We start from the raw sequence: 230686 nt of genomic DNA on the forward strand, positions 1-230686 counted from the left end.
CGGTCTGCTGGTCGGACGGCGGGCCCGGCCGCACTGGTCGGGCTGGTGACCGCGGGGCCGGGCGGCGGCGGGCCGCCCGGCCCCGAGCGTCAGCGGGCGGTCTGCGTGTGCACGTACTCCACGAGCCGGGTCAGGACGTCGGGGTCGGTGGACGGCATCACACCGTGGCCGAGGTTGAAGACGTGGCCCTCCAGGTGCGCGGCGGCGTCCAGCACCTCGCGGGTCTTCTCCTCGACGGCCCGGCGGGGCGCGAAGAGCACGGCCGGGTCGAGGTTGCCCTGCAGCGCCTTGCCGGGGCCGACGCGGCGGGCGGCCTCGTCCAGCGGGACGCGCCAGTCGACGCCGACGACGTCCGCACCGGCCTCGCCCATCAGGCCCAGCAGCTCGCCGGTGCCGACGCCGAAGTGGATGCGCGGCACGCCGTAGTCGGCGACGGCCTGGAACACCTTCGCGGAGGCCGGCAGCACCGAGCGGCGGTAGTCGGCCGGGGAGAGCGCACCGGCCCAGGAGTCGAAGAGCTGCACGGCGCCGGCGCCCGCCTCGATCTGCACCTTCAGGAAGGCGGCCGTGATGTCGGCGAGACGGTCCAGCAGGTCGGCCCACAGCTGCGGGTCGCCGTACATCATCGCCTTGGCGTTCTCGTACGTCCGGGACGGGCCGCCCTCGACCAGGTAGCTCGCCAGGGTGAACGGCGCCCCGGCGAAGCCGATGAGCGGGGTGGCGCCCAGCTCGCGGGTGATCAGGCCGACCGCCTCGGTGACGTAGGGGACGTCCTCGGGGGTCAGGTCGCGCAGCCGGGCCAGGTCCTCGCGGGTGCGGAACGGGCGCTCGACGACCGGGCCGACGCCGGGCTTGATGTCCAGCTCGACGCCGATGGCCTTCAGCGGAACGACGATGTCGCTGTAGTAGATCGCGGCGTCCACGCCGTGCCGGCGCACCGGCTGCAGGGTGATCTCGGTGACCAGGTCCGGGCGCCGGCAGGACTCCAGCATCGGGATGCCCTCGCGCACCTTGCGGTACTCCGGCAGGGAACGCCCGGCCTGCCGCATGAACCACACCGGGGTGTGGGGCACCGGTTCGCGCCTGCACGCCTTGAGGAAGGCGGAGTCGTGGACGGCGGTCGGCGGCTGGTGACGGGCGGGCGTGTCGTTGGCACTCACGGGACAAGTCTCCCATGGCGCCGGTGACGCCACGGCCGCGGTGCGCGGGCCCCGCGGGCCGGCACCGCCGGCGGCGGGGTGTCTTGCCCTGCACGACGGCCCGGTTCCCCTTAATCTTCCCGGCATGGCTGCGGCTCAGGGACGACTGTCGGACGGCGGTGGCGGAATGGACGACGCGAAGGAGGGGGACGCGCGTGCGAGCAGGACGGATCAGGTGACGGAGCAGACTCCGTTGCCGTTCCGGGCCGCCGTCGAGGCGATGCGCACCGCGCGGCTGCGGCCGCAGGTCGAGATCGAGCAGGTGCCGCCGCCGCAGCGCCTCGCACCCTTCTCGCACGCTCTGGAGGCCACGGTCGTCGACGGCGAGCAGGAACTCGCCGACGGCCGTCTGGTCCTGCTGCACGACCCGGCCGGGCACGACGCCTGGCGCGGCACGTTCCGCCTGGTGACCCTGGTGCGGGCGGAGCTGGAGCCGGAGATGGCGGTCGATCCTCTGCTGCCGGAGGTGTGCTGGTCCTGGCTGACCGGCGCACTGCAGGCGCGCGGCCTGACCTACGGCGAGCCGAGCGGCACCGTCACCCGCGCCAGCTCGCACTACTTCGGCGGTCTTGCGGCACGGCCCTCCGCCTCGCAGATCGAGATCCGCGCCTCCTGGACCCCGCGCGAGGGTCTGGGCGGGGTCCCGGACACCGGGGCCCACCTGGCGTCCTGGTGCGACCTGCTCGCCCAGGTCGCGGGCCTGCCCCCGGCCGGTCCGGGCGACGCGTCCGTGGTGACCCTGCCGCAGCGGCGCGGCCCGCAGCCGCACTGAGACACCCGCGGCGGACACCTGCCCCGGGTCACGCGTGCACCCGCACCCGCCCACCGGGCATCCGCGGCCCGCACACCCCGCAGGTCACACCCTCTCCCCCTGCGCCGCGCTGCCCCGTTCGCCCCTTCGCGGTTCGCCCGCGGCCCCCGTCGGCCTCGCACCCGCCGGTCCGGCCGCCCGCCCGCGCACCCGCGACCGAAACCGGGCCCGGTCTCCCTCTCCGCTTGTCCTGCCGATCCGCCGCACGCAGCACATGTCCCGCTGATCATCCGCGCCGATCGTCCGCGTGCGCCCCGCTGATCCGCCGATCGTCCGCGTGTGCCCCGCTGATCCACCGCGCGGCCGGCCCGGTGCGCTCCCACCCGGAGCCGTCACCCGCGCCGTGCCGCGCCCGAACTGTCCCCCGTCGCCCCGGCCGGAACCCCGTCCGCCCCGCCCCTCTCACCGTCCGCATTCCGTGTCTTTGTCGATACGACCACTTTCTGACATCTATCTGACTCCCAGCGAACTGTTTCAGCCTTCTCGCGATCGAGAGCGTGTCCGATTTGTGCGCATTGGTACTCACTAGATCGTGATCATTCTCTAAAGGACACCGAGTTTGCTGCCGAAGACGAGTGTGACCTTGCAAGCACGGTTCGTTCCGGCTTCATCCCCACAAGCCGGCCCCGTCCCCCCACTTCCAGGAGGCCTGGTGTCCGTTCTCCTCGAGCAGCCCGCAAGCCTGGTCGCCTACCGCCCGAACAAGCCGACCGCCATGGTCGTCGTGGCGGACCCGCGCGTCCGCTCCACCGTCACCCGTCATCTGTGGGCGCTCGGAGTCCGTGACGTCATCGAGGCGTCGTCCGTCGCGGAGGCCCGTCCGCGCATCGCGAACCCGCGGGACATCTGCGTCGCCGACGTCCACCTGCCCGACGGCTCCGGACTCACCCTGCTCTCCGAGACCCGCGCCGCGGGCTGGCCCAACGGCCTGGCCCTGTCCGCCGCCGACGACATCGGCGCCGTCCGCAACGCGCTCGCGGGCGGCGTGAAGGGCTATGTCGTCACCGGTACGCGGACCAACATCGGACTGCCCACCCGGCCGGGCGCCGCACCCATCGGCGCCGCCCGGCTGCACCGCCGCCCGCCGGGGGCCCCGAGCCACCCGGGCGGCTACCGCGAGTTGTCCGGCCGCGAGGTCGAGGTGCTGCGGCTGGTGGCCGAGGGGCAGTCCAACAAGGCGATCGGCGTCTCGATGGGCCTGTCCGCGCTGACCGTCAAGAGCCACCTGGCCCGCATCGCGCGCAAGCTCGGCACCGGCGACCGCGCCGGCATGGTCGCCGTGGCCCTGCGCACCGGCATCATCCACTGATCCACGCCGAGGCACCCCGACCCCGGCTCCCTCCCCGATCCCCGCACACCGGCCCCCGACCGGTGCCCCTCCCGTCACCCGTTGGCACCCCTCGTCCCCCGCCTCCCTCCCTCTTCACCCCGCCGGACCCTCCCCCTCACCCCACCGGCCGCGTCCTGTCCCCCGAGCGCAGCGCCGGCCCGGCCTTCTCCCTGCCCGGTCGTGAACCGGACGTGTCACCGGCCTGACCGGTTCACGACCCCCCGGCGCCTGCCGACGGAACGTTCCCTCGGCAGGCGCCGGCCGGCCGCGGATACTCTTGACATGTGACCGACGCCCGAGAACCCGCAGCAGACAGCTCACTGCGCACCACCGGAGGCGCCCCTCCGGACGATGGCGGAACCTCTGACACCGGGGCGCCGATCCCGTTGCTCGAACCACGCGAGGGCATCCCGCCCGTGATCGCCGACGCCGCGGCGCTCGACCGGGTCGTCGCCGCGTTCGCCGCGGGCTCGGGTCCCGTCGCCGTCGACGCCGAGCGCGCCTCCGGCTACCGCTACGGCCAGCGCGCCTATCTGGTGCAGCTGCGCCGCGAGGGCGCCGGGACCGCGCTGATCGACCCCGTGGCCTGTCCCGATCTGTCCGCCCTCGGGCAGGTGCTGTCGGACGCGGAATGGGTGCTGCACGCCGCCACCCAGGACCTGCCCTGCCTGCGCGAGATAGGCATGGTGCCCACCCGGTTGTTCGACACCGAGCTGGCCGGGCGGCTCGCCGGTTTCCCGCGGGTCGGCCTCGGCGCGATGGTCGAGAACGTGCTCGGCTACGTGCTGGAGAAGGGCCACTCCGCCGTCGACTGGTCCACCCGGCCGCTGCCCGAGCCCTGGCTGCGCTACGCCGCCCTGGACGTGGAGCTCCTCGTCGACCTGCGCAACGCCCTGGAGAAGGAGCTGGACCGGCAGGGCAAGCTCGAGTGGGCCCTGCAGGAGTTCGAGGCCATCGCCACGGCTCCGCCGCCCCCGCCGCGCAAGGACCCCTGGCGACGCACCTCCGGCATGCACAAGGTGCGGCGCCGGCGGCAGCTGGCCGTCGTGCGCGAGCTGTGGGAGACCCGGGACCGCATCGCCCGGCGTCGGGACGTCTCGCCGGGCAAGGTGCTGCCGGACTCCGCGATCGTGGAGGCAGCCCTCGCCCTGCCCGCCAATGTGCACGCGCTGGCCGCACTGAACGGCTTCGGGCACCGCACCGGACGGCGCCAGCTGGAGCAGTGGCAGGCCGCGGTGGACCGGGCCAAGGCACTGCCGGAGTCCGCGCTGCCGCAGCAGGGCCAGCAGGTGACCGGTCCCCCGCCGCCCCGTGCCTGGGCCGACAAGGACCCGGCGGCCGCGGCCCGGCTGGCCGCGGCGCGCGCCGCCGTGACCGCGCTGGCCGAGCGGCTGGCCATGCCGCAGGAGAACCTGGTCGCGCCGGACGCGGTGCGCCGGCTGTGCTGGGAGCCGCCGCGGGTCGTCGACCCGGAGTCCGTGGGGGCCGCGCTCGCCGGATACGGCGCACGGCCGTGGCAGGTGGAGCAGGTGGCGCCCGCGCTGGCGGACGTGCTCCGGGGCGTCGGCGCCTGAGCACCGCGCGACCGCAGAGCCGGAGCGGGTCCCGTTCCGGACCGCACGAGCACCCGGGGCCGACGGCCCCTGAGCGAGGCGCACGTCCCGTCGGACGACCAGCGGGAGGTGCGCCTCGCGGCCGTTCGCGCACCGTCGTCCCGCGTCCAGGTGCCGCCGGACGTGTGTGACGTTCGCCGCTTGGGGCGCGGGGGCTGGGCAGTGACATTACCCACGAGTAGCATGAGGCTGAGCGCGCGCTCAGCGCTGCGCGCCGCAGCAGTGCCACCCCGCACCCTGGAGGAGAGCCATCGTGCCTCGTACCGTCAGGGACGTCGTCTTCGTCGACGGCGTCCGCACCCCGTTCGGCAAGGCGGGCCCGAAGGGCATCTACCACGAGACCCGTGCCGACGATCTCGTCGTGAAGGCGATCCGGGAGCTGCTGCGCCGCAACCCCGGCCTGGACCCGAAGAAGGTCGACGAGGTCGCCATCGCCGCGACCACGCAGACCGGCGACCAGGGCCTGACGATCGGCCGCACGGCCGGCATCCTCGCGGGCCTGCCGAGCTCGGTCCCCGGCTACGCGATCGACCGCATGTGCGCGGGCGCGCTGACCGCCGTGACCACCGTGTCCGCCTCCATCGCCTTCGGCGCGTACGACGTCGCCATCGCGGGCGGTGTCGAGCACATGGGCCGCCACCCGATGGGCGAGGGCGTCGACCCGAACCCGCGGTTCGTGTCCGAGAAGCTGGTCGACGAGTCCGCCCTGTTCATGGGCATGACCGCGGAGAACCTGCACGACCGCTTCCCGCAGATCACCAAGCTGCGCGCCGACGAGTACGCGGTGCGCTCGCAGGAGAAGGCCGCCAAGGCCTACGCCAACGGCAAGATCCAGCAGGACCTGGTGCCGATCGCGGTGCGCCGCACCAACCCGGAGGCCGGCGAGACCGGCTGGGGCCTGGTCACCGCCGACGAGCCGATGCGCCCGGGCACCACCCTGGAGGCCATCGCCAACCTCAAGACGCCGTTCCGGGTGCACGGCCGGGTCACCGCGGCCAACGCGGCCGGCCTGAACGACGGCGCCACCGCGTCGATCGTCGCGAGCGAGGACTTCGCCCGCGAGATGGGCCTGCCGGTCAAGATGCGCCTGGTCTCCTACGCCTTCGCGGGCGTGGAGCCGGAGGTCATGGGCTACGGCCCGATCCCGGCCACGGAGAAGGCGCTGGCCAAGGCCGGTCTGTCCATCTCCGACATCGGCCTGTTCGAGATCAACGAGGCCTTCGCCGTGCAGGTCCTGGCGTTCCTGGACCACTACGGCATCGCCGACGACGACGAGCGCGTCAACCAGTACGGCGGCGCCATCGCCTTCGGCCACCCGCTGGCCTCCTCCGGCGTGCGCCTGATGACGCAGCTGGCCCGCCAGTTCGAGGAGCAGCCGCACGTCCGCTACGGCCTGACCACCATGTGCGTCGGTTTCGGCATGGGCGCGACGGTCATCTGGGAGAACCCGCACTTCGAGGGGGACAAGTGAGCACCACCGCCGAGCTGTTGAAGCAGGCCTCGGACCTGTTCCCGGACGAGGTCGTCACCCAGGCCCACGTACGTCACTTCGACCTGCCGCTGGGCGCCGGCCGCTTCGCGCTGATCACGCTGGACAACGGCCTGGACCACACCAAGCCGACCACCTTCGGCCCGGCCTCGCTGGCGAACCTGGACGCCGCGATCGACCAGGTGGAGAAGGAGGCCGCGGACGGCGAGATCGTCGGCGTCGGCATCACCGGCAAGCCGTTCATCTTCGCGGTCGGCGCCGACCTGAAGGGCGTGGAGCTGCTCAAGGAGCGCGAGCACGCCCTGGCCATCGGCAAGGGCGGCCACGACGTCTTCAAGCGGCTGTCCAAGCTCGCGGTGCCGACCTTCGCGTACTACAACGGCGCGGCCATGGGCGGCGGCGTCGAGGTCGGCCTGCACTGCACCTACCGCACGGTGTCCACGGCCGTGCCCGCCTTCTCGCTGCCCGAGGTGTTCCTCGGCCTGGTCCCCGGCTGGGGCGGCTGCACCCTGCTGCCGAACCTGATCGGCGCCGACAAGGCCGTCACCGTCATCATCGAGAACAGCCTCAACCAGAACCGGCAGCTCAAGGGCAAGCAGGTCCACGAGCTGGGCATCGCCGACGCGATCTTCGAGGGCGCGGACTTCCTGGAGCAGTCGCTGGTGTGGACGGCGTCCGTCCTCAAGGGCGACGTGACCGTCGAGCGTCCGGCCGTCGACCGCGGCGAGGCCTGGGACCAGGCCGTCGAGCGGGGCCGGGCGATCGCCGACTCCAAGGTGCACGGCGCGGCCCCGGCCGCCTACCGGGCCCTGGACATCATCGCCGCCGCCAAGAGCGGTGACCTGCAGGCCGGCTTCGACGCCGAGGACGAGGCCCTGGCGGACCTCATCATGAGCGGCGAGCTGCGCGCCGGTCTGTACGCCTTCAACCTGGTGCAGAAGCGCGGCAAGCGTCCGGTGGGCGCCCCGGACAAGAGCCTGGCCCGTCCGGTCACCAAGGTCGGCGTGGTCGGCGCCGGTCTGATGGCCTCCCAGCTGGCCCTGCTCTTCGTGCGCCGCCTGGAGGTGCCGGTCGTCCTGACCGACATCGACCAGGAGCGCATCGACAAGGGTGTGGCCTACGTCCACAGCGAGATCGACAAGCTGCTCGGCAAGGGCCGCATCGACCAGGACAAGGCCAACCGCCTCAAGGCGCTGGTCACCGGTGTCCTGGACAAGGCGGAGGGCTTCGCGGACGCCGACTTCGTCATCGAGGCCGTCTTCGAGGAGATGGGCGTCAAGCAGCAGGTGTTCGCGGAGGTCGAGGCGGTCGCGCCCGAGCACGCGATCCTCGCCACGAACACCTCCTCGCTGTCCGTGACGGAGATGGCCTCGAAGCTGAAGCACCCCGAGCGGGTCGTCGGCTTCCACTTCTTCAACCCGGTGGCGGTCCTGCCGCTGCTGGAGGTCGTGCGCGGCGAGAAGACGGACGACGCCTCGCTGGCCACCGCGTTCGCCGTCGCCAAGAAGCTGAAGAAGACCGCGGTGCTGGTCAAGGACGCCCCGGCGTTCGTCGTCAACCGCATCCTGACCCGCTTCATGGGCGAGATCCAGAACGTCATCGACGAGGGCACGCCGGTCGAGGTCGCCGAGAAGGCCGTCGAGCCGCTGGGTCTGCCGATGTCCCCGCTGGTGCTGCTGGAGCTGGTCGGCCCGGCGATCGGCCTGCACGTCTCGGAGACCCTGAACAAGGCGTTCCCGGACCGCTTCACCGTCTCCCCGAACCTGAAGGCGGTCGTGGAGGCCGGCAAGCGCGGCTTCTACGTCTACGACAGCGGCAAGCCCGAGCTGGACCCGGAGGTCGCCGCGCTGCTGAAGCAGGGCGACACGGTCCTGACGGAGGACCAGGTCCGCGCCCGCGTCCTGGACGCGGTCGCCCAGGAGATCGGCCTGATGCTGGACGAGGGCGTCGTCGCCGAGCCGCAGGACATCGACCTGTGCCTGATCACCGGCGCCGGCTGGCCCTTCCACCTGGGCGGCATCACGCCGTACCTGGACCGCGAGGGCATCAGCGAGCGGGTCAACGGCAAGCGGTTCCTGCCCGTGGGGGTGGCCTCGGCCCCGGCGTGACGCACGCCGCCGTCCCCGGCTGACGAAGATGCCCGGCACACCGGTGGGTGTGCCGGGCATCGGCGTTCCGGGGGGCGATGACAGGCCGGTGACGGCGAGAGGGGACGGGGTGGCGCCCCCGTGCGAGCGCGGGCGCCCCTGCGCGGTCGGCCGACGACGGGCGGGCGCTCGGACCTGCCCGCCGCCTCGCCGCTCACACCTCGCGCCAGGCCTGAAGGGCCAGCCCCGGCTCGTCCTTGCGGCGGGTCACGAGCAGCCGGCCCGTGGCCGGGGAGGAGACGGCCGCCACGAGGCGGCCGTCGGCGTCGGTGGTCAGGCAGACCCGGGCGTCCGGCGGGAGCTGCGGGCCGGACTCGGTCCACCAGGCGCCCGCCGACTCCTCCTCGGTCGGACAGGCGGCGAAGGCGACCCGGCCGCTGTCGGAGCACTGGGCGAGCACCGTGCAGTCGTGGCCGTCGAGGACGCAGCGGACGGCGGTGACCGGGCCGGTGCCGGCGGCGCCGAGCACGGTCACCGGTTTGCCGCCGGGCCGCCAGGCGCACAGGTCGCCCACGGAGTCGACGTAGAAGAGCGTGGTGGCGCCGGGCGACGTGGCCAGGGCGTACAGGGAGCCGGGCTGCGGCTCGACGCCGATCTTCTCCCCCGGCACCAGGCGGCCGCCGGGCTCCTCCTGCCGCCAGTGCTGCACTCCGCCGCGCACGGCCGCGTACAGCTCGACCGTGCCGGACTCGGCGGTGACCGCCGCCAGGCCGTCCCGGTGCGTGCCCTGGCCCCGCAGATCCCACCAGGGCGACCAGCCGCCCTTGGTCCGCTGGGCCCGCATGCTCACCCCGCCGCCCGCGTTGCGGACGAAGAGGTGGGCGCGGCCCTCCGCGTCGACGGCGACGGCCGGTGTGCCCGTGCGGTCCCCCTTGTTGTTGGGGTGTCCCACCGGCATCCAGTCCAGGGCCGCCAGCAGCGGGCGGAAGTGGGTGGAGTGCACCAGGCCCGACTCGCCCGGCACCGTGGGCCGCCAGGAGACCAGATGGGTGTAGCGGTCGCTTCCCTGACCGAGGGCGAGCACCGGGTGCACCCGCTGGTCGCCGCCCATGCGGCGGGGCGCGTCCCAGGGGCCGCCGGGCCACCGTTCGGCCCGGCACAGCACGGCGTCGCCCGAGAGGAAGTAGACATGAAGGCGGCCGTCGCGGCCGCGGAGGAGCCAGTCGCCGTTCACACGCTCACTCTATGCGGCGCCGTGGACCGCGCCCGGGCCGGGCCCCTGCTTCCCCGGCCGGGTACGGCAGGTGTCTGCCGTGCCCCGACGGCACGTGTCACCCTGGTCCCATGGATGCCACCCCGGAGCTGCTGGAGCTGCTGGTGATCGTCGACGGTGCCAATGTCGTCGGGTCGGTGCCGGACGGCTGGTGGCGGGACCGCCGGGGAGCCGCCGAGCGCCTGCGGGACCGGCTGGCCGCCGACGGTGTGCCCCGCCTGGCGGACAAGGCGGAGATCGTGCTGGTCGTCGAGGGTGCGGCACGCGGGGTGCGCACGGTGCCGGGAGTGCGGGTGGAGGAGGCGCCCGGCAGCGGGGACGACCACATCGTCGGCCTGGTCGGCCGGGCGGCGGGCCGGCCCACCCTGGTGGTCACGGCCGACCGCGAACTGCGGCGCCGGGTGACGGAGTTGGGGGCCGAGGTCACCGGGCCGCGAGCGGTCCGGGACTGACGGGCAGTACACGACTGACGTGCGGTGCGGAACTGACGGGCGGTACGGGACCGCTCGGGCGGCCCGCACACGTACCGCGGGGCGGAGCCGGTCTCTCCCGGCCCCGCCCCGGCACGTGTGTGCCGTGCGGTCCCGTGTGCGCGGGCTCCGCCCGCCGTCAGGAGGTGCCGCCGGACGTGCCCTCGGCCCGGGCCGGCTGTTCCTCGCGGGCCAGACGGCTGTGGGTGCGGCCGTAGAAGAAGTAGACGACGAAGCCGATCGCCATCCAGATGGCGAACCGCAGCCAGGTCTCGGCGGGCAGATTCAGCATCAGCCACAGCGAGGCGAGCACCGACAGGATCGGCACCAGCGGCACCAGCGGCGTACGGAAGGCCCGGTGCAGGTCCGGACGGGTCCGGCGGAGGATGATCACGCTGACCGCCACGATGACGAACGCGAACAGCGTGCCGATGTTCACCAGCTCCGCCAGCTCGCTCAGGCTGGTGAAGCCCGCGATCACGGCGATGACGACGCCGAGGAGGACGGTCGAGCGGTAGGGGGTGCGGAAACGCGGGTGGGTGCGGGAGAACAGCCGCGGCAGCAGGCCGTCACGGCTCATCGCGAAGAACACCCGGGACTGGCCCAGCAGCAGGATCATGCACACCGTGGTCAGGCCGACGGCCGCGCCGAAACTGATCAGACCCGCGAACCAGGGGTGTCCGGTGGATTTGAAGGCGTCCGCCAGGGGGGCGTCCACGGACAGCTTGCTGTACTTCTGCATGCCGGTGACGACGATCGACACGGCCACGTACAGCGCGGTGCAGATGACGAGGGAGCCGAGGATGCCCCGCGGCACGTCGCGCTGCGGGTTGCGGGTCTCCTCGGCGGCGGTGGCGACCACGTCGAAGCCGATGAAGGCGAAGAACACCACGGACGCCGCGGTGAAGATGCCCATGACGCCGAAGTTCGACGGTGCCCAGCCGAACATCAGCTGCACGAGCGGTGCCTTCAGGTTGCCGCCCGCCGTGACCGGCTCCTCCTTCGGGATGAAGGGGTCGTAGTTGCCGGCCTTGATGAAGAAGGCACCCGCGATGATGACGACCAGGACGACGGCCACCTTGATCGCGACCACGACCGAGGTCACACGTGCCGACAGCTTCATGCCGACCACGAGGATGGCGGTCAGCACCAGGACCAGCGCGGCGGCCAGGATGTCGAAACCGAACCCGGAGGCGCCGTCCCGGCCGCTGAGATACTCGGGCAGATGCCAGCCGGCGTTGTCCAGCAGCGAATGGATGTAACCGGACCAGCCGACGGCCACCACCGCCGTGCCGAGCGCGAGTTCCAGCACCAGGTCCCAGCCGATGATCCAGGCCGGGAACTCGCCGAGAGAGGCGTAGGAGAAGGTGTACGCCGAACCGGCGACCGGCACGGCGGACGCGAACTCCGCGTAGCACAGCGCGGCCAGTGCGCAGACCACACCGGCCACCACGAAGGACACGGCCACCGCGGGTCCGGCGGTGTTCCGGGCGGCCGTTCCGGTGAGCACGAAAATGCCGGTGCCGATGATGACACCGACTCCGAAGACCGTCAGATCGAGGGCCGAGAGCGATTTCCGTAGTGCGTGTTCGGGTTCCTCGGTGTCTCTGATCGACTGTTCGACGTTCTTCGTCCGGAACAGCGTGTTGCTCACAGGCCTACCTTCCACGCTCGTCGCCTCGCCGTGGCTCGACATGATCGAGAGGGCTGGGGAATGCGTATGCCCCGGCACTGGCAGGTTCACGCAGACGGGCCGGATGCGCCACCCGTAGGAGGGTGTCGAATCCGGCCCGTTTAGGGCACCGAGCGGTAACGATGTTCCGGTGGGTGCATACCGTGCACGCAGGTCAGTCGCGCGCGGGCTCCACCGCCGAGTCGATCTCGCCGTCGGACTGCCCGGTGGAGCGCAGCCGGGTGTGCGGCAGGCCGTCGAGCTTGGCGACCAGACCGGTGACCTGGCGGGCGATGTCGGGCGCCGTCAGGCCGATCTCCGCCATGACCTCGGCGCGGGAGGCGTGGTCGAGGAAGCGCGGCGGGATGCCGAAGTCCCGCAGCGGCACGTCGACGCCGGCGTCCCGCAGAGCCTGGGCGATGGTGGAGCCGACACCGCCGACCCGCGAGTTGTCCTCGACGGTGACGACCACCCGGTGCCGTTCGGCCAGCGGGGCCATCGCCTCGTCGACCGGCTTGACCCAGCGGGGGTCGACGACGGTGGTGGAGATGCCCTGCTTGTCGAGCAGGTCGGCGATCTCCAGGCACATCGGGGCGAGCGCGCCGACGGAGACCAGCAGCACGTCCGGGGTGTCGGTGCCGGGCTCGCGCAGCACGTCCATGCCGCCGACGCGGCCCACGGCGGGCACCGCCGGCCCGACCTTGCCCTTGGAGAAGCGGACCACGGTCGGCGCGTCCTCGACGGCGACGGCCTCGCGCAGCTGGGCGCGGACCTGGTCGGCGTCGCGCGGGGCGGCCAGCCGCAGCCCGGGGACGACCTGAAGGATCGACATGTCCCACATGCCGTTGTGGGAGGGGCCGTCGGTGCCGGTGATGCCGGCCCGGTCCAGGACGAACGTCACGCCGCACTTGTGCAGGGCGACGTCCATCAGCACCTGGTCGAAGGCGCGGTTGAGGAAGGTGGCGTAGACGGCGAACACCGGGTGCAGTCCGCCGTGGGCGAGGCCGGCCGCGGAGACGGCGCCGTGCTGCTCGGCGATGCCGACGTCGAAGACCCGGTCGGGGAAGGCCTTGGCGAACTTGTCCAGGCCGACCGGCTGGAGCATCGCGGCGGTGATGGCGACGATGTCCTTGCGTTCCTTGCCGAGCTTGACCATCTCGTCGCCGAAGACGCTGGTCCAGTCGGCGCCGGAGGTGGCGATGGGCAGGCCGGTGTCGGGGTGGATCTTGCCGACGGCGTGGAAGCGGTCGGCCTCGTCCTGCAGGGCGGGCTGGTAGCCACGGCCCTTCTCGGTCAGGCAGTGCACGATGACGGGGCCGTTGAAGCGCTTGGCGCGGGTGAGCGCGGACTCCAGGGCCTCGATGTCGTGTCCGTCGATCGGGCCGACGTACTTCAGGCCCAGGTCCTCGAACATGCCCTGCGGGGCGATGAAGTCCTTCAGTCCCTTCTTCGCGCCGTGCAGGGTGTCGTAGAGGGCCTGGCCGACGACCGGGGTGCGCTCGAGGAGTTCCTTGGTGCGGGCGAGGAACTTCTCGTAGCCGTCGGTGGTGCGCAGGGTGGCCAGGTGGTTGGCGAGGCCGCCGATGGTGGGCGCGTAGGAGCGCTCGTTGTCGTTGACGACGATGACGAGCGGGCGGTCCTTGGCGTCGGCGATGTTGTTCAGCGCCTCCCAGGCCATGCCGCCGGTCAGGGCGCCGTCGCCGATGACGGCGACGACATGGCTGTCGCGTCCCAGGATCTGGTTGGCCTTGGCGATGCCGTCGGCCCAGCCCAGCACGGTGGAGGCGTGGCTGTTCTCGATGACGTCGTGCTCGGACTCCGCCTGGGAGGGGTAACCGGACAGGCCGCCCTTCATCTTCAGCCGGGAGAAGTCCTGCCGGCCGGTGAGCAGCTTGTGCACGTACGACTGGTGGCCGGTGTCCCACAGCACCTTGTCCTTCGGGGAGTGGAACACCCGGTGCAGGGCGATGGTCAGCTCGACCACACCGAGGTTGGGGCCGAGGTGGCCGCCGGTCTTGGAGACGGCGTCCACCAGAAAGGTCCGGATCTCCTCTGCCAGCTGATCCAGCTCCTCCAGGCTGAGCCGGTCCAGATCGCGCGGTCCCGTGATGCGGGTCAGCAGCGGCACCCGTGCCTCCTTGCAGTAGAGCTGATCGAGCTTTCAGCGGCTCGACGAGTCTAATGTTCCGCCCGAGCGCCCGGTGTCCGGGCGGTGGGTCACGGGTCACACGTACGGCCGTACCGTGTGCGCGACCCGTGTGCGACGCAGGTGTGCCCGGCACCGTCGGCGGTACCGGGCACACACGGGGCTCTGCGGCCCCGGGCCGACCGGGTCAGGCGCGGCCGGCCGTCTTCTGGGTCTTGCGGGTGACGGCGTCGATGACGACGGTCGCCAGCAGCACGCCACCGGTGATCATGTACTGGACCGGGGAGGCGATGCCCTCCAGGGCCAGGCCGTACTGGATGGAGACGATCACCAGCACGCCGAGCAGCGCGTTCCAGGTGCGGCCGCGGCCGCCGAAGAGGGACGTGCCGCCGATCACGGCCGCCGCGATCGCGTTCATCAGCAGGTCACCGCCGCCGGCGCCCTGGTTGGCGGAGGCGATCTTGGAGGCGATGAACAGGCCGCCCAGGGCCGCGAAGGTGCCGGAGATCGCGAACACCGAGATCCGCACCAGCGTGACGTTGATGCCCGCGCGGCGGGAGGCCTCGACGCTGCCGCCGAGCGCGAAGACCTTGCGGCCGTAGGAGGTGCGGCGCAGCACGAAGTCGGTGACGAACAGCACCGCGACGAAGATCAGCACGGCCAGCGGCAGGCCCTTGTACTGGTTGTAGACGAAGGCCGCGGCGAAGGAGATCACGGCGAGCAACGCGGTGCGCAGGATCGTCTCGCTCAGCGGCTTGGACGGCACCCCGGCGGCCTCGCGGCGCTTGTTGCCGAAGTACGCGCTGAGGAAGTACAGCACCGTCACCGCCAGGGCCAGCCCGTAGGCGGCGGCGATGTCGCTGAAGTAGTAGCTGGTCAGGTTGGCGACCAGACCGTCGGAGTCGAGGTTGATGGTGCCGTTGTCGCCGAGGATCTTCAGCATGAAGCCGTTCCAGAACAGCAGACCGGCCAGCGTGACGGCGAAGGCGGGCACACCCACCTTGGCGAAGAAGAAGCCGTGGATGGCTCCGGCGACCGTGCCGGTGAGGATGGCCAGCACGAAGGCCAGCACCTCGTTCATGCCGTGTGTGATGTTGAGCACCGCGAAGGCGGCGCCCGCGACACCGGAGACCGAACCGACCGACAGGTCGATCTCGCCGAGCAGCAGGACGAACACGATGCCGACGGCGATCATGCCCGTGCCCACCATGGCGACGGAGATGTCGGAGAGGTTGCCCGCGGTGAGGAAGTTGGAGTTCAGGCTCTGGAAGATGATCCAGATGATCACCAGGCCGAGGACGACCGGGATGGAGCCCAGGTCACCGGCCTTCAGCTTCCGCTTGAACTCGGCGACGTAGCCCGCGAAGCCCTGCTCGCGCACCAGCAGGCGCGGGTCGACGGCGGTGGCCGCGCCGGCCGCGGCGTCCGGGTTGTCCACGACGCCGTTCTCGGGGGGTGCGGAGGTCTTGTCGATGCTCACTTCGTGCTCTCCCCATTGCTGCGCGCCGCACGACGGGTCACGGCGTTGTCCGTGGCGCCGGTGATGGCGGAGATGATCTCTTCCTGCGAGGTCGACTTGACCTCGAAGACACCGTTGTTGCGGCCCAGCCGCAGCACCGCCACCTTGTCGGCGACGGCCTTGACGTCGGCCATGTTGTGGCTGATGAGGATGACGGCGTGGCCGCGGTCGCGCAGCCGTTCGACCAGGTCCAGGACCTGGGCGGTCTGCTCGACACCGAGGGCCGCGGTGGGCTCGTCGAGGATGACCAGCTTGGGGTCGCCCAGCATGGACCGGGCGATCGCGACGACCTGGCGCTGGCCACCGGAGAGGGAGGCGATCGGGATGCGCACGCTGGGGATGCGGATGGAGAGCTGGTCGAGCAGCTCGCGCGAGCGGCGCTCCATCTCCACCTCGTCGAGCACCCCGCGCCGGCGGATCTCCCGGCCCAGGAAGAGGTTGCCGACCACGTCGATGTTGTCGCAGAGCGCGAGGTCCTGATAGACCGTCGCGATGCCCAGGGCCTGGGCGTCCTGCGGCTTGCTGACCTGGACGGCCTTGCCTTCCCATTCGATGACGCCGTCGTCGATGGGGTGCACGCCGGCGATCGTCTTGACCAGCGTGGACTTGCCGGCGCCGTTGTCGCCCACCAGGGCGACCACCTCACCGGCGTGGACCTCCAGCTCTACGTCGGTGAGCGCCTGGACGGCGCCGAACCGCTTGGAGACCCCGCGCAACGCCAGCACAGGCGTAGCGGACACGTGAACCATCTCCTTCGCCGCCTGTCCCGGCGGGAGGTTTGCGATAAGTCGGTGGGGAACTGTTTCCGTCCGGCGCCCCGCGGGCGAGCGTGCGGGGCTGTCCGGTGGCGCGGGGCGCCGGCGGAAGCGTGCGGCACCTCGGTGCGACGGGCCCGTCCTCGGGCCGCCCGCCGCACCGTCAGGTGCGTGCCGTGCCGTGCACGGCCGTCACTTCAGGCCGATCTTGTCGCAGGCGGCCTTGTACTGGGGGGTGCAGATCTCGGCGACGGTGTAGATGCCGTCCTTGATGACCGTGTCCTTGATGTTGTCCTTGGTCAGCGACACGACCGGGACGATGACGGACGGGATGCCCTTGGTGGTCGCGCTGTCCACCGTGTCCTTGGCGAGGGAGTCCAGGGACTTGCCCTGCGCCAGGCTCACGGCCATCTCCGCGGCGACGCTCGCCTCCTGCGGGTAGGGCTTGTAGACGCTCATGTACTGGTCGCCGGTGATGATGCGCTGCACACCCGCGAGCTCCGCGTCCTGGCCGGTGACCGGGACGTCGGAGATACCCGCCGCCTTCAGGGCGGTGATGATGCCGCCCGCCATGCCGTCGTTGGCGGAGTAGACACCGATGATGTTCTTCTTGCCGAGCGCGGAGATGGCACCCTCCATGTTGGAGTTGGCGTTCTCCGGCTTCCATTCCTTGGTGTCGTACTCCTTGCCGATGTCCACCTTGCCGTCGAGCACGGAGTGCGCGCCCTGCTTGAACTGCGCGGCATTCGGGTCGGTGGCGGACCCGTTCATCATGACGATCTTGCCGGACTTCGCCTTGTCGCCGAGCGCCTGCAGCAGCGCCTCGCCCTGGGTCTTTCCGACGGTCACGTTGTCGAACGAGGTGTACGCGTCGATCGGGCCCTCCGCCAGGCGGTCGTAGGCGACGACCTTGATCCCGGCGTCCTTGGCCTTCTGGATGGAGTTGCGGATCGCCTTGGAGTCCACGGCGTCGACGATGAGGACGTCCACCTTGTTGGTGATCATCGTCTCGACCTGCTGGTTCTGCAGGGTGGCGTCCTGCTTGGCGTTCGCGTATTGGACCTTGCCCTTGTTGTGGGTCAGCTCCGCGACCTTCTTCTCGATCTGCGGGCGGTCGAATTTCTCGTACCGTGCCGTCTGGTTCTCCGGCAGCAGCAGACCGATCTTGATGTCGTCGCCCTTGTTCGCGGACGCCGACGAGGACGAGGAGTCGTCGTTGTCCTTGGCCTCCTTGGCGCTGCCGCAGGCGGCCAGCGAGACGGCCATGGTAGCAGCGGCAACACCGAAGGCCGCACGACGCATACGCGTGTTCACTTCCTTGAACCTCCCTGACGAGGCCGCGTCGTTGCGGCCGAGGTGGCTGGAAGTCAACTCGGCCATACGTGCGACGTCAAGAAGTAAATCCTTAACGAGATGGCAACGGTGCCATACGTTCTCTAAGTGAAGGCAGGTGTCGAAGAACGGGCACCGCCGGCCGCGGACCCGTCCAGAAGCGTCGAATCACCCATCTCGCTCAGTGCGAGCGCGAGCGCCCCGAGCACCTCGGCACGGCCGCCAAGTGCCCCCGGAAGAATGGTGAGTTGACGTGCGGCGCTGGGAATGGCGTAGCGCCCGACGGACTCCCGGATGGGTCCGAGGACCAGTTCGCCGGCCTCCGCGAGATCTCCTCCGAGGACCACCCGGCTGGGGTTGAGCAGGTTGCACAGGTTGGCGACGCCGCTGCCGATGTGACGGCCGACGTCGGCGATCACCCGGCGGCAGCCGGGGTCGCCCTCCCGGGCCAGCCGGACCACGCCCTCCATCGTCAGGCCCGGCCCGTGGCTGGGCTGCAACAGCGGCAGGACGAACGGTGCGGCGGTGAAGGTCTCCAGGCAGCCGCGGTTGCCGCAGCGGCACACCGGGCCTCCCTCGTCGAGGGTGATGTGCCCGATCTCACCCGCGGTGCCGCCGGGGCCGCGGTAGATCTTGCCGTTGATCACCAGTCCGGCGCCCACACCGCTGGCGATCTTGATGTAGGCCAGGTCGCGCACCCCGCGCCCGCTGCCCCAGACCAGCTCGCCCAGGGCGCCGAGGTTGGCGTCGTTGTCCACGTGCACCGGCACGCCGAGGCGCCCCCGCAGCTCCTCGGCGGGTTTGATGCCGCCCCAGCCCGGCAGGATCGCGGTGGAGCCCAGGGTGCCGGACTCCACGTCGATCGGGCCGGGCACACCCAGACCGATGCCGGCGATCTTGGCCCGGTCCACGCCGGTGGCCTCGACCAGCCGGTTCACCAGCTCCTCGGCCCGGTCGAAACCCTGGCTCCAGGAGGCGTCCACGTCCAGCGGCTCGGACTCCTCGGCCAGCACCTGGTGGGCGAGATTCCCGATCGCGACCCGCAAATGCGCGTGTCCGAAGTCCACACCGATCACGATCCCGGCGTCGCCGCTCAGGGACACGCTGCGTGCCCGGCGGCCACCCGCCGAGGTGGGTGTGACCTGGACCGTTCCGCCGTCCTTCAGCTCGCGGACGATGTTGGAGACGGTGGCCGCGGACAGACCGGTGGCCCGCGCGATCTCCGCCTGGGTGAGGGATCCGGCAAGACGCACGGCGCGTACGACCCGCTCCAGGTTGGCTCGGTGCAGCGACGACTGCGACCCTGGAGTCTCCACGACGACCTCCTGAGCGCGGGGCCGCTCCGGTGAGGCCCCGTCTATCCAACAAGTGAACTCTAAGATGAGCCGTTCGGGTTGGCTCCCGTCAAGAGGTAGAACCCTCTCCACCTGCTGTGACCTGTCGCACCGGTCGTGACGACGACGCTGCGCAGCGTCATGGCGCGTGCCGTCGCAGCCCGCGTGCCACCGCCTCCGCCCGGGCGTGACGACGCCGCCCCCGTCGCTCGGGAGGCGGCGAACGTGCAGGTGGGGCGGGTTCCGGGTGGCGCGCCCGGAACCGGGCGGATCACTTCAGGGCGCCCGCCGTCAGCCCCTGGACGACCTGGCGCTGGAAGACGATGTAGGCGCCCAGCACGGGCAGCATGGCCATGACCAGACCGGCGAAGAGGCCGGACCAGTCGCCCTTGTATCCCTGGCTGACCGCGAGCTGCACCAGCCCCTGGGTGAGCACGTGCTTGTCCGGGTCGGTGTTGAGCACCGTCGGCAGCATGTACTGGTTCCACTGGCCCAGGAAGTTGAAGATGCCCACGCTGATCAGGCCGGGCCTGGCCATCGGCAGCATGATCTGGAAGAACGTCCGGGTGTGCGAGGCGCCGTCGACGAACGCGGCTTCCGCCACCGAGGTCGGCAGCGACCGGAAGAACGCGGTCAGGAAGAACACCGTGAACGGCAGCGAATACGCGATGTAGACGAGGATCAGCCCGTGGATCGTGTTCAGCAGCCCCATGTTGTTCACGACGTAGAACAACGGCACCAGGGCCAGCATCACCGGGAAGCTCATCCCGCCGACGAACAGGTAGTAGACGAACCGGTTGCCGGGGAAGTCGAAGCGGGCCAGCACATAGGCCGCCATCGACCCGAGCACCAGGGTGCCGATCAGCGAGCCGCCCACCACCAGGACGGTGTTCAGGAAGTACTCGCTCATGTGGGCGTCGGTCCAGGCCCGCGCCCAGTTGTCGAGGTGCAGCCGGTCCGGCAGCGACCAGGGCGAGCTGAAGATCGACCGGTCGTCCTTGAACGAGGTCATCACCGCCCACACCAGCGGCATGACCACCATGATCGCCCAGATGACCAGGATGCCGTGGGAGAAGACGTTGAGGACGCCGCCCTCGCGTGTCCGCCGGGGCGGGCGGGAGACGGAAGAGCTCGTCCCGCTGACGGACAGGCCGGGCTCGGCCGGGACGGGGGCAGGGGTCTCGGTGGTCTTCATCTCAGAACTCCAGCCGCTCGCGCCGGCCCAGCCGCATCACGATCGCCGCGAAGGCCAGCGTGACGACCAGCAGCGCGACGCCGATGGTGGTGGCGTAGGCGGCCTGCCCGTCACGGAACGCCTTCTGGTACACGTACAGGACCAGGACGGTGGTCGAGTAGTCGGGGCCGCCGGGGCCGGTCGTCATGATCTGGACGACCGCGAAGGACTCCGCGCCGAGGGCGAGGATGCCCATGTACACCCAGCCGGACTGCACGGTGTCCCACAGCAGCGGCAGGGTGATCCGGAAGAAGGTGGTGAACCGGCCGGCGCCGTCCAGCAGCGCGGCCTCGTACAGCTCGGCGGGGATGGAGGCCATGCCGGCGGAGAACAGCACCACGAAGAAGCCGGTCGTGGACCACACCAGGACGGCCATCACGCACCACAGCGCCAGGTTCGGATCGCCCAGCCACAGCGGCTGCACGCCGTCCAGGCCGATGCCGCGCAGCACCGCGTTGATCGCTCCGCTGTCCGGGTTGTACGCGAACGCGAACAGCAGGGCGACGATGGCGATGGACAGCACCTGCGGGAAGAAGTAGACGATCTTGTAGAAGGAGGAGCCGCGGACGCCCGTGACGACCGGTCCGCCCCTCCTGTGGCGCCCGCCGACGTTGATCATGAAGGCGAGGAAGAGGGCCAGCCCGATCGTCACCACCGGCAGCAGCACCGCGAACAGCAGGCTGTGCTGCAACGACTTCCAGAAGATGTCGTCGTGGAACATCCTCGTGTAGTTGTCGAAGCCGACCATGACGAAGTCGGGACTCAGCCCGGTCCAGTCGGTGAACGAGTAGTAGATGGACTGGATGAACGGCCAGACGACGAAGAGCGCGTACAGCCCCAGGGGTACCGCCAGGAACCCCACGATGAACCGGTACTTGCCGTGCTGCATTGCCAGCGTCCCCGATCTGAGGGGCGGTCGGTGTCGCCCGGGTCCGCCCGGCGCGGACGGACCCGGGCGACGGCCCCTCACTGGTGCTTGTAATGCTTGATCGACGGGTCCTTCGCGGCCTCGTCGGCGAAGCCCTGGATGCGCTTGATCGCCTCCGCCGGGGTGAGCCGGCCGGCCATCATCTCGCCGAGGCCCGCCACTCCGATCTTCTCCTTCTCCAGCTGCACGTACCAGTCCTGCAGCCGCGGGTTCACCACGTTGGAGCCGGCCAGCTCCAGCGCCGCGACGGCGGACTTCAGACCGGGAGTCAGCTCGATGCCGTCGGTGCCGCCGTTGTAGGCGGTCAGCGACTTCACCTTGGTGGTGAAGTTCTTCGACGACGCCTCCGAGAGCATGATGCGCAGCTGTTCCATGCCGCCCTCGGCGTTCGCCGCCTTCGCCGGGACGATGAACGGCTCGCCGCCGGAGGCCCAGAGGGTGCCGAAGGGCATCTTGTCCGAGGAGTCGATGCCGCTGGGCGCGGAGACCGCCAGGTCGAAGTCCTTCGGGATGACGCTCGCGGACTCGTTCTCCACCCAGGAGCCGTTGGGGAGGAACAGCGCCTTGCCCTGGGCCCAGGCCGTCTGCGACTGGATGTGGTCCAGGCCGGGCGTGCCCTTGAGGATGTAGCCCTTGCGGTACAGCTCGTAGTACGCCTCGAAGCAGGTCTTGACCGCCGGGTGCTTCCAGGCGTTCGGCTCCAGGTTGTCGATGGCGTCCAGCACCTCGCGGCCGCCGACCTTGCCGATCATCGGGTAGAGCGAGAAGGGGATGTAGTAGGGGTACTTGCCGGCGTACGTCCAGCCGGCGATGCCCTTCTTCTTGGCCTTCTCGCAGACCTCGAGCATCTCGTCCCAGGTCTTCGGGTACTCCGCGTCGAGCGAGGCCAGGGCCTTGCGCGAGTACCAGACGCCGTAGATGGTGTAGGCGTAGTAGAGGATCCATACGGGCTTTCCGTCGAACTGCCCCATCTCCACGATGCCGGGCCGCAGCGTGTCGCGGACCTTCTTGGACGGGTCGTCGTAGGAGGGCGCGTCCAGCAGCGGGGTGAGATCGGCGAGCTGGTTCTTGCCGACGAGGACGCCCATGTCCATCTGCTCGGCGCCGGAGTTGTCGATGAGGTCCGGCGGGTTGCCCTGGTTGAAACGGGGCTGAAGAGTGGACTGGATCTTCTGGGTCGCCGAGAACTTCACCTTCGCCTTCGGGAAGTTCTTCTCATAGATCTTGGTGGCGTCCTCGGCGTACTCCCGGCCGAAACCGCCGTCGAACAGCACGAATTCCATCGGCGCGGTGTCGTTGACGCCGAGCGGATTCTTCGCGGTCTTCTTTCCGGCCTTCGCCTTGCTCTGTCCGCCACCGCCGCCGCTGGCGCACGCGGACAACAAGCCCAGGGCGGGTACGGACGCCAGGCCGAGCGCAGCGGACCGTTTGATCAGATCACGGCGGCCGACGCCCCCGTGGTTGTCGGCGGAAGTGGATCCCATGCGCAAGTCCTCGCCTTCTCCAGGACTCAGGCGGTGAACCGGATCCTGACCGGCACCGCGGTGGGCCGAGCTGGGTGGTGCAAGAAGTACTGTGTGCGTCTTCCACCGGGATCGCTGGGAATACAAGGAGGCGGACGCGTTTCGCGCACCGAACCACCTTTCCGGCCCCTCCCCGGCGTCCGTGCGTCACCGAGGGAGAGGCTTCCCGGACGCCGACCGGTATAGTCCACTTCCGCCGACGGGAGCAAGATCGAGGGCATGATTCCCTATGGGTCTTTTCCGAGTTGAGACCTCGCGGAAATGCACGCCCCGAACTGCACCCGCGACGGAAATATCCATGACTTCACCGCCGCACATCACCTTCAACACCCTTGACAGCACTGGGCACTTGACTCCCTACTGGAGCAAGCGTCGTCATTGACAACGTTGTCCAACGTCCGACGAACCAGGGAGGGTGCCCTCGCATGCAGCGCAGAGCACGGCACAGATGGGGCACGGCGGTCGCGTTCGCGGCCGCCGTCGTCATGGCCGCGGGATCCCAGGGGGCCGCGGTCGCCCTGCCCGGCAAGCCCCGCCCGGCCGACCGGGAGTTCGCGTCCTCGTTCGAGGCCGGTGATCCGGCACCGGACTGGCTGAACACGGTCGACACCGCCCCGGACGGCAGCAAACGCGCCTCGGGCGTGGACGGCGGCTACAGCAACGGCATCCCGGGCAACGTCGACGACCATGTCACCGAGCTGCGGGCCAGCGGCGAGAACACCGGCGCCGGCGAGGTCAAGGAGAACCTGGTCGACGCCGAGCCGGGCACCAAGTGGCTGACGTTCGCCGACACCGGCTGGGTCGAGTTCGACCTCGACAAGCCGCTGAGGATAACCCGGTACGCCCTCACCTCCGCCAACGACCACGCCGAGCGCGATCCCGCCGACTGGATCCTGCGGGCCAGCGCCGACGGCAAGGACTGGAAGACCGTCGACACCCGATCCGGCGAGAGCTTCGCCCAGCGGTTCCAGACGAACACCTACGACCTGGCCCAGCCGGCCGAGTACCAGCACTTCCGCCTGGAGGTCACGAAGACCGCCGCCGCCTCCGACAGCCTGCAGATCGCCGACGTGCAGTTCTCCACCGGCGACGACGGCGGCAGCGTCCCGCAGGACATGCTCTCGCTCGTCGACCACGGCCCGAGCGGCTCGCCGACCGCGAAGTCCGGCGCCGGCTTCACCGGCAAGCGGGCCCTGCGCTACGCCGGCCGGCACACCGCCGAGGGCCGGGCCTACTCGTACAACAAGATCTTCGATGTGAACGTCACGGTGTCGCGCGACACCCAGCTGTCGTACCGGATCTACCCGGCGATGGCCGACGGCGACCGCGACTACGACGCCACCAACGTCGCCGTCGACCTCGTCTTCACCGACGGCACCCGTCTCAGCCGGCTCGGCGCCACCGACCAGCACGGCTTCGCGCTCAGCCCGCAGGGGCAGGGTGCGGCCAAGACGCTGTACGTCAACCAGTGGAACAACGTCGTCTCGCGGATCGGTTCGGTCGCGGCCGGCAAGACGATCGACCGGATCCTCATCGCCTACGACTCCCCCACCGGCCCGGCGAAGTTCCGCGGCTGGCTGGACGACGTGTCCATCAAGCCGGTGCCGCCGGAGAAACCGAAGGCGCACCTGTCGGACTACGCGCTGACCACCCGCGGCACCAACTCCAGCGGCAGCTTCTCGCGCGGCAACAACTTTCCCGCGACCGCCGTCCCGCACGGCTTCAACTTCTGGACGCCGGTGACCAACGCGTCCTCGCTGAGCTGGCTGTACGAGTACGCACGTGCGAACAACGACGACAACCTGCCGGAGCTGCAGGCGTTCAGCGCCAGCCACGAGCCGAGCCCCTGGATGGGTGACCGGCAGACCTTCCAGGTGATGCCGTCGGCCGCGTCCGGCACCCCGGACACCGACCGCACCGCCCGCGCCCTCGCCTTCCGGCACGAGAACGAGACCGCCCGCCCCTACTACTACGGGGTGAGGTTCGAGAACGGGCTCACGGCGGAGATGGCCCCGACCGACCACGCCGCCGTGCTGCGCTTCACCTACCCGGGTGACGACGCGAGCGTGATCTTCGACAATGTCACCGAGCAGGCCGGGCTGACCCTGGACACGGAGCACGGCGTCGTCACCGGCTACTCGGACGTGAAGTCGGGCCTGTCGACCGGCGCGACCCGGCTGTTCGTCTACGGCGTCTTCGACAAGCCGGTCACGGACGGCTCCGCCGACGGCGTCAAGGGCTACCTGCGCTTCGACGCGGGCACGGACCGCACCGTCACCCTGCGCCTGGCCACCTCGCTGATCAGCGTCGACCAGGCGAAGGACAACCTGCGCCAGGAGATCCCGGACGGCACCTCCTTCGCCACGGTCAAGGCCCGCGCCCAGCACGCCTGGGACCGGCTGCTGGGCCGGGTGGAGGTCGAGGGTGCCACCCCGGACCAGCTGACCACGCTGTACTCCAGCCTGTACCGCCTGTACCTGTACCCGAACTCCGGTTTCGAGAAGGTCGACGGCAAGGACAAGTACGCCTCCCCCTTCTCCCCGATGACCGGTGAGGACACGCCGACGCACACCGGCGCGAAGATCGTCGACGGCAAGGTGTACGTCAACAACGGTTTCTGGGACACCTACCGCACCACCTGGCCGGCGTACTCGCTGCTGACACCTTCTCAGGCCGGTGAGATGGTCGACGGGTTCGTGCAGCAGTACAAGGACGGCGGCTGGACCTCCCGCTGGTCCTCCCCCGGCTATGCCGACCTGATGACGGGCACCTCCTCGGACGTGGCCTTCGCCGACGCCTACGTCAAGGGTGTCCCGATGGACGCGAAGGCGGCGTACGAGGCGGCGCTGAAGAACGCCACCGTGGTGCCGCCGTCCTCCGGTGTGGGCCGCAAGGGCATGACCACCTCGCCCTTCCTCGGGTACACCAGCACGGACACCCCCGAGGGCCTGTCCTGGGCGATGGAGGGCTACGTCAACGACTACGGCATCGCGCAGATGGCCCAGGACCTGTACCGCAAGACGGGCGAGAAGCACTATCAGGAGGAGGCCCAGTACTTCCTCAACCGCGCCCAGGACTATGTGAAGCTCTTCGACGCGAAGGCCGGCTTCTTCCAGGGCCGGGACGCGAAGGGCGACTGGCGGGTGGACTCCGACACGTACGACCCGCGCGTGTGGGGCTACGACTACACGGAGACCAACGGCTGGGGCTACGCCTTCACCGCCCCGCAGGACAGCCGGGGCCTGGCCAACCTCTACGGCGGGCGGAAGGGCCTGGCCGAGAAGCTCGACACCTACTTCGCCACGCCGGAGACGGCCTCCCCGGAGTTCACCGGATCCTACGGCGGCGTCATCCATGAGATGACCGAGGCGCGGGACGTGCGGATGGGCCAGTACGGTCACTCCAACCAGGTCGCGCACCACGTGCTCTACATGTACGACGCGGCCGGACAGCCGTGGAAGGCGCAGGAGAAGATCCGCGAGGTGCTCTCCCGCCTGTACGTCGGCAGCGAGATCGGCCAGGGCTACCACGGCGACGAGGACAACGGGGAGCAGTCCGCGTGGTACCTGTTCTCCGCGCTCGGCTTCTACCCGCTGGTCATGGGCAGCGGCGAGTACACCATCGGCTCCCCGCTGTTCACCAAGGCCACCGTCCACCTGGAGAACGGCCGCGACCTGGTGATCAGCGCGCCGAAGAACAGCGCGAAGAACGTCTATGTGCAGGGCGTGCGGTTCGACGGCAAGGCGTGGAACTCCACCAGCCTGCCCCACTCGCTGCTCGCCGAGGGCGGTGTGCTGCAGTTCGACATGGGTCCGCGGCCCTCGGCGTGGGGCACCGGCCCGCACGCGGCGCCGGTGTCGATCACGCAGGACGACAAGGTGCCGTCCCCGCGGTCGGACGTGCTCGAGGGCGACGGTGCGCTCTTCGACGACACCTCGGCGACCGACGCCACGGTGTCCGAGATCGAGCTGCCGGTGCCCGGTGCCACCAAGGCCGTCCAGTACACCCTGACCTCGTCCGGCGACCGCACCAAGGCCCCGACGGGCTGGACGCTGCAGGCGTCGGCCGACGGGACGCACTGGACGACGGTGGACCGGCGCTCGGGCGAGTCTTTCGCCTGGGACCGGCAGACCCGCCCGTTCACCATCGCCTCGCCGGGCACGTACCAGAAGTACCGGCTGGTCCTGGACGGGACGTCGACGCTGGCGGAGGTGGAGCTGCTGGCCTGACGCGCATCCGATGAGGTCGGGGCGGGTCCCGGTGCGGGACCCGCCCCGTCCGTGTGCCCGGCCGGGCGTGTCCGGCCCGCGCCCGCGGTGGCCGGTCCGCTCCGGTCACCGCTGTGCGCGAGCACCCCTGCCGAACGGCACCCCGCCGTCTCCCCACGACACCGGCGCACACCGCGGCAGGGAGCGAGGCGGCAGCGATCGTGACGGCGGGTTCCGGTCCGCCGCCATGGGAGCGCTCCCACCTCGCGTGTGCCGACGGTAGCGCGTACGGAGGCGGCTGTAAACGCCTTGCGCGCGAACCGGTGTGCGGATGTCGGGTGCGGACGTCCGCGGGGCGTATCCCCGGGCGGCGGCCGCAGGGCCGTGCGTCTCGCGCCGTGCCCCGCGCGCCTGCGTCGGGTGGGTCCGTGCGGTGCGGGCGATGCGCCCGGATACGCGAAGGGCCGCACCCCCGTCGCCGGGGATGCGGCCCGTGCGCCTGCGGGATCCGTTACTTGCGGATCAGGCTGCGCAGCACGTACTGCAGGATGCCGCCGTTGCGGTAGTAGTCCGCCTCACCGGGGGTGTCGATGCGGACGACCGCGTCGAACTCGACGCCGGTGTCGGTGGTGACCTTCACCGTGCGCGGGGTGCGGCCCTCGTTCAGCTCGGTGACGCCGGTGATGGAGAAGGTCTCCTCACCGGTCAGGCCGAGGGACTCGGCGGAGGCGCCCTCGGGGAACTGCAGCGGCAGCACACCCATGCCGATCAGGTTCGAGCGGTGGATGCGCTCGAAGGACTCGGCGATGACGGCCTTGACGCCGAGCAGCGCGGTGCCCTTCGCGGCCCAGTCGCGGGAGGAACCGGAGCCGTACTCCTTGCCGGCCAGGACGACCAGCGGGACGCCGGCGGCCTGGTAGTTCTGCGCCGCGTCGTAGATGAAGGAGACCGGGCCGCCCTCCTGCGTGAAGTCACGCGTGTAGCCGCCCTCGGTGCCCGGCGCGATCTGGTTGCGCAGGCGGATGTTGGCGAACGTACCGCGGATCATCACCTCGTGGTTGCCGCGGCGGGAGCCGTAGCTGTTGAAGTCGCGGCGCTGGACGCCGTGCTCCGTGAGGTACTTGCCCGCCGGGGTGTCGGCCTTGATGGCACCGGCCGGGGAGATGTGGTCGGTGGTGACCGAGTCGCCCAGCTTGGCGAGCACCCGGGCGCCGGTGATGTCCTTGACCGGCTCCGGCTCCAGGCCCATGCCCTCGAAGTACGGGGGCTTGCGGACGTAGGTGGACTCCGCGTCCCACTCGAAGGTGTCACCGGTCGGGATGGGCAGCGACTGCCACTGGGCGTCGCCGGCGAACACGTCGGAGTAGGACTTGGCGAACATGTCCTCGCCGATGGCGTTGGCGACGACGTCGTTGACCTCGGACTCGCTCGGCCAGATGTCCTTCAGGTAGACCGGGTTGCCGTCCTGGTCGGTGCCGAGGGCGTCCTTGGTGATGTCCACCTTCATGGAGCCCGCGATGGCGTAGGCGACGACCAGCGGCGGGGACGCCAGGTAGTTCATCTTGACGTCCGGGTTGATCCGGCCCTCGAAGTTGCGGTTGCCGGACAGGACCGAGACGACCGCCAGGTCGTTGTCGTTGACGGCCTTGGAGACCTCCTCCGGCAGCGGGCCGGAGTTGCCGATGCAGGTGGTGCAGCCGTAGCCGACCAGGTTGAAGCCCAGCTTGTCCAGGTACGGGGTCAGGCCGGCCTTCTCGTAGTAGTCCATGACGACCTTGGAGCCCGGGGCCAGGGTCGTCTTGACCCACGGCTTGCGGGTCAGGCCCTTCTCCACCGCCTTCTTGGCCACCAGCGCGGCGGCGACCATGACGTACGGGTTGGAGGTGTTGGTGCAGGAGGTGATGGCCGCGACGGTGACCGCACCGTGGTCCAGGGTGTAGGTCGTGCCGTCGGCGGCGGTGACGGTCACCGGGTTGGACGGGCCGGGGCCGGGGACGACGGCGGAGTGCTGCGGCGCGCCGGCGCCGTTCTCCTGGTGACCGTAGGCCGGGGCGTCGCTGGCCGGGAAGGACTCGACGCTGGCCTCGTCGACCGGGGAGGCCTGGGTGCCCTCGGCGGCGTCGGTGCTGCCGTTGTCCACGTAGTTGAGGACGTCGGTGTTGAACTGCGCGGCGGCCTGGGAGAGGACGATGCGGTCCTGCGGGCGCTTCGGGCCGGCGATGGACGGCACGACCGTGGACAGGTCCAGCTCGAGCTTCTCGGAGTAGTCCGGCTCGGCGTTCGGGTCCAGCCAGAGGCCCTGCTCCTTGGCGTAGGCCTCGACGAGCGCGATCTGCTGCTCGGAACGGCCGGTCAGACGCAGGTAGTTGATGGTCTCCTCGTCGATCGGGAAGATCGCGGCGGTGGAGCCGAACTCCGGCGACATGTTGCCGATGGTGGCGCGGTTGGCCAGGGAGGTCTTGGCCACGCCCTCGCCGTAGAACTCGACGAACTTGCCGACCACACCGTGCTTGCGCAGCATCTCGGTGATGGTGAGCACCAGGTCGGTGGCGGTGGTGCCGGTGGGCAGCTCGCCGGTGAGCTTGAAGCCGACGACGCGCGGGATGAGCATGGAGACCGGCTGGCCGAGCATGGCGGCCTCGGCCTCGATGCCGCCGACGCCCCAGCCGAGGACACCGAGACCGTTGACCATGGTGGTGTGCGAGTCGGTGCCGACCAGGGTGTCCGGGTAGGCCTTGCCGTCGCGGACCATGACGACACGGGCCAGGTGCTCGATGTTCACCTGGTGGACGATGCCGGTGCCCGGCGGGACGACCTTGAACTCGTCGAACGCGGTCTGGCCCCAGCGCAGGAACTGGTAGCGCTCGCGGTTGCGGCCGTACTCCAGCTCGACGTTCTGCTTGAAGGAGTCCGGGGTGCCGAACTTGTCGGCGATGACGGAGTGGTCGATGACCAGCTCGGCCGGGGCGAGCGGGTTGATCTTGGCCGGGTCGCCGCCCAGCTCCTTGACGGCCTCACGCATGGTGGCGAGGTCGACGACGCAGGGCACACCGGTGAAGTCCTGCATGATCACGCGGGCCGGCGTGAACTGGATCTCCTGCGACGGCTGGGCCTGCGAGTCCCAGGTGCCGAGGGCGCGGATGTGGTCGGCGGTGATGTTCGCGCCGTCCTCGGTGCGGAGAAGGTTCTCCAGGAGGACCTTCAGGCTGTAAGGAAGCCGGGCCGAGCCCTCGACCTTGTCAAGCCGGAAGATCTCGTACGACTCGTCGCCCACCTGCAGCGTGCTGCGGGCGTCGAAGCTGTTCGCCGACACGACAGTCTCCTTCATTGATGTGCGCGTACCACCACACCGCAACCATAGGCGGCGCCCGAAGAGGGTGCCGCCACGGCGTCTCGGCCGGTCCGCTAAGGTAAACCTTAGTTAGGCGACCCTTACCCGGGGTGGCGACTGCGGTGCTCTCGGCAGATATCTCGATGTCGAGATAACTCTAGTACATGGGGGCCGGATGGTCATGCCCGGAGCGCACCGCACCCGCCGGGCCGCAGTGGCATGCCTCACGCCGCCACCGCGCACAGCGGGACATACCGGTGACGACCGCCGGAAGGCCGGACACCACCTCCGCCCGCCCTCCGGAAGACACCCTCTCCTCACAGGCGGGACGGACCCCTCTCCCGTCGAACAGGACGGGACCCGCGGAGCCGCAGTTCCCCACGCAAGGCGACCGCGACACTCCGGCCGACACCCGGCACCGCGCCCGACGCCGCGGCACCCCCGCCCCCGTACCGCACGCGCCGCCCGCCGGCGACGAAGCCGCACCACCCCGGCATCCGACAGCATTCGCGGAACCCGACGAGACTCGGCGGAACCGGCAGCACTCGACAGCTCCCCGCCGCACTCGACAAGTCCTGCTACTTCGCTCATCACCGCCCCAAAAAGGGACAATTAATGAAAAGGCTCGGTCACCTTACGGAGCCTTCGCGAACAACACCTGGCCACAGGGCGACTGATAGGACATCACTCCAATGGCCCCCCTTAACGGGCGCCATCTCATATCTGAGATAACCTCAACCTCATGGCAGACGACTACCTCGTACGCATCGGCAAGCTCATCCGGGATGCCCGGCAGCACCGTGGCTGGACGCAGGCGCAGCTCGCCGAAGCGCTCGGTACCAGCCAGAGCGCCGTGCACCGCATCGAGCGCGGCAACCAGAACATCAGCCTTGAGATGATCGCCCGCATCGGCGAGGCCCTGGACAGCGAGATCGTGTCCCTGGGCTACGCGGGCCCGATGCATCTGCGGGTGGTCGGCGGACGCCGGCTGTCCGGTTCCATCGACGTCAAGACGAGCAAGAACGCGTGCGTGGCCCTGCTGTGCGCCTCCCTGCTCAACAAGGGCCGCACGGTCCTGCGCCGGGTCGCCCGGATCGAGGAGGTGTACCGGCTGCTGGAGGTGCTGGGCTCGATCGGGGTCCGCACCCGCTGGATCAACGAGGGTGTCGACCTGGAGATCGTGCCGCCGGCCGAGCTGGACCTGGACTCCATCGACGCCGAGGCGGCCGTCCGCACCCGCTCCATCATCATGTTCCTCGGTCCGCTGCTGCACCGCATGGACCGTTTCAAGCTGCCCTACGCCGGCGGATGCGACCTGGGCACCCGCACCATCGAGCCGCACATGATCGCGCTGCGCCGGTTCGGCCTGGAGATCGCGGCCACCGAGGGCCAGTACCACGCCCGGGTGGACCGTTCGGTCCGCCCCGACCGCCCCATCGTGCTGACCGAGCGCGGCGACACGGTGACCGAGAACGCGCTGCTGGCTGCGGCCCGCCACGACGGGGTGACCGTCATCCGCAACGCCTCCTCCAACTACATGGTCCAGGACCTGTGCTTCTTCCTGGAGGCCCTCGGGGTGCGGGTCGAGGGCATCGGCACCACCACGCTCACCGTGCACGGCGTGCCCGACATCGACGTCGACGTCGACTATTCCCCCTCCGAGGACCCGGTGGAGGCGATGAGCCTGCTGGCCGCCGCCGTGGTCACGGAGTCGGAGCTGACCGTGCGCCGGGTGCCGATCGAGTTCCTGGAGATCGAGCTGGCGGTGCTGGAGGAGATGGGCCTCGACCACGACCGCTCGCCGGAGTACGTGGCCGACAACGGCCGCACCCGGCTGGTCGACCTGACGGTCCGGCCGTCCAAGCTCGAGGCCCCCATCGACAAGATCCACCCGATGCCGTTCCCGGGACTGAACATCGACAACGTCCCGTTCTTCGCGGCGATCGCGGCCACCGCCCAGGGCAAGACCCTCATCCACGACTGGGTCTACGACAACCGGGCCATCTACCTCACCGACCTGAACCGCCTCGGCGGACGCCTGCAGCTGCTGGACCCGCACCGGGTCCTGGTCGAGGGCCCGACCCGCTGGCGCGCCGCCGAGATGATGTGCCCGCCGGCGCTGCGGCCCGCGGTGGTCGTCCTGCTGGCGATGATGGCGGCCGAGGGCACGTCCGTGCTGCGCAACGTGTACGTCATCAACCGCGGTTACGAGGACCTCGCGGAGCGCCTGAACTCGATCGGGGCACAGATCGAGATCTTCCGGGACATCTGAGGCACCGCACGGCGCCGGGTGCGCGGCATGCGAGGCCGCGCACCCGGCCAGGGCGTCCTGTCGCCCTCGGGCGCGGCGGCGTTCTATGCCGGGTCCACCGACAGGGAGTGGTGGAAGAAACCGGTCGGGTCCCAGTCCCGTTTGATGCGGCGCAGGCGGTCGTGATTGCCCTGGTAGTACAGGGTCTGCCAGGGCACACCGGAGCGGTTGCGCGCGGGGTCCTTCAGGTCGGTGTCGGGGTAGTTGATGTAGCAGCCCTCGTACTGCTCGCCCGGTACCGGGACGCCGTGGGTGTCGGCGAGGAAGTCCTCGTAGACGGCGCGGGCCCAGCCGAGCCCGGCGGCGTCACCGGAGGGGTCGGGCCAGAAGGTCTGGAAGAGCATCTTGAACACCGACGCCCGCTGGGAGGCGGCGGTGTCCTCGGGGCGTACGGCGTTGACCCGGCCCCCGAAAGAGAACAGCACCACCATCGTGTCCGGGTTGGCGTACTCCTCGGACGTCAGGTGGCGGTAGAGGACGGCGGTGTGCCGGTCGGTGAAAGTGCGGCGCATGTACGCGGACTTGTGGGCGCCGCGCAGCGCGGGATGGGTGATGGTGGGGTTGCTGGTGCCGACCAGGCGGGTGGCGTCGAGCCAGGGCATCCGGCGCGGGGCGGCCAGCTGCGGCATCGCGGGCAGGTCGCCGGACGCCCGGGTCATCGCGGTGGTGCGCAGTCCGGTTCCCGCGGTGAGTGCGGTGAGGTAGTCGTCGAGCATGCGGTCCGCGCCGGGGGCTTCGGCGTCGGCCTGGACGAACAGGTCGAGGGTGCCGTGGGCGCGGTGGCAGACGTTGAAGACGGTGCCGATGGCCGTCTCGGGCGCGTCCGGGGCGCTGTGCTGTTCGTGCCAGGCGCCGAAGTTCTTCAGCAGCCGGGAGAACCGGCGCTCGTCGAGATCCTGCCAGGGGAAGGAGAGCGCGCTGACCAGCACGGTGGACGGCGGCCGCATCAGCTGGCGGGAGGGTGTGTCGCCGGTGGCGTCCGGGGACCGGAACCAGTAGCGGGTGACCAGGCCGAAGGTGCCGCCGCCTCCGCCGGTGTGCGCCCACCACAGGTCACGGTGGGGGTCGTCGGGCTCGCGGGTCGCGACGACGGTGCGCACGGTACGGTCCCGGTCGACGACGACGACCTCGACGGCGTAGAGGTGGTCGACGACCAGGCCGTGGGCGCGGGACAGCAGCCCGTACCCGCCTCCGGCGACATGTCCGCCCGCGCCGACGCTGTAACACATGCCGCCGGGTATGGTGACGCCCCATCCCTTGTAGAGGGCCTCGTAGAGGGTGAGCAGGCGCACACCGGGCTGCACGGCGAAGGCGCGGCGGCTCGCGTCGTATCTCACCTCGGTCATCTCCGACAGGTCGAGGATGACGTCGACGTCCGGGTTGCAGACCAGGTCGGCGAAGGTGTGGCCGCCGCTGCGCACGGAGACGCGCCGGCCGGAGGGGACCGCCTCCCGTACCGCCTGTTCGGCGTCCTCGGTGGAGCGGATCATCCGCACGTAGTCGGGTGCGGCGACGAACCGTTTGTTGTTGCCGGTGGTGAGCATCTCGTACCGCGGATCACCGGGCCGTATGGTGTCGCCGGCCGGGTGTGGTGCGGGTGCGGCGGCGCTCGCACGCGTCGCCGGGACGGCAGTCGTGAGGGCGGCGCCGACTGTGGCTGCCCCCGCGCCGGTGAACAGGCGTCGACGGTCGATCGTGCTCATCTCGGATACGTCCTTTCTTCTCTGCTCGGCGGCAGTTGGTCACCGAGCGGGGTAGGACAGGGACGGGTGTCTCAGCCGGAGACGGATGCCGAGCTAGGCAGCGGTGCCGTGCGGGCCGGGCCGAGCCAGCGGGTGAGCGCGGTGGTCAGCGCTCGCGGGTTCGCGTCGGCGTCGGTGGCCGCCCAGGCGGTGTAGCCGTCGGGGCGGCAGAGCAGGGCCTGCCACTCCAGGAAGTCCGGGCTGTCGACCGGCACCACCAGCAGGCGGTCGGTCCACGGCTCGGCGGCGGCCGCGAGGGCCGGGTCCGCGTTCGGGGTGAGCAGCAGCAACGGCAGTGCGGGGGTGAGGAGTTCGGCGGTGGTGCGCGGTCCGTCCGGGGTGTCGAAGCGGTGGTTGGGCAGGAAGCTGCCCTGCAGCGGGGAGGTGGCGTCCGGGTCGGGGTGGGCGATGGACTGGCCGCTGATCTCGTCGGCGACCCGGCGGCCGCCCTCGGGTGTGCGCAGCAGGTCGGCCACGAGGGCGCGCAGCGGATCGTTCTCCGGGCCGGGGCGCATCAGAGCGGCCTGCGCCCGGGTGTTGGCGATCACGGAGGCGGCCACCGCGCGCCGTTCCCGTGTGTAGCTGTCCAGCAGCTCGGGCGGGGCGTCGCCGCGGGCCACCAGGGCGAGTTTCCAGCCCAGGTTGAAGGCGTCCTGCAGGCCGGTGTTGAGGCCCTGGCCGCCGAGCGGGGCGTGCACATGGGCCGCGTCCCCGGCGAGCAGGACACGTCCGGTGCGGTAGGTGTCGGCGAGGCGGGTGAAGTCGCTGAAGCGGGACAGATAGGTGGGTTCGTCCATGGGGACGGGCCGGCCGAGGATGTGCTCGGCGGCGGCCCGCAGGTCGTCCAGGCGGACGGGGGCGTGCCGGGGCGGCAGCGGCCGGCGGAAGTCGTGGGTGAGGACCCGGCTGTGCCCGTGCGGGTTGACGTTGATCAGGGTCCAGCCGTCCCGGCCGTGGGTCCAGCCCGGGGGCACGTGGAGCGGGTCGAGCAGCCGGACACGGCCGATCAGGGCGCTGAAGGTGGGCGGGGTGGTGGTGCTGGTGATGCCGGCCTGTTCGCGGACGGTGCTGCGGGCGCCGTCGCAGCCGACCACCCAGTCGGCCTCCAGGGTGTGTTCTCCGTCCCCGGTGGCGATGCCGACGCGGACGCCACGGGGGCCGGGGTGCACGGTCTCGACGCGCTGACCCCGGCGGATGTCCGCGCCCAGGCTGCGGGCGCGGGCCTCGAAGAGTGCCTCCAGCTCCTCCTGGGAGCGGTGGAAGACCGGGACGCCCTCGGCGGTGGGCGCCGATATCTCCAGCACCGGCAGCCCGCCGAAGTGGAAGCCGGTGGTGTGACGGGAGGTCAGGCTGCCGGGGAAGGGGGTGCGCAGGTATCCGCGGCGCAGCAGCGACTGCACGGTGCGGGCGTGCAGGGTGCCGGCCCGGGGGATGTCCCGCGGCTGCGGCTGCTCCTCCACCACCACCGTGTCGATGCGCTGCTGGGCCAGTTCGGCGGCCAGCAGCATGCCGACGGGTCCGCCGCCGACGACGACAACGGTGGTCTGCTCATAGGGGGTGCTCATGGGCACGGGCTCCTGGCGGCGACGCGAGGGACGAGGGTCGTAGCGGGGTGTGCGGCGCGGCACGGTGCGGGGCGGTGGGCGGCGGATCCTTTCCGCAGCCCACCGCCCCGGGTCGCCGTGCGCAGGGGCTACTTGTCGAAGCTCGCGAAGTAGCCGGCCGCCATGTCCTTGTCACCGTGGCCGAGTTCGGAGGCGCGCCGGAAGCGGGCGTGGCCGGCCTCGACCAGGTCCATGCGGATGCCGGCGCGCCGTGCGGCGTCGAGGACCAGGCCGGCGTCCTTGGCCGCGTTGTCCACGGAGAAGCTGGTGGTGTAGTCGCCGGAGAGGACGGCGGCGGACTTGCCCTGGAAGTAGCCGCTGTCCATCGGGCCGCCGCTGACGACGTCGACGAAGTGCCGGGGGTCGACGCCGAGGCCCTGGGCGAGGGCGAGGGCCTCGCCGACGCCGTGGGTGAGGGCGATGACCCAGGTGTTCAGGACCAGCTTCAGGCGGCTGGCGGCGCCGCTCTCGCCGTCGTCGGCCACCCACAGGGTCCGCTTGCCGATGGCGTCGAAGAGCGGGGCGAGCGTGTCGCGCACCTCGGGTGCGGCGGCCGCCATGACGACGAGCTGGCCCTGTTCCGCGGGCTGGCGGGTGCCCTGCACGGGGGCGTCGACGAAGACCAGGGAGTGGTCGCGGGCGAACGCGACCAGCGAGTCGACGGCGTCGCCGACGGTGCTCAGCTGCACCCACACGGTGCCCGCGGCGAGCGAGGGCGCGGCCGCGGTGACGGCTTCCAGGGCGGCGGGGCCGTCCTTGACGACGGTGAGGACGATCGACGCGTTCTCGACGGCCTCGGCGGCGGTGTCCGCGACGTGCACCCCGTGCTCGGCGAGCGGTTCGGCCTTGGCGCGGGTGCGGTTCCAGGCCCGGACCGGGAAGCCTGCCTGGGCGAGGTTGCGGGCGACGGGGAAGCCGATGATGCCGGTGCCGAGGACGGCGACGGTGGGCTTCGACGTGGTGCTGGTCATGGGTGTGTTCCTCCGGTTCGGTGTGGACGGGTCCGGACGCCACCGGGATGGCCGGACGGCCGGACGTGTGGTGACGGGTCAGGAGACGGCGGACGGTGCGGGTGCGCTCTCGCGGGCGGGTGTGTCCTGGCCGGCGCGGGCACGGCGGCGCAGGACGCCCGAGGTGACGGCCGCCAGCAGGCCCGCCACGGCGAGCAGGGCGGCGGCGCGGGGCGGGGCGGGGCGGTGAAGCCGTACCCGGCGTCGATGACGCTGCCGCCGACCCAGGGACCGAGGGTGTTGCCTATGTTGAAGGCCGAGGTGTTGGTGGTGGTGGCCAGCGTCGGCGCGTCACCGGCCTCGCGCATCACCTGGGCCTGCAGGGCCGGGTTGATGGAGAAGGCGGCGATGCCGAAGGCGGCCACGGCGACGACGCAGGCGGTCTTGTCGCCGGCGGCGAACGGGAACAGGGCGAGCACCGCGCCCATCGTGACGATGCCGACGTACAGGTTGGGCAGCAGATGCCGGTCGGCGAAGCGGCCGCCGATGACGCTGCCGAGGAAGCAGCCCGCGCCGAACAGCGCCAGCAGCAGCGGCACCGCGCCCTCGGAGAACCCGGTGACATCGGTGAACAGCGGCGACAGATAACTGAAGCAGCAGAAGACGGCGGCCTGGGTGAGCATGGAGGTGCTCAGCGCCACCCAGACACGCGGGTTGCGGAACGCGGTGAACTCCGCGCCCAGTCCGGTGTACGGCGGGGTCGGCCGGCGCGGGACGAGGACGGCGACGCCGAGCAGCGCCACCACGGCGAGGCCGTCGACCACCCAGAAGCTCAGGCGCCAGCCGGCGTGCTGGCTGAGGAAGGTGCCGGCCGGGACACCGGCCACGTTGGCCACGGTCAGTCCGGCGAACATGATGGCCAGGGCCCGGCCGCGGCGTTCGGGCCCGGCGAGGTCGACGGCGACGACGGAGCCGATGCCGAAGAACGCGCCCTGGGCGAGCGCGGCGAGCACCCGGCCGGCCATGAGCACGCCGTAGCCGGGGGCGAGGGCGCAGACGGTCTGCCCGGCGATGAACAGCGCCATGAGGGCGAGCAGCGCGGTCTTGCGGTTGATCCGCAGGGTCGCCACGGTCAGGGCCGGCCCGCCGACCACCACGCCGAGGGCGTACCCGGAGATGAGCCAGCCCACGGCAGGGATCGACACCGACAGGTCGGCGGCCAGGTCCGGTAAGAGTCCGGAGATCATGAACTCGGTCGTTCCGATGCAGAACACGGTCAGGCCGAGGATGGAGACCGCGACAGGCATCGCACTCCTTGGGACGGTCGTCGCTTCGGGCGTTGTGGAACAGTCGTTAAAGAATGAGGGCAGCCGGAGACGACTCCGGCACGGCAGACCTCTCAGAGAGCGGCCAGCGTCGTGTCGACGATACCGGTGAGGGTGTGCCGGTCCGCGGTCTTTCCCAGCACCCTCAGGCCGTACATCGCGTTGAGCACGAACTGTGCGAGCGCCCGCGGATCCTTGTCCGCGTCGATCTCACCGTCCCGCTGGGCGCGGGCGAGCGCGCCGTACAGCGCCTCCTCCACGCGGCCGAAGATGCGGCGCACCAGGCGGGTGACGTCCGCGTCGAGTCCGGCCAGCTCCACGGCGGCGTTGACCGCGAGGCAGCCCCGGCGGCCGTCCTGGGCGGCGGTCTCCTCGTCGACGACGGTCATCATCACCGCGCGGATCCGCTCCCGGACCGCCTCCGGCCCCTCCAGGATGGCTTCCTGACGGGTCGTCCACTGCTCCTCGTACCGGCGGAGCACCTCCTCGAAGAGGCGGTGCTTGCTGACGAAGGTGTTGTAGAGGCTGCCACGCCCCAGTCCGGTGCTGTCCACCAGATCCTGGGCGGAGGTCGCCGCGTACCCCTTGCGCCAGAAAGCGTCCATGGCGGCGTCGAGGGCGTGCTCGGGGTCGAACTGCTTGGGACGGGCCATGGTGGGAGGATGTCACCTTCTGGAACGGTCGGTCAAATACTCGAGCGGAATGCTCCGGCTGCCCTCGGCTGTCCGTCCCGGGGCGGCGTCAGCCGCTTCCGGGCGGTGCGCCGCTTACGGGGCGACGCGGTGTCCCGGCGTGAAACCGTGCGACCTGGCGCCCGCCACGACGGCGAGGGCGGCCAGGGCCAGGACGAGCAGCGCCCACGGGAAGGCGGCCGCTCCGGCGGTCTCCAGCAGCAGGCCGCCGACCAGGCCTCCGCCGGCGACGGCGAGGTTGAAGATCGTCACCAGCATCGACTGGGCGACGTCGGCCCCCTCCCCCGCGGCGTCGGCGATCGCGGTCTGCAGCAGGGTGGGCGCCCCGCCGAAGGTCAGGCCCCAGGCGACGATGCCGGGGAAGACCACCCAGGGCGACTCGTGCCCGATGCCCAGCACCACTGCGGCGGCCGCGAACGCGGCGAGGCTGATCAGCGTCACGGTGCGCAGCATGCGGTCGACCAGGACGCCGGTGGCCCAGATGCCCACGATGGCCGCGGCGCCGAACACCAGCAGGGCCACGTCGACACGGTCCTTCAGCCCGGCCTTCTCCAGGAAGGGGGCGATGTACGTGTAGAGGATGTTGTGGGCGAGGATCCAGAAGAAGACCACGGCGAGGACCGGACGAACGCCGGGCGTGGTGAAGATCCGCCGGATGGGCAGACGTTCGGCGGCACTCTGGCCTGGCACATCGGGCACCAGGGCGCGCACCCAGAGCATGAGCAGCAGCGCCACGGCGGACATGATCCAGAACACGCCCCGCCAGTCGAACAGCGAGCCGAGCCAGGTGCCCAGCGGGACGCCGAAGGTCAGCGCGATGGGCTGGCCGACCCCGACGATCGCGAGGGCACGGCCCTGCAGGGCGGCCGGGACCAGGCGGCGGGCGTAGCCGGCGAGCACGCCCCAGATGACACCCGAGGCCATGCCGGCGACGAAGCGGGCGAACAGGGTCAGCCCGTACAGGGCGGACAGTGCGGTGACGGTGTTGAACACCAGCAGGCCGCCCACGGCCCACAGCAGCAGGGGCCGCCGGTTCATGCTGCGGGTGGCGGCGATGATGGGGATGGCCGCGACGGTCGAGCCGATGGCGTACAGCGTGACGAGCTGGCCGGCCCACGCCTCGGTGACGTCGAGGCCGTCGCCGATCTGCGGCAGCAGACCGGCGGGCATCGTCTCGGTCATGATGGCGAGGAACCCGGCCGTGGTGAACGCCAGCAGGCGTCCCACGGGAAGACGGTTGCCGGTCTCCGCCCGCGCCGGGCTCGGGGCGGGCGTCTCGGTGGTTCCAGGGCTGCTCACGGGATGTCTCCAGTCAGGGAGCTGTTCAGCGTGATGCGGAAGGGTCAGGCGGGTCCCGGTACTCCGGGGGCGCTGGGCGTGCGTGCCTCGGGATGCCGGTGTCCGTGGACGGCGGTGCGGACGGCGACGCGGTCATCTCACCCACGGCGGCTGAGGGTCGGCGTCGGCCACCGGGATGGAGGTTGCTGTCGAGGCCCGTTGGGCGGCAGGCCGGGCGCCGGGCGTCCGGTCGCGGCGGCCGAGCCCGGGCGTCACAGGCCGACAACGCGACGCCCCTTCCCGGGCGGGGGCAGTCACGGCGTCGAGGGCGTGCCCGGGGGCGAACTGCGCGCAGCGAGCCATGGCTGCGAGGATGACATTTTCTGGAACGGTCGGTCAAATACTCGGGGTTGCGGCACCGGAGCACCACGAGCGGAACCACCGTTCCTGCCGGGCACGGTTGCGTCGAGCAGCACCGCCCCGCCGCGCGCTGCGCGCGGCGGGGCGGTGTGGTGGTCGCGGTCGGGGCCGGGTGCTCCCGCATGAGCCGAGGAGAGCCCGTGAAAGCGGCCGCCGGTGGGGCTTCTACCTGCCGGACGCGGGTGCCGCGCAGGATCGACAACGCGGCCGTCCGGCAAGCGCGTGCCGAGCCTGCGCGGCGCGTCGGGCGGCGCAAGCCGGCGGCGTCGGGCCGCGTCAGCTGCCGGTGTCGGACCGGGCGGCCTGCTGGAACCAGGCGGCGACGTCCGCCGCGACCGACTCCACGTCCGCGGCGCTCGTTCCCCGGACCACAGCGCGGCCGGCGCGGGTGGTGGTGGTCTGCAGCCGGGTCATCACCGAGCCCACCTTCAGCTTCAGTTCCGCGTCGACCACGCCCTTCCTGGCCCGGATCTCGTCGAGCGTCGGCATGGAGAGCACACGTCCCGGCGGGGTGTTCAGGGTGACCCACCCGAACAGGTCGTCGTCGGACGCCTCCGCGCGGGCCGGCGCGGGCGCGCCCAGCACCGAGGCCGCCCAGTGCCGGTGCAGGTCGATGCCACGGGTCAGCAGAACCGTCCGATCGATGCGCCCACCCGCGATACGGCCGGCGCATTCCCCGAAGACGAGCGATCCATCGGCCTGTTCGAAGGCCTCCAGGTGGAACACCCCGTCGGTGAACCCGAGTGTGTCGGCCGTCGTCTGCACCAGGTGCCGGGCTCGCGTGTAGCGGGCCTCGTCCTGTGCGGGCTGCAGGGCGACCGACCCGTTGAGCGCACCGTCCAGGGCGGTGATCTGGTTCTGGAAGTACCGGGACACGCAGACGTCCACGACCTTCCCGTCCCGGACCGCGCCGTCGAGGTGCAGTTCGTCACCGGACACGAACTCCTCGCAGACCCAGGGGCCCGCACCGTGCTCCTTCTGCCAGACGGCGACGTCGTCGTCGGTGCGCAGGGCCCTGGTGTCCTGGGCGCCCGCCCCGGACGGCGGCTTGACCACCACCGGCAGGCCGCCGACCTCGGCCACGGCGTCGGTCAGCTCCTCCGGCTGGACGAAGACCGCGGACCGGGCGAGGGGCACACCCGCGCGACGCAGCGCCGTCTTCTGGGCATGCTTGTCGCGCAGCAGCACCGCGACCGGCACCGGCAGGCAGCGCGCCCCGCAGGACGTGCCGATCACCGCGGCCGTCACCAGGCCGTGTTCCAGGGCGCTGGTGATCACATCGAACTCGTCGAGGCCGATCCCGTGCCGGGCGAGTCCCAGCAGCACCTGCTCGGCGTCCATGGGGTCCTCGACCACCAGGACGCGGTCGACCAGGCCGTGCTTGCGCAGCGCCGCGGCGTGCCGGGGGGTCGCGACACAGGTCACCCGTGCCCCCAGGTCGCGCAGGGCCGTCAGGGAGTCCTCCGGTTTGGCACCGAGCAGCAGGACCCGGTTGCCGTCGTCACCGATGTCACTCACCGTCTTCTCCTTCGAGATCATCGTCGCGGGATCGTCTTCGTGATGGCATGGGGGAGGCGCCGGGGCCTGGTCATCCGGCTGCCGCCCCGTCGTGGGGGAAGGGGTCGATCCGGGCCGCGAAGTCCCCGTGCTCGGCGACCGCGAGGCCCTGGCTGTACGGGACGCCCAGGCGCTCCAATTGGGCCGCGACCGCCGGTGACGGCCCGGCGGCCCGCAGCAGATCGACCTCGGGGACCACCACGACCCGCGGGTCGCCCATGTCCTCGGCGGCGGCCGGCCGGAGGGCGTCGAGACGCTCCTGCACATGCGGCCAGTAGCCGGCCATCTTGGCGCCGCCCAGAACCCGGCAGTCGCCCAGCAGGGGAAGCATCGCCAGGTTGCTGTAGTTGTCGAAGACGGTCGCCCGGTGTGCCGGGCACTCCACGAGGATGCCGTCGGGGCCGGTGCGCCGCCCCTGTGCCTGCTCGGTGAGCAGGCGGCACCAGGCCCGAAGGTGCCGGTCCCCTGCGTCGGCCGTGGACGCGGGCTGCGCCGCGTGCTCCTGCACGAAGGACACGAGCAGATCGAGCGGAAGGTAGGTCACCGTCGGCGACGAGACCATGCCGGCCGCCCGTTCGATCACCGCGCCGACCAGCATGTAGGAGACGCCCAGGTCCGCTCCCCACCGGGCGACGCGGGCCGCGTCGCGATCGGCCGGGGCCGCGTGTTCGGGCTCGTGTTCCATCGGCGGCTGACTGCCGACGGTCACATGTTTGCGCTTCTTGTTCCGGGAGAACTGGCGGTGACAGCGCACCGTCCCGTCCTCGCCCAGATACCACCAGGCGTAGGGGCGCCAGCCGAGGTCGGAGAAGTTGATGTGGGTGAGGACGACGCGGACGTGGTGGGCGGGGTTCGTCTCCCGCCGCTGGACGACGCCCGCGTACCAGCCCACCCGTGTGCGCGGGTCGAAGACGTTGGGGCTCGCGTGCGGCAGCGACACCAGGACCGAGTCGCTCTCGGCCCACCGGGTCAGCGCGGCGTCGTCGAGACCCAGCAGGGCCAGAGCTTCCTCCGCGGCCTCGGCCGGTGTGCCGGGCCGTAGCAACTCCCGGCGCCTGCGCCGCACGTACGCGAGGAACGCTGTTTCAGTGCGCACCGACCAGTTCCTCCATCTCCCTCGTCCGTCCCACGCTCCACCACCTGACTCCGGCGGCCCCGAGCAGGACGGCGAGCGCGATCCAGGCACCGGTGAGGCCGAGAGCCTCCACGAGCCAGCCGGCCACCAGGGCGGCCACGCACTTGGCCGTCCCCGCCACGGCATTGCGCACCACCGTGAAGCGGCCCACCTGGTCCTCGGGGGGAGCCTGGTTGGTCAGTACCTGCATCACCATCACATGGGTGGTCAGCACGGCGCTGAGCACGAGGTACAGCAGGACGACGGCCGCCGGCCAGCGGAAGAGCGCGATCGTGGCGGCCAGCACCGCGGCGGCCGGGAAGGCGGCCTGCAGGACGAGGTGCGACGACAGCCGCTTGCTGGTCAGCGCCGTCCCGGCGAGGAACCCGCCGCCCATGCCGGCCACGCTGAGCACCGCGTAGAAGTCACCGGACCCGGGGGCCACCGACTGTGCCAGGGGAACGGCGACGGTGGAGATGAACGGCAGGGCGCCACTGCTGGGGAACGAGTACAGCAGGATGGTGCGCAGCACCCGGGAGCCGCGCGAGGCGTCCCGCTGGGGCGCCGCGGGCTTCGCCTGCCGTCCGCTGTTCCCGGCCGCCGAGGGTGTGGCGGCCGGGGTGTCCTCCTTCTCCGGCCGTGCGGAGGTGCGAGGTGTCTCGGACGGCGCGGCGGTGTCCTGTGCCTCGCGCCGCGCCGAGGGGGTGGCGAGACGGACGGCGATGAGTCCCGCCAGGTACAGCAGGGCCGCGGTGGCGAAACACCAGCCCACCGCGCCGATCCCGAGCAGGACGCCGGCGGCCCCGCCGCCGACCGCTCCGCCCACCTGCGCCAGCGATGTCGAACGCTGCCGCAGCCGGATGGCTTCCGAGGCCGTGTATCCGTGGCGGATGAAGCGGCCCGCGTGCGCCTTGTTCATCGTCTTGACGAAGCTGAGGCTGCACTGCACGACGGCGAAGGCGGCCAGCGCGAACGCCGGCGGCGAGCCGGCCGTCCACACCACGGTGAGCAGCAACGACCCGGCGAACAGCACCCAGTTCGTGAGGGACAGCCGGTGCGCCGGGTCCCCGTTGTCGGCCCGCTTGCGGATGAGCAGTCCGAGGACGACGCCCGGCAGATAGGCCGCGGCGTTCATCGCGCCGGTGACCATCGCGTTGTGACTGAGCCGGTAGGAGGCCCACATGATGGTGACCGCCTGGGCGGTCTCGGCGACGCTGCTGGTGCCGAAGTAGGTGAGCAGCCACCGTCCGCTGCGGGCCGACCGGGTGAGAGTGTCCTGTGTCATCCGGCCGTGCCGCTCCTCGCGGTCACCGCATCGGCGGCGCCCGGTGCCGTGACGGCGGCACGCAGCCGGGCGGTGTCCTCGGCGGACAGTCCCTCGTAGTACAGGCGGTATTCGAAGTCGCAGGAGTTGGTCGGGCCGGCGCCCCGGGCCGTGTTGCCCTCGCCGATCATCACCACGCCGGGCAGCCGGCCGGCGTCGGCGGCGGGCAGCGGCAGGCTGCCGTCCGGGTTGGGGCGGGCCCAGAGCATGCCGCTGCGCTCGGCCGGCGGTCGCTGCGGCGCGAAGCGGAGGACCTCCAGGCCGAGCTGTGCGGCGACGAAGGCGCCCCAGATGTCCGCGCCGGTCGTCACCCGCAGCAGCTCGCCCCAGCCGGCGCCGGCCGGACGCAGGCCGACCTCCCCGAAGGTCAGGCGTGTGCCGTCGTAGAGGAACTCCACGTGGAAGACGCCGTGACCGGCGTCGAGTTCCTCGATCACCCGGTGGGCCAGCTCGGTCAGCCGTGGGCGCAGCGGGTCGTCGCCCGGCAGGAAGGACGTGCCCCAGGTACCGGCGGTCTGCAGCGCGGGCCGGTCGTACTCGGAGATCACCATCCAGGAGACCGTGCCGTCGTGGAAGACGCCGTCGCAGTGGAACTCGCGCCGCACGTCCACGGCCTCCTCGACCAGCCACAGCCCCTCGTGCTCCGTGAGCCAGGTGCGGGCCTGCCCGGCCGGCATCCGTCGCACGTCGCGCGACGCCGACGAGGCGATCGGTTTCACCACCACCTCGTGGGTGCCCTCAGGGACGTCGGGGCCGCCGGCCAGGAACCGGCCGGACAGCCAGGCCCGGGGCGAGGGCACGGCGGAGGAGAGCCGGTTGCGCATCCGCCACTTGTTCGTCGCCAGCAGGCTCTGCTCGTAGCCGAGTCCGGGCAGGCCGTACTGGCTGCGCAGGTATCCGGCCGCGAGCATGGTGCTCTCGCTGGTCGCCACGACCGCGGCGAAGGGACGGCGCGCCATCAGCTCGTCGGCGGCACGCAGCAGCTCCGGGCCCGGCTGCCGGCCGGACTGTTCCGCCCGGGCGGGAAGACGGACGAACTCGTGGGTGTCCGAGAACAGGCCCATGGCCCGGCGGGCCCACTCCTTGTCGCGCCCGAGCACGAGGACGCGGGTGCTGGATTCTGACACGTCAGGCACTCCGGTTGAACGCGGCTATCGCGCGCAGTGTGTCCATCAGTTCCTTGTGCGTAGCCGCCTTGGCGATGGCGTGTCCGCAGCGGCCGTAGATGCCCACCCGGTCGTTCTCGGGGGCCGGATAGTCCAGTTCGACCAGATCGAAACGCTCGCGGAAGGAGTCCTCGGTGAGCGCGGGGTCGGGGCTGCGGACGAGGTAGATCCAGCCGTACAGCTCGGTGGGGTCGGCCGGTGTCTCCGGCACGTCGGGTTTGCGGCCGAGCGCCACGTCGATCGTGGCGCCGTACAGGTCGACGCCGTGGGTCATGCGCAGGATCTCGGGGGTGAGCGCTCCGGCCGGCCGTGCTCCCACCTCGCCGAGGACCAGTTCTCCGTCGGGCCGTACGAACGCCTCGAGGTGGAAGACGGTGTCGGGTGCGTCCAGCGCGCGCAGCACGTCGGAGGCGAACCGGGTGGCCCGGTCGGCGAGTTGCTTCTCGGCGGGGCCGAGCGGCGCGTCGGCCACGGCCTTGCCCCGGGTCCAGCCCATCAGCGGGTCGAGATAGCTGGAGACCGCCGCCCACAGGGGGCGGCCTTCCCACCACACACCGTCCACATGGATCTCGCGGCCTTCCACGAAGGACTCGGCCACGGTCTGGACCTCGGAGACGAAGGGGTGACGGCGCAGATAGTCGTCGAGTTCGGCCTGACTCCCGACGGGTTCGGTGGCCTGGGAACCGAAGCCGTCGGCCGGTTTGACCACGAAGGTGTCCCCCAGCCGACGGGCCAGGGCCTCGTAGTCGGGGTCGGTCGGCTTGACGTAGACGCAGTCGGCGACGGGTATGCGCCCGGACACGGCACGCTTCTGTACGCGCTTGTCCCGGAACCGCACGGCCCGTGCCGGATCGGTGTCACCGGGCAGGCCGAACACCGAACGCAGCACGCTGGCCGCGAACATCGGGTGTTCGTGGCCGGTGACGACTGCTCTGACGCCGGTGCCCGGGTGCTCCGTCACCGCGCGGAGGACCTCCTCGGCGTCGGAGAGGTCGGTGACCCGCGTCCAGGACTGGTCATCCAGCCCGGGCTTGACCTTGTCGACCACGAAGTGCAGATCCAGGCCGCGGCGCCGGGCCGCCTCGACGAAACCTGCTCGATACCCCAGACAGACAACAGTCACTGACGTGCACCGATCTCTTTGACGTACAGGTGGTGGGCCGGCGGGAACGGCTGTGTCTGCCGGTATCCCAGGGACGTGAAGAACTCGATGTTGGCGCTGAGAGTATCGCGCAGCGCGACGACCATGCGGCAGGTCCCCCGAATCCGGGTAGCCGCCAACTCCTCAACCGCAGCGACCAGTTGACTTCCCACGCCGTGCCGGCGCCAGGGGACGCGGACGGACAGCGCGTCCAGGGTGTGGCCTTCCGGATCCGGCTCGTGGTGCACCACACCGACCAGCTCCTCCTCCCGATGTGCCAGCAGCCAGGACGACGCGCAGGCGCGGACGGTCGCGGCGGACCACCGCAGAGCGGTTGGGCTGAACCCCGTCGCGAAAGGCCGGTAGACCTCCTGGACCAGGTCCGCCACGGCCGCCGCGTCCTGCTCGCGCGCCTGCCGGATCCGGACGGTGCTCACCGCGGCCGCACGGCGTAGAACGCCTCGCTGACGTAGGGGAGACGGATCCGCCCGTCGTCCTCGTACCGGGCGCACAGCTCGCGCACCCGGTCGAAGAAGACCGATCCGACGGCGCCGACGGCCCGCTGGGCCTGGGTGGAGGAGGAACTCATGGTGACGAACTCCTCCACGGTCAGCGTCTGGTGCCAGCGGCAGTCCCGTCGCTCCACCTGGGCGAAGGCGGCGCTCAGCTCACCGGCGATGTCGAAACTGCGGTAGGTGCGGCTGTAGCCCGGGGAGAGCTCCTCCAGCAGGTCCTCGTAGGCGGAGGCGAAACCGCCGGCCGCGTGGTCGCGGTTGTTCTGGACGACCAGGCACACCCCGGCCGGGTTCAGACACCTGGCCGCCTCGCGGACGTAGGCCTCCCGGTTCATCCACTGGTAGGACTGGGCGGCGACCACGAGGTCGACCGAGCCGGCGGGCCAGGTGCCGAGATGATCCTCGGCGGTGCCCTGGTGCCAGATGACCTGGGGGAACTTCTCGCGACCGATGCGGATCATGTCGGTCGAGATGTCCACCGCGTGCACCTCGGTGCCGGCGGGCAGCTGGGGCAGCAGCCCCTCCAGGGCGATGCCGGTGCCGGCGCCGGCGTCGACCACCGTGAGGCGGCGGTCGGCCGGCAGGGACGCGACGGCGTGCTGGAACAGTTCAGCCGGGTACCGGGGCCTGGCGCGGTCGTAGTCGCCGGCCAGGCCGTCGAACTTGGCTTGTGGAGTGGACAAGTGGTTCACGCTCCGATGACGTCGTTCTGCACACGGGGAAGCAGTCCCCCCTGGCCGATCATCTCCAGGAGGAAGGGCGGCGGCGCGGGGAACGTGGCGAGGGTCGTGCCCTCGCCGCGGATCTCTCCGTGTTCCAGGTCGACGGAGATCCGCGCCCCTTCGGTCAGCCGCTCGGTGTCGGCCTCGATCGCCGGCAGGGCCAGGTTCCAGCAGTTGCGGAAGAGGATCCGCCCGAAGCGCGGGGCGATCACCAGGCCGATGCCGTTCGCCAGCAGGGTGGAGACGGCCTGTTCCCGTGAACTGCCGATGCCGAAGACGGAGTCGCCGACGATCGCGTCCCCGGGCTCCAGCGTGTCGACGAATCCCGGGAGATACGCCTCGAACAGGTGCGGCGCGAGGAGGGCGGGATCGGTGTGCATGTGCTTGTACCGGGCCGGGATGATGTCGTCGGTCGAGACCATACCCGGCACGCGGCGCACCCGGTACGTCGTCGTGTACGTCACGGCAGATCCTCCACGCGGGGTATCGCCCCGGTCAGCGCGGTCGCGGCGGCCACGACGGGCGAGGACAGGTAGATGTTGGCCTCGGGGTTGCCCATCCGCCCGCGGAAGTTGCGGTTCATGGTCGACAGCACGTTCTCGCCCCGGGCGGGCAGCGGGCCCTGCGTACCGACGCAGGTGCCGCAGCCGGCGGGGGTGACCACCGCTCCCGCGGTCAGCAGGGTGTCGATGTAGCCGGCGCGCATGGCCTCCCGGTAGACCCCGGCCGAACCCGGGGTCACGACGAACTGGACGCCGTCCGGGACCCGGTTGCCCTGTACGACCTGCGCCGCCTCGGCGATGTCCTCCAGCCTGCTGTTGGTGCAGCTGCCCAGGAAGACGTACGAGATCGGGGTGCCCGCCGCCTCGTCGAGCGGCACGGTCCGGGCCGGCAGATGCGGCAGGGCCACCGTCGGCTGCAGTCCGTCGATGTCGTAGTCGACCAGGGTCAGCCCCGGTGCCGTGCCGGTGGGGATGGTGCCCTCCTCGTCCGGGACGAAGACGCACTTCGCACCGAGTTCGACACCGAGGCTGGCCAGGCTGGCGGACGCGTCGCGGGACAGTGCCCGCACCCAGTCGCCGGTGAACTCCACCGACCGGTACAGGAAAGGTTCCTGTCCCCTGTCGCGCAGCAGGCTGAGGAGCACGTCGCGGGGCCGTGCGGCCCGGCTCGGTGTTCCGGTGAACCTGACCTCGACGGTCTCGGGGACTTTCAGCCAGGTGGTGCCCGTGACCATCGCCGCGACGATGTCCGAGGCGCCCATGCCGAGCCCGAGGGCCCCGAAGGCGCCGCCGGTGCAGGTGTGCGAGTCCGATCCCAGCACCAGGGCACCCGGGGTGAACCAGCCGGCCTCGGCGGCCAGGACGTGGCTGATACCCGCGCCGCGGGCCCGCACGTCCACGCCGAGACGAGCCGCGAACCGGTCGGCGTCCTTCATCCGGTCCGCCATGTCGACATCGGCCACGAGAACGGAGTGGTCGAAGACGAAGCTCACCCGCTCCGGATCGAAGACCGTCGTGAAGCCGTGCCGCTCGTAGAGCCTGGCGATGGTGGGCGCGTTGCCGTCCTGCACGTAGACCCGGTCGGGACGGACGGTGACCAGCTGACCTGGGGCCACCGGGCCGCCACCGCCGGCCAGGTGGCCGGCGATGATCTGTTCGGCCAGCGGTGTGCCGCTGACGAGCTTCTGTGTCACGCCCGCACCCTCAGCCCTGTGCGGCGCGGACCTTGCCGGCCATCTCGCGCAGCCGGTGCGCGGGGACCGTCCCGCCGGTGGCGATGGCCTCCGCCCGCACCTGCTGCAGCAGCTCGTCCAGCGCGTCGGAGTCCAGGTCGGCACCGTCCTCGCCGAGGGCGTGGGCGATCACACCGCGTCCGGAGTGCTTGCCGACGAGCAGCTTGCGCTCACCGCCGACCAGGTCCGGGGGAAAGGGCTCGAAGGTGGAGGTGTCCCTGAGCATGCCGGTGGTGTGGATGCCCGACTCGTGGGCGAAGACGTTGGGACCCACGACCGGCTGCCACGGCGAGGTCGGGAAGCCGCAGGCCTGGGCGACCAGCCGGGACAGCGCGGTGAGCTGGGAGACGTCGATGCCGAGGTCGACGCCGTGCCACTGGCGCAGGCTCATCACGACCTGGGCGAGGTCGGCCATGCCGGCCCGCTCGCCGATGCCGTTGACGGTCACGTGGAAGTAGCGCACGCCGGCCTCGATGGCGGCCAGCGTGTTCGCCACCGCCAGCCCGAAGTCGTTGTGGCAGTGGGCCTGCAGGTCGATGTCGGAGACGGAGGCGATGGCACGGACCCGCTCGGCGTACTGGCTGGGCGACAGGATGCCGATGGTGTCGGACAGGCGCAGACGGTCGGCCCCCGCCTCGGCGACGGCGACGGCGTACTCCTGGAGGAAGCCGGGCTCGGTCCGTCCGATGTCCTCGGCGCTGATGCTGACGAAGCAGCCCTGGTCCTTGGCCGTCTTCACCATGTCCTGCGCGGTGGACAGCAGCCAGGTGCGGTCCCTGCGCACGGAGTTCTTCAGGTGGTTGTCGGAGGTGGGCAGACCGATGTGCACCGCCTTGAAGCCCAGGTCGATGCTCCGCTGGATGTCACTGCGGACACCTCGGTTCCAGCCGATGAGGGTGACCTCGTCACGGCGCTCCAGCATCTGCTTCAGCGCCCTGACCTCCTCGCCCCCCATGGTGGGGATGCCCGGTTCGATCCAGCGCACACCGGCGTCCACCAGGGCGTTGAAGATCTTGACCTTCTTCTCCGCCGACAGGGCCACGCCGGGAGTCTGCTCGCCGTCACGCAGCGTGGTGTCCTCAAGAATCAGGTCATCGCGCATGGTCATGGTGCTGTCCTCTTTCGTCGGTCGTCACTGTTTCGGTCACGTACTGGTTCTCGGGGCGGCGCAGCCCCAGCTTCTCCCGCAGGGTTCCGGGGCGGTATTTCTGTTTGAAGACGCCCTTGTGCTGGAGCCGGGGCAGGATGTTCTCGGAGAAGTCCCGGAGGCTTTCCGGCAGCAGCGGGGGCATGATGTTGAAACCGTCGGCGGCACCGTTCTCGAACCACCGGACGATCTCATCGGTCACGAAGTCGTAGGTGCCGATGAGCGTCATATGGCCACGCGAGGTGGTCATCCGCTCGTAGAGCTGACGGATGTTCAGTCCGTCCTCGTAGGCGAGTTTCTCGATGAGCGCGCGCCGGCTCGTGTTCGCATTGCTCGGCGGCAGTTGCGGCAGCGGCCCTTCGATGTCGCAGCCGGACAGATCATATCCGCCGACGAGATCGGAGAGCATGCTCAGTCCGAATTCCGGCCGGATGAGCGCCTGGAGTTCCTCGACCTTCTCGCGGGCCTCTTTCTCGGTGCGGCCCGCGTACACGGTCAGCCCGGGAAGGATGATGATGTCCGGATTGAGCCGGGGATGACGGGACGCCCGCCGGTCCAGGTCCTGAGCGAACGCCACGGCGGACTCCATGTCCGGCTGGGCTGTGAACACCATCTCGGCGGTGCGGGCCGCGAGTTCACGGCCCGCCTCGGAGGATCCCGCCTGCACGATCAGCGGATACCCCTGCGGCGGCCGTGAGACGTTGAGTTCCGCGTCCAGCGAGAACACGCGGCCGCGATGCCGCAGCCTGTGCCGTTTCGCCGGGTCGTAGAACTGCCCTTCCGCCTTGTCCGCGGGGAAGGCGTCGTCCTCCCAGGTGTCCCAGAGCCGGCACACGATGTCGATGAACTCGTTGGCGCGCTCGTACCGTTCCGCATGCGCGGGGTGGGCAGGGAGCCCCAGGTTCCGGGCCGCCGCCAGTTTCGACGTGGTCACCAAATTCCAGGCGGCGCGCCCCCGCGAGATGATGTCGAGACTGGCGTACTCGCGGGCCAGGTTGTAGGGCTCCTTGTACGTCGTCGAGGACGTCGCCACCAGGCCGATGTGCTCGGTGACCATGGCCAGGGCGCTGAGCAGGGTGAGCGGTTCGAAGAACGTCACCCGTCCGCCGAAGCCGGCCTGGTCGTCGTTGAACACGGCCGGGGCGTCGGAGAGGAACAGCGTGTCGAAGAGCCGCTCCTCGGCGTACCGGGCCACCTCGACGTAGTGGTCGAGATTGCGTGTGGCCGTGGTGTCGCTCGACGGATGGCGCCAGGAGGCGGCATGGTGCCCGGTGCCGTACGACACGTAGGCGCCCATGACCATCTCTTGTCTGCGTTGTGCGGGCATTGGCCGGCTCCGTGGATCAGTTGCGGGGGGCCCGCACGATGGGCCTCTTGTCGTCGGGCATCGTCAGCAGCTTCGAGGTCTCGATGCACACCTCACCGGCCTCCAGGGCGCGGCCGTGGTCGAGGATGCGGTGGCTGACCTCCTCCATCGCCCTGGTCGCCGCCCGCAGCATCTGGTTGGCGTAAATGATCATGTTGAAGCCCGCGGCGTGCAGCTCCTCCTCGGTGACGGAGGGGTAGGCCGTGGGAATCGCCACGAGCGGGGTGTCCGGGTGCCGGCGCCGCAGCTCGCGGGCCAGATCGAGCAGGGGCGCCTCGTCGGAGCTGCGGCTGTGCAGCACCAGTCCGTCGGCGCCGGCGGCCACGTAGGCGCCCGCACGGTCCAGGATCTCCTGCCGGGACAGGCCGGTGATGAGCCCCTCGAGCCGCGCGATGATCATGAAGGCGTCGGAGGACTGCGCGGCCTTCCCGCGGGAGATCTTGTCGCAGAACTCGTCGACCGGCGCCATGGTGTGCAGCCCCTCACCGGGCAGCAGGGAGTTCCGCTTCTCTCCGCACTTGTCTTCGATCACCACGGCGGAGACGCCTCGGCGCTCCATCGCCTTGACCAGGTACTCGAAGTGGAGGGTCTGTCCTCCGGTGTCCCCGTCCATCACCAGCGGCAGGGTGCTGACGGAGAAGATCTGGTCGATCCAGGACAGCCTCACTTCCATGTCGAGCAGTTCGATGTCCGGCAGGCCGCGCAGGGCCGAGTCGGTCAGCGAACTGGACCAGAAACCATGGAACTCCCGCCTGTCGGGCCCCTTCCCCTGGGCGTGTTCGGCGATGACCGCCGCCAGCGGACTGTGCACTTCGATGATGCGTACCGGTTCACCCCGGGACAACGACTCCCGGAGCGCCGTCAATCGGGTCTCGTTACCTATGGTGGAAATGCTCACGGGTTCCCCTGTCGACGAATGTGCTCCATCTCAAGCCGTCGGCCGGGCGACAGCGCCGGGCTGCCATTGCCGCAGCCCAACGGAGACGCACCGCAGGAACAGGTGCGTTCCTGGCGGGGTGCCGCTCGGCCGGTGCGGGAACTTCAGTGCGGGAACTTCAGTGCGGGAACTTCGGTGCGGGAACTTCGGTGCGGGAACTTCGGTGCGGAAGGCTCGAAAAAGGAACTGGATGACGTTCACGATCCACTGTGTGGCTCCTTGTACCGGGTCCTAAGCCCGCTCGAGGAGCGGCAGAGAAAGGAAATGGTCTACTCCATGCCCACGTCAAGATCACTCACCGACGCCGGCCGGGCGAGGGGTTGCTTTCGGCCATCGATCGGCATCTTGCGCACCGTGCACCGTCTATGCTCCGGCCACCGGAAATCTGCTCCGCACTGACCGACAGTCAACGCGTGCGGTGAAGTAGCTCACGTTTGATCTTCGGATGGCCACGTATCCCGGCGCGTAGCGCCCGGGGCATATGCATGACGCTCACCTACCGTGACGGTGATCGCAGTTGGCCAATTGCGACTGGCCGAATGTGCACCCTCGGGGGCAGCATTTGCCCGCTTTCCTGATGGGCGATTGATTGACCGGGTATGGCGCGGTGTGTCTCGCCTCTCCTCCGAGTCGGTCCTTCGCGTTGGTCCCAGCCATGGCCCAGGTGCGGCAGACGTGGCAGGGGTGGCGCGGTGCGGAACACGACAGGCGTCGCGCGGGACACGACAGGCGTCGCGGCACACAACGGACGTCACACGCACGACAGGCGTCACAGCGCACCCCGGTGAGTGCTCCGTGCCGCCCGCGCACCGGTCGCACCTCGTCCCCCCCTACTACGCGATGGTGCAGGTGAGGGCAAGTTCGCGGCTTTCTCTGCGCGGAAGACGATCAGTGTGTGTCATAGGCCCATGAGTTCAGGGCTGGATGCCGCTGTGCAGGATCCCGTTGCGTCACCGGTCCTGTTGCCGGTCGACCGGCTGTCGGCGGCGGCGCGGCGGGCGTGGGCGAAGCACGACCGGAAGACGGACAGCTGGCTGCCCCTGTGGCGGCACATGGCGGACAGCGGTGCCGTGGCCGGGCTGCTGTGGGAACGCTGGCTGCCACGGTCCGTCCGCGGGCTGGTGAGTGAGATCCTGCCGGGCGGTGAGGAGGACGCCCGCGTCCTGGTGCGCTTTCTCGCCGCCGTCCATGACATCGGCAAGGCCACGCCTGCCTTCGCCTGCCAAGTGGAGTCCCTGGCGGGCCCGATGAGGGATGCCGGTCTCGGCATGCCCTCGCTCCGTGAGTACGGCGAGGACCGGCGGCTCGCTCCGCACGGGCTGGCCGGGCAGGTGCTGCTGCAGGAGTGGATGGACGGCCGCTTCGGTCTGCGCGGGCGGGTGTCGGGGCAGTTCGCTGTGGTCGCGGGCGGTCATCACGGGGTTCCCCCGGATCACGGGGAGATCCACGATCTGCAGTTGCGTCCACGTCTGCTGCGGCATTTGGGACCTGCTGAAAGCTTGTGGCGTCAGGTGCAGTACGAGCTGATGGACGCCTGTGCCGAGGCGACCGGGGCCGCGAGCCGACTGCCTGCATGGGGAGCGGTCCGGCTTCCGCAGACGGTGCAGGTGGTTCTGACGGCGGTGGTGATCCTCGCGGACTGGATCGCCAGCGCGCCCGAGCTGTTCCCGTACAACCCGCAGAGCTGGCAGCCGGCCGGCCCGGTGGGCGAGCGGCGCAGGCTTCGTGCCGCCTGGGACGACCTGGATCTGCCGGAGCCGTGGAATCCCGAGGAGCCCGAAGACTCCCCGGCCGACCTGTTCGCGCACCGCTTCCCCGGGCTCGCGGACGCGGCGATCCGGCCGGTGCAGTCCGAGGCCGTGGAGATGGCGCGCTCCATGCCCGAGCCGGGGCTGCTGATCGTCGAGGCACCCATGGGCGAGGGGAAGACCGAGGCGGCGCTGGCCGCGGCGGAGATCCTGGCCGCACGGTCCGGTGCCGGCGGGGTGCTGGTGGCTTCGCCCACACGTGCCACGGGGGACGCCATGTTCCCTCGCCTGTTGCGGTGGTTGGAACGGCTGCCGGCCGGCCTGAAGGAGGACCGTCGGCGTACGGTCGTGCTGGCCCATGCCAAGGCGGCGCTCAACGAGGTCTGGGCCGGTCTGCTGCGCCGCAGGCAGCCGTCCCTTCTCGGTGTCGACGCGGATCAGCGGCAGGGGGACACGGACGTCAAGCCGTCCGCCCTGCACGCCCACCAGTGGTTGCGCGGCCGCAAGAAGCAGTCGCTGGCGTCCTTCGCGGTGGCGACCGTGGACCAGGTGCTGTTCGCCGGGCTGAAGAGCCGTCACCTGGCGCTGCGGCATCTGGCGGTGGCGGGCAAGGTCGTGGTGATCGACGAGGTGCACGCCTACGACGCCTATATGGGCCGGTACCTCGACCGTGTCCTGGAGTGGCTGGCGGCGTACCGGGTTCCGGTGGTGCTGCTGTCGGCCACGCTGCCGCAGGAGCGGCGCCGGGCACTGGTGGCCGCGTACGCCGGCGTCGAGGCGGCGAAGGAAGGGGAGACGGGGAGCGACGCCTACCCCCTGATCACTGCCGCCTGTCCGGGCCGGCCGGTTCTCTCGGCACGTCCGCCGGCTGCCTCCGGCCGGCGGACGCAGGTGGCGCTGGAGCGGCTGGACGACGACCTGGAAGCACTGGCGGACCGTGTGGAGCGGGAGCTGGCGGACGGGGGCTGCGCGCTGGTCGTCCGCAATACCGTGGACCGGGTCCTGCAGACCGCGGACGTGTTGCGGCAGCGCCTGGGCGAGGACGTGGTCACCGTGGCGCACTCGCGTTTCCTCGCCGCGGACCGGGCCGCGAAGGACGCCTGGCTGCTGCGCCGGTTCGGTCCGGACGGGCGGGAGCGTCTCGCGCGTCACGTGGTCGTGGCCAGCCAAGTGGCAGAACAGAGGCGGGCTTGTGGTCCCCGCGCGTGCGGGGATGGTCCCGGCCGGACACGCTACTCCCCCGGTCTCGGGTTGCGGTCCCCGCGCATGCAGGCGTGTCCCCTTCCCGCAGCCGCAGCCGCAGCCGCCGCCGCAGACGAAACGGATGCCGATCCGAGGTGCTCCCCACGCAAGCGGGGCCCGGCCCCTTGCCGCCCACCGAGCGGCGCCCCCACCGCGCCTCGAAGCCCTCCCCGCCCCTGATACCGACCCGGCATCACAGCCGCCCCAAGAGGTCTTGGACGCCGATGCCCGCCCGGGCGGAGGGTGAAGGCGTCAACGCGATGCGATGCCTGCGAGGAACAAGAGGGTGCAGACATGAAGGTTCTCGTCACCGGTGGGTCCGGTTACATCGGCAAGGCGGTCATCCGCGAGCTGCGCGCGGGCGGTCACACCGTCCGGGCGCTGGCGCGCAGTGACCGGGCCGCGCAGGCTGTCGAGGCCGTGGGCGCCGAGCCGGTGCGCGGCACGTTGTCGGACCTGGACGTGCTCAACGAGGCGGCCGCCGGCGTCGAGGCGGTCATTCATCTCGCCCAGGCCGAGACCGGCGAGGAAGATCTCGCCGCGGCCGAGGCGATGCAGGACGGCGTCGGGGCCGGTACGTATGTGCACACGGGCGGCACCTGGGTGTACGGCGACACCGGCGGTGTCGTCGGCGAGGACGCCCCGTGGAACCCGCCGGCGCTGGTGGCCTGGCGGCGGCCCGTCGAGGACGCCGTTCTGGCACGTGCCGAGCGGGGTGGCCGTCCCGTCGTCGTCCGGCCCGGGCTGCTGTACGGCGGCGACAACCGGCTGATCGACATCTTCTTCACCCAGCCCGGCAAGAAGGCCGGTGCCGTGGCATACATCGGCGACGGCTCCCAGCACTGGGCGCTGGTGCACGTCGACGATCTCGCCAAGCTGTACGTCGCCGCTCTGCGTGCCGCGGCCGGCTCGGTCTATGCCGGTGTCGGCGGGGTGAACCCGACGACGAAGGAGATCGCGGAGGCCCTCAGCCATGGGGCGGGGCTCGGCGGCAGGACCGTGTCCCTCACCCTCGAGGAGGCGCGGGAGCAGATGGGTCCGGTCGCGGACGCCTTCGCGCTGGACCAGCAGCTCACACCGGCGCGCGCCCGTGCCGAGCTCGGGTGGGAGCCGGTGCACACCGACCCTCTGTCCGTCTTCGCCCGCGGATAGAATGTCCTTTATTTCCATCTGGTGGGGGCGGGGATTCTTCCTGCTGGTGGGCGCCTGAAACGGCGTGCTCCGACCTTCGACGACAGGGGCCTCCTGATGACGCGACGCGGGATCGACGTGGATGTCGATCTGCGGAAACTGCGGTACTTCGTGGCGGTCGCCGAGGAGCTGCACTTCGGCCGCGCGGCCGAGCGGCTGTTCATCGCCCAGCCCGCCCTGTCCCGGCAGGTGCGTGCGCTGGAGGAGGAGCTCGGCGTTCAGCTGCTGCGCCGCGACCGGCGGGGCACGGCGCTCACGCCGGCCGGCGCCCAGCTGCTGGAGGATGCCCTGCCGCTGCTCGCCGCCTCCGCGGCGATGGTGCGCAGGGTCACCGCCGCCGCCACCGAGAAACCGGTGTTCACCATAGGTTTCATGCCCGGCATCACGGTCACCCCCGCCGTCCGGGCCCTCAAGGAACGGCATGCCTCGGTGAGCGTCCGCCTGGTGCGGACGAGCTGGAACGATCAGGTCGAGGTGCTGAGCGACGGGCGGGCGGACGTCAGCATCGTCCGTCTGCCCGTCGACCAGAACGGCCTGACCGTGCAGCCGCTGTTCACGGAGCCCCGCCTGGCCGTGCTGCCGGCCGACCATCCGCTCGCCGGGAAGCCCGCCGTCGGCGTCGTCGACCTGGCGGACGACCACCTCCTGCAGGATCCGGAGGCGGTGCCGGAATGGCGTGACGTGGCCCGCGAGCTGCGCACGGGTGAGCGCGACGACGTTCCTCCCCTGCACAGCGTGGAGGAGAAGCTGGAGCTGGTCGCCTCCGGGGCGGGCATCTGCGTCCTGCCGCTGTCCACCGCCGCCTTCTACACGCGGCCCGATGTCGTCGCCGTGCCGGTGGACGACATCGGGCCGAGCCGGGTGTGCCTCGCCTGGATCGCCGCCCGCCGCTCCCGGCTCATCCGGGACTTCGCCGAGGTGGCGTCTGCTTTGGCACCGGCTGCCGTGAGGTGAGAGCGCCCTGCGAAGGGCATCCCCGCAGAGGGCGTCTTCACAGCGTCTCGCGGAGGGTGTGACCGCACGGCCCCCGCCTGTCCGAGGCGGCACTCCATCGCCCCGCACGGGGATCCAGGGCGTTCGCCGCCGACACCGCCGACACCGGAGGGACCATGCTCGGTCTGGAAGTCGTCGTCCTGCTGGGTCTGGCGACTCTGCTCGGCAACATCGGCGCCCACCGGTTGCGTGTCACGCCGCCCGTGATGCTGCTGGTCGCCGGGGTGCTGCTCGGTTTCGTCCCGGCGCTGCGCGAGGTGCGTCTCGCCCCGGACGTCGTGCTGCTGCTGTTCCTTCCCGCGCTGCTGTACTGGGAGAGTCTCAACACCTCGCTGCGGCAGATCCGCACGCATCTGCGGGGCATCGTGCTGCTGAGCACCGTCCTGGTGGTCCTCACGGCCGCAGCGGTCGCCGCCACCGTCCACGCGCTCGGTCTCGGGTGGGGGCCCGCCTGGGTGCTGGGGGCCGCCCTGGCCCCGACGGACGCGACGGCGCTCGGCGTCGTCGGACGGCTGCTGCCCAGACACCAGGCCACCGTGCTGCGCGCCGAGAGCCTGGTCAACGACGGCACGGCGCTGGTGCTGTACGCCGTGGCCGTCGGTGTCGCGGCCGGTGCGGAACACCTCGTCGCCTCACACGTGGCCTGGTTGTTCGTGCGTGCCTGGGCCGGTGGCATGCTGGTGGGTGCTTCCGTCGCCGCGGTGGCCGTCCGGGCGCGGCGGCACACCCGGAACGAGCCGCTGCACGGGCTGGTGCTGATGCTGCTGGTCCCGTTCACCGCCTACCTGATCGCCGAGAGGATCGGTGCCTCCGGGGTCGTCGCGGTGGTGGTGTGCGGGCTGATCATGAGCCAGGTCGGGGCGCGAGTGGTGCGCGCGGACCTGCGGGTGCAGGCCCAGGCGTTCTGGACCACGGCCACCTGCCTGCTCAACGGTGCTCTGTTCGTCCTGGTCGGACTCCAGCTCCATGCCTCGGCGACCGCGCTGTCGGGCCCCGACCTGCCTGGGGCCGTGCTCATCGCCCTGGCCGTGACGGCCGTCGTGTTCGGTGTGCGGCTGGGCCACCTGTACGGCAGCGCGTATCTCATCCGTGTGCTCGACCGCCGCCCGCGGCAGCGGATGCTGCGCTTCAGCAACAGGTCCCGCGTGGTCAGCGGCCTGTGCGGGTTCCGCGGTGCGGTCTCCCTGGCGGCGGCGCCGGCCGTGCCGTTCCGCACCGCCTCCGGCGCGCCGTTCCCGCACCGGGACATGATCGTGTTCGTGACCGGCTCGGTGGTCGTGCTGACCTTGCTGCCGGGGCTGGTGCTGCCGGCCGTGGTGCGCTGGGCCCGGCTGCCCCGCGACACCGCGGCCGAGCAGGAGCACCGGCTCGCGGAGACCGTCGCCACGCGGGAGGCGCTCCGGGCGCTGCCCCGGCTCACCGCCACGCTCGGCATCGGCGACGACGTCTCCGAGCGGTTGCGCGCCGAGTACGAGAACCAGCTCGCCGTCATCCGTGTCCGTGCCGGAGCGGCCGCAGATGCCGAGGGCGACGCCGACGCCGACGGACGGCGGGCCGCGGTCCTGTCCGCGGAGCGGGAGTACCGGGCGCTGCGGCTGGCCCTCATCGCGACCCGGCGTACGACGCTCGTACGACTGCGGGACGACCACCGGATCGACGACGACGTGCTGCGTGAGGCGGTGGCAAGGCTGGATGCCGAAGAGGTCGCCCTCGCGCCCTCCCGTCCGCCCGGCTGACCCGGCCGGACGACAGACCCCGGCCAGGCCCGGCAGGGGATGCCGGTCCGCCGGGCTGCGGGCACGATGGCCGCCATGGAGACGCCGCCTCTGTTCACCTTCGGACACGGCACCGCCGACCGTGACCGGATCATCGGCCTGCTGCGGGACGCCGGGGTCGCCTCGGTGGTGGACGTGCGGACCGCCCCGGGCAGCCGGCACAACCCCGACACGGGGCGGGAGCGTCTCGCCGTGTGGCTGCCTCGGGCCGGGATCGCCTACCGGTGGGAGCGGGCTCTCGGCGGGTTCCGCAGACCGGCCCCGGACAGCCCGGACACCTTCTGGCGCAACGACTCCTTCCGCGGCTACGCCGGATACACCCGCTCCCCGGAGTTCGTCGCCGCGATGGACCGGCTGCTGCGTCAGGCGGCGACGACACCGACGGCGGTGATGTGCGGGGAGTCGGTGTGGTGGCGCTGCCACCGCCGGATCATCGCCGACTTCGCCGTGCTGGCGCGCGGGGTCCCGGCGGTGCATCTGCTGCACGACGGGCGGATCAGCCCGCACGTCCCGACGGCCGGCGCACGGCTGCGCGAGGACGGGCTGCTGGTGTACGACGGTCCGGCCGCCGGTCCGGCCGGATGACGCCGGGCACAGGCCGCGCTCAGCTCTCCGTCACGGTCACGTCCTGCTGACGCACCGCGTGGAAGCGGGGCAGCAGGAGCAGGCCGTGGGAGTTCAGTTCCACCACGGAGACCTGGACGCGTGCCGGGCCGGCGTCCAGGGGGTCGACGGGCTTGCCGGTGTTGGACCAGGTGTGCTCGGCGCCGTCGCACACGGCGTGGGTGCCGCCGATGCCGTGGCGGAGGGTGCTGTCCGGTCGGCCGATGTCGGAGGAGACGAAGACGAGGCCGGTGGCGCCGGTGCAGCGGTAGGTGCCGGAGATCGTGAGGGTGCCGTCGGCGGCCCGCCGCACCGTCGGGTCGACGGTCACGGTCTCGCTCTCGGCCGCTGCGGCGGTGGGCACGGCGGGGGCGGCGGCCAGCAGCAGCGTCGCGGCGGCCACGCCGAGGACGCCTCGTGCGGAACGGACACGTGCGAGGGACATGAGGAAGACCTCCAGGGGTGACGGTCGGTCAAGGGGGGCGGCGCCGACGACGCCGAAGAGCGGAGGGCGCCGGAGATCACGGAGCGGATCTCAGGTGCTCCACCCGTACCGCCGACGGTGCGCCGACGCGGTGAACTCACCCGTTCGGTGGCGAGCCGTGCGTCGTCACCGGCCCGGGACGCTGCCGTGCCGGGCCGGCCGGCTGCCGATGCGGTCCTTTCCTGCTCCCGTGCCCGGTCTTCAGGCACACGGTGGAGCCGCCCGGCTGCTCCCGCTCACGGTGTCGGAGGGCGTGGAGTGCGGGCGGTTCCGCAGGAGCGTGTCCGGCTCCGCCGTCGGCGGGCTCCGCGCCTGTCGAGCGCCGGCGCGGAGCCCGCCTGCTGCGGACGGCTCCCGTGGGGTCAGCTGCTGCGCCTCAGGCGCGCGTACCACGCCTGGACACGTGCCCGCACCAGGGAGGCGAGGACGAGCACGGTGAGCCGGAAACCCTTGTCCAGCAGGAGGTCGGTCACCAGCTTGGCCAGCGGATGCGTCCACAGCTCGGCGAGTGCCGAGGCGTGGCCCAGCAGCAGGCCGAGGGCCGGTCGCAGCGACGAGCCGCAGGAAGCGAGCCGGTCGAGGCCCTCCGCGCACGCGGCAAGGGCGGATCGGAACGGACGGAACATGAGTACCTCACCGGATGTCGGTCGGTGAGGTGTGGCCACACCCCGGTGGAAGCCGGCGTGCGATCGATGCTGGCCAGGGCGGTACGGCGGGCGAATCGATCCGGGGTGAGCGTGTGGGACGGGGGAAAAGGCCCTGGTCGGGCGCGGGCGATGCGAATGGATTCGAGGTCTGGTGCACAGCGGGCGGCAGGGTGCACCGGCTACGCTGCTGCACCCTGCCGTTCCGCAGCGCATGGGGGATCGATGGCATCAGGGGGCGCACGGCACACCGGGCGGCCGGGCGGCCGGAACAGCGGCACCGGCACCGCACCGGGCGTCAGGGCAGCGCACCTGCTGAGCAAGGTGATGGCCCACCAGATCCGACTGCTGCGCGTCAAGCAGCGGCTCGACGAGCAGCAGGCGTCGGACGTCTGGCGGGAGCTGGTGTGCCGGCAGCTGAAGAAGGACCGCGAGGACCGGGAACGCGACGGCCGGCCTCGGCTGCCCGACCGGATGACGGTGTTCCACCCGACGACGTTCCAGCGGCTGCGCACGGAACTCGCGGAACTGGACGCCGAATTGAGCAGTGATCGTCAGGCACTCGTCGAAGCCGTGGCCGACCTGTGCGCGGCGCCGCCCTTCCGCGGCCACATCGCGGCCTCGCTCGCCGGTGGTCTGAAGAAGGCCGCGCAGTTGCTGCCGCCGTCCCGCACCGCGGGTGACGGCGGCTGGGGCGGCCAGAAGGAGCTGCAGGCGGCCACGTCGGCGGCGGTGGCCGCGGCCGACCGCATCGACGACGAGGCCGACGTCAGCCTGAGCCAGGTGTACATCACCCGGGGCTGTGAGGAGGTTCTCGCCCGGAGGGTGCTCACCGGCCTGGGCAGAGCCGACCGGGAGCCCCGCGTGGACATCGTGCTGGGCGAACCGGGCACCGGAAAGACCAGCCTGCTGTGGAACCTCACCACACGGCTCACCGGACGTCTCTCGCTGCCCGACCGCCGGGACGGTGATGCCCAGGAGAGCGGATCACGAAGGCGCTGCCAGCCGGTGCTGCTCCGGGCCGATGACCTGCTGCTGCCCCACGGGACGGACCTGCTGACCGTCTTCGAGCGGATGCTGCGCCAGCCGAACTACCGTGCCTCGGCGGCCGTTCTGCTCGACAGCGCGGACGTGCTGCTGGCCGACGAGCACGGGCGGACCGTGTGCCGCGACCTGGTCGACTGCTGCGCGGAGCACAAGGTGCCTTTGGTGATCTCCTGCCGCACCCGTGACCAGGACCTTCTGTACGACGTTCTCGGCACGACACCGTTCGCCGTCCAGGAACTGGGCGACTTCCGCTTCGGCGGGGAGGCCGAGCACGCCGTCGAGGCGTACTGCGCGCACTACTACCGCGGCCGGAGTGCGGTGCGCCGCCGCGAGGTCTACGACGCGGTCGTCGGTGCCGCCGTCCGCGGCCTGCCGATCCGGGAGGTGGTGGCCCGGCCGCTGACGCTGCGCATGCTGTTCGAGGTCTACGCACCCCAGGTGCCCACCACGGAGATCGACGCCGCGGGCCTGTACGACGCCTACTGGACGAAACGGGTGACCGGCGACCGCCGTCACGGCAGCGACGTCGTCACCGACGCCGACGATCTGTCACCGGCGGCCGAGGGCGTGGCGCGCATCATGCTGCGCGACGGCAGTGTCGCCGTCGCCTCGGCCCGCGCCGTCCGGTTGCTGGCCACCGCGGCCCCGCGCCCGCTGCCCGTCACCGCCCCGGCCGCCGTGGCCGCTCTCGGCCGGCGCAACGTCCTGACCGGCGGCGGTGGTGAGGACACGGCGAACACCCGTTTCTTCCACCAGACGCTCTACGAGTACGCGGCCGGGCGCTGCCTGGTGTCCCTGGTGAACACGCGGCGGCAGCCGGACGTCTTCGCGAAGCTGGGACAACGGCTCGAGGACACTCCGGACGACTTCTTGCGTTCCGTGATCGCGGAGCAGGCGATGGTGCAGGGCGTCCGGGACGAGGGGGCGGCCCGCCCGGCCGCGGCCGCTCTGCTGAAACGGCTCGTCATGAGCGGCAACCACTATCTTCAGGTCACCGCTCTGCGCGCCTACGCGTTGCTGCCCTGCGTACCGCACTCGGTCAAGGCGGCGGTGCACCGTTTCCTTCCCGAGGCGCCGGTCGCCCTCGTCACCACCATGATGGAGCTGCTGCCCACACGCCGTCACAGCGACCCGTGGCGCGTCACCGAGGACCTGTGTGTCGTCCTCGAGCAGCACCGGGCCCCCAAGGTGTGGCGCAGAGCCCTGGACCTGCTGTGCCGGTTCGCCGGCATGGACGAGGCGGGCGACGGCACAGGGGCGGCCACAGCGGTCAGGGATCTGCTGCGCGACCTGTGCGTCCGGCCCGAGGAGTGTGTCGACCGCGCTTCCGGGCCGGATGTGCCACGAGGCTGCGGTGCGCCGGGCTGTCTCTGGTCGTGGCTGCTGGGTCTGTCCGTGCAGGACGCCACCAGTCACGGCAACCATGCCGTGCGTCTCGTCTCGGCGGTGGCTCCGGCCGAGCCGGAGTGGGCGGCCGCACGGATGGCCGAGTTGCTGAACCTGGCGGAACATCACCGTTCGGCGCGCTGGCTGTGGCAGTGCGTCGCGCCCATCAGTGCGCGTCGCCGTCTCGCCGGCTGGGACGCGCTCATGGAGCGGGCCGCCGTGCTGGCGGAGCGGCTCGGCAATCCGGACCGGGTACGCCGTCAGAACCGCCCCGCGGCCTTCGTCCGCAAGGACCGGACCGGCCTGCCCTCCGCGCCCGCGCGCCTGGGTCAGGACGCGGACGGCAGTGGTCACGACAGCGTGGAACGTGAGCAGCAGGAGGCCCACGTCCTGCTCGCCGCCCACTGGGCCGAATCCCTTCCCGAGGCGCTGCCCACCACCGTGTTCGACGAACTCGTGAGCGAGGGCGGTGTCTTCAACGGGGCGCAGATGAGGGCACGGGCGCGTGTCGCCGCTCTCGGCGCCCGTCTGCGCACCGCCCGGAGCGGTGTCCCCGAGTTCCTGGACCATGCCGTGGCACGCTGCGGGAACAGCGACCAGATCGACGACGTGGCGGAGTCCCTGCTGCCCGCGCTGCTCCGCTCACCGGGCGACGAGCCCGGGACCCGTGCCGCTCGGGACTGGTGCGCACGGCGGTTGAAGGAGATGAGCAAGCGGGCACCGGGCGAACGGGCGCACCGCGCGGCCCGGTTCGCCACCAGCGGTCTGCACCCTCTGCCCGCCGCGGAGATCCGCGAGGTCGTCGAGAAGGCGTGGAGCAGCAGAGGCGAGGTCTGGGAGCAGCCCCAACTCGACCGGGTGTTCCTGGTGCGTGACAGCGCCACCCGTCTCCTCGCCCCCATGGCGGCCACCGACACCAGGGGCCGCGGACGGGAGTCGAAGGCGATGCGGCGATGGAGAGAGCTGGAGCAGGAACGCACCCGTCAGTTGTCCCTCGGCAGCAACGCGTGGCCGGCCTGCGCCGACGGCGAGTGGGCCAAGCGGGAACGCGAGGTGGTCAACACCCTGGTGCACGCCTCGCTGTGCGACCACGCCCCGGCCCACCCCGATCTCGTGGCGCAGGCCCTGGCGGAGGACGTGGCGCTGGCGGACATTCCCTGGCTGGCCAGACTGGCCCGCAAGGCGGCCGACCATCCCCACGTCGACATCGCCCACACCCTGCTGATGCGTCACGGTCCCGAGCTGGCCGCCTGGTGCCGGCGGCTGTGGACCGGGCCGCGGGCCTTCCCGGACGACGAGACCAAGCGGGCGGCGCTCCGGCTGTGGGGGGACGTGGTCTGGATGCGCGCCGCCGAGCGGCCGTCCCTGGCCGAACAGGCCCGCCTGCTGAACGAGTACCTGAGACCGGCGCACTGGAAGACCGGTCTGGAGACCCTGTTCCGGTGGAACGCCCACGGGGTCAGCGAACTCGCCGACCGGGCGGGCGAGGACGGCTGGGACGAGCTGGACGCCGCCCTGGCACCGATCGCCCAGCTGTCCGCAGGGCATTCCCGGGCCGACTGCGCGCCCACCGCGGCGGTGCTGCGCTTCCACTGCCTGTGCCGTTTCGCGCCCCTCGACACCGCGAGCGCACGCACCCACGCGGTCGAGGCGGCCATGGAAACGATCCGCACCGCCGATGCCACCACGGTGATCTCCACGACCGGCTTCCTCGTGGAACGCCTCTGCTCCGTCGCCCCTCCTGCCGCGGTCGCCCTCACCACGTCGGTCGCCGGCCGGACGGCACAGCACGGCAAGCACGAGGGCCACCACGTGCAGCACCTGGTGCATCAGTGGCCGCATCCCCTCCGCCACGTGGTCCGCACCGCCGGGCACGCCGACCTCGAGCGGCTCGTGCGGGGGCTGTCGCGGGGGCCGGAGCAGATGCTCCTGGACGTCCTCGATCTGGCCGTGGCCATGCACCGCGATCAGGCGGTGGGCGAGGCCGCGCTGCGGTGGCTCGCGGACAGCCCGTTCCTGGCCCGGGCGACGGTGCAGCTGCGCGACTCGGCCGTACGACACCGTCGGACACCGTCGGCCCGCCTCACCTGGCCCGAGGCACTGCCCGGCGCCGGGGACCCGGTGTAGCCGGCGGGTGCCCTGGTCGCCGTCCCGGCGGTTGCCGGGGCGGCGACGGATCGGCGGTGCACCGCGTCGTCCCGTCATCGCCCGGACGGCACAGGGGACTTGGCCCGGTGAACGCCCTGTACGGCGCGTCCCGTCGGCATGTCGTCGACGCTCCCCGGACCCCCGAGCGCGGCGCGGATCAGCTGCACCGACCACCTAAAATGATCAATGTGTCCGAGCAGCCCGCGCATCCCGCCCCGAGGTCGTTGATCGTCACGCTGTACGGTGCGTACGGCCGCTTCGTTCCGGGTCCGGTGCCCGTCGCCGAACTGATCCGGTTGCTGGCCGCGGTCGGGGTGGACGCGCCGTCCGTGCGCTCCTCGGTGTCCCGGCTCAAGCGGCGCGGTCTGCTCGTGCCCGCCCGTACGGCGCAGGGTGCCGCCGGTTATGAACTGTCGTCCCACGCGCGGAAGTTGCTGGAGGACGGCGACCGTCGGGTCCATGCGCCCGTGCCGCCGGAGGACGAGGGCTGGGTGCTGGCGGTGTTCTCGGTGCCGGAGTCGGAGCGCAACAAGCGGCATGTGCTGCGGTCCCGGCTCGCCGGGCTGGGTTTCGGCACGGCGGCGCCCGGGGTGTGGATCGCCCCGGCCCGGCTGTACGAGGAGACCGCGCACACGTTGCGGCACCTCGGCCTGGACGTGTACGTGGATTTCTTCCGCGGGGAGCACCTGGGGTTCACACCGACCGCGGAGGCGGTGGCCCGCTGGTGGGACCTGACCGCCATGGCCAAGCTGCACCAGGCGTTCCTCGACCGGCACGCACAGGTGCTGCGCGCCTGGGAGCAGCGTGCGGACACCCCGCCGGAGGAGGCCTACCGGGACTATCTGCTCGCCCTGGACGCCTGGCGTCATCTGCCGTACACGGATCCGGGTCTGCCCGCCCGGCTGCTGCCCGAGGACTGGCCGGGGTTCCGTTCGGCCGCCGTGTTCCGGGGTTTGCACGAGCGGCTGCGGGACGCCGGGGCGGTCTTCGCCGGCGTCGCCGGGGCCTGAGCGACGGGGCTGCCGGGGCCTGAGCGACGGGGCTGCCGGGGCGGGGGCGGGCGGCGGCGCCGAGCCGGAGGGCGCAGCCGGAGCGAGCGCGGCGCGGTGCGGAGGGTGCCGTCGGGCGCGGCGGACGGCACCCGTACGATGTCCCTCGTCGAGAGCAGGACTGCCTGACGGTGACGCCGGCGACGCCCTGCGTCATGAACGGACCCATGGTGCACGAGACCTCCGCCACGTCCTGGCGCGTCGCGCTGCCGCACACGGCAGCCGCCGTGCCGGTGGCGCGTGCCCTGGTGCGCACCGCGCTGTCCGAGCCGGACCACCCGGCCGACAGCGACACGGCGGAACTGCTGACCGCCGAGCTGGTCGCCAACGCGGTGGAGCACACCTCGGGCCAGGGGCCGATCGAGCTGGTGGTGGAGCTGCTGCCGACCAGCTGCCGGATCGAGGTGCACGACGCCGATCCGGCGCCGCCGGGTGATCTGACCCGACCGGATCTGCCGGACCCGGATCCCTGGCAGGAGGACGGGCGCGGTCTGCTGCTGATCCGTGCGCTGAGCACGGCGTGCGGACACCGCCGCACCGCGACGGGCAAGGCGGTGTGGTTCCGTCTGTCGGCGATTCCCGGGCAGCTGCACCCGGCGTGAGGCGCCCGGCCGGCGGGCGAGGGCCCGGACGCGGGTGCGCGCCGCACCCCTCGGCGGGCGCGGCGCGCGGGCGGGCCGGGCGGGTGTCGTCAGGCGAGGGTGGCGACCATGAGCGCCTTGATGGTGTGCAGCCGGTTCTCGGCCTCGTCGAAGACGACGGAATGCGCGGACTCGAAGACCTCGTCGGTCACCTCCAGCGAGGTCAGACCGTGCCGTTCGTGGATCTCGCGGGCCACCTGGGTGCCCAGGTCGTGGAAGGCCGGCAGGCAGTGCAGGAACTTCACGCGGGGGTTGCCGGTGGCGCGCAGCACGTCCATGGTCACGGCGTAGGGGGCGAGGGCGGCGATGCGCTCGTCCCACACGTGCTTCGGCTCGCCCATGGAGACCCAGACGTCGGTGGCGACGAAGTCCGCGCCGCGCACACCCTCCTCGACGGACTCGGTGAGGGTGATGCGGGCGCCGCTGGTCGTGGCCAGCTCGAGCGCCCGGTCGATGACCTCCCGTGCGGGCCAGTAGCTCTTGGGTGCGACCAGACGCACGTCCATGCCGAGCAGGGCGGCGGTGACCAGGTAGGAGTTGCCCATGTTGAAGCGGGCGTCACCGAGGTAGGCGAAGGCGATCTCGTTCAGCGGCTTGGCGCAGTGCTCGGTCATGGTGAGCACGTCGGCGAGCATCTGGGTGGGGTGCCAGTCGTCGGTGAGGCCGTTGTAGACGGGGACGCCGGCGTGGGCGGCCAGCTCCTCGACGGTGGCCTGGCTGTCCCCCCGGTACTCGATCGCGTCGAACATACGGCCGAGCACGCGGGCGGTGTCCTTCACGGACTCCTTGTGCCCGATCTGCGAGCCGGACGGGTCGAGATACGTGGTGGAGGCCCCCTGGTCGGCGGCGGCGACCTCGAAGGCGCAGCGGGTGCGGGTCGAGGTCTTCTCGAAGATCAGCGCGATGTTCTTGCCGCGCAGGTAGGGCGTCTCCGTCCCGGCCTTCTTGGCGGCCTTCAGCTCGGCGGCCAGCTCGATCAGGCCGCGCAGCTCCTGTGCGGTGAAGTCCAGCTCCTTGAGGAAGTGGCGGCCGGAGAGGGCGGTCGGGACAGTCGCCATGGGGGCGCTCCATCGGTGGGGTACAGGGACACCGAAAGTCTATACGGCGTTTGGAATGTCTATGCGGTCCCTGGTCGGCCGCCCGCCGCCCGGGCGGCTCAGCCGAAGCCGGGGACCGCGTCCCGTTCCACCGGGCAGCTCATGCAGCGCGGCCCGCCCCGGCCCCGTCCCAGCTCGCTGCCGGGGATCTCGATGACCTCGATGCCCTGCTTGCGCAGATGGGTGTTGGTGGTGGCGTTGCGCTCGTAGGCGATGACGACGCCCGGTTCGACGGCGAGCACGTTGCAGCCGTCGTCCCACTGTTCCCGTTCGGCCGCGTGCACGTCCTGGGTGGCGGTGAGCACCCGGATCTCGCTCAGGCCCAGCGCGGCGGCGACCGCCCGGTGCATGTGCTCCGGCGGATGGTCGGTGACCTTCAGCTCCTTGTCCCCGGCCCCGGGCTCGATGGTGTACGAGCGGAGCATGCCGAGCCCGGCGTACTGGGTGAACACGTCTCCGTCGACCATCGTCATCACCGTGTCGAGGTGCATCAGGGCACGCCGTTTGGGCATGTCCAGGGCCACGATGGTGCGGGCGGAACCGGCGGCGAACAGTTTGTGGGCGAGCATCTCCACGGCCTGCGGGGTGGTGCGCTCGCTCATGCCGATGAGCACCGCACCGTTGCCGATGACCAGCACGTCGCCGCCCTCGATGGTGGACGGGTAGTCGGCCTGTCCCTCGGACCACACGTAGAAGTCCTCGTCGCGGAAGAGGGGGTGGTAGCGGTAGATCGCCTCGAAGTGCACCGTCTCCCGCTGCCGGGCGGGCCAGCGCATCGCGTTGATCGAGACACCGTCGTAGATCCAGGCGGAGGTGTCCCGGGTGAACAGGTGGTTGGGCAGCGGTCCGAGCAGGAAGTCGTCCAGGTCCATCACATGGAACCGCACCGAGGTCGGCTCCGGGTAGCCCTCGAGGAACTCCCGCTTGGTCATGCCGCCGACCAGCACCTCGGCCAGCTGCCGCGTGGGCATGCGGTCGAAGGCGTCCCGCAGATGCCCGGTGGCGAGCGGACCGTACTCCTTCTCGTCGAAGACCCGGTCCAGCACCAGCGCGCGGGCCTCGGGAATCTCCAGCGTCTCGGCCAGCAGGTCACCGAAGAGGTGGACGACGACCCCGCGGTCGCGCAGCACGTCGGCGAACCCGTCGTGCTCGGCACGTGCCCGCCGCACCCACAGCACGTCGTCGAAGAGGAGGGCGTCCTTGTTGCTGGGGGTGAGTCTCTTCAGCTCCAGATCGGGCCGGTGCAGGATGACGCGGCGCAGCCGCCCGGCCTCGGAGTCGACATGGAATCCCATGCCTCCATCCTGACCACCGAAGAGCCGGTTCACCCGTGTCCTCGTGGACCGGCGCCCCGCCGTCACCGCTCGTACGGCGGGGCGGGGCAGGCCGCGGGGCGCAGGGGCGGCGACGGGTGCGGCGGTCGGCGCTGCCGTGCGGGCCACAGTTCCGGACACCGTGTACCCACGGACACCGTGTCCCTGGCCGCACGCCCGGACCCCTCACCGGCCGCCTCACCGTCGCGGAACCGGGTCACGCGCCGTCGGGCCGCGGCGGCCTCTCCTCGGGTGCGGGGCGTGCCGGCCGGTCGTCGACGACGATGCGGACGGGGGCGCCGTCGCCGTCGGCGCGCGGGTTGTCGACGACCTCGCGCACCACCGCGGTGATCTTGTGCCGGATCTGGTCGGCGACGGCGCGGGTCACCGGGTTGTCCGTCTCGGCGCTCACCCGGGCGAGGCGGGTCAGGGCGGCCACGATGCTGGGGCCGGAGAAGCGGACGCTGACGCATCCGTCGTGGTCGTCGACCTGGCCGGGGACGTGGAAGTGTCGTTCCCCGGCGGCGACCTCGATGAGGAAGGCCCAGGTGTCGCGATGGGCCACGAGGGTGGCGTGGGCGATGCCCGCCGCCGCGCGGAGGACGTCGGCGTCGGGTTCCGCCTCGGCGGGCGGCCGGGGGCCGGGGGCCGGCACCGGTTCGCCGGTCCGGTCCGCCGGCCGTGCGGTGACGAGGTCGTGCAGACGGGTGGACACATCCCGGGCGGCCGTCTTGATCTCGGCGAGTCCGGTGGTGAGCACGGCCGTGTCCTGGCCGATGCGGTGGAGGGTCTGCTGCTGATCGGAGACCTGTTGTTTGACGGTGGCGAGCTCGACGGCGAGATTCTGGAGCCGGCCTGCGATGTCGCCGAGCTGCTGGGTGATCCGGGTGAGCTGCTGGGTGTTCTGGGCGATGTGGGCGAGCTGCTTCCTGTCCGCACTGCCGAACAACACGTCCCCCTTACCATCACGAGTGACCGTGAACAGGGTGAAGTCCGGCTTACACCACCACAAGAACGCGTTCCGGCCAGACGGCAGAAAAGGGGCGGCGGGATCCGGTCGACCGGGGCACATCGACGTGTCGGCGGGGCGACGGGCGGCGTTCCGACGTTCGGTGCATCGGCGCGCCAGGGGGCGCCCCCGTCGTCTCCGGAAGCGCCCCCTTGCACCGTCCGCGGCGTGCGGAACGTCCGCGCCTACGACAGCTGCGACTTGACCTCGGAGGAGATCAGCTCCAGGTGGTCCAGGTCGGACAGGTCGAGGATCTGCAGGTAGATCCGCTGGGAGCCGATCTCGGCGTAGCGGCCGATCTTGTCGACGACCTCGGCGGGGGAACCGGCCAGGCCGTTGGCCTTCAGCTCGTCGACCTCGCGGCCGATGGCGGCGGCCCGGCGGGCGACCTCGGCGTCGTCCCGGCCGACGCAGACGACCAGGGCGTTGGAGTAGGTCAGGTCGTCGGCGGAACGCCCGGCCTCCTCGGCGGCGGCCCGGACCCGGCCGAACTGCTGCCGGCTGTCGTCGACGGAGGCGAAGGGGATGTTGAACTCGTCGGCGTACTGGGCGGCCAGCCGCGGCGTGCGGGTCGCGCCGAGTCCGCCGATGAGCACCGGGACCTTGGCCTGGGCCGGCTTGGGCAGCGCGGGCGAGTCGGACAGCTCGTAGTAGCGGCCGCGGAAGTCGAAGGTCTTGCCGACCTCGGTCGCCCACAGGCCGGTGACGATGGCCAGCTGCTCCTCCAGGCGGGCGAACTTCTCCTTGGGGAAGGGGATGCCGTACGCCTTGTGCTCCGCCTCGTACCAGCCCGCGCCCAGCCCCAGCTCGACGCGGCCGCCGGACATCTGGTCGACCTGCGCGACCTGGATGGCGAGCACACCGGGCAGCCGGAAGGTGGCCGCGGTCATCAGGGTGCCCAGCCGGATGCGCTTGGTCTCGCGGGCGAGTCCGGCCAGTGTGATCCAGGCGTCGGTGGGGCCGGGCAGGCCGTCCACGTCGCCCATGCGGAGGTAGTGGTCGCTGCGGAAGAAGGCGTCGAAGCCGAGGTCCTCGGTGGCCTTGGCCACGGTGAGCAGGGTGTCGTAGCTCGCGCCCTGCTGCGGCTCGGTGAAGATGCGAAGATCCATGCTCCCATCCTGCCGGACGCGCCGCGTCGGCGGACTTCCGCAGGGCGGGTCGCCGGCACCGGGTGTGCGGGACACGTGGCCGCGCGGGGCCCTGCGGATGTCAGCCGGCTTCCCGCTCCTGCACGGCGGCCTCCTGCCGGGCCGCCAGTTTGCGCAGCATCTCGCGGACCCGGTCGCGGGACTCGTCGGCCGCGTCGATGGCCTCCATGCACCGCCAGTAGGTGCACTGGTCGACGGAGGCGCTGGCGACGGCGACGAGGGCGATGCCCACCTCGCCGAGCAGTCCGCCGAGGCACAGCAGGGTGCGCCGCGGGTCGCTCAGCTCCGACAGCCGGGCCGCCCGCATCCCTTCGGCGCCGAGATCCGGCGCTTCCAGCACGGCGCAGCCGCGGCCCGCCAGTTCGGTCAGCCCGAGTGCCTCGCCGCGCAGTTCGGGCGGCCCGGAGAACGCGAGCCGGCTGCCGATGGCCTGCGCCAGGGCCTGCGCCTGCCATGCTTCGGCCAGGACCTCCGGAACGTCGCCGCTGTCCGCCAGGGCACGTCTGCTTGCCAGGATGAGCCGCACCGCATCCATGCGCTGCCCCCGCATCTGTCCACGCGCTTCCCGCACGTGTGTGCCTGAACTCACGTGTTTCACTACCCAGAGTGAGGGTGCGTGAGCCGGAAAGCCAGAGGAAGGCGGAAATTGTGGACAACAAATCGATAGAGTCCACTTGTGTGACTACGGACAGTGAGAGCCGGGGGGTTACGTCTCCTCGGTCCGGTCCGATGCCTGCGGCGCGGGAAACCTGTGCTCGTTGCGCTCGATCTTCGCGGCCAGTGCCGTCAGCGGGTCGATGTCCAGCACCTGGCACAACTGCAGGAGATAGGCGAGGACATCGGCGACCTCGTCGCGCACACGGTGCGCGGTCTGCGGGTCAGTCATCACCCGCGCCGACTCCTCCGGCGTCAACCACTGGAAGATCTCGACCAGTTCGGACGCCTCGACGCTGAGCGCGGCGACCAGGTTCTTCGGGGTGTGATACGGCTGCCAGTTCCGTGCGGCGGCGAACTCGGCCAGCCGCCGTTGGAGTCCGGCGAGGTCGGGACGGTTCTCGGAGTCGGTCACGGCATCAGGTCTACCACCCGTGCCGCATGCACCGAGCGCGCCCAGGAGGCGTCGCTCACCGTCCCGGTGAGACGGATGTGGCCCCGCTCGCACATCCGTGCCGCCAGCCGCAGCAGCGCGGCACGCTGCCGCGGGTCCAGTCCCGTCTCCAGGCCGTCGGCGAGCACCGTCAGCGTCTGCAGGGCCTCGGGCACCTCGCCGACCGGATCCACCTCCAGCACACCCGGACCGGTCAGCAGCACCAACGCCAGCGCGGCGTAGCGCAGTTCCCCGTCCCCGAGCCGTTCGAAGCCGGTGCGCCTGCCGTCGCCGCGCACCAGCACGGCCCGCACCCGGCCGCCTCCGACCTGCTCGGTGACGACGTCGGCCACCGGCCCGGCACACCCGGCGCGCAGCGCGTCCACGAACAGTGCGTGCCGCCGTCCGCATTCGGTGCGGGTGCGGGCCAGGACGGCGGCGAGGTTGTCGCACCCGCGCATCAGCCGGCCGGCGCCGAGCGGTGCGGGCACCCGCATCCGGACGGGGCGCGGGGCGCAGGCGAACACCGACCGCAGGGCGACCACCATCTGCTCGGCGGCGGCTACGACCCGCCGCTCCCCCTCGGTGCTGCCGGAGACCCGCAGCGGCAGCAGCGCGGTGCCGAGCCGGTCGTCGGGCAGCGCCGCCCGGGTCACCTGTGTGGGTCCGGCGGTGTACCAGGTGGCCTGGACGGAGGGCCGGCGCGGATCGCGCAGCGCGGTCTGCAGCAGTACCCGTCCGCCCGCGCTCAGCCGCTCCCCCGCGATGCGCAGCGCGGGCTCGGCCTGCACGGCGACGTCCAGCCGGACCGGCCCCTCGGGTCCGTCGGCGGTGCAGCCGAGGCGGAAGCCGCGGCGCTGCTGGGCGTCGGGCCGGGCGTCCTCGGGCACGCAGGCGACCGGGTCGGGGAACACCTCGCCCAGTTCGGCGCCGCCGCCGAGCCGCGCCAGCGCTTCGAAGGCCCGCAGGGCGCCGCTCTTGCCGCACCCGCTCGGCCCGGCCAGCAGGGTCAGCGGGCCGAGCGGCACCCGCACCCCGCGGTGGCCGGCGAACGCGGACAGCCGCAGCTCGCCGATGCTGGGCCGCACCGGGCGCCGTCCGTCGCCCGTCGGTGCGGGCGCCGTCGTCGGCACGGTGGGGACGGAGGACACCCGGGCGGCGGGCGGGACGGCCGCGGACGACTGCTGTGCCGGGAGCGGACCGGCGGCCGGCTGCGAGGACACGGACATGCCTCGGAACGGTAGGGCGGGCACCGCGGCCGAACCGTTCCGTCCGGAGGTCCTTCCTACGATCGGGGGACACGGCGGGCGTGCGCCCGCCTCCTCACGCCCCGGGGACCGCCGTCTCCTCCACCAGCCCGCTGACCTCGGTGCCGGGCGGCGTGAGCAGGAACACGTTCCGGTCCACCCGGTGCATGCCGCTGGCCAGCCCGAAGACGACGCCGGTGCTGAAGTCCAGCACCCGCTTGGCGACCTCGGGGTCCGCGCCGGTGAGGTCCAGCAGGACGGGGATGCCGGACATCAGGGTCTCGGCGACCTCCCGGGCGTCGGCGAACACATTCACCCGCAGGACGACGAACCGGCGTCGTGTCTCGGTCCGGGCCTCCGGCGGCACCCGGTGGTTCACCGCGGACGGCCAGGCGTCGCGGCCCCTGAGCGGGACCACCTGGGCGAGTCCCTCCCACTGTTCGTCGGTGACGTCGCGCCTGTTCACCGGCCCCCCAACCTGACTCGCACTCCTGGCCTGCACCAGCCAATTCTTACGCGAGGTCACCTGTTCGGCCCAACAGCGACACGGTGGGCGACGGCCCGGTGTCCTGTTCCGGACCCTCGCCCCGGCATCCGGCCGCCGGGCGTGTCCCACCGCACCCCTACGTTCTCCCACCGCACCCCTACGTCCTCCCTCCGCACCCCTACGTCCTCCCTCCGCACCCCGACGTTCCCCCGCCGCACCCCGACGTTCCCCCGCCGCACCCCGACGTTCTCCCGGGCGCTCGCGGTCAGGCTGCGGCGGCCGGCGCCGTCTCCGCGGGGCGTGCACACGTCGGCGTCCGGAAGCCGCCTGAGGCCGCCGCGCAGGCCACGGCGATAATCCGTGGGTGACCGCCCTACGACCCCGTTCTCGTCCTGTGTCGCGTCCCGCCTGGGCGGGGCGCAACTACGTCCTGCTCACCACGGCCGCCGTCGTCTCCCAGCTGGGTGCCTCCGGTGCGCTGGTGGCGTCCGCCTTCGCGGTGCTGGCCGCCGGCGGGTCGGCGACCGACGTGGGTCTGGTGGCGGCGTCCCGGACCGTGCCGCTGGTCGTGTTCCTGCTGATCGGCGGCGCGCTGGCGGACCGGCTGCCCCGGCACCGGGTCATGGTGGCCGCGAACGCGCTCAGCTGCGTCACCCAGGCGCTGTTCGCGGTGCTGGTGCTCACCGGCACCGCCCGGGTGTGGCAGATGGCGCTGCTGGCCGCGCTGGGCGGCACCGGCCAGGCGTTCTTCTCCCCGGCGGCCGAGGGGATGATCCTGGCCAGCGTCCGGGGCAGCGGATCGGGCCGGGCCTTCGCGGTGTTCCGGATGGGCGTCAACGGTGCGGGGATCCTCGGGGCCGGCCTGGGCGGGGCGCTGGTCGCGGCGGTCGGGCCCGGCTGGGTGCTGGCGTGCGACGCGGCGGCGTTCGCCGTCGCCGGGGCGCTGCGCGCCTTCCTCGACGTCGGTGCCGTCCCGCAGCGCACGGGCCGTACCAGGATCCTGCGGGATCTGCGCGACGGCTGGCGGGAGGTGGCGGGCCGGCCCTGGCTGTGGTCGATCGTGGTGCAGTTCTCCGTGGTCAACGCGGTGGTCGCGGCGGCCGAGACGGTGTACGGGCCACTGGTCGCCCGGGAGCGGCTGGGCGGGGCGCAGCCCTGGGGGACGGCGCTGGCGGCGTTCGGTGCGGGCACGGTGCTGGGCGGGCTGCTGATGACCCGCTGGGCGCCGCGGCGCCTGCTGCGGACAGGTGTGCTGGCGGTACTGCCCCTGGCGGCCCCGAGTGCGGCCCTGGCGATCCCGGTGACGGCTCCGGTGCTGGTGGCGGTGATGTTCGTGACCGGGGTGAGTGTCGAGGTGTTCGCCGTGTGCTGGATGTCGGCGCTGCACCAGGAGATACCCGAGGAGAAGTTCTCCCGGGTGTCCTCCTACGACTGGCTCGGCTCGGTGGCGCTGGTGCCCCTGGCCACGGCGGTGGCCGGCCCGGTGCAGGACGCGGTGGGCCGGACGGCCGCGCTGTGGGCCTGCTCGGCGCTGGTGCTGACGCTGACGCTGGCGGTGCTGTGCGTGCCGGACGTGCGCCGTCTGGTGCGCCGTACGGAGCCGGCGGCGCGGCCCCCGGCGGCCCGCGCTGCGGCGGCCGATGACCACGCCGGTGACGACGGCGGTGACGACGGCGTCGGGGCGGGCGAGGCCGGTGCGGGCGAGTCGGGTGCGGGCGAGGCCGGGGAGGCCGTCGCACAGCACCCCGGCGGCGCAGCGTCGCTCGACTCCCCGTGAGCCCCGGCCCGCGGTCGAGGCGCCCGGTGCGACCGGCAGGCCGGGGCGCCGCCCCGGGTGACCGGCAGGTGTGAGACACGTGTGCGGCCGGGCCGGTCGCCGCCGCACCTGTGACTGCCGGCCCGAGCGGCTGACACCTGGGTCCGGCTGTCACGCACAGGTGGCGCGGCGGCCGGAGCCGTCGCGCCCCTCACGTGCGGCCGTCCGCTGCGGGACGGCTGGTCGCCGCTCAGCCGACGGAGCAGCTGACCGTGGGCCAGGTGGTGCTGCCGTTCTTCTGGATGGTCACACCCCAGTTGTTGCCGTTGCCGTTCGGCCTGGCCACCAGCGTCTGCGCATCCGGATAACTCGCGGTGACGTTCCAGGTCGCCATCACCCTCTCCGGCGCCGGAATCCGCATCGTCACCGTCCAGTTGTCCGACCCGCTCACCGACACGTTCAGGTTGTAGCGGTCGCTCCACTGCTCACCCGCGGACAGCGTCGCCGTGCAGCCACCGGTGTTGCCACCGCCGCCGCCACCGCCACCACCGCCGCCGGAGCCTCCGTCGGGTGCGACCGCGCGGCCGGTCTGCGGCGAGATCATGCCGGCGCACAGGCCCTTGGCGGCCAGGGTCTGCGCGATGCGCGGGATGGCGGCCAGGGTGTTGGCGGGCCATTCGTGCATCAGGATGATCTGCCCGTCGGTGAGCCGGTCCACGGCCTGCACGATCGCGTCGGTGCTGGCGCCGTTCCAGTCCTGCGAGTCGACGTCCCAGATGATCTCCTTCAGCCCGTACTTGGCCTCGACCGACTGCACGGTGGCGTTGGTCTCGCCGTAGGGCGGACGGAACAGCGTGGGTGTGCCGCCGCCCGCGTTCGCGATGGCCTGCTGGGTGCGGGAGATCTCGGAGTCGATCTGCGCCTGGCTCTGCTGGGTCAGGTGCGGGTGGGTGTAGCTGTGGTTGCCGACCCACATGCCGGCGTCCACCTGGGCCTTCACCTGGGCCGGGTAGGCGGCGGCGAACTGACCCTCGTTGAACATGGTGGCCCGCAGCCCGTTCTGCTTCAGCGCGTTCAGCAGGGCGGGGGTGTGGTCGTTGGACGGGCCGTCGTCGAAGGTCAGGCCGACGTAGCCGGTGCAGGCCGCGGCGTGTGCGGTGCCGGCGTCCACGGTACAGACACCCGCGGTGGCCAGCAGCGCCGCGCCGGCCAGGCCGGCGAGCAGCGAGCGCAGCGGCCGGCGTGACGGGATGCGCATGTGCGGTGTCCTCCTTTCGTTGTCCGTACGCCGCTCAGCCGACGGAGCAGCTGACCGTGGGCCAGGTGGTGCTGCCGTTCTTCTGGATGGTCACACCCCAGTTGTTGCCGTTGCCGTTCGGCCTGGCCACCAGCGTCTGCGCATCCGGATAACTCGCGGTGACGTTCCAGGTCGCCATCACCCTCTCCGGCGCCGGAATCCGCATCGTCACCGTCCAGTTGTCCGACCCGCTCACCGACACGTTCAGGTTGTAGCGGTCGCTCCACTGCTCACCCGCGGACAGCGTCGCGGTGCAGCCACCGGTGTTGCCACCGCCGCCGCCACCGCCACCACCGCCGCCGTTGTCGCCGCCGGAGTCACCGACCGTGATGTTGGAGCTGCCGCTGCTCTGGTAGCCCTCGGTGGCGAGGATCATGTAGTTGAAGGTGCCGAGCGGCATGCCGTGCGCGGCCCAGGCGTCGAAGTGGTTGCCGGTGGTGATGGTTCCGCCGGTGCGCTTGTTCTGCCGGACGCTCCAGTACTGGTTGAAGGTCTTGGTGCCCTCGATGGAGGGGGCGTTGTAGCGGGTGGTCATGTAGATGTCGTACGTGCCGCCGTCGCTGTAGACGGTGCCCTTGTAGGTGCCGGTGGGCCGGTAGGTGCCCCAGTTGTCGACGATGTAGTACTCGACGAGCGGGTTCTGGGACCAGCCGTACAGCGCCAGGTAGGCGTTGCCGGACGGGTTGAACGTGCCCGAGTAGGTCACGGTGCGGCGGCCGCCGGTGGCCCAGCCCTTGCCCGCCACGAAGTTGCCGGTGTTGCTCCACTGGGTGCTGTAGTTGCCGCCGGCGCCGGTATTCATGGTGACGGTGCCGGGGGCGTCGGTCCAGAACGAGTAGAAGTAGCCGTTGTGGGTGCCGGTCTGGTTCGAGGTGATCGTGTCCGCCCGGGCGGTGCCCCCGAACATCATCGCGGCCAGGGCGGCCAGGGCCAGCGCCCACGCGGCTCTGACGAGCAGCCGCAGACCGCCTGCGCGGCCCTGCGGATGGACGAGCGTGTTCATGGACGTGCTTCCTCCTCGCTGCGCGTGCGTGAGGGTGACGACGTGAGTGTTGGCCTGACCCTGACAACTGTCAATGGTTTCGGTAATTATTTCGAAAGGTTCGCGTAACAAAGGAAGCCCTCTGGGGCTGGCTAGTCGCAGGTCAAGAGCTTTGCAGTACTACCAGGACTGCGACTCGCATCCACTCATCATGAAATTGCGATCAAGGCGAGGCGTCCGATCATCGAAAGTTTCGACATCGATCGAGGGTCATGGGATCCGCGACAGAACGCCGCAGCATGACGTGAAACGGACGGACGATGCCCACGCGGGGACAGCTGCAGGTGCGTCTGAGCCTTGCCGGCCACTCACGCGGGGCGGCCGACAAGGTCTGTCGGTCATGTCCTCTGGGCTCGTCCTGCCTGCTCCAGCCGCTCCTCGCCTTGCCGGTCGTCATCCCGCGGGACGGCTGATCCGTCACCACGGTCGGGACACGAAGGGGACGAGATCGTGGGCGAAGGTTGTGGTGATCCGTCCGATGCGACTGCAGCCGCGATACTTTCCGGCGCCGTGTCGGGTGCCCCGGCCACGATCCGCCCCAGCCCCGGCCGCAGAGGCGGGAAAACCGTCGCGACGCACACAAGCCCCGCGCCGACCAGCACAGATGCGGCGATTTCCCCTCCGTTGCTCGAGAGGACAACCGCCCCGGTGAACATGGCGGCAGCCACCATCAGCGATCCACACCAGTGCAGCAGCCTCTTCCACAGCGGCTTTTCCGTGGTACCGGGCGCTTCGACCGAAGGCGGCATGTCGGCCAGCAGGTGCGGTCCGACGACGAGCAGGCTGTCCCGCAGGTTTCGGGATCGGCAGCCGTACCGCAGAGCACTGCCGCACGCTCACACTCCGACCACCGCCGACGCCCGCGCCCCCGGCCTGCCATCCACCAGTTCCCGCAGCTTCGCGCGTGTCTCCGGGTCCGTGGAGTACACGACCGTACCGATCATGCCGCGGGTCAGCAGGACCTTGTAGGTGTTCCGGATGAGCCGGTCCACGTGCTCGTCCGGCGTGGACCTCTTGAAGGCGGGATCCTTGGAGGCCGCACGGTCCGTGACCCAGCGGTCCCCACGCCAGACCAGGTCCGGGCCGATGATGACGCCCGACCAGTCGTACTCGAACCCCTGGGCGGTGTAGACGCAACCGACCTGCCCGAAGCCCGCCGGGTCGGTGGCCCACAGGGCGGCCGGCGGTGCGCCGGAGATCGAGCGGTCACCACGCAGGTTCCACGGCCGGGCCCAGTCGCCGATCACGACGTCGGCAGGCAGCGGCTGCCCCGGCTTGGGCTCCGGGGACCAACGCCAGCAGTAGCCGGCGGACATCCGGGCGCCGTATCCCTGGGCCCGGCGGGCTTCGAGAAACGCCTCCATCTCCTGCGGGCTGTCGACGACCAGCACCTGCATGCGCCCGTCGGGCTCCCACTCCACCGGTCCGCCGGGCTCGAGGCCGAGGAGGCGGACCACCCAGTGCACATAGGCGTCACTGCCTCCACACCGGAACTGGCTGTCGAGAGGCACGACATGGCAGGGGATGCCCCGTCGGGTCGCCGCGGCCTTGATCGCGGCCACGGTGCCCATTTCCCCGGGGCGCACGACCTGGTGCTCATCGAGGAAGAAGACCGGAACGTAGGCGACGTCGATGAGTTCGTCGATCTGCGGCCTGCCGGTCCGCAGCTCGGCTCGGGTGTAGCGGTTCGCCGAGGTCTCCCGGATGCGGTGGGCCTCGTCGCAGATCAGGGCGCCCAGGCTGTTCTTCTCGGCCGTCATGAAGCTGTTGAAGTACTTGAACAGGTCTTGTACCTCGCGCTTCCGGGCACCGGCGACCTTGCGCATCGTCTTGGTGAACGACTGCGATCCGGTGGCGTGCAGCGCAGGAACGCCACGCCGGTACAGCTCGCCGAGCAGCTGGAGGGCGATCACGCTCTTCCCGGTACCGGGGCCGCCGGTGACGATCACCACTTCCTTGTGGTCGGCGTGCTTCGCCTTCTCCACGGCGTTGAGCACCATGCGGTAGGCGACCTGCTGCTCGTCGAGGAGCACGAACTGCTGTCGTTCCCGCACCTCTTCCGCGGCCACGGCCATCAGCTGCTTCGACGGCACCGTGGCACCGGCGAGCAGTTCGTCTGCCACGCAGGCCCCGGAATGCTTGTCGCTCAGCCTCGAGCGGAGATGAGTGAGGAAGGCGCCACGCTGCTCCCCGGTGAAGAGCAGTCCGCGGCCGTCCCGCTCGATGTCGCGCAGGCCTGCGACGCGGTGGGGCGCACGAGGCTGTCTGTGACCGGCAGCCGGAGCGGACACAAGGTGTTCTCCTGCACGGTCACGCCGGACGAGACGGAACCGAAGCGCGGAGGGCTTCCTTCTTCCTGACGGATGGCGCAGTCAGGAACCGGCTGACGATCGGCCGCATACGACGGAGCGGCCGGCTGGACGCCGGCCGCTCTTTTCGTGATGTGGCGTCAGACCTGCTCGGCCTGCTTGGCTGGTGCACCAGTACCGGCGATGACAGGAGCCGTCTGGGGTGTGGGGCGGTGGGTGAGGTCGGGCAGGACGGTGAGCAGGCCTACGACGGCCATGGCTGCGCCGAGCCACAGGGGGGCGCGCAGGCCCCACGCGTCGATCATGGCGGCGCCGAGGGAGGAGCCGAGGATGATGCCGAGGGTGATGAAGGAGGAGTGGACGGTGTTGACCAGCGGGCCGGCGTTGCCGGTGCGCTGGACGCGGGTGGTCATGGCCGGGTTCATGGTGACGCCGACCAGGCCGATGCCCATCATGCAGACGACGGCCGGGACGGGCAGGTCGGCCAGGAGGGCGAAGCCGGCCAGGAAGAGCGTGTTGAGCACCAGGCCGGCGGCGAGCACCGGGGCGGTGTGGCGGTCGGCGAAGCGGCCGACGATGTTGTTGCCGACGACGGTGGCGGCGCCGTAGGCGATCAGGAGGGCGGGGACGGTGCCGGCGGAGAAGCCGGTGATCTCGGTGAGGATGGGGTTGAAGTAGCTGAAGGCGGAGAAGGTGGCGCCGATGATCAGGGTGCTGGTGGACAGCGCCAGCCACAGTCGGGGCTTCCTGAAGACGCCGACCTCCTGGCGGAGGCCGCCGCCGCTCTCGGCGCGTTCGAGGCGGGGCACGCCGACCAGGGTGGCCAGGGCGGCGACCACGGTGATCAGGGTGATGGTCCAGAACGCGGCGCGCCAGCCGAAGTGCTCGCCGACCAGGGTGGACATCGGCAGGCCGAGCAGGGTGCCAAGCATCAGGCCGTTCATCGCGACCGCGATCGCGCGGCCGCGGACCTCGGGGCGGGTGATCTGGGCGCACATCGAGATGCCCACGCCGAAGAAGGCCTGGGAGGCGATGCCGGTGATGATCCGCGCGGCCATCATCATGGCGTAGCCGGTGGCGGTGGCGGCCAGCACGTTGCCCGCCAGGAAGATCGCGAAGAGCACCATCAGGGCCGTGCGTGGCGGGAACTTCATGACGGCCACGGTCAGGAACGGCCCGCCGGCCGCCATGGCCACCGCGAAGGCGGTGATGAGGTACCCGATCTGCGGAATGGTGGCGTTCAGGCCGTCGGCCATCTGCGGCATCAGCCCGGCGACCACGAACTCGCTGGTCACCATGGCGAAGATGCCGAGTGCCAGGACGTATACGGCACGAGGCACGGTTCGGTCTCCTTCGGAGGCGGTGCCGTACGGCGTGATACGCCTCGTACGGCGTTCCGGATTTGTTATGTATCGAGCAGTTCAAAACTTGGGTACACGGACGCGCTGCTTGTGGGCGGCGGCCGTCAGGCGGTCAGGGCGTCCATGGTGACCTCGGCGATCGACTCCAGGGCGGCCCGGTCGGCGCCTCCCTGGCTCGAGATGCGCATGCCGCCGATGGCCGCGTTGACGAAGCGGGCCAGCGCCCCGGCGTCCCGGGCGGAGGTGATGCTGCCGTCCCGCCGCCCCTGCTCGACCGCCGCGCGCAGGGCCGCCAGCCGGCGGGCCGTGTCGCGCTCGATCATCCTCGCCGCCCGTGCGTCCCGGCCGGCCAGTTCCACCGTGGTGTTCACCGTCAGGCAGCCCGGACTGCGGCCGCCCGCCCGGTGTTCCGTCTCGCCCTCCACGACCATGGCGAGCAGGGCGCGGATACGGTCGGCACCGCTGAGCCGCGTATCCTCCAGGACGGCCAACTGGGCGGTCGTCATGGCGTCGATGTAGCGGGCCAGCGCACGTGCGAACAGGTCGTGCTTGCTCTTGAACGTGTTGTAGATGCTGCTGCGCCCCAGCCCCGTGGCCTCGCACAGGTCCTGGGTGGAAGTGGCCTCGTAGCCCTTCTCCCAGAACGTGCGCATCGCCGCGTCCAGGGCCCGTTCCTCGTCGAACATCCGCGGTCGGGCCATGCCTTGAGCATAGCAAGTTTTGGATAGATCAATCCAATAGTGTGCGCGGGCTGGTCACGGGGCTCCCGCCTGGTAGCGGGGCCCCAGGACGGCGCGCGGTGACCACGGACGCCGCCCCGTAGCCGAAGTTGCCCCCGCCGCCGGTGTGCGCCCACCACACGTCGCGGTTCGGGTCGTCCCTCTCCCGGGTGGCGACCACCGTGCGTACCCTGCCGCGCGCGTCCACGACGACGACCTCCACCGCGTAGAGGTGGTCAACGACCAGGCCGTGGGCGCGGGAGAGCATCCCGTAGCCGCCGCCTGACACATGTCCACCGGCGCCGACGCTGTGGCACACACCGCCGGGGATGGTGACGCCCCAGCCCTTGCAGAGGGCCTCGTACGCGTTGGAGAGCCGGGCGCCGGCACCGACGTAGAAGGCGCGGAACTCCGGGTCGTAGCCAACAGCGGTCATCTCGGAGAAGTCCAGGATGACTTCGACCTCGGGGTTGCAGGTGAAGTCCGCGACGCAGTGACCTCCGCTGCGCACCGACACGCGTTTGCCGGCGCGGAGAGCCTCGCGCAGGGCTCTCGCGGCGTCGGCCGAGGAGCGGATCATCTTGATGTGCTCGGGGCGGGCTACGAAGCGCTTGTCCATGCCGGTGGTCAGCAACTCGTAGTGGGGGTCCGCGGCGAGGATCCTGGCGCCGACGGCGGCTTCGGCCCCCGGGGCGGCCGCGGCGGCGGGCGGTGCGGCCGCCAATGTCACGGTGCCGACCGCAGCGGCACCGCCCGCCAGAACGGACCGGCGGCCGAGACGTGCAGATGACATGGTTCCACCTCTTGACTGGAGTGAAGTGGGAGGCAGGGGGGTGAGCCGGAGTGGGACCGGGCCGAGCGGAGCGTCGTGCCGTGGCCGTGCGTTCGGTGACTTGGCCGCACACCGGGTGGCTCGCGCCCGGAGAGAAGACCGGCGCAGGGAGGGCAGCCGGGCACTGGAAGAGGTTGAATGTGTCCGGTTCCTGCACGCCAAGGTGGGCGAACGGGGTAGTCGGGGTGTCGCCGTTCCCAGAGTTCACGGGGGTATCCCGATGGGTCAGGGGCACCTCGAGGTTCAAGGTCTCAATGAAGGCGTTCATGTCGGACTTGGGCAGCGTGAAGGCGAGCAACATGGTGTCGCTCTGAAACCCTCTCTGGTAGGCGGCCCTTAGGTCGGCTGCTGCTGCCGGGATCTTCACGCGCATGGACTGAGCGACCTGCGCCGGGGTCTTTCCGGGACCCCGTGAGGAAGCCGTTCAATGTCGCGGCGGACTGAGGCTGAGCAGCGGTGTCCGGAGCGAGCGCAGGCTGCCGGTGGCCGCGGACCTGATCGCCGAGGGTTCCACGAGCCCGGCGTCGCTGTCCTGCTGCGGGGGCTGCCGGCGTCCGGTGGCCTGCCATCCGCGGCCGCAGGCACTGCGAGCGCCACCCGCACCTCGACGGCACACATCGACGCGCCGGCAAATGGCGGCCGTCGCCACCGTAGCCATCGGCGCCGGCGCCCCTCCCCGGGACATGGACCGCGTCCGTATCGCCACCAAGGAGAAGGCGACAGTGCTACGCGACGTGATCGAGGGCCTGCCGGACGGCTGGGACTCCATCGTGTTCCAGGACCACGAGCGACGCACCCGGACGGCGCGCGCCGGCCCGCCCCGCCCTTCTCCGGCAGGCCGGGATCGGCGCCCTGTCCCGGCGGGTCTCCTCGTGGAGGGCGATGCGGCCCCGACCAGGAAGCGAACGCGCGGGTGACAGCAGTGCGCGCCCCGGGGCAGGACGGCGTCCGTCGCACGACTGGGCCACCGGGCGGGCGCTCGTCCACGCGGCCCGGCACAGTGGGGTGCAGCCGCCGACGAGCACGCAGGCCGGCACGCGGCCGTCAGCGTCCTGTCCCCAGCGGGCAGCGCACCGGCCGCAGGCCGTCGGCGCAGCAGTCCGCCGGAAGGGTTTCCGCCGGGAGGGTCCATGCACGACAAGCCGCTCAGCACGATCGCCGGCCGTCTCCTGCACCGGCGGACGAGCAGTTCACGTCCCGCGCGGGACCGGACCGGGACCGAGACGCTCGGTCTGGACGAGCGGGCGATCCTGCTGTTCGCCGAGGATGCACTGCCTCCCGAGGAGGAGGCGCAGCTCGCGGAGGAGGTCGCCGCGGCTCTCCCGCTGGGCTGGTCGTTGCAGCCGAGGGCCAAGGAGATGCTGCACACACTCAGCGAGCACCTCGGCGGCGAGCCCGGACTGCTGCAGTGGCTGGACCGTCACCCCGGTGTTCCGCGCCTGACCGCACGGCTGGTGGCGCTGATGGGCAACCTGGACACGTTCGGCGAGGACCGAGGCGTTGTCGAGGCGCTGCGCTCGTCGCGGGCCGAGAAGCCGCTGCCGGGGGAGCTGGAGGGCATCCTGCCGCCGCAGATCGGCGACGAGACGCTCGGCGACATCGCCTACCACATCGACGAACTCCTCTTCGACCGGCACCGGCAGGAGGCGGCACGGGTCGCCCTGGCGGCGGCGGACTGGCTGTGCGAGGCCGCACGGCGGGCGCCCTCCCCGACGCCCGCCGTCAAGGAGGCGGCCGAGGTGATGAGCCATCTGCGCCGGGAGATCAGCGAGGCCGGCGCGCCGCCCGGTGCCTGAGGGGTGCTGCGGCGGCCCTGTGGAGGGGCGGCCTGCACCTGAGCGGGAGGGACGGCCGGTCCTTGAGCGGGCAGGACGCCCGGCAACCGCACAGGCGGCACGCTCGGCCTTCGAGCGGGCGGTGCACCGGGTGCGGCAGGTCACCGGCGGCCCCGTCTCCTTCGTCTCCTCCGTCTCCTCGGCGCGACGGCCCGACGATCAGCCCTCCCGGTGGTCCCGCAGGATCTGCAGAAGCTCGGCGGCTTTCTCCCGGTCGCCGGCGGTCAGGGCGTCCAGGCGCTCGGCGGTGCGGAGGTCGTAGGCGCGTTCCTCGTCCTGGCCGGGTACGGCGGCGTATGCCTCCTTGTGCGTGAAGCCGACGACGGCGTGGACGGCCTTGGCGATGATCCAGGTCATGACGAAGGAGAACGCGGCGACGGCGAGGACGGCCACGACCTGCCGCCAGAGCAGGGAGAGGCCGCCTCCGTAGAAGAGCCCCTTCTTGCCGCTGACCTGGGCCGTGGCGAGCAGGCCGACCATGATGAGGCCGACCAGGCCGCCGGCGCCGTGCACGCCGACGACGTCGAGGGTGTCGTCGGCCTTCAGGCGGTACTTGAGGGTGACGGCGAACGCGCACACCGCGCCCGCGACGAGGCCGGTGATCAGTGCGCCGGTGGGGTCGATCTCACCGCACGCGGGGGTGATGGCGACCATGCCGGCCACCGCGCCCGAGCCCACGCCCATCATGGTGACCCGGCGGGTGCGCGCGTACTCCACCAGCGGCCAGGTGACCATGGCGCCGGCCGCGCCGAGCTGGGTGTTGACGAAGGCGGTGGCGGCGGTGCCGGTGTCACGGACGGCCGAGCCGGCGTTGAAGGCCAGCCAGCCGAACCACAGCAGGGCCACGCCGATCATGACGAGGGGGATGTTGCTGGGCCTGGATTCCCTGCGGGCGAAGTCCGCCGGGCCCCTGACGACCAGGGCCACGGCGAGGCCCGCGACGCCGGAGTTGAGTTCCACCGGCAGTCCCCCGGCGAAGTCCAGTGCGCCCAGGTGTTTCGTGATCCAGCCGGACCGGGTGTCGAACACCCAGTGCGCGGCCGGGACGTACACGAGCAGCAGCCACAGCACCGAGAACAGCAGCCAGCCCCGCATCGTCGCCCGGTTGGCGATGGACCCGCTGATCAGCGCCACCGTGACGATGGCGAACCCCATCTGGAAGGTGCTGTACACATAGGTGGGGACGGCCTCGGTCAGGGTGGTGGGCCCGATGCCCCGCAGGAAGGCGTGGTCCAGGGTGCCGATGAGACCGACGCCGCCGGCGTCCGGGCCGAAGGCCAGGGAGTAGCCGACCATGTACCACAGGATGCTGACGAAGCACAGCGAGGCGAAGCTCATCTTGAGCATCATCAGGATGTGCTTGGTGCGGACCATGCCGCCGTAGAAGAAGGCGAGGGCGGGGGTCATCAGCAGCACCATGGCGGCCGCGGCGAGCAGCCACGCGGTGTCACCGGAGTCGTAGGCGGGCGGCATGGGGGCGGGCGCGGTGATCACGGGAACGGTCTCCTGGTCGCGTCGGGTGCACCACCGGTCGGGTGCACCACTGGCCGGGTGCGCTACTGCTTGCGCAGGTCGGGGGCGGGGTGACCGGTGAGCAGCCGCCGTACGGCGTCCCACGCGGTGCGGACGGCGTCGGCGGCGCGGGGCTGTGCGCGGGCCAGGATCCGCACCCAGGCTCCGCAGTCGTCCGGCAGCACGCTCGCGCCGTGCAGCACCTCGGGGTCCGTCACGGCCCGGTGCAGGGTGTCGGCGATCTCTGCGGCGGGACGTCGGCGGCTGACCACGAACAGCGAGGCGACGTGGTCGTGTCCGGCGAAGACGGCCGGCCCGTTCACTCCGCCGGGTGCCCGCGGCCGCAGCCGCAGGGTGTCCACGGCCAGCAGGGTGCCGTCGGACCGGCGGATCTCCAGGTCGCTGCTCAGCACGGTGTAGGCGTGGCGCTCGCCCCGGGCGGTCCGGCCCGCGGTGACGGTCTCCCCGTACACCACGGTGGCGTTCTCGTGGACGGTCAGCATCACGCTCTGGTGGAAGCGGGCCCCCGCGAACGGGATCAGCGGGTCGGGCAGGTACTCGGCGTAGGCGCCGTCGTCCGCGGTCAGGTGGATGCGCTGGGTCGCGTAGTCCTGCTCCATCCGGTAGACCTTGGTGGCCGCCTGGGTGGTGAACAGGGTCTGGGTGCCCGGGCCGCACCACAGGTCCTGGCGGTAGCGGTCGGCCTGGGCGATGCCGCCGCCGGTGGCCATCACATAGGTGCACGCCATGCCGGGCAGCCGAGGATCGACGTGGAGCGGGCGCATGATCCTCAGGGGGGACTTCTCGTAGCGGGCGACGAGTTCGGTCCGGTCACCGCGCAGGGCGTAGACGAGGTCGAGGATGCCGACCTTGGCCGGGGATCCCGGCTCGAGGGTGTCCGGCTTCGCCGCGTACGCGGACACCTCCGGCGGCAGTCGCACCGGCTCGTAGTACTCCGGCGCCAGCCGGTCGCGGAACTGCGGTGCGAGTCGGTCGTGGGAATCCGGCGCCAGCCGGTCGCGGGCCGCCCGCATCTCAGACCAGCGCCTTGCGCCGGGCCTCGAGGAAGGAGGCTACCTCGTCGACGCCCTGGCCGGTGAGGCTGTCGGTCAGCACCACGGGTCTGCCGCCGCGCACCCGGTGGGCGTCGGACTCCATCACGCCGAGGTCGGTCCGCACGTACGGGGCGATGTCGGTCTTGTTGATGACGAGGAGGTCGGAGTCGGTGATGCCCGGGCCCCGCTTGCGCGGCATCTTCTCGCCCTCGGCGGTGTCCAGGACGAACACGAACACGTCGACCAGGGCCGGGCTGAAGGTGAGGGTGAGGTTGTCTCCTCCGCTCTCGTAGAGGAGCGTGTCGATGTCCGGGTGGCGTTCGAGCATCTCGGCGCCGGCCGCCAGGTTCATCGTCGGGTCGTCGCGCACGGCGGTGTGCGGGCAGGCGCCCGTCTCCACGCCGACGACGCGGTCGCCGTCGAGGACTCCGTCGAGCGTCCGCCGGATGTGCTGGGCGTCCTCCTGGGTGTAGATGTCGTTGGTGATCACTCCGGGCCGGTGTCCCCGCGCGATGAGGAGGGGGACGAGCGCTTCGATGAGGGCGGTCTTCCCCGATCCGACGGGGCCGCCGATTCCGACGCGCAGGACGGTGTCTCGCATGGGTGCTTCCTCCTGGTGGCGATGCGGTGGCGGACCGGTGGTGATCCGGTGGTGATCCGTTGCGATCGGGCGGCGGATGACCGGTGGTGATCCGGCGGCGCACGTTCAGCTGGCGAACAGGCGGGCCTCGGCCCGCTCGTGACGGGCGGACATGACGTCCGCGGCGAAGGTGGTCGCGCCGAGGTCGTCCAGGCTCCGGGCCAGGGCGGCCCGGGTGGTCTCCTCGACGACCGGGGCCGTCCGCCGCAGCAGGACCTGGGCCCCGCGGTGGTCGGTCAACCGCAGTCTCAGCGCCGCCCCGGCGAAGCTCGCGCAGAACGCGAACAGGTCGGCGGCGACGGCCTGCCGCACCGGCACACCGGCCTCCGCGTACACGATCCCGGCGGCGACGGCCTGCGTGCCCGGTGCCCGGCGGGCCGTCACCTGGCGGTGGTAGCGCACGATTCCGGCCGTGCCGAAGATCTCGGCGGCGAGGTCCAGCAGCTGCCGCCCGGTCCGGACGGCTGCCTGCCGTATCTCGCGGCCGAGCTTGCCGGCGTGCAGCCGCCGGTCGGTCGCGGCCACCGCCGCCCAGTCCCCCGCCGTGGCGGCCCGGTGGGCCAGGGCCAGCGCGGTGGCGTCGCTCGGGCCGACGCCGTGCCGGAGGAGGTCGTGGAGCAGGTCGGGCAACGTGTCGTGGTCGACGGCCTGCTGCTGGAGGAAGCCCTCCAGGCCGTGGGACAAGGTGTAGAAGCCGCTGGGGAACGCCGAGTCGGTCAGCTGGAGGAGGACCAGGAGGTGGCCCAGGTCCGTCTCCGCCGCCCGTGCGCTCCCGGTGGCCCCGCCCGGCCCGGCCCTGTCGTCGCTGTCGTCGTGGTACATGGGGTCAGGCCAGGAAGAACAGCTGGTTGAGCGGGAGTTTCCGGGCGGGTTCGATGGTCACGACCTCGCCGTCCACCGTGACCTTGTACGTCTCCGGGTCGACCGCGATGCGCGGCACGGCGTCGTTGCGGATCATGGCGTGCTTGCCGATGGTGCGGGTGTTGCGCACCGGGAGCACCGTGCGTTCCAGGCCGAGCCTCGCGGGCACCCCGGCCGCGATGCCGGCCTGCGACATGAAGGTGACGTGCGTGGCCTGCATGGCGCGGCCGTAGTGGCCGAACGCCGGCCGGTAGTACACGGGTTGAGGGGTGGGCAGGGAGGCGTTGGGGTCGCCCATCTGGGCCCAGGAGACGATGCCGCCCTTGATGACCATCTTCGGTTTGGCGCCGAAGGAGTGCACCGGCCACAGGACGATGTCGGCGATCTTGCCCGGCTCGAGCGAGCCGACGTGGTCCGCGATGCCGCAGGTGACGGCCGGGTTGATGGTGACCTTGGCCAGGTAGCGCAGGACGCGCTGGTTGTCGTTGCGCTCGGAGTCCTCGGGCAGCGGGCCGAAGGCCTCCTTGCACACGTGCGCGATCTGGAAGGCACGGGTGACGGACTCGCCGATGCGGCCCATGGCCTGGGAGTCGGACGAGATCATGCTGATGATGCCGCGGTCGTGCAGGACCGTCTCGGCCGCGATGGTCTCCGCCCGCACCCTGCTGTCCGCGAAGGCCACGTCCTCGGGGATGTCGTGGCTGAGGTGGTGGCACACCATCACCATGTCCAGCAGCTCGTCCACGGAGTTCTTGGTGTACGGCAGCGTGGGGTTGGTGGAGGACGGCAGCACGTTGGGTTCGCCGGTGACCCGCAGGATGTCGGGGGCGTGACCGCCGCCCGCGCCCTCGCTGTGGAAGGTGTGGATGGTGCGTCCGTCGATCGCGGACAGGGTGTCCTCGAAGAAACCGCCCTCGTTGAGGGTGTCGGTGTGGATGGCGATCTGGACGTCGTGCCGGTCGGCGACGCTCAGCGCGCTGTCGATGACGGCGGGGGTGGACCCCCAGTCCTCGTGCACCTTCAGGGCGGCGGCTCCGGCCTGGAGCTGCTCGTCCAGCGCGCCGGGCAGGCTGCAGTTGCCCTTGCCCATGATGCCGAGGTTGACCGGCAGGTCCTCGGCGGCCTGCAGCATGCGGGCGATGTTGAAGGGGCCGGGGGTGCAGGTGGTGCCGTTGGTGCCGTCCGTCGGCCCGGTGCCGCCGCCGAAGAGGGTGGTGATGCCGTTGCTGAGGGCCTGTTCGCACTGCTGCGGGGTGATGAGGTGGACGTGGGCGTCGATGGCCCCGGCTGTCGCGATCAGGTGTTCGCCGGCGATGACCTCCGTGCCGGCGCCGACGACCAGGCGGGGGTCGACGGCGTCCTGGGTCTGCGGGTTGCCGGCCTTGCCGATGCCCGCGATGCGACCGTCCTTGACGCCGATGTCGCACTTGACGACGCCGAGGATCGGGTCCATGACCACGACATTGGTGATCACCAGGTCGAGGGCGCCCTGCGCGGCGGTGGCCTGCGGGTCGGAGGCCATGCCGTCACGCACGGTCTTGCCGCCGCCGTAGACGACCTCGTCGCCGTACGAACCCTCGCGGACGTCCTTCTCGACCTCGACGACGAGATTGGTGTCGGCCAGCCGGAACCGGTCGCCCACCGTGGGGCCGTACAGACCGGCGTACTGCTCGCGGGAGAGGGTCGGCATGTCAGTGGGATCCCTTCGTCGGCTTTTTCTCTGCACCCTTCGTCGGCTTCTTCTCGGCACGGCTCGTCGCCTTCTCGGCGCCGGGCGTGCCGTCGGGTTCGGCCCCTTCCCGGCCCGCTCCGCGGAACCCCCGGCGCATGGCCCGGGCGACCGCCTCGACCCGGGCGGGGTGCGACCGGACACTGCCGTTGAGGAGACCGCTGAAGCCGTGGAGGCGTCCGGTGCCCGCGTAGGTGCACAGCTCCACCTCGTGGGTGCCGCCGGGTTCGAAACGGACGGCGGTGCCGGCCGCGATGTTGAGGTGCATGCCGAGCGTGACGTCGCGGTCGAACTCGAGCGCCGGGTTCACCTCGAAGAAGTGGTAGTCCGAGCCGACCTGGACTGCCCGGTCGCCGGTGTTGCGGACGGTGACCTTGACGGTGCGCCGGCCGGCGTTGATCTCGATCGGTCCGTCGCCGTACTGGTAGCGCGGGGGAAGCGTCATCCGAAGCTCCTGTCAGGGGGAACGACGTGCCGGCCGGCGCCCCGGAGCGGGGCGGTGCCGGAGGGGTGGTCGAGGGGCGGCGTGTGCGGCGAGGCACGGTGACCGTGCTGCGGGTCCGCCGTGTGACCGGGCCCGTGGTGGTGTGCCGGAGGGGGGCGGTGGGTCTCGTGCCGTGCGTGGGGGCCGTCGCTGCCGACGGGTGCGGGCGGGTGGCCGCCCGGTGGGTGGCCGTGGGCGTGGCTGTGGGCGTGGCCGTGGGCGGCCGCGAGGGCCCGGGACAGGCCGTCGTCGCCGAGCCGGTCGTACCGTTCCCATGCCTCGTGCACGCGCGCCCGCAGCACACCGGCCACGGCGGGCGCGGACAGCAACGGCCCGCCCCGCTCGGAGCAGTCCGGGTCGGGGATCTCGGGCGTCACCCAGGCGGCCGGGAGCAGGACGACGCGGCGCTCACCGAGGGCAAGGCAGCGCCGCACGCCCTCGGCCGGGTCCGGGTCGCCGCCGATCAGGGCGACCTCGACCGTGCGGTGGTGGCCGTACTGCCGTACCAGACGGGCGATCCGGAAGAGGTCCGCGTCGGCGAACGGGCCGCCCGACGGGGCGGTGACCAGCAGGGCCGTGTCCCCGGCGACCCGGGCGGCCGCCGCGCGCAACCAGCCGACCAGGTGGTCCTGGGTGCCGAAGGGCCCGGCGAGGACCGTCCCGGCACGGTCCTCGGCGGAGAGGGCCAGCAGGGTGCGGGCGGCGTCGGCGGCCAGGTCCGGGTCCCTGCCCAGGGTCATCGGCACCACGCACACGGCCCGGCCCCGGGCCCGCGACGCGCTGACGCACATGAGCAGTTCACGACCGGAGGACACACAGTCCACCCAGGGGGCCGGCAGGCCGCGCAGGGCCCGTCCGCCGTCGCTCTCGTGTCCGCCGACCGCGACCACGTCCACGTCGCCCGGGACCACGGCTCAGCCGCCGATCGGGTCGTGGCAGGAGACGAGCTTGGTGCCGTCGTCGAAGGTCGCCTCCACCTGGAGCAGCGGCAGCATCTCCCGCACGCCCGGCATGGTGTCGTCCTCGGCGAGCACGGTGCGGCCCAGCTCCATGCACTCGGCGACCGTCTTCCCGTCCCTGGCGGCCTCGAGGATGGCCTCGGTGATGAGCGCCACGGACTCGCTGTAGTTGAGTTTCAGTCCGCGTTCACGGCGTCTGCGGGCCAGGTCGGCCACGACGTACACCAGCAGCTTGTCGATCTCTCGGGGGGCCAGGTTCATGAAGGGAACGCCTTCCTCGGTCTGGACGGGTGCGAGCCCGGCACGCGGGAGCCGGGTGAGCCTCAGGAGTCGTCGGCCCGTGCAGTGATGCGCGGCAGAAGCGGTACGGCCGCCAGCAGCGCCCAGGTCGTGATGTTGAACGGCCAGGTGAAGGTGTGGCTGCCGAACGTCGCGAACAGGACCGACAGGGAGGCGGTGAGCGCCGTGCTGGCGGCGGCCGCGAGCACGGTGAAGCCGTAGTTCCACACGGTGGGACGCAGCAGGACGACGCCGAAGGCCAGGCTCGTCAGGACGGCGTTGTAGCCGTAGATCCCCTGACCGATGAGCGCGGCGGGCGCACCGAGCGCCCACGCGGTCAGCAGTCCCACGACGCTGCCCACCACGGTGAACACGCCCACCTTCCAACCGGCCAGGAACAGACCGACCAGCATGATCAGCCCCACGTACCAGGTGCCGGCGAAGAAGATCTGGGAGACGTTGGCGAAGAAGCCCTGCCACAGGTCGGTCCAGCTGACGACGGGGCTCCGGGGGGTCTCCGGGGTGACGGCCGTGGGCGGCGTGCCGTGCCAGATGCGTTCGAAGGAGGGGGCTCCCAGGACCATCACGAGGGCGACGAGACAGAACGGCCCGGTGAACGCTCTCAGCCCGAACGGGGCGAGCAGATGGTTGAGGGTGGCGGTGACCAGCGTGCACATCAGGGCGGCGGCCACCGCCATGACGTACGTCGACGGGTGGTTGCCGAGGTAGACGACCATGGCGATGGCGCCCAGCACCCCGCAGTAGGTCATCAGGCCCTGGCCGAGGGTGTCGCGCGGGACGGCCAGCAGGCGTGCGGTGAGGGTCGACACCACCGCGCCGATGACGGCGAACAGCCCGGTCTCCCAGCTCTCCGCCCACAGCGCGGCCAGGATGACCAGCGACGTCCAGACACTGGCCTGGAAGTCCACCTGGCCCACGCCGCGCAGGGCGCCGAGGGCCGTGTCCTTCAGGGATGCCTGCGCGGGGACAGGGGGAGCCGTGGGCAGCGGCGTAGCCACAGCACTCCTTCTGGAACGGGGACGGGTGTTTCGCCCGGCACAGCGTCACCGTGATGACAGTAATGTGCCGTCATGTCCCTGTTCGGCAGTACACATCGTCATCCGCATCCCGACCACACGCCTGGCGCAAAGGGGCCCGTGGTCGCTGTCGTGGCGGCGGGCGGGGCCGTGGGCGCCCTCCTGCGTTACGGCGCCGGTCGCCTGTGGCGCAACGGCAGCGACGCCCACGCCGTCTGGCGGACGGGCGAGGCGGCCTTCCCCTGGACGCCCCTGGTGGTCAACGTCGTCGGCTGCTTCCTCATGGGCGCGCTGATCGTGGCGCTGAAGGAGCGGTTCACCCACGCCCCGCGGCTGCTGAATCCCTTTCTGGGCACCGGTGTCCTGGGTGGCTTCACCACGTTCTCGTCCTACACGGACGACACCCGCCGGCTGCTGGAGAACGGCGAGCCGGCCACCGCCGTCGGCTACCTGGTCCTGACCGTGGCCGGAGCGCTGGCCGGCGTGGCCCTCGGCACCGCTTGCGCACGCGCCGCCCTGACGCGTGGGCGGCACCCGGAATCCCGGCCGGAGGAGTCCGCCTGATGGGTGAATGGCTGCTGGTCCTCGCCGGCGGCGCGATCGGCGCCCCGGCCCGCTACCTGATCGGCGTGACGGCGGGCAGGAGACTGCCGGCCCCCTATCACTGGGGCACCTTCCTCGCCAACATGGCTGCGTCGCTGCTCCTGGGCTTCCTGGTCAAGGCCGGCACCGAGGGCGCCCTCGGCGCCGACGGGCAGGCCCTGCTCTCGGTGGGGTTCTGCGGTGCCCTGTCCACCTGGTCCACGTTCTCCCACGAACTCCTGGCCATGACCGACGCCCGCCACACCACCCGCGCCGCCGGTTACCTGCTGGCCACGGTCGCCCTCGGGCTCGCCCTGTCGTTCGCCGGCGGAGCCGTCGCCCGGGCCTGGACGGGCAGCGGGCCGGGCCTGTGACCGGCCGGTCGGGTCCTGGTCCGGCCTCGGCTCACCGGGCCACGGCGGTGGTGTCCCCGTACCGGCCGAGGGGCGCAGCGTGTGCGACGAGGAGGGTGTCGAAGGCCGGCGCTGCGGTGATGCCGCCGGCCAGGTGTCCGCTCATGCCGCCGCCGGTCCTTCCCCGTCGAGGACGAACTCGGACGACACGCACGAACTCGTCGGGCTTCTCGATCGCTGCGGCGTGGCCGCTGGCGATCTCGGCGCAGCTGCTGCCCGCGGTGTTCCGGTGCAGGTGGCGGGAGCGGTACGGGGGCACGAGGGTGTCGTGGGTGAGGGCCGCCTGCCGGCGACGCAGACCGTGGATGGATCGTCCTCTCGGTGTGCGTCTGGGTGCAGGGGTGGGTCGCACGCGGACGTCGTCCGGTCCTCCTCGGCTCCGCGCACCGACGGCCTACGACCTCGGCCTCACCGCGGGCCGCAGTGCACCAACCCGAGGAGAGCGCCTCAACGGCGAACGAAGATTTCGGCCCCCTTCCGGTCGGCCTGTGGGAGCCTGGCCGGCGGGGGAACGGCCACGGGGAGCGGCACACAGGACGCAGGGCACGTCAGCACCTTGGTCCGCGCCGACGCCGGACTCGTCGTCGACACCGGTCAGACCGACCCGTCCGACGAGGGGACTGACGCTCCGTCAGGAAAAGAGTCCCGAACAAGCGTCACGAGCGCCGCGTCGGTGTCAGGACAACACCCGCACCGCACACCATGCGCACAGCCGACACCGCGGGTCAGGCGCCCTTCCCGGCCGGCTCCAGGATCGCCACGCACTCCACGTGGTGCGTCATCGGGAACAGGTCGAACGCCCGCAGGGTGCGGACCCGGTAGCCGCCGTCGCGGAAGTAGGCCAGGTCGCGGGCCAGGGCGGCCGGGTCGCAGGCGACGTAGGCGATGCGACGGGCGCCCAGGGTGGTCAGGTGGGCCACGGTGGAGCGGCCGGCGCCGGAGCGGGGCGGGTCGAGGACGATGAGGTCGGCCTCGGTGATGCCGGTGCGCGGCAGGACGGAGTCGACCTTGCCGTGTTCGATACGGACGCGGGGGAAGCCGGCGAGGTTGTGGCGGGCGTCGGCCACCGCGCGCTTGCCGGACTCGATGCCGAGGACGGCGCCCTTGTCGCCGACCCGGTCGGCGAGGGCACCGGCGAAGAGGCCCACACCGCAGTACAGGTCCAGGGCCATGTCGCCCTTGCGGGGCAGCAGGCCCTGCATGACGGCGGTGACCAGGGTGTCGGCGGCCTTGGGGTGGACCTGCCAGAAGCCGCCGCCCGAGACACGGTGGGTGCGGCCGTCGGCGCGTTCGCGGACGAAGGGGCGCCCGTGGACGCGGTGGACGCTGCCGGTGTTCTCGTCGACCCGGAGCACGGAGACCGGACGGTCGAGGTCCACCAGGGGCAGGCGGGCGCCCGGGCGGGGGGTGAGGACGACTTGGCGGTCCTGGGAGCCGGTGGCGGCGATGGCCTCCACGGACTGCATGCCGGTCCAGTCGCGGCGCTCGATGCCCAGTTCGTGGATGCCCTCGGCGGCGATGAGGCAGTCGTCGACCGGTTCGACCTCGTGGGAGCGGTGGCGGCGCAGGCCCGCCTTGCCGGTGGCCGGGTCGACGGCGTACTGGACGCGGGTGCGCCACCGCGGGACCTGGCCGGCGGGCAGCTTGTCGCCCTCGGCGGGCATCACGGTGCCGTCCCAGCCGGCCTCCTCGGGGGTGAGGCCGGCGAGCCGCTTCAGCTGTTCGGCGATCACCTCGGCCTTGAGGCGGCGCTGGGCGCCCGGTTTGACGTGCTGCCAGTCGCAGCCGCCGCAGCGGCCGGGGCCGGCGTACGGGCAGGGTGCCTCGATGCGGTCCTTGGACGCCTGGAGGATCTCCACGGCGTCGGCGCGCAGGAAGCGGGCGCCCTCCTCGCCCTCCGTGACGCGTGCCACGACCCGCTCGCCGGGCAGGGCGTGCCGGACGAACAGCACCTGGCCGCCGTCGGTGCGGGCGACGCAGTGGCCGCCGTGGGCGACGGGGCCGATCTCGACCTCGTACTCCTGGCCCACCAGCGACTTGTTGGGTTCTGCCTGCATGGTGAGCTGCTCCAGATCGAGACGGGGAAGAGAAGGGGACGGTCAGGTTCCGGGAAGGCCGGACGACAGCCCACCAGTCTACGGGGGTGGCGTGCGGCCTTTCGCCACGAGGGGCGGGACGCCGGAGTTGCGGGGACGGTCGTCAGGACTTCGGTGCCGTGGGCCCCTTCGGCCGCACCTGGGCGGGGCCGCGCCGCACCGAGCCCGGCGCGTTCCATTCCTGGCGCCGGCGGGCCCGGGCGCCGGCCGCCGCGGAGGAGGCCAGCTGGTAGGGCACGGAGGTGACCATGACGCCGGGGGTGAACAGCAGGCGGCCCTTGAGGCGCAGCGCGCTCTGGTTGTGCAGCAGGTGCTCGTACCAGTGGCCGACGACGTACTCGGGGATGATCACCGAGACGATGTCGCGCGGGGACTGGCGGCGCAGGCTCTTGACGTATTCGATGACCGGGCGCGTCACCTCGCGGTAGGGCGAGTCGAGGACCTTCAGCGGCACGTCGATCCCGCGGCGCTGCCACTCCTCGCACAGTGCTCTGCTCTCCGCCGGGTCGACGCTGACGGTGACCGCCTCCAGGGTGTCGGAGCGCATCAGCTTGGCGTAGGTCAGCGCGCGCAGGGTGGGGCGGTGGATCTTGGAGACGAGGACGACGGAGTGGACGCGGGAGGGACGGACGGTGTCCTCGCTCGGGCCCTCCGGGGCGGCGATCTCCTCGGAGACGCGGTCGTAGTGCCGTCGGATCGCGGTCATCGTCGCGAAGAAGATGCACATGCCCAGCAGGGCCACCCAGGCGCCGTGGGTGAACTTGGTGAGCAGCACGACGACCAGCACCAGGCCGGTCAGGCAGGCGCCGAAGGCGTTGATGGCCCGCGAGCGGATCATGTGGCGCCGGGCGGCCGGGTCCCTCTCGGTGGCCAGGTGGCGGTTCCAGTGCCGGACCATGCCGATCTGGCTGAGGGTGAACGACACGAACACGCCGACGATGTACAGCTGGATCAGCCGGGTGGAGTCGGCGCCGTAGACGACGGTCAGCAGGGTCGCGGCGCCGGCCAGCAGCACGATGCCGTTGGAGAAGGCGAGGCGGTCGCCGCGGGTGTGCAGCTGGCGGGGCAGGTAGCGGTCCTGGGCGAGGATGGAGCCGAGCAGCGGGAAGCCGTTGTAGGCGGTGTTCGCGGCGAGGAACAGCACCAGGGCGGTGGCCGCGGCGAGCACGACGAACAGGACGCTGCCCTTGCCGAAGACGGCCTCGGCGACCTGGGAGATCACCGGGTTCTGCACATAGTCGGGGCCCAGCGGGACACCGCCGCGCAGCAGGTCGGTGGCCGGGTTCTCGGCCATGCGGACCTTGGTGACCGTGGCCAGCACGATGATGCCGCAGAACATGATCACGGCCAGCAGGCCCATCAGGGTCAGCGTGGTCGCCGCGTTCTTCGACTTCGGTTTGCGGAAGGCCGGGACGCCGTTGGAGATCGCCTCGACGCCGGTGAGCGCGGCGCAGCCGGAGGAGAAGGCACGCAGCAGGAGGAAGACCAGCGCGAGGCCGGCGAGACCCTGGTGCTCGGCCTTGATGTGGTAGTCGGCCGTGGGCGCACGCATCGTCTCGCCGAGGACCAGGCCCCGGAACGCGCCCCACAGGATCATCAGGCACACACCGGCGACGAACACGTACGTCGGGATCGCGAAGAGCGTGCCCGACTCCTTCACGCCGCGCAGGTTCATCAGGGTGAGCAGCACGATGACCAGCACCGCGCACAGCACCTTGTGCTCGACGACGAACGGGACGGCGGAGCCGAGGTTCTCGATGCCGGAGGAGATCGACACGGCGACCGTCATGACGTAGTCGACCAGCAGTGCGCTGGCCACGGTCAGCCCGGCCCTGGCGCCGAGGTTGGTCGTCGCGACCTCGTAGTCGCCGCCGCCGCCGGGATAGGCGTGCACGGTCTGGCGGTAGGAGGCCACCACCGTGGACATCAGCACGACCACCGCGAGGGCGATCCAGGGACTGAAGTGGTACGCCGACACGCCCGCGACGGACAGCACCAGCAGGATCTCTCCGGGCGCGTACGCCACGGAGGACAGCGGGTCGGAGGCGAAGACAGGGAGTGCGATGCGCTTCGGCAGCAGGGTCTCCCCCAGCCGGTCGCTGCGCAGTGCGCGCCCGATCAGAATCCGTTTGGGCACGTCGGTCAGTTTGGACACAACATGGCATCGTAAGCGCTCGAGCTGAGGGCCCTCCACACGCCGCAGGAGATCTGTCTCACGGGTGGATCGGGGCCCTCCGGGCGCCGTGGACAGCGAGGACGTCGCGGGTGTGCCGGTGTTTCCGGGGCGTCCATGCCCGCGTCCGCGGAGGCGTCCTCCGCCGGGCGTCCGCCTCCGTGGTGTGTTCGTGTGCGCGTTCATGGGTGCACCGGCCTTTCGAGGGGTCCTGGTGCCCCGGTCGCGCTACTGTCCGGCGCCGCCGCCGCGCCGTTTCGCCGGGGAGCGCGGACCCTGTGCGGCGTGTCGGGGATCACCTTCGGCGGGCCTGCTCTCCGGCGCGCGGGCGGCCGTTCGCGCCCGGGTGGGCGGTGGTGCGTCGGGATACGGCAGGGGGGTGCCCGGCCCGGACGGGGCATGTGTAGCTTGTCCCTCTGTCTGAGACCCTGATGGGGCTGAGCAGTAGCTGTTGACATCGGAAGGACGGTCGTGCACATCGTCATCATGGGCTGCGGGAGAGTGGGTTCCGCTCTCGCTCAGACCCTGGAGCAGCAGGGGCACACGGTCGCCGTGATCGACCAGGACCCCACCGCCTTCCGCCGCCTGGGCCCCGGTTTCGGCGGCCGTCGGGTCACCGGGATCGGCTTCGACCAGGACACCCTGCGCGAGGCGGGCATCGAGGAGGCGGGTGCGTTCGCGGCCGTCTCCAGCGGCGACAACTCCAACATCATCTCCGCCCGGGTGGCGCGGGAGATGTTCGGTGTGGAGAACGTCGCGGCCCGGATCTACGACCCGCGCCGTGCCGAGGTCTACCAGCGCCTGGGCATCCCGACCGTGGCCACGGTCCGGTGGACGGCCGACCAGATGCTGCGCCGGCTGCTGCCGTCGGGTGCGGAGCCGCTGTGGCGCGACCCCACCGGCGGGGTCCAGCTCGCCGAGGTGCACACCTCGCCGAAGTGGATCGGCCACAAGATCAGCAAGCTGCAGGAGGAGACGGGCGTCCGGGTGGCGTTCCTGACCCGCCTCGGCGAGGCGATCCTGCCGACCTCGCAGACGGTGCTGCAGGAGGGCGACCTCGTGCACGTGATGATGCGGACGGACGACGTGGAGAAGGTCGAAGCGGCGTTCGCCGAGGGCCCCGAAGAGGAGAGCGGTCGCTGATGAGGGTCGCCATTGCCGGTGCCGGAGCGGTCGGCCGTTCGATCGCCGGTGAACTGCTGGAGAACGGCCACGAGGTCCTTCTCATCGACAAGGCGCCGACCGCGATCTCGGTCGAGCGTGTTCCGCGGGCCGAGTGGCTGCTGGCCGACGCCTGCGAGATCACCTCGCTCGACGAGGCGGCCCTGCAGCGCTGCAACGTCGTCATCGCGGCGACGGGCGACGACAAGGTGAACCTGGTCGTCTCCCTGCTGGCGAAGACGGAGTACGCCGTTCCGCGGGTCGTGGCCCGGGTGAACAACCCGAAGAACGAGTGGCTGTTCAACGAGGCGTGGGGCGTGGACGTCGCGGTGTCCACGCCGCGGCTGATGTCGGCCCTGGTGGAGGAGGCGGTCAGCGTCGGCGACCTGGTGCGCCTGCTGCGCTTCAGCCACGGTGACGCCAACCTGGTGGAGCTGACCCTGCCGGAGGAGTCGCCGCTGGCCGGCACCCGGGTCGGGGACGTGTCGTGGCCGGACGACACCTCGCTGGTCACCATCATCCGGGGCACCCGGGTGCTCACGCCGTCCCGGGAGGACTCCCTGGAGGCGGGCGACGAGCTGCTGTTCGTGGCCGCGCAGGCCCGGGAGCAGCAGCTGGCGGACCTGCTGTCGGTGCGCCGCGAGGACGACACCAGGCGCTGACGCCCGCCGTCGGGCCGAGGGGCGCGGCACCCTGCCGCGGTCGCCGGGTGCCGTCCCGCTCGTCTCCTGGTGCCGGACGGCCGACGGGCGCCGGCCGCCGGTCAGGTCTCGCGACGGTGGCGGCCCGGGGTCCTGTCGGCCGCGTCGGCGGCGGCCGCCTTCTCCCGCTCGGCCTGCTCCTGCGCCTCCATCTCCGCGAAGACGTCGATGGGCGCGGGCGCCTTCGCCAGGAACACCCAGGTCAGCCAGACCGCCAGCAGGAACGGCGGGATCTTCAGCGCGACCAGGACCCAGCCGAGCTGCGTGGTGTCCGCCCACCAGTACAGCGGGAAGAGGATCGCGCACTTGGCGAGCAGGATCAGACCCCAGGCCCAGCTGGCCTTGGCGTAGGCCTTCTTGCGGCCCGGGTTGCGGGTGCGCCAGGAGAGGTTCTCCTTGAACACCGGGCCCAGGATGAGCCCGATCAGCGGGACCCCCGCGAGCGTGGTGACGATGTAGGCGAGGCCCAGCCCGAGGGTGTAGAGCATGCCCGGCAGGTAGAAGTCCTTGGCGTTGCCGGTCATCATCGCGAAGACCACGCCGAAGGCCACACCGAAGACGCCGCTGAAGGCGTGCTTGACGGTGTCCCGCATGATCAGCCGGACCGCGACCAGCACCAGGGCGACGGCCAGGGCGGCGATCGCCGACCAGTGCAGGTCCTTGTTGATCGTGAAGATGGTGACGAACAGCAGGCCGGGCAGCACCGTCTCGACCATGCCCCGCACCCCGCCGAACGCCTCGAGAAGCGCGGCCTCCGTCACCGCCTTGGCCCCGTCGTCGGCGGTCGTCTCTTCGGTCGGCTTGTCGAGTGACGTCACGGGCTACTCCCGTCCGAGGGGTCGCAGTTCGTATTTCGGGTTGAACAGCACCCGGCGGCCCCGGCTCATCGAGATCCGGCCCGATGCGATCAGCTTGCGCCCCGGTTCGATCCCGACGATGGAGCGCCTGCCGAGCCACACCACGTCCAGTTCGGCCGTGCCGTCGAACAGTTCGGCCTCCAGGGCGGGCACACCGGCACGCGGCCGCAGGGTGACCGTGCGCAAGGTACCAGTTACCGTGACGATCTGCCGATCCTGGCAGTCACCGATCCGCGTGCAGCCGGTGAGCGCGGCGTCCTCGCGCAGCTCCTCGGACTCCAGGTCTTCCTGTGACGAGGAGAGCCGGTCGAGCATGCGCCTCAGACGTCCCGCCGGCTTGCCGGAACGAGGGGCAGCACTCATATCTGCAGCGTACCCGTGGCCACCGACGGTGACGTAACCGCGCTCGCGGATCGGGCCGGCGTTGCGCCCCGCCGTGGCGGCCGCGTTGCGTGCCGCATGCGTCCGCGGGTTGCCGGCGGCGGGCGGTCAGTGTTCGACGATCTCGCCGTCGCGCAGCTCCAGGACCCGGTCGGCGAGGTCCAGCAGGGTCGCGTCGTGCGTGGCGACCAGGGCGGTCACCTGCCGGCTGTGGACGACGGCGCGCAGCAGCTCCATCACGGCCAGGCCGGTCTCCGCGTCCAGCTGGCCGGTCGGCTCGTCGGCGATCAGCAGCGCCGGGTCGTTGGCGAGGGCACGGGCGATGGCGACGCGCTGCTGCTGCCCGCCGGACAGCTCGCCGGGCCGCTGCCGGGCGTGGGCGGCGAGGCCCACCAGGGACAGCAGCAGCTCCACGCGTTCCTCGCGTTCCCGCGGGTCGGCGCGGCGCAGCCGCAGCGGCACGCCGACGTTCTCCGCGGCCGTGAGGACGGGGATGAGGCCGAAGGACTGGAAGACGAACCCGATGCGGTCCCGGCGCAGTGCGAGCAGCTCGTCCTCGCCGAGGTCCGACAGCTCCCTGCCGTCCACGTGGACGCGGCCCCGGTCCGGCTCGTCGAGGCCGCCGACGATGTTGAGCAGCGTGGTCTTGCCCGATCCGGAGCGGCCCTTGACGGCGACCAGCTCGCCGCGCGGCACCTCGAAGGACACCCCGCGCAGGGCGTGCACCGCGGCGGCGCCCTGTCCGTAGGACTTGTGGACGTCCTCCACGCGCACCATCGTGTCGGTCGCGATCCGGCTCATGGGCCCCTCCCCGCTGTACTCCCCCGTGGACTGTGCGCCAGTATCACGACCGCCCCCGTCCGCTTCAATGGCCCCGCCGGTGCGATTCCCCGCTCGCGGCGATCCCCTGTTCGCGGCGATGTCCCGTTCGTCGCGATCCGTCGCCCGGTTCCCCGCTGTGGCGGGTGGTGACGCGAACATGCCCGGACAGCGGAAGAGGCCGCTCCCCCTGGACGGGTGCGGCCCCTCGGCTGCCTGCCGCGACCGGCTCGGCAGTGCCGTGCTTCGTGCCGGCGATGCGCGCGTCCCGGTGAACCTCCGGCGCTCTAGTGGACCTCGGTGATCTCCGGTCCTCGCTGCAGCTGGCCCAGGCCGCCGGCGAACCGGGACTGGCCCTCCTGCTGCATGCCCTCGGGCACCATCTGGGCGTCGTTGGGCAGCTTGAGGACGATCGGGTCGCGGGGCGCCATCGGGCCGCTGCCGCGGACCACGACCGTGTCCCGGAAGATCTGCTCCAGCAGTCCGGCCGCCTGCGGCTGCACCGCGCCCTGCCCGGAGATCACACCGCGCAGGAACCAGCGCGGGCCGTCCACGCCGACGAAGCGCACGACCTGGAAGCCGCCGGTGCCGTCCGGCAGCTGCACCGGGACCTGGGCGCGCAGCTCCCAGCCCAGCGGGCCCTCCACCTCGTCCACGATGCCGCCCTGCTGGGTGACACCGGCCGCGATCTCCTCGCGGACCTCGCCCCAGATGCCCTCGTTCTTGGGTGCGGCGAAGGCCTGCAGCTGGATCGCGCTGTCGCCCAGGACGACGGTGGCGGCGACGATCGCGTCGCCCGCGACCTCCACCCGCAGCTCCATGCCGTCGACGCCCGGTACGAACAGACCCCCCAGGTCGACCCGGCCCTCGCCGGGCTCACGCACCTCGGACACGTCCCAGGGCCCGTCGGGCCGGGGACCGGGCGCGAGCCTGATCCGCTCGCGCTCCTCCTCGTCGTCCGCCTCGGTGTCGACGCTGTCGACGACCTGCTCGGCCTCGCCGGCCGCGTTCTCGGCGGCACCCTTCTTCTTGCGACGTCCGAACACGTCACTGTCCTTCCCGGTCGGATACGACCGAAGCGTATCGATACCCACCCGTCGTGCCGCTGTCCGCGGCACGACCGTCCGTGCCGCTCCCGCCGTCCACCGCGGCGTGGCCCCCGGTGGACCCGAAGCCCCCCTCGGCCCGCGCCGAGCCGGGAAGTTCCGCCACCTGCCGGAAGCGGACCCTCTCGACCTGCTGGACGACCAGTTGGGCAATCCGGTCGAAGCGCTCGAACCGCACGGATTCGCGCGGGTCGAGATTCACCACGATCACCTTGATCTCTCCACGGTACCCGGCATCGATCGTCCCCGGGGCATTCACCAGGGCGACACCGCACCGGGCGGCGAGCCCGGACCGTGGGTGCACGAAGGCCGCATACCCCTCCGGGAGCGCTACAGACACGCCGGTGGGCAGAACGGCCCGCTCCCCGGGGCCCAGCTCGCAGGCGACGGTGGTGCGCAGGTCGGCGCCCGCGTCGCCGGGGTGTGCGTACTCGGGGAGCGGCACGTCGGGGTCGATGCGCCGGATCAGCACCTCGAGGGGTTCACGGCCGGCGGGCGTACTCACGGGTTCACCTCGAAGGCGCGGACGCGGCGGACCTGGTCCGGGTCCTGCATGGCGGCCTGGATCTCCTCCTCGCGGCCGTGCTCGACGAAGTGATCGACCTTGACCTCGATGAACAGAGCGTCCGCGCGGACGGCGACCGGGCCGTCGGGGCCGCCTATCCGGCCGGTGGCCGTGGAGTAGATCTTCCGGCCGGCCACGGCCTTCACCTCGGCCTCCAGATACAGGGTCGCCCCCACCGGCACCGGCTGCAGGAAGTCGGTCTCCAGCCGTCCGGTGACGGCGATGGTCCGCAGCAGCCAGTTCAGCGAGCCCAGGGTCTCGTCCAGCGCCGTGGCAAGGACACCGCCGTGGGCGAGGCCGGGGGCGCCCTGATGGGCGGGCTGCACGGTGAACTCGGCGGTGATGCTCACACCCTGCCCGGCCCGCGCTTGCAGATGCAGGCCGTGCGGCTGATCGTCACCGCACCCGAAGCACGCGCCGTAGTGCGCGCCCAGGAGTTCGCCGGGCGCGGGCGCATCGGGGTGCCGCACCGGCGGGACGGCGTCGGCGGGGGGCTGAAGGCTTGCGGAAACACCACTCACAGGCGCAGACCTTACCCGCGACGCGGGGGTGTGCATGCGCCCGTGCCAAGCTAGCTGTATGCAGCTTCCCGCCCAGCCGTACGAAGAACGGCTCACCGTGCCCCGCTCCTGGTGGCTGATCAGCTTCCTGATCGGTGTCTCGTGCGCCCTGATCCTGCTGCCCTTCGGGGTCCTGCCGATGCTCGGCGGCCTGGTGGGCGGCACCGCGGTCGCGGCCGTCGTGGCCAGTTCCTACGGCTCGGTGCGGATCCGGGTCGTGGGCGGTTTCCTGGTCGCGGGAGAGGCGAAGGTGCCGGTCACGGCGCTGGGCCGGGCGGAGGTCCTGGACCCGGAGGAGGCGCGGGCCTGGCGCACCTACAAGGCGGACACCCGCGCTTTCATGCTGCTGCGGGCCTACATCCCCACGGCGCTGCGGGTGGAGGTGACCGACCCGGAGGACCCGACGCCCTATCTGTATCTGTCGACGCGCCACCCGCAGGCGCTGCGGGAGGCGCTGGAGGCGGCCCGCACGGCGGCGGCCTCCGGAGCCGCGTGAGTCGGCGCCCTGAGGGCGCGGGACGGCATGAGCGGCGCCCCGGCGGGGTGAGAGCGCCCGCGGCGGGGGCGCGGCGCCCGGGTGCGTGCGGGGGCGCGTGACCGAACGGAGCGGTACGGGGCCCAGTGGTACGGGCCGAGCGCTGCGACAGTGGCCGGGCAGCGCCGGTATGCGGGCCGTGGCCCGGGACGACCGAGGTAGGCCCCGGCCGGCCGGTCGGCGTTCGCGGCGGGCCGGTCAGCGTGCGCGAGGGCCGTCGTCGTCGGGACCGCCGTCACGGGGACCGTCGTCACGGGGACCGTCGCCGGTGTCCGTCTCCGGTGTCTCCGGCAACGGCAGCGGCTTCTCGGGTTTCTCGAGGGCGGGCAGCTGCTCCAGCTGATCCCAGGGCACCTGGATCTTCCGCAGGTCCTCGCGGACGCGTGCGGCGAGCTTCTTGGTGTCGCGCCGGTTGACGGCGGCGCCGACGGCGGCGCCCACCAGGAACGGCATCAGGTGCGGCAGGTCCCGCAGCACGCGCTTCATGATCTGCTGGCGCAGCCGGCGTTTGAGCTGTCCGCCGAAGGCGGAGTCGAGCGTCGACGGCTTGAGCACGTCGATGCCACGCTCCCCGGACCAGGCGGACAGATACGCGGCGGTGCGGGCCGCCCGGCGGCCCGGGGGCCGTACGCCGTAGACCTCGTGCAGCTCGGCGATCAGCTTCAGCTCGATGGCCGCGACACCGGTGATCTCGGCGGCGAGTTCGGCCGGCATCGCGGGCGGTACGGGCAGCATCGCGGCGGCGCCGACGCCCGCTCCGACCGTGGCCGTACCGGCGACCGCGCCCGCGACCAGCTTGTCCGCGATCTCCTCCGGACCGAGGCCGGGGAACTGCCGGCGGAGCGTGGCGAGGTCCCGTACGGGAATCCTCGGCGCGATGTCGATGATCCGGTCGGTGAGGTGGCCCAGGGCGGCTCTGGCCCGGTTTCCGGTGCGCCGGACGCCGCCACGGGTGCCCTGTGCGGCGCGGCCGCGGATCGCTGCCGCCCGGCGCCGGGCCGCGGATGCGGGCCGCACCGCCGGGGCAGCCGCTTCACCGTCTTCGGGCCGCTGGTCGAGCGGGGCCTGTCCCGGTGCTGCTGTCGCATCCGTCCTGTCGGACGGCCGGGACGGGCCCCGCTTGCGGTCACGCGCGCCGTGAGAGCCGTCGAGCGACTCCGGGTCCGCTCCCCTGCGCGGGAAGCGGCGCTTCCAAGGAGGGGTCGAGCCGGTCACGGCCGACCCTGCCTCAGTCGCAGTCGCGGCAGATCGGCTGGCCGTTCTTCTCCCGGGCCAGCTGACTGCGGTGGTGCACCAGGAAGCAGCTCATGCAGGTGAACTCGTCCTGCTGCTTGGGCAGTACCCGGACGGCCAGTTCCTCGTTGGACAGGTCGGCGCCGGGCAGTTCCAGGCCCTCGGCGGCTTCGAACTCGTCGACGTCCACCGAGGAGGCCGCCTTGTCGTTGCGGCGGGCCTTCAGCTCCTCAAGGCTGTCCGAGTCGACGTCGTCGTCGGTCTTGCGTGGAGTGTCGTAGTCGGTTGCCATGTCGCTCTCCCCCTCTGGGTGTCTGCGGTATCTCCAGCGCACGTAACGCGTGAGAGGCCGGACTTGTGCCCGACCCGAGGCGGAGATTTTGCCTCACATCAAGGTCTGTTACTCAATCGACACCCAACCCGACTCCTCAAGAGTGATCGGCTCGGATGGCGACGGGGACCGTACACGGATCGAACGCCGCATTTCAAAGCGGTCTGCCCGTGTACTTCCCGTGATATCGACACCTGAAAACCCGGACTTCCACGACTTTTCCGGCGCCTTGTGGTCACGCTGTGTGTATGACCAGAAATCCGCGCATGTGATCGATCCCACAGAATCCGACCGCGACACGCCGCGCGAAATTCCGCGCACAGCGAACATTCCGTCGTAGCGGGCACGGGCCGGGGGCGGGGGTCACAAGGGCAGGGTGACACGCATCACCAAGCCCCCGCCCTCACGCGGCTGGGCCGTGATGTGCCCGCCGTGCGCCCGGGCCACCGAGCGCGCGATGGACAGGCCCAGGCCGACCCCCTTGTCGCTGCCGGTGCGCTCGGTGCGCAGCCGCCGGAACGGCTCGAAGAGGTTGTCGATCTCGTACGCCGGCACCACCGGCCCGGTGTTGGTGACCACCAGGACCGCCTGGCCGTGCTGGACGTCTGTCGTGACCTCCACCCAGCCTTCCTCGGGCACGTTGTAGCGCACCGCGTTCTGCACCAGGTTCAGCGCGATCCGCTCCAGCAGCACGCCGTTGCCCTGCACGACGGCCGGCTTGCGTGTGCCGCGGATCGTGACGCCCTTGGCCTCCGCCTCCGCGTGCACCTGGTCGAGGGCCTGTCCGGCGACCTCGGCCAGGTCGACGGGCTTGCGCTCGACGATCTGGTTCTCGCTGCGGGCGAGCAGCAGCAGACCCTCGACGAGCTGCTCGCTGCGCTCGTTGGTGGCCAGCAGCGTCTTGCCGAGCTGCTGCAGCTCCACCGGCGCGTTCGGATCGGACAGGTGCACCTCCAGCAGCGTCCGGTTGATCGCCAGCGGGGTGCGCAGCTCGTGCGAGGCGTTGCCGACGAAACGCTGCTGGGCGGTGAACGCCCGCTGCAGCCGCTCCAGCATCTCGTCGAAGGTGTCGGCCAGCTCCTTCAGCTCGTCGTCCGGCCCGTCCAGCTCGATCCGCCGCGACAGGTCGGAGCCGGCCACCGCGCGGGCGGTGCGGGTGATCCGGCCCAGCGGCGACAGCACCCGGCCGGCCATCGCGTAGCCGAACGCGAAGGCGATCACGGCCAGGCCGAGCAGGGCCAGCAGCGAACGGCTCAGCAGGTCGTCCAGGGCGTGCTGGCGCTGCTGGTTCACACAGGCGTTCATGGCGCTGTTGAACTCACTGGGCGACGCCTGGTCCGGCAGGTTGCAGATGGTGCTGGTGACCTTGCCCTCGACGATCTTGAAGGGCAGGTCGCTGCCGGCGTTCAGCGCCTGCGCGGCCAGCAGATAGATGATCGACAGCAGCAGGACGCCCGCGATCAGGAACATCCCGCCGTACAGCAGGGTCAGCCGTATCCGGATGGTCGGCCGCAGCCACGGGAAGGGCGGTTCCGGGCGGCGTGGGTCCCAGGTGGGCTTCGGGGGCGCCTGAGGCGGCGCGGGAGTGGTGGTCACAGGGCATCAGATCCGGTAGCCGGAGCCGGGCACGGTCACGATCACCGGGGGTTCGCCCAGCTTGCGGCGCAGGGTCATCACGGTGACCCGCACCACGTTGGTGAACGGGTCCGTGTTCTCGTCCCACGCCTTCTCCAGCAGCTGCTCGGCGGAGACCACGGCACCCTCGCTGCGCATGAGGACCTCCAGCACGGCGAACTCCTTCGGCGCCAGCTGCACCTCCCGGCCGTCGCGGAAGACCTCACGGCGGTTGGGGTCGAGCCTGATCCCGGCGCGTTCCAGCACGGGCGGCAGCGGCACGCTGGTGCGCCGCCCCAGGGCCCGCACCCGGGCGATCAGCTCACTGAACGCGAACGGCTTGGGCAGATAGTCGTCGGCGCCTATCTCCAGTCCTTCGACACGGTCGCTGACGTCGCCGGAGGCCGTGAGCATCAGCACGCGGGTCGCGAGGCCGAGTTCGACGATCTTGCGGCAGACGTCGTCGCCGTGCACCAGCGGCAGGTCGCGGTCGAGAACGACCACGTCGTAGTCGTTGACGCCGATGCGTTCCAGGGCGCCCGCACCGTCGTACACGACGTCGACGGCCATGGCCTCCCGGCGCAGTCCGGTGGCCACCGCATCGGCGAGCAGCTGCTCGTCCTCGACGACGAGTACGCGCACGTCCAAGTCCTTCCTGTGTCCGTCCTCGCGCGGCGCCCGGGGCGCACGCGGGCAGGGGGTCTGCTGGGGTGTGCCTTCCATCCTGCCCTTTTCCGCCGTAAGTCGGCAGTAAGAGCAGGTGGCAGCGCCTGCGGGCGGCCGGGCGGGACGGGCCGGCGCCGCGGCGGCCGCGGGCCCGGCGCGCCTATGCCGAATCTTTGCCTGCCCGGGAGGTTTCCCCGCCGGGGACTGTGGGGAGGACGGGGGTTACACCCCGCGATCACGCTCTGCATGTGCCGCACGACCATGCGGTACCCCGCGACCGGCTCCGCAGAGCGGGCGTGGTGTCCGGCACCGTCGCCGCCCGGCCCGGGCAGCGGCTGGGCACCCATCGGAGACGTGATCGTCCCTTCCGAAGGGCACACCCCGTGCCACCCACCCACGACCAAGGACGAGGGGGCGCAGCATGGACGCTTTCACCGCAGGACTTCTGCAGCGTATAAGGGCGACCGAGTCCGACCTGACGCGGGCCAGGGCCGAAGGCGACGACTTCCTCGTCGAGGCTCAGCTCGGCGAGCTCGACGACCTTCGCCGCCTCGCCGCCGAGCACGGTGTGGAGGTCCACGCCTCCACCGTCTGACCCGGCGCACGCGCACGGCCCCGGCAGCGGCTGCTGCCGGGGCCGTGCGCGTGTCGGAGACGTTCGGGCGGCGGGGGCCGCCGGGTCACGCCCCGAAGTCCTCCAGGAGCTGCTGGAGGGGGTCGAAGACGCCGGGGGTGGCGGCGATCAGCAGGTCGCCCGAGACCGGCCTGCCGGACCGTCCGCCGGTGCGAGCGCCGGCCTCGCGGGCGATCAGGTCGCCCGCGGCGTAGTCCCACGGGTTCAGGCCGCGCTCGTAGTAGCCGTCGAGACGGCCCGCGGCCACGTCGCACAGCTCGATCGCGGCCGAGCCGCCGCGCCGTATGTCCCGCACCAGCGGCAGCAGCCGGCGGGCGACCTCGGCCTGCTGCGTGCGGACCTCGGTCACGTAGTTGAACCCGGTGGCGATCAGGGCCTGGTCCAGCGGCGCGGTGGGACGGCAGGTCAGCTTGCGCTCACCGGCCCACGCGCCGGTGGCCCAGGCGCCGCGCCCGCGCACCGCGTGGAAGACCTCGCCGCGCATCGGGGCGGCCACGACACCGACGACGGCCTCGCCGTCCTGCTCGGCGGCGATGGACACGGCCCAGGTCGGCAGCCCGTACAGGTAGTTCACCGTGCCGTCGAGCGGGTCGATCACCCAGCGGATGCCGCTGGTGCCCTCGGTGGAGGCGCCCTCCTCCCCGAGGAAGCCGTCCTCGGGGCGGCGCTCGGCGATCAGGTCGGTGATCGCCTTCTCGGCGGCCAGGTCCATCTCGGTGACGACGTCGACCGGGCTGGACTTGGTGGCGGCCACCGCGAGGTCGGCGGGGCGGCCGTCACGCAGCAGATCCCCGGCCCGGCGGGCGGCCTGCAGGGCGAGCTGGAGCAGTTCGGTGTGCAGAGCGTCGGTCACGGGACTCCTCACGCGTAGGGGCTGTCGGCGCCCGCGGCGGCGGGACGGGGGGTGCGGGCCGGGCAGCAGCCGACCGGGCACACGTGGTGGCTCGCGCCCAGGGCACCCAGGGCGCACGGCGTGACCTGCTCGCCGCGTTCGACGGCGGCGCGCTCCACGACCAGGTCGCGGATCGCGGCGGCGAACCGCGGGTCGTCGCCGACGGTCGCCGAACGGCGCACCGGCAGCCCCAGCTCCTCGGCCTTGGCCTTGGCCTCCGTGTCGAGGTCGTAGAGGACCTCCATGTGGTCGGAGACGAATCCGATGGGCGCCATGACCACCGCGGGCACACCGGCGGCGTGCCGCTCCTCGAGGTGGTCGCAGATGTCGGGCTCCAGCCACGGGATGTGCGGGGCGCCGGAGCGGGACTGGTAGACGAGCTGCCAGGGGTGCTCGACCCCGGTGCGCTCCCGGACCGCGTCCGCGATCAGCCGGGCGACGTCCAGGTGCTGGCGGACGTAGGCGCCGCCGTCGCCGTGCTGCTCGACGGGGCCGGAGGTGTCGGCGGCCGAGGTCGGGATGGAGTGGGTGGTGAAGGCGATGTGCGCGCCGTCGCGGACGTCGGCCGGCAGGTCCTCGAGGGCGGCGATCACCCCGTCGATCATGGGCTCGACGAAGCCGGGGTGGTTGAAGTAGTGGCGGAGCTTGTCGATCCGCGGCAGCTCGAGCCCCTCGGCCTCGAGCGTGGCGAGGGCGTCGGCGAGGTTCTCCCGGTACTGGCGGCAGCCCGAGTAGGAGGCGTAGGCGCTGGTGGCCAGGACCAGGATGCGGCGCCGGCCGTCGCGGACCATCTCCCGCAGGGTGTCGGTGAGGTACGGGGCCCAGTTGCGGTTGCCCCAGTAGACCGGCAGATTCAGGCCGTGCTCGGCGAAGTCCTTGCGCAGGGCGTCCAGCAGGGCACGGTTCTGTGCGTTGATCGGGCTGACCCCGCCGAACAGGAAGTAGTGCTGTCCGACCTCCTTCAGGCGTTCCTTCGGAATGCCGCGCCCGCGGGTCACGTTCTCCAGGAACGGGACCACGTCGTCGGGCCCCTCCGGGCCGCCGAAGGAGAGCAGGAGCAGGGCATCGTACGGGGAGACATCGAGCACGTCTGGCATGTCTCGATCCTGCCACCCTGCCCCGGAAGGCGAGAGCCCGACCCGCCTCGGACGTACCGGAGGCCCCCGGCGGACCGTAAGCTGTATCGGCCCTGTTAGCGCCTTACCGGATGCCCGGAGAGTCTGTGCCCACCCCTTATCGCGCCCTGTTCGCCGCCCCCGGCTCCAAGGGCTTCTCCGCCGCGGGGTTCCTCGGCCGGATGCCGCTGTCGATGATGGGCATCGGCGTGGTGACGATGATCTCCCAGCTCACCGGTCGGTACGGGCTGGCGGGCGCCCTGTCGGCGACCATCGCGCTGGCCGCGGCCGTGCTGGGCCCGCAGATATCCCGGCTGGTCGACCAGTACGGGCAGCGCCGGGTGCTGCGCCCGGCCACCCTGGTCGCCCTGACCGCCGCGGCGGGCCTGCTCCTGACCGCGTACCTCCGCGGGCCGGACTGGGTGCTGTTCGTGTGCGCCGCCGGGATCGGCTCGGTGCCCTCGCTGGGCGCGATGGTCCGGGCCCGCTGGGCGGCCCTGTACCGCGGCACCCCGCTGCTGCACACCGCCTACTCGTTCGAGTCGGTGGTGGACGAGGTGTGCTTCATCTTCGGGCCGATCGTCTCCATCGGCCTGTCCACGGTCTGGTTCCCCGAGGCCGGCCCCCTGCTGGCCGCGTGCTTCCTGGCCGTCGGTGTGTTCTGGCTGACCGCGCAGCGCGCCACCGAGCCCGAGCCGCATCCGCGGCAGCACCGCGGCGGCGGGTCGGCCCTGCGCTCGCGCGGGCTGCAGGTGCTGGTGACGACCTTCGTGGCCACCGGGGCGATCTTCGGCGCGGTGGACGTGGTGACGGTGGCCTTCGCCGAGGAGCGCGGCCACAAGGGCGCCGCGAGCGTCGTCCTCGCCCTGTACGCCACGGGGTCGTGCACCGCCGGCATCCTCTTCGGGCTGCTGCCGCCCTCCGGGACGCCCGCGCGTCGCTGGCTCGTGGGCGTGTGTGCGATGGCCGTGAGTATGATCCCCCTCCTACTGGTCGGAAACCTGCCGTTTCTGGCCGTGGCGCTGTTCGTCGCGGGCCTGTCCGTCGCACCCACCATGATCACGACGATGGCCCTCGTCGAGGAGCACGTACCACGCGCGTACCTGACCGAGGGCATGACCTGGGTGAGCACGGGACTCGCGGTCGGGGTGGCGCTCGGCTCGTCGGTGGCCGGGTCGGTGATCGACGCGGCCGGCGCACGGGCCGGGTACGGGGTCCCGGCGGTCGCCGGGGCGGTCGCGGCCGTGGTCGGTTTCCTCGGGTACCGCCGGCTCAGCAGGCCGGCGCCGCGTCGGGGAGGCACCGTTGGGCAGCACAGCGAGCGGGAACAACGGCACGTGGCGTAACTGGGGCGGCAACGTGAGCGCACGCCCCGCACGACAGGTCAGGCCGGCCTCGGTGGAGGAACTCGCCGACCAGGTCCGCCGGGCGGCACAGGACGGACTGCGGGTGAAGGCCGTCGGCACGGGGCACTCCTTCACCTCGATCGCCGCCACGGACGGCGTGCTCATACGCCCCGATATGCTGACCGGCATCCGCGACATCGACCGCTCCGCCATGACCGTCACCGTGGCGGCGGGCACCCCGCTGAAGGTGCTCAACGCGGCCCTGGCCCGCGCGGGTCTGTCCCTGACGAACATGGGCGACATCATGGAGCAGACGGTGTCCGGGGCGATCAGCACCGGCACCCACGGCACCGGCCGCGACTCCGGCTCGATCGCCGCCCAGGTCAAGGGGCTCGAGCTGGTCACCGCGGACGGCTCGGTGCTGACCTGCTCCGCGACCGAGAACCCGGACGTCTTCGCCGCGGCCCGCATCGGCCTGGGCGCGCTCGGCATCGTCACCGCGGTCACCTTCGCCGTGGAGCCGCTGTTCCTGCTCACCGCCCGCGAGGAGCCGATGCCGCTGGAGCGGGTGCTCGCCGAGTTCGACGAGCTGTGGGCGGAGAACGAGCACTTCGAGTTCTACTGGTTCCCGCACACCGGCAACACCAACACCAAGCGCAACAACCGCAGCGCCGGCCCGAAGGCCCCGGTGGGCCGGTGGGCCGGTTTCCTCGAGGACGAGTTCCTGTCCAACGGCGTGTTCGAGGTGGTCAACCGGGTGGGCCGCGCGGTGCCCGCCACGGTCCCGGCGATCGCCCGGATCGCCAGCCGTGCCCTGTCCGCCCGCACCTACACCGACATTCCTTACAAGGTCTTCACCTCTCCGCGCCGGGTGCGGTTCGTGGAGATGGAGTACGCGATCCCGCGGGCGGCCCTGCGCGAGGTGCTGCGCGAGCTGAAGGCGACGGTCGACCGCTCCGGGCTGCGGGTGAGCTTCCCGGTGGAGGTGCGCACCGCGCCCGCGGACGACATCCCCCTGTCCACCGCCTCCGGCCGCGACAGCGCCTACGTCGCCGTCCACATGTTCCGCGGCACCCCCTACCACCGCTACTTCACGGCCGCGGAGCGCATCTTCACCGCGCACGAGGGCCGCCCGCACTGGGGGAAGATCCACACCCGGGACGCGGAGTACCTCGCCGGGGTGTATCCGCGGTTCACCGAGTTCACGGCGCTGCGGGACCGGCTGGATCCTGAGCGCCGTTTCCAGAACGACTATCTGCGGAGGGTCCTGGGCGCGTAGCGGACGACGCCTCGGGCGACGGCGCCGTGGACTCCGTTCCGGAGCCGTCGCCGGAGCCGGAACCGCTGCCGTCCGCACCCGGGGTGCCGCCGCTCGCGGCACCGTCACCGGGGACGGTCGTGGACGGGGCCGTCGTACCACCGCCCTGCTCCGCGCCCGGCGTCGCGCCGGTGCCGGTGCCGCCGCCCGGGGTGGCCGTCCCGCCCGTGCCGGGCGCGGTCGTGCGGGTGTCCGACGGACGCGGAGTGCCGTCCCGGGGCGGCGTGCGGGAGGAGTGGTGTCCGGTGACGGCGTTGCCGACGGTGGTGCCGCGGCCGCCGCTGATGCTGTCGCCGGAGACCAGTTCGTAGACGGTGATGCCGCCCATGGTGACCACGAACACCAGCAGGGCCGCGACGGCCGGCCGTTTCCAGCCACGCCGGCGCGCCCGGTAGACGGTGCCTTGCGAGTATCCGCCCGGTATCGGTGCGGTCCCGTCCTCCGGGGCCGCACCGACGCGGTTCGCCCGGGTGGACGCGCCCGGGCGGCGGCCCGTGGCACCCCGGGGAGAGGGGGCGACGGCGGGCCGCGCCGAGGTCACGGTGCGCAGCTGCTCCCCGGTGCGGCGGAAGAAGTGCTGGAAGACCGGACCGCCACAGGTGGCGATCACGCTGACGACACCGGCGCCCAGGATCGTGCCGTAGACGCCGAAGTACGAGGCCAGCTTGGCGGCCACGACCGCCGCCAGGGCACTGCCCGCGACCTGGGGCACGCTCAGATCGATGCGGCGCCTGGACGTCTGCCGCTCCGCCTCCTGCCCCGTGCGCGGCGCCTCGCCGGTATCGGGCCTTGCACGCATGACCGGATCTTTCCTGCCTCTCATCCATTCGGGTGACTGTCGGACGATAGCCTCCTTCAGGTCGAGATCACCTTTCGGGTGGGTTCTGCGCCATCCGGCCGTGAAGGTGACCTTCCGGTCGTCGCCGTGATCTTCGGGACCTCTTCGCCCGACTGCGCGAGAAAGGGACGTACGGACGAAACCGTTGGTTCCATTTCTGGCGATTCCGTGAAGTACGCCACGTTGATGATCGAAAAAAGGGGTCAGGGACGGCCAACTCCCACCCCTTGCCAGAAGTTGGGCGGCGTGCCAATCCACGCACGTGGCCCAAATGGAGTACTGTTGCGAACCCTGGGCCCGGTCTCCCGCCTGGGTGGACGGGCCCTGCTGGACCGCCGGGAGGGGATGGTTGCACAGGGTGACGACTGCGGTCACTGAGCGTGGTAAACAGGTAACCGTGCCATAACGGCGATCCAGGGCCCACGCCCGACACGCCGGGCAACTCGGCAAGGTTGTGGCAGGCTGCACCCGGGCAGGCCACACTCGACAGAGCGGAAGCAGCGACGCACGTGACGTCGGCAGGCACCACCCGGGAGGTCCCCATGCCCGAACTGCGTGTCGTGGCCGTCTCCAATGACGGCACACGACTGGTGCTGAAGGCTGCGGACTCGACGGAGTACACGCTTCCGATCGACGAACGGCTGCGCGCCGCCGTGCGCGGCGACCGTCCCCGCCTCGGCCAGATCGAGATCGAGGTCGAGAGCCATCTGCGTCCGCGCGACATCCAGGCGCGGATACGAGCAGGCGCGACCGCGGAGGAAGTCGCCCAGATGGCCGGCATCCCCGTGGATCGCGTACGCCGCTTCGAGGGCCCCGTCCTCGCCGAGCGTGCCTTCATGGCCGAACGCGCCCGCAAGACCCCCGTCCGCCGCCCCGGCGAGAACTCCGGCCCGCTGCTCGGCGACGTCGTCCAGGAACGGCTGCTGATGCGCGGCGCCGAACGCGACACGGTCCAGTGGGACTCCTGGCGCCGCGACGACGGCACCTGGGAGGTGCTGCTGGTCTACCGCGTCGCGGGCGAACCGCACTCGGCGAGCTGGACCTACGACCCGCCGCGCCGCCTGGTGCAGGCCGTGGACGAAGAGGCCCGGGCCCTGATCGGCGAGTCCGACGACCTGGGCTCGCTGGAACCGCCCTACCCGTTCGTGCCGCGCATCGCCCGGCTCCCCCGTGAGCGCGCCTTCGACCGGGACCGGGACCGTACGACGCTGTCCCCGCCGTCCGCCGAGTCGCCCGAGGAGGCCGCCGAGCGCGACTCGCTGACCAGCCTGCTGGAGGCGGTGCCGAGCTTCCGCGGCGACCTGGTGGTGCCCGACCGCGCGGACTCCTCCGAGGCCGCCGACAAGGACGCCGTGGAGGAACCACCGGCTCCGGCCGCCTCCGCCGGTTCCGCCTACGCCGACGTCCTGATGCCCCGTTCGGTCGGCGGACACCGCGAACGGCTCATCGGCGCCACCGACCGCCAGGCCGAGGCCGACGGCGTCCGCCCCGGCCGCCGCGCCGCCGTCCCCAGCTGGGACGAGATCGTCTTCGGCACCCGGCGCAAGAAGAAGGAGTAGCCGCAGCACAGGGGCAGGTGCAGCAGGTGCGCGGAGCGCCCCGGCCGCCGCGACACCGCACGGCCGGGTTGCCGACGCCCGACGGAGCGACGCGGCCGGCCGCCCCGCGGCCGCAGGCCGTGCGGGCCGTGCCGCCCACCGCCGGGCTGCTGCGGGTCTACTGCGGGTCCGGGCCCACCGCCACCGGACGGGCCGGGTCCGCGGACCACTCCGACCAGCTGCCGGCGTACAGAGCCGCCGGGATGCCCGCCACCGCGAGGGCCAGCACCTCGTGCGCGGCGGACACGCCCGAGCCGCAGTACACCCCCACCGGTGTGCCGTCACCGGCACCCAGCTTCCGGAAGCGCTCCCGCAGGTCGGCCGCGGGCAGCAACCGGCCGTCGGCGCCGACGTTCTCGGTCGTGGGCGCCGAGACCGCCCCCGGGATGTGCCCGCCGACCCGGTCGATCGGCTCCACCTCACCCCGGTACCGCTCCCCCGCCCGCGCGTCGAGCAGCAGCCCCGACCGCGCCAGCTCCGCAGCTCCGTCGGCGTCCAGCAGCGGCAACGCGCCCGGCGCCGGTGCGAAGTCGCCCTCGGCGGGCTCGGGCACCTCGGTCTCCAGCGGCCCGTCCCAGGCCTCCAGGCCACCGTCCAGCACCCGCACCTCGGGGTGCCCGGCCCAGCGCAGCAGCCACCACGCACGCGCCGCCGCCCACCCCTGCCCGCCGTCGTACGCGACGACCGGCCGGGATCCGGACACCCCCGCCCGGCGCATCGCGGCACCGAACTCGGCCACATCGGGCAGCGGGTGACGGCCGTTCGCGCCCGGCGCCGAGGCCAGCTCCCGGTCGAGGTCGACGAAGACGGCACCGGGGATGTGTCCGGCCGCGTAGGCGGCCCGCCCGTCGAAGGGCGGCTGCCCCGGCGCCGTGAGCTGCCAGCGCACATCGAGCAGCACCGGAGGATGCGGCCCCGCGAGGGCACTGGCGAGTTCGGATGCGGAGATGATGGCGTTCATGGTCCCATCCTGGCGCACGGGGCGTGGTGCGCGGGCGGGTCCGACGGGTGCATGTCCCGGCCCGCCGCGTGTCCGGCCCGGCCCGCCGCGTGTCCGCCGGACCCGGCTGCTCCGCTCACGGCGGCTGCGGCACCGGCGTCGCGGACAGGAGCGCGGGCACGGAGCCGGCCGATACGGCCCGTCGCCCGGCGCCCGTCACCCGGCCCCCAGGGCGGCCGTCACCTCGTCTCCCTCCCAGCCGCCGTCCTGGGTGCGCCAGACGACGTCGACACCGAGGACGTCACGGACGCAGGAGGCGGACCAGGGCTCGGCCGGCGGCGCGCAGAGCACGAGATACCGGCGCTGCGGCTCCTCCGGCAGAGTGCGGGCGACCTCCAGCAGCCGGGCCGCCCCGGCGCGCAGGTCGGCATGGCCGGTGCGGCCGTCGCCGAGGACCTCGTACACGGCGAGACCGGTGCCCGTCACGCAGCTGACGTCCACGATCGCGGTCGACTCGGGCTTGAGGTCGGCGCGCAGCAGCGCCGCCATCAGCTCCAGTCGCACCGCCTCGTGGGTGTTGCAGGTGCGGTCGGCGGCCGCGGCGTCCTGGAGATGCTGTGCGAGCCCGGCGGCCGGCGGGACCGGATCGGGGACGGCGACCGGACTGCCGGGCTCCTCCGGGCGCGGATGCCGGGGCTGCTGTGCGGTGGTTCGGGCGGGCTCTGGCGCGTCGACCGGTGCGCCGTCCCCGGCGAGTGACGGGACGACGTGCTCCGGCCGCGGCCGGGTGTCCGGGTCCTGCGCCGCGGACGTCTGCTCGGTGTCCTCCCCGCCGGTGGCGCCTCGCTCCGCCAGCGTCCGCCGTGCCGCGTCCAGCGGACCGGCCCAGCCGCTCCGGTCCAGCTCGGCCCGGAACACCTGCGGATCGAACGTGCCGGATTTCAGCGCCTGGTTGGTCCGGGACGCCAGGTTCCTCAGCTGCTGCAACCGCGACCTGCTGGGGCGGCCGAGCACCTGCCACACGTCCAGCCAGTCGGGACGGTCGCACTTGAGACAGCGGGTGGCCATGCCCTGCAGCTCGGAGACATTCGGCCGGGTGGTGTCCGTAACCTCCCCACGGCTCAGTTCGGCGATCACACCGAGTGCGTCCAGGTACCGCGCGTGCATGGTCGCAGAGATGGGCAGGCGGCCGAAGGTGCCCGTACTGACGTCCGTCACGTCCGGCAGGTGTCGCTGCACCCACACCCGCAGCTCCGTGCCGACGACGGGAGTGACGCCGCCCTTGGGCAAGACCACCCGCAGCGGACGGTCGACGGTGTGGTCGAGGGCCTCGGCCCAGTAGGTGTCCTCGGTTTCGGCCACCACCCGGACCCTCAGCCACGTACCGGGGGCGGGCAGCCCGTCGTCGGACGCGGCCGGCTCGGTGCGGCCGTCGTCGGCGGTCAGGGGCGCCGGCAGGGGAAGGGAGTGCATGATCGTCAGACTCTGTGTGCTGCGGGTCAGGGCGATGTAGAGCAGGCGCAGGCCGACGGGTTCGTGGCCGGCGAGGGCCGCCGGTTCGACCACGACGACGTGATCGAACTCCAGGCCCTTGGCCTCCGAGGCCGCGAGCACGGTGACGGCCCGGTGCTCGTCGGCGGTGATGCCGTCCGCCTCCGCGAGCCGACGCGTGATCTCCTCGGCGGCCCTGAAGCCGTCGGGGACGACGACGGCCACGGACCGCGGCGTCCTTCCGTCGGTGGTGCCGGTCAGCTCGCGAACCCGGGCGACCGTCTCACGGACGAGCGCTTCCGGTTCGGTCCGGATCACGCGGACGGCGTCGTATCCGGCGTCGCGGGGGATCGTGCGCGGGCGAGGCAACGTCGGGGCCACCGCTCGGGCCAGCGGTTCGGCGAACTCCATGACGTCCGCCGGGACGCGGTAGCTGGTGGTCAACTCGGCCACCCGGTGTTCACCCTGGCCCGCCAGCAGCCGGCCGAGACGGTCCCAGTCGGTGTAGGCGTGCGGGCCGGTCGCCTGGGCCAGGTCGCCGAGCACGGTCATGGACCCGCCGGCGGCGAGACGGCGCCGCAGCGACCGTGCCTGCATGGGTGTCAGGTCCTGGGCCTCGTCGACGATGATGTGCCCGTAGCGGCGGGGTGTCTCCCCGGTGATGAGGTACCTGAGTTCCTCCAGCAGAACCCGGTCGTCCAGCGTCCACGGCTCCTGATCCGCCCTGGGCGCCCTCGGCCGGTGCAGAGCCCGCTGTTCCGCCTCGTCGAGGATGCCGTCGGCGCAGGCGCGCAGCAGCTGCGGCGAGTCGTACAGGCTGCGCAGGGCTTCCGCCGGACCGGGGGACGGCCAGATGCGCTCCACCAGGCGTTCCACCCGGCGGTTGCGCTCGAGTATGCGGCGGATCGTGCGGTCGCGACCGCGGCGCGGGGCGACGGCGACGAGTTCCCGCAGCAGCAGATCGACGAGCAGGCTGCGGAAACGGTCACGGCGTTCGCGGTAGGAGCCTCCGCCCGCGTGCACCTCCTCCAGGGCTTGGAGGAGGTGCACGCGGGAAAGGCGGAGCGTCGCACCGGCGGCGGTGACGACGAACGCCGGCTCGTCCCCTTCGAACGAAGGTGCCGCCAGGAGTCCGTCGAGGGCGGTGGGACGGAACTCCCCCTCCACACGCCGCCGCAGCACCGCGGCCATGCGGTCGTCGGACTTCACCCGCCGGGCGAGGGCGCCGTCGGTGCCGTGTATCTCGCCGTCCCACAGCCGGTCGAGCTGGACGGCGTTGACGTCCCGGGTCCCGAGCGTGGGCAGCACCTGGCCCACGTACCGCAGGAACCTCTGGTGGGGGCCGATGACCAGGACGTCCCGCGCCGTGACGTGGTGGTTGTTCACCAGCCACGTCACCCGGTGCAGCCCGACCGCGGACTTGCCCGTTCCCGGGCCTCCCTGGACGACGAGGATCTCGGAGGGCTCTCCGGTGACCAGGGCCATCTGGTCGCGCCGGATCGTCTCGACGATGTCCCGCATCCGGCCGCTGCGCGAGCGCTGCAGTTCCCGCAGCAACAGTTCGTCGGGCTGCCGGGGTCTGCGCCGCTGGATCGCGACGATGTCCCCGGGCGTGGGGACCGGGCGGCCGTCCGCACCGGGCTCGTCCTCCCGTCCCCGGCGAGCGGAACGGGGGTCGGCCGTCTCCGCGGGCGCTGTCCGTGGTGCGGAACCGGTGCCCGGCACGGTGTCCTCGGCGCCGGGCACGATGTCCTCCGTGTCAGGCACGGACGTGTCCGGGGCGGCCGGGGCTATGTCGTCGACGTAGTCGTCGACGATGCGCTGCGAGCAGATCAGACGCCGGCGCAGCACCACCTCGCCCGGTGACTCGGGTGTGGCGTCGAACCACCGACGAGCCGACTCGCTGGTCCAGTTCACGACCAACTGGTTGTGCTCGTCGTCCCACACGGGTCGCCGGCCGATGTACCACGTCTCCACTCCGCCGTCCGCGGCACCGGCATCGACCCGGCCGATGACCAGGCTCTCCTCCCCCAGCCCGCCGTAGGCCCTGGCCTCTTCCTCCTGTCGTTGCCGGTTGGCGATGCCGTCCTTGCCGGTGACGGACGCCTGAGCAACGGACCGACCGTTCAACCGCGCCAGCCGGGCCTCGTAACAGTCGTAGGCGAAATCCACCTGCCGCTGCTCGAAAGCGATGACGTCGTCGCGCACGGGCGCCCCCATGCAGTCCCCTCCCCTCACGGCCTCCGGCCGCGTCGGGCACCCCGCACCCGACTCTTCACAGGACTATCACACCCAGTCAACTGTGCGTGCACACACGGGGGATGGTGTTCAGGGCGCCGTCCTGGAAGCACAGGGCGGGCACGGGAGCAGGCCCGGCCACGCGCACTCGGCCCACACGGTCTTGCCCGGCCCGTCCGGCCGCGGGTGCCAGCCCCAGCGCGCGGCGAGGTGAGCGACGAGCAGCAGCCCACGCCCGGCCTCCTCGGCACCGGGGGCGTCCTCCGGGGCGACGGGAGGGCGGGGCAGGCGCTCGCCGCGCGTGTCGGTGACCTCGACGCGGATCGTGCGGCCGTCGGGCGCCGCAGTACGGAGGTCGTGCAGGCGAAGACGGAAGTCACGGCCGGGCACATGGCCGTGGCGCACCGCGTTCGCGGCCAGCTCCGCCGTGATCAGCACGATCGCCTCGTGCGGGTCCGTGCCGTACGGCACTCCCCAGGCGTCCAGACGGACCGCCACGAGGTGGCGCGCGAGACGGGCACCGCGCGGCGTGGAGGTGAACCGCATGGCGAAGGTGTGCGCCGGAGCCACCGAGCCCGGAGAGGAGGCGTGGGTGGTGCGCAACGGAGCACTGGTGGCGTGGCGTTGCGTGGTGTCGCAGTGATCCGTGGGTTGTGTCGTCATGCCGCCCACGGTCCCGTCGATCGCATAGCGTCACCAGTGGTGACGCTGCGACAGCAGGCAGCTGTATCAGCACTGTCGGCGTGTGTAGGCGCCGGGCGCCGTGACGGTGCCGGCGGCACACCGTTGGGCGAGGGAGGGGTGAGGGTGATGACAGAGATCGAGGAAGTGCACCCGGAGCACGAAGACGCAGGCGCGGAAGCGGTGGTGAGTCGTGCGGACGCCTGGGAGAACGGCGACGGACGGCGGCCGGACGACGACTCCGGGCGCGGTGTCGTGGTCGCTTTCGGCCAGACGATGAAGATGCTCCGGCTGCGAGCCGGCCTGGACCGCGAGGAACTCGGCAGACGCCTCGGGTACTCGGCCTCCACCATCGCCGCCTTCGAACGGGGGCGCCGGATCCCGTCCCCCAGAACGATCGACAAGGCCGACGAGGCGCTGGGGGCGGACGGGTTGCTGCGCCTGTGGAAGGACGAGGTGGAGCGGGCGCAGTATCCGGTGTTCTTCCAGGGTATGGCGCAGTTGGAGAAGGAGGCCATGGAGCTACTGGCGTACGACACGCTCGTGGTCAACGGCCTGCTGCAGACCGAGAGTTACATGCGGGCTCTCCTCACTATGCGGCGTCCGCCGCTCAGCGAGGACACGATCGAGCAGCGCGTCGCGGCACGGCTGGCGCGGCAGGACATCCTCGACGGCGAGCCCGCACCACTGCTTAGCTTTGTGATGGACGAGTCGATCCTACGTCGGAGGTACGGTGGAAGGGAGGTCTACCGTGGTCAGCTGGAGCACCTTCTGTCCATCGGCCGGAGGCGGACCGTAACCCTGCAAGTGATGCCGCTCGACAGCGCGGAGAGTGCAGGAGTGGACGGGCCGTTCACCATCGTGGTTCGACAGGATGGCAAACGCTTCGTCTACGCAGAGGCTCAGGGAACTAGCTCTCTTGAGATCGACCCCGCACGCGCCGCCGTCGCCTCCTCCCGCTATGGGGTGATCCGATCACAGGCTCTCTCCCCACAAGAGTCGTTGGCCGTCATCGAAGGGTTGTTGAAATCACTATGACGAAGGCTGAATCCTTGGCCGTCACCTGGCTCAAGAGCAGTCACAGCGGAGCTGAAGGTGGCCAGTGCGTAGAAGTCGCAGCCACTTCGGCGGCCGTGCACATCCGCGACTCCAAGGCGGTGAGCGGTCCCATCCTCACAGTCTCGCGTGAGGCCTGGGCAGGGTTCATCGGGCTGGCTTCGCAACAGCACGTCTGACACGTTTACGCCGCAACCACCTGCCGGTCGCGCTGGGAAGCGACCTTCAGGACCGCATCCGGATCAGGCCTCAGGACAGGGAACAGACGGTTTGAACCTTTTGCCAGGATTGGTGAAACTGAGCAAAACTACGGCTCCTGCTCTGTGAATTCGCAGATCGCGCCCTCTGCTCCCCGCGCAAGCGGGGACGTCCGGGGTAGTAGTCAGCCCCACACACCGGTCAGGGAGTCAGCCCCACCCCACACCCGCTCTCACGCAGGCGGCACCGGCAGCACATCCGGCGACAGTGCCGCCGCTCGGGCCGTCGCTGCTGTCATGCGGCGGCGGTGGTGGCGGCGGCAGAGGACCTCGTAACCGACCTCGGCTGCTTGGTCGTTGACGTCTCCGACGACGACCTGTTCGCCCTCGACCACCATGCGGCCGTCCACGGTGCGGGCGTTGTGGGTGGCGCGGGCGCCGCACCAGCACATGGCCTCGACCTGGAGGGTCTCGATGCGGTCCGCCAGTTCGATGAGCCGTTGGGAGCCGGGGAACAGCTTGGTGCGGAAGTCGGTGGTGATACCGAAGGCGTAGACGTCCAGTTCCAGGTCGTCGACGACCCGGGCGAGCTGGTCGATCTGTTCGGCGGTGAGGAACTGGGCCTCGTCGACGATCACGTAGTCGACCTTGCCGCCCTGGGACAGTTCGTCGACCACGTAGGCGTACAGGTCCATCTCCGGCCTGGCCTCTATGGCGTCGGTGACCAGACCGAGGCGGGAGGACAGTTTGCCCTCGCCCGCGCGGTCGTCCCGGGTGAAGATGAGTCCCTTCAGTCCGCGGGCGGAGCGGTTGTGCCCGATCTGGAGGGCCAGGGTGGACTTCCCGCAATCCATCGTTCCGGAGAAGAACACCAGCTCGGGCATGAGGCAGGGACACCTTTCGGTGAAGTCGGCGGAATCAGGGGGCGGTGAAGGTCGATCGGGGTGTCGCGCGGGCGCGCGGGCAGGCGGAGTGGGCCCTCAGGAGCGTACTTCCAGCAGCGGGACCAGTTGCTCGGCCGGGGTCATGGAGCCGTGGTTGCCCACCATGGTGGACTCCTTCGGCTCCCGTTCGGAGGCGATGATCAGCACGTCGTCGCGGGCGGCGGCGACGACGTCGCCGATGCGCGCGTACACGCGGTCGTCGATGTGCGGGCCGAACCAGCCCGCGGCCACGGCCTCCTCCCGGGAGGCGACCCAGAACTGTTCGCCGAGCACTTCCCGCCAGCAGGTCAGGACGTCCTCCTCGGCGCCGGGCACCGCGTACACGTGCCGGGCGCGGCCCTCGCCGCCGAGCAGGGCGACTCCGGCGCGCAGTTCCCAGTCGGCGTCGAAGTCGATGCGGTGCTGCTCGTCGAACGGGACGTCGATCATGCCGTGGTCGGCGGTCACGTACAGCACGCTGCGCGGCGGCAGCTGGTCGGCGAGGCGCTGGGCGAGCCGGTCGACGGTCATCAGCTGGCCGCGCCAGGTGTCGGAGTCCACGCCGTAGCGGTGGCCGGCGCCGTCCAGTTCGGAGTAGTACGTGTAGACCAGGCTGCGGTCGCCGGCGGCGAGCTGTTCGGCCGCGCAGTCGATGCGGTCCTCGCCGCTGAGGCGTCCGAGGAACGTTCCACCGCTGAGGGCGACCCGGGTCAGCGGGGTGGTCTCGAAGGCCGGGGAGGACACCTGGGCGGCGTGCACCCCGGCCTGCTCGGCGAGCTGGAAGACGGTGGGGTACGGCTGCCAGGCGTGCGGGTCGGTGTACGGGTGCCAGCGCAGCTGGTTCATCAGCTCACCGGTGTCGGGGTTGCGCACCGTGTAGCCGGCCAGGCCGTGTGCTCCGGGCGGCAGGCCGGTGCCGACGGAGGCGAGGGAGGCGGCGGTGGTGGCCGGGTAGCCGGCGGTGAGCGGACGGCCGGTGCCGCCGCGGGAGCTGCCGAGCAGCGAGGTGAGGAAGGGGGCGTCCTCGGGGTGTGCCCGGAGCTGCTCCCAGCCGAGGCCGTCGACGAGGAACACGCAGACGCGGTCGGCCGGGGTCAGCTCGGGGATCACGGACGTCATGCCCGGCACGCCCATCCCGGCGGCCAGGGTGGGCAGCAGGTCGGCGAGGGAGCCGGTTCCGTACGCCGGGACGGGGGCGGAGGAGACGGCCAAGGGCTCGGGGTGCTCCCAGGCGGTGGGCTGTGTCATCAGCGGGTCAGGTCCGCGGTGGCCTCGGAGATCGCCTGGGCGAAGGCCAGGGCGTCACGCACCGTCTCCGGGCCGTCGCCGGCCTCGCTGACGCGCAGACTGAGGTCGTCCGCCGTGGAGTTGCCGGTGTAGCCGTGGTCGGCCTCGCAGTTGGGGTCGCCGCAGGCGGCGGGTTCGAGGTCGATGCGGGAGACGGCGCCCCAGCCGATGGTCAGCACCACCTCGCGGGGCAGCGTGCCGGGGGTGTACTGCTCGGGGTTGGCCACCACCCTGCTCACCACGACCGAGGAGATGCGGTCGAGCTTCACCGACTCCGTGGAGGTGGTGGCGTACGGGGTCGGGGAGGTGCTGTCGGCGGCCTGCTCGTCGGTGTGGCTGACGATGAAGCGGGTGCCGGTGAGGACGAGCACGGTGACGTGCCGGCGCACCTCGTTCTGGTCGAACGTGGTCTCCTGGTGGACCAGGTACGACCGGATGGGCTCACCGCCCACGGCGGCCTCCACCGCCTCGGCCACGAGAGCCGGGTAATAACCGCTGCGCTCGATCGCCGCCCGCAGCCCCTGGGTCGTCGTACTGGTCTTGGCCATGCCGTCCATCCTACGGTGGCGCGCCGACTGCCGAGCACCGCTGTGGACACACGGTGCACAGGCGGGGTCACCCGGTGCTCGAGCGGGGTCACCGCGGGTGGGCGTGCGGCGGGCCGGCCCGTGCGCGGTGGGTGCGGTCAGTACAGCGGGAGGGTGCGTGGGCCGAGGTCGTCGCGGGCGGGCGGGGGTGCGAGGCGCACACCGGCGCCGAGGACGCTCACGCCGCGCGGGGCGACGACGACCGGTTCCAGGGTGAGCGCGACGACCTCGGGGTGGTCGTCGATCAGGCGGGAGACGCGCAGCAGCAGCTCCTGCAGGGCCGTGGTGTCGACGGGTGCCGAGCCGCGCCAGCCGAACAGCAGCGGGGCGGTGCGGATGGACCGGATCATGGAGGTGGCCTCGCGGTCGGTGACCGGCACCAGGCGGTGGGCCATGTCGTCGAGCAGCTGGGAGGGTGCGCCGGCGAGTCCGAAGGAGAGGACCGCGCCCGCGGCCGGGTCGATCACCGCCCGGACGACGGTGTCCACGCCGCGGGGCACCATGGCCTGCACCACCGGCCGCACCTCCACGGGCTGTCCGAACAGGTCGGTCAACTCGGCGTAGGCGCGGCGGAGTTGTTCCTCGTCGGCGAGGTCGAGGCGGACGCCGCCGAGGTCGGCGCGGTGCCGCAGGTGGGGTGCGGTGGCCTTGAGGGCGACCGGGTAGCCGAGGGTGCGGGCGGCCTCGGCGGCGGCGTCGGGGGTGGGGGCGGGCAGGGCGCGCTGGACGGGGACGCCGTAGTGGGCGAGCAGGGCGCAGGTGTCCTCGGTGCCGAGGGTGACGGCCTTGCCGGGGGCCAGGAGCCGTTCGACGAGGGCGGCGGCGCCCTGTTCGTCGATGTCCTCGAACTCCGGCACCTTGCCGGGGTCGGCGGCGTCCCGGCGCCACTGCCCGTAGCGGACGGCTTCGGCGAGGGCGCGTACGGCCCGCTCGGCGGCGGGGTAGGCGGGGATCAGACGGGTGCCGGGGCGTGGGCCGGCGGCGCGGGTGTCGGTGGCGTGGCCGTCCGTGGCGCGGGGGTCCGTCGCGGGGCGTGCGTCGGCGCGGGGGTGGGTGTCCGTGCCGGGCCGTGTGCCGGTGGCGGCTGCGGGGTGGCCGGGGACATGAGGGGGCGCGGGGGTGGGCGGCAGTGGCGAGGAGGCGGGGGCGCCCTCCGGCGGGGTCGGGGCGGTGGTGTCGGCCACGGGGACGGTGCCGGCGGCGGGGCCGGTGCTGGCGGCGGCGGAGAGGGCCGCGGCGAGGCCGCCCAGCTCGACGTGGACGACGAGGACCGGCTTGCCGGGGACCTCCTCGGCGGCCGAGCGCAGGGCCTCGGCCAGGGCCGCGTCCTCGGCGGCCCCCTCCCCCACCGCGGGGATGGCGGTGACGATCACCGCGTCGGTGGTGTCGTCGGCGAGCGCTCGGGTGAGGGCCGCGCGGAAGTCCTCCGCGGACGCGGCGGTCGTCAGGTCCTGCGGGTGCTTCGGCCGCAGGCCCTCGGCGAGGCAGCGGTCGTAGGCGAGGACGCCGAGCGATTCGGAGTTGCCGAGGATGGCCACCCGCGGGCCCTGCGGCAGCGGCTGGCGGGCGAGCAGCAGTCCGGTGTCGACCAGTTCGGTGATGGTGTCGACCCGGATCACGCCGGCCTGCCGGAGCAGTGCGGAGACCGTGGCGTGCGGCAGACGGGTGGTGCGGACCGCGTGGCCCTGCGGGGCGGCGCCCTGGACGACGACGAGCGGCTTGACCGCCGCGGTGCGCCGGGCCAGCCGGGTGAACTTGCGCGGGTTGCCCATCGTCTCCAGGTACATGAGCACGACGTCGGTGTCGGGGTCGTCGTACCAGTACTGCAGGACGTCGTTGCCGGAGACGTCCGCGCGGTTGCCGGCCGAGACGAAGGTGGACACGCCGGTCACGCCGGTGACGCCGCCGCCGCGGCGGTGCAGCCGGGACAGCAGGGCGACGCCGATGGCGCCGGACTGGGTGAACAGGCCGATGCGGCCGGGGCGGGGCATCTCGGGGGCGAGGGAGGCGTTGAGCCGGACGCCGGGCGCGGTGTTGATGACGCCGAAGGCGTTGGGTCCGATGATCCGCATGCCGTGGGCGCGGGCCTGCCGGACCAGGGCGCGCTGGCGTTCACGGCCCTCGGGGCCGCTCTCGGCGTATCCGGCGGAGACCACGACCAGGCCCTGCACGCCGTGTGCGCCGCAGTCGGCGACGACCTCGGGGACCTGTGCGGCGGGCACGGCGATCACCGCGAGGTCCACGGGTCCGTCGATGTCGCGCACCGAGCGGTGGGCGGGCACGCCGTCGATCCACTCGCGGTCCTCGCCGAAGGCCCGGTTGACGGCGTACAGGGGCCCGGGGAACCCGGCGGCCCGCAGGTGGCCGAGGATGCTGCGGCCGACACCTCCGGGGGTGCGGCCAACGCCGACGACGGCGACGGAGCCGGGTTCCAGCAGGCGGCGGACGGAGCGGGCCTCGGCGCGCTGTTCCCGGGCGTGCTGGACCGCCAGCGAGCGGTCCGTGGGCTCGATGTCGAACTCCAGGCGGACGACGCCGTCCTCGAAGCTGCGCTTCTGGGTGTAGCCGGCGTCGGTGAAAACCTTGATCATCCGGGTGTTGGCGGGCAGCACCTCGGCGATGAAGCGGCGGATGCCGCGCTCGCGGGCGACGGCGGCGATGTGCTCCAGGAGGGCGGAGGCGACGCCGCGTCCCTGATGGGCGTCCTGCACGAGGAAGGCGACCTCGGCCTCGTCGGAGGGGGACGTGGCGGGGCGGCCCGGGGTGCCGATGCGGTCGTAGCGCACGGTGGCGATGAACTCGTCGCCGATGAGGGCCGCGAGACCCACGCGGTCGACGAAGTCGTGGTGGGTGAAGCGGTGGACGTCCTTCGCGGACAGGCGCGGGTAGGGCGCGAAGAAGCGGTAGTACTTCGACTCGTCGGAGACCTGTTCGTAGAAGCTGACCAGACGGTCGGCGTCCTCCTCGGTGATGGGGCGGATCCGCGCGGTGCCACCGTCGCGCAGCACCACGTCCGCCTCCCAGTGGGCGGGATACTCGTGCCGGTCCGAGGAGGTCTGCATGGGCCCCAGAGTACGGCTGGCGCACAGCAACGACGCGATGCAGTCTGTGAACACACCGGACCAGGCCGTGGTCCGGACCGGGCCCGGATGCGGAACAGCTCACACCGCTCCGCACCGGGGCGCACTTCGTGCGACACTGGTCTAGACAACTCGCCACACCGGAAGGGCAGCATCACATGGCTGAGCGTCGCGTCAACGTCGGTTGGGCCGAGGGACTCCACGCCCGCCCCGCCTCCATCTTCGTCCGGGCCGCGACGGCCGCCGGCGTCCCCGTGACGATCGCCAAGGCCGCCGACGGAAAGCCCGTGAACGCGGCTTCCATGCTGGCCGTCCTGAGCCTGGGCGCGCAGGGCGGCGAGGAGATCGTCCTGGCCTCCGACGCCGAGGGTGCGGACATCGTGCTGGACCGTCTGGCGAAGCTGGTGGCCGAGGGGCTCGAGGAACTGCCCGAGACGGTCTGAATTCCCGGCACGGGTTTGCGGGCAGGGCGGTTCGGCGCATCGCCCGCAGGACGAACGGAAAGCGGCCGCGTCGCCCCTTCGGGGCGGCGCGGTTCTGCATTTCCCGGTATTCCCGGGAGAAGAGAGAAAAGGGCAGCAGGCGGGCGCACCGCAGCGAATTCTCCGTTCCTTTTTTCTACGGCACGTGTGTTAATGGGAGGGGCGCGGAATGTTGACGGCAGGTTGCGAAGTCCTCACAGCGCCCACGGCGACCGGCCCGCGGACACCCGGCGGTGCACGATCGGCGAGCAAGCCGTCCGGGACGGTGGGTGCCGTCCTTGGCGGTACGCCGTCCCTCAGCGGCGGGCCGTCCTGACGCCGGCGTCCGGGCCGGCCGGGGCGCCGGGCTCGCGCAGGCGGTGCCGGGAGACGGCACGCTGGACGTGCAGCGCCGCGATGGCCCGGGCGCGCTCGCTGTCGCCGCGCCGCACCGCGTCCACGACGGCCGCGTGCTCGGCCCACGAGGCCACGGGGTCGGCCGGGGCGGCCACCTGGTAGATCCACGCGATCTTCAGCCGGAGCCGGGTGAGCGCGGTGATGAGCGCGGGGCTGCCGCTGGCCTGGACGAGCGTCTCGTGGAACCAGGCGCCCAGCGCGCGCAGTTCCTCGCCGGCGCCGCGCTCGGCCCGCTCCCGGCCCAGCCTGACCAGGCCGCGCAGCACCTTCAGATGCGACTCGGTGCGCCGCTGGGCGGCTCGCGCGGCGCCCAGGGGTTCCAGCAGCAGGCGCATCTCCAACAGGTCGGCGGCCTCCTGCTCGGTGGGTTCCGCCACGCAGGCGCCGGCGTGCCGGCGGGTCACGACGAAGCCCTCGGCCTCCAGGGTGCGCAGGGCCTCGCGCACGGGGACGCGGGAGACGCCGTAGCGGCGGGCGAGGACGTCCTCCGTGAGCCGGCTGCCGCGCGGGTGGACCCCGGCGACGATGTCGTCCCGGATCGCCGTGCACACCGAATGCGCCGGAATGCGCATGACCGACCTCCGCCTGCATACCGTCGTCATTTCCGCCTCGCGCCGTGCGAGGCGCGCGAGTTCACTGAACTCTGGGGCCGACTCTAAGGCAGGAAACCGTTATTTGCGGCGGGGAACTGTTTTTCATGGGCGGGTTTTGGACAACGCGCCCGCGGCGCGCGTACGGAACGGAGAAAAGCCCCGGCGCGCGGTTGCGGCCGGGGCTTTTCCGTGGGAGCCGGGGCGTTCGCGCGGCGTCGAGGCCGTTCGGGCGTCAGGACCGTTCCGGCGCCGAAGCCGTTCGCCGCGCCGGTGCGCGTCAGACGTCCACGCCGTGCTGGCGGAGGTAGGCGACGGGGTCGATGTCGGAGCCGTAGTCGGGGCCGGTGCGCACCTCGAAGTGCAGGTGCGGTCCGGTGACGTTGCCGGTCGCGCCGGACAGGCCGATCTGCTGGCCGGGGACGACCTGCTCGCCCACCGAGACGTTGATGAACGACAGGTGGCCGTACTGGGTGTAGTGACCGTCGGCCATCCGGATCACGATCTGGTTGCCGTACGCGCCGCCCCAGCCGGTCTGGACGACGGTGCCGGAGCCGACGGCATGCACCGGGGTGCCGGTGGCGGCGTGGAAGTCGATGCCGGTGTGGGTGCCGGAGGACCACAGGGAGCCGCCGCTGTGGTAGCCGGTGGAGACGGAGGAGCCGAAGACCGGCGCCACGAAGGTGTCGAGCAGCTTGCGCTCGGCCTCCCGGGCGGCGCGCTCGGCGGCCTCCCGTTCCCGCTTCGCCAGCTCGGCGGCCGCCTTCCGGGCCTCCTGCTCGGCCCGCTTGCGGTCGGCCGCCTCGCGCTGGGCGACGGCCTGTGCGTCGATCTTGTCCGCGAGGGCGTCGGTCAGGGAGATCACCGGGCTGAGGCCGGTCTCCTCGGCGGCCGGACCGTCGGAGGCGAAGGCCGGCGAGGCGGCCAGGGTGCCGACGACGCCGGTGGTGGTCAGGGCCGCGACGCCGGCGGCGCGGGCGGTGGTGCGGTGGATCGACCCGGGACGGCGGTGCTTGCCGGTGGCGCGCGTGAACGCCATGCAGACGCTGGTCCTTTCCTTCCCTGTCGCCTGCCGGGTTAGCTGACGGGTTCGGAGCAGGAAGGTCTCCTACGGTCACCCGCGCGGCCTTGTGCGGGCGTCCGATTCACCCCGGGACATGGGTCCCCGGCTCCCCTGGCTCGCGCCGTACGGGGACTCGGCGATGGCTGTCCGGTGCCGCGGGTGCGGCGTGAAGCCCGACGAACAGCCGGAGAGACGCTAAAGGGGGCGCACGTCAATTCCCAAACCGAAGCGGGAGTTTGTAGCACAGACCACAGGGCAGAAAGGCAGCCTCCGGCGCATTTGGGACACCACGGGGCCCTGGTGACCGTCCGGTCACCAGGGCCCCGCCGGCTCGGTGGTCCGCTAGGGCGTCACGTATGCCGTCACCGATGCCGTCACTCGGCCGGGACGACGGTGACCGGGCCGATGCCCAGGGCGGCCACGGGTTCCTCGATCTGCGCCGCGTCACCGACGAGGACCGTCACCAGGCGGTCCACCGGGAAGGCGCTGACCACGGCCGCGGTGGCCTCCACCGTGCCGGTGACGGCGAGCTGCTGGTACAGCGTGGCCTGGTAGTCGTCCGGCAGATGCTGTTCGACCTGGTCGGCGAGGGTGCTCGCCACGGCGGCCGCCGTCTCGTACTTCAGCGGTGCCACCCCGACGAGGTTCTGCACGGCGTTGTCCCGCTCGGCGTCGGTCAGGCCCTCGGCGGCCAGGGTGCGCAGCACGGTGAACAGGTCGTCCAGGGCGGGCCCGGTGTTCGGGGTGTCGACGGAGCCGCTGATCGCGAGCATCGCGGCGCCCGATCCGTCCGGCGCGGACCGCAGCACCTGGCCGAAGGCCCGCACCCCGTAGGTGTAGCCCTTCTCCTCGCGCAGCACCCGGTCGAGGCGGGAGGTGAGGGTGCCGCCCAGGCAGTAGGTGCCGAGCACCTGGGCGGGCCACACGCTGGAGTGCCGGTCCGGTCCGATGCGGCCGATGAGCAGCTGGGTCTGCACGGCCCCGGGACGGTCCACGATGACCACGCGGCCGGTGTCGTCGGCGGTCACCGGGGGCACCGGGCGCGGCGTGGCGGGCGCGCCGGTCCAGGCGCCCAGGGTGTCGCCGAGCACCGCGTCCAGGTCGATGCCGGTCAGGTCGCCGACCACCACGACCGTGGCGGTGGAGGGGCGCACATGGCGGTTGTAGAAGGCGCGGACGGCGGCCGCGTCGATCGCGGCGACGGTCTCCTCGGTGCCCTGCCGCGGCCGGGACATGCGCGAGTCGGCCGGGAACAGCTCCTTGGACAGTTCCTTGGCGGCGCGGCGGGAGGGGTTGGCCAGCTCGTGCGGGATCTCGTCGAGCCGGTTGCGCACCAGGCGCTCGATCTCGGACTCGGCGAACGCGGGGGACCGCAGCGCGTCGGCGAGCAGGCCGAGGCCCTTGGCGAGGCGGGAGGCGGGGACCTCCAGGCTGAGGCGGACGCCGGGGTGGTCGGCGTGCGTGTCCAAGGTGGCGCCGGCGCGCTCCAGCTCGGCCGCGTACTCCTCCGCTGAGAGTCGGTCGGTGCCCTCGGAGAAGGCCCGCGCCATGATCGTTGCGACGCCGTCCAGACCGGCCGGCTCGGCGTCCAGCGGGGCGTCCAGCAGCACCTCGACGGCGACGACCTGCTGGCCGGGGCGGTGGCAGCGCAGCACGGTCAGGCCGTTGTCCAGGGTGCCGCGCTCGGGGGCGGGGAACGCCCACGGCTTGGCCTCGCCCGCCTGGGGCCGCGGGTGGAACTCCATCGTGGCGAGCTCGGTCACTTCGCCGTCTCCTCGCTGTCGTCGGCGGCCGCGGCGTCCGCGTCCGGGGTGTCGTCCTGGGTGTCGGCGGTGGGCTCGTAGACGAGCACCGCGCGGTTGTCGGGGCGCAGGCGGGCCTTGGCGATCTCCTGGACCTCCTCGGGGGTGACCTCGAGGACGCGCTGGACGGCGGTCAGGGCCAGCTGCGGGTCGCCGAACAGGACGGCGAAGCGGCACAGTTCGTCGGCGCGGCCGGCGACCGTGCCGAGCCGGTCCAGCCACTCGCGCTCCAGCTGGGCCTGCGCGCGCTCCATCTCCTCGGCGGTCGGGCCCTCCTCGGCGAACCGGGCCAGCTCCTCGTCGATGGCGGCCTCGATGACGGGGACCTCGACGTCGCCGGAGGTCTTCACGTCCAGCCAGCCCAGGGAGGGCGCGCCGGCCAGCCGCAGCAGGCCGAAGCCGGCGGCGACGGCGGTGCGGTCGCGGCGCACCAGGCGGTTGTAGAGCCGGGAGGACTCGCCGCCGCCGAGGACGGTCAGCGCCAGGTCGGCCGCGTCGCAGGCACGGGTGCCGTCGTGCGGCAGCCGGTAGGCGGCCATCAGGGCGCGGGCGGGCACGTCCTCCTCGACGACCTCCCGCAGCTGCTCGCCGATGATGTCGGGCAGCGTGCCGTCGCGGGGCTCGGGCTTGCCGTCGTGGGCGGGGATGGAGCCGAAGTACTTCTCGATCCAGGCGAGGGTCTGCTCGGGGTCGATGTCGCCGACCACGGAGAGCACCGCGTTGTTCGGCGCGTAGTAGGTGCGGAAGAACTCGCGGGCGTCCTCCAGGGTGGCCGCGTCCAGGTCCGCCATCGACCCGATGGGGGTGTGGTGGTAGGGGTGGCCCTCCGGGTAGGCGAGCGCGGTCAGCTTCTCGAAGGCGGTGCCGTAGGGGACGTTGTCGTAGCGCTGACGGCGCTCGTTCTTGACGACGTCCCGCTGGTTCTCCAGGGATTCCTCGTCCAGCGCGGTCAGCAGCGAGCCCATGCGGTCGGCCTCCAGCCACAGGGCCAGCTCCAGCTGGTGGGCGGGCATGGTCTCGAAGTAGTTGGTGCGCTCGAAGCTGGTGGTGCCGTTGAGGGAGCCGCCGGCGCCCTGCACCAGTTCGAAGTGACCGTTGCCCTTGACCTGGGCGGAGCCCTGGAACATCAGGTGCTCGAAGAGGTGAGCCAGGCCGGTGCGCCCCTTGACCTCGTGGCGGGAGCCGACGTCGTACCAGAGGCACACCGCCGCGACCGGGGTCAGGTGGTCCTCGGAGAGCACCACGCGCAGGCCGTTGGCCAGGCGGTGCTCGGTCGCTGTCAGGCCGCCGGAGCCTGCCTCGGCTGTGGCCGTGTGACCCATGGGCATGTACGTCCCTTCGATCGCGGAGGCGGTCGGGAACCGCCGTTTCCTGCCGGTCCTGCCACTGTATGCAAGCGCGTCCTGCGTCGGCGAAGTTCCCCGAGGAGGTACGCCGAGAGCGAGCACCCCGACGGAGGTGCACAGGGGCTCGGGAAGCGGCCGAGGGGCGCGTGACCGGGGGTGTGCGCATGGCGAGTTCACCGACGCCGTGGGGTCGCGGACCGTGGTGCGGAAGCGGCGGGCGGGGCGGGGTCCGGTCGGTGTTGTCCGTGGGGCGGTCCACAATGGTCCGCGTCAGATCCCGTCACGCTTCAGCAAGGAGCCGGCAGCGATGGCCCGCCGCAGCACGAAGACCCCGCCGCCCGACGACTCGTACGAGGAGAAGATCCTCGACATCGACGTCGTCGACGAGATGCAGGGCTCCTTCCTCGAGTACGCGTACTCGGTCATCTACTCGCGTGCCCTGCCGGACGCCCGCGACGGTCTGAAGCCGGTGCACCGCCGCATCGTCTACCAGATGAACGAGATGGGCCTGCGCCCCGACCGCGGCTACGTCAAGTGCGCCCGCGTCGTCGGCGAGGTCATGGGCAAGCTGCACCCGCACGGCGACGCGTCGATCTACGACGCCCTGGTGCGCATGGCCCAGCCCTTCTCGATGCGGGTGCCGCTGGTCGACGGCCACGGCAACTTCGGTTCGCTGGGCAACGACGACCCGCCCGCGGCGATGCGGTACACCGAGTGCCGGATGACCGCGGCGACGGGCCTGATGACCGAGTCGATCGACGAGGACACCGTCGACTTCGCGCCGAATTACGACGGCCAGGAGCAGGAGCCGGTGGCCCTGCCCGCCGCCTTCCCGAACCTGCTGGTCAACGGCGCGTCGGGCATCGCGGTCGGCATGGCCACCAACATGCCGCCGCACAACCTCGGCGAGGTGATCGCGGCCGCCCGGCATCTGATCCGGCACCCGAACGCGGACCTGGACGCCCTGATGAAGCACGTCCCGGGCCCCGACCTGCCCACCGGCGGGCGGATCGTCGGCCTGTCCGGGATCCGGGACGCCTACGAGACCGGCCGCGGCACGTTCAAGATGCGCGCCACGGTGTCGGTGGAGAACGTCACGGCCCGCCGCAAGGGTCTGGTCGTCACCGAGCTGCCGTTCGCGGTGGGCCCGGAGAAGGTCATCGCCAAGATCAAGGACCTGGTCGCGGCGAAGAAGGTCCAGGGCATCGCCGACGTCAAGGACCTCACCGACCGCGAGCACGGCCTGCGCCTGGTCATCGAGATCAAGAACGGTTTCGTGCCGGAGGCGGTCCTGGAGCAGCTGTACAAGCTGACCCCGATGGAGGAGTCCTTCGGCATCAACAACGTCGCCCTGGTCGACGGCCAGCCCGTCACGCTGGGCCTGAAGGAGCTGCTGGAGGTCTACCTCGACCACCGCTTCGACGTGGTGCGGCGGCGCAGCGAGTTCCGCCGCGGCAAGCGGCGCGACCGGCTGCACCTGGTGGAGGGCCTGCTCACGGCGCTGGTGGACATCGACGAGGTGATCCGGCTGATCCGCTCCAGCGAGAACAGCGCGCAGGCCAAGGAGCGGCTCATGCAGCAGTTCGAGCTGACCGAGGTGCAGACGCAGTACATCCTCGACACGCCGCTGCGGCGCCTGACCAAGTACGACCGCATCGAGCTGGAGGCGGAACGGGACCGGCTGACCGCGGAGATCGAGGAGCTGACCCGGATCCTGGAGTCGGACGCCGAGCTGCGCAAGCTGGTGTCGTCGGAGCTGGCGGCGGTCGCCAAGAAGTTCGCCACCCCGCGGCGCACGCTGCTGCTGGAGGCGTCGGACGTGCCGGCCGCGACGGTTCCGCTGCAGGTGGCGGACGACCCCTGCCGGGTGCTGATGTCCTCCACCGGCCTGCTGGCCCGCACGGCCACCGCCGAGCCGTTCCCGCAGGAGGCGGGTGGCAAGCGGCAGAAGCACGACGTGATCGTCTCGTCGGTGCCGGCCACGGCCCGCGGCGAGGTGGGCGTGGTGACCTCGGCCGGGCGGCTGCTGCGGGTCGACGTCGTCGACCTGCCGCAGCTGCCGGAGACGACGACCGCCCCGAACCTGGCCGGGGGTGCGCCGCTGGCGGAGTTCGTGTCCCTGGAGGACGACGAGACGGCGCTGTGTCTGACCACCCTGGACGAGTCCTCGCCGGGCCTGGCGCTCGGCACGGAGCAGGGGGTCGTCAAGCGGGTCGTCCCGGACTACCCGGCGAACAAGGACGAGCTGGAGGTCATCACCCTCAAGGAGGGCGACCGGATCGTCGGCGCGGTGGAGCTGCGCACCGGCGAGGAGGACCTGGTGTTCATCACGGACGACGCGCAGCTGCTGCGTTTCCAGGCCTCCCAGGTCCGTCCGCAGGGCCGGCCGGCGGGCGGTGTGGCCGGCATCCGGCTCGGCGCGGGAGCCAAGGTGATCGCGTTCACGGCGGTGGACCCGGCCTCGGACGCGGTCGTCCTCACGGTGGCCGGTTCCCGCGGCACACTGGACGACTCGGTGCAGACCACGGCCAAGCTGACGCCGTTCGACCAGTTCCCGCGCAAGGGCCGGGCCACCGGCGGCGTGCGCTGCCAGCGGTTCCTGAAGGGCGAGGACTGCCTGTCCTTCGCCTGGGCCGGTCCCGCCCCGGCGCGTGCCGCCCAGAAGAACGGCTCCCCGGCCGTGCTGCCGGACGTCGACCCGCGCCGTGACGGTTCCGGCACGCCGCTCGCGAAGAAGGTGGCCGCGGTGGCCGGACCGGCCTGAGCCGGGAATCCCTCGGTCACCGGGGCACTCCCCCGGTGACCTCCGGGGGGCCGTCGGTCACCCGGGTTCCTCGGCGACCGGACTCTCCTCGGTGATCGGGGGGTCCTCGGTGATCGGGGGTTCCTCGGTCACCGGGGGTTCCTCGGTCCGGTCGCCCTCCGGATCAGCGACATAGCGCAGGACGCCCCACATGCCGTGCTCGTCGGCATGCGGGGCGTTCTCGTCGCGGCACGCGTCGAGCTGCGTGGCCAGAGCGGCGGTGTCGAGGCCGGCGCCGATGAGGACGAGCCGGGTCGCGGGCGTCTCCCCCGCCGGCCAGGGCTCCGGGTAGAAGCGCAGGAACCGGCCGACGGCGTGCACGGTGTAGCGGTTGCGCGGATCGTACGCACCGAAGTCCACGTACCCCTTGATCCGGTACAGCCCCTCGGGCCGGCTGTCGAGGAACCGCATCAGCTGCCGGGGGCCGAGCGGGGTCTCACTGACGAAGGACAGGCTGTCGTAGCCGGTGTGCAGATGCCCGTCGTGCCCGTGCCCGAGCCCGTCGTGCCCGCCGTCCGCCGCGTCCTGCTCGTCGTCGTGCGCATCCTCGTGCAGGTCGTCGAAGGACAGCTGCCCGATGCGCTCCTCGCGGGGCCGGCAGTCGAAGAGGAACTCCGGGTCGATCCGGCCGTACGTCGCCGGGACGACCGCGGCTGTGCCGGTGAGCGAGCGGACCAGCCCGAGGACGCGTTCGCGGTCGTCCGCGCGGTCGAGCTTGTTCACGACGACCAGGTCCGCCAGGGCGAGGTGCCGGTCGATCTCGGGGTGCCGGCGGCGGGTGTCGTCGAACTCGGCGGCGTCCACGACCTCCACCAGACCGCCGTAGACGACCCGGGGGTCCTCGCTGGCCAGCACCATGCGGACGAGTTCCTGGGGTTCGGCCAGGCCGCTGGCCTCGATGACGATCACGTCGACGCCCAGGGACGGCTGGAGCAGCCGGTCGAGATAGCGGTCCAGGTCACCGGGGTCCACGGCACAGCACAGGCACCCGTTGCCGAGAGAGACGGTGGAGTCCCCGAGCGCGCCCGCCACCGCCATGGCGTCGATCTCGATGGCGCCGAAGTCGTTGACGATCGCCCCGATCCGGCTGCCGCCGCTGCGGTGCAGCAGATGGTTGAGCAGGGTGGTCTTGCCGGAGCCGAGAAACCCGGCGAGCACGACGACCGGGACCTGGTGCCGGCTCGGACGCTGACCCACTGTGCGACCTTCCTCGCGCCTGGCGTGCACCGGCGTGGCCGTCCGGTGCACGGGTGACAACTGATGGCCGCCCCAGGATAGGGATCGGGTCGGTGGCGCCGTCAGCCGGCGAGCGGGACCGGCACCGGGGCCTCGGGCCCGGTGTATCGCGCCGCCGGCCTGATGATCTTGGAGTCCTCCGCCTGCTCCAGGATGTTGGCGCTCCAGCCGATCACGCGGCCCGCGGCGAAGGTGGGGGTGAACATGGCGCGGGGCAGGCCGCACTGCTCCATCACCACGCCCGCGTAGAACTCGACGTTGGTGTGCAGTTCCCGTCCGGGCTTCAGCTCCGCGAGGATCGCCTCGACGCGGCGTTCCACCTCGACGGCGAAGGCGACCCGGGGGCCGCCGAGCCGCTGGGCCGTCGCGCGCAGCATGCGCGAGCGGGGGTCCTCGGTGCGGTAGACGGCGTGGCCGAAGCCCATGATGCGGTCGCCGGCGAGGACCCGTGCGCGCACCCAGGGGTCGATCCGCTCCGGGGTGCCGATCGCGTCCAGGGTGTCCAGTGCCCTGCTGGGCGCGCCTCCGTGCAGCGGCCCGGAGAGCGCACCCACCGCGGCCGTCAGGCAGGCCGCCACGTCGGCCCCGGTGGAGGCGACGACCCGCGCGGTGAAAGTGGACGCGTTGAAGCCGTGGTCCATGGTGGAGATCAAGTACTGCTCGACGGCCCGCGCTCGCTGTTCGTCCGGCTCCGAACCGGTGACCATGTACAGGTAGTTGGCCGCGTGGGGCAGGTCCTGGCGGGGTTCGACCGGCTCCAGCCCCTCGTGCAGCCGGTGCAGCGCGGCGAGCAGGGTCGGCACCGCCGCGCAGGCGACCAGGGTGTCCCGGCGGCGCCGGGCGGGATCGGTGTCGTAGACCGGGCGGAAGCCGCTCGCCGCGCCGAGCAGGGGCAGGGCGGCGCCCAGTCCGGCCAGCGGCCCCGAGCGGCGGCTCGCCTCGGCGAGCGCGGGCAGTGCCGAGCGCACCGCGTCGGGGAGCGTGCGCAGGGCGGCCGTCTCGGCGGCGAAGGCGGCACCGCGCCGGGCGTCCGGCAGTTCGCCGTGGATCAGCAGATGCCACACGTCCTCGAAGCTGCGGGTGCGGGCGAGGTCGACGGCGGAGTACTGCCGGTAGTGGTAGAAGCCCTCGGCGCCCCGGACGTCCCCGATCCGGGTGTCGGTGACGACGACGCCGGCGAGCCCTCGCGGGACGTCGACGGTCGGGGCTGCGCTCCTGGGACGGGACATCGCATCTCCTCCGAGTGGTGACGGGCGACAACGGACAACGGATGCGACCGACTGTCCATGCTGTGGTCAATAGTTGTCAATGTTGATTGACAATCAATGTTCCTCGTCCAGTCCGCGTCGATGTGGATACGGTGAGTCCATGAGCGATCAGGATGGGGCCCTCCCCGGCTCCCGGCGGCGACTGACCACCCGGGAGACCGCCGAACTGCTCGGTGTGAAGCCGGAGACCGTGTACGCCTACGTCAGCCGCGGCCAGCTGACCAGCAGACGGGAGCCGGGAAGCCGCGGCAGCACCTTCGACCCGCAGGAGGTCGAGGCGCTCGCCCGCCGCAACCGGCGGGAGAACGGCACGGCCTCGGCCGCCACGGACCTGTCCGTACACACCCGGCTCACGCTCATCGAGGACGACCGGTACTACTACCGCGGCGTCGACGCCGCCGACCTCGCCCGCCGGCACTCCTACGAGGAGGTCGCCGAGTGGCTGTGGACCGGCCGGCCGTGCCCGGGGGCCTCCTTCGCCGCGCCCGAGACGTCCGTCGCCGCGGCCCGCCACGCCGCGGGGTCGCTGCCCGAGGACGCCGGCCCCACCGACCGGCTGAGGGTCGCGGCGGTCGCCGCCGCGGCCGCGGATCCGCTGCGGTTCGACCTGGCGCCGGACGCCGTGCTCGGCACCGCGCGCATCCTCGTCCCCACCCTCGTCGACGCCCTGCCCGTGCGCGGGGCGGACACCGCCGGGCAGGGTCCGATCGCCCACCGTCTGTGGGCGCGGCTGACCGACCGGAAGCCCGACGAGGCGTCACTGGCCGCACTGGACACGGCCCTCGCCCTGCTCGCCGACCACGACCTGGCCGCCTCCACGCTCGCCGTGCGCGTCGCCGCCTCCGCCCGCGCCCCTGTGTACGCCGCCGTCTCCGCCGGGCTCGGCGTGATCGAGGGGCCGCTGCACGGCGCGGCCGGAGGGCTCGCCCACCGGCTGATCCTTCAGGTCCTGGACCGGGGCACCGCGGGTCCCGTGGTCGCCGGCGAACTGCGGGAGGGCCGCCGGATCCCCGGGCTCGGCCACCGCCTGTACCGCGGTGAGGATCCCCGCGCCCGTGTGCTGTTCGAGCTGCTGGAGGAGATCCCCCACGCCGCGCCCGCCCTGGCCGCCGCCCGCGACATCGCGGCCACCGCCGCCCGTCACACCCCGCTGCACCCCAACGTCGACCTGGCGCTCGCCGTGCTGACCGCCTCCAGCGGCATGACGTCCGCCGCCTGCGAGACCGTCTTCGCCGTGGCCCGCACGGCCGGCTGGATCGCCCACGCCCTGGAGGAGTACGGGGAGCCGCCGCTGCGGATGCGGCCGAGCGGCCGGTACACCGGGCCGCGTCCGCCCCGACCGCTGCCGACCGGGTGAGGCCCGACCGCCAGGTCCGTCCACCGCGCGACGGCAGCGGAACGGATCACTCCGACGGCCGGGATTCGCCCCACGCCCGGTCAGGTTAGGCTCACCTCTGTGAGTACCTGCGCGAGCCTCTCCCGGCAGCTCGACGAGCCGCTGTCCGCCACGGCTCCCACCGCGGCGACCTGGCTGCTGCTGGAGCAGCCCGGCCCCTGGGGCGCCAAGGCGCTCACTTCCAGCCATCTGGACCCCGCGCTGGGGCGGGCGCTCGAGCAGGCCGCCCAGGGCACCGGCGTACGGATCGCACTCATCCGCCGTCCGGGACGGCACGCCGACTGCCACGCTCCGTCCCCGCGGCAGGTGTACGCCGCCCACACCACCCCCGGCCTCGCCTGGCTGCACGGGGCCATGACGGCCGACCCGCGGCGGCTGCTCGACCTGGACCTCGCCGCCCTCGGCCGGGGCGACCCGCGTTCCTTCGACACGGTGCTGCGCGGGCGCCCGCACACCGGCGACCCGCTCGCGCTCGTCTGCACCAACGGCCGCCGCGACCAGTGCTGCGCCCTGCTCGGCCGACCGCTGGCCGCCTTGCTGACCGCACGCGGACTGCGCGAGGTGTGGGAGGTGACGCACCTGGGCGGCCACCGCTTCTCGCCGACGGTGCTGCTCCTGCCGTACGGCTACGCCTACGGGCGGGCCGAACTGTCCACCGTCGTCGCGGCGGTCGACGGCGTACGCGCGGGCCGGGTGGCCCTCGACGGATGCCGGGGACGCACCGCGTGGGAGCGCCCCGGACAGGCGGCCGAGTTGGCCGTGCGCCGGGCACTGGGCGAGGAACGGGCCGAGGTGCTGGACGTCACGGGCATCGAGGGTGCCGCACCCCGCTGGGAGGTGACCGTCGCCCACCGGGACGGGCGCCGGTGGCACGTGACCGTCGCCCAGGGCGCCGCCGTGCCGCCCCGGCCGGACAGCTGCGGAGCCTCGGTGCTGGGCACCCCGGCCCGGATGGACGTGGTGGCCGTCCGCGAACTCGCCGTCGCCCGCTGAGACACCGCACAGGTGACGCCCGCTGGGACACCGCACAGGTGACACGCGCTGAGACACCGCGCACGCGACACCCGCTGAGACACCGCACACGCGACACCCGCTGAGACACGGCACACGCGACACCCGCTGAGGACACGGCACACGCGCCTCGCACGCCTGGCTGCGTCGCCTCCCGCCCCTGGGGCCGCCCCGGTCACCGGACGTACCGTCGTCGGCATGTCCACCACCGTTGTCGCACGCCGTCGGCGCCTGGGTCTGCCCCGCAAGGTGTTCTCGCAGGTGCTGCTGATGCAGCTGGCGATCGCCGCGGGGGTCGCCGTGCTGGCGACCGGACTGTTCCTCGCGCCGCTCGGCCACCAGCTCGACGACCAGGCGATGCGCCGGGCACTCGCCATCGCCGCGACCACCGCGGCGAACCCGCAGGTGGTCAAGGACCTGCTCACCACGCGACCGTCCGTCGACGGACCGGTGCAGCAGGAGGCCGAACGGATCCGCAAGGCGACCGGCGCCGAGTACGTGGTGGTGATGGACCGCAACGGCATCCGCTGGTCGCACAGCAATCCGAGCCGGGTCGGCGAGCACGTCTCCACGGACCCGGGTGCGGCCCTGGCCGGACGGAAGGTCATGGAGATCGACACCGGCACCCTGGGCCGTTCGGCCCGCGGCAAGGTGCCGCTGTACGACAGCGGCCACCGCATCGTCGGGGCGGTCTCGGTGGGTATCGCCTACGACAGCGTCCGCTCCCGGCTGATCCACGCCGTCCCCGGCCTGTTCGCCTACGCCGGCGGTGCCCTGGCCGCCGGCGCCCTGGTGGCCTGGCTGATCTCCCGGCGGGTCCAGCGCAGCACCAGGGACCTGGCCTTCTCCGACATCGCGGCGCTGCTCGCCGAGCGCGAGGCGATGCTGCACGGCATCCGGGAAGGGGTCGTGGCCCTCGACCGCGAGGGCCGGGTGCGGCTGCTCAACGACGAGGCCCGACGGCTGCTGGGCATCGGCGACGAGGCACTCGGCCGGTCGCCGGACGAGACCTTGGGCGCGGGCCGCACCACCGACGTCCTGGCCGGCCGGGTGACGGGCACCGATCTGCTGACCGTGCGGGGGCAGCGGGTGCTGGTCGCCAACCGGATGCCCACCGGCGACGGAGGCGCCGTGGCCACCCTGCGCGACCGGACCGAGGTGGAACAGCTCGCCCGGGAACTGGACTCCACCCGCGGTCTGATAGAGGCGCTGCGCGCCCAGGACCACGAACACGCCAACCGGATGCACACCCTGCTCGGGCTGCTGGAGCTGGAGATGTACGACGACGCCCTGGAGTTCGTCGGGGAGGTGGTCGGCGGCCACCGGTCCACCGCCGAGCAGGTCACCGAGAAGATCCGGGACCCGCTGATCGCCGCGCTGCTGGTGGGCAAGGCGACGGTGGCGGCCGAGCGCGGGGTGGCACTGTGGATCTCCGACGCCACCCGGCTGCCGGACCGGCTGGTCGATCCGCGCGGGCTGGTGACGATCGTCGGCAACCTGGTCGACAACGCGCTGGACGCGGTCGCGGCCACGCCGCACGCCCGGGTGGAGGTCGAGCTGCGCACCGAGGGCCGCACCGCGGTGCTGCGGGTGCGGGACACCGGGCCGGGGATCCCTCCGGACCGGCGCGAGGTCATCTTCACCGAGGGCTGGTCCACCAAGCGGCCTCCGGCGCACGGCAAGCGCGGCCTCGGCCTGTCCCTGGTGCGCAGGCTCGCCGAACGGCAGGGAGGCAGCGTGACGGTCGCCGATGCGCCCGGCGGCGGAGCCCGGTTCACGGTCGTCCTGCCCGAGGCCCTGACCGAGCCCGGCCTGGCACCCGCCGAGCCCGGCCCGGCGGCAGCCGCCCCGCCGAGGCCCGCGCCTGTGGTGGTCTCCGGGCCCACGCCGGGTGACGGGACCGAGGCAGCGACCGGGACCGGCACCGGGCCGGGCGGCGGGAGCGTCGCGGAGGAGCCACGGCGACCGCGGTGACCGTCAGGGCGCGGTCCGCGGAGGCACGGCGCGGCTCCCGGTGCGGGGCCGTACGGCTCAGCCGGCGGCCTTCTGCACGAACTCGGTCGTATACGTCCTGGCCAGGTCGACCTCGGCGTTCTTGATGTTCGGGTTGAACGCCCTGAGGACCTTCTCGACGGTCTCGGGGCCGTTGGCCGGCATGACACCGTCCTCGGTGAACATCGGCAGCGTGTCCTTGATGGCCTCGGCGTACAGCGCCTCGTCGCCCTGGGAGTAGTCGGCGGGCATCTTGGCGGCGATCTCGGCGGCGCTGTGGGTGTGCATCCACCTCAGCGTCTTGACGAAGGCGTTGACCAGCTTCTGGACGGTGTCCTTGTGGCTGTTCACCCAGTCCGTCCGCATGTACAGGCTGGACGACGGGTACGGCCCGCCGAGCGCCGCCTGCGACCCCTCGGGGGTGCGCATGTCGACGAGGACCGTGCCGGCCCTCTTCCGCAGCAGTGTGGCGACCGTGGGGTCGGTGGTCATGCCGGCGTCGATGGAGCCCTTCTGCAGGGCGGAGACGAAGGTCTGTCCGGCGCCGACGGCGACCGGGGTGAACTCGCTGACGTCGACGCCGTTCTTGACGGCGAGGTACTTGGTCAGGAAGTCGGTGGAGGAGCCGAGGCCGGTCACGCCCAGCTTCTTGCCCTTGAAGTCCTTCGGCGACCTGATGCTGCCGGCGGCCTTCGCGGAGACGACCTCCACCTCGCCGGGCGCGTGCGAGAACTGCACCACGGACTCCACCTCCTTGCCCTTGACCTGCAAATCGAGGGTGTGGTCGTAGAAGCCGACGGTGCCCTGGACCTGGCCGGCGACGAGCGCGGTCTCCGCCTGCACCCCGGCGGGCTCGCTGAGCAGTTCCACGTCCAGGCCCTCGGCGGAGAAGTAGCCGAGCCGCTGGGTGAGCATCGCCGGCAGGTAGATGACCTTGTCCAGGCCGCCGACCATGATCTTCACGTGCTCGCCCTTGCCGCCCCCGCCTGCGGCGGAGGTCGAGGTGGACGCGTCGTCGGCGCAGGCGGTCAGACAGGACAGGGCGAGCAGGGCGGCCGCGGCCGAGGCCGCGTGGCGGGCGGGGGTACGCATGGTGGTTCACGTCCTTGTGATGAAGCGGTGCCTCGTCAGGAGGCGGTGCGGAAGGAGGCGGCGGGCAGGTGACGGGCCGCGGTCACTGACCGGAACCGGCGGGCCGCCAGCGGAAGATGCGGCGTTCGGCGTAGGTGAGCAGCCCCTCGGCGATCAGCGCGACCGCGGCGAGGATGACCATCGCGGCGTAGACACCGGCGGCGTTGAACGTGCCCTGGGACTGGGCGACGAGCAGCCCGATGCCGCGGGTGGCGCCGATGTACTCGCCGACGATGGCGCCGATCAGCGCGAATCCGAAGCTGACGTGCAGGCTGGTGAAGATCCAGGAGGTCGCGGACGGGATGACCACCTGGAGGGTCACCCGGCGGTCGCTCGCGCCGAGGATGCGGGCGTTGGCGACCAGGTTCCGGTCGACCTCGCGGGCGCCCTGGAAGGCGTTGAAGAACACCGGGAAGAAGACCAGCACGACGGCGGAGGCGACCTTGGAGGCCGGGCCGAGCCCGAACCAGATCACGAAGATCGGGGCGAGGACGATCCTCGGGATGGAGTTGAGCACCTTGATGTAGGGCCCGAGGACGTCCGCCAGGAACCGGACACGTCCGAGCGCGATGCCGAGGACCACACCCGCCACCACGCCGCACACCCAGCCGAGCAGCGCCTCGTAGAGCGTGTACCAGATCTGCTCGCCCAGCGAGCCGAGGGCGGTTCCGTGGGTGACCCAGGTCCAGATCTGGTCCCAGATCTGCGACGGCATCGAGAAGTTGAACGGATCGATGATCCGAGCACGGGAGAGGACCTCCCACAGACCGAGCACGGCGATCAGGACCAGCACACGGGTGGTGGTGACGACCGCCTTGCGGCGGCGGGCGGCGCGGGGCCGTGACGGGGAGCGGTCGCCGGTTACGGCGAGGTCGGCGGCCGGTGTGCTGAGCACCTCAGGCGACATGGGCACCTCGCTCACGGGTGATGCGGACCTCTTCGCCGAGGGACTCCCAGATCTCGCGGTAGATCTCGACGAACTCGGTCTGCAGGCGGACCTGTTCGACCTTGCGGGGGCGGGGCAGGTGGATGTCGAAGACCTGCTTGACGGTGGCGGGGCCGGCCGTCATCACGACGACCTTGTCGGCCAGGGCGATGGCCTCCTCCAGGTCGTGGGTGACGAACACGACCGAGGCGCCCGAGCCCTCCCACAGCTGAAGCAGCTCGTCCGACATCAGCGCCCGGGTCTGCACGTCGAGCGCCGAGAACGGCTCGTCCATCAGCAGGATCTCGGGGTCGTTGACGAAGGTCGCGGCGAGTGCGACACGTTTGCGCTGGCCGCCGGAGAGCTGGTGCGGGTAGCGGTCCTCGAAGGCGGCGAGCCCGACCCGGGACAGCCAGGCACGTGCCTTCTGCTTCGCCTCCGCCTTCGGCACCCCCCGGAAGCGGGGGCCAGCCATCACGTTGGACAGCACCGTGCGCCAGGGGAAGGTGGCGTCCTGCTGGAAGACGAAGCCGACCTTGTCGCCGACGCCACGGACCGGTTCCCCGGCCACCAGCACCTCGCCCTCGGTGGGCTCCTCCAGGCCGCTGACCAGGGTCAGCGTGGTCGACTTGCCGCAGCCGGTGGGGCCGACCACGGCCACGAACTCACCGCGCTCCACGGTCAGATCCAGGCCGCGCACCGCGGTGTGCAGGCCCCCCGACGGGGTCCTGAACGTCTTGCTCGCGCCCCGCAGTTCGATGACGGGGCTGGTCACTGCGCTCATGGGCCGGGACGGTAGAGGCGATCCGGCCCGGGCAGCAGTCTTGCCGTCACAAGCCGTTCATCTGCTCGCAAACATCTGTTGTGCTCGTTTTGCTCGCGCTACAACAGCACAGCGGGAACACGGGCTCGACGCTCGCCCGGCCTTGAGGGAAAGAGGCCCGATGATTGACGTCCTGGTGGTCGACGACGACTTCCGTGTCGCTGAGATCAACGCCGCGTACGTGGGAAAGGTTCCCGGGTTCCGGGTGGTCACCCGCGCGCACAACGCCGACCAGGCCCTGACGACCGTGCAGCGCGGCGGCATCGACCTGGTGCTCCTCGACCAGTACCTGCCGGACCGCTCGGGGCTGGATCTCGTCCACCGGATGCGGCAGCAGGGCCTGGGCACCGACGTCATCATGATCACGGCGGCGGGCGATGTGGCGACCGTGCAGCAGGCGATGCGGCTGGGCGCGCTGCACTACCTGGTCAAGCCGTTCACCTTCGCCGCGCTGCGCAGCCGACTGGAGTCCTACGCCGCGCTACGCCGCACGGTGGACCGGGTCGGCGGCCAAGGGGTCGCCGGGCAGGAACAGGTGGACCGGATCTTCGCCGCGCTGCGCACCGTGTCCTCCCCGTCCTCCCCCGGTCTGCCCAGCGGGCATTCGGCGCCGACGACCGATCTGATCTGCGGGGTCCTGCACAGCGCGGGACGGCCGCTGTCGGCCCACGAGGTGGCCGCCCGGACCGGGCTGAGCCGCTCCACCGCCCAGCGCTATCTGCGCCACCTGGAACGGGCCGGCCGGCTGCGGCTGTCCTTGAAGTACGGCGACACGGGTCGCCCGGAGCACCGGTATGCGTGGGTGACGCCGTGAGGGCGCTCCCGTGACTGCGGGGCGAGGGCCGGCTACGCGGCGCCCGCGCCGGTCAGGGACCGCACCTCGGTCTCCGCGTGCCGGGCCTCGTCCGGGGGTGCGGCGGAGGTGACGGTGCCGAGCCAGCCGGCGAGGAAGCCCAGCGGGACGGAGGCGATGCCGGGGTTGCACAGCGGGAAACAGTGGAAGTCGACGCCGGGGAACAGCGCGTCGGGGCTGCCGGAGACCACCGGGGAGAGCACCACGAGCAGCACGGCGGGAACCAGCCCCCCGTAGACGGCCCAGACCGCACCGCGGGTGGTGAAGGACCGCCAGAACAGCGAGTACAGCAGCACCGGAAGGTTCGCGGAGGCGGCGACCGCGAAGGCGAGGCCGACCAGGACCGCGACGTTCAGTTCGCGGGCGAGCAGGCCCAGGGCGATGGCGGCCGCCCCGACGGCCACGGCCGCGATCCGTGCCACGGCCACCTCGCTGCGCGGCCGGCGGTCACGGCGCCGCAGCGCCGCGTACAGGTCGTGGGCGACCGCGGCCGAGGAGGACAGCGTGAGTCCGGCGACCACCGCGACGATGGTGGCGAGGGCGACGGCGGCCACCACGGCCACCAGGACCGCTCCCGTGGTGGAGCCCGGGCCGCCGCCCAGGTGGAGGGCGAGCAGGGGCACCGCGGTGTTCCCGGCCGCGTTCGAGCCGCGGACGGCGTCCGGTCCGACGAGCGCGGCGGCACCGAACCCGAGGACGATCGTCATCAGGTAGAACACGCCGATGAGGCCGATGGCCCACAGGGCCGAACGGCGGGCGGCCCGCGCGGTCGGCACGGTGTAGAAGCGCGCCAGGATGTGCGGCAGGCCGCCGGTGCCGAGCACCAGCGCCAGGCCGAGGCTGAGGAAGTCCAGGCGGGCGGTCCAGTCGCCGCCGTACCGCAGGCCGGGCGCGAGGAAGGCGTCCCCGTGGCCGCTGTGCGCGGCGGCGGTGAGCAGCAGCCGGTTCACATCGCCGTGGAAGCGGACGAGGACGAGCACGGTCAGGGCGAGGGTGCCGGCCAGCAGCACGACCGCCTTGACGATCTGGATCCAGGTGGTGGCCCGCATACCGCCCAGCGACACGTAGAGCACCATCAGGACCCCGACGCCGGTCACCGTCCACACCTGTGCCGCGCCGCCGGTCCGGCCGAGGAGCAGGGCGACGAGGGTGCCCGCACCGACCATCTGCGCCACCAGGTACAGCAGGCACACGGTGACCGAGGAGGTGCCCGCCGCGAGCCGTACCGGGCGCTCGGCCATGCGTGCCGCGACCACGTCGGCAAAGGTGAACCGTCCGCAGTTGCGCACCAGTTCGGCGAGCAGGAACAGCACCACCAGCCAGCCGACGAGGAAACCCACCACGTAGAGCACCCCGTCGTAGCCGACGAGCACGATCAGCCCGGGCACGCCCAGGAAAGAGGCGGCGGAGGCGTAGTCGCCCGCGATGGCGAAACCGTTCTCCATGGGGGAGAACAGCCGTCCGCCGACGTAGAACTCCTCGGACGAGCCGTGCCGGGTGCGGCTCACCCAGGCGGTGATCGCCAGCGTGACGGCGACGAACACGCTGCACAGCAGCAGCGTCAGTGTCTGGTGGTCGCCGGTCATGACGCACCGCCCGCGATGTGCCGCGTGCGGTCCTGGGTGTCCCAGCGCAGGTCGAGCGCGGCCCGGTCGCGTCGCAGCCGTGCGTGGCGCGCGTAGGCCCAGGCGAACAGGAAGGCGCTGAGGAACTGTGCGAGCCCCGCGAGCATCGCCACGTTCACCGCGCCCACCACCGGGCGTGCCATCCACCCGGGGGCGGCCGTGGCGGCGACGACATACGCCACGTACCACAGGAGGAAGGCCGCCGCCCCCGGCACCACGAAACGGCGGTAACGGGTGCGCACCTGCTGGAACGCGGCGCTGCGTTGCACGTCCAGGTAGACCTGGGCCGTCGCTTCGGGCATCCGGCCGGTGCGCCGCTCGCGGCGGGCCGCCGGGACGGGCGCGACGGCGCCCGTGCGGTCTCGTCGGTCCCGGCCGGGGGCCGGAGCGTCGTGCCAGGGGCCGCGGCAGGGCATGGTCTCGGCGGTGCCCCGGGTCTGCTCGTCGTGCGCCCCCTGGTGCGCGGGCGCGCACACGGGACCGCCTCCGTGCCCGTGGGGGCGGCTGTTGCGTGACTGCATGCCCAAGGATGGACAGAACGGGAAGATCCGTGACTTCTCTTCCCGACCCGGTTCACTCCATCAAGTGAGGGGCGTTCACGGGGATCACCGTGCGGGCGGCCGGGCCACTCCGGTCGCGTAGGCGTACCGCACGGCTTGGGCGCGGTCCTTCACGCCGGCCTTGGCGAAGAGGTTGTTGATGTGGGTCTTCACCGTGGCCGTGGAGATGTGCAGCCGGCGGGCGATCTCCTGGTTGCTCAGGCCCTCCGCGATCAGGGCGAGCACCTCGCACTCCCGTGTGGTCAGTCCGTCGGGCGTCCGGGCGGCGGGGACGGGACACGGTTCGGCCCCGGTCAGCCGCTCCAGCAGCCGCCGCTGGATGCCGGGCGCGAGCCCCGCCTGCCCGGACATGACGTCCCGCACGGCCCGGACGATCTCGTCGCCGCCGGCGTCCTTGGTCAGATAGCCGCGCGCGCCCGCTTCGAGTGCCGGGAACAGCGACTCGTCGTCGTCGAACGTGGTGAGGACCACGACCTGGGTGCCGGGGTGTCCGGCCCGGATCCTGCGGGTGGCCTCCACGCCGCCGCAGCGCGGCATGCGCAGGTCCATCAGGACGACGTCCGGGGCGAGTTCCGCGACGAGCCGGACCGCCTCGTCCCCGTCCCCGGCCGATCCGACGACCTCGATGCCGGGCAGCAGACCGAGCAGCATCACGATGCCCTCCCGCACCACGGTCTGGTCGTCCGCCACCACGACCCGTGCGGGCTTCTGTCCTTCCTCCTCGCTCATGCGGGCACCTTCAGCGTCACGGCGAATCCCTCCTCGTGCGGTCCTGCGTCGAGGGAGCCGCCCAGCAGCTCGGCACGCTCCCGCATGCCCAGCAGACCGTACCCGCCTCCGGAGGCGGCCAGTTCACCGGGCGTACCGCCGAAGTCCCGCACGGCGAGCGTCACTTCGTGCTGTCCGTAGTCCAGATGGACCTGGACCGCGGCACCGACGGCGTGCTTGCGGACGTTGGTCAGCGCCTCCTGCGCGACGCGTCTGACCGTCTGCGACGCCTCGGCGGGCAGGGGCCGGCGTTCACCCGAAACAGTGACCTCGGCTCTGGCGTTCTCCCGCACCAGCTCGCTGAGGAAGTCCTCCAGCGGTGTCAGCTCGCCGCGCAGGGCGGACAGGGCCTGGCGGGTCTCGGCGAGGCCGTCACGGGCCATGCCACGGGCTGCGACGATCCGATCGAGAATCTGCTCGCGGTCCGCGTCCTGCTCCACGAGCAGCCGCGCGGCCTCCAGGTGGACGAGCTGGGCCGACAGGCTGTGCGCCAGCACGTCGTGGATCTCCCGCGCGATCCTGGCGCGCTCGGCCAGTGCCGCCGACTCGGCCTCGGCCGCCCGCGCGGCCCGTTCCTGGGCGAGCAGGCGCAGCGCTCCGGCGCGGGCCTCCGCGTCGAGCCGCAGGACGTATCCGGCGAGGGCGAGCCCGACGGCAGTGGCCCCGGTCACCGGCCAGTTGTCGTGGTGGGACAGGGCGTAGCAGGCGAGCGAGAGCGCCGCGACGGGCGCCGCGGCCGCCAGGGGCAGCCGCACCAGGGCCATGACCGCGCAGGCGCACCACAGGAGGAGGGCGGGCACGGTCAGCTGTCCGGCGTGCGCGGCGAGGCCGAGGGCGACGAGCACCGCCAGCAGTCCGAGGGAGGGCCACAGCCGGTGCGCAAGGGTGGTGCGGAAGAACCCCCGGACGACGAGTCCGGCGAGCAGGACTCCCACTACCGCCGCCGCTACTCCCCAAGGCGGGAGGTGACCGCTGCGGAAGGCGCCCCACAGCAGCGCGACGCCCACCAGCGCGCGCACCGACCGGCCGAGGAGCTGCCGGGGCCGGGACAGTCCGGCGCGGCTCAGTGCCTCCGGGGAGGGCCAGCGCGTCCAAGGAGTGTCGGCGGTCACACACGTTCCTTCCACGCGGTTCGAGCCTTGCCGTCACCGCACGCCGGGCTTGCGCCGGCCGCCGGGACGGTGAGGGACCGTGCGCGCAGCGCCATGACCGCGGAGCGGGTCAGCAGCGTGAGCGCGAGGGTGAGGAGCACGGCTGCGCTGCCCTGCCGTATGCCGAGCGAGGAGCCGAGTACGGCGAGGCCGATGCGCAGCGCGATGCCGCCGATCCAGACGGCCGCGCTCGCCGTGCTGCTCCGGGTCCACACGGTGCCGTCCTGACCGGCCCAGATGCGGGTGGTCCAGCCCCAGCCGGCTCCGGTTCCCAGGCCTATGAGGAGTTCGGCGGTCAGGAGGGCGGCGGACGCGCCGTGGTGGTCTGGGTCCAGGAGGGCCGGCTCGCGCAGTGCGACGACCGTGAGGACGGCCGGAACGAGCCACCAGCGCCGGTCGGCGTCGAACCTGCGTGTCCGGAACAGCCGCACGATCACCAGGGCGGCGACGGCGACGATCACCAGCACGTTGACGAGCCCGGACATCAGACCTCCGTGAGCAGCGACGCGGCGCCGACGGCGGGGTGCCGTCGACGCCTTCGACGCTACGCAGACAGGCGGTCCGGTTGATCGGAGCGCGGGTGGATCATGGGGTGGATCCTGCGCGCCGCCCTCTCTCCACCCGTGGGTGGAGAAACGGGCCCGCGGCCGGTTCCCGGTCCGCGTCGGAGACGCGTCGGACCCGGGATCCGGCCGCGACGAAGACGGCTACGCGTCGATCCGCGAGCGGTCCAGGGTGGCCGCAGAGCTGGCGATGAACTCCTTGCGCGGGGCGACGTCGTTGCCCATCAGCAGCTCGAACACGGCCTCCGCGGCCTCCAGGTCGGTGAGGTTGATCCGGCGCAGGGTGCGGCGGCGCGGGTCCATGGTGGTCTCGGCCAGCTGGTCGGCGTCCATCTCGCCGAGGCCCTTGTACCGCTGGATGGTGTCCTTGTACCGGATGTTCTTCTTCTGGAACTCCAGCAGCTTGTCCCGCAGCTCCCGGTCCGAGTACGTGTAGACGTACTTGTCCTGGCCTTTCTTCGGCTGGACCAGCTCGATGCGGTGCAGCGGCGGCACCGCGGCGAACACCCGGCCCGCCTCGACCATGGGCCGCATGTAGCGGTGGAACAGGGTCAGCAGCAGCGTCCGGATGTGGGAGCCGTCCACGTCGGCGTCCGTCATCATGATGATCTTGCCGTAGCGCGCGGCGTCCAGGTCGAAGGTGCGGCCGGACCCGGCCCCTATGACCTGGATGATCGCGCCGCACTCGGCGTTCTTGAGCATGTCCGAGACGGACGACTTCTGGACGTTGAGGATCTTGCCGCGGATCGGCAGCAGCGCCTGGAACTCGGAGTTGCGGGCGAGCTTGGCGGTGCCGAGCGCGGAGTCGCCCTCGACGATGAACAGCTCGCTGCGCTCGACGTCGTCGCTGCGGCAGTCGGCGAGCTTGGCGGGCAGGGAGGAGGACTCCAGCGCGGTCTTGCGGCGCTGGGCGTCCTTGTGCTGGCGGGCGGCGATCCGGGTGCGGGCCGCGGCGACGACCTTCTCCATCACCGTGCGGGCCTGCTGGGCGGCGTCGCGCTTGGTGGAGGTCAGGAACGTCTTGAGCTGCTTGGAGACGACGTTGTTCACGATGCGGCGGGCCGCCGAGGTGCCGAGCACCTCCTTGGTCTGGCCCTCGAACTGAGGCTCGGCGAGCCGCACGGTGACGACGGCCGTCAGGCCCTCCAGGGCGTCGTCCTTGACGATGTCGTCCTCGGCGACGCGCAGCAGCTTCTTGGCGCGCAGGACCTCGTTCAGCGTCTTGGTGACGGCCTGCTCGAAGCCGGCGACGTGGGTGCCGCCCTTGGGGGTGGCGATGATGTTGACGAAGGAGCGGACCGTCGTGTCGTACCCGGTGCCCCAGCGCAGCGCGACGTCCACGCCGAGTTCGCGGGTGACCTCGGTGGGCGTCATCTGGCCGTGCTCGTCGAGCACCGGCACGGTTTCCTTGAAGGTGCCCTGCCCGCTGAACCGCAGCACGTCGCAGACGGGCCTGTCGTTCGCGAGGAACTCGCAGAACTCGCTGATGCCGCCGTCGAAGCGGAAGGACTCCTCACCCTTGCTGCCACCCTCGCCCAGGCCGAACTCGTCACGGACGACGATGGTCAGGCCGGGCACCAGGAAGGCCGTCTGGCGGGCGCGCTGGTGCAGGGTCTCCAGGGAGAGCTTGGCGTCCTTGAGGAAGATCTGCCGGTCGGCCCAGTAGCGCACCCGGGTGCCGGTGCGGGTCTTCGGGATCTTCTTGGTCTTGCGCAGGCCGCCCTTGGGCTCGAACTTCGCGTCCGGTCCGGCGCCGGCGAAGGCTCCGGGCACTCCGCGCCGGAAGCTGATGGCGTGGGTGTGGCCGCCGCGGTCCACCTCGACGTCCAGCCGTGCGGACAGGGCGTTGACCACGGAGGCGCCCACGCCGTGCAGACCGCCGGAGGCCGCGTAGGAGCCGCCGCCGAACTTGCCGCCCGCGTGCAGCTTGGTCATGACGACCTCGACGCCGGACAGGCCGGTCCGCGGTTCGACGTCGACCGGGATGCCGCGGCCGTTGTCCTGCACCTCGACGGACCCGTCGTCGTGCAGGATCACCTCGATGTGGTCGCACACGCCCGCGAGGGCCTCGTCCACAGAGTTGTCGATGATCTCCCACAGGCAGTGCATCAGGCCACGGCTGTCGGTCGATCCGATGTACATGCCGGGGCGCTTGCGCACGGCTTCGAGGCCCTCGAGGACGAGCAGGTGCCGCGCGGTGTAGTTGGAGCCGTCCCGGTCTGCTCCTGCCAGCAGCGCTGTGGACGGCACGGACGTGTCGGCGGTCACGCGGTTCGCTCCTCGCTGAATTTCGAACGGGGCCCGGAAGGTTGGGGCGCGGTCTCGGTTGTCGCTCAGAGGGTACCGAGCCCTGGTGGGGGCCTTGTAACGCAACCCTCGGCGCACACCAAGAGTAGTCGAGAGTCGCATGTACGTTCGATACCTCGTCGGGGTGAAGCACATATCACGTTCCCTTCGAGGCATGAACCATTTAGGCTCCGGGCACGTCCTCTTGCACAAGCCGGTGACACCACCGGGGAGGACCGACCATGACCGACAGCGCGAACCCGTACGACACATAGACACGCACTACGGCACATTCGCCGCCACCCGGCAACGGACAGCCGTCTCGGACAAGATTTTTCCGAGAAAAAGCCACGAGCGGGAACGTTTGCGGCTGGTTGGATGTTGACCCTGGTACGACAGCTCGTCGAGCTAGAGAAGAGGCGACGTGACTACTGTTCTGACCCCCGCGAGCCCGCTGACGGCCGCTGACCGGTGCGACCGCTGCGGCGCCCAGGCCTACCTGCGCGTCGTCCTGCTGAGCGGCGGAGAACTGCTCTTCTGCGCCCACCACGGTCGCAAGTTCGAGCCGGAACTCAAGAAGATCGCCGCTGAGATACAGGACGAGACCGCGCGTCTGACGTCTGCTCCGGCAAGCGCGTCCGACGACGAACGCTGACACCTCGCACGACGAGCAAGGTCCGGCACAGACCGGCGAAAGGGCGGTCGCTCCCGCGTCACGGAGCGACCGCCCTTCGTCGTGTCCGGCCACCGCCTGCACCGGCCCCGGATCCGTCGGGTCACCCGGTTCCGGTCCGGTGCCTGGCCACCGGGGTGCCGCCGGTGCGGCCGAGGGCCTTCACGACCTCGGACACGCGCGTGTAGACGCCCGGTCTGCCCGGCTCCCCGCAGCCGCTCCCCCACGACACCAGGCCGATGAGCCGCCCCTGTGCCACCAGCGGGCCTCCGCTGTCCCCCTGGCAGGCGTCACGGCCCCCTGAGGGCTCTCCGGCGCACAGCATGACACCGCGCCGGTAGCGGCCCTGGGCGCCGCCCGGGTAGGCCCGCTCGCACTGCGCGTCGGGCAGGACACGCACCCGTGCCGCGTGCAGGCTGTGCGCGTAGGACGCGGCCCCGGTGGTGTCGCCCCACCCGTACACCACGGCCGCGGTGCCCGGCCGGTACGCCCGGTCACCGGGACCGGCCATGGCGATCACCGCACGGGCGGACACCGGCTCGGCCAGGGTGAGCACGGCGAAGTCGCCGGCGTTGGTCGCGGTGTCGTAGCGCGGGTTCACCCACACGGAGCGCACGCGGATCTCCTTGCCCTGCGTGGACAGCAGATCCGTGCGGCCGGTGATGACCTTCAGATCCGGTGTCGGCGGCGAGCCGACGACCTCTCTGCCCAGACAGTGCGCCGCGGTCAGCACGGTGGTGCGGCCGACGGCGACACCGCCGCAGAACTGCCCCGACCGGCTGCCTCCGAACCGGTCACGGCTGGAGAGGGCCACCGTCCAGGGGCTCTGCGCCACATCGACGGGGAAGCCTCCTACGACCACGCCACCGGCAGCGGCCGGAGGGCCGCTGACCAGCGGTATCGCGGCTGCCGCGGCCATCAGGACCAGGGGCCGGGCCAGGGCCCGGACGCTACGGCCTCGCATGCGCACTCCTCACTCCGGGATGATCAAGAGAACACCCAGAGTCACGCATCGCGGCCGGGTCCGCAGCACGAAGATCGAAGGTCCGGCCCCGTTTCGGGGACCGGACCTTCCGTCGGTGGTACGACCGTGATCAGTCGAGGTAGTCGCGCAGCACCTGCGAACGCGACGGGTGACGCAGCTTCGACATGGTCTTCGACTCGATCTGGCGGATCCGCTCACGCGTGACGCCGTAGACCTTGCCGATCTCGTCGAGGGTCTTCGGCTGGCCGTCGGTCAGGCCGAAGCGCATGGAGACGACGCCGGCCTCGCGCTCGGAGAGGGTGTCGAGCACCGAGTGCAGCTGCTCCTGCAGCAGTGTGAAGCTGACCGCGTCGGCCGGGACGACCGCCTCGGAGTCCTCGATCAGGTCGCCGAACTCGCTGTCGCCGTCCTCGCCCAGCGGGGTGTGCAGCGAGATGGGCTCGCGGCCGTACTTCTGGACCTCGATGACCTTCTCCGGGGTCATGTCGAGCTCCTTGGCCAGCTCCTCCGGGGTGGGTTCGCGGCCCAGGTCCTGGAGCATCTGGCGCTGCACCCGCGCGAGCTTGTTGATGACCTCGACCATGTGCACCGGGATGCGGATGGTGCGGGCCTGGTCGGCCATGGCGCGGGTGATCGCCTGACGGATCCACCAGGTGGCGTACGTGGAGAACTTGTAGCCCTTGGTGTAGTCGAACTTCTCGACCGCGCGGATCAGACCGAGGTTGCCCTCCTGGATGAGGTCCAGGAAGAGCATGCCGCGGCCGGTGTAGCGCTTGGCCAGGGAGACCACCAGGCGGAGGTTGGCCTCCAGCAGGTGGTTCTTGGCCCGGCGGCCGTCCTCGGCGATGATCTCCAGCTCGCGCTTCAGCTTGGGCGCCAGCTTGTCGGAGTTGGCCAGCTTGTCCTCGGCGAACAGACCCGCCTCGATGCGCTTGGCCAGCTCGACCTCCTGCTCGGCGTTGAGCAGGGGCACCTTGCCGATCTGCTTGAGGTAGTCCTTGACCGGGTCGGCGGTGGCGCCGGCCGCGGCGACCTGCTGGGCGGGGGCGTCGTCCTCGTCCTCGTCGGAGAGCACGAAACCGGCGTTCTCGGCGTCGGGCTCCTCGGCGGCCTTCGGGTCGTCGAGCACCTCGTCGTCGAGAAGGTCGATGTCGTCCTTCTTCGCCGCGGTCTTCTTGGCCGCCGTCTTCTTCGCCGCGGTCTTCTTCGTGGTCGTCTTCTTCGCCGTCGTCTTCTTGGCCGCCGTCTTCTTCGCGGGGGCCTCGCCCTCGGCGGACGGGTCGCCGGCGGAGGCCGCCGAAGCGGCGGTGGCGGTGGCCTTCCGGGTGGTCACCGTCTTCGTCGCCGCCTTCTTGGCGGCGGTGCGCTTGGCCGGACTCTTCGCGACGCTCTTTCGGGTGCGCTTGTTGGGCTCCGCGGCACTGACCATCAGCGTCACACCCTCTTCCTCGAGGATCTGGTTGAGGCTGCGCAGTACGGTTTTCCACTGAGTGGCCGGAATCTGGTCAGCTTCGAAGGCCCGACGCACATCGTCGCCGGCGATCTGCCCCTCAGCCTTTCCCCGCTCGATGAGCGCCATGACAGAGACGGACTCGGCGATCTCCGGCGGGAGCGTACGGGATGTGCTGGCCGACACGAACAACCTCTCGGAACGTTGGAAAACGGCTTCCGGCCCCGTCCACGGCGGACGGAGGCCGACCACCGGCCTGGGGATGGGCCGACGGCGCGGGCGCGGGCCGAGGAAGAGCACAGCGCCGTGACCGGCGTCCGTATTCCCTCCGCGGCTGTCACCTCTTAGGTCATCGCGTTGTCTCCGCGAGCGTTACGCCCCCTTCGCGTGGCCCGAGTCACACCCGGTAAGCGCTCAGATGCGGGCACACGCGATCAAAAGCGGCCCATCCATGATCCACGGCTGTGCCGGCCGCATGCCGCGCCGGTCGGGGCACCGCCCGCGCGGCCCGCGCGGACCCCGCCGAGGGCGGCGGGTCCGGCGGGGTCCTGCCGAGCCCGTTCACCGGCCGGGCGGCAGGCAGGGGAGGACGGCGGCGCTGCCGGACCGTCCGTGCCCGGATCGGCGTACGCGGCTCAGTGCTCGCGCGGCGCGGGGACCACCCGCTCGATCTCGGGGTGCACCGTCAGCAGCTGGCGCATGGCGGCCTCCGCGGCCGCACCGTCGCCCGCCCCGAGCGCGTCGACGATACGGGCGTGCTGCGCCAGGGCCGACTCACTGGGCCGGTCGCATCCCGTGACGGGTCCGCCGGAGACCTGGAGCGCCGCGGAGACGATGCCCGAGAGGTGCTCCAGCATGCGGTTGCCCGCGACCTGGATGAGCAGGGTGTGGAACTCGGAGTCGGCGCGGGAGAAGGTCAGCGCGTCGCCCTGGCCGAGGGCGTGGCCCATGATCTCCACCATGTCGGCCAGGCGCTGCTGGACGTCCTCGCGTCCGTGCCCGGCGGCGAGCCGGGCGGCGAGGGGCTCGATCGTCCAGCGCAGCTCGCTCAGCTCACGGCGCTGGACGTCGCGCTGAGGCCCGAAGGCCCGCCACTCGATGATGTCGGGGTCGAGCAGGTTCCAGTCGCTGACAGGACGCACCCGCGTGCCGACGTTCGGTCGCGCGCTGACCAGGCCCTTGGCCTCCAGGACACGCAGCGACTCGCGGACGACGGTGCGGGAGACCTCGAACCGCTGGCCGATCTCCTCCGGCACCAGCGGCCGGTCCGCGCCCAGGTCGCCGGAGACGATCATCTGGCCGAGCTGCTGGACGAGTTGGCCGTGCAGTCCGCGGCCGCGGCTGCCCGCGGCGCGCCGGCCCACCCGGCCCAGCTCCGGGTCCGCCCCCTCCCAGGACGGGCCCGCGCCGCGGTCGGGGGCGGGTGCCTCCGCGTACGGGTAACGGTCGAGTTCGCCCGGACCGGCCACGCCGGAGTCGGCGGAACGGGCGGCGGTCATCATGGTGTGCGCAAGGGTACTCACGGAACCTTTGTCGGCGCCGTTTCCAACTCCCTTGAGGTCTTTGGTGAAAAGCACACGAAAGGGTGATCGCTCACTTCAGCGCAATTGACGCCTTATCAGAAAGAAATGTGCTTTCTGTGTGGAATTCCGGACATCGACCGTGAGAAACAGGGGCGAAGCCGGTCATCGGGCGGGGTGCGCACCGGTCACCGGGTCCGGTTCCGCACGGTCGTGGTCACGTATCCGCAGGCGAGCGCGGCCAGCGACAATGCCAGTGCCGCGCCCATCGGTTGAGCGGTGAGCCGGGCCGCGGCGGCCAGGTAGCGGCTGCCGCCGAAGGGCCAGGGCAGCAGGAACAGCTCACGCAGCCGGGCGGGCAGCCCGTCGGGGTCGCCGGCCGAGGCGCCGAAGACCGCGTGCACCGCGGGGGCCACGACCACCGGCACCGCCAGAACCGTGGCGAGCCCGGCCGCGGTGGAGCGGAAGATGCCCGCGGCCAGCACGCCGGTCCAGGCGCAGCCCACCACGAGAGACACCCAACTCGCGCCCAGCACAAGCCAGTCCCCGGGCACCTGGGTCAGCTCCCCGCCGAAGACGAGGTAGAGGGCCTCGGCGTCGCAGCCGATGGAGAGGAAGGCGAGCAGCAGCGCGGTGACGGTGGCGACGAGCAGTTTCGCGGCGAGCAGCCCCAGGCGGCGGGGCACGGTGCCACGGTCGGCGGCGAGCGCGGGGTGACGGAACTCGTCGCCGAAGGCGAGCGCGCCGAGCAGTCCGGCGCCCAGCGCGGCCGGCGGGAGCGGGAGCAGCTGGGGCCAGGCGGCCAGCAGCCGCGGCTGCGGGGTGTGGCCGAGGCCGCCCATGATCAGCGAGGTGAGGGCGGAGACGACGAGGACGACGGCGCAGGTGACGAAGCCCGTCCCGACGCCCCAGGCGCGGCGCAGTTCGTAGCGCAGGGGGCGCAGGGGGCTGGGGCCGGGGCGGACGCAGATCGGCGGCGGGAGCGTGGAGGAGGTGTCGAGCCGGAGCGCCTCCGCCGGGCGGGGGGTGGGGATCGAGGGCTGTGCGGCACAGGACTGCCGCTCGGTGCCGGTGCCGCGGGTTCCCGGTGCGCCGGGGGCGGCCGGGCGGCTGTGCACGGGCGGGTCGTCCGGGCCGTCCGCGGTGGTCCGGGTGCCCGTGCGGGAGGTGGTGGCGGGGGCTGCGCGACGGAGGCCCGCCTCCCCGGGGACCGGTGCCTCCGGGGAGGCGGAGCGAGCGGGGGTGCCCGGGGCTACGTCGGTGGAGAGCGTCTTCCCGGGAAGCACCGGCGAGGAGTCCCGGCGGCCCGCGGGGGGCGTGCCGGGGCGTGTCGCCGTGGGCGCGGCGGGTGTCCCGGTCGCGTCGCCGGCGAGCGTGCCGCGACCGTCCGCCGCCGCAGCGGTCTGAGCGGGTGTACCGGCTGCCTGCGCGGGGGTGCCGGTGCCGGCGGGCTCGCGGTGCTCCGGCGCCTGAGCGGTTCCCGGCAGGTCCGGGGTGTCGGCGGTGGGTGCGGGTGTCTCCGTGCGGGCGGCGGTCCGACGGGGCTCGCCGGGTACCGCGTCGGGGTGGAGGTTCTCGCCCTCGGGATGCCGTCCGGACACGGTGAGCACGGTGCCGCCCCCGCCGGGCCGGGCTGCGGAGGCCGCCGCGGGGCGTTGCGCGGCGGGGCGGTCGTCGGCAAGAGCGGTGGGCCCCTCCTCGTCGGGACGCCTGGTGGCGCGGAGTGCCGGGCCGCGCGCGCCGATCACCGGGTGCGCCGCGGAGCGCTTGCCGGCCGGGGCGGCGACCGCCGGCCGGTCTTCGGGGGCGTCGGCGGTGTGCCGGTCGTGCCCGGGGTGTTCGGGGTGTGCCGGTGTGCGACGGTTCACCGCAGCACTCGGTTCCGCCGTCGTCGCGGCGGACGATGCGGCAGGGGGCACGGCTCCGGCGCCCGGCCCCATGTCCCCTACTTCGTCCGCGAGTTGATGGATGAGGATGCCGTGGCGGAAGGCGGACTCGCCGACGTCGGCGCAGGTGCTGCCGTAGACGGAGAGGCGGTTGCCGTCCTCCTGCACGACTTCGACGGAACGCCGGGCGACGCGTGCCTCTTTGATCAGCAGGGCGGCCAGGCGCGCGGCGTGCGGGGTGCGGACGGCCACGCGCGGGCGGAGCCGGTTGCGGGCGAACTCGGTGGCCTCCTGGTCGGCGACGACGCTGCCGCGGTCGAGGGTGACGACCCGGTCGGCGGTGCGCGCGGCCTCCTTGGGGTCGGCTGTGGTGAACAGCACGGTGCCGCCCTGGGCCGCATGGGCGCGCAGCCTCTCGTGCAGCCAGCGGCTCTCCCGCGCGGACAGTCCGCGGGCCGGGTCGTCGAGCACCAGGGTGTGCGGGCCGGGCAGCAGGGCGCAGGCCAGGCCCAGCCGGCGGTCCAGGCCGCGTGAGAGGGTGCCCAGGCGTTCGTCCCGGAAGCTGACCAGGCCGACGGTCTCCAGCACGTCGTCGGCCCTGCGGGCGGGGAGTCCGGCGGCGGCGCAGAGCATGCGCAGATGGCCGCGGACCGTGCGGGAGGGATGTCCGGGGACGTCGCCCAGCAGCACACCGACCTCGCGCGCGGGATGGGGGATGCGGTGCAGCGGGCGACCCTTGAAGTAGGTGATGCCGCGGCCTTGTTGGAGTTCGAGCATGAGGCGCAGCGTCGTCGTCTTGCCCGCTCCGGCCGCCCCCAGGAGCGCGGTGACGCGCCCCGCGTGCGCCTCGAAGGAGACGTCGTCGACGGCGGGCGGGAGACCCTTGCGGGAGTCGCTGGTCAATCCGAAGGCCTGGATCACCCGCAGCAAGATAGCGCCTTATGTCCGTTTTTTCGGGAACCCGGCGCACGTTCGGACCGGTGGACGCCACCGCCCGCTCCGGTGTTCGCCTTTCGCAAGAAAGGACGGTCGCGGCGCGGCCGGTGCGTCCGCCGCGGTCAGACCTCGGGGCGCAGCATCGGCGGGTTGAGCAGGGTGGCGCCGCCTGCGCGGAAGAGCTGGGCTGGCCGGCCGCCCTGGCGGGTGGTGGTCCCTCCGGTCGGCACGAGGAAGCCCGGGGTTCCGGTGACCTTGCGGTGGAAGTTGCGCGGGTCGAGTGCCACGCCCCAGACGGCTTCGTACACCCGGCGCAGCTCGCCGACGGTGAACTCCGGCGGGCAGAACGCGGTGGCCAGCGACGAGTACTCGATCTTCGAGCGGGCGCGCTCGACTCCGTCGGCGAGGATCCGGGCGTGGTCGAAGGCGAGGGGTGTGGGTTCGCCGTCGCGGTCGTGGCCCTGGAGCAGTTCCTCGACGGGTGCCCACCGGGCCCGGTCCGCGTCGCCGCCGGGCCGGGGCGCGGGCAGATCCGGGGCCAGGACGAGGTGGGCGACACTGACGACGCGCATCCTCGGGTCCCGGTGGGGGTCTCCGTAGGTCGCGAGCTGCTCGAGGTGGGCGGTGCCGTCCTGGGCGGGCCGGTCGGGGTCGTGCACGCGCAGGCCCGACGCCTCGGCCAGCTCCCGTGCCGCTGCCTGTGCCAGATCCTCGTCGGCCCTGACGAACCCGCCCGGGAGCGCCCAGCGCCCCTGGAAGGGTGGTTCCGCCCTGCGCACCGCCAGCGCGCACAGGGAATGGCGGCGGACGGTCAGCACGACCAGGTCCACGGTCACGGCAAAGGGCGGAAAGGCTGACGGGTCGTAGGGCATGCCGCGATCATAGTCGTCTGCCTGACGATAAACACTCCCGTCTCCGGCCTCCTCAACCGCCGACCCCTGTGCCCGGCCGGTACTCACACGCTGCCTCCCCCCCTTCGCGTCCCCTGCCACGTCGTCCGAGGTCACACCCCCAGTTGCAGGCCCTCGGCCGCTTCCTCGACGAGGGCGAGGCCGAGTCTGCTCACGCGTGCGGAGAAGGGCGCCCCGGCCACCCGCAGTCCGGTCAGACCGATCTCGCCGAGGGGCGCGGAACGCACCGGGCGGAGGGTGACCGTCCCACCCGGCACGTCGGGACGGATGCCCACGAGGGCGGTCAGCAGCAGGACGGAGGCTGCGGCCGCCGTGGCCGAGGGCCGACAGGCGGCGGGGTGGTGGACGGGAGCGCTGCCCTCGGTGCGCTGCTCACCGGAGAACATCTCGGGCAGCCGGTGACCGAAGGCCTCGGCGGCGGCCACCAGGCCCCGCAGCAGCGATCCGGCCTGTTTCTCGTGTCCCGCCGCGGCGAGCCCGGCGACGGCGACGGCGGTCTCCGTGACCCGTACGGCTCCGGCACGGTGGCCGAAGGGGTTGTAGCCCGTCTCGTCGGCTGCCAGGCCGCGCAGCCCCCAGCCCGAGTTCATGGCCGGGCTGTCCAGCAGCCGGGCGAGGTGTCCGGTCCGGGCCTCGTCGAGCAGTCCGGGTGCCTGCCGGCCTTCACCGAGCAGGCCGGTGTCCAGCAGGTGGGCGGCGGCCGCGTCGAGGTGGAGCAGGAGGCGGCCGTCGGGTGCGCGGCCCGCGGCGGGTCTGCCGCCGCTCGGATCCGGTGCCCAGAACTCCCGCCGGAACGCCGTGCGCAGCGCGTCGGCCCACTGGCGCAGCGCGTCGGCGCCGGGGCGGCCGCAGGCGTCGAGCAGGTCCGCGCCGAGCACCGCGGCGCGGTGCGCGTGGGCCTGGGTCTCGCAGCGGACGGGCCGCCCGGGCAGGGGGTCGCACAGGTAGGTGTCGTCGCCGGCGGTCGCGCGCAGCCAGGTCAGGCAGCGTTCGGCCGCCGGCAGCAGTTCTTCCGTCTCGTGGGCGGGCAGCCCCCAGCGGCGGGCTTCCGCCAGGACGACGGGGAACAGCAGGGTCGCCTCCACCCCGGTGCAGCAGGGCGGCAGGTGGGGACCCGCGTCGCGGCGGGGACCGGGGATCATGCCGAAGCGCGGCCCCGGGCCGGTGTGCTGAGTGCGGGCCAGGGTGCGCAGGGTGCCCGCGGCGAGCCGGGTGCCCAGCGGCAGCGCCATCCGGGCCGCGGCGAGCGCCTCGGCCGGGGCGAGACCGCACCGCCACGGCGCACCCGCCGCGAGATGCAGGTCGGCGGGGTGCCGCGGGTCGCGCAGCAGCAGGGCCCGCAGGTCCTCGATGGCGGTGCGCAGCAGGTCCGGAACTCCGGGTGTGTCGGCGGTGGCGACGGCCCCGGCGAGAGGGCTCGTCACCGTGCGGGCGGCGGAGCGGACCGGTCCGGCGCCGTCCTGCCGTACGCGCAGCTCCAGGCTCGCGGTGCCGCCCGGGGACAGGTCGAACTGCCAGCGCAGCAGTCCGGCCGAGGCCAGCACGTCCGCCGGGGGCGGCTGTGCCGTCACGGACACGCTGATGTCCGGCGCCGACCAGCACAGGCCGGGACCGCGCACGCTCGCGGGACGTTCGCCGCCGGCCCGGCCAGCCGCGATCCGGCCGAGTTCCGCCAGGTCGGTGCCGAGAGCCACCTCGACCGGCAGCCGCAGGGGCCGCGGGGAGGCACTGCGCAGCACGATCCGCTCGGTGCCCTCCGCGTCCCGGGTGCGTTCCACGACGACGTCCGGGTCGGGGCCCGCGTCGGGCGACGCGCGCAGCGTGCCCACGAAGCGGACGCGATCCGGTGCGGTCATCCGCGCCTGCACGACCAGCGGCTCGCGCCCGGCGACACGGAGGCGGCAGCGGGACAGCAGCCGCCGGCCCGCCCGGTAGACGCCTTCCAGGCCCCGGCCGGTCAGCTGCCCCTGTTCCGTGGAGACGGTCAGGGCCGGCAGTGCCACACAGATCAGGGCGTCGTGCGTGGAGGGCAGCTCGGCCGGCGGGGCGGGGGCCGTCCGCGGCGCGGGCCGGCAGGACCGGTGCGGGGTCGGTGACCGGCGCTCGTCCCGGCCGGGTGCCGGCCGCAGGGGACCCTTCGCCGGGGCCGGGGCGCCGGGCGGGGTCCTGCTGGGCGCCGAGGGCTCGGCGGGTCGCGTCGGCTGGTACATGCGGCGGCCTTCTCTGTGCTCTGGGCGCCTCGGGCGCTCGGCCGGTTCCGAACGGCCGGTGCCCGGGCAGGTGCTCGCGGGGCGGGAAGTCCGGCGGGCGCCCTGGCCGGGGTTCCGCCACTCAGGTGAACGCGGTGGCACCGGTCCGGGTCACGCCCGGTGCCGTGCATCCGGCTGAACGGCGGTCGGGGGGCGGGGGGGGAGGACGACGGGAGGGCAGCCGCAGGGCGGCCGTGAGACGGGGCGGCTGGTCGAACGCGGCGGGCGGACGGTCGGCCCGGACGGACGACGGCCCGGACGGACGACGGCTCGGAGGAGCAACGGCTCGGCAGAGCCTGGTCTGTGCTTGACGTGCCCCTGATCAGGGTTTTCCACAGGCAAAGCGGAGGTTTGGGTTCCGCGAGATCGTCGTCGCATGACGCATCACAGCCACACGACCGGACCCTTCCTCACCGGCGACATCGCCTACACCGGTTTCTCCTCCGAACACCAGGTGACCCTGCGCACCCCGGCCGAACTGGTCGACGCCCTGCCCTACCTCCTCGGCTACCGGCCCGAGGACAGCATGGTCCTGGTCGCGCTGCACGACCGGGGCGGGCGCGGCAGGTTCGGCGGCCGGGCCCGCCTCGGCATCCCGCCGAACAGCGAGGACTGGCCCTGGGCAGCGCGGCAGCTGGCGCACGGACTGATCACGGGCAGCGAGCGCAGGGGCGCCAAACCCGAGCAGATGGTCGCCTTCCTCTGGCAGGACCCGGCAGCGGGCGAGTCACCGCGGGAGGTGAAGAACAGGCTGCGCCCCCTCGCCCAACACCTGCGCACCGAATGCGGGCGCCTCGACGTCCCGGTGATCGAGGCGCTGTGCATCTCCGGAGGTCGCTTCTGGTCGTACTGCTGTCCGACCGACGACTGCTGTCCCGACGAAGGCAGGCCCATGGGACTGCCCGGCACCTCCGTGCTGGCCGCCGCCGCGGCCTACGCCGGCATCCAGGTACGCGGCAGCCTGCGGGAGCTGCGCGCCAGGCTGCTGCCCTGCCGGAGCGGCGCCGCCGCACAACAGCAGGAGCGGGCGCTGGACAGCGCGAGCCGGACCCTGGTGCCTCGGATGCTGGACGAGACGGACGGCCCGGCGGTGGCGGTCGAGACCCTGCGACTCGCCGAGCGTGTCATGCGGCGCTTCGCCGAGGCGCCCGCTGTTTCCGGCGTCGCCGCCGCCGATCTTCGCGACGACCGCTTGCTCGAGGACGAGGAGGCGGCCCGGCTCATCCTCGGCCTGCAGGACCGCACGACCCGCGACCGGGCCGCGGCATGGATGGAGGGCGACGAGGCCACCCCGGCGCTGCGGCTGTGGCGCGCGCTGGCCCGCCGTTGCGTGGGCCCGTACGGCGAACACGCGGCGGCCCCGCTGACGCTCGCGGGCTGGGTCGCCTGGTCGTCCGGTGACGAGCTGGAGGCCCGGGAGGCCTTGGCCATGGCGCTGGGTGCGGACCCCGACTACCTCTTCGCCCGCCTGCTGCACCAGGCGTGCAACGAAGGGCTGGATCCGGAATCGGTCCGCCGCTGCCTGCGCGCGGAACGCGCCGGCCGGCAGGAGCCCACCCGGCCACCGGAAACCGAGTCGGACGGTACAACGGTCGCTCCCCGTACGGCCCGCACTCCGGCGACGGACGTTCCCGGGACGGCCGGAACGGCAGATGCACGTGGGACGGCCGGAACGGAAGACGCATGCGGGACGGCCGGAACGGCAGACGCGTCCGGGACGGACGCCCCGGAAACAGCGAACGCTCCGGCGACGGACACACCGACGCCGGACGCTCGGGCAACGGATGCAGCGACGCCACCGGATGTGCCGAACGACGCGGCGACGGACACGCCGGGCACGCCCGACCCGTCGGACACGGCGGCCCGGTCGGGCACACAGGCCGGCCGGACACCCCAACCCGCCGCTCGGCCGACCGGACCCGCCGCTCGGACGGTCGAGGTGGCACCCGGCCCGCCCGAGCCGGGGGCCTCGCAGGGGCAGGAAGCGGCCGACAGCACCGCACGCACCTCGGGAGCGGCAGGAGCGGGCCGCCGTCGACGCCGTCCGCGTGCGGGCACCCGCGGTGCGGTCGCGCCCGGCCGGGGCCGCAACCGTCCCGGATGCCGCGCCGACGGGACACGTCCCGGTGCCCGCACCCGTCCCGCGACCACGGCCGGCACCCGCCCGCGCCCCGCGACAGTCGACCCGCGGGACTGCGGCGACGTGCCCCACAGCACGCCGTCCGCGCCCGGCAGCGAGCCGGAGGACCAGACAGGAGAACAGCAGACGTGACATCGAGAGGACCAGACATGGCATGGGCTGCGCTCACCGCCCTCCGGGCCGCGCGTCGGCGCAAGCCGCCCGCCGGGCACACCGCGTTCCCCGCACGACCCCATGTCGTGCACACCGCCCGAAGCCGTCCGCCCGGCCCCCACACCGCGGGCGGCCCGCAGCGCCCGGTCCCGTACCGCACACAGCCCGCAGCGCCCGGGCTCACACCGCACGCGGCCCGCAGCCGTCCACCCACCCGAGCCGCAGAAGCCGCAGCGGCGGACGCCGCCCGCTCAACCCCCGGCCGCGAGGACCAGCGGAAGCACCTGCTCGGCTCCGGCCCGGCGCAGCAGACGGGCGGCCACCGCGAGGGTCCAGCCGGACTCGGTGCGGTCGTCGACGAGCAGGACGGGGCCGGGGGTGGCGGCCAGGGCCCGGCCCAGCTGCTCGGGGACGGCGAAGGCACCGGAGAGGGCCTTGAGACGTTGCGCGGAGTTGCTGCGGGCCGCCACGTGGGTGCCGTCCGGCCGGGTGCAGGCCAGCGTGCCCAGGAAGGGCAGACGGCCGACGGTCGCGATGCCCTCGGCCAGCGTGCCGATCAGCTGCGGGCGGGTGGTGGAGGGCAGGGCGACGACTCCGACCGGCCGCGCGACGGGGTCCGGGACGCCGGGCGCCCATCCGCCCGGGGAGCGTGCCCAGTCGGCGAGCACCTCGACGACGGCCCGCAGGACGTCGTCGGGCACCGGGCCGTCGGGTGCGCCGTCGGCCAGGAGCGGACGCAGCCGGTTGCCCCAGCCGATGTCGGAGAGCCGTCCCAGGGCGCGCCCGGTGGAGCACTGCTCGCCCGCGGGGATGCGGCCCTTGAGGTCGATGCCGAGCGCGGGCATGCCCGTGGGCCACATGCGGCGCGGCTCGATCTCCACTCCCGGGCGGTCGAGTTCCTTCTCGGCGCCGGTCAGTGCCTCGGGCGAGACGGTGGAGTCGACCCAGGGTCCGGCGCAGTTGTCGCAACGGCCGCACGGGGCCGCGCCCTCGTCGTCCAGGTGGCGGCGCAGGAACTCCATCCGGCACTGCGTCGTGGTGACGTAGTCGCGCATGGCCTGCTGTTCGGCGGCCCGCTGGCGCGCCACCCGTGCGTAGCGTTCCGCGTCGTAGGTCCAGGGTGTGCCGGTGGCGATCCAGCCACCCTTGACCCGCTCGACGGCGCCGTCCACGTCCAGCACCTTCAGCAGGGTCTCCAGGCGGGTGCGGCGCAGATCCACCAGGGCCTCCAGGGCCGGCACCGACAGCGGCCGGCCGGCGTCCGCGAGGGCCGCGAGGGTCTGCCGGACCTGTGCCTCGGGCGGGAAGGCGGTGTCGGCGAAATACCGCCAGATCGCCTCGTCCTCCTTGCCCGGCAGCATCAGCACATCGGCGTGCTCCACACCGCGCCCGGCCCGGCCGACCTGCTGGTAGTAGGCGATCGGGGAGGACGGCGATCCGAGGTGGACCACGAAACCCAGGTCGGGTTTGTCGAAGCCCATGCCGAGTGCCGAGGTGGCCACCAGTGCCTTCACGCGGTTGGCCAGCAGGTCGGCCTCGGCCTGCTGCCGGTCGGCGTTCTCCGTGCGCCCGGTGTAGGAGGCCACCCGGTGGCCGCGCTGCCGCAGGAACGCGGTGACCTCCTCGGCCGCGGCGACGGTGAGGGTGTAGACGATCCCGGAGCCCGGCAGCTCGGGCAGGTGCTCGGCGAGCCAGGCCAGCCGGTGCGCGGCGTCCGGCAGCCGCACGACGCCGAGCCGCAGGCTCTCCCGCTCCAGGGAGCCGCGCAGCACCAGGGCCTCGTCGCCGCCGGTGCCCAGTTGCTCGGCCACGTCCGCCGTGACCCGCGCATTGGCGGTGGCGGTGGTGGCCAGGACCGGCACACCCGGTGCGAGGCCGGCCAGCATGGACCGCAGCCTGCGGTAGTCGGGCCGGAAGTCGTGGCCCCAGTCGGAGATGCAGTGCGCCTCGTCGACGACGAGCAGGCCGGTGGTGGCCGCCAGCCGCGGGAGCAGGTGTTCGCGGAAGTCGACGGCGTTGAGGCGCTCGGGGCTGACGAGCAGGACGTCGGTCTCGCCGCGCTCGACCTCCGCGTGGATCGTCTCCCACTCCTCCGGGTTCGCCGAGTTGATGGTGCGCGCCCGGATGCCGGCCCGTTCGGCCGCCTCGACCTGGTTGCGCATCAGCGCCAGCAGCGGCGAGACGATCACCGTGGGGCCGCTGCCGCGCCGCCGCAGCAGGACGGTGGCGACGAAGTACACCGCGGACTTGCCCCAGCCGGTGCGCTGCACCACCAGGGCGCGCCGGCGCTCCCGCACCAGAGCCGCCACGGCCTGCCACTGGTCCTCGCGCAACCGTGCCCCCGGGGCACCGACCAGTTCGGCGAGTACGGCGTCGGCTTCTGCCCGCAGCTGAGGATCGTCCATGGCCCCATGCAACCCGACGGCAGGCTTCTTCGGCCACTTCACGCACGGTGACGTGTGGGCACGCAACGCCACTACCGCGCGTCGCCCGGCCGCACGCTGGGTAGAAACACGTCAGTTGTCGTTCTGCTCGTGTCGTCTACCTGTGCGACAGGAACGCTCGAAGCCGCTCCCGCACGGACGGGCCCGTGATCCGGTCGGACTGCGCCGCGGGGCGCTGCCGCATCCGGTCCCGCCCGCCGTGCGGGCGTGTAGCCGAAGGGAGGAACGTGTCCTTCGGATGTGCTCCGTCCTCGGCGGCGTCGTTCTCGGCGTCCGCCGCGTCCGCCCGTCGTGTGCTCGAACCCGCGGAGTGGGCCGCGGCGGGCATCCCGCTGCTGCGCAACCCCCGTGAGGTCGTCACCGGGCTGCATGCCCGGCACCGGCCGACCCCGGGGACCGCCGTGGTGGCGGTGCTGGACCCGGACCAACGGCTGCGTGCCAGCGCCTCGTTCGGCCACCGTCCGGTGCCCGCCGACGGCTGGATGCTGCGCAACGCGCTGCTGGACCAGCTGCGCCGGGTCATACCCCACGATCTGCGGCGCCGGACTCCGGTGCGCACCGCCGTGCTGCTGTACTGCCGCGAGGGCGAGACACGCTGGACGGAGGAGGACGGTGCGTGGATGTGGGGCCTGCGTGATGCCTGCACACTGCACGGGCTGCGCTGCGGGGCCTACATCACGCTGACCCCGGACGGCTGGCAGGTGCTCGGGGAGGGCCGCGGCGGCCGACGGCCGACCGCCGTCCGGGGCCCCGCGCCCCGCACGGCCGCCGGGACAGCCGAGATGTCCGGGATCCCGTCGCAGCGGCCGCGTCCCCGGGACACCGCCGACGACCGGCCGCACCGGGCGACGGCCCACCGGTGACGTCCGCGACCGCTGCCCCGTGCCGGACACGCACCCGGATGCCGAACGCGCATCTTCGTGTCCGGGCACACTCCCCCGGACCAGGCGCAGCCGCCCGATCGGGGCGCGGCCGCACGGTGCGGTGCCGGGCGCGGGCGCACCGGACGACGGGAACCAGCGCATGCGGTGCCGTGACCGTGCCCCACGCATGCCACGCCGCGACCGTTCCCACGCAGGCATGCCGAAGCAGCCGCCGTGCGGGGGTGCCGCAGCGACGGCTGTCGTTCTGCACGGCCTGCTACGACCGGGAGTTCACCGCCTGTGCGGGGGCCGGATCAGACGCCTGCGCCCAGAACGGAGTTGATCTTCTTGGGGTCGCCGCACACGATCAGCAGGTTCTCGGCCCGGGAATGGGCCAGCGGCAGAACCGTGGCGGCGGCAGCGTCGGTGCCGCCGTTGACGGCGACCACGACCACCGGGCGGGCGGCGACGCGGGAGGCCTTGGTGGCGTCCGTGTAGAAGACGTCGTCTCGCGCGTCGTGCTGGGCCCAGTAGGAGGCCTCCCCGAAGGACAGCTCGTGCTCCGCCCATGGGTGCGGGTCACCGGTGGTGACGACCAGCACGTCGCCGGGCGCACGGCCCGACTCCAGCAGCAGGTCGACCGCTTCCTCGGCCGCGTCCAGCGCACCCTCGGCGGAGGCCGGGATCAGCTGGATCTGCGGGTTCGACGAGGCGGCACGGGACGCCGGGGCCGACGGCCCCGGCTTGGGTGCGGCCACATCGCGCGGCGTGCGTTGGGTCGGCGCCGGCCGCTGGGGGCCGGGACGACCGGGGCGGGACGGAGCCGCGGGACGGGGGCCGGGTACGGGACGGGGGGTCGGCGCGGTGCGGCCGCTGGCCGGAGTGGCGCGGGGACCCTGGGCACTCTCGTGAATCTGAGGCTCCTCGGGAATGAGAGGCATGGGCTGATATTTATCAAACGTTGGTACGGCTCGCGTGGGCGGGTGCCGCACGCGGGCAGGCGGCACGGTCAGAAGTCGAAGCCGAGCTGACCCTCGATCTCCGGCGCGGATCCGTCCGCCCATGCGCGGACCTTCTTCAGGTGCCGCCATTTGGGCAGCGCATCAAGATACGCCCACGACAGCCGGTGGTGCGGGGTGGGTCCCCGTTCCTCCAACGCGGCTTTGTGCGCGGGTGACGGATATCCGGCATTGGCCGCGAAATCGAAGTCTGCATGGTCGACGCCCAGTTCGGCCATCACTTTGTCGCGGTGCACCTTGGCGATCACCGAGGCCGCCGCGACGGCCACGCACGACCGGTCGCCCTTGACGACCGTACGAACCCGCCAGGGGGCGCCGAGATAGTCGTGCTTGCCGTCGAGAATCACCGCGTCGGGGCGGACGGGCAGCGCCTCAAGGGCCCGCACGGCGGCGAGCCGCAGCGACGCCGTCATCCCCAGCTCGTCGATCTCCTGCGGGGATGCGTGCCCCAGAGCGTAGGCCGTCACCCACTTCTCCAGCTCGGCGGCGAGTTCGGTGCGCCGCTTGACGGTGAGCAGTTTCGAGTCGGTGAGGCCCACGGGCGGCCGACGCAGTCCGGTGACCGCCGCGCAGACAGTGACGGGACCGGCCCAGGCGCCGCGCCCCACCTCGTCGACACCGGCAATGACCTTCGCTCCGGTCGTGGCCCGCAGGGAGCGCTCGACGGTGTGAGTGGGTGGTTCGTACGGCATGGCGCCCTTAGCGTACGCCGCCCGGTTCCGGCCGCGACACCCCGGTTCCCCGCACACCCGCGCCGGCGCCACCGCCCGGCGTGCCCGGCTGCCGCGGGTGCACCGAAGGACCCGTCAGCCGGCCGTCCGGCTTCTCCGGGTGTGCACCCGTTCTTCACGTGTGCACACCCGCCCGCGGCACGTCACGGGCGGCTCCGCACCGCACACCCGCGTGTGCGGGATCACCACTTCCCGCAAGCGGCCGGACTGCGGGCGCAGGCGTGCACGGCCCCGTCCACCGGGTGTGCCGGGCGGTCCGGCGGGTGCGCCGGGCCGTCCGCCGTCGGCGTCGCGGGACGCGCTCGCGCCGCCCGGCATCCCGCGGCGCCGGCGGTGGTCGTGCGGCACAGCACGGTGCCCGTGTACGGGAGTTGAGCGCGGTCGGTGCCGCGCGCGAGGCAAGCCGTTGCGGCAGGGCGGACGACTGCGCGGGGGTTCGTGTCGTCAAGAGACGAAAGCCTCCGCGTCCACGTGCTCCAGCCGGGCGCACACGGGCCGTGCGCGTCGGGACAGGCGCCCGCCGACGAGTCCGGATCCCGGTCGCGCCGGCCGGCGCGACCGGGCGCCCTCTTTGCTCGGAGTCGCGGTCGTGAAGTCGCATGGGCGGTGCCGACGCGCCGTCGGACCGCTCCGTCCCGCACAGTCGCCGACGCCGATCACATCGGATGTGACGGATCGTCAGGCGTCGGCACCTGACAGGATCAGCCGGCCGTCGGCACCCACGGCGGCAGGGGTTCGGTGCGCCGGTCCCACTCGGCCGGCGGCGTCCCCGCCTTCGCACCGGCCAGCACGCCGCCCACGATGGCGCAGGTGGTGTCCACGTCGCCGCCGGCCCGGGCGGTCGTCCAGAAGGCGTCCGCGAAGTCCCCGAGGCCGCGGGCGGCCGCCCACAGCGCGAACGGCACCGTGTCGTGGGCGGTGCTGCGCCGCCCGCAGCCGAGCACGGCGGCGACCGTGGCCACGTCGCCGTAGTCCAGCATGTCGCGGGCGCGCCGCAGACCGGCACCGACGGCGCTGCGGGCGGGCACGAGCGCGATGACACCGTCGAGCAGCCCCTCGGCCGTGAGCGGGCCGTCGGGCGCGGCGACCAGCGCGGCAGCCGCGGCGACGGCCATGGCGCCCACGACCGCCTCACGGTGCTGGTGGGTGGGGTAGGCGGAGATCTCCGCCTGGTGGGTGGCCTGTTCCGGATCGTCCGCGTACCAGGCGCCCAGCGGTGCGATCCGCATCGCCGCGCCGTTGCCCCAGGAGCCCTGCCCCCTGAAGAGCGCGGCGGCCGGCTCCCGCCAGTCCGCGCCGTCCCGGACCTGGCGCAGCAGGGCGCCGACCGCCCTGCCGTACCCGCGGGCGGCATCGTAGTGCTCGGCGAAGGAGGCGGCCAGGGCGTCCTGGTCGATGCGGTGGTGGCCGGCCAGGACGGCCACCACGGAGCAGGCCATCTCCGTGCTGTCGGTCCACGGCCAGGTCCCCGGCGGCAGTTCACGGCGCCCGAGCAGCGGGCGGTGGAACGGCACGGTGAACTGCGCGCCGAGCGCGTCGCCCACGGCCAGACCGCGCAGTGCGGCCAGTGCGCGGTCCAGGCGGGCGCCGGCCGAGACGTCGGAGGCCATGGTCAACCACTCTCCCCAGTGATCCCGTACGGTTCCGGATCACGCCAGCGCTCGAACGGGCGGTCCAGGGTGTACTTGCCGTCGTCCCCGAGCAGCAGCATCCGCATCTCGCCGTTCCCCGGGTTGGACAGCGACTCGAACTCGGCGACCGTCCAGTGGAACCACCGCATGCAGAACAGCCGCATGGCCAGGCCGTGGGTCACCAGCAGCACGTTCGGCGGATGGTCGGGGTCCTCGAAGCTGCGGAAGAGGCTCTCCAGGAAGCCGCCGACCCGGTCGTAGACGTCGGCGCCGGACTCGCCCTGGGCGAAGCGGTAGAAGAAGTGCCCGTAGGCGTCCCGGTAGGCCTTCTGCAGGCGGACGTCGTCGCGGTCCTGCCAGTTCCCCCAGTCCTGCTCGCGCAGCCTCGGCTCCTCGCGCACCCGGACGCGGTCGGGGTCCAGGTGGAAGGCGCGCAGGGTCTCGTGCGTGCGCCGGTAGGGGGAGACGTACACGCTGACACGTTCCCGGCCGAAGAGTTCGCGCAGTTTCTTGCCCGTCTCCTCGGCCTGCTGCCACCCTCGCTCGGTCAGGGCCAGCGCGTGGTCGGGTTCGCGCTCGTACACGGTGTCGTCGACGTTGCCCGCCGACTCGCCGTGCCGCACCAGAACGATGCGCCGTGGTCGTGCCATGTCAGAACACTAGGTCGAATCCGGCCCGGGCGAGCACTCGAGCGGACGGGTACGGCCCGCCTCACACTCGTCGCGCACCCGGCGCGACCGAGGGCACACGTGCGGTGTGCGGCCGACCGTCCGGGTCCCGGACTCACACCGTCCAGGCGGGCTCCAGATCCACGATGTCGCCGGTCAGGGCCGCCACATCGGCCTCCAGCTGGGCACGCAGCGCGAGCCGCTCGATGCGCTCCGTGCGGTACTTGCCGTGCTCCGCGGACGACTGCCACATCGACAGCACCAGGAACTCGTTGCCCGGTGCCTCCCCGAACAGGCCGCGGACCATGCCGGGCGAGCCCGCCATCGCCGGGTTCCAGACCTTCTCCTGCATGAGGGTGAAGTGCTCGGCACGCTCCTCGTGCACCCGGCACAGGGCCACCCGCAGCAGGTCGGCGTCGGTGAAGCGCGGCTCGAACCCGGTCTTCACGTCGAACCGGTGGTCGAAGAGGCGGACCTGGGCGTCGCGGAACGTGCCGGACTGGGAGGCGGCGAGCCGGTCGTGGGAGCGGGCCATGAAGGAGTCGTAGAAGGCACGGCTCTCCCAGAAGGCGAAGACATGGGCCACGCCCTGCCGTGTCCGGCTCCAGCCGCCGCCCTGCCCTCGAAATCCCGGCTCTCCCAGAAGCCCCGCCCATTTCCGTTGCCCCCGTTCGAACCCCCGGCGGTCCACCACGGTGCAACGAGTCCACTTGACCAGCACCGCGCCATGGTAAGGCCCAGGGCCGCGCGTCGGTCAGAGTGCCGAGGACGGGGTTTGTTCTGCCGTGTGCATGGCACGATGACTTCAGGCGCCGTGTGCTCCGGGGAGGACGGGGCGGGAGACTGCGTACGGCACGGGGAGAGGGGAGTTCCAGTGAGCGGGCTCAGCAAGGGGATCCGCACGGTCGAGATCGCGGTCAAGTGGGATCCGAGCCCGGCGGGCCGGCCGCCCACCGATCTCGACATCGTGGCGGCGACCTACCCGAAGAGCGATCCGCACGGTGACCCGGCCTATCTGGTGCACTTCGACAGCCGGTCCCCCGACGGCACGATCCATCTGAACCGGGACAGCCGGGACGGCGTCGGCTTCGGCTGGGACGAGGTCATGACCGTCGAGCTGTACCGGCTGGACCCCCGGTACGCGCGGGTGGTCGTCGGTGTGGTGATCCAGCAGCAGGGCGGACGCCTGACCTTCGGCGACGTGCGGGCCCCGGGGCTGCGCATCCGGGAGGGCTACACGGTGCTCGCCGAGGACGACTTCCGCGGAGTGCCGGGGGCGGCGGCCGCCGTCGTCGCGGAGTTCACCCGTGACACCACGGGCGCCTGGGGCTTCCGGGCGGGCGTGCACGGCTTCGAGGGCGACCCGGAGGCCTTCCCCCGCAGCATGGGTGCCGCACGTCGGCCGTAGGACCTCCCCCAGCATGGGCGCCGCGCGCCGGCCGTAGGGCCTTGTCGTCCGGATGCGCCGGGCGCCGGGCGGGCCGTGTGCCCCGCCCGGTGCCCGGCGGTTCGGGCGGGGCGCTCCGCGCACCCCGCCCGATGGCGTCGTCCGCTCGGGGACGGCCGGTGATCAGCTGCAGCCGCTGGTCGAGCCGCAGCCCTCGCAGATGTAGCAGGAGCCGGCCCGCTGCATCTTGGTGCCGCAGGAGAAGCACAGCGGGGCGTCCGCCTGGATGCCCAGCTGCATCTCCACCAGCTCGGCGTTGGTGTGCGCCTCCCTCGGGGCGGGCTTGGCCGCCTCGGCCTCGGCCTTCGGCGTGTCGACCGTCTTCGGCTCGGTCTCGCGCGGCGCCGACTGGGCCAGGGCCTCGACGTCGACCTCCTCGTCGATCGGCTCGTAGGAGCCGGTCTCCAGGTGGCGCTGACGCTCCTCCGCGGAGTGGATGCCGAGCGCCGAGCGGGTCTCGAAGGGCAGGAAGTCCAGCGCCAGGCGGCGGAAGATGTAGTCGACGATCGACTGCGCCATGCGCACATCGGGGTCGTCGGTCATACCGGCCGGCTCGAAGCGCATGTTGGTGAACTTCGAGACGTACGTCTCCAGCGGCACGCCGTACTGCAGACCCACCGAGACGGCGATGGAGAAGGCGTCCATCATGCCCGCCAGGGTCGAACCCTGCTTGGACATCTTCAGGAAGACCTCGCCCAGACCGTCGTCCGGGTAGGAATTGGCCGTCATGTAGCCCTCGGCGCCGCCGACGGTGAAGGAGGTGGTGATACCCGGGCGGCCCTTCGGCAGGCGCCGGCGGACCGGACGGTACTCGACCACCTTCTCCGGCGCGGCCTGCGACTGCTCGGCCTTGTCCTGCGCGGACTCCTTCTTCTTGGCGGACAGCGGCTGGCCCACCTTGCAGTTGTCGCGGTAGATCGCCAGCGCCTTGACGCCCATCTTCCAGGCCTGGAAGTAGATCTCCTCGACGTCCTCGACGGTCGCCGACTCCGGCATGTTGACCGTCTTGGAGATGGCGCCGGAGATCCACGGCTGGATCGCGGCCATCATCCGCACGTGGCCCATCGGGGAGATGGCCCGCTCGCCCATCGCGCAGTCGAACACCTCGTAGTGCTCCTGCTTCAGGCCCGGCGCGTCGATGACGTTGCCGTGCTCGGCGATGTGGGCGACGATCGCCTCGATCTGCTCCTCCTGGTAGCCCAGGCGGCGCAGGGCCTGCGGGACGGTGCCGTTGACGATCTGCATCGACCCGCCGCCGACCAGCTTCTTGAACTTCACCAGGGCGAGGTCCGGCTCGACACCGGTGGTGTCGCAGCCCATCGCGAGGCCGATGGTGCCGGTCGGGGCCAGCACGGACGCCTGGGAGTTGCGGAAGCCGTTCTTCTCGCCGAGGCGCAGCACGTCCTGCCAGGCCTCCGTGGCGGCGGCCCACACCGGGGTGTCCAGGTCGTCCATGCGCACGGCGCGGTCGTTGGCATCGGCGTGCTGCCGCATGACCCGCTGGTGCGCCTGGGCGTTGAGGGCGTAGCCGTCGTAGGGGCCGACGATCGCGGCCAGCTCGGCGGAGCGCCGGTAGGCGGTGCCGGTCATCAGGGAGGTGATGGCACCGGCGAGCGCGCGGCCGCCGTCGGAGTCGTAGGCGTGGCCGGTCGCCATCAGCAGGGCGCCGAGGTTGGCGTAGCCGATGCCGAGCTGGCGGAAGGCGCGGGTGTTCTCGCCGATCTTCTGGGTCGGGAAGTCCGCGAAGCAGATCGAGATGTCCATCGCGGTGATGACCAGCTCGACGACCTTCTGGAAGCGCTCCGTGTCGAACGACTGGTTGCCCTTGCCGTCGTCCTTGAGGAACTTCATCAGGTTCAGCGAGGCCAGGTTGCAGGACGTGTTGTCCAGGTGCATGTACTCGCTGCAGGGGTTCGAGCCGTTGATGCGGCCGGACTCCGGGCAGGTGTGCCAGTGGTTGATCGTGTCGTCGTACTGGATGCCCGGGTCGGCGCAGGCCCAGGCGGCCTCGGCCATCTTGCGGAACAGGGCCTTGGCGTCGACCTCCTCGATGACCTCGCCGGTCAGGCGGGCCCGCAGGCCGAACTTCTTGCCCTCCTCGACCGCCTTCATGAACTCGTCGTTGACACGGACGGAGTTGTTGGCGTTCTGGTACTGGACGGAGGTGATGTCCTCGCCGCCGAGGTCCATGTCGAAGCCCGCGTCGCGCAGGGCGCGGATCTTCTCCTCCTCCTTGACCTTGGTCTCGATGAAGTCCTCGATGTCGGGGTGGTCGACGTCGAGGATGACCATCTTGGCGGCGCGGCGGGTGGCACCGCCGGACTTGATGGTGCCGGCGGAGGCGTCGGCACCGCGCATGAAGGACACCGGGCCGGAGGCGTTGCCGCCGGAGGACAGCAGCTCCTTGGAGGAACGGATCCGGGAGAGGTTCAGGCCGGCGCCGGAGCCGCCCTTGAAGATCATGCCCTCTTCCTTGTACCAGTCGAGGATCGACTCCATGGAGTCCTCGACGGACAGGATGAAGCAGGCGGAGACCTGCTGGGGCTGGCTGGTCCCGACGTTGAACCACACCGGGCTGTTGAAGCTGAAGATCTGGTGCAGGAGGGCGTAGGCCAGCTCGTGCTCGAAGATCTCCGCGTCGGCGGGCGAGGCGAAGTACTTGTTCTCCTCACCGGCCTTCCGGTACGTCTTCACGATGCGGTCGATCAGCTGCTTGAGGCTGGTCTCGCGCTGCGGGGTGCCGACGGCCCCCCGGAAGTACTTGCTGGTGACGATGTTGACCGAGTTCACCGACCAGAAGTCGGGGAATTCGACGCCACGCTGCTCGAAGTTGACCGAGCCGTCGCGCCAGTTGGTCATGACGACGTCACGGCGCTCCCAGACCACCTCGTCGTACGGGTGCACACCCGGGGTGGTGTGGATGCGCTCGATGCGCAGCCCCTTGGTCCCCGCCTTCGCACTCTTGGCTCGGGAACCTCGTGCCGGACCGCTCGTCGTCTCTGTCATGCCGCCTCCCTGTACGGGCGAAAACGCCCTGAAGTGTCCCGATGTTCCGGGACACGGTGTTCTGTCTGATGCTGCGGGCATCCTCGGCCACTGCCGCCCGCAACCGTCTTCCTCGCCGCCGCTGAGCCGGACCGGGCTGGTCGTCCGGACCGGCCCGCCGATCAGCCGGCGGCGTGTGCGGGCTCGGGGTCCTCAGCCGCCCCCGTGCGCCCGCCGTCGTCCTCCTGGCTCCCCGCGACAGCGCCGTCGCCGCCCTCCTGCTGTGCGACGGGCTCGCGCATGCCTTCCCTGAGTTCCGCGATGGCGGCCTCGAAGTCCTCCAGCGACTCGAACGCCCGGTACACGGACGCGAACCGCAGGTAGGCGACGAGATCGAGTTCCTTCAGCGGGCCGAGTATGGCCAGCCCCACGTCGTGGGCGGCCACCTCGGCGCTGCCGCTGGCCCGCACCGCCTCCTCGACCCGCTGGCCGAGCTGGGCCAGCGCGTCCTCGGTGACGGGCCGTCCCTGACACGCCTTGCGCACACCGTTGATGACCTTGGTGCGGCTGAACGGCTCGGTGACTCCGGACCGCTTGACCACCATGAGCGAACACGTCTCGACGGTGGTGAAGCGGCGGGAGCAGTCAGGGCACTGGCGGCGCCTGCGGATCGACGTGCCGTCGTCGGCCGTACGGCTGTCGACGACGCGACTGTCGGGGTGCCTGCAGAAGGGGCAGTGCATGGACTCCAACCCTCCTCACAGCAGACTCATACGCCTCACCGGGGCTCACAGGCCCCGCGAAGCGACCCCCAGCATAGGCGATGTTCGTGGGGCCGAAGACCCGGGGCACCACAACTTGTGGGGTGCGGTAGCCATCCAACCACTACATGTAGGGATCGCCGGGATGACAGGCCGAAGCAGGGCGTGTCGCGCCGAACGGCACCGGAAGACCCGTGCCGACACCCGGGCACGACGGCACGGCGGCCGCTCCACGGCCGCGCGGAAGAAGCTGGACGTCCCCTGTGACCCCGGGGTGCCGGGCCCTCGGGCAGCGCCTCGTAGGCGCCGTCACGGCACCCGCCCGCCCGACCGCGGGCCGCCGGTGCACGACGGCACACCGGACACCCCCGGACGGCGGCACGGGCGCGATGCGCGTGCCCGTCCCGGGTACGGCGCGGACGGACGAGCCCCACCGTACGGAGATCCCGTGAGCGCCGCGCGGACGACACGTGCGGCTCCGGGACAGACCCGGGACGCCCTCTCGGCCGGCACATCTGTGGATGGCAGACTGAGGCGCGACCGGGAACGGTGGCACCCGGCGGTGAAGACTAACAGCAGCGCAGCCTTCCCACCCGCCGGACGCCGCGCGAGCGTTACACCCAAACACATGATCAAGTCAGGCAATCGCGACTTTTTCACTCGAACGTGTGTTTGGCGCAACCTTTCGAAAGCAACTACCGTTGTGCCGGAGGGAGACCACCGAGAGGGGCCGACGTGACCACGACCGCAGAGAGTGCCACCATCACCGCACAGGACCGCCAGGGCCGAGTCGAGTCGGTGCAGACGATGAACGACACCACGCACGCAGGAGGGCCCAAGCGCTCCCTTCCGGGCCGACCTCCAGGCATCCGGGCGGACAGCTCCGGTCTGACCGAGCGACAGCGCCGGGTCATCGAAGTCATCAGGGACTCGGTGCAGCGGCGGGGCTACCCCCCGTCCATGCGTGAGATCGGCCAGGCCGTCGGCCTGTCCAGCACCTCGTCGGTGGCGCACCAGCTCATGGCGCTGGAGCGCAAGGGCTTCCTCCGCCGCGACCCGCACCGCCCGCGTGCCTACGAGGTCCGCGGCTCCGACCAGACCGCCCCCCTCCAGCCCACGGACACCGTGGGAAAGCCGGCCGCGTCGTACGTGCCGCTCGTCGGCCGCATCGCCGCCGGCGGGCCCATCCTCGCCGAGGAATCGGTCGAGGACGTCTTCCCTCTCCCCCGGCAGCTGGTCGGCGACGGTGAGCTGTTCGTGCTGAAGGTCGTCGGCGATTCGATGATCGAGGCCGCGATCTGCGACGGCGACTGGGTGACCGTCCGCCGCCAGCAGGTCGCCGAGAACGGCGACATCGTGGCCGCCATGATCGACGGCGAGGCCACCGTGAAGCGCTTCAAGCGCGAGGACGGCCACGTCTGGCTTCTTCCGCACAACGCGGCCTACGACCCGATCCCGGGCGACGACGCGACCATCCTCGGCAAGGTGGTGGCGGTGCTGCGGCGCGTCTGAGCAGCACCTCGGCCGACCTCACCGACACGCCTCCTCGATCGGGCCCCGGAACCCCTGCGCCGGTTCCGGGGCCTTGTGCTGTACGTGCACAGGCACGGGCACGGCTGAGCGCCCCACGACGTGCGGCGGGCCCCGAATGGTTCACAGGTCACCCACGAGACGCTCAGGTCCTCAGAGGGCGCTCGGGATCCCGCCGGGACACACCTGCGCCCCGAGGCGCGCCGGCCCGCGACGGAGGCACGGACACGCACCGGGCCCTGCGGAGCCGTCGACGGCACCTCGAGTGCCCGTGACAGCCCGGATCCGGTCAGGTCCCGGCCTTCCGTCAGCCCCCGGCCCCGGCCCTCCTCCCGACCGGTGCCTCACCGGCGGGCCACGGTCACGGTGCCGTCTGCGCCGACGCTCCCTCCGCCTGCCGGGCCGCGGCGTCGATGGCCGCCAGCGACTTGCGCACCTGATGCCGGTCGGTGGTGTACCAGAAGTCGGGCAGCGACGCCTTCAGGAAGCCTCCGTAGCGTGCCGTGGCCAGCCGCGGGTCCAGGACGGCGACCACGCCGCGGTCGCCCGACGCCCGGACCAGACGCCCCGCGCCCTGGGCCATGAGCAGCGCCGCATGCGTCGCGGCGACCGCCATGAAACCGTTGCCGCCGGCCTCCTCGACCGCCTTCTGGCGGGCGCTCATCAGCGGGTCGTCGGGGCGTGGGAACGGGATCTTGTCCATGACCACCAGCTGACAGCTGGGACCGGGGACGTCGACACCCTGCCACAGGGAGAGCGTGCCGAACAGACACGTCCGGGGGTCGGCCGCGAAGTTCTTGATCAGTTCGCCGAGGGTCTCCTCGCCCTGCAGCAGGATCGGGTACTCCGGGATGCGGGTGCGCAGCTCCTCCGCGGCGAGCTGCGCCGCGCGCATCGAGGAGAACAGTCCCAGCGTCCGTCCGCCCGCGGCCTGGATCAGTTCCGTCAGCTCGTCCAGCATGTCCGCACGGTCGCCGTCCCGAGCGGGCCGGGACAGATGCCGGGCGACATACAGGATGCCCTGCTTGCGGTAGTCGAACGGCGAGCCGACGTCCACGCCCTTCCAGCGCGGCACGTCGTCGCCCTGCGTGCCCTCCGGTGCCAGGCCGAGCGAGGCGGCGACCCCGTTGAAGTCCCCGCCGAGCTTGAGCGTGGCCGAGGTCAGCACCACGGAGCGGTCCGTGAACAGTTTCTCCCGCAGCAGCCCGGACACGGACAGCGGCGCCACCCGCACCGAGGCGCCGAACCGGTCGTGCCGCTCGTACCAGACGACGTCCCACTCCGAGCCGTTGCTGATGCGCTCCGCGACGTCGTGCACCGTCTCCACGGAGGCCAGCGCCTGCCGACGGACCGCGTCCTCGTCCTCCCCCGACCTGTCCCGGGCGGCGGTCAGGGCCGAGATCACGGCGCGGGCGGCGTCCCGCAGCGCCATGAGCGCATACCCGAGATCCTCCGGGATCTCCTCCAGCCGGCCGGGCAGGGCCAGCTCCATCAGCCGCTCGAAGCCCTCGGCGGCGGTCTGCAGCTGATCGGCGACCTTCTCGTCGACGAACTTGGCGGCGCGGCGCACCGCACGGTTGACCTGGCCGGGGGTGAGTTCCCCGGTGGCCACACCGGTCACCCGGGAGACCAGCTCGTGCGCCTCGTCGACGATCAGCACCTCGTGCGGCGGCAGGACCGGCGCGCCCTCGATGGCGTCGATCGCCAGCAGAGCGTGGTTGGTGACGATCACCTCGGCGAGCTTGGCGCGCTCCCGGGCCATCTCGGCGAAGCACTCCGCGCCGTAGGGGCACTTGGTGGCGCCCAGGCACTCGCGGGAGGACACCGACACCTGGGACCAGGCCCGGTCGGACACCCCGGGGGTCAGGTCGTCGCGGTCGCCGGTCTCGGTCTCGTCCGCCCAGTCGCGCAGCCGCAGCAGGTCCTGGCCCAGCTTGCTGGTGGGCGCCGCCGCCTCGAACGGGTCGAACAGGCCATCCTCGTCGTCCTGGGGAACGCCCTCGTGCAGGCGGTGCAGGCACAGGTAGTTGGACCGGCCCTTGAGCATCGCGAACTCCGGCCGGCGCCGCAGCAGCGGATGCAGCGCCTCGACCGTGCGCGGCAGATCGCGCTCCACGAGCTGACGCTGCAGGGCCAGGGTGGCCGTCGCCACCACGACCGGCTCCCCGTGGGCGAGCGCCGGCACGAGATAGCCGAGGGACTTGCCGGTGCCGGTGCCGGCCTGGACCAGCAGGTGCGAGCCGTCGTCGACGGCGTCCGCGACGGCCTGGGCCATGGCCACCTGGCCGGGACGCTCCGTGCCGCCGACGGCTGCGACGGCGGCATGCAGGAGTTCGGGGAGAGAGGGCTTCGTCATAGCTCGACCACCCTACGGCTCGGGACTGACAAACGGGCGACCGTGCCCGCATGAGCGCCGGCGCGGCGGTGCGGTGACCCGGCCGTGTGCTCACAGCACCGCGCGCAGCGACCGGTCGCGGATCAGCAGAGCGGCCCGTTTGCCGGGCAGGTCGATCTCCGCCGCGAACCGGAAGCCGGCGGTCAGGAACGCGGCCACCGAGGGCGTGTTGCGCAGGTCGGGTTCCGCCACGACACGGGAACACGCCGGCCGTGCGTCCAGGATCGAGTCCGCCACGGCACGCAGCAGCACACTGCCGACTCCCCGTGCCCGGTCGGCGGGGCTTCCGATGAGCAGGTGGACGCCGGTGTCGTGGGGCCGGGCGGGATAGTGGCGGGCGAGCGGATCGAGGTCGGCCCGGTAGATCTCCCAGTAGCTCATCGGTCTGCCGTTCAGCAGTCCGAGGCAGGGGACGCTGCGTCCGTCGCCGTCCAGCTGTGCGCGCAGATGGGCCGCGGTCACGCCCTGCGGTCCGGCGAGCTGCCAGTACTCGGCCACGGCGGGGTCGTTCATCCAGCGGCTCAGCACCGCGAGATCGCGGTCGATGCGGACCGGGAGCAGCCGGAAACAGCCGAGCGGGGTGGGCCGCTCGCCCCAGCTTCCTACGTGATCCAGCAGGTCGGGGGCGGTTGGTGCTCCTCCGGTCCCGGCGGGTGTGCGCCGAGGGACGGCGTCGGATCCGGACGCGGCACAGGTGTCGGTGTCGGTGTCGGCATGAGCCATGGCGTACTCCTTACGGAGAAGCAGCTGGGGAGGCAGCACCGCTCGGAAAGCAGCGAGGGCGGACGCGGGGGCAGGAAGGTAAGGGCCGGGCCGCCCGGCCGGCGTCGGGGGTGACGCCGGCCGGGCGCACGGACGTCCGCGGGGTGGGCCCGAGGCGTTGGCTCCGGGCGTTCAGGAGTGCAGCGGGTTGGCGAAGGTGACGTACACGGACTGGGTGTCGACCGGGCCGACGAGTTCGTCCAGGCCGCTCAGCCGGGTCAGCAGGTTCGCCTTGCAGCGCAGGACGGGTGAGTCCAGCAGGCGGGCCGGCAGGGTGGAGCGGGTGCGGGCGGGGCCGTGGGCCGCGCTGTGCAGGAAGCGGCGGAAGGCGGCCAGGAGCAGGTGCTCGTCGGCGAGCCGCTGGGAGCCGAAGGCGCCGATGAGACCGAAGACGTTGTTGACCGCGAGGTAGTAGGCGAAGCGTTCGTCGGCGACCTCGTCCGCGACGAACGTGTCGCTGTGCTCGCCGATGCCGGGCAGCCGGGCGTCGAGTGCGGCGCGCCGGGAGGCACGGAAGTAGTAGCCCTGGTTGTCGCGGTAGCGGCCGCCCGTCGGCCAGCCGTCGGCATCCAGCAGGACCAGGGTGTTCTGCTGGTGTGCCTCCAGGGCGATGCCCGCCTCGCCGTCCAGCCACAGCACGGGGCGCACCACGTGTTCCAGATAGCGCAGGAACCACTCGACGCACACGGCCGTGCGCGGGCGCCCGGTGCGGGCGACCAGATGGGCGACGATCTCCTCCAGCCGCGAGCGCAGGAGGGGTGCGGATCCCGGCGGTACGGTACGGGCGCCGGCCGGCGCCGGTACGGTACGGGCGCCGGCCGGCGGGCGCGGGCGCTCGGCGAGGAGTCCGGCGACACAGGCGACGTCGTCCGCAGGGGCGAACGGGTTGTGCCGGATCACCACGTCCAGGCCGGGCACGGGTGCTCCGTCCCGGTCGTCGACGCCCAGCCAGGCGGGGTCGCGGACGATGTCGAAGCCGGGATGCGCGGCCCGCCACTGCCGGGACAGGCCGGTGCGCAGCAGCCGATGGACCTCGACGCCGCGGTGCAGTTCCTTGCGCAGGTTCTCCCGGCAGGAGTTGGTGATGCGCACGGCCAGCGACAACTTGAGCATGCAGGGTGCGCCGGTGCGGTGCACGGTCCGCACGGAGGACGTGGGGTGCCAGGCGGGGCCGTGCGGGCCGAGGTCGCGCACCTGTCCGGTCTCCAGCAGGGCTTCGACGGCCGGCCGGTGCCGTAGTTCGCGCGCCTGCCAGGGGTGCAGGGGCAGGGCGGCGTACCCGTCGGGCAGCGGCAGGTCGGCGCCCGCGAGCCGGGCGGTGAGCACGGCGGCGGGCACGGGCCGGCCGCCCTCGGTCCAGGCCGAGTCGGTGGCGAGCACGGACGGTGCCACCGCCATCCAGTGCAGCGGGAAGGCGCCGCGCAGTTCCGGCGAGTAGCGGCGCACCTCGCTCTCCGTCAGGCCCTCGCGGCTCTTGGGGGCCGGGTGCAGCGGGTGGCCGAGCAGCAGGGCCTGTTCGGCGGAGAGGAACAGGTCGGGGCCGTCGGCGGGGCGGGCGCGCCGCTCGCGGAGGAACAGGGCGGTGTGCCGGACGGAGTCGGCGACCCGGGCGACGAGGTCCGCGGCCTCCGCGGTGCCGGGACCGGCCGGTGCGCTCGAGGTCGCGGCGGTCGCGCGCGCTGTCGCGCGGTGCTCCCGGGTGAGCAGGGCGGCGAGGGTGACGGCGTCGACCGGGGCGGCGGCGTCGGCACCGGCCGGCCGGGGCAGCCCGAAACGGTGCCGGCCGGTGGGCGACCAGTGGCGGACGGGGACGAGCAGGGTCGTACCGCTGGCCGGCAGCGGGATGCGCAGGACGCCGCGGCCCGCGGGGTCCGCGTCGCGTGTCCAGGCGTCGGTCTCGCGCACCCAGCAACGCAGCAGCGCCTCCACGGTCGCGGCCTGGGCGGCGGTGTACGGGTCGGGGTGGTCGAGCGGGTCGGGGGCCGCGGTGTCCCCCCGCCGGGGCGGCGGCGTCCGGTGGGGCCGGCGCGGGACGGTGCCCGTCGCGTCGCCGGGGGCGGAGGGGCTGGAGGAAGGGCCGTGAGGTGGGGGGGTGGTGGTCAAGACGGCTCCTCGTGGTGCGGTGCGTGGTGCTGTGTGCGCGGCGTCGAGTGCGGGTGCCGGTGCGCGGGATCGGGTACGGGCGGGGGCCGTGGGTGGTGTGTGGGGGAAGGGGGAGCGTGCGGGTGGGACCGAGGGTTCGAGGGTCTGTGGGGCGCCGTCGTCGCCCGGCTCGGCAGGGGTGCGTACGGCACGGACGGGAGCGCTTGGGTGCCGCAGGGCGCCGGCCGTGCGATGACGGCGTGCGGGACCGTGTCCTGTCGGGTGGTCACGTCCCGGTGCCGTCGCAGCGGGTCACCCCGCCGCCCGGGCGTCTTGTGGGGTGCGCGGGTGGTCGTGGCGTCCGGTCCGGTTCCGCGCGCCGTCGTCGGTGCGGTGGTCGCGGGCCGCGGCCTCGATGGCGTCGGCCAGCCGGTCGAGCACCGCCTCGGCCTGCTCGTCGCTGATGGTCAGCGGCGGCAGCAGCCGTACCACGCAGTCGTGGCGGCCGCCGAGTTCCACGATCAGTCCGCGGCGCAGGCTTTCCCGCTGGACAGCGGCGGCGAGGGCGGGCGCCGGGGGCAGCGGTGCGCTGCCGCCCATGGGACGCTCCCCCGCCCGGTCGCCGTCGCCCCGTGTCTCGCCTTCGGGGTCCACCATTTCCACGCCGATCATCAGGCCGCGCCCGCGCACCTCGCCCATGCACGGCTGATGCCCCGCCAGGTCGCGGAGGCGGGCGAGCATGCGGGAGCCGAGGTGTGCGGCGCGTTCGGCGAGGCGGTTCTCCCGGACGTAGGCGAGGGTGGCGGTGCCGGCGGCCATGGCGAGCTGGTTGCCGCGGAAGGTGCCCGCGTGGGCGCCCGGTTCCCACACGTCCAGGTCGTCGCGGTGGACGACGACGGCCAGCGGCAGGCTGCCGCCGATCGCCTTGGACAGCACCATGACGTCGGGCACCACCCCGCTGTGCTGCACCGCCCAGAAGGCGCCGGTGCGTCCGACCCCCGTCTGGATCTCGTCGGCGATCAGCGGCACGGACCGCTCGGCGGTGAGCTGCCGGATGCGGCGCAGCCAGGCGTCCGGTGCGGGGAGCACCCCGCCCTCGCCCTGCACCGGTTCCACGATCAGCCCGGCGGGCAGGGGCACACCCGACTTGGGGTCGTCGAGGACGGACTCGGTGAAACGGGCGGCGAGTTCGGCCCCGCGAGCGCCGCCGACCCCGAAGGGGCAGCGGTAGTCCTGGGGGTAGGGCAGCCGGGTCACGCGAGTGTCCGCGGCGTGGCCGGAGGCGGCGGCCGCTCCCGCGGTCATGCCGTGGTAGGCGCCGGTGAAGGCGGCGATCCCGGTGCGCCCGGTGGCGGCGCGGACCAGGGTGAACGCGGCCTCCACCGCGTCGGTGCCGGCCGGTCCGCAGAACTGCACGCGGGCCCGCTCGGCCAGCCCGGCCGGCAGGGTGCGGAAGAGTTCGGTGACGAAGGCGTCCTTGACGGGGGTGGCCAGGTCGAGGGCGTGCAGGGGGGCGCCGGAGTCGAGGACCTTGCGGACGGCTTCGAGGACGACGGGGTGGTTGTGCCCGAGGGCCAGGGTGCCGGCGCCGGAGAGGCAGTCCAGGTAGCGGCGGCCGTCGGCGTCCTCGACGGTCAGGCCGCGGGCCCGTACCGGCACGATGGGCAGGGCCCGCGCATAGGTGCGCGCCGCGGACTCGCGCGCCGACTGGCGGCGCAGAATCCCCTCGTGCCAGGCGGGTGTTCCGGCACACGCTCGCTCGTCGGACACCGGTTCCGTCACCGTCACGGCTTCCCGTCCCTCCCGCTGTCGCAAGGCGTCGGTGTCCACCTGTCCCGTGGATCCGGCCTCCCTGTGCCGCAGGCCACCGGCGGCGCGGCCGCGCTCCGGTGGGGGGCCCGGATACGGACAGCGGGCCCCCCACCGCTACAACCGCCCTCCGCCCGCCGGGTTACGGGTCGCGAGCGGATCGGTGACTGCGGGCCGTGACGCAACCGTTGCGGTCCGGTCAGCGGTCCCCCACAGCGACCGCATAGGGTGTGGTGCCGTCGTCGTTCGCCGCCGCGCCTCAACTCGGTCCGCGCACCGGGCCGGTGGCACGGCGACAGCAGCAAGTCCGTTCAGCGCAGGGGGAGTCAGCCGCATGCGATCCATACGCCCGTCCGTCACCGTCCGCCGGCGAGGAGGTGCCCGGCGCCCGCGCACCGCGTCCTCCGCGCTGGCCGCCGTCGCGCTGGTCTCCGCCCTGGCGCTCACCGCGACGGCCTGCGGCCCCGGCGACGACGACGCGGACGCGAAGCCCTCCGCGTCCGCGGCCGCGGCGGGCGACGGCGGCCTGAAGATCCCGGACAATCTCCGCGAGAAGCTCAAGGAGCACGGGATCGACATCGACAAGTGGAAGAACGGCGCCTGGAAGAACTGGGACAAGGACGACTGGCTGCGCGAGGCCGACGAGTTCATCAACCCGATCATCAAGGGGCTGTGGAACGCGGACCGCATGCGCCGGGCGAAGGATCCCGACCGGGCCGTCGACAGCGACGACATCGCCGGTGACCAGGGGGTCACCGATCCCACGCCCGCCCCGGTCAAGGCGCAGGCGGTGCCGCCGAAGTACCACGTGAACGCGGCGACCGCGGGCAAGGTGTTCTTCGACTCCCCCGAGGGCACGATGGTGTGCTCGGCGACGGTGGTGCAGGACCCGGCGCACCCGGGCAAGTCCAACCTGGTGTGGACCGCGGGGCACTGCGTGCACGCCGGCAAGAAGGGCGGCTGGTACCGCAACATCGCCTTCGTGCCGTCGTACAACGACGCCGGCCGCAGCGCCGACGAACTGCAGGGCGCCACCCGGGACGAGGTCGCTCCCTACGGTGTGTGGTGGGGCGACTGGGCGCAGACCTCCCAGCAGTGGATCGAGCAGGGCGGTGCCACGGGCGGGCAGGGCGCGCCGTACGACTTCGCGGTCATCCATGTGACGCCGGAGAAGGACACCGGCAAGTCGCTGGAGGAGATCGTGGGTTCGGCGCTGCCGGTGGACTTCGACGCCCCGGCGGTGCCGCAGGTGCACAGCATCACCGCGACCGGCTACCCGGCGGCGCCGCCGTACGACGGTCAGCTGCTGTACCAGTGCCAGGACAAGCCGGGCCGGCTGTCGGTCACCGCGGACGATCCGACGATGTACCGGATCGGCTGCACCATGACCGGCGGGTCGTCCGGCGGTGGCTGGGTGACGACCGGCGCGGACGGCAAGCCCGCCCTGGTGTCCAACACCTCGATCGGCCCGGAGACCTCGGGCTGGCTGGCCGGGCCGCGTCTGGGTGCGGTGGCCAAGGAAGTGTACGACTCGGTGAGCGAGAAGTTCGCCGGGCAGTGAGGCGGTGACGTCCCGCGCCCGGCACGGGTGAACGCGGCGGGCGCGGACACCGCACACAGGTAAGGGCCCGCTTCCCGGAGGACCGGGAAGCGGGCCCTTACCTGTGTGCGGTGTGCGGATGCGGGCCGGGTCAGAGCGCGGCGGTCGGTGTGTAGGGCGCCAGGTCGGCCGCCAGCTCCTCGTGCACCCGGGCCTTGAGCAAGGTGCCCTCCGCGGTGTGCTCCTCGGAGATCACCTCGCCCTCGCTGTGGACGCGGGCGACCAGCTTGCCGTGGGTGTACGGCACCAGCGCCTCGATCTGCACGGCCGGGCGGGGCAGCTCGGCGTCGATCAGGGCGAGCAGCTCGGCGATGCCCTGTCCGGTGCGGGCGGAGACGGCGATGGACCGCTTCTCGATCCGCAGCAGCCGTTGCAGGGTCAGCGGGTCCGCCAGGTCGGCCTTGTTGATCACGACGATCTCGGGCACGTCGCCCGCGCCGACGTCGCGGATCACCTCGCGCACGGCGGCCAGCTGCTCCTCCGGGTCGGGGTGGGAGCCGTCCACCACGTGCAGGATCAGATCGGCGTCGCCGACCTCCTCCATGGTGGAGCGGAACGCCTCGACCAGGTGGTGCGGCAGGTGCCGGACGAATCCGACGGTGTCCGCCAGCGTGTACACCCGCCCGCTCGGGGTCTCGGCGCGCCGCACGGTCGGGTCCAGGGTCGCGAACAGGGCGTTCTCGACCAGGACGCCGGCGCCGGTGAGCCGGTTGAGCAGGGAGGACTTGCCAGCGTTGGTGTAACCGGCGATGGCGACGGACGGCACCTTGTTGCGGCGCCGCTCCTGACGCTTGATCTCGCGGCCGGTCTTCATCTCCGCGATCTCCCGGCGCATCTTCGCCATCTTCTCGCGGATCCGCCGCCGGTCCGTCTCGATCTTGGTCTCACCGGGACCGCGGGTGGCGAGGCCGCCGCGGCCACCGCCCATCTGCCGGGACAGCGACTGGCCCCAGCCGCGCAGCCTGGGCAGCATGTACTGCATCTGGGCGAGCGCGACCTGCGCCTTGCCCTCCCGGGACTTCGCGTGCTGGGCGAAGATGTCGAGGATCAGCGCGGTCCGGTCGATGACCTTGACCTTGACGACGTCCTCGAGATGGATCAGCTGGCCGGGGCTGAGCTCACCGTCGCAGATGACGGTGTCGGCGCCGGTCTCCAGCACGATGTCGCGCAGCTCGTCGGCCTTGCCGGAGCCGATGTAGGTGGCGGCGTCGGGCTTGTCGCGGCGCTGGATCACACCGTCGAGCACGACGGCGCCCGCCGTCTCGGCCAGGGCGGCCAGCTCGGCCAGGGAGTTCTCGGCGTCCTGCACGGTTCCCGAGGTCCACACGCCGACGAGGACGACCCGCTCCAGGCGGAGCTGGCGGTACTCGACCTCGGTGATGTCCTCGAGTTCGGTGGACAGACCGGCGACGCGGCGCAGGGCCGCCCGGTCCGAGCGGTCGAGCTGGTCGCCGTCCCGCTCGGTGTCGATCTCGTAGCTCCAGGCGACGTCCTCTTCCATCAGGGCATCGGCCCGAAGACCTGCGGGATAGCTGTGCGCGAGGCGCTTGGTGGCCTGGGAAGAGGAGGAAGAGGAGGTCATCGGTTCCTTACCGTCGTCGGGGTGCGGCTGCGGCCCGGGAGGCCGCCGGGCGGGACGGCACCGGATGCGGTGACTCCCGTCATACGGGACAACGCGCGCGCGTACCGGAGGATTCCCGGACGGGCCGCGCCGCCACGACGATGGTCGCACGGCACGGCCCGTCTCGTCACCGGGTTAATCGCCCATCCCGCCCGGGGCCCCGGGGTCCGCCGGTCACGGGCGCAGGGTGCGCTCCGTGGAGCCGGTGTGCCCCGCGGTCGTCGCCGGCTGGTCGGCCGGGGTCGGCTTCCAGTCGGGGTGGCCGGGCATCGGGGGTGTGGTCGCCCCGTACAGCCAGTCGTGGAAGAAGCCGCTCAGGTCGCGTCCGGCGATCGTGGAGGCCAGGCGCACGAAGTCCGCCGTGCCGGCGTTGGCGTCGCGGTGCTCGCGGACCCAGGCGCGTTCCAGGCGTTCGAAGGCCGGGCGGCCGATCTCCTGGCGCAGCGCGTACAGGACGAGCGCGGCGCCGTCGTAGACGTTGGGGCGGAAGATCCCGACCTTCTTGCCGGGCGCGGACGGCTTGGGCCGGGCGGGCGGCCCGCCGTCCCGCCGCCAGAGGTCGGAGGCGCCGTAGGCGGCCTTCATCCGCTCCTCGAGGGGTCGGTGCGCCTTCTCTTCGGCGTACAGGGCTTCGTACCAGGTGGCGTGTCCTTCGTTGAGCCAGAGGTCGGACCAGGTGCGCGGGGTGACGCTGTCGCCGAACCACTGGTGGGCCAGCTCGTGCACCATGACCGACTCGACGTACCACGCCGGGTAGTCGGGGTTGGTGAACAGGTGTTCCTCGAAGAGGGAGATGGTCTGTGTCTCCAGTTCGAAGCCGGTCTGGGCGGCGGCCGCGATCAGGCCGTAGGTCTCGAAGGGGTAGCGGCCGACCTTGCTCTCCATCCAGGCGATCTGGCCGGGGGTCTTGGCGAGCCAGGGTTCGAGGGCGGTGCGGTCCTCGGCGGGGACGACGTCGCGCAGGGGGAGCCCGTGCGGGCCCGGGCGGTGCAGCACGGCGGAGCGGCCGATGGAGACCTGGGCCAGTTCGGTGGCCATGGGGTGGCGGGTGCGGTAGGTCCAGGTGCGCGTCGCGCCGCTGCGGGTCGTTCCGACGGGCAGGCCGTTGGCCACGGCGGTGTACCCCTGGGGCACCGTGATCCGGAAGGTGAACAGCGCCTTGTCGGCGGGGTGGTCGTTGCACGGGAAGACCGTGTGGGCGGCGTCGGCCTGGTTGGCCAGGGCGAGCCCGTCCTCGGTGCGCACCCAGCCGCCTTCCCGGCCCTTGACGTCGCGGGGGTCGCTGGTGTGGCGGACGGTGATCCGCATCCGGTGGCGGGCGGGCAGCGGAGTACGCGGAGTCACCACGAGGTCCTCGCCGACCGTGGTGAAGGAGGCAGGCCGTCCGTCGACCGTGACGCTGTCGACCGTGCCGTGGGTGAAGTCCAGGTTCACCCGCTCCAGGGGCTCGGTCGTGCGGGCGTCGATCGTGGTCACGGCCCGCAGGGGGGTGGTGTTGTCGCCGGGGTAGGTCAGGGACAGGTCGTACGACGTCACGTCGTATCCGGGGTTGCCCAGGTACGGGTAGAGGGGGTCGCCGATGCCGAGCGGGGCGGGCGGAGCGCTCGCCCCGAGCAGCGCGGCCGAGACGGCGGTCGCGAGCACGGCCGTGCGCAGGCGGCGCCGCATCGCGGGCCTGGGGGCCGGAGCCGGTGACCGGCGTGCGGCCGGGGTCGCGGCGGACCTGGGGAACGGTGTGCACCGGGGTTGGTGGAGGCTACGCGGCATGCCCTCACGGCTATCAGCGCCGGGCGGCGCCACGGCGACGACGCGCGTTCGCCCCACCCGAACGGGTTCCTGGGCGCCCGGCCGAGCGCACACCCGCTCGATGCGCGGGGGCCGTTCGGCTGCGCGCAGTCAGCTCCCGTGCTGTGGTGCGGGTGCCTGGGCGCGGCGCACGTCGTAGACGCCGGGGACGTCGCGCATCGCCCGCATCAGGGCGGGCAGCCGGGCGGCGTCGGGGAGTTGGAGCGTGTAGGTGTGGTGGACGCGCTGCTGGGCGGGCGGGGCGACGGTGGCGGAGACGATCTCGACGCCTTCCCGGGCGATGGCCTCGGTGAGGTCGGCGAGCAGCCGCGGCCGGCCGAAGGACTCGGCGAGCAGCGTGACCCGGAACTCGGCGGCGTCGCCCCAGCGCACTCCGGCCTCGGTGCGGCCCGCGGCCTGCATCCGGGCGGCGGTGGGGCATTCGACGCGGTGCACGGTCACCGCGCCGTTGCGGACGACGAAGGCGGTGATGCGGTCGGGCGGCACGGGGGTGCAGCAGCCGGCGAGCCGGACGGCGGTGTGCGGCCGGTCGACGACGACGGCGTCGGCCGGGGCCGGCCTGCCGTGGTCCCTGCCGTGGGCCGGAGCTGTGCCGGCGGCCTTGTGCGGTGCGGGTCGCACCTCGCCGTGGGCGGAGAGGGCGTTCTCGGGGGTGCGGGCGGCGGCCTTGCTCCGGGGGGTGTCGTCGGCGGCGGCCGGGTGGGCGGCGAGCCACCGTTGGATGGCGATGCGCGCGGTGGGTGTCCGGGCGTGTTCCAGCCAGGCCCGGGAGGGTGCCGCGGCGGGGTCCTGGCCCATGAGCAGCTCGACGGTGTCGCCGTCCTTCAGCACGGTGCCCAGGGCGGCGAGGCGGCCGTTGACGCGGGCGCCGATGGCGGCGTGGGCGTCCTCCCCGTACTGCGCGTAGGCGGCGTCGATGCAGCTGGCGCCCTCCGGCAGGCCGAGCGAGGCTCCGTCGGGCCGGAAGACGGTGATCTCGTGGTCCTGGGCGAGGTCCTCGCGCAGCGTGGACCAGAAGGTGTCGGGGTCGGGTGCCTCCCGCTGCCAGGCGAGGAGGCGGGAGAGCCAGCCGGGGCGGGTGGGGTCGGCGCGTTCGCCGTCGCCGCCGGGCTGTTCGTCCGCACCGGCCGCGTACGGGTTGCCGAGAGCGACGACGCCCGCCTCGGCGACCTTGTGCATCCGGTGGGTGCGGATGAGGACCTCGACGACCTGGACGTCGCTGTCCCCGCTCGCCTCGTCACCTGCCCGAGGGTGGGCGACGGCGGTGTGCAGCGACTGGTAGAGATTGAACTTGGGGACGGCGATGAAGTCCTTGAACTCGGAGACGACCGGGGTCATGCAGGTGTGCAGTTCCCCGAGCACCGCGTAGCAGTCGGCGTCCTCGTTCACCAGCACCAGCAGCCTGCCGAAGTCGCAGCCGCGCAGCCGGCCGCGTTTGCGGGCGACGCGGTGCACGGACAGCACATGCCGGGGCCGTACCAGCACCTCGGCGGCGATGCCGGCCTCGCGCAGCACCCGGCGGACCTGTTCGGCGACCTCGGCGAGCGGGTCGTGCGGGCGGGCCGCGTTCTCGGCGATCAGCTCGCGGGTGCGGGCGTACTCCTCGGGGTGCAGGACCGCGAAGACCAGGTCCTCCAGTTCGGTCTTGAGCGCCTGTACGCCGAGCCGTTCGGCCAGCGGGATGAGGACGTCCCGGGTGACCCGGGCGATGCGGGCCTGTTTCTCCGGGCGCATCACGCCGAGGGTGCGCATGTTGTGCAGCCGGTCGGCGAGTTTGATCGACATCACCCGGACGTCGTTGCCGGTGGCGACGAGCATCTTGCGGAAGGTCTCGGGCTCGGCGGCGGCGCCGTAGTCGACCTTCTCCAGTTTGGTGACGCCGTCGACGAGGTAGCGCACCTCCGCGCCGAACTCCTCGCCGACCTGGTCGAGCGTCACCTCGGTGTCCTCGACGGTGTCGTGCAGCAGGGACGCCGTCAGGGTCGTGGTCTCGGCGCCGAGTTCGGCGAGGATCAGGGTGACGGCCAGGGGGTGCGTGATGTACGGCTCGCCGCTTTTGCGTTTCTGCCCGCGGTGCGAGGACTCGGCCAGCACATAGGCGCGGCGCAGCGGTTCGAGGTCGGCGTCGGGGAAGTGGGCGCGGTGGGCCTCGACGACGTGCCCGATGGCGTCGGGCAGCCGGTCGCGGGAGGTGGGGCCGAGCAGTGCCGCCCGGCCGAGGCGGCGCAGGTCGAGCCGTGGGCGGGTCCTCCTGCGGGGCGCCGCCGCCACCGGACCGGGGGGCGTGGAATTCGTGGCATCCGCACTCATGGGCACCTCCGGCTGCGTGGACCGGCGACCGGGCGCCCCAGGCGGTGCGGGGCACAGGGGTCGGCTGCGGGTCCCCCGTCCGGGCCGGTGCTTGATGCTATCGAGCCCGGCACGGCCGTCCGGCCGCCTCCCGGAGACCGTGAACCGGATCACCCGTCCGAGCGATGACCGCTGACGTGCACGGGGTTCGTGGTGCCTGACGGCCGGTCATTCCCCGCGCGGACACGGCCCTGTCGCTCCGGTGGTGTCCGGTCCCGGTCCTGCGTGCGCGCCCGTTCAGCGGACGGCCTCGTCCAGCCAGGCCCGGTCGAGCTCGCCCTCGGCGACGATCACCGCGGGGCCGGTCATCTCGATCTCGCCGTCGGGGCGTTCGGTGATGACGAGCCGTCCGCCGGGCACGTCCACCGTGTACGTCACCGGGGTGCCGGTGACGGCCGGGTCGGCGCCGTCGCGTCGGGCGGCGGCCACGGCCACCGCGCAGGCGCCGGTGCCGCAGGAGCGGGTCTCGCCGGAGCCGCGTTCGTGGACGCGCATCGCGACGTGCCGAGGGCCGCGGTCGACCACGAACTCGACGTTCACACCGTCCGGGTAGGCGGAGGCCGGACTGTACGCGGGCGGGGTGAGCAGGTCGCCGGCGTGCGCCAGGTCCTCGACGAAGGCGACCGCGTGCGGGTTGCCCATGTCGACGTTGCGGGCCGGCCAGCTGCGCTCGCCCACGCGCACCGTGACCTCCTGCTCGGGCAGCCGCGCCTTGCCCATGCCGACGGTGATGTCGCCGTCCTTGGCGAGATGGACGGTCTTCACGCCGCCGCGCGTGGCGATCGCGAGGTCGCCCGCGGTCGCGTGCCCGGCGCGCTGGAGGTAGCGGGCGAAGACGCGCACGCCGTTGCCGCACATCTCCGCGACCGAGCCGTCGCTGTTGCGGTAGTCCATGAACCACTCGGCCCGCGCCGCCATGGCGCGCGCCTCGGGGTGCGCGGCGGAGCGCACCACGTGCAGCACACCGTCGCCGCCGATGCCGGCACGCCGGTCGCACAGGGCCGCGACGGCGGCCGGGCTCAGGTCGACGGCGTTGTCCGGGTCGGGGACGATCACGAAGTCGTTCTCCGTGCCGTGCCCCTTGAGGAAGGCGATGCGGCTGCTCATGCCTCGATCGTACGGGGTCGCGGCGACGCCCCGCGGCCGCCGGTCCACCCCCTGGGACGGCGGTGCCGGCGCCGGCGGGGGTCCCTGGGTCAGCCGCGCAGCCGGGCCACCCGCCACACCGCCAGCGCCACGACGACGACGGCGAGCAGGACGTAGGCGCCGATCGCCCGCCAGTCGGGGCGGCGCTTGCTGCCGCGCGGCGCGAGGCCGGGCCAGGTGTATCCCACGCGGCGGGCGGCCATCATGCCCCAGCCGGCCGCGCAGGAGCAGATCAGCAGCCCCAGCATGGCGATCACCGCACCGCTGTCGCCGTCGAAGGCCAGCGGGAAGGCGAACATCAGCGAGCCGGCGGCGGCCAGGCCCACGATGGGGGCGAGCTGCCAGATGCGAAGCCGGCGCTGCGGGCGCAGCTCGACCTCGACCTCGGGTTCGTGGTAGGCGCCCTCGGGGTCCGGGCCGTCGGCGGTCACGCCGCCCGGCGGGTCGTCGTCGGGGCCGTCGGAGGTCAGCGAGTCCTCGAAGGCCGACACGTCGTCGGCGCCGAGCGGGGCCTCGTCCGGCTCCCGGCCGGCCTGCCGCAGGCCGGTGCGTTCGATGCCCTGTGCGCCGTGTGCGGTGTCGCGAGGGCCGGCCTCCATCGCCACGCGCCCTCCCAACTAGGACTCCACTTGGTCGATCGAAGCTCGATGATGGCACGGCCCCGCAGGCGCCGATGACGGCCTGGGCGTCCCGATGCCATCACGTGATCAGGCTGTTACCGGTCGTTCCACCAACGACAGAGCCAGGCGCGGAAGTTCCGACCGGTCCGCGGCGGCTCCGCTGAGCCAGTGCACGCGCGGGTCGCGCCGGAACCAGGAGTCCTGACGGCGCGCGAAACGCTTGGTGGCACGGACGGTCTCGGCACGCGCCTCCTCCAGGGTGCACTCCCCCGCGAGCGCCGCGAGCACCTGCTGGTATCCGAGCGCGCGCGAGGCCGTGCGCCCCTCGCGCAGGCCCTGCGCCTCCAGGGCGCGCACCTCGTCCACGAGCCCGGCCTCCCACATGCGGTCCACCCGGCGCGCGATGCGCTCGTCCAGCTCGGGGCGGGAGACGTCCACGCCGATCTGCACGGTGTCGTAGTAGGAGTCGTGCCCGGGAAGGGTGGCCGTGAAGGGGCGGCCGGTGATCTCGATCACTTCCAGGGCCCGGACGATGCGGCGGCCGTTGCTGGGCAGGATGGCCTGCGCGGCCTCCGGATCGGCGGCGGCCAGGCGGGCGTGCAGCACGCCGGAGCCGTGCCGGGCCAGCTCCTCCTCCAGCCGGGCCCGCACCTCGGGGTCGGTGCCGGGGAACTCCAGGTTGTCGACGGCGCCGCGCACGTACAGACCGGAGCCTCCGACCAGGATCGGCCAGCGCCCCTCGGCGAGCAGGGCGTCGATCCGCTGCCGGGCCAGCCGCTGGTACTCGGCCACGGAGGCGGTCTCGGTGACGTCCCAGATGTCCAGCAGGTGGTGCGGGACGCCGCCGCGCTCCTCGGGCGTCAGCTTCGCGGTGCCGATGTCCATCCCTCGGTAGAGCTGCATGGAGTCGGCGTTGACGACTTCGCCGCCGAGCTTCTGGGCCAGGAAGACACCCAGATCGGACTTTCCGGCCGCGGTGGGGCCGACGACGGCGATGACGCGGGGGGTGGGAGGTGCGCTGCTCACCGCACCAGTTTCGCAAACCTCACAGGGATCCCCCGAACGAGTGAGGTGACAGCACGGCCCGCAGGGGCGCCCCACGACGCGGGGCCGCGTGGCCACGGCCGGCCGGGGGACGGTGCGGACGCCGGGTGCACGGACACGGAGCGGACACACGAGGTTACGCGGGACACCGCGCGCACGAGTACTGTATGGAAATGATATGGGCGTTTCTGCGCGGCTCTTCCGGAGGCCGCAGGCGTGTCCCGGAGGCCCGATTCCCGGAGGCCGCAGTCGGAGAAGGTCCCGGCCCCGGGATACCGGCCGGCGAGGGCGCCCGTACGTGACGGTCCCGCCAGGGAAGGGTGAACCATGGGTCTGCTGGACAACGTGAAGGCCAAGCTCGGCCCGGCCAAGGAGAAGGTGTCGGACCTCGCGCAGCGGCACGGGGGTTCGATCGAGCACGGCCTGGACAAGGCCGCCAGGATGGTCGACGAAAAGACCAAGGGCAAATACAGCGACAGGATCCACGCGGGCACGGGCAAGGCGAAGGAGGCCGTGGAGCGGCTCGCCCACCGCGGCGGGACGGGCCCGGACACCGGCACGGCGCCGGGCGGCCCCCGGACCCAGACGCCGCCCGAACCGCCCCAGGGGCAGCCGCCCGTGTCGTGACCGCGGGTACGACGGCGTGGAGGCACGACACGGCAACGGCCGGGAGCATCTCTCCCGGCCGTTCGGTCGTGTGGTGCCGCCTGCGCCGGGTCAGGACCAGGTGGCGACCAGGTAGCCGACGCCGTAGGGAGCCTCGTCGTAGTGCAGGGCGCCGGTGAGGCCGGCGCCCTCGGCGGCGCCCGCGAGGACCTGCCAGCAGGCGCGGCCGGAGGCCTTCAGCTCGCGGGCCAGACCCGGGTCGAGGGCGGCGAGCGCCGCGATGTCGGCCGCGCCGAGTGCCCGGGCGACCTCGGCGTCGAAGGGTTCGGCCCGCGGGTCCAGGTAGCCGGGCGCCTTGACCGAGCGGCAGGCGCTGGCGTCGCCCATGACCAGCAGCGCCGTCCGCCCGGGGGCGGCGGCCAGCTCCCGGCCCACGGCCAGGCACTGCTCGGGGGACTGTGTCTCGTCCACGCCCAGCGCCTCGACGGGAGCGTCGGGCCGGCCGCTGTGCTCCAGCAGCCAGGCCGCGACCGCGAGCGACGGCGGCAGCGTCCGCGCGGCCGCCTGCGGGGTGCCGCCCCGGCCGAGCCGGACCTCGAGATCCACGCCGAACCCGCGGAAGGAGCCGCGGGCGCCCTCCGGCCGACGCCCGGCCTCGGAAGCGTCGGCGGGTCCGACGACGACCAGCCGGTCCGGGCGGGCGGCCGCGAGCACGCCCAGCGCGTCCGCGCACGCCTTCCGGGCCGCGTCCAGTTCGGGTGCGGCACCCGCGGCGACGGCGGGCACGAGCAGCGGCGGGCAGGGGCAGACTGCGGCGGCGACAAGCATGATCGGCAGCGTAACGCAGCCGCGTCCGGCCGCGGCTGCGGCTCAGTCGCAGCCGCAGCCGCTCGCGACGGCGGGCAGCGGCTCGGGGACGCCGACCTTGGGCAGGCCCAGCATGACACCGGCGGGCTTGGCGGCCTCGGCGGCGTTGCGCTTCTCCCAGGCGTCACCGGCGCGGGTGCGGCGCACGTCGAGGACCGGGCCCTCGGCGAGCAGGTGGTGCGGGGCGGCGTAGGTGACCTCGACGGTGACCACGTCGCCGGGACGCACCTGCTGCTCCGGCTTGGTGAAGTGGACCAGGCGGTTGTCGGGGGCGCGGCCGGACAGACGGTGGGTGGTGTCGTCCTTGCGGCCCTCGCCCTCGGCGACCATCAGCTCCAGCGTCCGGCCGACCTGCTTCTTGTTCTCCTCCCAGGAGATCTGCTCCTGCAGCGCGACGAGCCGCTCGTAGCGCTCCTGCACGACCTCCTTGGGCACCTGGTCGTCCATCTCGGCGGCCGGGGTGCCCGGGCGCTTGGAGTACTGGAAGGTGAAGGCCTGCGCGAACCGGGCCTCGCGCACCACGTGCAGCGTCTGCTCGAAGTCCTCGTCGGTCTCGCCGGGGAAGCCCACGATGATGTCGGTGGTGATCGCGGCGTCCGGGATGGCCGCCCGGACCTTCTCGATGATCCCCAGGTAGCGCTCCTGCCGGTAGGAGCGGCGCATCGCCCGGAGGATCGCGTCCGAGCCGGACTGCAGCGGCATGTGCAGCTGCGGCATGACGTTCGGGGTCTCGGCCATGGCGGCGATCACGTCGTCGGTGAAGTCGCGCGGGTGCGGGGAGGTGAAGCGGACCCGCTCCAGGCCGTCGATCTTCCCGCAGGCCCGCAGCAGCTTGCTGAACGCCTCGCGGTCGCCGATGTCGGAGCCGTAGGCGTTGACGTTCTGCCCGAGCAGGGTGATCTCGGAGACACCTTCGGCGACCAGGGCCTCGACCTCGGCGAGGATGTCGCCGGGCCGGCGGTCCTTCTCCTTGCCGCGCAGCGCGGGCACGATGCAGAAGGTGCAGGTGTTGTTGCAGCCGACCGAGATGGACACCCAGGCGGCGTAGGCGCTCTCGCGGCGCGTCGGCAGCGTCGAGGGGAACGCCTCCAGTGACTCGGCGATCTCGACCTGCGCCTCCTGCTGGACCCGGGCGCGCTCCAGCAGCACGGGCAGCTTGCCGATGTTGTGCGTGCCGAAGACGACGTCCACCCAGGGCGCCTTCTTCACGATGGTGTCGCGGTCCTTCTGCGCCAGACAGCCGCCGACCGCGATCTGCATCCCGGGGCGCTTGGCCTTCTTCGGCGCGAGGTGACCGAGGTTGCCGTAGAGCCGGTTGTCCGCGTTCTCGCGGACGGCACAGGTGTTGAACACGACGACGTCGGCCTCGCCGTCGGAGCCCTCCGGGGCCCGTACGTAGCCGGCCTCCTCGAGCAGCCCGGCCAGCCGCTCGGAGTCGTGGACGTTCATCTGGCACCCGTAGGTGCGGATCTCATAGGTGCGAGTGACGCCCACTTCTTGGCTCCGGTCGATGCTGCTCATGCCACAAGGGTAGGCGCTCGCGGAAGTGCTCCCGGACGGCAGGCGGCGACCGGCGGGAGACCGGCCCGCACACGGCCTCCCTCACCCTCCCGGGCGGCCCGGCGGGCACCGGTCCGGAACACGTCCGGTGCGGATCAGGCGGCGCCGGCGGCCCTGCGGGAGCGCATGTGTCTCACCTCGGCGATGCTGCCGCCGGCGCGGCCCGTGTCGCCCGCGTGCATGCTGCACCAGTGCGCGCAGTGTTGCGGGACTGGTCGTGGAAGACCCACCGCCGGTCCGGGCAGGCCCTGAGCCGTCGCCGGCGCCCGTCGCGCACCAGCTCGACGGCGATCCGCAGCAGTTCGTCCACCGGTGCGGCGGCACCGCGGAGGACGAGTGCGCCGTTCTCGATGCGTGCCGTCTGCGGGTGTGCGGTCAGCCACGCGTCGAGCCGTGACGTTCCCCGCTCTTCCACGTCGGCGCGCGGATCGTCGCGCAGCCGGACGAGGTCCGCCGTCTGCCGCGGCCCTTCGGGCAGCGGGGGCCGACGGCCGACGGCTGACGGCTGACGGCTGACGGCTGCGATCGTCGCGACACGGCCGCCGGGTGGTGCGGGTGATCACACGGACCTCCCCAGAATGGGGCGAAAGGCGCGAAAAACCTCTGGTGTTCCCCGTCGCGTCGGCGCCTCCCGGACCGGACAGGTGACTGTGATGCAGCTTCGTGAAGCTCTCGGATCCTCGGCGCGGCAGGAGCGCCCGGACGGTGCCCTGCGCGCGTGGTTGCTGCACCCGGCCGGTGCGGTTCCGGTGGCCGTCCTCGCCGTGGTCCTGCTGGCGCGCGTCGCACAGGTGGCGGCCGTCTCGGCGCAGGGAGGCATGGACAACGCCTTCGTCGTGCACGCCGGGCGGGTCTGGCTCGACGGCGGCGCCCCGTACGCCGACCGGCGCTTTCTGTACCTGCCGAGTGCCGTGCTGTTCGCCGCCGCGCAGGCGGTGCTGCCGGCGCCGGTGCTGCGGGTGGGCGCGCCGGTGGTGTGCGCGGGGCTGGTCGCGGGCGGCTGGTGGTGCGCGCTGCGGCTGTTCCGGGTGCCGGCGCGCAGCAGGTTCGCGGTGCTCGGCCTGCTCGGCCTGGTGCTGTGCTGGGCCCCGGTCGGGGACCTGATGGAGCTGGGGAACTGGACCGCGGCCGGTGTCGCCGCGCTGTCCGCGGCGTTGCTGCTGGCGGATCGCGGGAGGTGGACGGCGGCCGGGGTGGTGCTCGGGGTGTCCGTGGCGGTCAAGCCGCTGGTGGTGCCGGTCGTCCTTCTGCTGGTGATGGCCCGGCGGTGGCGGGCGCTGGCCTGGGCGGTGGGGGTGCCGTCGGTGCTGTGTGCGGGCGCGGCGCTGGTGATGCCGGACCCCGGCGGGTTCTTCACCCGCACGCTGCCCTTCCTGCTGCGGGGCGGGGACGCGATGATGCGGCCGTTCGACTGCTCTCTGCCGGCGGTGCTGCCCCGGCTCGGGGTGCCGCAGGCCGCGGCGGTGACGGTGGCGTCGGCCGCGGCGGCCGCCGGCGTGGTGTGCGCGTGGTGGCGCTGGCGGCGGGCGGACGACGGACCCGGGCGGCTCGCCGAGACCGCGGCGATGCTGATGCTGGCCTCGTACCTGGTGTCCCGGCCCGCCTACGAGCACTATCTCGTCGTCGTGGTGCCGCTGCTGGCCGCCGGGGCGCTGCGGGCCGGCGCGGCGGCGCGCTCACCGTGGTTCTGGGCGGCGCTCGTCCCGCAGGTGCCGGGCCTCGCCGTTCCCCTGCTGGACGTCTCGACGCGGCGCGCGTTCAAGGACGCGGTCGCCCTGTGCGGGCTGGCGCTGGTGCTGGCCGTGCGCTGTGTGCGGGCGCCGTCGCGGCCGGGGCGGCAGGAGGACCCGGAGGCCGAGCTGTCCGCCCCGGTGCCCTGAGCCGGCCCCTGGCCCCTGGTCAGGCACCGTCCGCGGCACCGGACTCCCCGCACCTGCGGCCGCGGGAGCGTCGTCGGGCACCCAGCCCTGCCGGCGCAGCACGGCGCCGACGTCGGGCGCCCGGTAGTGCTCGCCCTTGAGCACCTTGCCGTCGGCCCGGCGCACGACCTGGCCCTCGGGGCCGAGCTTGCTCATGTTGGCGCGGTGGATCTCCGCGATCACCTCGTCCAGGTCGATGCCGTGGACCAGGGCGGTGCCGTAGGCGACGTAGACCACGTCGGCCAGTTCGTGGGCCAGCCGGTCCAGCGGGCCGGTGGCGACCTCGGCGGCCTCGGCCGCCTCCTCGGCGAGCAGCTCGCCCCGGTGTGCGGCGAGCTGCGGCGGCACCTGCTGCGGCGTGGTGCGTACGTCGAGCCCGAAGGCCCGGTGGAACTCGCGGACGTAGTCGGCGGGCGAGGTGCTCATGGCGGGATCGTAGCCGCGGCCCGCGCCGGGACGTCAGGGCGTATCCGGTCGGGCTGTGCGCACCCTGGTCGGGGCATGCGCTCCCTGGTCGATTCGCACGCATCCTGGTGGGTCCGTCCGCACGCTGGTCGGTCCGCACCCTGGTCAGCGGACGTGTGGGGCTGGCAGGATCGCGCGCATGTCCACGGTGTTCCGTTCGATCGGCCGCCGCCGCGGGATGCAGGCCGCGGCGGTGGGTGCCGTGGTCCTCGGGCTGCTGCTGTGGTGGCTGCTGTCGCTGGGCGAGGACCCGCCCGGCGGGACGATCACGCTCAGCACCGGCACCCGGCGCGGTGTGTACCAGGAGTACGGGGAGCGGCTGCGCACCGCGTTCGCCAAGAACATGCCGGGACTGAAGGTGCGGCTGCTGACCAGTGACGGCTCGCAGGAGAACGTGGAGCGGGTGGCGACCGGCAGGGCCGACTTCGCCATCACGGCGGCCGACGCGGTGGAGACGTACGAGCTGGAGCACGGTCCGGGCGCGGACACGCTGCGGGGCGTCGCCCGTCTGTACGACGACTACATGCACCTCGTCGTCCCGCGGGACTCCCCCGTCCGCTCGCTCGCCGACCTGCGGGGCAAACGGGTGGTCGTGGGGCCGCCGGAGTCGGGGGTGCGGCTGATCGCGGAGCGGCTGCTGCGGGTGTCCGGGATCGACCCCGACCGGGACGTCGTGCCGCTGGCGGACGGCATCGACACCGGGCCGGGACGGCTGCGGCGGGGCGAGGCCGACGCCATGTTCTGGTCGGGCGGGCTGCCGACGGACGGGCTGACGCGGCTGGCGAAGACGTTCGCGTACCGGTTCGTCCCGATCGAGGGTGACGTGGTGGCCCGGCTGCACGCACAGGGCGGTGCGACACGCTACTACCGCGCCACCAACATGCCGGAGTCGGCGTATCCGACGATCCAGCAGGGCGCCACGGTGCCGACCATCGCCGTGTCCAACATTCTCATCACCCGCGCGGACATGGACGAGCGGCTCACCGAGTGGCTGACCCGCACCGTGATCGACAGCCGTGACCGCATCGGGGCGCATGTGCACTCGGCCCAGCTGGTCGATCTGCGCACCGCGATCTACACCGACCCGCTGGTGCTGCACGAGGGGGCACGCCGGTACTACCGGTCCGTCAAGCCGTGAGCCTTGCACGGAGTCGGCACGCCGGCTCCGTGCGCCCGGGAACGGACCGCGCGATCTGCGGTCCTCGGTTCCCGGCTCCGCCCACGGCTTCAGGTTTCCGGCTCCATGCGCGGCTTCAGGTTCCCGGCTCCGTGCGCGGCACCGTCACCGTGACCTTCAGGCCGTGCGGCTCCTCGGCGCGGTGGTGGGCGAAGGTGATGCTGCCGCCGCCCGCGGCCAGCAGGGCCCGGCAGATGGACAGGCCGAGGCCGGAGCCCTTGACGTTCTGGTGACGACTGCTGCGCCAGAACCGGTCGCCGATCCGGGCGAGTTCCTCGTCGGTGAGGCCGGGGCCGTGGTCGGCGACGACGACCGTCGAGCGGTCCCCGCTGCCGTTGACCGTCACCTCGACGCGCTCGCCGCGCGGGGTGAACTTCACCGCGTTGTCGATCACCGCGTCCAGCGCGGAGGACAGCGCCACCGGGTCGGCCCAGGCGGTGGTGGCCGGGCAGCTGCCCACCAGGCGCACTCCCTTGGCCTCGGCGGCGGGCGTCCAGGCCGCCACCCGTTCCGCGGTCAGTTCACCGATGTCGATGAGCTGAAGGTCGGCCTCCGCGTGCTCGGCGAGCGCCAGATCCAGCAGGTCGTCCAACACCTGGGCCAGGCGCTTGCCCTCGGCGCGCACCGACTGGATCTCCTCGTGGTCCTCGGGCAGGTCGAGCGCGAGCAGGTCGATGCGCAGCAGCAGCGCGGCGAGCGGGTTGCGCAGCTGGTGCGAGGCGTCGGCGACAAAGGCGCGCTGCTGCTCCAGCACGTTCTCGACGTTGTCCGCCATCTCGTTGAAGGAGCGGGCCAGCCGCCGCAGTTCCGGCGGGCCGCCGGCCTCCGCCACACGGGACTTGAGCCGGCCGGTGGCGATGTCGTGGGTGGTGGCGTCCAGCACGCGCACGGGGCGCAGCACCCAGCCGGTCAGGCGCAGGGCGGCGCCGACGGCGACCAGCATCGCCACCGTCTCGCCCAGGCCCAGGATCAGCCAGCCGTGCAGGATGCGGGCACGCATCTGCCCGGTGGGCGAGTCGGTGACGACGACCGCGGCCACGTCGCCGTCCCGGATGACGGGCGAGGCGACGACGAGCCGCCCGCGCTGCCAGGGCCAGACCTGGCTGGGGTCGTGGCTGCGCCGGCTGAGCAGCGCCTCGTCGAAGGCGGCACGCACCTCGCCCCCGGCAGGCAGGGCCCAGTCGTCCGGGGCGTTGGCCATGGGCGCGCCGGAGCGGTAGAAGACCCCGGCGCGGATGCCGTAGACGTCGTGATAGCTGGCGAGTTCGCGCCGGAGGGTCTCCAGGCGTTCGTCGGGGACCGTCTGCCGGGAGCCGGTGGGGCGGTCGGTGACGAACTGGGCGAGCGCGGCGAAGCGTGCCGTGTCGTCGATGCGGTCGACGACGACCCGCTGCTGCTGGGCGGACGCCATGCTGAGGGCCAGCGGGACGCCGAGGGCCAGGAGCACCGCCGCCATCAGCACGATGAGCAGCGGCAGCAGACGAGCGCGCACGCCTGCCCGCTAGACGGCCGGCGCGACGAGGCGGTAGCCGACGCCGCGGACGGTCTCGATCAGGGCCGGCACGCGCAGTTTGGAGCGCAGGGAGGCGACATGCACCTCCAGGGTGCGGCCGGTGCCCTCCCAGCTGGTGTGCCACACCTCGCTGATGATCTGCTCCCGCCGGAAGACCACGCCCGGACGCTGGGCCAGAAGCGCCAGCAGATCGAACTCCTTGCGGGTGAGCTGGACGACCGTGCCGTCCACGCTGACGCGCCGGGTGGGCAGTTCGATGCGGACCGGGCCGAAGCGCAGCGTGCTCTGCGCGCCGCTGCCGGTGTCCTCGTGGGCGGTGCGGCGGCTGACGGCGTGGATGCGGGCGAGCAGCTCCCCGGTGTCGTAGGGCTTGACGACGTAGTCGTCGGCGCCGAGATTGAGGCCGTGGATGCGCGAGCGCACATCGGAACGGGCGGTGACCATGATCACCGGGGTGCTGGTGCGCCTGCGTATCTTGCTGCAGACCTCGTAGCCGTCCTGGTCGGGCAGGCCGAGGTCGAGCAGGATCACCCCGAAGGGAGCGCCGGCCGGGACGAGTGCCTGCAGGGCCTCCTGGCCGCTGCGGGCGTGCGTGACCTCGAAACCGTGCCGGGTCAGGACCGCGGACAGGGCCGCCGCGACGCGGTCGTCGTCCTCGACGAGCAGCAGTCTCACTCCGACCCCCTTCCGTTCATCCGTCGTTCCCCTGCGACGCGCATGGTGCAAAAGCGCAGGAAGTGCGCAGGGCGCGTACACCGGGCACGCGTGCGCCCACCCTGGCAGTCACGCCGATGGACGAGCACCGCGTCAAGAGGCTTCCGGGGGCGCACTTCCGGTCGTTATCCAGCCGGTACGCGCTCCGTGCGGAGGCATGACCCGGCGTGTCCGTCCGCTACCGGATCGTGATGCTCAGATCTTTCTCAGATGGGGTGACGCAGGTCGCGCGGCTGGTTACTGTCCCTCGAAACCGAGGAGGACGGAGCCTGTAAGCGATGACCGCAGTTTCGGTGGCCAAGGAAGACGTGGCCGCGAGCAACGATCTGGTCGTCCTGAAGAGCGTCAACAAGCACTTCGGCGCGTTGCACGTGCTCCAGGACATCGACCTGACGATCTCCCGCGGCGAGGTCGTCGTGGTCATCGGGCCCTCGGGGTCCGGGAAGTCCACCCTGTGTCGCACGATCAATCGTCTGGAGACCATCGATTCCGGCTCGATCACCATCGACGGAAAGCCGCTGCCCCAGGAGGGCAAGGAGCTGGCCCGGCTGCGTGCCGACGTCGGGATGGTGTTCCAGTCCTTCAATCTCTTCGCGCACAAGACCGTGCTGGAGAACGTGACGCTCGGCCAGATCAAGGTCCGCCGGCGGGACAAGAAGACGGCCGAGGAGCGGGCCCGGGCGCTGCTGGACCGGGTGGGCGTGGGCGCGCAGGCCGACAAGTACCCCGCGCAGCTCTCCGGTGGCCAGCAGCAGCGTGTGGCCATCGCACGGGCCCTGGCCATGGAGCCGAAGGTCATGCTCTTCGACGAGCCGACCTCCGCGCTGGACCCGGAGATGATCAACGAGGTGCTGGAGGTCATGCAGCAGCTCGCCCGGGACGGCATGACGATGATCGTCGTCACCCATGAGATGGGCTTCGCCCGGTCGGCCGCGAACCGGGTGGTCTTCATGGCCGACGGCCGGATCGTCGAACAGGCGACCCCGGACCAGTTCTTCAGCAACCCGCGCAGCGACCGGGCCAAGGACTTCCTGTCCAAGATCCTGCACCACTGACGCCTCCCGAGGTACACGGACGGCGTCCCGTCCCCTCCCGCGGCGACGCCGTCACCCGCCCCGCCTCGTGCGGGCCCCGACTCCTCACCTCAGCAAAGGACACGCAGCATGAAGCTCCGCAAGGTCACCGCCGCCTCGGCCGTCGTGCTCGCCCTCGCCGTGACCGCCACGGCCTGCGGCTCGAGCGACGACAAGGACTCCGGTTCGTCCGGCGGCGGCAAGAAGATCGCCATCGGCATCAAGTTCGACCAGCCGGGCATCGGCCAGAAGACCCCGCAGGGCTACACCGGCTTCGACGTGGACGTGGCCAAGTACGTCGCCAAGAAGCTCGGCTACGACGAGGACCAGATCCAGTGGAAGGAGGCCAAGAGCGCCGACCGCGAGACCATGCTGCAGCGCGGTGACGTGCAGTTCATCGCCGCCTCCTACTCGATCACCCCGGAGCGCGAGGAGAAGGTCGACTTCGCCGGGCCCTACCTGCTGGCCCACCAGGACGTCCTGGTCCGCGCCGACGACGACTCCATCAAGTCGCCGGCCGACCTCAACAGCAAGAAGCTCTGCTCGGTGACCGGCTCGACCTCGGCGCAGAACGTCAGGGACAAGCTGGCGCCCAAGGCGAACCTGCTGAAGTACCCGACCTACTCGGCGTGTCTGACCGGTCTGCAGAACAAGGCCGTCGACGCGCTGACCACGGACGACTCGATCCTCGCCGGGTACGCCTCCCAGGACCAGTTCAAGGGCAAGTTCAAGCTGGGCGGCCTCAAGATGACCAACGAGAACTACGGCATCGGCGTCAAGAAGGGCAGCGACCTCAAGGACAAGATCAACAAGGCCCTCGAGGAGATGGTCGCGGACGGTTCCTGGGAGAAGGCCGTGCAGGCCAACTTCGGCCCCGCGAACTACCAGTACGAGCCGGCCCCGAAGATCGGCGACGTCAAGTCCTGACCCGGCACCGCGGGTGCGCCGTCCTCGGTGAGGGCGGCGCACCCAGGACCCGGCCCCTTCACACGCGGAAGCGCGGGAGATCGTGTTCGACTTTCTTTCAGGCTATGACCTGCTGGGAGCCTTCTGGGTGACCGTGCAGCTCACGCTGCTCGCCGCCGTCGGCTCCCTGATCTGGGGCACCCTGCTGGCCGCCATGCGGGTCGGTCCGGTGCCCCTCATGCGCGGTTTCGGCACCGCCTACGTCAACATCGTGCGGAACATCCCGCTGACGGTGATCATCCTCTTCACCTCCCTGGGACTGAACCAGACCCTCGGGGTGAACCTCGGCTCGCAGAACTTCGACACCATCAACTTCCGGCTCGCCGTGCTCGGCCTGATCGCCTACACCTCGGCGTTCGTCTGCGAGGCGATCCGCTCCGGCATCAACACGGTGCCGGTCGGCCAGGCGGAGGCGGCCCGCGCGCTCGGGCTGAGCTTCACCCAGGTGCTGACCCTGGTGGTGCTGCCGCAGGCGTTCCGCTCGGTGGTCGGCCCGCTGACCAACGTCCTGATCGCGCTCACCAAGAACACCACGGTGGCCGCCGCGATCGGCGTGGCCGAGGCGGCCCTGCTGATGAAGGAGATGATCGAGAACGAGGCCGAACTGCTGCTGATCTCCGCGGTCTTCGCGTTCGGTTTCGTGGTCCTGACGCTGCCGACCGGCCTGATCCTCGGCTGGGTGGGCAAGAAGGTGGCGGTGAAGCGATGAGCGGCTCGTCCGTCCTGTACGACGCGCAGGGGCCCCGGGCCAGGCGGCGCAACGTCGTCTACACCGTCGTGTTCGGCCTCGCCCTGGCCGCCCTGGTGTGGTGGGTGTACCGCAGCCTGAGCGACAAGGGGCAGCTGGACTGGGAGAAGTGGAAGCCGTTCTTCTCCGGGTCCGAGGCGTGGACCACGTACATCCTGCCGGGCCTGAAGAACACGCTGATCGCGGCCGCCCTGTCGATGCTGATCGCGCTGCCCCTCGGCGCGTTGTTCGGCATCGCGCGCCTGTCCGACCATGTGTGGGTCCGGGTGCCGGCCACGGTGATCGTGGAGTTCTTCCGGGCCATCCCGGTGCTGATCCTGATGATCTTCGGGAACGCGCTGTTCTCCGAGTACACCTCGGTCAGCTCCGACGACCGCCCGCTGTACGCCGTCGTCACCGGCCTGGTCCTGTACAACTCCTCCGTCCTCGCCGAGATCGTCCGCGCGGGCATCCTGGCCCTGCCCAAGGGGCAGACGGAGGCCGCCCAGGCCATCGGCCTGCGCAAGACCCAGATCATGACGTCGATCCTGCTGCCGCAGGCGGTCACCGCGATGCTGCCGGCGATCGTCAGCCAGCTGGTGGTGATCGTGAAGGACACCGCGCTCGGCGGCGCGATCCTCACCTTCCCCGAGCTGCTGGCCGCGGTCTCCCCGATGAGCTCGTACTACGGTGCGAACACCATCGCCAGCTTCACGATCGTGGCGGTGATCTTCGTCCTGCTCAATTTCGGCCTCACCAGCTTCGCGAGCTGGCTGGAGCGGAGGTTGCGGCGCCGCAAGAAGTCGACGGGTGCGGTCCTCGCCCCGGCGGCGGTCGGCGGCGCCGAGTCGACGGGGGCGACCGTCTGACGGTACGTCATGCTCCTGCTCGGGCAGGTGGCGTGAAGACGTGTGAACGGACGGCGGTGGAGTGATCACCACCGCCGCCGTCGCTTGACGCAAGCAGCGGCAATGGGTTGCATACGTTCTGTGATCGTGCACCCTGCTCCGACTGTCTGTTCACTTCCCTGCGTCAGGACACCGCTGCGGGCAGGGGGCGCCGCGCCGTGGACCCGGTGATCGTCGTCGGCGCGGGGCCCGTCGGGCTCACGCTCGCACTGGCCCTGGCGCGTCAGGGCGTGCCGTCCGTGGTGCTGGACGAGACACCGGGCCGGGACACGCCACGCGCCGCGCGCACCGTGGTGCTGCACGAGGACACCGCCGCGCTGGTGGAACGGCTGGCCGGGACGTCCCTCGACGGGGCCGGGCTGCGCTGGACGGGATGGCGGGCGCTGCGGCGCAAGCAGGTGACGCATCAGGTCGTCTTCAGCGGCGCCTCCGACGCCCTGCCGCCCGGCGTGCGCGGTGCGCTGACCGCCGGCCGCGGGGCGCGCGGCACCGACGGGGCGTTCGGTGCCGACTCCGGCGATCCGGCGGACGACGCCGTCCCCGACGGTGCCGTCACGGCCGGACCGGCGCCGCTGCACATCGCCCAGCACCTGCTCACCGACATCCTGCGCGCCGCCGTCGCCCGCGAGCCGCTGGTGGAACTCGCCGTGGACAGCCGGCTGGACGCCGTGGAACAGGAGGCCGCGGGCGTCACCGCCCACACCCGCGGACCCTCGGGGACCTGGTGGCGCGGCAGTTATCTGGTGGGCTGCGACGGGTCGCGGTCGACCGTGCGGAAACTGCAGGACATCCGCTTCCCCGGCCGCACGGCCGTGGAACGGTACGCCGTGGCGGCGCTGCGCACGGAGCTTCCCTGGGCCGGGGAAGCGTTCCTGCACCGGATGCCGCCGTGGCGGACGACCAACCCCTTCGCCGGAGAGATCGTCGCGCGTCCGCTCCCGGACGGCGTGTGGCGGCTGGACTGGCTGCTGCCGCCCGGCAAGGACCTGGTCACGCCCGAACTGGTGGTCACCTGGATCAGGGAGACCCTCGGCGGCTGGACCGGCGAGACGACCGTGTCGTACGAACTGCTGGACACCGGTGTGCACACGGTGCACCACCGGCTGGCCCGGCGCTGGCGGGCGGGGCGGGTCTTCCTCGCCGGGGACGCGGCGCACCTGCTGGGCTCCTGCGGCACCCACGGCCTCGACGAGGGCCTGCGCGACGCCGACAACCTGGCCTGGAAGCTTGCCGCGGTCTGGCACGACGGCCCGCACGAGACCCTGCTGGACAGCTACCAGGCCGAACGGCGCGCCTGCGTGGCCGCCCGGCTGCGCGCCGCGGACCGGGTGCTGCCCGCACTGCGCGGGCGGGGCGGCCTGCGCACGCTCGTCCCGGGGGCGGCCCGCGGGCAGCAGACGCTGCTCATGGAGGGTCACCTGGGGCGCGGCACGCTCGGCGCGCCGGGATCGTACACCGCCTCGCCGCTCACGGCGCCGCCCTGCGAGGCCGAGGTCCCGGTGGACACCCCGCCCGGCGCGCAGGTCGTCGACGTGCCGGTGACCGCGGAGGACGGCACCGTGGTGCCGCTGCGGGAGCGGCTGGGCCGCAGGGCGCTGCTGGTGGTGCTGGTGGCGCCGGGCTCGTCGGTGTGGGACCGCCGGCACTGGGTGAGCGCCGGGGTCATGCCCCGGCTGGCCGCCGCGGTGACCGCGCTGCCGCACCCCGCCGAGCTGCTGGTCGCCGAGCGCTACCCGGGCGCGGCCCCGCACACCGTGCTCCTGGTCCGGCCGGACGGACACCTGGTCACCGCGCTGAACGGGGTGCGCCCGGCCGACCTGTACGCGGCGGCGGAGGCGACACTGGGCGGTCCGGCACCCAGCACGACGACGCGCGAGCAGGCCGGAGCACGGTGAACGGCTCCCGGCGCGACGGGTGGTGAGCCGCTCCGGCGCGGGCGCGGCGCGCCGGGTGCGGGCCCGAAGGCGCACGCGGGCGCGAGGCCGGCCGCGGGCGCGGAGGGGCGGTGAAGTGCGCCGTCGGTGCTCCGTCCGAAGGGTGGGCGCCGGTTGACCGGCCTGGGCCGTCATGGTGTACTCCGATCCATGAACGACACCGATGTGCGCCTGTGGCGGAGGGTCCACATGGACCTCGTCCGCTATGCGGGCTGCGTGTGTCGTCCGTCCTGCTGAACGGCATTCCCCCTCACCTCTTTCGCGTCTTTCGCGCGCGTCGTCGGCCTGCCCGTGTGCTGCCGCGCGCTGTCCCGCGAACGTTCTCCAGGACGGTGTCACGTGTCTTCCCTGTCTTCTCCGCCTTCCTTCCCTGCGCCCACCTCCACGCCCGTCTCCTGCGGACCGGCTGCTTCCGCCACGCCTTCTGCGCATTCCGCGCCGCCCACGCAGGCCGAACTCCTCGACTTCGCCCGCCGTGCCGCCGCCGATCCCGAACTGATCGCCTCGTTGCCGCTGGACCCGCAGGGCCGCACCTGGGTGCGGCTGGACGGGCCCGGGGGCAGCGAGGCCTGGCTGATCGGCTGGCCGCCCGGCAGCGGCACCGGCTGGCACGACCACGCCGACTCGATCGGCGCCTTCGTCACGGCGGCCGGTGAACTGACCGAGCACGCGCTCGCCGCCCGTATCCCCACGGACGGCTGGACATTGCTGGAACTCGCCGACGGCGTGGACCGGTCACGACGGCTGCCGACCGGGCAGGGCCGTTCCTTCGGCCGGCACCACGTCCACGAGGTGCTCAACGAGTCCACCGAGCGGCACGCGATCTCCGTGCACGCCTACTACCCGCCGCTGCCCCGGATCCGCCGCTACAGCCGCACCGATCGGACGCTGCGTCTGGAGCACGTCGAACGCCCGGAGGACTGGCAGTGAACGAGGACCGGCAGCAGGTCGGCATCGACGACCTGCTCGAGCGGGTGCGCCGCACCTACCGGCGTGTCGAGCCGCCGGAGGCGTACACCGCCGCCCGGGACGACGGCGCCCTGCTCGTGGACATCCGCTACGCGGCGCTGCGCGAGCGGGACGGGCTCGTCCCCGGTGCCGTGGTGGTGGAGCGCAACGAACTGGAGTGGCGACTGGACCCGCTGGGCAGCCACCGGCTTCCCGAGGCCACCGGCCACGACCTGCGGGTGATCGTTCTGTGCGACGAGGGATACGCCTCGAGCCTGGCGGTCGCCTCCCTGCACCAGCTGGGTCTGCACCGGGCGACCGATGTGATCGGCGGTTTCCAGGCGTGGCGGGCTGCCGGGCTGCCGGTCGAGCCCTGTCAGCCGCCGCGGGCACCGTAGCCGGACGGCCGTCGGGACGTCTCCCGAGGCTCCGGGCTGCGCCTGAGCGGCTCTCGGCGTCGCGCCTCAGAGGCTCTCGGCGTCGAGGGCCTCAGCAGCTGTCGTCGAGGAAGGCCGTGTCCTCGCCTTCCTCCTCCAGCGCCTGGCGGACCACTCCCAGGGCCAGGCCCTGGGAGTACCCCTTGCGGGCGAGCATGCCGGCGAGGCGGCGTATCCGCCGATCGCGGTCCAGACCCCGGGTGGCGCGCAGCTTGCGGGCGACCAGCTCGCGAGCGGTGGCCTCCTCGCGCTCGGCGTCGAGCCGGCCGACGGCCTCGTCGATCAGGGCGGTGTCGACGCCCTTGGTCCGCAGTTCCTGGGCGAGCGCGCGCCGGGCGAGGCCGCGGCCGTGGTGCCGGGACTCCACCCAGGCGTTGGCGAACGCGCCGTCGTCGATGAGCCCGACCTCCTCGAAGCGGGAGAGCACCTGTTCGGCGACGTCGTCCGGGATCTCCCGCTTGCGCAGGGCGTCGGCGAGCTGCTTGCGGGTGCGTGGAGTCCCGGTGAGCAGGCGCAGGCAGATCGCACGCGCCCGCTCCACCGGGTCTCCCGAAGGCTCCCCCTGCTCGGCCCTCGACGAGGAAGAGGTGCCCCCGCCCGCCGCGGACGCCGCGCCGGTCCTGCGCCGGCCTGGTCCGCGTCCGCCGCGCGCCCCGCCGTCACGCGGGCCGCCCCGGCGCGAGCCGTCCGGCGCCGCGCCGGTCACGGCATCGGCGCTGTCCTGTGGTCCCGGGCCGTCGTCGTAGGCGTGGTCGTCGTCGGGTCCGTACGGCGTCTGTCGCCCGTGGAGTCCGGTGTCGCGAGGACCGGTGCCGTTCCCGGTGCCCGTCCCCCGCGGGGCACCGAGAGCGAGGTGCTCGTCGTACGCGTACTCCGCCCAGTCGGTTCGCCGTGTCACGGGTCAGCTCTTGGCCGCGACGGCCTTGGGCTTGCCGGCCTTGGCCGCTGCCGGTGCCGGAACCGCCTTGGCCGCGTCCTCCGCGGCGGACGTCGCGGCCGCGCCCTGCTCGGCGGCGGGCTCCTCCGAGCGGACGCCGACGCCCAGCTTCTCCTTGATCTTCTTCTCGATCTCGTTGGCCAGGTCGGGGTTGTCCCTGAGGAAGTTGCGCGCGTTCTCCTTGCCCTGGCCGAGCTGGTCGCCCTCGTAGGTGTACCAGGCGCCGGCCTTGCGGATGAAGCCGTGTTCCACGCCCATGTCGATCAGTCCGCCCTCGCGGCTGATGCCCTGGCCGTAGAGGATGTCGAACTCGGCCTGCTTGAAGGGCGGGGCGACCTTGTTCTTGACGACCTTGACGCGGGTGCGGTTGCCGACCGCCTCCGTGCCGTCCTTCAGGGTCTCGATGCGGCGGATGTCCAGGCGCACCGAGGCGTAGAACTTCAGCGCGCGGCCACCGGTGGTGGTCTCCGGCGAGCCGAACATCACGCCGACCTTCTCGCGCAGCTGGTTGATGAAGATCGCGGTGGTCTTGGACTGGTTGAGCGCACCGGTGATCTTGCGCAGGGCCTGGCTCATCAGCCGGGCCTGCAGACCCACGTGGCTGTCGCCCATCTCGCCCTCGATCTCCGCGCGCGGCACCAGTGCGGCGACGGAGTCGATGACGATCAGATCGAGAGCGCCGGAGCGGACCAGCATGTCCACGATCTCCAGCGCCTGCTCGCCGTTGTCCGGCTGGGAGAGGATCAGCTGGTCGATGTCGACGCCCAGCTTCTTGGCGTACTCGGGGTCGAGGGCGTGCTCCGCGTCCACGAAGGCGACCTGGCCGCCGGCCTTCTGCGCGTTCGCCACGGCGTGCAGCGTCAGGGTCGTCTTGCCGGAGGACTCCGGTCCGTAGATCTCCACGACACGGCCGCGCGGCAGACCACCGACACCCAGGGCCACGTCGAGCGCGGTCGACCCGGTCGGGATGACCTCGATGGGCTCCTTCGACCGCTCGCCCATGCGCATGACCGCGCCTTTGCCGAATTGCCGTTCAATCTGCGCGAGCGCGGCGTCGAGCGCCTTCTCGCGGTCGGTTGCTGCCATGGGTTCCACCCGGTTTGCTTGAGTCGATCGCTTCACGCCGAAGACGCTAACGCCTGCCACTGACAACGCGCCTCGACGCACATCCGGCCTGTGGACAACCAGGGATCACACTATCCCAAACACGGACGAAATCCCCCTTCGCCCTGTCTCACCGGAGCCCTCATAAGAATAGATGTTCGATTTTTGTGTCAAGCTCGCCACCCCCTGGGTCACGCGGCGACGCCTGCGCCGCCCACCGGCTCTCCTCGCCTCCGTGCCGGGTCGACACGGCCGCAGGCCCGGCCTGCCGACCGCCGCCGCCGCAGCCACGGCGCAACCGCTCCCGCCCCGGTCCCGGGTGCTCCCGGCGGACCGGGGCGGGACAGGCCCGGGCGGAGCCGCGACGGCCGGCACCCGGGCACCGCGTCACCCTCCGGCCACGCCCTCCCCGGCCGCCTCCGGCGCCTGCGCCGGGGCGTCCGCCGTCCTCCCGTGGTCCGCGGCGGCACCGGCGTCGTCCTCGTTCCTGGAGCGCGCCCACGCCTGCCGCGCACGGGCGAGCAGGCCCGGCGCGGTGCCCCGGCCGCGCGGGTGACCGTGGACACGGGGGTCGTCCACGACCGCGTACCGCTTGACGTAGACCCCCAGGAACGCCTGGAGCGTGGCGACGGCAGGGATGGCGATCAGCGCGCCGACCGCGCCGAGCAGCGCGGTGCCCGCGATCACCGATCCGAAGGCCACGGCGGGATGAACGTCGACCGTCTTCGAGGTGAGCTTGGGCTGCAGCATGTAGTTCTCGAACTGCTGGTAGATCACCACGAACACCAGAACCCACAGCGCGTACCACGGGTCGACCGTGAACGCGATCAGCATCGGCAGGGCACCCGCGAGATAGGTGCCGATGGTGGGCACGAACTGCGAGACCAGCCCCACCCAGACGCCGAGCACGGGCGCGTAGGGCACCTCCAGGATCTGCAGCACGATGTAGTGGGCGACGCCCGAGACCAGCGCCATCAGGCCGCGCGAGTACAGATAGCCGCCGGTCTTGGCGACGGCGATCTCCCAGGCGCGCAGCACCTCCGCCTGGCGGGCGGGCGGCAGCACGGAGCACAGCGCCCGGCGCAGCCGCGGCCCGTCGGCGGCGAAGTAGAACGAGAACAGCGTCACCGTCAGCAGCTGGAACAGGCCACCGAGGACCTGCGTGGACACGTCGAGCACGCCCTCCGCGCTGTTCTGCGCGTAGCTGCGCAGCCAGTCGGAGTGGAGCAGCCCCTCCTGGATGTCCACCCGGCGCAGCTGGGTGTGGAAGGTCGCGTTGGCCCAGTTGACGAGGGAGTCGAGGTACTCGGGAAGCCCCTCGATCATCTTCACGATCTGCCCGGCCAGTATCGAGCCGAGCAGGACGACGAAGCCCGTCGTCGCGACCGCCAGGGCCAGGAAGACCAGGAAGGTGGCGAGGCCGCGGCGTATGCCGTGGGCGGCCATGCGGCTGACCGCCGGTTCGATCGCCAGGGCCAGGAAGAACGCGATCAGAATGTTGATCAGCAGCCCGGTCACCTGGTGGAAGGCCCAGCTGCCCAGCTGGAAGGCGGCGATCAGGGCGAGCGCGAGCACCATGGCGCGCGGCAGCCAGTGCGGCATGCGGGCACGGCCGCCCCGCCCGTCGGGTCTGCCGGTCGCAGTCCGGCCGGGTGGCGTCGTACCGGTCGAGGGGGCCTGCCGGGCCGTGTGCCCGGACTCTTCAGTGGGTACCACGGTGCCAGTCTCGCCCACGCCGCCGACAGTTCCGCACGGACCCGTTCCACTTGCGCCAGGTCCTGCGCCGGTGCCGGTCAGCGTTTCTCCTGTGGGACGTCCATGACCTGGCAGACCACCCGCCAGACGTCCTTCGCGTCCCAGCCGGCCGCCAGTGCCTCGTGCACCGTGCGCCCGCCCAGCTCCGACATCACGTGGTCGCGTGCGAAGGTGTCGGCGTACCCCGCTCCGAAGTGCTCCGCCATCCGCTCCCAGAAGACCGTCAACCGCATGCAGCCAGTATCCCGCCCCCGGGTGCGACCCTGAGCGGGGTGCTCCTGCGGCGGCCGCTTCCCGCCCTACGGTCGGTCGCATGCCCGAGACACGAGTGTCCGAGACTCGAGCCTGCCCCCTGCCGGTGCCGTCCGCGGCGTCCTCTGCGCTGCGACGCGCCGAGCACTTCGTGTGGCTGACCGCGCGCGTGCTGGAGCAGCGGCTGTTCGCCTACCACTTCCTGCACGGCGCGGCCGACCCGGTGGAGACGGCACTGGACGCCTACCGGACCGACGGCTTCGGATACGGCCACGCGCTGGAGCCCGAGCTGCGCGGCCCCGCCGGCCATCCGCTGCACACCGCCCGCGCACTGCGGGTGCTGGACGCCATCGGCCGGTGCGACGCCCGGCGAGCCGAGCGGGTGTGCCGCTACCTGATCTCGGTGTCCACCCCGGACGGCGCGCTGCCCGCCGTGCTCCCCGACGCGCTCCCCGGTACGGCGGCGTCGCCTGGACCAGCGGCGGAGCACCCGGCGGGCGATCTTCTGGCCACCGGGCCGGTGGTGGGCCTGCTGCATCGCAATCAGGTGTGGCACGCGTGGCTGTTCAGGGCGACCGATTTCTGCTGGCGGCGGGTCGAGGCGCTGGATGCGACCCGGCCGGGCGAGGTGCAGGCGGCCGTCGCGTTCCTGGACGGAGTTCCCGACCGTCCGCGCGCGCGGGCGGCCGCCGAGCGGCTGGGCCGTCTGGTGCGTGAGCGGCGCCTCGCGGTGCTGGACCCCGACCTGCGCGCGTCGTGGCCGCTCGCGCCGGGGCACGCGCCGGGTGAGCACCTGTTCCCGCACGACTTCGCCACCACGCCGCACTCCGTGGCGCGCGCCTGGTTCACGGACGAGGAGATGGACCGCTCCCTGGATTTCCTGGCCGGCCGACAGCAGGAGGACGGCGGCTGGCCGGTCACCCGGCGCCCGTGGGCGCCCGGCGCGGAGCGGGAGGCCCGCCCCATGGTGACGATCGAGGCGCTGTGCACCTTGCGGGCGTACGGCCGCGCCATCGCCTGAGGACGACGGCGCGGCCAGCGGGGGCCGCCGGTCGCCGGGCGCGCGTCGGAGCGCGGGGAGGGGCAGGGGTGCTTCGGCCATGCGGTGCGCGCCCCGGCGCACGTCCCCATGACGGACGCATCCGCTCCGGTCGGGGCGCTGTGGGTCGTAGGGGCTCACCCGGCCAGCGCACGCACGCCCGCGGTCACCACCACGGCCGCTGCCACCACCAGGAGGAAGGGGGCGCGCAGCAGCAGTGCCACGGCCGCGGCGGCGAGCCCGGCGGCCCGCGCGTCCAGGACGAGGTGCCGGCCGTCGGCGAAGGTCTGCTGCGCGGTCAGCGCGGCGAGCAGGGCCACGGGCAGGAGTGCGGCGAGCCGCTTGACCAGGGGTTTTTGCAGCACACCGGCCGGAACCAGCAGGCCGGCGAGCTTGACGGCGTAGCAGCCGACGAAGGTCGCGCCGATCGCGATCCAGACGGTCACCGGTCGTCCTCCCCCGCGCCGCTGCCGGTCGTCTCCGACATGCCGTGCGTGCCGTCGGCCGTTCCCCCAGCGCCCGCGGGCGTGGGGGCGCGGCGCGTGCGGCGGCCCGCCAGGTACAGCACGGCCGGTGCGGCCGACGCCGCCGCGAGGACGGGCACCCCGGCCGGCAGCACGGGCAGCAGGCCCAGCCCGAGGAGCACGGCGAGCGCGGCCACCGCACGCTCGGTGGCGCTCTTCAGCATGGGCGCGAGCAGGGCGAGGAACACGGCCGGGCCGGCCGCGTCCAGGCCCCAGGCACCGGTGTCGCCGAGGGCCTTCGCCCCCAGCGCGCCCAGCAGCGTGGTCAGGTTCCACAGCAGGTACAGCGAGGCCCCGGTCACGGTGAAGCCGATCCGCGCGGCGCGCCGGGAGGGCTGGGCGAGGGTCACCGCCGTGGTCTCGTCGATGACCCACTGGGCGGCCAGGGGCCGCAGTGCGCGCGGCAGAGCCAGCAGCTGGGACAGCCGCAGCCCGTAGAAGGCGTTGCGCACCCCCAGGAAGAAGGCGCCCGCCGCCGCCGTGAACGGGCCGCCCCCGGCCGCCAGGGCTCCCACCAGCGCGAACTGGGAGGCGCCGGTGAACACCAGCAGGCTGAGCGCGCAGGTCTGGGGCAGGGTCAAGCCGCTGCCGGCGGAGGTCGCCCCGAAGGCGAAGCCGGACAGGCCGACGGCGATGCCGACGGCGAGGGCGTCCCGGACGACGGCGGTGTCCGGCTTCCCTGCGGCGGCGCCGACGGCATGACCCGCGCCCGTGCCGGTGCGACCCGCGCCCGTGTCGGTGCAAGTGGTCCGTTGTGTCACGCCCCGGACGGTAGGAGCAGCCGCGGCCGGGCGTCTTGTACGTTCTTGCGCTCCCGCTGGTAGGCGCCCGGAGGAACGCCCACGATCCGGGAGAAGTGGCGGCTCAGGTGCGACTGGTCGGTGAAGCCGACGGCCGCCGCGGCCTCGGCCGGGGCGACGCCGCGGTCCAGCAGCTGCCGGGCCCGGCGCACCCGGGCGTCGGTGAGCCAGGTGTGCGGGGGCATGCCGTAGGCACTGCGGAAGGCGCGCAGCAGGGCGAAGGGGCTCGTCGACAGTTCGGCCGCCAGCTGGTGCAGGGTCGGCGGCTCGGCCATGCGCTCCTCGAGCACGGCACGGGCGCGGGCGGCGGTCCGGGCGCCCGCGGTGCGCACCTCGCGCCGGGGCAGCGCCCCGCCGTTCAGCCGCAGCAGCCGCGTCACGGCGACCCTGAGCAGCGTGTCGGCGGCGAGCGCGTTGCCCTCGTCGGTGGCCCGCAGCACCTGGTGCACCAGCACCGCCGCGTACGGGTCGTCCAGGACGGGGCTGACGAAGCCCGGGGTGCCCCGTATGCGGGTGGTCTCGGCGGCGATCTCCGCGACCAGACCGGGCGCCGGGTAGACGGCCCCGTAGCGCCACCCCGTGGGGACCCCCGCCCGGCCCGTGTGCGGGGTGTCGGGGTTGATCAGCGCCAGCGAGCCCGGACCGGCGTACTGGTCGCCGCCGCGGTGGTCGAACACCTCCACGCCCTCGGCGATGGCGGCGATCACGAAGTGCTCGTGGGTGTGGCGCGTGAACTCCTTGCGGACGTACCGGGCGCGCAGCAGGTCGACGCCGGGCAGTTCCTCGTACCGCCAGTGCCGTGCGTGTTCCCGACGCGCTGCCGCCATGGACCCATTGTCCGCGTGTCCGCTCCGGTCGTTGCCCGCTCCGGTCGATGTCCGCTCCAGTGGGACGGCGGGAGGCGGTCCGGCCCGGCGAAGCCGGCGAAAGCGCAGGCCAGCTGGGTGGCGATGGGCGTTCCGCCCCGGATTGTCAGTGGCCGGGTGCACGATGGACCCATGGTCAGCGACGCACACCAGGCCCTCGACGGCTTCTCCCCCGCGACCCGCGGCTGGTTCACGGGGGCCTTCTCCGCGCCCACCGCGGCCCAGGCGGGCGCGTGGCGGGCGATCGCCGAGGGCTCGGACGTGCTGGTGGTCGCACCGACCGGCTCCGGCAAGACGCTGGCCGCCTTCCTCGCCGCCCTGGACCGGCTGGCCTCGACGCCGCCCCCGGCCGAGCCGAAGAAGCGCTGCCGTGTGCTGTACGTCTCCCCGCTCAAGGCCCTGGCCGTCGACGTGGAGCGGAATCTGCGCAGCCCCCTGACCGGCATCCGCCAGGAATCCGTCCGCCTGGGCCTGCCCGAGCCGGACATCAAGGTCGGCATCCGCTCCGGTGACACCCCGGCCGCCGAGCGTCGCGCCCTGGCCACCCGCCCGCCGGACATCCTGATCACCACGCCCGAGTCGCTCTTCCTCATGCTGACCTCGGCCGCACGCGATGCGCTGACCGGTGTGGAGACGGTGATCCTGGACGAGGTGCACGCGGTGGCCGGCACCAAGCGCGGCGCCCATCTCGCGCTGTCCCTGGAACGGCTGGACGAGCTGCTGCCGCGGCCGGCCCGGCGCATCGGGCTGTCCGCGACCGTCCGCCCGGTCGACGAGGTCGCCCGCTTCCTCTCGCCGCGCCGCAAGGTGGAGATCGTCCAGCCGCCGTCGGCCAAGGAGTTCGACCTGTCGGTCGTCGTCCCCGTCGAGGACCTGGGCGAGCTCGGCGGTTCCCCGGCCACCGACGGCGGCGAGGGCGCGGAGCGACCGTCGATCTGGCCGCATGTCGAGGAGCGCATCACCGATCTGGTGCAGGCGCACCGCTCCACCATCGTGTTCGCCAACTCCCGCCGGCTGGCCGAACGCCTGTGCAATCGGCTCAACGAGATCGCCTACGAGCGGGCCACCGGCGAGTCCCTCGCGGAACATCACGCTCCGGCCGAGCTGATGGGCAACTCGGGCGCGGCGCACGGCGCGCCCCCGGTCCTGGCGCGCGCCCACCACGGCTCGGTCTCCAAGGAGCAGCGCGCCCAGGTGGAGGAGGACCTCAAGGCCGGGCGGCTGCCGGCGGTGGTGGCCACCTCCAGCCTGGAGCTGGGCATCGACATGGGCGCCGTGGACCTGGTGGTCCAGGTGGAGTCGCCGCCGTCGGTGGCGTCCGGCCTGCAGCGCGTGGGCCGCGCGGGCCACCAGGTGGGCGCGGTCTCCCGCGGGGTGGTGTTCCCCAAGTACCGGGGCGATCTGGTGCAGGCCGCGGTGGTCACCGAACGGATGCGCTCGGGTGCCATCGAGTCCCTGAAGGTGCCCGCCAACCCGCTGGACGTCCTCGCCCAGCAGCTCGTGGCGATGACGGCCATGGACACCTGGCAGGTGGACGACCTGCTGGCGCTGGTGCGCCGGGCGGCGCCCTTCGCGTCGCTGCCGGAGTCGGCGTTCACCGCCGTGCTCGACATGCTCGCCGGGCGCTACCCGTCCGACGCGTTCGCGGAGCTGCGCCCGCGCGTGGTGTGGGACCGGGTGGCGGGCACGGTCACCGGCCGGCCCGGCGCGCAGCGGCTGGCCGTCACCTCCGGGGGCACGATCCCCGACCGCGGCCTGTTCGGTGTCTTCCTCGCCGGCGCCGACCCCAAGAAGGGCGGCGGCCGGGTCGGCGAGCTGGACGAGGAGATGGTCTACGAGTCCCGCGTGGGGGACGTGTTCACGCTGGGCACCACGTCCTGGCGGATCGAGGACATCACCCGCGACCGGGTGCTGGTCTCCCCCGCGCCGGGCGTGCCGGGCCGACTGCCGTTCTGGAAGGGCGACCAGCTGGGCCGGCCGCTGGAGCTGGGCCGCGCGGTCGGCGCGTTCCTGCGCGAGGTCGGCTCGCTGCCCGAGGACGACGCCCGGCTCAGGCTGCTGACGGCCGGCCTGGACGCGTGGGCCGCGGACAACGTCCTGGCGTATCTCAAGGAGCAGCGCGAGGCCTGCGGTCATGTCCCCGACGACCGGACGATCGTGGTCGAACGGTTCCGTGACGAGCTGGGCGACTGGCGGGTCGTGGTGCACTCCCCGTTCGGCGCCCAGGTGCACGCCCCGTGGGCGCTGGCGCTCGGGGCCCGCCTGTCGGAGCGGTACGGCATGGACGCCCAGGTCATGCATGCCGACGACGGCATCGTGCTGCGGCTGCCCGACGCCGACCTGATGGGCCTGGACCTGCTCGACCAGGACCCGGCGCGCACCGGCGCCGCGTACGACGCCGAGCAGGCGCCGGTCGGCGCGGCGGACGTCGCCTTCGACAAGGGCGAGATCGAGCAGATCGTCACCGACCAGGTCGGCGGCTCGGCCCTGTTCGCCTCCCGTTTCCGCGAGTGCGCCGCCCGCGCACTGCTGCTGCCGCGCCGCAACCCCGGCAGACGCACGCCGCTGTGGCAGCAGCGGCAGCGGGCCGCGCAGCTGCTGCAGGTGGCGAGCGAGTTCGGGTCGTTCCCGATCGTGCTGGAGGCGATCCGCGAGTGCCTCCAGGACGTGTTCGACGTCCCCGGCCTGGTGGAGCTGATGGGGGACGTGGAGTCCCGCAAGGTCCGCCTGGTGGAGGTCACCACCCCGGAGCCGTCCCCCTTCGCCCGCTCGCTGCTGTTCGGGTACGTCGCCCAGTTCCTGTACGAGGGCGACTCCCCGCTCGCCGAGCGCCGGGCCGCCGCGCTGTCCCTGGACTCCAGGCTGCTGGCGGAGCTGCTGGGCCAGGCGGAGCTGCGGGAGCTGCTGGACGCCGAGGTGCTGGTCGAACTGGAGCGGGAGCTGCAGTGGCTGACCGAGGACCGCCGGGTCAAGGACGTCGAGGGCGTCGCGGACGTGCTGCGGGTCCTCGGCCCCCTCACCGACGCCGAGCTGATCGAGCGGGGCGCGGAAGCGGGCTGGGCGGAGGAGCTGTCCGGTGCCCGCCGGGCCATCCGGGTGCGGATCGCCGGCGTCGACCACTGGGCCGCGGTCGAGGACGCGGGCCGGCTGCGCGACGCGCTCGGCACGGCCCTTCCGGTCGGGGTGCCGGAGGCCTTCACCGAGCCGGTCAAGGACCCCCTGGGCGACCTGCTGGCACGCTACGCCCGCACCCACGGGCCGTTCACCTCGGCCATGGCGGCGGCCCGGTTCGGTCTGGGCGTGGCGGTCACCGAGGGCGCGCTGCAACGCCTCGCGGCCGCCGGACGCGTCGTCCAGGGCGAGTTCCATCCGGCGGGCAGCGGACAGGAGTGGTGCGACGCGGCGGTGCTGCGCCGGCTGCGACGGCGTTCGCTGGCCGCGCTGCGGCACGAGCTGGAGCCGGTGCCGCCGCCCGCGCTCGCCCAGTTCCTGCCCCCGTGGCAGCACGTCGGCCCGGGGCACCGCCTGCGCGGCGTCGACGGTCTGGTGCGGGCCGTGGAGCAGCTGCAGGGCGCGTCCGTGCCCGCCTCCGCGCTGGAGAAGCTGGTGCTGCCGTCCCGGGTGTCCGACTACACGCCCGCGATGCTCGACGAACTCACCGCGGCCGGCGAGGTGGTCTGGGCGGGCGCCGGGGCGCTGCCCGGCAAGGACGGCTGGATCTCGCTGTATCTGGCGGACGCCGCCCCGCTGCTGCTGCCGCCCCCGCTGCCGCTGGAGCTGACGGCGCTGCACCAGGCGGTGCTGGACACGCTCTCCGGCGGCTACGGGCTGTTCTTCCGGCAGATCGCCGACCAAGTCCGGGCCACCACCCACCCCGAGGCCACCGACCCGCAACTCGCCGACGCGCTGTGGGACCTGGCCTGGTCCGGCCGGCTCACCAACGACACGCTCGCCCCGCTGCGCGCCCTGCTGGGCTCGGGCCGCACCGCCGGTTCCACGGCGCACCGGGCCCGACGCGCCGTGCCGCGCGGACGGTACGGAGCCCTGACCGCGGCGGCACGCACCGGTTCCCGCAACGGCCCACCGACCGTCGCCGGCCGCTGGTCCCTGCTGCCCGCCCGGGACGGCGACACCACCGTACGGGCGCACGCCCTGGCCCGGACCCTCCTCGACCGGCACGGGGTGGTCACCCGAGGCGCGGTGGCCGCCGAAGGGGTGGAGGGCGGTTTCTCGGCCGTGTACCGGGTCCTGTCCGCCTTCGAGGAGAGCGGTCAGGCCCGGCGCGGCTATGTCGTCGAAGGGCTGGGCGCGGCCCAGTTCGCGATGGACGGCGCGGTGGACCGGCTGCGCGCGGTGGCCACGGCCCGGGAACGCGGGGAGGGTCCGCCCGGCACCGGCTTCGGCGGCGCCGGCCCGTCCGGTGCCGTCCCGCAGCCGGCCTTCCCCGGTCCCGTGCCCTTCGACACGTCCGGCATGCCCGGCGCACCGCCCCCCGTCGACCGGGGAGGGCCGTTCCCGGACGACACGGCGCCGGGCGGCGACGTCTTCCCCCAGGATCTCGGCTCCCCCGGCTACGGCGGCCCGCGCGGCGGTGGCGCGGAGGCCGTCCCGTACGCCGCCCGCCCCTCCGTCGGCGGCGACCGCCGCGGCCGTCCCGGTCCCGCCGGTCCCTCCGCGATCGTGCTGGCCGCCGCCGACCCCGCCAACGCCTACGGCGCCGCCCTGCCCTGGCCCGAGCCGCCGGCCGGTGCCGCGCACAAACCGGGCCGCAAGGCGGGCTCCCTGGTGGTGCTGGTGGCCGGCGAGCCGGCCCTGTACATGGAACGCGGCGGCAAGACCCTGCTGGCCTGGCCCGCGGATCCGGATGCCGAGGCCGGCGACGACCCCCGGCTGCGCGCGGCCGCACAGGCGCTGGCGGACGCGGCCCGTGCCGGAGCGCTCGGCACGGTCACGGTGGAGAAGATCAACGGCGTCTCCGCGCTGACCTCGCCCCTCGGCAGGCTGCTGGAGGAGGCCGGGTTCGTCGCCATCCCGCGCGGTCTGCGCCTGCGTGCCTGACAGAAGCGGTCCGCCCCGGCCGCGTGTCACGCTGGACGCATGCCCGAAGGTGACACGGTCTGGCAGGCAGCGCGGCGGTTGCACGACGCCCTCGCGGGCCGGGTGCTGACCCGCAGCGACTTCCGGGTGCCGGCGTACGCCACGGTCGATCTGGCCGGCCGGACCGTGCTGGACACCGTCGCACGCGGCAAGCACCTGCTCACCCGGATCGAGGGCGGTCTGACCCTGCACACGCACCTGCGCATGGACGGCGCCTGGAAGGTGTACGGCAGCGGGGAACGCTGGAAGGGCGGCCCCGCCCACCAGATCCGCATCGTCCTCGCCACCGCCGGCCGCAGCGCCGTCGGCTACCGCCTGCCCGTGCTGGAGCTGCTGCCCACCGCGCAGGAGACGCAGGCCGTCGGTCATCTCGGCCCGGACCTGCTCGGTGCCGACTGGGACCCGGAGCGGGCACTGGCCAACCTGCTGGCCGACCCCGCCCGCCCCCTCGGCGAGGCACTGCTCGACCAGCGCGTCCTCGCCGGCATCGGCAATGTGTACAAGAGCGAGCTGTGCTTCCTGCTCGGCGTGACCCCGTGGCTGACCGTCGGTTCCCTGCCCGCCGAGCAGGCCGCCCGGCTGCCCGGGCTCGCCAAGAAGCTGCTGGAGGCCAACCGCGACCGTCCGGTCCGGCAGACCACGGGTCTGCGTGCGCCGCGTCTGTTCGTGTACGGCCGCGCGCCGCGGCCCTGCCTGCGGTGCGGCACCTCCCTCCGGGTGGCCGACCAGGGCGACGGCTCCCAGGAGCGCCCCACCTACTGGTGCCCCGTCTGCCAGCGCGGCCCGGCGCCACCGCCGGGTTCCGCGCAGCGGTGGCGGGAGCGCCACCGCCGCAGCACGAGGTGACCGCGC

Annotated in this window: 183 protein-coding genes, 2 pseudogenes and 1 riboswitch (1 of these 186 cut by a window edge); of the genes and pseudogenes, 57 read left to right on the plus strand and 128 right to left on the minus strand. The window is 72.4% G+C overall.

The window, feature by feature from the left end; translation table 11 throughout:
• Positions 1–49: the final stretch of a rhomboid family intramembrane serine protease gene (locus OG899_RS05100; protein ID WP_125496011.1), read on the plus strand. Its footprint begins 779 nt before the window's first position; 49 of the gene's 828 nt are visible here — the last part of the coding sequence; its start codon lies beyond the left edge, outside the window; its stop codon occupies positions 47–49.
• A gap of 40 nt (positions 50–89) precedes the next feature.
• On the opposite strand, the gene hemE is transcribed toward OG899_RS05100, so the two are convergent.
• Positions 90–1160, minus strand: coding sequence for a uroporphyrinogen decarboxylase (gene hemE, locus OG899_RS05105; RefSeq protein ID WP_125495883.1), 1071 nt, complete (start codon positions 1158–1160; stop codon positions 90–92).
• 124 nt (positions 1161–1284) lie between these two features.
• Between hemE and OG899_RS05110 the strand changes: the two genes are divergently transcribed.
• From OG899_RS05110 to OG899_RS05130, 5 genes are all read left to right on the plus strand, one after another.
• Positions 1285–1971 (plus strand): DUF3000 domain-containing protein, encoded by a 687-nt coding sequence (locus OG899_RS05110; RefSeq protein WP_125495882.1) that lies wholly within the window; start codon positions 1285–1287, stop codon positions 1969–1971.
• A gap of 691 nt (positions 1972–2662) precedes the next feature.
• Positions 2663–3319, plus strand: coding sequence for a response regulator transcription factor (locus OG899_RS05115; protein ID WP_125500868.1), 657 nt, complete (start codon positions 2663–2665; stop codon positions 3317–3319).
• 305 nt (positions 3320–3624) lie between these two features.
• On the plus strand, positions 3625–4914 hold the full coding sequence (locus tag OG899_RS05120) for a ribonuclease D (protein WP_168130864.1): 1290 nt from the start codon (positions 3625–3627) through the stop codon (positions 4912–4914).
• A 292-nt stretch (positions 4915–5206) separates the two neighbouring features.
• The gene (locus OG899_RS05125) at positions 5207–6424 is read left to right on the plus strand and encodes an acetyl-CoA C-acyltransferase (protein WP_125499692.1); all 1218 of its coding nucleotides are present in this window, start codon (positions 5207–5209) and stop codon (positions 6422–6424) included.
• Positions 6421–8550 carry a 3-hydroxyacyl-CoA dehydrogenase NAD-binding domain-containing protein gene (locus tag OG899_RS05130; RefSeq protein ID WP_168130863.1) on the plus strand — a complete coding sequence of 710 codons (2130 nt, stop codon included), beginning with the start codon at positions 6421–6423 and terminating at the stop codon, positions 8548–8550. The genes OG899_RS05125 and OG899_RS05130 overlap by 4 nt, the downstream gene beginning before the upstream one ends.
• 193 nt (positions 8551–8743) lie before the next feature.
• On the opposite strand, the gene OG899_RS05135 is transcribed toward OG899_RS05130, so the two are convergent.
• Positions 8744–9763: a hypothetical protein gene (locus tag OG899_RS05135; RefSeq protein WP_168130862.1), complete on the minus strand. Its 1020-nt coding sequence runs from the start codon at positions 9761–9763 to the stop codon at positions 8744–8746.
• Positions 9764–9873: 110 nt separating this feature from the next.
• Here OG899_RS05135 and OG899_RS05140 point away from each other — a divergent pair, with 110 nt between their 5' ends.
• The gene (locus OG899_RS05140; protein WP_168130861.1) at positions 9874–10254 is read left to right on the plus strand and encodes an NYN domain-containing protein; all 381 of its coding nucleotides are present in this window, start codon (positions 9874–9876) and stop codon (positions 10252–10254) included.
• A 157-nt stretch (positions 10255–10411) separates the two neighbouring features.
• Here OG899_RS05140 and OG899_RS05145 read toward each other — a convergent pair whose 3' ends face one another.
• From OG899_RS05145 to ngcE, 9 genes are all read right to left on the minus strand, one after another.
• Positions 10412–11926, minus strand: coding sequence for an amino acid permease (locus OG899_RS05145; RefSeq protein ID WP_125499696.1), 1515 nt, complete (start codon positions 11924–11926; stop codon positions 10412–10414).
• A gap of 193 nt (positions 11927–12119) precedes the next feature.
• Positions 12120–14072, minus strand: a complete 1953-nt coding sequence (gene dxs, locus OG899_RS05150; RefSeq protein WP_125499697.1) for a 1-deoxy-D-xylulose-5-phosphate synthase — start codon at positions 14070–14072, stop codon at positions 12120–12122.
• Between the two features lie 205 nt (positions 14073–14277).
• A complete protein-coding gene (locus tag OG899_RS05155; RefSeq protein WP_125499698.1) occupies positions 14278–15570 on the minus strand; it encodes a sugar ABC transporter permease in 1293 nt (430 codons plus the stop codon).
• Positions 15567–16358, minus strand: a complete 792-nt coding sequence (locus tag OG899_RS05160; protein ID WP_125499699.1) for an ATP-binding cassette domain-containing protein — start codon at positions 16356–16358, stop codon at positions 15567–15569. The genes OG899_RS05155 and OG899_RS05160 overlap by 4 nt, the downstream gene beginning before the upstream one ends.
• Before the next feature lie 198 nt (positions 16359–16556).
• Positions 16557–17666 (minus strand): sugar ABC transporter substrate-binding protein, encoded by a 1110-nt coding sequence (locus OG899_RS05165; RefSeq protein ID WP_168130902.1) that lies wholly within the window; start codon positions 17664–17666, stop codon positions 16557–16559.
• Between the two features lie 134 nt (positions 17667–17800).
• On the minus strand, positions 17801–19012 hold the full coding sequence (locus OG899_RS05170; protein ID WP_125499700.1) for an ROK family transcriptional regulator: 1212 nt from the start codon (positions 19010–19012) through the stop codon (positions 17801–17803).
• A 289-nt stretch (positions 19013–19301) separates the two neighbouring features.
• Positions 19302–20225 (minus strand): carbohydrate ABC transporter permease, encoded by a 924-nt coding sequence (locus OG899_RS05175; RefSeq protein WP_125499701.1) that lies wholly within the window; start codon positions 20223–20225, stop codon positions 19302–19304.
• 1 nt (position 20226) lies between these two features.
• Positions 20227–21153 carry a carbohydrate ABC transporter permease gene (locus tag OG899_RS05180; RefSeq protein WP_125499702.1) on the minus strand — a complete coding sequence of 309 codons (927 nt, stop codon included), beginning with the start codon at positions 21151–21153 and terminating at the stop codon, positions 20227–20229.
• A 77-nt stretch (positions 21154–21230) separates the two neighbouring features.
• Positions 21231–22676 (minus strand): N-acetylglucosamine/diacetylchitobiose ABC transporter substrate-binding protein, encoded by a 1446-nt coding sequence (gene ngcE / locus OG899_RS05185; protein ID WP_125499703.1) that lies wholly within the window; start codon positions 22674–22676, stop codon positions 21231–21233.
• A 464-nt stretch (positions 22677–23140) separates the two neighbouring features.
• On the opposite strand from ngcE, the gene OG899_RS05190 reads away from it, so the two are divergent.
• Positions 23141–26944 (plus strand): GH92 family glycosyl hydrolase, encoded by a 3804-nt coding sequence (locus OG899_RS05190; RefSeq protein ID WP_189343427.1) that lies wholly within the window; start codon positions 23141–23143, stop codon positions 26942–26944.
• Positions 26945–27434: 490 nt separating this feature from the next.
• Here OG899_RS05190 and OG899_RS05195 read toward each other — a convergent pair whose 3' ends face one another.
• Complete coding sequence (locus OG899_RS05195) at positions 27435–30251, minus strand: aconitate hydratase (RefSeq protein WP_189343426.1); 2817 nt, start codon at positions 30249–30251, stop codon at positions 27435–27437.
• Between the two features lie 745 nt (positions 30252–30996).
• On the opposite strand from OG899_RS05195, the gene OG899_RS05200 reads away from it, so the two are divergent.
• Complete coding sequence (locus tag OG899_RS05200) at positions 30997–32526, plus strand: UDP-N-acetylglucosamine 1-carboxyvinyltransferase (RefSeq protein ID WP_125499705.1); 1530 nt, start codon at positions 30997–30999, stop codon at positions 32524–32526.
• Positions 32527–32609: 83 nt separating this feature from the next.
• Here OG899_RS05200 and OG899_RS05205 read toward each other — a convergent pair whose 3' ends face one another.
• From OG899_RS05205 to OG899_RS05290, 18 genes are all read right to left on the minus strand, one after another.
• Complete coding sequence (locus OG899_RS05205) at positions 32610–34268, minus strand: FAD-binding protein (protein WP_168130859.1); 1659 nt, start codon at positions 34266–34268, stop codon at positions 32610–32612.
• Positions 34269–34339: 71 nt separating this feature from the next.
• Entirely contained in the window at positions 34340–35872 is a 1533-nt protein-coding gene (locus tag OG899_RS05210; RefSeq protein WP_168130858.1) for an FAD-dependent monooxygenase, read from the minus strand.
• 128 nt (positions 35873–36000) lie between these two features.
• Positions 36001–36882, minus strand: coding sequence for an NAD(P)-dependent oxidoreductase (locus OG899_RS05215; protein WP_229813964.1), 882 nt, complete (start codon positions 36880–36882; stop codon positions 36001–36003).
• Positions 36879–38168: a Cmx/CmrA family chloramphenicol efflux MFS transporter gene (locus tag OG899_RS05220; RefSeq protein WP_229813962.1), complete on the minus strand. Its 1290-nt coding sequence runs from the start codon at positions 38166–38168 to the stop codon at positions 36879–36881. The genes OG899_RS05215 and OG899_RS05220 overlap by 4 nt, the downstream gene beginning before the upstream one ends.
• 92 nt (positions 38169–38260) lie before the next feature.
• Positions 38261–38839 carry a TetR/AcrR family transcriptional regulator gene (locus OG899_RS05225; protein ID WP_168130857.1) on the minus strand — a complete coding sequence of 193 codons (579 nt, stop codon included), beginning with the start codon at positions 38837–38839 and terminating at the stop codon, positions 38261–38263.
• Between the two features lie 114 nt (positions 38840–38953).
• Positions 38954–40177, minus strand: a complete 1224-nt coding sequence (locus OG899_RS05230) for an MFS transporter (RefSeq protein WP_189427877.1) — start codon at positions 40175–40177, stop codon at positions 38954–38956.
• 675 nt (positions 40178–40852) lie between these two features.
• Positions 40853–42094 (minus strand): ATP-grasp domain-containing protein, encoded by a 1242-nt coding sequence (locus tag OG899_RS05235; RefSeq protein WP_125499526.1) that lies wholly within the window; start codon positions 42092–42094, stop codon positions 40853–40855.
• A gap of 70 nt (positions 42095–42164) precedes the next feature.
• Positions 42165–43229, minus strand: coding sequence for a hypothetical protein (locus tag OG899_RS05240; protein ID WP_125499527.1), 1065 nt, complete (start codon positions 43227–43229; stop codon positions 42165–42167).
• Positions 43219–44532, minus strand: a complete 1314-nt coding sequence (locus tag OG899_RS05245) for an MFS transporter (RefSeq protein ID WP_168130855.1) — start codon at positions 44530–44532, stop codon at positions 43219–43221. Before OG899_RS05245 ends, OG899_RS05240 begins: the two co-directional genes overlap by 11 nt.
• On the minus strand, positions 44529–45698 hold the full coding sequence (locus OG899_RS05250) for an acetyl-CoA carboxylase biotin carboxylase subunit family protein (protein WP_168130854.1): 1170 nt from the start codon (positions 45696–45698) through the stop codon (positions 44529–44531). The genes OG899_RS05245 and OG899_RS05250 overlap by 4 nt, the downstream gene beginning before the upstream one ends.
• A gap of 1 nt (position 45699) precedes the next feature.
• Entirely contained in the window at positions 45700–46860 is a 1161-nt protein-coding gene (locus OG899_RS05255; protein WP_168130853.1) for an acetyl-CoA carboxylase biotin carboxylase subunit family protein, read from the minus strand.
• On the minus strand, positions 46857–47315 hold the full coding sequence (locus OG899_RS05260; RefSeq protein WP_168130852.1) for a GNAT family N-acetyltransferase: 459 nt from the start codon (positions 47313–47315) through the stop codon (positions 46857–46859). The genes OG899_RS05255 and OG899_RS05260 overlap by 4 nt, the downstream gene beginning before the upstream one ends.
• Positions 47312–48076 (minus strand): class I SAM-dependent methyltransferase, encoded by a 765-nt coding sequence (locus tag OG899_RS05265; RefSeq protein WP_125499534.1) that lies wholly within the window; start codon positions 48074–48076, stop codon positions 47312–47314. Before OG899_RS05265 ends, OG899_RS05260 begins: the two co-directional genes overlap by 4 nt.
• 5 nt (positions 48077–48081) lie before the next feature.
• A complete protein-coding gene (locus tag OG899_RS05270) occupies positions 48082–48579 on the minus strand; it encodes a hypothetical protein (RefSeq protein ID WP_229813958.1) in 498 nt (165 codons plus the stop codon).
• Positions 48576–49811 (minus strand): aconitase/3-isopropylmalate dehydratase large subunit family protein, encoded by a 1236-nt coding sequence (locus tag OG899_RS05275; protein WP_125499535.1) that lies wholly within the window; start codon positions 49809–49811, stop codon positions 48576–48578. The genes OG899_RS05270 and OG899_RS05275 overlap by 4 nt, the downstream gene beginning before the upstream one ends.
• A 10-nt stretch (positions 49812–49821) precedes the next feature.
• Positions 49822–50958, minus strand: a complete 1137-nt coding sequence (locus OG899_RS05280) for a hypothetical protein (protein ID WP_168130851.1) — start codon at positions 50956–50958, stop codon at positions 49822–49824.
• Positions 50942–52324 (minus strand): LLM class flavin-dependent oxidoreductase, encoded by a 1383-nt coding sequence (locus OG899_RS05285; RefSeq protein WP_229813956.1) that lies wholly within the window; start codon positions 52322–52324, stop codon positions 50942–50944. The genes OG899_RS05280 and OG899_RS05285 overlap by 17 nt, the downstream gene beginning before the upstream one ends.
• A gap of 16 nt (positions 52325–52340) precedes the next feature.
• The gene (locus tag OG899_RS05290) at positions 52341–53261 is read right to left on the minus strand and encodes an isocitrate lyase/phosphoenolpyruvate mutase family protein (protein WP_125499537.1); all 921 of its coding nucleotides are present in this window, start codon (positions 53259–53261) and stop codon (positions 52341–52343) included.
• Between the two features lie 947 nt (positions 53262–54208).
• On the opposite strand from OG899_RS05290, the gene cas3 reads away from it, so the two are divergent.
• The 5 genes from cas3 (at position 54209) to OG899_RS05315 (ending at position 60834) form a co-directional block, all read left to right on the plus strand.
• Complete coding sequence (cas3, locus tag OG899_RS05295) at positions 54209–56470, plus strand: CRISPR-associated helicase Cas3' (RefSeq protein WP_168130850.1); 2262 nt, start codon at positions 54209–54211, stop codon at positions 56468–56470.
• Positions 56471–56584: 114 nt separating this feature from the next.
• Entirely contained in the window at positions 56585–57442 is an 858-nt protein-coding gene (locus tag OG899_RS05300; RefSeq protein WP_168130849.1) for an NAD-dependent epimerase/dehydratase family protein, read from the plus strand.
• Between the two features lie 96 nt (positions 57443–57538).
• Complete coding sequence (locus OG899_RS05305; protein WP_206344988.1) at positions 57539–58435, plus strand: LysR family transcriptional regulator; 897 nt, start codon at positions 57539–57541, stop codon at positions 58433–58435.
• A 155-nt stretch (positions 58436–58590) separates the two neighbouring features.
• Positions 58591–60210 carry a Na+/H+ antiporter gene (locus OG899_RS05310; RefSeq protein WP_168130848.1) on the plus strand — a complete coding sequence of 540 codons (1620 nt, stop codon included), beginning with the start codon at positions 58591–58593 and terminating at the stop codon, positions 60208–60210.
• Between the two features lie 75 nt (positions 60211–60285).
• Entirely contained in the window at positions 60286–60834 is a 549-nt protein-coding gene (locus OG899_RS05315; RefSeq protein ID WP_125499545.1) for a DUF488 family protein, read from the plus strand.
• Positions 60835–60853: 19 nt separating this feature from the next.
• Here the strand turns inward: OG899_RS05315 and OG899_RS05320 are convergent, their stop codons facing one another.
• Both OG899_RS05320 and OG899_RS05325 read right to left on the minus strand, forming a co-directional pair.
• Positions 60854–61297, minus strand: a complete 444-nt coding sequence (locus OG899_RS05320; protein ID WP_168130847.1) for a DUF6299 family protein — start codon at positions 61295–61297, stop codon at positions 60854–60856.
• Between the two features lie 401 nt (positions 61298–61698).
• Positions 61699–61962, minus strand: a complete 264-nt coding sequence (locus OG899_RS05325; protein ID WP_125499547.1) for a hypothetical protein — start codon at positions 61960–61962, stop codon at positions 61699–61701.
• Positions 61963–62205: 243 nt separating this feature from the next.
• Here OG899_RS05325 and OG899_RS05330 point away from each other — a divergent pair, with 243 nt between their 5' ends.
• The 3 genes from OG899_RS05330 (at position 62206) to OG899_RS05340 (ending at position 68212) form a co-directional block, all read left to right on the plus strand.
• Complete coding sequence (locus OG899_RS05330; protein WP_168130846.1) at positions 62206–66540, plus strand: NACHT domain-containing NTPase; 4335 nt, start codon at positions 62206–62208, stop codon at positions 66538–66540.
• A gap of 200 nt (positions 66541–66740) precedes the next feature.
• Positions 66741–67571: a PaaX family transcriptional regulator C-terminal domain-containing protein gene (locus OG899_RS05335; protein WP_168130845.1), complete on the plus strand. Its 831-nt coding sequence runs from the start codon at positions 66741–66743 to the stop codon at positions 67569–67571.
• Between the two features lie 194 nt (positions 67572–67765).
• Complete coding sequence (locus OG899_RS05340) at positions 67766–68212, plus strand: ATP-binding protein (RefSeq protein WP_125500743.1); 447 nt, start codon at positions 67766–67768, stop codon at positions 68210–68212.
• Positions 68213–68301: 89 nt separating this feature from the next.
• Here the strand turns inward: OG899_RS05340 and argF are convergent, their stop codons facing one another.
• The 8 genes from argF to OG899_RS05380 all read right to left on the minus strand — a co-directional run bounded on the left by argF (position 68302) and on the right by OG899_RS05380 (position 75618).
• Entirely contained in the window at positions 68302–69309 is a 1008-nt protein-coding gene (gene argF / locus OG899_RS05345) for an ornithine carbamoyltransferase (RefSeq protein WP_125500744.1), read from the minus strand.
• Between the two features lie 98 nt (positions 69310–69407).
• Complete coding sequence (locus OG899_RS05350; protein WP_168130844.1) at positions 69408–70643, minus strand: arginine deiminase; 1236 nt, start codon at positions 70641–70643, stop codon at positions 69408–69410.
• 235 nt (positions 70644–70878) lie between these two features.
• Positions 70879–71613 (minus strand): hypothetical protein, encoded by a 735-nt coding sequence (locus OG899_RS05355; protein WP_168130843.1) that lies wholly within the window; start codon positions 71611–71613, stop codon positions 70879–70881.
• 242 nt (positions 71614–71855) lie between these two features.
• Positions 71856–72779, minus strand: coding sequence for an LLM class F420-dependent oxidoreductase (locus tag OG899_RS05360; RefSeq protein ID WP_125500747.1), 924 nt, complete (start codon positions 72777–72779; stop codon positions 71856–71858).
• A 100-nt stretch (positions 72780–72879) separates the two neighbouring features.
• The gene (locus OG899_RS05365; protein ID WP_125500751.1) at positions 72880–73353 is read right to left on the minus strand and encodes a DUF6099 family protein; all 474 of its coding nucleotides are present in this window, start codon (positions 73351–73353) and stop codon (positions 72880–72882) included.
• Between the two features lie 171 nt (positions 73354–73524).
• Positions 73525–73887, minus strand: coding sequence for a nucleotide pyrophosphohydrolase (locus OG899_RS05370; RefSeq protein WP_125500748.1), 363 nt, complete (start codon positions 73885–73887; stop codon positions 73525–73527).
• Positions 73884–75134 carry an ATP-binding protein gene (locus OG899_RS05375; RefSeq protein WP_125500749.1) on the minus strand — a complete coding sequence of 417 codons (1251 nt, stop codon included), beginning with the start codon at positions 75132–75134 and terminating at the stop codon, positions 73884–73886. The genes OG899_RS05370 and OG899_RS05375 overlap by 4 nt, the downstream gene beginning before the upstream one ends.
• 94 nt (positions 75135–75228) lie before the next feature.
• Positions 75229–75618 carry a cell division protein SepF gene (locus OG899_RS05380; protein ID WP_185868007.1) on the minus strand — a complete coding sequence of 130 codons (390 nt, stop codon included), beginning with the start codon at positions 75616–75618 and terminating at the stop codon, positions 75229–75231.
• 415 nt (positions 75619–76033) lie between these two features.
• Here OG899_RS05380 and OG899_RS05385 point away from each other — a divergent pair, with 415 nt between their 5' ends.
• Entirely contained in the window at positions 76034–77416 is a 1383-nt protein-coding gene (locus tag OG899_RS05385; protein WP_229813951.1) for an MFS transporter, read from the plus strand.
• A 229-nt stretch (positions 77417–77645) separates the two neighbouring features.
• Here the strand turns inward: OG899_RS05385 and OG899_RS05390 are convergent, their stop codons facing one another.
• The 3 genes and pseudogenes from OG899_RS05390 to OG899_RS05400 all read right to left on the minus strand — a co-directional run.
• The gene (locus OG899_RS05390; RefSeq protein ID WP_168130842.1) at positions 77646–78653 is read right to left on the minus strand and encodes a polysaccharide deacetylase family protein; all 1008 of its coding nucleotides are present in this window, start codon (positions 78651–78653) and stop codon (positions 77646–77648) included.
• 34 nt (positions 78654–78687) lie between these two features.
• Positions 78688–79695: a glycoside hydrolase family 11 protein gene (locus tag OG899_RS05395; RefSeq protein ID WP_168130841.1), complete on the minus strand. Its 1008-nt coding sequence runs from the start codon at positions 79693–79695 to the stop codon at positions 78688–78690.
• Between the two features lie 875 nt (positions 79696–80570).
• A pseudogene (locus tag OG899_RS05400) lies at positions 80571–81977 on the minus strand (DNA/RNA helicase domain-containing protein); the annotation flags it as partial.
• Here OG899_RS05400 and OG899_RS05405 point away from each other — a divergent pair.
• Positions 81897–82094, plus strand: a complete 198-nt coding sequence (locus OG899_RS05405) for a hypothetical protein (RefSeq protein WP_168130793.1) — start codon at positions 81897–81899, stop codon at positions 82092–82094. The pseudogene OG899_RS05400 and the gene OG899_RS05405 sit on opposite strands and share 81 nt — an antisense overlap.
• An 89-nt stretch (positions 82095–82183) precedes the next feature.
• Here OG899_RS05405 and OG899_RS05410 read toward each other — a convergent pair whose 3' ends face one another.
• From OG899_RS05410 to OG899_RS05420, 3 genes are all read right to left on the minus strand, one after another.
• A complete protein-coding gene (locus OG899_RS05410; protein WP_168130840.1) occupies positions 82184–83383 on the minus strand; it encodes an MFS transporter in 1200 nt (399 codons plus the stop codon).
• 125 nt (positions 83384–83508) lie between these two features.
• Entirely contained in the window at positions 83509–84105 is a 597-nt protein-coding gene (locus OG899_RS05415) for a TetR/AcrR family transcriptional regulator (RefSeq protein ID WP_125499128.1), read from the minus strand.
• 28 nt (positions 84106–84133) lie between these two features.
• Positions 84134–84916: an FAD-binding oxidoreductase gene (locus tag OG899_RS05420; RefSeq protein ID WP_168130839.1), complete on the minus strand. Its 783-nt coding sequence runs from the start codon at positions 84914–84916 to the stop codon at positions 84134–84136.
• Positions 84917–86085: 1169 nt separating this feature from the next.
• Between OG899_RS05420 and OG899_RS05425 the strand changes: the two genes are divergently transcribed.
• Positions 86086–86751, plus strand: coding sequence for a hypothetical protein (locus tag OG899_RS05425; RefSeq protein ID WP_125499126.1), 666 nt, complete (start codon positions 86086–86088; stop codon positions 86749–86751).
• 198 nt (positions 86752–86949) lie between these two features.
• Here the strand turns inward: OG899_RS05425 and OG899_RS05430 are convergent, their stop codons facing one another.
• The 9 genes from OG899_RS05430 to OG899_RS05470 form a co-directional block, all read right to left on the minus strand.
• Positions 86950–88284 (minus strand): ammonium transporter, encoded by a 1335-nt coding sequence (locus tag OG899_RS05430; RefSeq protein WP_125499125.1) that lies wholly within the window; start codon positions 88282–88284, stop codon positions 86950–86952.
• Positions 88285–88346: 62 nt separating this feature from the next.
• On the minus strand, positions 88347–89336 hold the full coding sequence (locus OG899_RS05435) for an urease accessory protein UreD (RefSeq protein WP_168130838.1): 990 nt from the start codon (positions 89334–89336) through the stop codon (positions 88347–88349).
• A 1-nt stretch (position 89337) separates the two neighbouring features.
• Positions 89338–89958, minus strand: coding sequence for an urease accessory protein UreG (gene ureG / locus OG899_RS05440; protein WP_125499123.1), 621 nt, complete (start codon positions 89956–89958; stop codon positions 89338–89340).
• A 105-nt stretch (positions 89959–90063) separates the two neighbouring features.
• Positions 90064–90819: an urease accessory protein UreF gene (locus OG899_RS05445; protein WP_125499122.1), complete on the minus strand. Its 756-nt coding sequence runs from the start codon at positions 90817–90819 to the stop codon at positions 90064–90066.
• A 4-nt stretch (positions 90820–90823) separates the two neighbouring features.
• Positions 90824–92548 carry an urease subunit alpha gene (gene ureC / locus OG899_RS05450; RefSeq protein ID WP_125499121.1) on the minus strand — a complete coding sequence of 575 codons (1725 nt, stop codon included), beginning with the start codon at positions 92546–92548 and terminating at the stop codon, positions 90824–90826.
• A 1-nt stretch (position 92549) separates the two neighbouring features.
• Positions 92550–93032 carry an urease subunit beta gene (locus OG899_RS05455; RefSeq protein ID WP_125499120.1) on the minus strand — a complete coding sequence of 161 codons (483 nt, stop codon included), beginning with the start codon at positions 93030–93032 and terminating at the stop codon, positions 92550–92552.
• The gene (locus tag OG899_RS05460) at positions 93029–93967 is read right to left on the minus strand and encodes a sirohydrochlorin chelatase (protein ID WP_229814454.1); all 939 of its coding nucleotides are present in this window, start codon (positions 93965–93967) and stop codon (positions 93029–93031) included. Before OG899_RS05460 ends, OG899_RS05455 begins: the two co-directional genes overlap by 4 nt.
• Before the next feature lie 18 nt (positions 93968–93985).
• Positions 93986–94291 carry an urease subunit gamma gene (locus OG899_RS05465; protein WP_125499118.1) on the minus strand — a complete coding sequence of 102 codons (306 nt, stop codon included), beginning with the start codon at positions 94289–94291 and terminating at the stop codon, positions 93986–93988.
• A gap of 62 nt (positions 94292–94353) precedes the next feature.
• On the minus strand, positions 94354–95328 hold the full coding sequence (locus OG899_RS05470) for an urea transporter (RefSeq protein WP_168130836.1): 975 nt from the start codon (positions 95326–95328) through the stop codon (positions 94354–94356).
• A 72-nt stretch (positions 95329–95400) separates the two neighbouring features.
• Between OG899_RS05470 and OG899_RS05475 the strand changes: the two genes are divergently transcribed.
• Positions 95401–95910, plus strand: coding sequence for a CrcB family protein (locus tag OG899_RS05475; RefSeq protein ID WP_125499117.1), 510 nt, complete (start codon positions 95401–95403; stop codon positions 95908–95910).
• Positions 95910–96302: a CrcB family protein gene (locus tag OG899_RS05480; protein ID WP_168130835.1), complete on the plus strand. Its 393-nt coding sequence runs from the start codon at positions 95910–95912 to the stop codon at positions 96300–96302. The genes OG899_RS05475 and OG899_RS05480 overlap by 1 nt, the downstream gene beginning before the upstream one ends.
• A gap of 764 nt (positions 96303–97066) precedes the next feature.
• On the opposite strand, the gene OG899_RS05485 is transcribed toward OG899_RS05480, so the two are convergent.
• Both OG899_RS05485 and OG899_RS05490 read right to left on the minus strand, forming a co-directional pair.
• The gene (locus tag OG899_RS05485) at positions 97067–98398 is read right to left on the minus strand and encodes a class I SAM-dependent RNA methyltransferase (RefSeq protein ID WP_168130834.1); all 1332 of its coding nucleotides are present in this window, start codon (positions 98396–98398) and stop codon (positions 97067–97069) included.
• Between the two features lie 142 nt (positions 98399–98540).
• Positions 98541–100592 (minus strand): APC family permease, encoded by a 2052-nt coding sequence (locus OG899_RS05490; protein ID WP_168130833.1) that lies wholly within the window; start codon positions 100590–100592, stop codon positions 98541–98543.
• A 489-nt stretch (positions 100593–101081) separates the two neighbouring features.
• Between OG899_RS05490 and OG899_RS05495 the strand changes: the two genes are divergently transcribed.
• Together OG899_RS05495 and OG899_RS05500 are read left to right on the plus strand one after the other, a co-directional pair.
• On the plus strand, positions 101082–101753 hold the full coding sequence (locus OG899_RS05495; protein ID WP_125499113.1) for a TrkA family potassium uptake protein: 672 nt from the start codon (positions 101082–101084) through the stop codon (positions 101751–101753).
• Positions 101753–102433: a TrkA family potassium uptake protein gene (locus OG899_RS05500; RefSeq protein WP_125499112.1), complete on the plus strand. Its 681-nt coding sequence runs from the start codon at positions 101753–101755 to the stop codon at positions 102431–102433. Before OG899_RS05495 ends, OG899_RS05500 begins: the two co-directional genes overlap by 1 nt.
• 101 nt (positions 102434–102534) lie before the next feature.
• Here the strand turns inward: OG899_RS05500 and OG899_RS05505 are convergent, their stop codons facing one another.
• The 6 genes from OG899_RS05505 to OG899_RS05530 form a co-directional block, all read right to left on the minus strand.
• Positions 102535–103290, minus strand: coding sequence for a DUF3159 domain-containing protein (locus OG899_RS05505; protein WP_125499111.1), 756 nt, complete (start codon positions 103288–103290; stop codon positions 102535–102537).
• 3 nt (positions 103291–103293) lie between these two features.
• Complete coding sequence (locus tag OG899_RS05510) at positions 103294–103692, minus strand: OB-fold nucleic acid binding domain-containing protein (protein ID WP_125499110.1); 399 nt, start codon at positions 103690–103692, stop codon at positions 103294–103296.
• 126 nt (positions 103693–103818) lie between these two features.
• On the minus strand, positions 103819–104511 hold the full coding sequence (locus tag OG899_RS05515; RefSeq protein ID WP_125499109.1) for an ABC transporter ATP-binding protein: 693 nt from the start codon (positions 104509–104511) through the stop codon (positions 103819–103821).
• 305 nt (positions 104512–104816) lie between these two features.
• Entirely contained in the window at positions 104817–105575 is a 759-nt protein-coding gene (locus OG899_RS05520; protein ID WP_125499108.1) for a DUF3710 domain-containing protein, read from the minus strand.
• A 1-nt stretch (position 105576) separates the two neighbouring features.
• The gene (gene dut / locus OG899_RS05525) at positions 105577–106140 is read right to left on the minus strand and encodes a dUTP diphosphatase (protein ID WP_125499107.1); all 564 of its coding nucleotides are present in this window, start codon (positions 106138–106140) and stop codon (positions 105577–105579) included.
• Positions 106137–106721 carry a PaaI family thioesterase gene (locus tag OG899_RS05530; RefSeq protein ID WP_125499106.1) on the minus strand — a complete coding sequence of 195 codons (585 nt, stop codon included), beginning with the start codon at positions 106719–106721 and terminating at the stop codon, positions 106137–106139. The genes dut and OG899_RS05530 overlap by 4 nt, the downstream gene beginning before the upstream one ends.
• Before the next feature lie 58 nt (positions 106722–106779).
• Between OG899_RS05530 and OG899_RS05535 the strand changes: the two genes are divergently transcribed.
• A complete protein-coding gene (locus tag OG899_RS05535) occupies positions 106780–107256 on the plus strand; it encodes a DUF3093 domain-containing protein (RefSeq protein ID WP_125499105.1) in 477 nt (158 codons plus the stop codon).
• 237 nt (positions 107257–107493) lie between these two features.
• On the opposite strand, the gene OG899_RS05540 is transcribed toward OG899_RS05535, so the two are convergent.
• The 4 genes from OG899_RS05540 to OG899_RS05555 form a co-directional block, all read right to left on the minus strand.
• Positions 107494–108510, minus strand: coding sequence for a hypothetical protein (locus OG899_RS05540; protein WP_189343425.1), 1017 nt, complete (start codon positions 108508–108510; stop codon positions 107494–107496).
• Positions 108511–108523: 13 nt separating this feature from the next.
• Positions 108524–108820 carry a DUF4193 domain-containing protein gene (locus OG899_RS05545; protein ID WP_125499104.1) on the minus strand — a complete coding sequence of 99 codons (297 nt, stop codon included), beginning with the start codon at positions 108818–108820 and terminating at the stop codon, positions 108524–108526.
• A 402-nt stretch (positions 108821–109222) separates the two neighbouring features.
• On the minus strand, positions 109223–110455 hold the full coding sequence (locus OG899_RS05550) for a HAMP domain-containing sensor histidine kinase (RefSeq protein WP_125499103.1): 1233 nt from the start codon (positions 110453–110455) through the stop codon (positions 109223–109225).
• Between the two features lie 6 nt (positions 110456–110461).
• On the minus strand, positions 110462–111115 hold the full coding sequence (locus OG899_RS05555; RefSeq protein WP_125499102.1) for a response regulator transcription factor: 654 nt from the start codon (positions 111113–111115) through the stop codon (positions 110462–110464).
• Positions 111116–111560: 445 nt separating this feature from the next.
• Between OG899_RS05555 and OG899_RS05560 the strand changes: the two genes are divergently transcribed.
• Complete coding sequence (locus OG899_RS05560; protein ID WP_168130828.1) at positions 111561–111734, plus strand: hypothetical protein; 174 nt, start codon at positions 111561–111563, stop codon at positions 111732–111734.
• An 85-nt stretch (positions 111735–111819) separates the two neighbouring features.
• Here OG899_RS05560 and OG899_RS05565 read toward each other — a convergent pair whose 3' ends face one another.
• Both OG899_RS05565 and OG899_RS05570 read right to left on the minus strand, forming a co-directional pair.
• Positions 111820–112626, minus strand: a complete 807-nt coding sequence (locus OG899_RS05565) for an inositol monophosphatase family protein (protein WP_125499101.1) — start codon at positions 112624–112626, stop codon at positions 111820–111822.
• An 8-nt stretch (positions 112627–112634) separates the two neighbouring features.
• Complete coding sequence (locus OG899_RS05570) at positions 112635–113762, minus strand: ferrochelatase (protein ID WP_125499100.1); 1128 nt, start codon at positions 113760–113762, stop codon at positions 112635–112637.
• A 125-nt stretch (positions 113763–113887) separates the two neighbouring features.
• Here OG899_RS05570 and OG899_RS05575 point away from each other — a divergent pair, with 125 nt between their 5' ends.
• Positions 113888–115126, plus strand: a complete 1239-nt coding sequence (locus tag OG899_RS05575) for an MFS transporter (protein WP_168130827.1) — start codon at positions 113888–113890, stop codon at positions 115124–115126.
• Positions 115086–116405: a D-arabinono-1,4-lactone oxidase gene (locus OG899_RS05580; protein WP_356847229.1), complete on the plus strand. Its 1320-nt coding sequence runs from the start codon at positions 115086–115088 to the stop codon at positions 116403–116405. The genes OG899_RS05575 and OG899_RS05580 overlap by 41 nt, the downstream gene beginning before the upstream one ends.
• Here the strand turns inward: OG899_RS05580 and OG899_RS05585 are convergent.
• Positions 116329–117243 (minus strand): hypothetical protein, encoded by a 915-nt coding sequence (locus tag OG899_RS05585; protein WP_229814453.1) that lies wholly within the window; start codon positions 117241–117243, stop codon positions 116329–116331. The two genes, OG899_RS05580 and OG899_RS05585, sit on opposite strands and share 77 nt — an antisense overlap.
• A 581-nt stretch (positions 117244–117824) precedes the next feature.
• Between OG899_RS05585 and sepH the strand changes: the two genes are divergently transcribed.
• The gene (gene sepH / locus OG899_RS05590; RefSeq protein WP_168130826.1) at positions 117825–118841 is read left to right on the plus strand and encodes a septation protein SepH; all 1017 of its coding nucleotides are present in this window, start codon (positions 117825–117827) and stop codon (positions 118839–118841) included.
• A gap of 157 nt (positions 118842–118998) precedes the next feature.
• Here sepH and OG899_RS05595 read toward each other — a convergent pair whose 3' ends face one another.
• From OG899_RS05595 to OG899_RS05605, 3 genes are all read right to left on the minus strand, one after another.
• Positions 118999–119841: a sulfurtransferase gene (locus tag OG899_RS05595; RefSeq protein ID WP_125499096.1), complete on the minus strand. Its 843-nt coding sequence runs from the start codon at positions 119839–119841 to the stop codon at positions 118999–119001.
• Positions 119842–120036: 195 nt separating this feature from the next.
• Positions 120037–123531 carry an ATP-binding domain-containing protein gene (locus tag OG899_RS05600; RefSeq protein WP_168130825.1) on the minus strand — a complete coding sequence of 1165 codons (3495 nt, stop codon included), beginning with the start codon at positions 123529–123531 and terminating at the stop codon, positions 120037–120039.
• 108 nt (positions 123532–123639) lie between these two features.
• The gene (locus tag OG899_RS05605; protein ID WP_168130824.1) at positions 123640–124212 is read right to left on the minus strand and encodes an ATP-binding protein; all 573 of its coding nucleotides are present in this window, start codon (positions 124210–124212) and stop codon (positions 123640–123642) included.
• A 147-nt stretch (positions 124213–124359) separates the two neighbouring features.
• Between OG899_RS05605 and OG899_RS05610 the strand changes: the two genes are divergently transcribed.
• Entirely contained in the window at positions 124360–125268 is a 909-nt protein-coding gene (locus OG899_RS05610) for a helix-turn-helix transcriptional regulator (RefSeq protein WP_168130823.1), read from the plus strand.
• A complete protein-coding gene (locus tag OG899_RS05615) occupies positions 125265–125465 on the plus strand; it encodes a DUF397 domain-containing protein (RefSeq protein ID WP_168130822.1) in 201 nt (66 codons plus the stop codon). Before OG899_RS05610 ends, OG899_RS05615 begins: the two co-directional genes overlap by 4 nt.
• 251 nt (positions 125466–125716) lie before the next feature.
• Here the strand turns inward: OG899_RS05615 and OG899_RS05620 are convergent, their stop codons facing one another.
• From OG899_RS05620 to OG899_RS05635, 4 genes are all read right to left on the minus strand, one after another.
• Entirely contained in the window at positions 125717–126367 is a 651-nt protein-coding gene (locus OG899_RS05620) for a thymidine kinase (RefSeq protein ID WP_168130821.1), read from the minus strand.
• A 96-nt stretch (positions 126368–126463) separates the two neighbouring features.
• The gene (locus tag OG899_RS05625) at positions 126464–127654 is read right to left on the minus strand and encodes an alkaline phosphatase family protein (protein WP_168130820.1); all 1191 of its coding nucleotides are present in this window, start codon (positions 127652–127654) and stop codon (positions 126464–126466) included.
• Positions 127654–128250, minus strand: coding sequence for a DUF5998 family protein (locus tag OG899_RS05630; RefSeq protein WP_125500731.1), 597 nt, complete (start codon positions 128248–128250; stop codon positions 127654–127656). Before OG899_RS05630 ends, OG899_RS05625 begins: the two co-directional genes overlap by 1 nt.
• Before the next feature lie 128 nt (positions 128251–128378).
• Positions 128379–131342 (minus strand): GNAT family N-acetyltransferase, encoded by a 2964-nt coding sequence (locus OG899_RS05635; RefSeq protein ID WP_168130819.1) that lies wholly within the window; start codon positions 131340–131342, stop codon positions 128379–128381.
• Between the two features lie 176 nt (positions 131343–131518).
• Here OG899_RS05635 and OG899_RS05640 point away from each other — a divergent pair, with 176 nt between their 5' ends.
• Complete coding sequence (locus OG899_RS05640) at positions 131519–131803, plus strand: HPr family phosphocarrier protein (protein ID WP_125498203.1); 285 nt, start codon at positions 131519–131521, stop codon at positions 131801–131803.
• Between the two features lie 335 nt (positions 131804–132138).
• Here OG899_RS05640 and OG899_RS05645 read toward each other — a convergent pair whose 3' ends face one another.
• The 4 genes from OG899_RS05645 to OG899_RS05660 form a co-directional block, all read right to left on the minus strand.
• On the minus strand, positions 132139–132810 hold the full coding sequence (locus tag OG899_RS05645) for a GntR family transcriptional regulator (RefSeq protein ID WP_125498204.1): 672 nt from the start codon (positions 132808–132810) through the stop codon (positions 132139–132141).
• Positions 132811–133108: 298 nt separating this feature from the next.
• Positions 133109–133867, minus strand: coding sequence for a M23 family metallopeptidase (locus tag OG899_RS05650; protein WP_125498205.1), 759 nt, complete (start codon positions 133865–133867; stop codon positions 133109–133111).
• 12 nt (positions 133868–133879) lie between these two features.
• Positions 133880–134040, minus strand: a riboswitch (cyclic di-AMP (ydaO/yuaA leader).
• Positions 134041–134265: 225 nt separating this feature from the next.
• Positions 134266–135654, minus strand: a complete 1389-nt coding sequence (locus tag OG899_RS05655) for a pitrilysin family protein (protein ID WP_125498206.1) — start codon at positions 135652–135654, stop codon at positions 134266–134268.
• Positions 135651–137021: a pitrilysin family protein gene (locus tag OG899_RS05660; protein ID WP_125498207.1), complete on the minus strand. Its 1371-nt coding sequence runs from the start codon at positions 137019–137021 to the stop codon at positions 135651–135653. The genes OG899_RS05655 and OG899_RS05660 overlap by 4 nt, the downstream gene beginning before the upstream one ends.
• A gap of 325 nt (positions 137022–137346) precedes the next feature.
• Here OG899_RS05660 and OG899_RS05665 point away from each other — a divergent pair, with 325 nt between their 5' ends.
• Complete coding sequence (locus OG899_RS05665; RefSeq protein ID WP_168130818.1) at positions 137347–139803, plus strand: DNA topoisomerase (ATP-hydrolyzing) subunit A; 2457 nt, start codon at positions 137347–137349, stop codon at positions 139801–139803.
• Between the two features lie 57 nt (positions 139804–139860).
• Here OG899_RS05665 and OG899_RS05670 read toward each other — a convergent pair whose 3' ends face one another.
• Positions 139861–141039, minus strand: coding sequence for a GTP-binding protein (locus OG899_RS05670; protein WP_168130817.1), 1179 nt, complete (start codon positions 141037–141039; stop codon positions 139861–139863).
• 101 nt (positions 141040–141140) lie between these two features.
• The gene (locus tag OG899_RS05675; RefSeq protein ID WP_125498210.1) at positions 141141–142307 is read right to left on the minus strand and encodes a citrate synthase/methylcitrate synthase; all 1167 of its coding nucleotides are present in this window, start codon (positions 142305–142307) and stop codon (positions 141141–141143) included.
• A 139-nt stretch (positions 142308–142446) separates the two neighbouring features.
• Between OG899_RS05675 and OG899_RS05680 the strand changes: the two genes are divergently transcribed.
• The 3 genes from OG899_RS05680 (at position 142447) to OG899_RS05690 (ending at position 146727) form a co-directional block, all read left to right on the plus strand.
• Positions 142447–143703, plus strand: coding sequence for a citrate synthase (locus OG899_RS05680; protein WP_125498211.1), 1257 nt, complete (start codon positions 142447–142449; stop codon positions 143701–143703).
• A 99-nt stretch (positions 143704–143802) separates the two neighbouring features.
• Entirely contained in the window at positions 143803–144735 is a 933-nt protein-coding gene (locus OG899_RS05685; protein ID WP_125498212.1) for a sucrase ferredoxin, read from the plus strand.
• A gap of 216 nt (positions 144736–144951) precedes the next feature.
• Positions 144952–146727: a sensor histidine kinase gene (locus tag OG899_RS05690; RefSeq protein WP_168130816.1), complete on the plus strand. Its 1776-nt coding sequence runs from the start codon at positions 144952–144954 to the stop codon at positions 146725–146727.
• 57 nt (positions 146728–146784) lie between these two features.
• On the opposite strand, the gene OG899_RS05695 is transcribed toward OG899_RS05690, so the two are convergent.
• The 3 genes from OG899_RS05695 to OG899_RS05705 form a co-directional block, all read right to left on the minus strand.
• A complete protein-coding gene (locus OG899_RS05695; protein ID WP_168130815.1) occupies positions 146785–147837 on the minus strand; it encodes an ABC transporter substrate-binding protein in 1053 nt (350 codons plus the stop codon).
• 82 nt (positions 147838–147919) lie between these two features.
• Positions 147920–148783, minus strand: coding sequence for an ABC transporter permease (locus OG899_RS05700; RefSeq protein ID WP_125498215.1), 864 nt, complete (start codon positions 148781–148783; stop codon positions 147920–147922).
• Positions 148773–149585: an ABC transporter ATP-binding protein gene (locus OG899_RS05705; protein WP_125498216.1), complete on the minus strand. Its 813-nt coding sequence runs from the start codon at positions 149583–149585 to the stop codon at positions 148773–148775. Before OG899_RS05705 ends, OG899_RS05700 begins: the two co-directional genes overlap by 11 nt.
• A gap of 160 nt (positions 149586–149745) precedes the next feature.
• Between OG899_RS05705 and OG899_RS05710 the strand changes: the two genes are divergently transcribed.
• Complete coding sequence (locus OG899_RS05710) at positions 149746–150438, plus strand: response regulator (RefSeq protein ID WP_125498217.1); 693 nt, start codon at positions 149746–149748, stop codon at positions 150436–150438.
• Positions 150439–150470: 32 nt separating this feature from the next.
• On the opposite strand, the gene OG899_RS05715 is transcribed toward OG899_RS05710, so the two are convergent.
• The 6 genes from OG899_RS05715 to OG899_RS05740 form a co-directional block, all read right to left on the minus strand.
• Positions 150471–152063, minus strand: coding sequence for a cation acetate symporter (locus OG899_RS05715; RefSeq protein ID WP_168130814.1), 1593 nt, complete (start codon positions 152061–152063; stop codon positions 150471–150473).
• Complete coding sequence (locus OG899_RS05720) at positions 152060–152623, minus strand: DUF485 domain-containing protein (protein ID WP_125498244.1); 564 nt, start codon at positions 152621–152623, stop codon at positions 152060–152062. The genes OG899_RS05715 and OG899_RS05720 overlap by 4 nt, the downstream gene beginning before the upstream one ends.
• An 84-nt stretch (positions 152624–152707) precedes the next feature.
• Positions 152708–153391: a response regulator transcription factor gene (locus OG899_RS05725; RefSeq protein WP_125498219.1), complete on the minus strand. Its 684-nt coding sequence runs from the start codon at positions 153389–153391 to the stop codon at positions 152708–152710.
• Positions 153388–154542: a sensor histidine kinase gene (locus tag OG899_RS05730; protein WP_125498220.1), complete on the minus strand. Its 1155-nt coding sequence runs from the start codon at positions 154540–154542 to the stop codon at positions 153388–153390. Before OG899_RS05730 ends, OG899_RS05725 begins: the two co-directional genes overlap by 4 nt.
• The gene (locus OG899_RS05735) at positions 154539–155066 is read right to left on the minus strand and encodes a CcdC protein domain-containing protein (protein WP_125498221.1); all 528 of its coding nucleotides are present in this window, start codon (positions 155064–155066) and stop codon (positions 154539–154541) included. Before OG899_RS05735 ends, OG899_RS05730 begins: the two co-directional genes overlap by 4 nt.
• Positions 155067–155288: 222 nt before the next feature.
• Positions 155289–157412, minus strand: coding sequence for a type IIA DNA topoisomerase subunit B (locus OG899_RS05740; RefSeq protein WP_125498222.1), 2124 nt, complete (start codon positions 157410–157412; stop codon positions 155289–155291).
• A gap of 442 nt (positions 157413–157854) precedes the next feature.
• Here OG899_RS05740 and OG899_RS05745 point away from each other — a divergent pair, with 442 nt between their 5' ends.
• Positions 157855–158085, plus strand: coding sequence for a hypothetical protein (locus OG899_RS05745; protein ID WP_125498223.1), 231 nt, complete (start codon positions 157855–157857; stop codon positions 158083–158085).
• Positions 158086–158206: 121 nt separating this feature from the next.
• On the opposite strand, the gene OG899_RS05750 is transcribed toward OG899_RS05745, so the two are convergent.
• The 6 genes from OG899_RS05750 to OG899_RS05775 form a co-directional block, all read right to left on the minus strand.
• The gene (locus OG899_RS05750; RefSeq protein WP_125498224.1) at positions 158207–159067 is read right to left on the minus strand and encodes a serine protease; all 861 of its coding nucleotides are present in this window, start codon (positions 159065–159067) and stop codon (positions 158207–158209) included.
• 130 nt (positions 159068–159197) lie between these two features.
• Positions 159198–160724, minus strand: a complete 1527-nt coding sequence (locus OG899_RS05755) for an RNA polymerase sigma factor (protein ID WP_125498225.1) — start codon at positions 160722–160724, stop codon at positions 159198–159200.
• Between the two features lie 449 nt (positions 160725–161173).
• Complete coding sequence (locus tag OG899_RS05760; RefSeq protein WP_406310924.1) at positions 161174–162061, minus strand: FadR/GntR family transcriptional regulator; 888 nt, start codon at positions 162059–162061, stop codon at positions 161174–161176.
• Positions 162062–162246: 185 nt separating this feature from the next.
• The gene (locus tag OG899_RS05765) at positions 162247–164865 is read right to left on the minus strand and encodes an ATP-binding cassette domain-containing protein (RefSeq protein ID WP_168130813.1); all 2619 of its coding nucleotides are present in this window, start codon (positions 164863–164865) and stop codon (positions 162247–162249) included.
• Positions 164866–165002: 137 nt separating this feature from the next.
• Positions 165003–165752 (minus strand): NUDIX domain-containing protein, encoded by a 750-nt coding sequence (locus OG899_RS05770; RefSeq protein ID WP_125498228.1) that lies wholly within the window; start codon positions 165750–165752, stop codon positions 165003–165005.
• A gap of 131 nt (positions 165753–165883) precedes the next feature.
• Positions 165884–168001: a glycogen debranching N-terminal domain-containing protein gene (locus OG899_RS05775; protein ID WP_125498229.1), complete on the minus strand. Its 2118-nt coding sequence runs from the start codon at positions 167999–168001 to the stop codon at positions 165884–165886.
• 415 nt (positions 168002–168416) lie between these two features.
• On the opposite strand from OG899_RS05775, the gene OG899_RS05780 reads away from it, so the two are divergent.
• Positions 168417–170312, plus strand: a complete 1896-nt coding sequence (locus tag OG899_RS05780; RefSeq protein WP_406310925.1) for a DUF4192 family protein — start codon at positions 168417–168419, stop codon at positions 170310–170312.
• Between the two features lie 272 nt (positions 170313–170584).
• On the opposite strand, the gene OG899_RS05785 is transcribed toward OG899_RS05780, so the two are convergent.
• Positions 170585–172738, minus strand: coding sequence for a RecQ family ATP-dependent DNA helicase (locus tag OG899_RS05785; protein ID WP_125498231.1), 2154 nt, complete (start codon positions 172736–172738; stop codon positions 170585–170587).
• 266 nt (positions 172739–173004) lie between these two features.
• Here OG899_RS05785 and OG899_RS05790 point away from each other — a divergent pair, with 266 nt between their 5' ends.
• A complete protein-coding gene (locus OG899_RS05790; RefSeq protein ID WP_308293319.1) occupies positions 173005–173640 on the plus strand; it encodes a hypothetical protein in 636 nt (211 codons plus the stop codon).
• A 314-nt stretch (positions 173641–173954) separates the two neighbouring features.
• On the opposite strand, the gene OG899_RS05795 is transcribed toward OG899_RS05790, so the two are convergent.
• The 5 genes from OG899_RS05795 to OG899_RS05815 form a co-directional block, all read right to left on the minus strand.
• A complete protein-coding gene (locus tag OG899_RS05795) occupies positions 173955–174581 on the minus strand; it encodes a hypothetical protein (protein WP_125498232.1) in 627 nt (208 codons plus the stop codon).
• Positions 174582–174649: 68 nt separating this feature from the next.
• The gene (locus OG899_RS05800) at positions 174650–175351 is read right to left on the minus strand and encodes a ribonuclease HII (RefSeq protein WP_125498233.1); all 702 of its coding nucleotides are present in this window, start codon (positions 175349–175351) and stop codon (positions 174650–174652) included.
• A 740-nt stretch (positions 175352–176091) separates the two neighbouring features.
• Entirely contained in the window at positions 176092–177000 is a 909-nt protein-coding gene (locus OG899_RS05805; RefSeq protein WP_168130810.1) for an ADP-ribosylglycohydrolase family protein, read from the minus strand.
• A 2-nt stretch (positions 177001–177002) separates the two neighbouring features.
• Positions 177003–177671, minus strand: coding sequence for a histidine phosphatase family protein (locus OG899_RS05810; RefSeq protein ID WP_125498235.1), 669 nt, complete (start codon positions 177669–177671; stop codon positions 177003–177005).
• Between the two features lie 133 nt (positions 177672–177804).
• Positions 177805–178410 carry a YdbC family protein gene (locus tag OG899_RS05815; RefSeq protein WP_125498236.1) on the minus strand — a complete coding sequence of 202 codons (606 nt, stop codon included), beginning with the start codon at positions 178408–178410 and terminating at the stop codon, positions 177805–177807.
• Positions 178411–178563: 153 nt separating this feature from the next.
• Between OG899_RS05815 and OG899_RS05820 the strand changes: the two genes are divergently transcribed.
• Positions 178564–179097 carry a TerD family protein gene (locus OG899_RS05820; protein ID WP_125498237.1) on the plus strand — a complete coding sequence of 178 codons (534 nt, stop codon included), beginning with the start codon at positions 178564–178566 and terminating at the stop codon, positions 179095–179097.
• Between the two features lie 162 nt (positions 179098–179259).
• Here OG899_RS05820 and OG899_RS05825 read toward each other — a convergent pair whose 3' ends face one another.
• A complete protein-coding gene (locus tag OG899_RS05825) occupies positions 179260–182142 on the minus strand; it encodes a vitamin B12-dependent ribonucleotide reductase (RefSeq protein ID WP_168130809.1) in 2883 nt (960 codons plus the stop codon).
• A gap of 161 nt (positions 182143–182303) precedes the next feature.
• On the minus strand, positions 182304–182864 hold the full coding sequence (gene nrdR / locus OG899_RS05830; protein ID WP_125498239.1) for a transcriptional regulator NrdR: 561 nt from the start codon (positions 182862–182864) through the stop codon (positions 182304–182306).
• A gap of 753 nt (positions 182865–183617) precedes the next feature.
• Between nrdR and lexA the strand changes: the two genes are divergently transcribed.
• Positions 183618–184394, plus strand: coding sequence for a transcriptional repressor LexA (gene lexA, locus OG899_RS05835; protein WP_125498240.1), 777 nt, complete (start codon positions 183618–183620; stop codon positions 184392–184394).
• Between the two features lie 379 nt (positions 184395–184773).
• On the opposite strand, the gene OG899_RS05840 is transcribed toward lexA, so the two are convergent.
• The 4 genes from OG899_RS05840 to OG899_RS05855 form a co-directional block, all read right to left on the minus strand.
• Positions 184774–186768 (minus strand): ATP-dependent DNA helicase, encoded by a 1995-nt coding sequence (locus OG899_RS05840; protein ID WP_168130808.1) that lies wholly within the window; start codon positions 186766–186768, stop codon positions 184774–184776.
• Positions 186769–186858: 90 nt separating this feature from the next.
• Complete coding sequence (locus OG899_RS05845) at positions 186859–187530, minus strand: GNAT family N-acetyltransferase (protein WP_125498242.1); 672 nt, start codon at positions 187528–187530, stop codon at positions 186859–186861.
• 171 nt (positions 187531–187701) lie between these two features.
• Positions 187702–189672 carry an IucA/IucC family siderophore biosynthesis protein gene (locus OG899_RS05850; RefSeq protein ID WP_168130807.1) on the minus strand — a complete coding sequence of 657 codons (1971 nt, stop codon included), beginning with the start codon at positions 189670–189672 and terminating at the stop codon, positions 187702–187704.
• A gap of 291 nt (positions 189673–189963) precedes the next feature.
• On the minus strand, positions 189964–191439 hold the full coding sequence (locus OG899_RS05855; RefSeq protein ID WP_125498158.1) for a diaminobutyrate--2-oxoglutarate transaminase family protein: 1476 nt from the start codon (positions 191437–191439) through the stop codon (positions 189964–189966).
• A gap of 355 nt (positions 191440–191794) precedes the next feature.
• Here OG899_RS05855 and OG899_RS05860 point away from each other — a divergent pair, with 355 nt between their 5' ends.
• Positions 191795–193021: a serine protease gene (locus OG899_RS05860; RefSeq protein ID WP_168130806.1), complete on the plus strand. Its 1227-nt coding sequence runs from the start codon at positions 191795–191797 to the stop codon at positions 193019–193021.
• Between the two features lie 130 nt (positions 193022–193151).
• Here OG899_RS05860 and hflX read toward each other — a convergent pair whose 3' ends face one another.
• From hflX to miaA, 6 genes are all read right to left on the minus strand, one after another.
• Positions 193152–194642, minus strand: coding sequence for a GTPase HflX (hflX, locus tag OG899_RS05865; RefSeq protein ID WP_168130805.1), 1491 nt, complete (start codon positions 194640–194642; stop codon positions 193152–193154).
• Positions 194643–194855: 213 nt separating this feature from the next.
• Entirely contained in the window at positions 194856–196349 is a 1494-nt protein-coding gene (locus OG899_RS05870) for a M1 family metallopeptidase (protein ID WP_168130804.1), read from the minus strand.
• Positions 196350–196577: 228 nt separating this feature from the next.
• Positions 196578–198797, minus strand: a complete 2220-nt coding sequence (locus OG899_RS05875) for a bifunctional (p)ppGpp synthetase/guanosine-3',5'-bis(diphosphate) 3'-pyrophosphohydrolase (RefSeq protein ID WP_189428168.1) — start codon at positions 198795–198797, stop codon at positions 196578–196580.
• A 276-nt stretch (positions 198798–199073) separates the two neighbouring features.
• Positions 199074–199943 carry a diaminopimelate epimerase gene (dapF, locus tag OG899_RS05880; protein WP_125498163.1) on the minus strand — a complete coding sequence of 290 codons (870 nt, stop codon included), beginning with the start codon at positions 199941–199943 and terminating at the stop codon, positions 199074–199076.
• A gap of 89 nt (positions 199944–200032) precedes the next feature.
• Positions 200033–200581 (minus strand): hypothetical protein, encoded by a 549-nt coding sequence (locus tag OG899_RS05885; RefSeq protein WP_168130899.1) that lies wholly within the window; start codon positions 200579–200581, stop codon positions 200033–200035.
• 108 nt (positions 200582–200689) lie between these two features.
• Positions 200690–201628 carry a tRNA (adenosine(37)-N6)-dimethylallyltransferase MiaA gene (gene miaA, locus OG899_RS05890; protein WP_125498164.1) on the minus strand — a complete coding sequence of 313 codons (939 nt, stop codon included), beginning with the start codon at positions 201626–201628 and terminating at the stop codon, positions 200690–200692.
• A gap of 345 nt (positions 201629–201973) precedes the next feature.
• Here miaA and OG899_RS05895 point away from each other — a divergent pair, with 345 nt between their 5' ends.
• On the plus strand, positions 201974–202273 hold the full coding sequence (locus OG899_RS05895) for an antitoxin (RefSeq protein WP_168130802.1): 300 nt from the start codon (positions 201974–201976) through the stop codon (positions 202271–202273).
• A 90-nt stretch (positions 202274–202363) separates the two neighbouring features.
• Here OG899_RS05895 and OG899_RS05900 read toward each other — a convergent pair whose 3' ends face one another.
• A complete protein-coding gene (locus OG899_RS05900; protein WP_125498166.1) occupies positions 202364–203080 on the minus strand; it encodes a class III extradiol dioxygenase subunit B-like domain-containing protein in 717 nt (238 codons plus the stop codon).
• Positions 203081–203122: 42 nt separating this feature from the next.
• Positions 203123–204640: a tRNA (N6-isopentenyl adenosine(37)-C2)-methylthiotransferase MiaB gene (gene miaB / locus OG899_RS05905; RefSeq protein ID WP_125498167.1), complete on the minus strand. Its 1518-nt coding sequence runs from the start codon at positions 204638–204640 to the stop codon at positions 203123–203125.
• Positions 204641–205332: 692 nt separating this feature from the next.
• On the opposite strand from miaB, the gene OG899_RS05910 reads away from it, so the two are divergent.
• Positions 205333–206559 (plus strand): glycosyltransferase 87 family protein, encoded by a 1227-nt coding sequence (locus tag OG899_RS05910; RefSeq protein WP_125498170.1) that lies wholly within the window; start codon positions 205333–205335, stop codon positions 206557–206559.
• 66 nt (positions 206560–206625) lie between these two features.
• On the opposite strand, the pseudogene OG899_RS05915 reads toward OG899_RS05910, so the two are convergent.
• Positions 206626–207024: pseudogene (locus OG899_RS05915) on the minus strand (MazG nucleotide pyrophosphohydrolase domain-containing protein); the annotation flags it as partial.
• Positions 207025–207202: 178 nt separating this feature from the next.
• Here OG899_RS05915 and OG899_RS05920 point away from each other — a divergent pair.
• Positions 207203–208201: a TAXI family TRAP transporter solute-binding subunit gene (locus OG899_RS05920; protein ID WP_125498172.1), complete on the plus strand. Its 999-nt coding sequence runs from the start codon at positions 207203–207205 to the stop codon at positions 208199–208201.
• Between the two features lie 115 nt (positions 208202–208316).
• Here the strand turns inward: OG899_RS05920 and OG899_RS05925 are convergent, their stop codons facing one another.
• Together OG899_RS05925 and OG899_RS05930 are read right to left on the minus strand one after the other, a co-directional pair.
• Positions 208317–209732: a HAMP domain-containing sensor histidine kinase gene (locus OG899_RS05925; RefSeq protein ID WP_125498173.1), complete on the minus strand. Its 1416-nt coding sequence runs from the start codon at positions 209730–209732 to the stop codon at positions 208317–208319.
• A 9-nt stretch (positions 209733–209741) separates the two neighbouring features.
• Positions 209742–210428 carry a response regulator transcription factor gene (locus OG899_RS05930; RefSeq protein ID WP_125498174.1) on the minus strand — a complete coding sequence of 229 codons (687 nt, stop codon included), beginning with the start codon at positions 210426–210428 and terminating at the stop codon, positions 209742–209744.
• Between the two features lie 317 nt (positions 210429–210745).
• On the opposite strand from OG899_RS05930, the gene OG899_RS05935 reads away from it, so the two are divergent.
• The 8 genes from OG899_RS05935 (at position 210746) to OG899_RS05970 (ending at position 217421) form a co-directional block, all read left to right on the plus strand.
• The gene (locus OG899_RS05935) at positions 210746–211522 is read left to right on the plus strand and encodes an amino acid ABC transporter ATP-binding protein (RefSeq protein WP_125498175.1); all 777 of its coding nucleotides are present in this window, start codon (positions 210746–210748) and stop codon (positions 211520–211522) included.
• 108 nt (positions 211523–211630) lie between these two features.
• On the plus strand, positions 211631–212467 hold the full coding sequence (locus tag OG899_RS05940) for a glutamate ABC transporter substrate-binding protein (protein WP_168130800.1): 837 nt from the start codon (positions 211631–211633) through the stop codon (positions 212465–212467).
• Between the two features lie 82 nt (positions 212468–212549).
• On the plus strand, positions 212550–213215 hold the full coding sequence (locus OG899_RS05945) for an amino acid ABC transporter permease (RefSeq protein ID WP_125498177.1): 666 nt from the start codon (positions 212550–212552) through the stop codon (positions 213213–213215).
• A complete protein-coding gene (locus OG899_RS05950) occupies positions 213212–214102 on the plus strand; it encodes an amino acid ABC transporter permease (protein WP_125498178.1) in 891 nt (296 codons plus the stop codon). Before OG899_RS05945 ends, OG899_RS05950 begins: the two co-directional genes overlap by 4 nt.
• 197 nt (positions 214103–214299) lie before the next feature.
• Positions 214300–216036, plus strand: coding sequence for an FAD-dependent monooxygenase (locus OG899_RS05955; protein ID WP_168130798.1), 1737 nt, complete (start codon positions 214300–214302; stop codon positions 216034–216036).
• Positions 216037–216225: 189 nt separating this feature from the next.
• Positions 216226–216312: a putative leader peptide gene (locus OG899_RS05960; RefSeq protein WP_312845644.1), complete on the plus strand. Its 87-nt coding sequence runs from the start codon at positions 216226–216228 to the stop codon at positions 216310–216312.
• A gap of 111 nt (positions 216313–216423) precedes the next feature.
• Positions 216424–217005 (plus strand): cysteine dioxygenase, encoded by a 582-nt coding sequence (locus tag OG899_RS05965; RefSeq protein ID WP_125498200.1) that lies wholly within the window; start codon positions 216424–216426, stop codon positions 217003–217005.
• Complete coding sequence (locus OG899_RS05970) at positions 217002–217421, plus strand: rhodanese-like domain-containing protein (protein WP_125498180.1); 420 nt, start codon at positions 217002–217004, stop codon at positions 217419–217421. Before OG899_RS05965 ends, OG899_RS05970 begins: the two co-directional genes overlap by 4 nt.
• Before the next feature lie 91 nt (positions 217422–217512).
• On the opposite strand, the gene recX is transcribed toward OG899_RS05970, so the two are convergent.
• The 4 genes from recX to OG899_RS05990 all read right to left on the minus strand — a co-directional run bounded on the left by recX (position 217513) and on the right by OG899_RS05990 (position 221489).
• Positions 217513–218358: a recombination regulator RecX gene (gene recX / locus OG899_RS05975; protein ID WP_125498181.1), complete on the minus strand. Its 846-nt coding sequence runs from the start codon at positions 218356–218358 to the stop codon at positions 217513–217515.
• A gap of 3 nt (positions 218359–218361) precedes the next feature.
• Positions 218362–219483, minus strand: a complete 1122-nt coding sequence (gene recA, locus OG899_RS05980; RefSeq protein WP_125498182.1) for a recombinase RecA — start codon at positions 219481–219483, stop codon at positions 218362–218364.
• Between the two features lie 405 nt (positions 219484–219888).
• The gene (locus OG899_RS05985; protein ID WP_240955318.1) at positions 219889–221103 is read right to left on the minus strand and encodes an AI-2E family transporter; all 1215 of its coding nucleotides are present in this window, start codon (positions 221101–221103) and stop codon (positions 219889–219891) included.
• Between the two features lie 191 nt (positions 221104–221294).
• Complete coding sequence (locus OG899_RS05990) at positions 221295–221489, minus strand: DUF3046 domain-containing protein (protein WP_125498184.1); 195 nt, start codon at positions 221487–221489, stop codon at positions 221295–221297.
• 95 nt (positions 221490–221584) lie between these two features.
• On the opposite strand from OG899_RS05990, the gene OG899_RS05995 reads away from it, so the two are divergent.
• Positions 221585–222529, plus strand: a complete 945-nt coding sequence (locus OG899_RS05995) for a hypothetical protein (protein WP_168130898.1) — start codon at positions 221585–221587, stop codon at positions 222527–222529.
• Positions 222530–222684: 155 nt separating this feature from the next.
• Here OG899_RS05995 and OG899_RS06000 read toward each other — a convergent pair whose 3' ends face one another.
• The 3 genes from OG899_RS06000 to OG899_RS06010 are packed head-to-tail and all read right to left on the minus strand — an operon-like array spanning position 222685 to position 224698.
• Complete coding sequence (locus tag OG899_RS06000; protein WP_125498185.1) at positions 222685–222993, minus strand: AzlD domain-containing protein; 309 nt, start codon at positions 222991–222993, stop codon at positions 222685–222687.
• The gene (locus OG899_RS06005) at positions 222990–223832 is read right to left on the minus strand and encodes an AzlC family ABC transporter permease (protein ID WP_229814223.1); all 843 of its coding nucleotides are present in this window, start codon (positions 223830–223832) and stop codon (positions 222990–222992) included. The genes OG899_RS06000 and OG899_RS06005 overlap by 4 nt, the downstream gene beginning before the upstream one ends.
• Positions 223829–224698, minus strand: coding sequence for an AraC family transcriptional regulator (locus OG899_RS06010; RefSeq protein ID WP_125498186.1), 870 nt, complete (start codon positions 224696–224698; stop codon positions 223829–223831). The genes OG899_RS06005 and OG899_RS06010 overlap by 4 nt, the downstream gene beginning before the upstream one ends.
• A 171-nt stretch (positions 224699–224869) precedes the next feature.
• Here OG899_RS06010 and OG899_RS06015 point away from each other — a divergent pair, with 171 nt between their 5' ends.
• Complete coding sequence (locus OG899_RS06015; protein ID WP_125498187.1) at positions 224870–229795, plus strand: ATP-dependent helicase; 4926 nt, start codon at positions 224870–224872, stop codon at positions 229793–229795.
• Positions 229796–229834: 39 nt separating this feature from the next.
• A complete protein-coding gene (locus OG899_RS06020) occupies positions 229835–230680 on the plus strand; it encodes a DNA-formamidopyrimidine glycosylase family protein (protein ID WP_125498188.1) in 846 nt (281 codons plus the stop codon).
• The last annotated feature ends 6 nt before the right edge of the window (positions 230681–230686 follow it).

Source organism: Streptomyces thermoviolaceus (genome assembly GCF_045209695.1).
Taxonomy (GTDB): Bacteria; Actinomycetota; Actinomycetes; order Streptomycetales; family Streptomycetaceae; genus Streptomyces; species Streptomyces thermoviolaceus.

Coding starts and splice junctions, on each gene's coding strand:
- OG899_RS05750 (WP_125498224.1), bottom strand. CDS start 159,067: ATGCGAGGCCGTAGCGTCCGGGCCCTGGCCCGGCCCCTGGTCCTGATG.
- OG899_RS05795 (WP_125498232.1), bottom strand. CDS start 174,581: ATGCCTCTCATTCCCGAGGAGCCTCAGATTCACGAGAGTGCCCAGGGT.
- cas3 (WP_168130850.1), top strand. CDS start 54,209: ATGAGTTCAGGGCTGGATGCCGCTGTGCAGGATCCCGTTGCGTCACCG.
- OG899_RS05375 (WP_125500749.1), bottom strand. CDS start 75,134: ATGTCCGTGTCCTCGCAGCCGGCCGCCGGTCCGCTCCCGGCACAGCAG.
- OG899_RS05485 (WP_168130834.1), bottom strand. CDS start 98,398: ATGCAGGCAGAACCCAACAAGTCGCTGGTGGGCCAGGAGTACGAGGTC.
- OG899_RS05775 (WP_125498229.1), bottom strand. CDS start 168,001: ATGTACCAGCCGACGCGACCCGCCGAGCCCTCGGCGCCCAGCAGGACC.
- OG899_RS05810 (WP_125498235.1), bottom strand. CDS start 177,671: ATGGCACGACCACGGCGCATCGTTCTGGTGCGGCACGGCGAGTCGGCG.
- OG899_RS05465 (WP_125499118.1), bottom strand. CDS start 94,291: ATGAACCTGGCCCCCCGAGAGATCGACAAGCTGCTGGTGTACGTCGTG.
- OG899_RS05500 (WP_125499112.1), top strand. CDS start 101,753: ATGAGGGTCGCCATTGCCGGTGCCGGAGCGGTCGGCCGTTCGATCGCC.
- OG899_RS05935 (WP_125498175.1), top strand. CDS start 210,746: ATGACCGCAGTTTCGGTGGCCAAGGAAGACGTGGCCGCGAGCAACGAT.
- OG899_RS05285 (WP_229813956.1), bottom strand. CDS start 52,324: ATGCCCGCACAACGCAGACAAGAGATGGTCATGGGCGCCTACGTGTCG.
- OG899_RS05875 (WP_189428168.1), bottom strand. CDS start 198,797: ATGAGTGCGGATGCCACGAATTCCACGCCCCCCGGTCCGGTGGCGGCG.
- OG899_RS05305 (WP_206344988.1), top strand. CDS start 57,539: ATGACGCGACGCGGGATCGACGTGGATGTCGATCTGCGGAAACTGCGG.
- OG899_RS05825 (WP_168130809.1), bottom strand. CDS start 182,142: ATGACAGAGACGACGAGCGGTCCGGCACGAGGTTCCCGAGCCAAGAGT.
- OG899_RS05630 (WP_125500731.1), bottom strand. CDS start 128,250: ATGGACGGCATGGCCAAGACCAGTACGACGACCCAGGGGCTGCGGGCG.
- OG899_RS05190 (WP_189343427.1), top strand. CDS start 23,141: ATGCAGCGCAGAGCACGGCACAGATGGGGCACGGCGGTCGCGTTCGCG.
- OG899_RS05845 (WP_125498242.1), bottom strand. CDS start 187,530: ATGGCTCATGCCGACACCGACACCGACACCTGTGCCGCGTCCGGATCC.
- OG899_RS05350 (WP_168130844.1), bottom strand. CDS start 70,643: ATGGGATTCCATGTCGACTCCGAGGCCGGGCGGCTGCGCCGCGTCATC.
- OG899_RS05840 (WP_168130808.1), bottom strand. CDS start 186,768: ATGACGAAGCCCTCTCTCCCCGAACTCCTGCATGCCGCCGTCGCAGCC.
- OG899_RS05140 (WP_168130861.1), top strand. CDS start 9,874: ATGGATGCCACCCCGGAGCTGCTGGAGCTGCTGGTGATCGTCGACGGT.
- OG899_RS05415 (WP_125499128.1), bottom strand. CDS start 84,105: ATGGCCCGACCGCGGATGTTCGACGAGGAACGGGCCCTGGACGCGGCG.
- OG899_RS05725 (WP_125498219.1), bottom strand. CDS start 153,391: ATGAGCGAGGAGGAAGGACAGAAGCCCGCACGGGTCGTGGTGGCGGAC.
- OG899_RS05225 (WP_168130857.1), bottom strand. CDS start 38,839: ATGGCCCGTCCCAAGCAGTTCGACCCCGAGCACGCCCTCGACGCCGCC.
- OG899_RS05245 (WP_168130855.1), bottom strand. CDS start 44,532: ATGACACAGGACACTCTCACCCGGTCGGCCCGCAGCGGACGGTGGCTG.
- OG899_RS05110 (WP_125495882.1), top strand. CDS start 1,285: ATGGCTGCGGCTCAGGGACGACTGTCGGACGGCGGTGGCGGAATGGAC.
- OG899_RS05625 (WP_168130820.1), bottom strand. CDS start 127,654: ATGACACAGCCCACCGCCTGGGAGCACCCCGAGCCCTTGGCCGTCTCC.
- OG899_RS06015 (WP_125498187.1), top strand. CDS start 224,870: ATGGTCAGCGACGCACACCAGGCCCTCGACGGCTTCTCCCCCGCGACC.
- OG899_RS05640 (WP_125498203.1), top strand. CDS start 131,519: ATGGCTGAGCGTCGCGTCAACGTCGGTTGGGCCGAGGGACTCCACGCC.
- OG899_RS05585 (WP_229814453.1), bottom strand. CDS start 117,243: ATGCGTGCAAGGCCCGATACCGGCGAGGCGCCGCGCACGGGGCAGGAG.
- OG899_RS05910 (WP_125498170.1), top strand. CDS start 205,333: ATGCAGCTTCGTGAAGCTCTCGGATCCTCGGCGCGGCAGGAGCGCCCG.
- OG899_RS05950 (WP_125498178.1), top strand. CDS start 213,212: ATGAGCGGCTCGTCCGTCCTGTACGACGCGCAGGGGCCCCGGGCCAGG.
- OG899_RS05900 (WP_125498166.1), bottom strand. CDS start 203,080: ATGCTTGTCGCCGCCGCAGTCTGCCCCTGCCCGCCGCTGCTCGTGCCC.
- OG899_RS05475 (WP_125499117.1), top strand. CDS start 95,401: ATGTCCCTGTTCGGCAGTACACATCGTCATCCGCATCCCGACCACACG.
- OG899_RS05785 (WP_125498231.1), bottom strand. CDS start 172,738: ATGGACGATCCTCAGCTGCGGGCAGAAGCCGACGCCGTACTCGCCGAA.
- OG899_RS05405 (WP_168130793.1), top strand. CDS start 81,897: ATGAGTGAGGAAGGCGCCACGCTGCTCCCCGGTGAAGAGCAGTCCGCG.
- OG899_RS05570 (WP_125499100.1), bottom strand. CDS start 113,762: ATGCCAGACGTGCTCGATGTCTCCCCGTACGATGCCCTGCTCCTGCTC.
- OG899_RS05800 (WP_125498233.1), bottom strand. CDS start 175,351: ATGCCGTACGAACCACCCACTCACACCGTCGAGCGCTCCCTGCGGGCC.
- OG899_RS05480 (WP_168130835.1), top strand. CDS start 95,910: ATGGGTGAATGGCTGCTGGTCCTCGCCGGCGGCGCGATCGGCGCCCCG.
- OG899_RS05510 (WP_125499110.1), bottom strand. CDS start 103,692: ATGAGTGCTGCCCCTCGTTCCGGCAAGCCGGCGGGACGTCTGAGGCGC.
- OG899_RS05940 (WP_168130800.1), top strand. CDS start 211,631: ATGAAGCTCCGCAAGGTCACCGCCGCCTCGGCCGTCGTGCTCGCCCTC.
- OG899_RS05720 (WP_125498244.1), bottom strand. CDS start 152,623: ATGCAGTCACGCAACAGCCGCCCCCACGGGCACGGAGGCGGTCCCGTG.
- OG899_RS05365 (WP_125500751.1), bottom strand. CDS start 73,353: ATGGATGCGGTGCGGCTCATCCTGGCAAGCAGACGTGCCCTGGCGGAC.
- OG899_RS05700 (WP_125498215.1), bottom strand. CDS start 148,783: ATGTCGCCTGAGGTGCTCAGCACACCGGCCGCCGACCTCGCCGTAACC.
- OG899_RS05615 (WP_168130822.1), top strand. CDS start 125,265: ATGACGAAGGCTGAATCCTTGGCCGTCACCTGGCTCAAGAGCAGTCAC.
- OG899_RS05205 (WP_168130859.1), bottom strand. CDS start 34,268: ATGAGCACGATCGACCGTCGACGCCTGTTCACCGGCGCGGGGGCAGCC.
- hflX (WP_168130805.1), bottom strand. CDS start 194,642: ATGACCTCCTCTTCCTCCTCTTCCCAGGCCACCAAGCGCCTCGCGCAC.
- OG899_RS05210 (WP_168130858.1), bottom strand. CDS start 35,872: ATGAGCACCCCCTATGAGCAGACCACCGTTGTCGTCGTCGGCGGCGGA.
- OG899_RS06010 (WP_125498186.1), bottom strand. CDS start 224,698: ATGGCGGCAGCGCGTCGGGAACACGCACGGCACTGGCGGTACGAGGAA.
- OG899_RS05320 (WP_168130847.1), bottom strand. CDS start 61,297: ATGTCCCTCGCACGTGTCCGTTCCGCACGAGGCGTCCTCGGCGTGGCC.
- OG899_RS05310 (WP_168130848.1), top strand. CDS start 58,591: ATGCTCGGTCTGGAAGTCGTCGTCCTGCTGGGTCTGGCGACTCTGCTC.
- OG899_RS05780 (WP_406310925.1), top strand. CDS start 168,417: ATGACGCATCACAGCCACACGACCGGACCCTTCCTCACCGGCGACATC.
- OG899_RS05660 (WP_125498207.1), bottom strand. CDS start 137,021: ATGCCCATGGGTCACACGGCCACAGCCGAGGCAGGCTCCGGCGGCCTG.
- OG899_RS05645 (WP_125498204.1), bottom strand. CDS start 132,810: ATGCGCATTCCGGCGCATTCGGTGTGCACGGCGATCCGGGACGACATC.
- OG899_RS05390 (WP_168130842.1), bottom strand. CDS start 78,653: ATGCGCATCCCGTCACGCCGGCCGCTGCGCTCGCTGCTCGCCGGCCTG.
- OG899_RS05895 (WP_168130802.1), top strand. CDS start 201,974: ATGGGTCTGCTGGACAACGTGAAGGCCAAGCTCGGCCCGGCCAAGGAG.
- OG899_RS05690 (WP_168130816.1), top strand. CDS start 144,952: ATGTCCACCACCGTTGTCGCACGCCGTCGGCGCCTGGGTCTGCCCCGC.
- OG899_RS05445 (WP_125499122.1), bottom strand. CDS start 90,819: ATGTACCACGACGACAGCGACGACAGGGCCGGGCCGGGCGGGGCCACC.
- OG899_RS05665 (WP_168130818.1), top strand. CDS start 137,347: ATGGCCCGCCGCAGCACGAAGACCCCGCCGCCCGACGACTCGTACGAG.
- OG899_RS05695 (WP_168130815.1), bottom strand. CDS start 147,837: ATGCGTACCCCCGCCCGCCACGCGGCCTCGGCCGCGGCCGCCCTGCTC.
- OG899_RS05605 (WP_168130824.1), bottom strand. CDS start 124,212: ATGACGACACAACCCACGGATCACTGCGACACCACGCAACGCCACGCC.
- OG899_RS05705 (WP_125498216.1), bottom strand. CDS start 149,585: ATGAGCGCAGTGACCAGCCCCGTCATCGAACTGCGGGGCGCGAGCAAG.
- OG899_RS05300 (WP_168130849.1), top strand. CDS start 56,585: ATGAAGGTTCTCGTCACCGGTGGGTCCGGTTACATCGGCAAGGCGGTC.
- OG899_RS05515 (WP_125499109.1), bottom strand. CDS start 104,511: ATGAGCCGGATCGCGACCGACACGATGGTGCGCGTGGAGGACGTCCAC.
- OG899_RS05985 (WP_240955318.1), bottom strand. CDS start 221,103: ATGCCGCACTGGCTGCCGCGCGCCATGGTGCTCGCGCTCGCCCTGATC.
- OG899_RS05435 (WP_168130838.1), bottom strand. CDS start 89,336: ATGCGGGCGGCCCGCGACCGGCTGGCGCCGGATTCCCACGACCGACTC.
- OG899_RS05175 (WP_125499701.1), bottom strand. CDS start 20,225: ATGAAGACCACCGAGACCCCTGCCCCCGTCCCGGCCGAGCCCGGCCTG.
- OG899_RS05335 (WP_168130845.1), top strand. CDS start 66,741: ATGATCAATGTGTCCGAGCAGCCCGCGCATCCCGCCCCGAGGTCGTTG.
- OG899_RS05920 (WP_125498172.1), top strand. CDS start 207,203: ATGTCCACGGTGTTCCGTTCGATCGGCCGCCGCCGCGGGATGCAGGCC.
- OG899_RS05560 (WP_168130828.1), top strand. CDS start 111,561: ATGGACGCTTTCACCGCAGGACTTCTGCAGCGTATAAGGGCGACCGAG.
- ureC (WP_125499121.1), bottom strand. CDS start 92,548: ATGCCGACCCTCTCCCGCGAGCAGTACGCCGGTCTGTACGGCCCCACG.
- OG899_RS05165 (WP_168130902.1), bottom strand. CDS start 17,666: ATGCGTCGTGCGGCCTTCGGTGTTGCCGCTGCTACCATGGCCGTCTCG.
- OG899_RS05870 (WP_168130804.1), bottom strand. CDS start 196,349: ATGCGGCGCCGCCTGCGCACGGCCGTGCTCGCGACCGCCGTCTCGGCC.
- OG899_RS05735 (WP_125498221.1), bottom strand. CDS start 155,066: ATGTCCGGGCTCGTCAACGTGCTGGTGATCGTCGCCGTCGCCGCCCTG.
- OG899_RS05195 (WP_189343426.1), bottom strand. CDS start 30,251: ATGAAGGAGACTGTCGTGTCGGCGAACAGCTTCGACGCCCGCAGCACG.
- recA (WP_125498182.1), bottom strand. CDS start 219,483: ATGGCAGCAACCGACCGCGAGAAGGCGCTCGACGCCGCGCTCGCGCAG.
- OG899_RS05960 (WP_312845644.1), top strand. CDS start 216,226: ATGAACGACACCGATGTGCGCCTGTGGCGGAGGGTCCACATGGACCTC.
- sepH (WP_168130826.1), top strand. CDS start 117,825: ATGCCCGAACTGCGTGTCGTGGCCGTCTCCAATGACGGCACACGACTG.
- OG899_RS05675 (WP_125498210.1), bottom strand. CDS start 142,307: ATGTCCCGTCCCAGGAGCGCAGCCCCGACCGTCGACGTCCCGCGAGGG.
- dapF (WP_125498163.1), bottom strand. CDS start 199,943: ATGAGCAGCCGCATCGCCTTCCTCAAGGGGCACGGCACGGAGAACGAC.
- nrdR (WP_125498239.1), bottom strand. CDS start 182,864: ATGCACTGCCCCTTCTGCAGGCACCCCGACAGTCGCGTCGTCGACAGC.
- argF (WP_125500744.1), bottom strand. CDS start 69,309: ATGGCGACTGTCCCGACCGCCCTCTCCGGCCGCCACTTCCTCAAGGAG.
- OG899_RS05545 (WP_125499104.1), bottom strand. CDS start 108,820: ATGGCAACCGACTACGACACTCCACGCAAGACCGACGACGACGTCGAC.
- OG899_RS05680 (WP_125498211.1), top strand. CDS start 142,447: ATGAGCGATCAGGATGGGGCCCTCCCCGGCTCCCGGCGGCGACTGACC.
- OG899_RS05715 (WP_168130814.1), bottom strand. CDS start 152,063: ATGACCGGCGACCACCAGACACTGACGCTGCTGCTGTGCAGCGTGTTC.
- OG899_RS05710 (WP_125498217.1), top strand. CDS start 149,746: ATGATTGACGTCCTGGTGGTCGACGACGACTTCCGTGTCGCTGAGATC.
- OG899_RS05280 (WP_168130851.1), bottom strand. CDS start 50,958: ATGACCATGCGCGATGACCTGATTCTTGAGGACACCACGCTGCGTGAC.
- OG899_RS05215 (WP_229813964.1), bottom strand. CDS start 36,882: ATGACCAGCACCACGTCGAAGCCCACCGTCGCCGTCCTCGGCACCGGC.
- OG899_RS05635 (WP_168130819.1), bottom strand. CDS start 131,342: ATGCAGACCTCCTCGGACCGGCACGAGTATCCCGCCCACTGGGAGGCG.
- OG899_RS05620 (WP_168130821.1), bottom strand. CDS start 126,367: ATGCCCGAGCTGGTGTTCTTCTCCGGAACGATGGATTGCGGGAAGTCC.
- OG899_RS06020 (WP_125498188.1), top strand. CDS start 229,835: ATGCCCGAAGGTGACACGGTCTGGCAGGCAGCGCGGCGGTTGCACGAC.
- OG899_RS05360 (WP_125500747.1), bottom strand. CDS start 72,779: ATGGATCTTCGCATCTTCACCGAGCCGCAGCAGGGCGCGAGCTACGAC.
- OG899_RS05220 (WP_229813962.1), bottom strand. CDS start 38,168: ATGCCTGTCGCGGTCTCCATCCTCGGCCTGACCGTGTTCTGCATCGGA.
- OG899_RS05340 (WP_125500743.1), top strand. CDS start 67,766: ATGAACGGACCCATGGTGCACGAGACCTCCGCCACGTCCTGGCGCGTC.
- OG899_RS05770 (WP_125498228.1), bottom strand. CDS start 165,752: ATGCCCTACGACCCGTCAGCCTTTCCGCCCTTTGCCGTGACCGTGGAC.
- OG899_RS05885 (WP_168130899.1), bottom strand. CDS start 200,581: ATGGAGGCCGGCCCTCGCGACACCGCACACGGCGCACAGGGCATCGAA.
- OG899_RS05180 (WP_125499702.1), bottom strand. CDS start 21,153: ATGCAGCACGGCAAGTACCGGTTCATCGTGGGGTTCCTGGCGGTACCC.
- OG899_RS05455 (WP_125499120.1), bottom strand. CDS start 93,032: ATGACGCTTCCCCCGCGCTACCAGTACGGCGACGGACCGATCGAGATC.
- OG899_RS05420 (WP_168130839.1), bottom strand. CDS start 84,916: ATGTCATCTGCACGTCTCGGCCGCCGGTCCGTTCTGGCGGGCGGTGCC.
- OG899_RS05200 (WP_125499705.1), top strand. CDS start 30,997: ATGGCAGACGACTACCTCGTACGCATCGGCAAGCTCATCCGGGATGCC.
- OG899_RS05805 (WP_168130810.1), bottom strand. CDS start 177,000: ATGGCCTCCGACGTCTCGGCCGGCGCCCGCCTGGACCGCGCACTGGCC.
- ngcE (WP_125499703.1), bottom strand. CDS start 22,676: ATGGGATCCACTTCCGCCGACAACCACGGGGGCGTCGGCCGCCGTGAT.
- OG899_RS05395 (WP_168130841.1), bottom strand. CDS start 79,695: ATGAACACGCTCGTCCATCCGCAGGGCCGCGCAGGCGGTCTGCGGCTG.
- OG899_RS05600 (WP_168130825.1), bottom strand. CDS start 123,531: ATGGGGGCGCCCGTGCGCGACGACGTCATCGCTTTCGAGCAGCGGCAG.
- ureG (WP_125499123.1), bottom strand. CDS start 89,958: ATGCGAGACACCGTCCTGCGCGTCGGAATCGGCGGCCCCGTCGGATCG.
- OG899_RS05595 (WP_125499096.1), bottom strand. CDS start 119,841: ATGAACGCCATCATCTCCGCATCCGAACTCGCCAGTGCCCTCGCGGGG.
- miaB (WP_125498167.1), bottom strand. CDS start 204,640: ATGAGCAGCATCGACCGGAGCCAAGAAGTGGGCGTCACTCGCACCTAT.
- OG899_RS05860 (WP_168130806.1), top strand. CDS start 191,795: ATGCGATCCATACGCCCGTCCGTCACCGTCCGCCGGCGAGGAGGTGCC.
- OG899_RS05535 (WP_125499105.1), top strand. CDS start 106,780: ATGCAGCTTCCCGCCCAGCCGTACGAAGAACGGCTCACCGTGCCCCGC.
- OG899_RS05330 (WP_168130846.1), top strand. CDS start 62,206: ATGGCATCAGGGGGCGCACGGCACACCGGGCGGCCGGGCGGCCGGAAC.
- OG899_RS05990 (WP_125498184.1), bottom strand. CDS start 221,489: ATGCGGTTGACGGTCTTCTGGGAGCGGATGGCGGAGCACTTCGGAGCG.
- OG899_RS05610 (WP_168130823.1), top strand. CDS start 124,360: ATGACAGAGATCGAGGAAGTGCACCCGGAGCACGAAGACGCAGGCGCG.
- OG899_RS05425 (WP_125499126.1), top strand. CDS start 86,086: ATGCACGACAAGCCGCTCAGCACGATCGCCGGCCGTCTCCTGCACCGG.
- OG899_RS05315 (WP_125499545.1), top strand. CDS start 60,286: ATGGAGACGCCGCCTCTGTTCACCTTCGGACACGGCACCGCCGACCGT.
- OG899_RS05325 (WP_125499547.1), bottom strand. CDS start 61,962: ATGTTCCGTCCGTTCCGATCCGCCCTTGCCGCGTGCGCGGAGGGCCTC.
- OG899_RS05650 (WP_125498205.1), bottom strand. CDS start 133,867: ATGGCGTTCACGCGCGCCACCGGCAAGCACCGCCGTCCCGGGTCGATC.
- OG899_RS05160 (WP_125499699.1), bottom strand. CDS start 16,358: ATGGTTCACGTGTCCGCTACGCCTGTGCTGGCGTTGCGCGGGGTCTCC.